The organism is Cupriavidus sp. GW821-FHT02F09, from assembly GCF_059421605.1.
Window position 1 is genome coordinate 332,415 of the sequence record NZ_JBWKVH010000001.1, and the last position, 227,334, is coordinate 559,748.

216 protein-coding genes and 8 pseudogenes (2 of these 224 running past the window's edge) are annotated in these 227,334 nt (G+C 63.1%); 101 read left to right on the forward strand and 123 right to left on the reverse strand.

What is annotated here, in order from left to right:
• The 4 genes from AC07XB_RS01690 to AC07XB_RS01705 all read left to right on the forward strand — a co-directional run.
• Positions 1-408 carry the 3' portion of an RraA family protein gene (locus AC07XB_RS01690; RefSeq protein WP_492810075.1) on the forward strand. 270 nt of this gene lie to the left of the window's left edge, so the window shows 408 of its 678 coding nt (coding positions 271-678); its start codon lies beyond the left edge, outside the window; it ends in the stop codon at positions 406-408.
• Positions 405-1,472, forward strand: a complete 1,068-nt coding sequence (locus AC07XB_RS01695) for a hydroxyacid dehydrogenase (RefSeq protein ID WP_492827229.1) — start codon at positions 405-407, stop codon at positions 1,470-1,472. Before AC07XB_RS01690 ends, AC07XB_RS01695 begins: the two co-directional genes overlap by 4 nt.
• A gap of 66 nt (positions 1,473-1,538) precedes the next feature.
• Positions 1,539-2,549 (forward strand): tripartite tricarboxylate transporter substrate binding protein, encoded by a 1,011-nt coding sequence (locus tag AC07XB_RS01700; protein WP_492810079.1) that lies wholly within the window; start codon positions 1,539-1,541, stop codon positions 2,547-2,549.
• Positions 2,534-3,523 carry a Bug family tripartite tricarboxylate transporter substrate binding protein gene (locus AC07XB_RS01705; RefSeq protein WP_492810081.1) on the forward strand — a complete coding sequence of 330 codons (990 nt, stop codon included), beginning with the start codon at positions 2,534-2,536 and terminating at the stop codon, positions 3,521-3,523. Before AC07XB_RS01700 ends, AC07XB_RS01705 begins: the two co-directional genes overlap by 16 nt.
• Positions 3,524-3,775: 252 nt before the next feature.
• Here AC07XB_RS01705 and AC07XB_RS01710 read toward each other — a convergent pair whose 3' ends face one another.
• The 3 genes from AC07XB_RS01710 to AC07XB_RS01720 all read right to left on the reverse strand — a co-directional run bounded on the left by AC07XB_RS01710 (position 3,776) and on the right by AC07XB_RS01720 (position 5,328).
• Positions 3,776-4,234: a DUF4434 domain-containing protein gene (locus AC07XB_RS01710; RefSeq protein ID WP_492827227.1), complete on the reverse strand. Its 459-nt coding sequence runs from the start codon at positions 4,232-4,234 to the stop codon at positions 3,776-3,778.
• Complete coding sequence (locus AC07XB_RS01715; protein ID WP_492827225.1) at positions 4,221-4,535, reverse strand: DUF4434 domain-containing protein; 315 nt, start codon at positions 4,533-4,535, stop codon at positions 4,221-4,223. Before AC07XB_RS01715 ends, AC07XB_RS01710 begins: the two co-directional genes overlap by 14 nt.
• A gap of 196 nt (positions 4,536-4,731) precedes the next feature.
• Complete coding sequence (locus AC07XB_RS01720; RefSeq protein WP_492373704.1) at positions 4,732-5,328, reverse strand: helix-turn-helix domain-containing protein; 597 nt, start codon at positions 5,326-5,328, stop codon at positions 4,732-4,734.
• Between the two features lie 88 nt (positions 5,329-5,416).
• Between AC07XB_RS01720 and kbl the strand changes: the two genes are divergently transcribed.
• The 5 genes from kbl to AC07XB_RS01745 all read left to right on the forward strand — a co-directional run bounded on the left by kbl (position 5,417) and on the right by AC07XB_RS01745 (position 11,314).
• Positions 5,417-6,619 (forward strand): glycine C-acetyltransferase, encoded by a 1,203-nt coding sequence (gene kbl / locus AC07XB_RS01725; RefSeq protein ID WP_492373703.1) that lies wholly within the window; start codon positions 5,417-5,419, stop codon positions 6,617-6,619.
• Entirely contained in the window at positions 6,616-7,590 is a 975-nt protein-coding gene (locus AC07XB_RS01730) for an NAD-dependent epimerase/dehydratase family protein (protein WP_492373702.1), read from the forward strand. Before kbl ends, AC07XB_RS01730 begins: the two co-directional genes overlap by 4 nt.
• A gap of 474 nt (positions 7,591-8,064) precedes the next feature.
• Positions 8,065-9,483, forward strand: coding sequence for an amino acid permease (locus AC07XB_RS01735; RefSeq protein ID WP_492373701.1), 1,419 nt, complete (start codon positions 8,065-8,067; stop codon positions 9,481-9,483).
• Positions 9,484-9,704: 221 nt separating this feature from the next.
• Complete coding sequence (locus AC07XB_RS01740) at positions 9,705-10,262, forward strand: sugar O-acetyltransferase (RefSeq protein WP_492373700.1); 558 nt, start codon at positions 9,705-9,707, stop codon at positions 10,260-10,262.
• Between the two features lie 563 nt (positions 10,263-10,825).
• Positions 10,826-11,314 carry a GNAT family N-acetyltransferase gene (locus AC07XB_RS01745; protein ID WP_492827223.1) on the forward strand — a complete coding sequence of 163 codons (489 nt, stop codon included), beginning with the start codon at positions 10,826-10,828 and terminating at the stop codon, positions 11,312-11,314.
• A 144-nt stretch (positions 11,315-11,458) separates the two neighbouring features.
• Here the strand turns inward: AC07XB_RS01745 and AC07XB_RS01750 are convergent, their stop codons facing one another.
• Positions 11,459-11,596 (reverse strand): zinc-binding dehydrogenase, encoded by a 138-nt coding sequence (locus AC07XB_RS01750; RefSeq protein WP_492827357.1) that lies wholly within the window; start codon positions 11,594-11,596, stop codon positions 11,459-11,461.
• 72 nt (positions 11,597-11,668) lie between these two features.
• On the reverse strand, positions 11,669-12,562 hold the full coding sequence (locus AC07XB_RS01755) for a LysR substrate-binding domain-containing protein (RefSeq protein ID WP_492810090.1): 894 nt from the start codon (positions 12,560-12,562) through the stop codon (positions 11,669-11,671).
• Between the two features lie 159 nt (positions 12,563-12,721).
• Between AC07XB_RS01755 and argH the strand changes: the two genes are divergently transcribed.
• Entirely contained in the window at positions 12,722-14,245 is a 1,524-nt protein-coding gene (argH, locus tag AC07XB_RS01760; protein ID WP_492827221.1) for an argininosuccinate lyase, read from the forward strand.
• Positions 14,246-14,276: 31 nt separating this feature from the next.
• Positions 14,277-15,239 (forward strand): Bug family tripartite tricarboxylate transporter substrate binding protein, encoded by a 963-nt coding sequence (locus tag AC07XB_RS01765; RefSeq protein ID WP_492827219.1) that lies wholly within the window; start codon positions 14,277-14,279, stop codon positions 15,237-15,239.
• Between the two features lie 43 nt (positions 15,240-15,282).
• Here AC07XB_RS01765 and AC07XB_RS01770 read toward each other — a convergent pair whose 3' ends face one another.
• The 9 genes from AC07XB_RS01770 to AC07XB_RS01810 all read right to left on the reverse strand — a co-directional run bounded on the left by AC07XB_RS01770 (position 15,283) and on the right by AC07XB_RS01810 (position 23,115).
• A complete protein-coding gene (locus AC07XB_RS01770; RefSeq protein WP_492373696.1) occupies positions 15,283-16,098 on the reverse strand; it encodes a shikimate dehydrogenase family protein in 816 nt (271 codons plus the stop codon).
• A 36-nt stretch (positions 16,099-16,134) separates the two neighbouring features.
• Positions 16,135-17,112 carry a 2-hydroxyacid dehydrogenase gene (locus AC07XB_RS01775; protein WP_492827217.1) on the reverse strand — a complete coding sequence of 326 codons (978 nt, stop codon included), beginning with the start codon at positions 17,110-17,112 and terminating at the stop codon, positions 16,135-16,137.
• A gap of 20 nt (positions 17,113-17,132) precedes the next feature.
• Complete coding sequence (locus AC07XB_RS01780; protein WP_492827215.1) at positions 17,133-18,077, reverse strand: sugar kinase; 945 nt, start codon at positions 18,075-18,077, stop codon at positions 17,133-17,135.
• Entirely contained in the window at positions 18,074-18,862 is a 789-nt protein-coding gene (locus AC07XB_RS01785; RefSeq protein ID WP_492827213.1) for a sugar phosphate isomerase/epimerase family protein, read from the reverse strand. Before AC07XB_RS01785 ends, AC07XB_RS01780 begins: the two co-directional genes overlap by 4 nt.
• Complete coding sequence (locus AC07XB_RS01790; RefSeq protein WP_492373692.1) at positions 18,859-19,593, reverse strand: amino acid ABC transporter ATP-binding protein; 735 nt, start codon at positions 19,591-19,593, stop codon at positions 18,859-18,861. Before AC07XB_RS01790 ends, AC07XB_RS01785 begins: the two co-directional genes overlap by 4 nt.
• On the reverse strand, positions 19,580-20,230 hold the full coding sequence (locus AC07XB_RS01795; RefSeq protein ID WP_150985829.1) for an amino acid ABC transporter permease: 651 nt from the start codon (positions 20,228-20,230) through the stop codon (positions 19,580-19,582). Before AC07XB_RS01795 ends, AC07XB_RS01790 begins: the two co-directional genes overlap by 14 nt.
• Positions 20,227-20,985 (reverse strand): amino acid ABC transporter permease, encoded by a 759-nt coding sequence (locus tag AC07XB_RS01800; RefSeq protein ID WP_492373691.1) that lies wholly within the window; start codon positions 20,983-20,985, stop codon positions 20,227-20,229. Before AC07XB_RS01800 ends, AC07XB_RS01795 begins: the two co-directional genes overlap by 4 nt.
• Before the next feature lie 55 nt (positions 20,986-21,040).
• On the reverse strand, positions 21,041-21,844 hold the full coding sequence (locus tag AC07XB_RS01805) for a transporter substrate-binding domain-containing protein (protein WP_492373690.1): 804 nt from the start codon (positions 21,842-21,844) through the stop codon (positions 21,041-21,043).
• A gap of 215 nt (positions 21,845-22,059) precedes the next feature.
• Complete coding sequence (locus tag AC07XB_RS01810; RefSeq protein WP_492374928.1) at positions 22,060-23,115, reverse strand: LacI family DNA-binding transcriptional regulator; 1,056 nt, start codon at positions 23,113-23,115, stop codon at positions 22,060-22,062.
• Positions 23,116-23,362: 247 nt separating this feature from the next.
• On the opposite strand from AC07XB_RS01810, the gene AC07XB_RS01815 reads away from it, so the two are divergent.
• Entirely contained in the window at positions 23,363-24,376 is a 1,014-nt protein-coding gene (locus tag AC07XB_RS01815; protein WP_492827210.1) for a serine hydrolase domain-containing protein, read from the forward strand.
• Here AC07XB_RS01815 and AC07XB_RS01820 read toward each other — a convergent pair.
• Positions 24,366-25,286 (reverse strand): sterol desaturase family protein, encoded by a 921-nt coding sequence (locus AC07XB_RS01820; RefSeq protein ID WP_492374931.1) that lies wholly within the window; start codon positions 25,284-25,286, stop codon positions 24,366-24,368. The genes AC07XB_RS01815 and AC07XB_RS01820 overlap by 11 nt on opposite strands.
• A gap of 264 nt (positions 25,287-25,550) precedes the next feature.
• On the opposite strand from AC07XB_RS01820, the gene AC07XB_RS01825 reads away from it, so the two are divergent.
• From AC07XB_RS01825 to AC07XB_RS01845, 5 genes are all read left to right on the forward strand, one after another.
• A complete protein-coding gene (locus AC07XB_RS01825) occupies positions 25,551-26,507 on the forward strand; it encodes a hypothetical protein (RefSeq protein ID WP_492827208.1) in 957 nt (318 codons plus the stop codon).
• Between the two features lie 109 nt (positions 26,508-26,616).
• Positions 26,617-26,910: an EF-hand domain-containing protein gene (locus tag AC07XB_RS01830; RefSeq protein WP_492374933.1), complete on the forward strand. Its 294-nt coding sequence runs from the start codon at positions 26,617-26,619 to the stop codon at positions 26,908-26,910.
• Between the two features lie 46 nt (positions 26,911-26,956).
• Positions 26,957-27,670 (forward strand): response regulator, encoded by a 714-nt coding sequence (locus tag AC07XB_RS01835; RefSeq protein ID WP_150985838.1) that lies wholly within the window; start codon positions 26,957-26,959, stop codon positions 27,668-27,670.
• Entirely contained in the window at positions 27,670-29,061 is a 1,392-nt protein-coding gene (locus AC07XB_RS01840; protein WP_492827355.1) for an ATP-binding protein, read from the forward strand. Before AC07XB_RS01835 ends, AC07XB_RS01840 begins: the two co-directional genes overlap by 1 nt.
• Before the next feature lie 235 nt (positions 29,062-29,296).
• Positions 29,297-30,064 (forward strand): DUF4410 domain-containing protein, encoded by a 768-nt coding sequence (locus tag AC07XB_RS01845; RefSeq protein WP_492827206.1) that lies wholly within the window; start codon positions 29,297-29,299, stop codon positions 30,062-30,064.
• A gap of 64 nt (positions 30,065-30,128) precedes the next feature.
• Here the strand turns inward: AC07XB_RS01845 and AC07XB_RS01850 are convergent, their stop codons facing one another.
• From AC07XB_RS01850 to AC07XB_RS01865, 4 genes are all read right to left on the reverse strand, one after another.
• Complete coding sequence (locus AC07XB_RS01850; RefSeq protein ID WP_492827204.1) at positions 30,129-31,160, reverse strand: AraC family transcriptional regulator; 1,032 nt, start codon at positions 31,158-31,160, stop codon at positions 30,129-30,131.
• 272 nt (positions 31,161-31,432) lie between these two features.
• Positions 31,433-31,993, reverse strand: a complete 561-nt coding sequence (gene mepK / locus AC07XB_RS01855) for a peptidoglycan L,D-endopeptidase MepK (RefSeq protein ID WP_492374936.1) — start codon at positions 31,991-31,993, stop codon at positions 31,433-31,435.
• 29 nt (positions 31,994-32,022) lie between these two features.
• Complete coding sequence (locus AC07XB_RS01860; RefSeq protein ID WP_492827202.1) at positions 32,023-33,639, reverse strand: L,D-transpeptidase family protein; 1,617 nt, start codon at positions 33,637-33,639, stop codon at positions 32,023-32,025.
• A gap of 106 nt (positions 33,640-33,745) precedes the next feature.
• Positions 33,746-34,201: a universal stress protein gene (locus AC07XB_RS01865; RefSeq protein WP_492827200.1), complete on the reverse strand. Its 456-nt coding sequence runs from the start codon at positions 34,199-34,201 to the stop codon at positions 33,746-33,748.
• Between the two features lie 182 nt (positions 34,202-34,383).
• Between AC07XB_RS01865 and AC07XB_RS01870 the strand changes: the two genes are divergently transcribed.
• Genes AC07XB_RS01870 through AC07XB_RS01880 form a run of 3 tightly spaced genes read left to right on the forward strand, consistent with a single transcriptional unit; the run spans position 34,384 to position 36,126 of the window.
• Positions 34,384-34,980 (forward strand): universal stress protein, encoded by a 597-nt coding sequence (locus tag AC07XB_RS01870; protein WP_492827198.1) that lies wholly within the window; start codon positions 34,384-34,386, stop codon positions 34,978-34,980.
• On the forward strand, positions 34,977-35,585 hold the full coding sequence (locus AC07XB_RS01875) for a lipid-binding SYLF domain-containing protein (RefSeq protein WP_492827196.1): 609 nt from the start codon (positions 34,977-34,979) through the stop codon (positions 35,583-35,585). Before AC07XB_RS01870 ends, AC07XB_RS01875 begins: the two co-directional genes overlap by 4 nt.
• A 10-nt stretch (positions 35,586-35,595) precedes the next feature.
• Entirely contained in the window at positions 35,596-36,126 is a 531-nt protein-coding gene (locus AC07XB_RS01880) for a flavodoxin family protein (RefSeq protein ID WP_492827194.1), read from the forward strand.
• Between the two features lie 27 nt (positions 36,127-36,153).
• Here AC07XB_RS01880 and AC07XB_RS01885 read toward each other — a convergent pair whose 3' ends face one another.
• Positions 36,154-37,677: a bifunctional aminoglycoside phosphotransferase/ATP-binding protein gene (locus AC07XB_RS01885; RefSeq protein WP_492827192.1), complete on the reverse strand. Its 1,524-nt coding sequence runs from the start codon at positions 37,675-37,677 to the stop codon at positions 36,154-36,156.
• A gap of 204 nt (positions 37,678-37,881) precedes the next feature.
• Here AC07XB_RS01885 and AC07XB_RS01890 point away from each other — a divergent pair, with 204 nt between their 5' ends.
• Positions 37,882-38,130 (forward strand): hypothetical protein, encoded by a 249-nt coding sequence (locus tag AC07XB_RS01890; RefSeq protein ID WP_492827190.1) that lies wholly within the window; start codon positions 37,882-37,884, stop codon positions 38,128-38,130.
• On the opposite strand, the gene AC07XB_RS01895 is transcribed toward AC07XB_RS01890, so the two are convergent.
• The 3 genes from AC07XB_RS01895 to AC07XB_RS01905 all read right to left on the reverse strand — a co-directional run bounded on the left by AC07XB_RS01895 (position 38,127) and on the right by AC07XB_RS01905 (position 40,326).
• Entirely contained in the window at positions 38,127-38,408 is a 282-nt protein-coding gene (locus AC07XB_RS01895) for a DUF1488 family protein (RefSeq protein ID WP_492827188.1), read from the reverse strand. The genes AC07XB_RS01890 and AC07XB_RS01895 overlap by 4 nt on opposite strands.
• Positions 38,409-38,687: 279 nt before the next feature.
• The gene (locus tag AC07XB_RS01900) at positions 38,688-39,488 is read right to left on the reverse strand and encodes a helix-turn-helix domain-containing protein (RefSeq protein ID WP_492827186.1); all 801 of its coding nucleotides are present in this window, start codon (positions 39,486-39,488) and stop codon (positions 38,688-38,690) included.
• A gap of 121 nt (positions 39,489-39,609) precedes the next feature.
• Positions 39,610-40,326: a response regulator gene (locus tag AC07XB_RS01905; protein WP_492827184.1), complete on the reverse strand. Its 717-nt coding sequence runs from the start codon at positions 40,324-40,326 to the stop codon at positions 39,610-39,612.
• Here AC07XB_RS01905 and AC07XB_RS01910 point away from each other — a divergent pair.
• From AC07XB_RS01910 to AC07XB_RS01925, 4 genes are all read left to right on the forward strand, one after another.
• The gene (locus AC07XB_RS01910; protein ID WP_492827182.1) at positions 40,316-41,689 is read left to right on the forward strand and encodes a PAS domain-containing sensor histidine kinase; all 1,374 of its coding nucleotides are present in this window, start codon (positions 40,316-40,318) and stop codon (positions 41,687-41,689) included. The genes AC07XB_RS01905 and AC07XB_RS01910 overlap by 11 nt on opposite strands.
• Complete coding sequence (locus tag AC07XB_RS01915; RefSeq protein ID WP_492810123.1) at positions 41,686-42,330, forward strand: response regulator; 645 nt, start codon at positions 41,686-41,688, stop codon at positions 42,328-42,330. The genes AC07XB_RS01910 and AC07XB_RS01915 overlap by 4 nt, the downstream gene beginning before the upstream one ends.
• Before the next feature lie 120 nt (positions 42,331-42,450).
• On the forward strand, positions 42,451-43,287 hold the full coding sequence (locus AC07XB_RS01920; protein ID WP_492810125.1) for a universal stress protein: 837 nt from the start codon (positions 42,451-42,453) through the stop codon (positions 43,285-43,287).
• 11 nt (positions 43,288-43,298) lie between these two features.
• Entirely contained in the window at positions 43,299-44,657 is a 1,359-nt protein-coding gene (locus AC07XB_RS01925; protein WP_492827180.1) for an MBL fold metallo-hydrolase RNA specificity domain-containing protein, read from the forward strand.
• A gap of 149 nt (positions 44,658-44,806) precedes the next feature.
• On the opposite strand, the gene AC07XB_RS01930 is transcribed toward AC07XB_RS01925, so the two are convergent.
• The 7 genes from AC07XB_RS01930 to AC07XB_RS01960 form a co-directional block, all read right to left on the reverse strand.
• Complete coding sequence (locus tag AC07XB_RS01930) at positions 44,807-46,639, reverse strand: FAD-dependent oxidoreductase (RefSeq protein ID WP_493688022.1); 1,833 nt, start codon at positions 46,637-46,639, stop codon at positions 44,807-44,809.
• Positions 46,548-47,012, reverse strand: a complete 465-nt coding sequence (locus tag AC07XB_RS01935) for a Zn-ribbon domain-containing OB-fold protein (RefSeq protein WP_492810131.1) — start codon at positions 47,010-47,012, stop codon at positions 46,548-46,550. Before AC07XB_RS01935 ends, AC07XB_RS01930 begins: the two co-directional genes overlap by 92 nt.
• Positions 47,009-48,193: a thiolase C-terminal domain-containing protein gene (locus AC07XB_RS01940; protein WP_492810133.1), complete on the reverse strand. Its 1,185-nt coding sequence runs from the start codon at positions 48,191-48,193 to the stop codon at positions 47,009-47,011. The genes AC07XB_RS01935 and AC07XB_RS01940 overlap by 4 nt, the downstream gene beginning before the upstream one ends.
• 49 nt (positions 48,194-48,242) lie before the next feature.
• Positions 48,243-49,148 (reverse strand): Bug family tripartite tricarboxylate transporter substrate binding protein, encoded by a 906-nt coding sequence (locus AC07XB_RS01945; protein WP_492827176.1) that lies wholly within the window; start codon positions 49,146-49,148, stop codon positions 48,243-48,245.
• Positions 49,149-49,250: 102 nt separating this feature from the next.
• The gene (locus tag AC07XB_RS01950; RefSeq protein WP_492827174.1) at positions 49,251-49,973 is read right to left on the reverse strand and encodes a FadR/GntR family transcriptional regulator; all 723 of its coding nucleotides are present in this window, start codon (positions 49,971-49,973) and stop codon (positions 49,251-49,253) included.
• Between the two features lie 39 nt (positions 49,974-50,012).
• Positions 50,013-50,972 (reverse strand): PDR/VanB family oxidoreductase, encoded by a 960-nt coding sequence (locus AC07XB_RS01955; protein WP_492827172.1) that lies wholly within the window; start codon positions 50,970-50,972, stop codon positions 50,013-50,015.
• A 21-nt stretch (positions 50,973-50,993) separates the two neighbouring features.
• Positions 50,994-52,310 (reverse strand): Rieske 2Fe-2S domain-containing protein, encoded by a 1,317-nt coding sequence (locus AC07XB_RS01960; protein WP_492810141.1) that lies wholly within the window; start codon positions 52,308-52,310, stop codon positions 50,994-50,996.
• Between the two features lie 367 nt (positions 52,311-52,677).
• On the opposite strand from AC07XB_RS01960, the gene AC07XB_RS01965 reads away from it, so the two are divergent.
• The 4 genes from AC07XB_RS01965 (at position 52,678) to AC07XB_RS01980 (ending at position 56,831) form a co-directional block, all read left to right on the forward strand.
• On the forward strand, positions 52,678-53,943 hold the full coding sequence (locus AC07XB_RS01965) for a CaiB/BaiF CoA transferase family protein (RefSeq protein ID WP_492827171.1): 1,266 nt from the start codon (positions 52,678-52,680) through the stop codon (positions 53,941-53,943).
• Between the two features lie 18 nt (positions 53,944-53,961).
• Positions 53,962-55,155, forward strand: a complete 1,194-nt coding sequence (locus AC07XB_RS01970; protein WP_492827170.1) for a thiolase family protein — start codon at positions 53,962-53,964, stop codon at positions 55,153-55,155.
• Positions 55,152-55,577 carry a Zn-ribbon domain-containing OB-fold protein gene (locus AC07XB_RS01975; RefSeq protein ID WP_492827169.1) on the forward strand — a complete coding sequence of 142 codons (426 nt, stop codon included), beginning with the start codon at positions 55,152-55,154 and terminating at the stop codon, positions 55,575-55,577. The genes AC07XB_RS01970 and AC07XB_RS01975 overlap by 4 nt, the downstream gene beginning before the upstream one ends.
• 99 nt (positions 55,578-55,676) lie before the next feature.
• Positions 55,677-56,831 carry an acyl-CoA dehydrogenase family protein gene (locus AC07XB_RS01980; RefSeq protein WP_492827167.1) on the forward strand — a complete coding sequence of 385 codons (1,155 nt, stop codon included), beginning with the start codon at positions 55,677-55,679 and terminating at the stop codon, positions 56,829-56,831.
• Between the two features lie 196 nt (positions 56,832-57,027).
• Here AC07XB_RS01980 and AC07XB_RS01985 read toward each other — a convergent pair whose 3' ends face one another.
• Both AC07XB_RS01985 and AC07XB_RS01990 read right to left on the reverse strand, forming a co-directional pair.
• Entirely contained in the window at positions 57,028-57,501 is a 474-nt protein-coding gene (locus AC07XB_RS01985) for a MaoC/PaaZ C-terminal domain-containing protein (protein ID WP_492827165.1), read from the reverse strand.
• A gap of 3 nt (positions 57,502-57,504) precedes the next feature.
• On the reverse strand, positions 57,505-58,083 hold the full coding sequence (locus AC07XB_RS01990) for a DUF2889 domain-containing protein (RefSeq protein WP_492827163.1): 579 nt from the start codon (positions 58,081-58,083) through the stop codon (positions 57,505-57,507).
• A 216-nt stretch (positions 58,084-58,299) separates the two neighbouring features.
• Here AC07XB_RS01990 and AC07XB_RS01995 point away from each other — a divergent pair, with 216 nt between their 5' ends.
• The 3 genes from AC07XB_RS01995 (at position 58,300) to AC07XB_RS02005 (ending at position 61,240) form a co-directional block, all read left to right on the forward strand.
• A complete protein-coding gene (locus AC07XB_RS01995; RefSeq protein ID WP_492810155.1) occupies positions 58,300-59,421 on the forward strand; it encodes a CaiB/BaiF CoA transferase family protein in 1,122 nt (373 codons plus the stop codon).
• A 92-nt stretch (positions 59,422-59,513) separates the two neighbouring features.
• Positions 59,514-60,491 carry an NAD(P)H-dependent flavin oxidoreductase gene (locus AC07XB_RS02000; protein ID WP_492827161.1) on the forward strand — a complete coding sequence of 326 codons (978 nt, stop codon included), beginning with the start codon at positions 59,514-59,516 and terminating at the stop codon, positions 60,489-60,491.
• 59 nt (positions 60,492-60,550) lie between these two features.
• Positions 60,551-61,240, forward strand: a complete 690-nt coding sequence (locus tag AC07XB_RS02005; RefSeq protein WP_492810159.1) for a nitroreductase — start codon at positions 60,551-60,553, stop codon at positions 61,238-61,240.
• Here the strand turns inward: AC07XB_RS02005 and AC07XB_RS02010 are convergent, their stop codons facing one another.
• Complete coding sequence (locus AC07XB_RS02010; protein WP_492810161.1) at positions 61,241-62,050, reverse strand: FadR/GntR family transcriptional regulator; 810 nt, start codon at positions 62,048-62,050, stop codon at positions 61,241-61,243.
• Between the two features lie 49 nt (positions 62,051-62,099).
• Positions 62,100-62,891 carry a FadR/GntR family transcriptional regulator gene (locus AC07XB_RS02015; RefSeq protein ID WP_492810163.1) on the reverse strand — a complete coding sequence of 264 codons (792 nt, stop codon included), beginning with the start codon at positions 62,889-62,891 and terminating at the stop codon, positions 62,100-62,102.
• Between the two features lie 209 nt (positions 62,892-63,100).
• On the opposite strand from AC07XB_RS02015, the gene AC07XB_RS02020 reads away from it, so the two are divergent.
• The 13 genes from AC07XB_RS02020 to AC07XB_RS02080 all read left to right on the forward strand — a co-directional run bounded on the left by AC07XB_RS02020 (position 63,101) and on the right by AC07XB_RS02080 (position 77,387).
• Positions 63,101-64,261 (forward strand): acyl-CoA dehydrogenase family protein, encoded by a 1,161-nt coding sequence (locus AC07XB_RS02020; protein ID WP_492827159.1) that lies wholly within the window; start codon positions 63,101-63,103, stop codon positions 64,259-64,261.
• 10 nt (positions 64,262-64,271) lie between these two features.
• Positions 64,272-65,414, forward strand: coding sequence for an acyl-CoA dehydrogenase family protein (locus tag AC07XB_RS02025; RefSeq protein ID WP_492827157.1), 1,143 nt, complete (start codon positions 64,272-64,274; stop codon positions 65,412-65,414).
• A gap of 29 nt (positions 65,415-65,443) precedes the next feature.
• On the forward strand, positions 65,444-66,973 hold the full coding sequence (locus AC07XB_RS02030; protein ID WP_492827155.1) for an acyl-CoA synthetase: 1,530 nt from the start codon (positions 65,444-65,446) through the stop codon (positions 66,971-66,973).
• Positions 66,974-67,342: 369 nt separating this feature from the next.
• Positions 67,343-68,116 carry an SDR family NAD(P)-dependent oxidoreductase gene (locus tag AC07XB_RS02035; protein WP_492810171.1) on the forward strand — a complete coding sequence of 258 codons (774 nt, stop codon included), beginning with the start codon at positions 67,343-67,345 and terminating at the stop codon, positions 68,114-68,116.
• Between the two features lie 2 nt (positions 68,117-68,118).
• Positions 68,119-68,901, forward strand: a complete 783-nt coding sequence (locus AC07XB_RS02040) for a phosphotransferase (RefSeq protein ID WP_492827153.1) — start codon at positions 68,119-68,121, stop codon at positions 68,899-68,901.
• Positions 68,902-68,937: 36 nt separating this feature from the next.
• Positions 68,938-69,759: an enoyl-CoA hydratase/isomerase family protein gene (locus AC07XB_RS02045; RefSeq protein ID WP_492810175.1), complete on the forward strand. Its 822-nt coding sequence runs from the start codon at positions 68,938-68,940 to the stop codon at positions 69,757-69,759.
• Positions 69,752-70,630 (forward strand): MaoC/PaaZ C-terminal domain-containing protein, encoded by an 879-nt coding sequence (locus AC07XB_RS02050; protein ID WP_492827151.1) that lies wholly within the window; start codon positions 69,752-69,754, stop codon positions 70,628-70,630. The genes AC07XB_RS02045 and AC07XB_RS02050 overlap by 8 nt, the downstream gene beginning before the upstream one ends.
• Positions 70,631-70,706: 76 nt before the next feature.
• Complete coding sequence (locus AC07XB_RS02055; protein ID WP_492827149.1) at positions 70,707-71,456, forward strand: electron transfer flavoprotein subunit beta/FixA family protein; 750 nt, start codon at positions 70,707-70,709, stop codon at positions 71,454-71,456.
• A 17-nt stretch (positions 71,457-71,473) separates the two neighbouring features.
• Entirely contained in the window at positions 71,474-72,406 is a 933-nt protein-coding gene (locus tag AC07XB_RS02060) for an electron transfer flavoprotein subunit alpha/FixB family protein (RefSeq protein ID WP_492827147.1), read from the forward strand.
• A gap of 426 nt (positions 72,407-72,832) precedes the next feature.
• The gene (locus AC07XB_RS02065) at positions 72,833-73,819 is read left to right on the forward strand and encodes a PDR/VanB family oxidoreductase (RefSeq protein WP_492827145.1); all 987 of its coding nucleotides are present in this window, start codon (positions 72,833-72,835) and stop codon (positions 73,817-73,819) included.
• A 25-nt stretch (positions 73,820-73,844) separates the two neighbouring features.
• Positions 73,845-75,128, forward strand: coding sequence for a cytochrome P450 (locus AC07XB_RS02070; protein WP_492827143.1), 1,284 nt, complete (start codon positions 73,845-73,847; stop codon positions 75,126-75,128).
• An 8-nt stretch (positions 75,129-75,136) separates the two neighbouring features.
• Positions 75,137-76,558, forward strand: a complete 1,422-nt coding sequence (locus tag AC07XB_RS02075) for an aldehyde dehydrogenase family protein (RefSeq protein ID WP_492827141.1) — start codon at positions 75,137-75,139, stop codon at positions 76,556-76,558.
• A gap of 34 nt (positions 76,559-76,592) precedes the next feature.
• On the forward strand, positions 76,593-77,387 hold the full coding sequence (locus AC07XB_RS02080) for an SDR family NAD(P)-dependent oxidoreductase (RefSeq protein WP_492827139.1): 795 nt from the start codon (positions 76,593-76,595) through the stop codon (positions 77,385-77,387).
• Here AC07XB_RS02080 and AC07XB_RS02085 read toward each other — a convergent pair.
• The 3 genes from AC07XB_RS02085 to AC07XB_RS02095 form a co-directional block, all read right to left on the reverse strand.
• Positions 77,384-78,397, reverse strand: coding sequence for an AraC family transcriptional regulator (locus tag AC07XB_RS02085; protein WP_492810191.1), 1,014 nt, complete (start codon positions 78,395-78,397; stop codon positions 77,384-77,386). The genes AC07XB_RS02080 and AC07XB_RS02085 overlap by 4 nt on opposite strands.
• Before the next feature lie 199 nt (positions 78,398-78,596).
• Positions 78,597-79,103 carry a hypothetical protein gene (locus AC07XB_RS02090; protein WP_492810193.1) on the reverse strand — a complete coding sequence of 169 codons (507 nt, stop codon included), beginning with the start codon at positions 79,101-79,103 and terminating at the stop codon, positions 78,597-78,599.
• Positions 79,104-79,311: 208 nt separating this feature from the next.
• On the reverse strand, positions 79,312-79,680 hold the full coding sequence (locus AC07XB_RS02095) for a hypothetical protein (RefSeq protein WP_492810195.1): 369 nt from the start codon (positions 79,678-79,680) through the stop codon (positions 79,312-79,314).
• A 298-nt stretch (positions 79,681-79,978) separates the two neighbouring features.
• Between AC07XB_RS02095 and AC07XB_RS02100 the strand changes: the two genes are divergently transcribed.
• Positions 79,979-81,094: a porin gene (locus AC07XB_RS02100; protein ID WP_492810197.1), complete on the forward strand. Its 1,116-nt coding sequence runs from the start codon at positions 79,979-79,981 to the stop codon at positions 81,092-81,094.
• Positions 81,095-81,220: 126 nt separating this feature from the next.
• Here AC07XB_RS02100 and AC07XB_RS02105 read toward each other — a convergent pair whose 3' ends face one another.
• From AC07XB_RS02105 to AC07XB_RS02140, 8 genes are all read right to left on the reverse strand, one after another.
• Positions 81,221-81,475: a tripartite tricarboxylate transporter substrate-binding protein gene (locus tag AC07XB_RS02105; protein WP_492884669.1), complete on the reverse strand. Its 255-nt coding sequence runs from the start codon at positions 81,473-81,475 to the stop codon at positions 81,221-81,223.
• 111 nt (positions 81,476-81,586) lie between these two features.
• Positions 81,587-82,384: an enoyl-CoA hydratase/isomerase family protein gene (locus tag AC07XB_RS02110; protein WP_492827137.1), complete on the reverse strand. Its 798-nt coding sequence runs from the start codon at positions 82,382-82,384 to the stop codon at positions 81,587-81,589.
• Positions 82,385-82,394: 10 nt separating this feature from the next.
• A complete protein-coding gene (locus AC07XB_RS02115; RefSeq protein WP_492810203.1) occupies positions 82,395-82,796 on the reverse strand; it encodes a Zn-ribbon domain-containing OB-fold protein in 402 nt (133 codons plus the stop codon).
• Between the two features lie 3 nt (positions 82,797-82,799).
• Positions 82,800-83,975, reverse strand: a complete 1,176-nt coding sequence (locus AC07XB_RS02120; RefSeq protein ID WP_492827135.1) for a thiolase family protein — start codon at positions 83,973-83,975, stop codon at positions 82,800-82,802.
• Between the two features lie 196 nt (positions 83,976-84,171).
• Positions 84,172-85,161, reverse strand: a complete 990-nt coding sequence (locus tag AC07XB_RS02125; protein WP_492827133.1) for a Bug family tripartite tricarboxylate transporter substrate binding protein — start codon at positions 85,159-85,161, stop codon at positions 84,172-84,174.
• 123 nt (positions 85,162-85,284) lie between these two features.
• On the reverse strand, positions 85,285-85,626 hold the full coding sequence (locus AC07XB_RS02130) for an NIPSNAP family protein (RefSeq protein ID WP_492827131.1): 342 nt from the start codon (positions 85,624-85,626) through the stop codon (positions 85,285-85,287).
• On the reverse strand, positions 85,623-87,326 hold the full coding sequence (locus AC07XB_RS02135) for an FAD-dependent oxidoreductase (RefSeq protein WP_492827129.1): 1,704 nt from the start codon (positions 87,324-87,326) through the stop codon (positions 85,623-85,625). Before AC07XB_RS02135 ends, AC07XB_RS02130 begins: the two co-directional genes overlap by 4 nt.
• A 14-nt stretch (positions 87,327-87,340) precedes the next feature.
• Complete coding sequence (locus AC07XB_RS02140; RefSeq protein ID WP_492827127.1) at positions 87,341-88,306, reverse strand: Bug family tripartite tricarboxylate transporter substrate binding protein; 966 nt, start codon at positions 88,304-88,306, stop codon at positions 87,341-87,343.
• 367 nt (positions 88,307-88,673) lie between these two features.
• On the opposite strand from AC07XB_RS02140, the gene AC07XB_RS02145 reads away from it, so the two are divergent.
• Both AC07XB_RS02145 and AC07XB_RS02150 read left to right on the forward strand, forming a co-directional pair.
• The gene (locus tag AC07XB_RS02145) at positions 88,674-89,852 is read left to right on the forward strand and encodes a 4-hydroxybenzoate 3-monooxygenase (protein ID WP_492810215.1); all 1,179 of its coding nucleotides are present in this window, start codon (positions 88,674-88,676) and stop codon (positions 89,850-89,852) included.
• A gap of 196 nt (positions 89,853-90,048) precedes the next feature.
• A pseudogene (locus AC07XB_RS02150) lies at positions 90,049-90,261 on the forward strand (ATP-binding protein); the annotation flags it as partial.
• Between the two features lies 1 nt (position 90,262).
• On the opposite strand, the pseudogene AC07XB_RS02155 reads toward AC07XB_RS02150, so the two are convergent.
• The 7 genes and pseudogenes from AC07XB_RS02155 to AC07XB_RS02185 all read right to left on the reverse strand — a co-directional run.
• A pseudogene (locus tag AC07XB_RS02155) lies at positions 90,263-90,754 on the reverse strand (phosphopyruvate hydratase family protein); the annotation flags it as partial.
• 43 nt (positions 90,755-90,797) lie between these two features.
• Entirely contained in the window at positions 90,798-92,216 is a 1,419-nt protein-coding gene (pyk, locus tag AC07XB_RS02160; RefSeq protein WP_492827125.1) for a pyruvate kinase, read from the reverse strand.
• A 317-nt stretch (positions 92,217-92,533) separates the two neighbouring features.
• A complete protein-coding gene (locus AC07XB_RS02165; protein WP_492827123.1) occupies positions 92,534-93,310 on the reverse strand; it encodes an SDR family NAD(P)-dependent oxidoreductase in 777 nt (258 codons plus the stop codon).
• Positions 93,311-93,324: 14 nt separating this feature from the next.
• Positions 93,325-95,199: a TRAP transporter large permease gene (locus AC07XB_RS02170; RefSeq protein WP_492827121.1), complete on the reverse strand. Its 1,875-nt coding sequence runs from the start codon at positions 95,197-95,199 to the stop codon at positions 93,325-93,327.
• A 3-nt stretch (positions 95,200-95,202) separates the two neighbouring features.
• Positions 95,203-96,222 (reverse strand): TRAP transporter substrate-binding protein, encoded by a 1,020-nt coding sequence (locus AC07XB_RS02175; RefSeq protein ID WP_492827119.1) that lies wholly within the window; start codon positions 96,220-96,222, stop codon positions 95,203-95,205.
• 41 nt (positions 96,223-96,263) lie between these two features.
• Positions 96,264-97,664 carry a four-carbon acid sugar kinase family protein gene (locus tag AC07XB_RS02180; RefSeq protein WP_492827117.1) on the reverse strand — a complete coding sequence of 467 codons (1,401 nt, stop codon included), beginning with the start codon at positions 97,662-97,664 and terminating at the stop codon, positions 96,264-96,266.
• Between the two features lie 3 nt (positions 97,665-97,667).
• Positions 97,668-98,942 carry a ribulose-bisphosphate carboxylase large subunit family protein gene (locus AC07XB_RS02185; protein WP_492827115.1) on the reverse strand — a complete coding sequence of 425 codons (1,275 nt, stop codon included), beginning with the start codon at positions 98,940-98,942 and terminating at the stop codon, positions 97,668-97,670.
• A 184-nt stretch (positions 98,943-99,126) separates the two neighbouring features.
• Here AC07XB_RS02185 and AC07XB_RS02190 point away from each other — a divergent pair, with 184 nt between their 5' ends.
• Entirely contained in the window at positions 99,127-100,026 is a 900-nt protein-coding gene (locus tag AC07XB_RS02190; RefSeq protein WP_492827113.1) for a LysR substrate-binding domain-containing protein, read from the forward strand.
• A 324-nt stretch (positions 100,027-100,350) separates the two neighbouring features.
• On the opposite strand, the pseudogene AC07XB_RS02195 reads toward AC07XB_RS02190, so the two are convergent.
• From AC07XB_RS02195 to AC07XB_RS02205, 3 genes and pseudogenes are all read right to left on the reverse strand, one after another.
• A pseudogene (locus tag AC07XB_RS02195) lies at positions 100,351-100,882 on the reverse strand (IS6 family transposase); the annotation flags it as partial.
• Between the two features lie 135 nt (positions 100,883-101,017).
• A complete protein-coding gene (locus AC07XB_RS02200) occupies positions 101,018-101,689 on the reverse strand; it encodes a glutathione S-transferase family protein (RefSeq protein ID WP_416047224.1) in 672 nt (223 codons plus the stop codon).
• Between the two features lie 75 nt (positions 101,690-101,764).
• Entirely contained in the window at positions 101,765-102,517 is a 753-nt protein-coding gene (locus tag AC07XB_RS02205) for an SDR family oxidoreductase (protein ID WP_416047273.1), read from the reverse strand.
• 127 nt (positions 102,518-102,644) lie between these two features.
• Here AC07XB_RS02205 and AC07XB_RS02210 point away from each other — a divergent pair, with 127 nt between their 5' ends.
• Positions 102,645-103,553, forward strand: coding sequence for a LysR family transcriptional regulator (locus tag AC07XB_RS02210; protein WP_492827111.1), 909 nt, complete (start codon positions 102,645-102,647; stop codon positions 103,551-103,553).
• An 88-nt stretch (positions 103,554-103,641) separates the two neighbouring features.
• Entirely contained in the window at positions 103,642-103,905 is a 264-nt protein-coding gene (locus AC07XB_RS02215) for a hypothetical protein (protein WP_492827110.1), read from the forward strand.
• On the opposite strand, the gene AC07XB_RS02220 is transcribed toward AC07XB_RS02215, so the two are convergent.
• Positions 103,893-104,381 (reverse strand): phasin family protein, encoded by a 489-nt coding sequence (locus tag AC07XB_RS02220; protein WP_492827108.1) that lies wholly within the window; start codon positions 104,379-104,381, stop codon positions 103,893-103,895. The genes AC07XB_RS02215 and AC07XB_RS02220 overlap by 13 nt on opposite strands.
• A 350-nt stretch (positions 104,382-104,731) precedes the next feature.
• Between AC07XB_RS02220 and AC07XB_RS02225 the strand changes: the two genes are divergently transcribed.
• Positions 104,732-106,000 carry an MgtC/SapB family protein gene (locus tag AC07XB_RS02225; RefSeq protein WP_492827106.1) on the forward strand — a complete coding sequence of 423 codons (1,269 nt, stop codon included), beginning with the start codon at positions 104,732-104,734 and terminating at the stop codon, positions 105,998-106,000.
• Between the two features lie 30 nt (positions 106,001-106,030).
• Here the strand turns inward: AC07XB_RS02225 and AC07XB_RS02230 are convergent, their stop codons facing one another.
• From AC07XB_RS02230 to AC07XB_RS02245, 4 genes are all read right to left on the reverse strand, one after another.
• Complete coding sequence (locus AC07XB_RS02230; RefSeq protein WP_492827104.1) at positions 106,031-108,331, reverse strand: heavy metal translocating P-type ATPase; 2,301 nt, start codon at positions 108,329-108,331, stop codon at positions 106,031-106,033.
• A 51-nt stretch (positions 108,332-108,382) separates the two neighbouring features.
• On the reverse strand, positions 108,383-108,718 hold the full coding sequence (locus tag AC07XB_RS02235) for an ElaB/YgaM/YqjD family protein (protein ID WP_492827102.1): 336 nt from the start codon (positions 108,716-108,718) through the stop codon (positions 108,383-108,385).
• Between the two features lie 205 nt (positions 108,719-108,923).
• On the reverse strand, positions 108,924-109,700 hold the full coding sequence (locus AC07XB_RS02240) for a COG4705 family protein (protein WP_492827100.1): 777 nt from the start codon (positions 109,698-109,700) through the stop codon (positions 108,924-108,926).
• A 221-nt stretch (positions 109,701-109,921) separates the two neighbouring features.
• On the reverse strand, positions 109,922-110,413 hold the full coding sequence (locus tag AC07XB_RS02245; RefSeq protein WP_492374955.1) for a flavodoxin family protein: 492 nt from the start codon (positions 110,411-110,413) through the stop codon (positions 109,922-109,924).
• A 311-nt stretch (positions 110,414-110,724) separates the two neighbouring features.
• Here AC07XB_RS02245 and AC07XB_RS02250 point away from each other — a divergent pair, with 311 nt between their 5' ends.
• Complete coding sequence (locus AC07XB_RS02250) at positions 110,725-111,357, forward strand: acyloxyacyl hydrolase (protein ID WP_492810231.1); 633 nt, start codon at positions 110,725-110,727, stop codon at positions 111,355-111,357.
• A gap of 168 nt (positions 111,358-111,525) precedes the next feature.
• On the opposite strand, the gene AC07XB_RS02255 is transcribed toward AC07XB_RS02250, so the two are convergent.
• The 21 genes from AC07XB_RS02255 to AC07XB_RS02355 form a co-directional block, all read right to left on the reverse strand.
• Complete coding sequence (locus AC07XB_RS02255; protein WP_492827099.1) at positions 111,526-111,756, reverse strand: hypothetical protein; 231 nt, start codon at positions 111,754-111,756, stop codon at positions 111,526-111,528.
• Positions 111,757-111,767: 11 nt separating this feature from the next.
• On the reverse strand, positions 111,768-113,051 hold the full coding sequence (locus AC07XB_RS02260; protein ID WP_492827097.1) for a PDZ domain-containing protein: 1,284 nt from the start codon (positions 113,049-113,051) through the stop codon (positions 111,768-111,770).
• Positions 113,052-113,248: 197 nt separating this feature from the next.
• Positions 113,249-114,553, reverse strand: coding sequence for an amidohydrolase (locus tag AC07XB_RS02265; RefSeq protein WP_492827095.1), 1,305 nt, complete (start codon positions 114,551-114,553; stop codon positions 113,249-113,251).
• 201 nt (positions 114,554-114,754) lie between these two features.
• Complete coding sequence (locus AC07XB_RS02270; RefSeq protein ID WP_492827093.1) at positions 114,755-117,949, reverse strand: autotransporter outer membrane beta-barrel domain-containing protein; 3,195 nt, start codon at positions 117,947-117,949, stop codon at positions 114,755-114,757.
• Positions 117,950-118,322: 373 nt separating this feature from the next.
• A complete protein-coding gene (locus AC07XB_RS02275; RefSeq protein WP_492827091.1) occupies positions 118,323-119,141 on the reverse strand; it encodes a hypothetical protein in 819 nt (272 codons plus the stop codon).
• A 638-nt stretch (positions 119,142-119,779) separates the two neighbouring features.
• Positions 119,780-120,658, reverse strand: a complete 879-nt coding sequence (locus tag AC07XB_RS02280) for a hypothetical protein (protein WP_492374963.1) — start codon at positions 120,656-120,658, stop codon at positions 119,780-119,782.
• 169 nt (positions 120,659-120,827) lie between these two features.
• Complete coding sequence (locus AC07XB_RS02285; RefSeq protein WP_492827089.1) at positions 120,828-122,828, reverse strand: two-partner secretion domain-containing protein; 2,001 nt, start codon at positions 122,826-122,828, stop codon at positions 120,828-120,830.
• A 473-nt stretch (positions 122,829-123,301) separates the two neighbouring features.
• Positions 123,302-124,987 (reverse strand): ShlB/FhaC/HecB family hemolysin secretion/activation protein, encoded by a 1,686-nt coding sequence (locus AC07XB_RS02290; RefSeq protein ID WP_492827087.1) that lies wholly within the window; start codon positions 124,985-124,987, stop codon positions 123,302-123,304.
• 343 nt (positions 124,988-125,330) lie between these two features.
• Positions 125,331-126,305 (reverse strand): fimbrial protein, encoded by a 975-nt coding sequence (locus AC07XB_RS02295; protein WP_492827085.1) that lies wholly within the window; start codon positions 126,303-126,305, stop codon positions 125,331-125,333.
• 441 nt (positions 126,306-126,746) lie between these two features.
• Entirely contained in the window at positions 126,747-127,745 is a 999-nt protein-coding gene (locus AC07XB_RS02300) for a fimbrial protein (protein ID WP_492827083.1), read from the reverse strand.
• Between the two features lie 255 nt (positions 127,746-128,000).
• Positions 128,001-128,348, reverse strand: coding sequence for a hypothetical protein (locus AC07XB_RS02305; RefSeq protein WP_492827081.1), 348 nt, complete (start codon positions 128,346-128,348; stop codon positions 128,001-128,003).
• Between the two features lie 87 nt (positions 128,349-128,435).
• Positions 128,436-129,473: a fimbrial protein gene (locus AC07XB_RS02310; RefSeq protein ID WP_492827079.1), complete on the reverse strand. Its 1,038-nt coding sequence runs from the start codon at positions 129,471-129,473 to the stop codon at positions 128,436-128,438.
• A gap of 84 nt (positions 129,474-129,557) precedes the next feature.
• Entirely contained in the window at positions 129,558-130,043 is a 486-nt protein-coding gene (locus AC07XB_RS02315) for a fimbrial protein (protein ID WP_492827077.1), read from the reverse strand.
• A 667-nt stretch (positions 130,044-130,710) separates the two neighbouring features.
• Positions 130,711-131,823, reverse strand: a complete 1,113-nt coding sequence (locus tag AC07XB_RS02320) for a fimbrial protein (RefSeq protein ID WP_492827075.1) — start codon at positions 131,821-131,823, stop codon at positions 130,711-130,713.
• An 82-nt stretch (positions 131,824-131,905) separates the two neighbouring features.
• The gene (locus AC07XB_RS02325; RefSeq protein ID WP_493688023.1) at positions 131,906-132,967 is read right to left on the reverse strand and encodes a fimbrial protein; all 1,062 of its coding nucleotides are present in this window, start codon (positions 132,965-132,967) and stop codon (positions 131,906-131,908) included.
• Between the two features lie 306 nt (positions 132,968-133,273).
• Complete coding sequence (locus tag AC07XB_RS02330) at positions 133,274-135,898, reverse strand: fimbria/pilus outer membrane usher protein (RefSeq protein ID WP_492827070.1); 2,625 nt, start codon at positions 135,896-135,898, stop codon at positions 133,274-133,276.
• A gap of 179 nt (positions 135,899-136,077) precedes the next feature.
• Positions 136,078-136,824, reverse strand: a complete 747-nt coding sequence (locus tag AC07XB_RS02335) for a fimbrial biogenesis chaperone (RefSeq protein WP_492827068.1) — start codon at positions 136,822-136,824, stop codon at positions 136,078-136,080.
• A 146-nt stretch (positions 136,825-136,970) separates the two neighbouring features.
• Positions 136,971-137,522 (reverse strand): fimbrial protein, encoded by a 552-nt coding sequence (locus AC07XB_RS02340; protein ID WP_492827066.1) that lies wholly within the window; start codon positions 137,520-137,522, stop codon positions 136,971-136,973.
• A 234-nt stretch (positions 137,523-137,756) separates the two neighbouring features.
• A complete protein-coding gene (locus AC07XB_RS02345; RefSeq protein WP_492376524.1) occupies positions 137,757-138,413 on the reverse strand; it encodes a response regulator in 657 nt (218 codons plus the stop codon).
• 196 nt (positions 138,414-138,609) lie between these two features.
• Positions 138,610-138,825 (reverse strand): hypothetical protein, encoded by a 216-nt coding sequence (locus tag AC07XB_RS02350; protein ID WP_493688024.1) that lies wholly within the window; start codon positions 138,823-138,825, stop codon positions 138,610-138,612.
• A 233-nt stretch (positions 138,826-139,058) separates the two neighbouring features.
• A complete protein-coding gene (locus tag AC07XB_RS02355) occupies positions 139,059-140,174 on the reverse strand; it encodes an EAL domain-containing response regulator (protein ID WP_492827064.1) in 1,116 nt (371 codons plus the stop codon).
• On the opposite strand from AC07XB_RS02355, the gene AC07XB_RS02360 reads away from it, so the two are divergent.
• Both AC07XB_RS02360 and AC07XB_RS02365 read left to right on the forward strand, forming a co-directional pair.
• The gene (locus AC07XB_RS02360; protein ID WP_492827062.1) at positions 140,148-140,546 is read left to right on the forward strand and encodes a hypothetical protein; all 399 of its coding nucleotides are present in this window, start codon (positions 140,148-140,150) and stop codon (positions 140,544-140,546) included. The genes AC07XB_RS02355 and AC07XB_RS02360 overlap by 27 nt on opposite strands.
• A gap of 102 nt (positions 140,547-140,648) precedes the next feature.
• Complete coding sequence (locus AC07XB_RS02365; RefSeq protein ID WP_492810266.1) at positions 140,649-141,326, forward strand: response regulator; 678 nt, start codon at positions 140,649-140,651, stop codon at positions 141,324-141,326.
• A gap of 429 nt (positions 141,327-141,755) precedes the next feature.
• Here AC07XB_RS02365 and AC07XB_RS02370 read toward each other — a convergent pair whose 3' ends face one another.
• The gene (locus tag AC07XB_RS02370; protein WP_492375077.1) at positions 141,756-141,881 is read right to left on the reverse strand and encodes a hypothetical protein; all 126 of its coding nucleotides are present in this window, start codon (positions 141,879-141,881) and stop codon (positions 141,756-141,758) included.
• Positions 141,882-142,089: 208 nt separating this feature from the next.
• Positions 142,090-142,296, reverse strand: a complete 207-nt coding sequence (locus tag AC07XB_RS02375; RefSeq protein WP_492375076.1) for a hypothetical protein — start codon at positions 142,294-142,296, stop codon at positions 142,090-142,092.
• Between the two features lie 414 nt (positions 142,297-142,710).
• Here AC07XB_RS02375 and AC07XB_RS02380 point away from each other — a divergent pair, with 414 nt between their 5' ends.
• The 4 genes from AC07XB_RS02380 to AC07XB_RS02395 all read left to right on the forward strand — a co-directional run bounded on the left by AC07XB_RS02380 (position 142,711) and on the right by AC07XB_RS02395 (position 145,988).
• Positions 142,711-144,435, forward strand: coding sequence for a hybrid sensor histidine kinase/response regulator (locus tag AC07XB_RS02380; protein WP_493688029.1), 1,725 nt, complete (start codon positions 142,711-142,713; stop codon positions 144,433-144,435).
• Positions 144,436-144,675: 240 nt separating this feature from the next.
• Positions 144,676-145,068 (forward strand): RT0821/Lpp0805 family surface protein, encoded by a 393-nt coding sequence (locus AC07XB_RS02385; protein WP_150985900.1) that lies wholly within the window; start codon positions 144,676-144,678, stop codon positions 145,066-145,068.
• Positions 145,069-145,113: 45 nt separating this feature from the next.
• Entirely contained in the window at positions 145,114-145,413 is a 300-nt protein-coding gene (locus AC07XB_RS02390; protein ID WP_492810339.1) for an SMR family transporter, read from the forward strand.
• Positions 145,414-145,643: 230 nt separating this feature from the next.
• Positions 145,644-145,988 (forward strand): DUF2950 family protein, encoded by a 345-nt coding sequence (locus AC07XB_RS02395; protein WP_492827060.1) that lies wholly within the window; start codon positions 145,644-145,646, stop codon positions 145,986-145,988.
• 410 nt (positions 145,989-146,398) lie between these two features.
• Here the strand turns inward: AC07XB_RS02395 and AC07XB_RS02400 are convergent, their stop codons facing one another.
• Positions 146,399-146,707 (reverse strand): hypothetical protein, encoded by a 309-nt coding sequence (locus AC07XB_RS02400; protein ID WP_492810271.1) that lies wholly within the window; start codon positions 146,705-146,707, stop codon positions 146,399-146,401.
• Here AC07XB_RS02400 and AC07XB_RS02405 point away from each other — a divergent pair.
• Positions 146,707-148,131 carry an aminotransferase-like domain-containing protein gene (locus AC07XB_RS02405; RefSeq protein ID WP_492375074.1) on the forward strand — a complete coding sequence of 475 codons (1,425 nt, stop codon included), beginning with the start codon at positions 146,707-146,709 and terminating at the stop codon, positions 148,129-148,131. The two genes, AC07XB_RS02400 and AC07XB_RS02405, sit on opposite strands and share 1 nt — an antisense overlap.
• Positions 148,132-148,205: 74 nt before the next feature.
• Here AC07XB_RS02405 and AC07XB_RS02410 read toward each other — a convergent pair whose 3' ends face one another.
• From AC07XB_RS02410 to fdhD, 4 genes are all read right to left on the reverse strand, one after another.
• Positions 148,206-148,463, reverse strand: a complete 258-nt coding sequence (locus AC07XB_RS02410; RefSeq protein WP_416048496.1) for a MoaD/ThiS family protein — start codon at positions 148,461-148,463, stop codon at positions 148,206-148,208.
• 43 nt (positions 148,464-148,506) lie between these two features.
• Positions 148,507-149,085 carry a molybdenum cofactor biosynthesis protein MoaE gene (locus AC07XB_RS02415; protein ID WP_492810341.1) on the reverse strand — a complete coding sequence of 193 codons (579 nt, stop codon included), beginning with the start codon at positions 149,083-149,085 and terminating at the stop codon, positions 148,507-148,509.
• Between the two features lie 46 nt (positions 149,086-149,131).
• Positions 149,132-150,190, reverse strand: coding sequence for a GTP 3',8-cyclase MoaA (moaA, locus tag AC07XB_RS02420; protein ID WP_492827347.1), 1,059 nt, complete (start codon positions 150,188-150,190; stop codon positions 149,132-149,134).
• A gap of 283 nt (positions 150,191-150,473) precedes the next feature.
• Positions 150,474-151,343, reverse strand: a complete 870-nt coding sequence (fdhD, locus tag AC07XB_RS02425) for a formate dehydrogenase accessory sulfurtransferase FdhD (protein ID WP_492827058.1) — start codon at positions 151,341-151,343, stop codon at positions 150,474-150,476.
• A gap of 481 nt (positions 151,344-151,824) precedes the next feature.
• Here fdhD and AC07XB_RS02430 point away from each other — a divergent pair, with 481 nt between their 5' ends.
• The 3 genes from AC07XB_RS02430 to AC07XB_RS02440 all read left to right on the forward strand — a co-directional run bounded on the left by AC07XB_RS02430 (position 151,825) and on the right by AC07XB_RS02440 (position 155,283).
• The gene (locus tag AC07XB_RS02430) at positions 151,825-153,225 is read left to right on the forward strand and encodes a cytochrome ubiquinol oxidase subunit I (protein ID WP_492827056.1); all 1,401 of its coding nucleotides are present in this window, start codon (positions 151,825-151,827) and stop codon (positions 153,223-153,225) included.
• 4 nt (positions 153,226-153,229) lie between these two features.
• Positions 153,230-154,237 carry a cytochrome d ubiquinol oxidase subunit II gene (gene cydB, locus AC07XB_RS02435; protein WP_492375081.1) on the forward strand — a complete coding sequence of 336 codons (1,008 nt, stop codon included), beginning with the start codon at positions 153,230-153,232 and terminating at the stop codon, positions 154,235-154,237.
• Positions 154,238-154,362: 125 nt separating this feature from the next.
• Positions 154,363-155,283 carry a bestrophin family protein gene (locus AC07XB_RS02440; protein WP_492827054.1) on the forward strand — a complete coding sequence of 307 codons (921 nt, stop codon included), beginning with the start codon at positions 154,363-154,365 and terminating at the stop codon, positions 155,281-155,283.
• A gap of 70 nt (positions 155,284-155,353) precedes the next feature.
• Here AC07XB_RS02440 and AC07XB_RS02445 read toward each other — a convergent pair whose 3' ends face one another.
• Positions 155,354-156,412 carry a Dyp-type peroxidase gene (locus AC07XB_RS02445; RefSeq protein ID WP_492827052.1) on the reverse strand — a complete coding sequence of 353 codons (1,059 nt, stop codon included), beginning with the start codon at positions 156,410-156,412 and terminating at the stop codon, positions 155,354-155,356.
• A gap of 205 nt (positions 156,413-156,617) precedes the next feature.
• On the opposite strand from AC07XB_RS02445, the gene AC07XB_RS02450 reads away from it, so the two are divergent.
• Both AC07XB_RS02450 and AC07XB_RS02455 read left to right on the forward strand, forming a co-directional pair.
• Complete coding sequence (locus AC07XB_RS02450; protein WP_416048501.1) at positions 156,618-156,773, forward strand: DUF2474 family protein; 156 nt, start codon at positions 156,618-156,620, stop codon at positions 156,771-156,773.
• Between the two features lie 97 nt (positions 156,774-156,870).
• A complete protein-coding gene (locus tag AC07XB_RS02455) occupies positions 156,871-157,068 on the forward strand; it encodes a hypothetical protein (protein ID WP_492375067.1) in 198 nt (65 codons plus the stop codon).
• Positions 157,069-157,151: 83 nt separating this feature from the next.
• Here AC07XB_RS02455 and AC07XB_RS02460 read toward each other — a convergent pair whose 3' ends face one another.
• Positions 157,152-157,958: a family 1 encapsulin nanocompartment shell protein gene (locus tag AC07XB_RS02460; RefSeq protein ID WP_492827050.1), complete on the reverse strand. Its 807-nt coding sequence runs from the start codon at positions 157,956-157,958 to the stop codon at positions 157,152-157,154.
• A gap of 562 nt (positions 157,959-158,520) precedes the next feature.
• Between AC07XB_RS02460 and AC07XB_RS02465 the strand changes: the two genes are divergently transcribed.
• Complete coding sequence (locus tag AC07XB_RS02465) at positions 158,521-161,301, forward strand: ATP-dependent Clp protease ATP-binding subunit (RefSeq protein ID WP_492827048.1); 2,781 nt, start codon at positions 158,521-158,523, stop codon at positions 161,299-161,301.
• Between the two features lie 72 nt (positions 161,302-161,373).
• Positions 161,374-163,650 (forward strand): FdhF/YdeP family oxidoreductase, encoded by a 2,277-nt coding sequence (locus AC07XB_RS02470; protein ID WP_492810287.1) that lies wholly within the window; start codon positions 161,374-161,376, stop codon positions 163,648-163,650.
• Between the two features lie 40 nt (positions 163,651-163,690).
• On the opposite strand, the gene AC07XB_RS02475 is transcribed toward AC07XB_RS02470, so the two are convergent.
• Positions 163,691-164,578, reverse strand: coding sequence for an isocitrate lyase/PEP mutase family protein (locus AC07XB_RS02475; RefSeq protein ID WP_492375063.1), 888 nt, complete (start codon positions 164,576-164,578; stop codon positions 163,691-163,693).
• Positions 164,579-164,783: 205 nt separating this feature from the next.
• Between AC07XB_RS02475 and prpR the strand changes: the two genes are divergently transcribed.
• On the forward strand, positions 164,784-166,730 hold the full coding sequence (gene prpR / locus AC07XB_RS02480; RefSeq protein ID WP_492827046.1) for a propionate catabolism operon regulatory protein PrpR: 1,947 nt from the start codon (positions 164,784-164,786) through the stop codon (positions 166,728-166,730).
• 33 nt (positions 166,731-166,763) lie between these two features.
• Here prpR and AC07XB_RS02485 read toward each other — a convergent pair whose 3' ends face one another.
• From AC07XB_RS02485 to AC07XB_RS02505, 5 genes are all read right to left on the reverse strand, one after another.
• Positions 166,764-168,305 (reverse strand): efflux transporter outer membrane subunit, encoded by a 1,542-nt coding sequence (locus tag AC07XB_RS02485; RefSeq protein ID WP_492827044.1) that lies wholly within the window; start codon positions 168,303-168,305, stop codon positions 166,764-166,766.
• Positions 168,306-168,311: 6 nt separating this feature from the next.
• On the reverse strand, positions 168,312-169,439 hold the full coding sequence (locus tag AC07XB_RS02490) for an ABC transporter permease (RefSeq protein WP_492827042.1): 1,128 nt from the start codon (positions 169,437-169,439) through the stop codon (positions 168,312-168,314).
• 15 nt (positions 169,440-169,454) lie between these two features.
• A complete protein-coding gene (gene rbbA / locus AC07XB_RS02495; RefSeq protein ID WP_493688025.1) occupies positions 169,455-172,235 on the reverse strand; it encodes a ribosome-associated ATPase/putative transporter RbbA in 2,781 nt (926 codons plus the stop codon).
• 4 nt (positions 172,236-172,239) lie between these two features.
• The gene (locus AC07XB_RS02500) at positions 172,240-173,226 is read right to left on the reverse strand and encodes an HlyD family secretion protein (protein WP_492831364.1); all 987 of its coding nucleotides are present in this window, start codon (positions 173,224-173,226) and stop codon (positions 172,240-172,242) included.
• Positions 173,227-173,452: 226 nt separating this feature from the next.
• On the reverse strand, positions 173,453-174,460 hold the full coding sequence (locus AC07XB_RS02505; RefSeq protein ID WP_492810345.1) for a zinc-dependent alcohol dehydrogenase family protein: 1,008 nt from the start codon (positions 174,458-174,460) through the stop codon (positions 173,453-173,455).
• 197 nt (positions 174,461-174,657) lie between these two features.
• Between AC07XB_RS02505 and AC07XB_RS02510 the strand changes: the two genes are divergently transcribed.
• From AC07XB_RS02510 to AC07XB_RS02525, 4 genes are all read left to right on the forward strand, one after another.
• Positions 174,658-175,488, forward strand: a complete 831-nt coding sequence (locus AC07XB_RS02510; protein WP_492831365.1) for a universal stress protein — start codon at positions 174,658-174,660, stop codon at positions 175,486-175,488.
• Positions 175,489-175,764: 276 nt separating this feature from the next.
• Positions 175,765-176,145, forward strand: a complete 381-nt coding sequence (locus AC07XB_RS02515; RefSeq protein WP_492831366.1) for a TraR/DksA family transcriptional regulator — start codon at positions 175,765-175,767, stop codon at positions 176,143-176,145.
• Between the two features lie 83 nt (positions 176,146-176,228).
• Positions 176,229-176,732, forward strand: a complete 504-nt coding sequence (locus AC07XB_RS02520) for a BCAM0308 family protein (RefSeq protein ID WP_492831367.1) — start codon at positions 176,229-176,231, stop codon at positions 176,730-176,732.
• Positions 176,733-176,853: 121 nt separating this feature from the next.
• Positions 176,854-177,516, forward strand: a complete 663-nt coding sequence (locus tag AC07XB_RS02525) for a phosphoribosyltransferase (protein WP_492831368.1) — start codon at positions 176,854-176,856, stop codon at positions 177,514-177,516.
• A 101-nt stretch (positions 177,517-177,617) separates the two neighbouring features.
• On the opposite strand, the gene AC07XB_RS02530 is transcribed toward AC07XB_RS02525, so the two are convergent.
• A complete protein-coding gene (locus tag AC07XB_RS02530; protein WP_492831369.1) occupies positions 177,618-180,347 on the reverse strand; it encodes a bifunctional acetate--CoA ligase family protein/GNAT family N-acetyltransferase in 2,730 nt (909 codons plus the stop codon).
• Between the two features lie 379 nt (positions 180,348-180,726).
• Between AC07XB_RS02530 and AC07XB_RS02535 the strand changes: the two genes are divergently transcribed.
• Both AC07XB_RS02535 and AC07XB_RS02540 read left to right on the forward strand, forming a co-directional pair.
• Positions 180,727-181,149 carry an Hsp20/alpha crystallin family protein gene (locus AC07XB_RS02535; protein ID WP_043346129.1) on the forward strand — a complete coding sequence of 141 codons (423 nt, stop codon included), beginning with the start codon at positions 180,727-180,729 and terminating at the stop codon, positions 181,147-181,149.
• Positions 181,150-181,352: 203 nt separating this feature from the next.
• Positions 181,353-181,463 (forward strand): annotated as a pseudogene (locus tag AC07XB_RS02540) (NAD(P)-dependent alcohol dehydrogenase); the annotation flags it as partial.
• A gap of 4 nt (positions 181,464-181,467) precedes the next feature.
• On the opposite strand, the gene AC07XB_RS02545 reads toward AC07XB_RS02540, so the two are convergent.
• The 3 genes and pseudogenes from AC07XB_RS02545 to AC07XB_RS02555 all read right to left on the reverse strand — a co-directional run bounded on the left by AC07XB_RS02545 (position 181,468) and on the right by AC07XB_RS02555 (position 183,603).
• A complete protein-coding gene (locus AC07XB_RS02545) occupies positions 181,468-183,243 on the reverse strand; it encodes a PHA/PHB synthase family protein (protein WP_492831370.1) in 1,776 nt (591 codons plus the stop codon).
• Between the two features lie 8 nt (positions 183,244-183,251).
• Positions 183,252-183,384, reverse strand: a pseudogene (locus AC07XB_RS02550) (SDR family oxidoreductase); the annotation flags it as partial.
• 15 nt (positions 183,385-183,399) lie between these two features.
• Complete coding sequence (locus AC07XB_RS02555; RefSeq protein ID WP_492831371.1) at positions 183,400-183,603, reverse strand: YgaP family membrane protein; 204 nt, start codon at positions 183,601-183,603, stop codon at positions 183,400-183,402.
• Positions 183,604-183,902: 299 nt separating this feature from the next.
• Here AC07XB_RS02555 and AC07XB_RS02560 point away from each other — a divergent pair, with 299 nt between their 5' ends.
• From AC07XB_RS02560 to AC07XB_RS02575, 4 genes are read left to right on the forward strand one after another with little or no spacing between them, the layout of a single operon-like run.
• The gene (locus AC07XB_RS02560; RefSeq protein ID WP_492831404.1) at positions 183,903-185,039 is read left to right on the forward strand and encodes an ABC transporter permease; all 1,137 of its coding nucleotides are present in this window, start codon (positions 183,903-183,905) and stop codon (positions 185,037-185,039) included.
• A 2-nt stretch (positions 185,040-185,041) separates the two neighbouring features.
• On the forward strand, positions 185,042-185,740 hold the full coding sequence (locus tag AC07XB_RS02565) for an ABC transporter ATP-binding protein (protein WP_150990122.1): 699 nt from the start codon (positions 185,042-185,044) through the stop codon (positions 185,738-185,740).
• The gene (locus AC07XB_RS02570; RefSeq protein ID WP_492831372.1) at positions 185,737-186,834 is read left to right on the forward strand and encodes an HlyD family secretion protein; all 1,098 of its coding nucleotides are present in this window, start codon (positions 185,737-185,739) and stop codon (positions 186,832-186,834) included. The genes AC07XB_RS02565 and AC07XB_RS02570 overlap by 4 nt, the downstream gene beginning before the upstream one ends.
• Positions 186,831-188,273 (forward strand): efflux transporter outer membrane subunit, encoded by a 1,443-nt coding sequence (locus AC07XB_RS02575; protein WP_492831373.1) that lies wholly within the window; start codon positions 186,831-186,833, stop codon positions 188,271-188,273. Before AC07XB_RS02570 ends, AC07XB_RS02575 begins: the two co-directional genes overlap by 4 nt.
• Positions 188,274-188,322: 49 nt before the next feature.
• Here AC07XB_RS02575 and AC07XB_RS02580 read toward each other — a convergent pair whose 3' ends face one another.
• Genes AC07XB_RS02580 through atpD form a run of 9 tightly spaced genes read right to left on the reverse strand, consistent with a single transcriptional unit; the run spans position 188,323 to position 195,186 of the window.
• Positions 188,323-189,219 carry a F0F1 ATP synthase subunit gamma gene (locus AC07XB_RS02580; RefSeq protein ID WP_492831374.1) on the reverse strand — a complete coding sequence of 299 codons (897 nt, stop codon included), beginning with the start codon at positions 189,217-189,219 and terminating at the stop codon, positions 188,323-188,325.
• A complete protein-coding gene (locus AC07XB_RS02585) occupies positions 189,216-190,820 on the reverse strand; it encodes an alternate F1F0 ATPase, F1 subunit alpha (protein WP_492831375.1) in 1,605 nt (534 codons plus the stop codon). Before AC07XB_RS02585 ends, AC07XB_RS02580 begins: the two co-directional genes overlap by 4 nt.
• On the reverse strand, positions 190,817-191,662 hold the full coding sequence (locus AC07XB_RS02590; RefSeq protein ID WP_492831376.1) for a F0F1 ATP synthase subunit B family protein: 846 nt from the start codon (positions 191,660-191,662) through the stop codon (positions 190,817-190,819). Before AC07XB_RS02590 ends, AC07XB_RS02585 begins: the two co-directional genes overlap by 4 nt.
• Before the next feature lie 3 nt (positions 191,663-191,665).
• Positions 191,666-191,947, reverse strand: coding sequence for a F0F1 ATP synthase subunit C (locus AC07XB_RS02595; RefSeq protein ID WP_150990106.1), 282 nt, complete (start codon positions 191,945-191,947; stop codon positions 191,666-191,668).
• Positions 191,948-191,968: 21 nt separating this feature from the next.
• Positions 191,969-192,670, reverse strand: a complete 702-nt coding sequence (locus AC07XB_RS02600) for a F0F1 ATP synthase subunit A (protein WP_492376572.1) — start codon at positions 192,668-192,670, stop codon at positions 191,969-191,971.
• Positions 192,654-192,983 carry an N-ATPase subunit AtpR gene (locus tag AC07XB_RS02605; RefSeq protein WP_492376573.1) on the reverse strand — a complete coding sequence of 110 codons (330 nt, stop codon included), beginning with the start codon at positions 192,981-192,983 and terminating at the stop codon, positions 192,654-192,656. Before AC07XB_RS02605 ends, AC07XB_RS02600 begins: the two co-directional genes overlap by 17 nt.
• Complete coding sequence (locus AC07XB_RS02610) at positions 192,970-193,329, reverse strand: AtpZ/AtpI family protein (protein ID WP_492376574.1); 360 nt, start codon at positions 193,327-193,329, stop codon at positions 192,970-192,972. Before AC07XB_RS02610 ends, AC07XB_RS02605 begins: the two co-directional genes overlap by 14 nt.
• On the reverse strand, positions 193,326-193,736 hold the full coding sequence (locus tag AC07XB_RS02615) for a F0F1 ATP synthase subunit epsilon (protein WP_492810320.1): 411 nt from the start codon (positions 193,734-193,736) through the stop codon (positions 193,326-193,328). Before AC07XB_RS02615 ends, AC07XB_RS02610 begins: the two co-directional genes overlap by 4 nt.
• Entirely contained in the window at positions 193,711-195,186 is a 1,476-nt protein-coding gene (gene atpD, locus AC07XB_RS02620) for a F0F1 ATP synthase subunit beta (RefSeq protein ID WP_492831377.1), read from the reverse strand. The genes AC07XB_RS02615 and atpD overlap by 26 nt, the downstream gene beginning before the upstream one ends.
• Before the next feature lie 704 nt (positions 195,187-195,890).
• Between atpD and AC07XB_RS02625 the strand changes: the two genes are divergently transcribed.
• Positions 195,891-196,265: a response regulator transcription factor gene (locus AC07XB_RS02625; protein WP_492831378.1), complete on the forward strand. Its 375-nt coding sequence runs from the start codon at positions 195,891-195,893 to the stop codon at positions 196,263-196,265.
• 579 nt (positions 196,266-196,844) lie between these two features.
• On the opposite strand, the gene AC07XB_RS02630 is transcribed toward AC07XB_RS02625, so the two are convergent.
• Positions 196,845-197,138, reverse strand: coding sequence for a helix-turn-helix domain-containing protein (locus AC07XB_RS02630; protein ID WP_492831379.1), 294 nt, complete (start codon positions 197,136-197,138; stop codon positions 196,845-196,847).
• 110 nt (positions 197,139-197,248) lie between these two features.
• Entirely contained in the window at positions 197,249-197,416 is a 168-nt protein-coding gene (locus AC07XB_RS02635; protein ID WP_492831380.1) for a hypothetical protein, read from the reverse strand.
• A gap of 49 nt (positions 197,417-197,465) precedes the next feature.
• Here AC07XB_RS02635 and AC07XB_RS02640 point away from each other — a divergent pair, with 49 nt between their 5' ends.
• The 11 genes and pseudogenes from AC07XB_RS02640 to AC07XB_RS02690 all read left to right on the forward strand — a co-directional run.
• Positions 197,466-197,621, forward strand: a complete 156-nt coding sequence (locus tag AC07XB_RS02640) for a hypothetical protein (RefSeq protein WP_492831381.1) — start codon at positions 197,466-197,468, stop codon at positions 197,619-197,621.
• Positions 197,621-197,812, forward strand: a complete 192-nt coding sequence (locus tag AC07XB_RS02645; protein WP_492831382.1) for a hypothetical protein — start codon at positions 197,621-197,623, stop codon at positions 197,810-197,812. The genes AC07XB_RS02640 and AC07XB_RS02645 overlap by 1 nt, the downstream gene beginning before the upstream one ends.
• 326 nt (positions 197,813-198,138) lie before the next feature.
• Positions 198,139-199,326 carry a phage/plasmid replication protein, II/X family gene (locus AC07XB_RS02650; protein ID WP_492831383.1) on the forward strand — a complete coding sequence of 396 codons (1,188 nt, stop codon included), beginning with the start codon at positions 198,139-198,141 and terminating at the stop codon, positions 199,324-199,326.
• Between the two features lie 9 nt (positions 199,327-199,335).
• A complete protein-coding gene (locus AC07XB_RS02655) occupies positions 199,336-199,665 on the forward strand; it encodes a single-stranded DNA-binding protein (RefSeq protein WP_492831384.1) in 330 nt (109 codons plus the stop codon).
• 10 nt (positions 199,666-199,675) lie between these two features.
• Positions 199,676-199,807, forward strand: a complete 132-nt coding sequence (locus tag AC07XB_RS02660; protein ID WP_492831385.1) for a hypothetical protein — start codon at positions 199,676-199,678, stop codon at positions 199,805-199,807.
• The gene (locus tag AC07XB_RS02665; RefSeq protein WP_492831386.1) at positions 199,794-200,123 is read left to right on the forward strand and encodes a hypothetical protein; all 330 of its coding nucleotides are present in this window, start codon (positions 199,794-199,796) and stop codon (positions 200,121-200,123) included. Before AC07XB_RS02660 ends, AC07XB_RS02665 begins: the two co-directional genes overlap by 14 nt.
• Before the next feature lie 350 nt (positions 200,124-200,473).
• Positions 200,474-200,734, forward strand: coding sequence for a hypothetical protein (locus AC07XB_RS02670; RefSeq protein ID WP_492831387.1), 261 nt, complete (start codon positions 200,474-200,476; stop codon positions 200,732-200,734).
• Positions 200,735-200,813: 79 nt separating this feature from the next.
• Entirely contained in the window at positions 200,814-202,313 is a 1,500-nt protein-coding gene (locus tag AC07XB_RS02675) for a hypothetical protein (protein WP_492831388.1), read from the forward strand.
• Between the two features lie 8 nt (positions 202,314-202,321).
• Complete coding sequence (locus tag AC07XB_RS02680; RefSeq protein ID WP_492831389.1) at positions 202,322-202,651, forward strand: DUF5455 family protein; 330 nt, start codon at positions 202,322-202,324, stop codon at positions 202,649-202,651.
• Between the two features lie 13 nt (positions 202,652-202,664).
• Complete coding sequence (locus AC07XB_RS02685) at positions 202,665-203,465, forward strand: zonular occludens toxin domain-containing protein (RefSeq protein ID WP_492831390.1); 801 nt, start codon at positions 202,665-202,667, stop codon at positions 203,463-203,465.
• Between the two features lie 102 nt (positions 203,466-203,567).
• Positions 203,568-203,732, forward strand: a pseudogene (locus tag AC07XB_RS02690) (DNA-binding protein); the annotation flags it as partial.
• A gap of 1,157 nt (positions 203,733-204,889) precedes the next feature.
• Here the strand turns inward: AC07XB_RS02690 and AC07XB_RS02695 are convergent.
• From AC07XB_RS02695 to AC07XB_RS02715, 5 genes and pseudogenes are all read right to left on the reverse strand, one after another.
• A complete protein-coding gene (locus AC07XB_RS02695) occupies positions 204,890-205,180 on the reverse strand; it encodes a hypothetical protein (RefSeq protein WP_492831391.1) in 291 nt (96 codons plus the stop codon).
• Between the two features lie 317 nt (positions 205,181-205,497).
• Complete coding sequence (locus tag AC07XB_RS02700) at positions 205,498-206,478, reverse strand: tripartite tricarboxylate transporter substrate binding protein (protein WP_492376798.1); 981 nt, start codon at positions 206,476-206,478, stop codon at positions 205,498-205,500.
• A gap of 39 nt (positions 206,479-206,517) precedes the next feature.
• Entirely contained in the window at positions 206,518-207,492 is a 975-nt protein-coding gene (locus AC07XB_RS02705; RefSeq protein ID WP_492376797.1) for a Bug family tripartite tricarboxylate transporter substrate binding protein, read from the reverse strand.
• Between the two features lie 78 nt (positions 207,493-207,570).
• A complete protein-coding gene (gene iolB / locus AC07XB_RS02710; protein WP_492831405.1) occupies positions 207,571-208,356 on the reverse strand; it encodes a 5-deoxy-glucuronate isomerase in 786 nt (261 codons plus the stop codon).
• Between the two features lie 68 nt (positions 208,357-208,424).
• A pseudogene (locus AC07XB_RS02715) lies at positions 208,425-210,400 on the reverse strand (bifunctional 5-dehydro-2-deoxygluconokinase/5-dehydro-2-deoxyphosphogluconate aldolase).
• A gap of 222 nt (positions 210,401-210,622) precedes the next feature.
• On the opposite strand from AC07XB_RS02715, the gene AC07XB_RS02720 reads away from it, so the two are divergent.
• On the forward strand, positions 210,623-211,525 hold the full coding sequence (locus tag AC07XB_RS02720) for a MurR/RpiR family transcriptional regulator (protein ID WP_492376027.1): 903 nt from the start codon (positions 210,623-210,625) through the stop codon (positions 211,523-211,525).
• 120 nt (positions 211,526-211,645) lie between these two features.
• The gene (locus AC07XB_RS02725) at positions 211,646-212,041 is read left to right on the forward strand and encodes a DAPG hydrolase family protein (RefSeq protein ID WP_492831392.1); all 396 of its coding nucleotides are present in this window, start codon (positions 211,646-211,648) and stop codon (positions 212,039-212,041) included.
• 195 nt (positions 212,042-212,236) lie between these two features.
• On the opposite strand, the gene AC07XB_RS02730 is transcribed toward AC07XB_RS02725, so the two are convergent.
• Positions 212,237-213,082: a class II glutamine amidotransferase gene (locus tag AC07XB_RS02730; protein ID WP_492376029.1), complete on the reverse strand. Its 846-nt coding sequence runs from the start codon at positions 213,080-213,082 to the stop codon at positions 212,237-212,239.
• 336 nt (positions 213,083-213,418) lie between these two features.
• A complete protein-coding gene (locus AC07XB_RS02735) occupies positions 213,419-213,898 on the reverse strand; it encodes a YbhB/YbcL family Raf kinase inhibitor-like protein (RefSeq protein WP_492831393.1) in 480 nt (159 codons plus the stop codon).
• Positions 213,899-214,359: 461 nt separating this feature from the next.
• Between AC07XB_RS02735 and AC07XB_RS02740 the strand changes: the two are divergent.
• The 4 genes and pseudogenes from AC07XB_RS02740 to AC07XB_RS02755 all read left to right on the forward strand — a co-directional run.
• Positions 214,360-214,515: pseudogene (locus AC07XB_RS02740) on the forward strand (carboxymuconolactone decarboxylase family protein); the annotation flags it as partial.
• Positions 214,516-214,816: 301 nt separating this feature from the next.
• On the forward strand, positions 214,817-214,990 hold the full coding sequence (locus tag AC07XB_RS02745) for a hypothetical protein (RefSeq protein ID WP_492376050.1): 174 nt from the start codon (positions 214,817-214,819) through the stop codon (positions 214,988-214,990).
• 210 nt (positions 214,991-215,200) lie between these two features.
• Positions 215,201-215,368, forward strand: a complete 168-nt coding sequence (locus tag AC07XB_RS02750; protein WP_492376031.1) for a hypothetical protein — start codon at positions 215,201-215,203, stop codon at positions 215,366-215,368.
• Positions 215,369-215,431: 63 nt separating this feature from the next.
• Positions 215,432-216,556, forward strand: coding sequence for a sterol desaturase family protein (locus AC07XB_RS02755; protein ID WP_492831394.1), 1,125 nt, complete (start codon positions 215,432-215,434; stop codon positions 216,554-216,556).
• 110 nt (positions 216,557-216,666) lie between these two features.
• Here AC07XB_RS02755 and AC07XB_RS02760 read toward each other — a convergent pair whose 3' ends face one another.
• A complete protein-coding gene (locus AC07XB_RS02760; protein WP_492376033.1) occupies positions 216,667-217,332 on the reverse strand; it encodes an FMN-binding negative transcriptional regulator in 666 nt (221 codons plus the stop codon).
• A gap of 66 nt (positions 217,333-217,398) precedes the next feature.
• On the opposite strand from AC07XB_RS02760, the gene pdxR reads away from it, so the two are divergent.
• Positions 217,399-218,826: a MocR-like pyridoxine biosynthesis transcription factor PdxR gene (gene pdxR, locus AC07XB_RS02765; protein ID WP_492376034.1), complete on the forward strand. Its 1,428-nt coding sequence runs from the start codon at positions 217,399-217,401 to the stop codon at positions 218,824-218,826.
• Between the two features lie 215 nt (positions 218,827-219,041).
• Here the strand turns inward: pdxR and AC07XB_RS02770 are convergent, their stop codons facing one another.
• Positions 219,042-220,805, reverse strand: coding sequence for a S8 family serine peptidase (locus tag AC07XB_RS02770; protein ID WP_492831395.1), 1,764 nt, complete (start codon positions 220,803-220,805; stop codon positions 219,042-219,044).
• A 601-nt stretch (positions 220,806-221,406) separates the two neighbouring features.
• Here AC07XB_RS02770 and AC07XB_RS02775 point away from each other — a divergent pair.
• A complete protein-coding gene (locus AC07XB_RS02775) occupies positions 221,407-221,556 on the forward strand; it encodes a hypothetical protein (protein ID WP_492814929.1) in 150 nt (49 codons plus the stop codon).
• Positions 221,553-222,146 carry a helix-turn-helix domain-containing protein gene (locus AC07XB_RS02780; RefSeq protein ID WP_492376037.1) on the forward strand — a complete coding sequence of 198 codons (594 nt, stop codon included), beginning with the start codon at positions 221,553-221,555 and terminating at the stop codon, positions 222,144-222,146. The genes AC07XB_RS02775 and AC07XB_RS02780 overlap by 4 nt, the downstream gene beginning before the upstream one ends.
• 18 nt (positions 222,147-222,164) lie before the next feature.
• Here the strand turns inward: AC07XB_RS02780 and AC07XB_RS02785 are convergent, their stop codons facing one another.
• The 3 genes from AC07XB_RS02785 to AC07XB_RS02795 form a co-directional block, all read right to left on the reverse strand.
• Positions 222,165-223,115 carry an NAD(P)H-dependent flavin oxidoreductase gene (locus AC07XB_RS02785; RefSeq protein ID WP_492376038.1) on the reverse strand — a complete coding sequence of 317 codons (951 nt, stop codon included), beginning with the start codon at positions 223,113-223,115 and terminating at the stop codon, positions 222,165-222,167.
• A 191-nt stretch (positions 223,116-223,306) separates the two neighbouring features.
• Positions 223,307-224,089, reverse strand: a complete 783-nt coding sequence (locus AC07XB_RS02790) for an alpha/beta hydrolase (RefSeq protein ID WP_493688028.1) — start codon at positions 224,087-224,089, stop codon at positions 223,307-223,309.
• 174 nt (positions 224,090-224,263) lie between these two features.
• Positions 224,264-225,793 carry a flavin-containing monooxygenase gene (locus AC07XB_RS02795; RefSeq protein WP_492831397.1) on the reverse strand — a complete coding sequence of 510 codons (1,530 nt, stop codon included), beginning with the start codon at positions 225,791-225,793 and terminating at the stop codon, positions 224,264-224,266.
• 132 nt (positions 225,794-225,925) lie between these two features.
• Here AC07XB_RS02795 and AC07XB_RS02800 point away from each other — a divergent pair, with 132 nt between their 5' ends.
• Both AC07XB_RS02800 and AC07XB_RS02805 read left to right on the forward strand, forming a co-directional pair.
• Positions 225,926-226,960: an AraC family transcriptional regulator gene (locus tag AC07XB_RS02800; RefSeq protein WP_492831398.1), complete on the forward strand. Its 1,035-nt coding sequence runs from the start codon at positions 225,926-225,928 to the stop codon at positions 226,958-226,960.
• Between the two features lie 269 nt (positions 226,961-227,229).
• Positions 227,230-227,334, forward strand: partial view of a helix-turn-helix domain-containing protein gene (locus AC07XB_RS02805; RefSeq protein ID WP_174427236.1) — the start only. The gene runs 222 nt beyond the window's last position; only the first 105 of its 327 coding nucleotides appear in the window; it begins with the start codon at positions 227,230-227,232; the stop codon falls past the right edge of the window.

Sequence of the window (227,334 nt, forward strand, 5' to 3'; positions counted from 1 at the left end):
GGCGGGGCCGGACCCAATGCCATCATCGGCGAGATCATGTTGGCGCTGGCGATGGCGCGCGGCGCGGCGGGCTTTGTGATCGACGGACTGATCCGCGACAGCGACACCATCGGCAAGGAGCCGCTCCCCGTCTATGCGCGCGGCGTGTCGCATCGCGGCCCCTACAAGGATGGCCCTGGCGAGCTGCACATCCCGGTCTGCATCGACGGCATGGTTGTGCGCCCGGGCGACCTGGTCATCGGCGATGGCGACGGCCTGCTGGTGGTGCCCGCTGAGGAAGCCGAATTGATCGCCGCGCGCGTGGAAGAGGTGCAACGCACCGAGGCTGCCGTGCTCGAATCGATCTCGCAAGGCCGCGCTGACCGTAGCTGGGTGGAGTGTTCGCTGCGCGACAAGGGGGTACTTTGAGCGCACCCACACTCCCCAGGCACGCGAACCATCTGGTGGTGCGGTTCGACTATTGGCTGGATCCGTCCTTCGACCGCATCGTCGGCGACGCGCCCGGCGTCACGCTGCACACCTGCGCACGCGAAGGCGCCGATGATGCAGCCTGGGCGCAACTGAGCCGGGCGCAGGTCTACCAGATCACGGCGGCCAAGGACGAAATCCCGCGCCGCTGGTTCGTCGACACGGACCTGCTGTCGCGCTGCCCGGCCTTGCTGGCGGTGTCGTCTAGCGGCTCGGGCTGCGACACCATCGACATCGACGCCTGCACCGCTGCCGGCGTGGCGGTGATGAACCAGGCCGGCGGCAACGCCGACTCGGTGGCCGAGATGACGCTGGGCCTGATGCTGGCCGTGCTGCGCCGCATTACCGAGTCCGACCGGCGCATGCGCACGGACACCACCGCGAGCCGTGAGGACCTGATGGGGCACGAGCTGCGCGGTCGCACGCTCGGGCTCGTGGGTGTGGGACACGCCGGACGCAGGGCGGCGGCCTTGGGCCGGGCTTTCGGCATGCGCGTCATCGGCTGCGATCCAGCCTTCGACACGGAGGAAATGGCCGCACGCGGCGCGCAACGGGTGAGCTTCGACGAATTGCTGCGCACCGCCGACGTGGTATCGCTGCACTGCCCGCGCGATGCCACCACGCTGGGCATGATGGACGCCGCCGCGTTTGCCGCGATGCGGCCCGGCTGCATCTTCATCAGCACGGCCCGCGGGGGCATCCACGACGAGCACGCGCTGTACGCGGCGCTGGCAAGCGGCCAACTCGCCGGGGCGGGGCTCGACGTGTGGGACCAGGAGCCGCCGCCGCACGACCATCCGCTGCTTGCGCTGGAGAACGTGGTCGCTACGTTCCACACGGCAGGCGTCACGCATGAGGCCCGCCGCAGGAACGCCACGCTGGCCGCCACGCAAATCGTTGAGCTGCTGGCGATTGGTGCCCGGCCCGAGCGCCTGGTGAACCCCGAGGTGTGGCCGCGCGCGCGCCAGCGTATCGAGGCCGCACTACGGGCGGAGATGGGCTAGGCCAGACCGACGCAACGTTTGAACTAAAAATACGTCACCCCTGGAGGGCTGGCGAGGAGACACAACATGCATCGAACTCCCGATTTTCGGCTTCGGCACCTGCCCCTGCGCCTGGCTGCCGCATTTGCTCTCGCTGTCGGTACAGTCGGCGCCGCCATCCCCGGCGCGGCCCATGCCGAGGCGCCCTATCCGAACCGCCCGATCGAAATGATCGTGGCCTACGCGCCTGGCGGCGGCACCGACCTGGTCGCACGATTGCTGGCCCGGCATCTGGAAAAACAGCTCGGCGCCACCATCGTGGTCCAGAACAAGCCTGGCGCCGGCGGTGCCATCGGCTTTGCGGAACTGGCGCGCGCCACCCCCGACGGCTACACGATCGGCTTCATCAACACGCCGAACCTGCTGACGATTCCGATCGAGCGGAAAACCACGTTCACGTGGAGGAGCTATGACCTGATCGGCAATCTCGTGGACGATCCGGGCGGCTTCACCGTGAACAACAGCAATGCCATTGATTCGCTGGCGTCGCTGGTGACGTACGCTAAGTCAAATCCGGGCCATGTGACCGTGGGCACCACCGGGGTGGGTTCGGACGACCACCTTGCGATGCTGCTGTTCGAGAAGGCGTCGGGCGTGAAACTGACCCATGTGGGCTACAAGGGCGCCGGAGAAGTCCGCGCGGCCCTGGCCAGCCAGCAGATCACTATCGGCGCCATCAACGTGGGCGAAGCGCTGGCGTTCCAGAAGGGCGGCACGCCGATCAGGTTCCTGGGACAGATGAGCATGACACGTGCCGTGCTTGCGCCAAACGTCCCCACGTTCCGCGAGCAGGGCTTCAACATCGAACTGGCCTCGCTGCGCGGCCTGGCCGCACCGAAAGGCTTGCCGGAGCCGGTGCGCAAGAAGCTTGTCGACGCCATGGCACGCGTGGCCGCCGATTCGCAGTTCCGCCAGCAGGCCGACGCCATGTATGCCCCGCTGCGCTATCTGGCGCCCGCTGCGTATGCCTCCGAACTCGAACGCGGCGATGCAGGCTTCCGCCAGCTCTGGAAGGAGATGCCATGGCAGGAAAAGTAAGCTGGCTGGCGGCGCTGGCAGTCGGCGCCGTCCTGGTCTCATCCGCTTTGGTATCCGCGTCGGTATCCGCACAGGCGCCGCTGCTGCCGGGGCCGGTCACGATGATCGTGGGCTGGCCCGCAGGCGGCCCGTCCGACGCCGTGGCGCGGCTGGCGGCGGCGCACATGTCGAAGGCGCTGGGACAGACTATCCTGATTGACAACCGCGCTGGTGCGGGTGGCAATATCGGTACCGACGTAGCTGCCCGCGCGCGGCCCGACGGCAGCACCATCATGCTGGCCACCGTGGCTTCGCATGGCTTGAACTCCGCACTCTACAGCCGGTTGAACCACGACCCGCTCAAGGACTTCTCGCCGATCGGGCTGATCACCACGTCGCCAAGCGTGCTGCTGGTACCGCGCGACTCGCCGCTGCGCTCGGTGCGCGACCTGATCGACAAGGCACGCGCCCAGCCCGGCCAGTTGAACTACGGCTCCGGCGGCGTCGGCTCGAGCCAGCACCTGGCGGGAGCCGTCTTCAGGAAACTCGCAGGCGTGGACATCGCGCACATCCCCTTCAAGGGCACAGCGCCCGCCATGACGGACCTGATGGCCGGCCGCGTCGACTTCGTCATCACCACGGGCGCGCTGCCCTTCATCCGCTCCGGCAAGGTCCGTGCGCTGGCCGTGGCCGCGCACCAGCGCCTGCCCGCGCTGCCCGATGTACCTACCTTCGACGAAGCCGGGCTGAAGGGCTTCTACACTGATTCCTGGTACGGACTGGTAGCGCCGGCCGGCACACCCCGTCTCACGCTGGAGCGGCTCAATGAATCCCTGACGCAGGCGCTACGCGACCCGGCCCTGCAACGGCAGTTCGCCGAACAGGGTTCGCTGCCGGTTAAGCCGATGGGCGTGGACGAGTTCTGGACTTTCGTGAAGAAACAGATGCCGACAGCAGCGGAACAGGTCCGGATTTCGGGGGCGAAGGCGGAGTAGGGCGGCGATGCGGAACCTTGCCTCTTCCGCGCCACGCCTACCATGCGTCTGCGATTGACGGATGATGACAAGCATCAGGGTGCCCGTACATTACTCATCGAGCTTTCAAAGTATGCAGCTCATATCCCCATCCTATTGCCAGTACCTAAGGGGCGCGAATTCAGCCAATGCAGACAGGATTTTCCACAGTCGCACTGCGCAAAGCCAGTCGGTTTGATTTAAGCCCAAGGCTGATTTTTGCACCATCGGTGCCTATTCACTGAGTTCGCGCCAGGCTTCCAGAAGTTGCTTTGCTTGAGCTTTGAAGGTGGTGGCGTCCTGGGAAGGCAGTTCCTGGAACAACTCCACGATGAGGTCGAACGATGTCTCGCGGGTGCGCAGCAGGGCGAGCAACGGCGCTAGCGCCTGGTAGTTGTCCAGGCCGTTGACCCCGACGCCGTCCTGGATCATTGGGCGAATCACCACCTGGTCGAGTATGACGGCCCATAGCTCCTCCAGCGTGCCGGAAGAGGGCAAGCGACTGTAGTAGGTGGAAATGGCCGGCTGCGGGGTGAGGCCTGCCGATGTGGCGGAGGCGATGGATTGCAGCCAGGGCACCAACAGGGCTTGCCGCTGCGGCGTGCCCCAGTTGTGCTGCTCCAGTTCGTAGGGAATGTACCAGCCGCTGAAACTGCTCCGCCTCGGCCTTTTTGCCTGCTCAGCATAGGCCACGCTCGCGTGCGCGAATCTGGGCGAGAAAGCGCGGCAGCGTGGTGGCGTCGGGCGCGCCCAGTGCTTGCCACCAGCGCTCATCGTAGGGCAGTCCGAGCCGGATGCCCAGGCCGAGCTGGCCGCTATCGTCGAACAGGAAGTCCAGCAGCGCCTCGAGGATTTGCCAGGGCTGCTCGCCATCCACCGCGGCCCACTGGATCACGATCTCGCCGCAGCCCAGGGCGCGCACGGCCTTCAGGCGCTGGTGCCATTCCGCCTGCCCGAGTCGGCTTCTCCAGCGCGGCAAACTTTGCCACCGCATTTCGCGAGCAGTTCAACCTCACGCCAAGGGCATTCCGGCATTCGGTGCAGGGCTACGTGCAGCCGTTGAGCGCGTAGTGCGCTGTGCCGGCCGTGCTAGCCCCGGCGCGATCACGCTCACCGCTGCTGTTCTTCGTCGAGGCGGTGCACTGATCAATGTGGCTAGCGTGATCCTGTCGACTTCCGATGAACGGCTGTCATTGGGCGTACTCAACGACCAGCAATGCCGTGGCCATGGTTTTTCCAGGATTCGAAATGGCATGCTGAACATCCGCCGGATAGCGCGCGGACTCGCCGTGCCGGACTTTCTTCTCACTGGGGCCGGATTGAACGGTGACGCAGCCGCTCATTACGGACAGATGTTCCTTCGAACCACTCTCATGCGGCTCGGATGCGAGTACGCCGCCAGGATGGATCGACAGCTCATACCATTCCACCCGGCTCGCAAGGTCCACCGGGCCGAGAATCTTCAACTCGCATTTGCCATCCGGGCTTCTGATCACCGGGATCGAGTGGGCAGGAATGACCGTTACGGTTGGTGTCGGTTTGTCGGCCTGCCCGCCGGAGAGGAACTCGGCCAGGCCAATCCCCAAGGCGTTCGCCAATCGCCACAAGACCGCTACCGTGGGATTGGCGAGATTCCGCTCAACCTGCGAAAGCATCGATTTGGATACGCCAGCACGCCGGGAAAGCTCGTCGAGAGAGAGCTTGCGTGCCTGGCGAAGCAATTGCAGCCTGGCTCCAATGACGGGGGGGCCTTCTGCGAACGCCTCCGCCGGGGGGACTTGTGCCATGAAATGAGATCCTGTAAAGTGAACAGAACGTTCGATATACAGAACACGTTCGGTTTATCGATCATCCTCAGTTTACAGGAGCACCGCTGTGCCGACAACAGACGCATTCTACGCAGCCATCCGCCAGGAGCTCGAGTCCATTGAACAAGCCGGTCTGTTCAAGACCGAGCGTGTCATCGCCTCTCCCCAGGGCAGCCTTATCAGGACTACCGATGGGAAGGAAGTCATCAACCTGTGCGCTAACAACTATCTGGGCCTCTCGTCCCATCCGGAGGTCGTGGAGGCTGCGCATCGCGCGCTCGGCGAGCGTGGTTTTGGCTTGAGCTCCGTTCGGTTCATTTGTGGTACGCAAGACCTGCACAAGGCGCTCGAGGCGCGTCTCGCGAGCTTTCTCGGCACCGAGGACACGATCCTCTACGGCTCGGCCTTCGACGCGAACGGGGGGCTGTTCGAGACGCTCCTTGGTCCGCACGACGCTGTCATCAGCGACGAACTGAACCACGCGTCCATCATCGATGGCATCCGGCTCTGTAAAGCCAAGCGTTTCCGCTACAAGAACAATGACCTTGAGGATCTTCGCGAGCAGTTGAAGGCGGCCGATGCCGCAGGCGCACGTTTCAAGCTCGTCTTTACCGATGGCGTATTCTCGATGGATGGCACGATTGCCCGGCTCGACGAGATCCGCGAGATCTGCGACGAGTTCGGGGCGCTCCTCGGGATTGACGAGTGCCATGCCACCGGCTTCCTTGGGCAGCGCGGCCGCGGCTCTCACGAACACCGTGGGATCTTCGGAAAGGTCGACATCATCACCGGAACGCTCGGCAAAGCGCTTGGCGGCGCCTCGGGTGGCTTTACGAGTGGGCGAAAAGAAGTCGTGGCGTTGCTGCGCCAGCGCTCCCGGCCTTATCTTTTCTCGAACACGGTGGCGCCGTGCATCGTGGGGGCGACACTCAAGGTGCTCGACCTGCTCGAAGCCGATACCACGTTGCGAGACAAGCTCGAGCGCAATGCGCGGTACTTCCGCGGCAAGCTCGGCACGCTGGGTTTCGACGTGAAGCTCGGCGACCACCCCATCATTCCCGTCATGGTGTACGACGCGGAAAAGGCGCAGCGACTGTCCCGGCGTCTGCTGGAGCTGGGCGTCTATGTCATCGGTTTCTTCTATCCCGTGGTCCCCAAGGGGCAGGCACGCATCCGCGTACAGATCAGCGCCTTGCACGACAGCGCCGAGCTGGACCAGGCGTTGGAGGCGTTCGAGATCGCAGGCAAGGAACTGGGGATCATTCAATGACAAAGCCAGCCAGGGTTCTGATCATTGGCGCCAACGGCCAATTGGGAACAGAGTTGGCGTCGGCGCTGGCCGATCGCTATGGCAAGCAGAATGTCGTCACGAGCGACATGGTGCCGCACGGCCGCCACCCGCATCTCACGCATGAAATGCTCGACGTAACCGATCGGGCGCAACTCCGCGATGTCATCGAGCGGCATGGGATCACCCAGATCTATCACTTGGCAGCCGCATTGTCGGCAACCGGAGAGAAGTCGCCCACATGGGCGTGGCAACTCAACATGAACGGCCTGCTGAACGTGCTGGAGGCTGCGCGTCACCAGAAGCTCGACAAAGTATTCTGGCCCAGTTCGATTGCGGCATTCGGCCCGACAACGCCGCCGGACGCCACACCCCAAAGCACCATCATGGAGCCCAAGACCGTCTACGGCATCTCCAAGCTGGCGGGCGAAGGATGGTGCCGTTGGTACTTTGAGAACCATGGCGTGGATGTCCGGAGCGTGCGGTATCCAGGATTGATTTCCTACAAGACGCCTCCAGGTGGCGGAACCACGGACTACGCAATCGATATCTTCCATTCGGCGCTCAGGGCGCAACCCTATGCCTGCTTCCTGGAGAAAGATGAAGCCCTGCCAATGATGTACATGCCGGACGCCGTTCGCGCGACCATCGAGCTGATGGAGGCGCCCGGCGCCAGCATCTCCGAGCGGGGAAGCTACAACCTTGCGGGCTTGAGCTTCACGCCTGGCGATATCGCGAGCGAGATCCGGCGGCATTGCCCGGGGTTCGATGTCAGGTACGAGCCTGATTTCCGTCAGGAAATTGCCGGTGGATGGCCCGACTCTATCGACGACTCGGTAGCCAGGCGGGATTGGAACTGGAGACCTGAATTCGGCCTCAAGGAGATGGTGGCCGACATGCTGAAAAACCTGGCAACGCTGAACCAGGGTAGCGCCTTGGAATGCGTGAGCTGAGACCGGGTTGGCGCAGCAGGTAAAGCCAGGAACCCGGGCGCCGGCCGGCCTCGCGGCATGACAGCAGGCTGCGCGAAGGTCGTTGCACGGTAGCGCGGGAAACGTATTGACAGGGTCGAGACCCAGTGATAGAAGATCGCCTCGATTTCGGACGCTGGGATGCGTTGTCGGGGAATGACGGCGATCAGGACGATGCGCGATGCCGCGCGGGCGATAGACAAGGCGCGCAGCGCCGGCCGCATCGATCCGAATAACGATTACCAGAGGAGACAACTCATGATCACGGCTGCAAATCCAGCAATCCGACTTTCCGGCCGCGAGGGCCGGCTTCGACATCGGAGGGTTCATGCTGGCGCACTACCGGCGCGAAGCCGGGCAACCCGTATCCGGAAGGTCATTGCGCGCCGGAACCAATTCACGGGTGAGAGCCGTGCGGGTGCTGACAAGCGTTCGCGGGTCTGAGAGGAGATCAATATGACTGACGTAAGGAAACTGCTCGACGAAGAGCGGGCCCACGAGGAGAAGGATCTCCATCGCGGGCTCAAGGACCGGCACATCCAGATGATTGCCATCGGCGGCGCCATCGGTGTCGGACTGTTTCTGGGAGCAGGGCGCGCGATCGCCATCGCCGGCCCGGGACTGATGCTGAGTTATGCCATCGGCGGCGTGGCGATCTTCTTCATCATGCGCGCGCTGGGCGAGCTGCTGCTGTACCGCCCGGTGACAGGATCCTTTGCAACCTACGCCGAGGAGTTTGTCGGCCCCTTTGCCGGCTTCGCCACCGGCTGGTCGTACTGGTTCATGTGGGTGGTCACCGGGATGGCCGAGATCACCGCGGTCGCAGTCTACGTGCACTACTGGTTCCCGGACGTGCCGCAGTGGATACCGGCGCTGGCCACCCTGGCGGTGCTGTACCTGGTGAATTGCATCGCGGTCGCGGTATTCGGCGAGCTGGAATTCTGGTTCGCGCTGATCAAGGTGGTGACCATCATCGCCATGATCGTGATCGGGCTGGCGATCATCTTCTTCGGTGTGACACCGCTCGGCCCGACGGCCAGCTTCTCGAACCTGTGGACGCATGGCGGCTTCATGCCGTTCGGGACGCTCGGCGTGGTGCTGACCTTGCAGATCGTCATGTTCGCCTACCAGGGCGTGGAACTGATCGGTGTCACCGCGGGGGAGGCGCAGAATCCCGAGAAGGTGTTGCCGCATGCGACCAACGGCGTCGTCTGGCGCATCCTGATCTTCTACGTTGGCGCGCTGATCGTCATGATGGCGCTGGTGCCCTGGAATGAACTGAAGCCCGGCGTCAGCCCCTTCGTCTACGTGTTCGAGAGGATCGGCATTCCGGGGGCGGCCGCGATCGTCAATCTGGTCGTCATCACGGCGGCAGCCTCGTCTTGCAACAGCGGCATCTTCAGCACCGGGCGCATGCTGTACACGCTGGCGCAGTTTGGCCAGGCGCCGCGCGCCTTCGGCAGGGTCAGCAGCAAGCATGTGCCGTCCACCGCCATCACGTTCTCGGCCGTGCTGATGGGCATCGGCGTGCTGCTCAACTACATCGTGCCGGAGCAGGTCTTCGTCTGGGTCACCAGCATTTCGCTGGTCGGTTCGCTGTGGACCTGGTCGATCATCATGATTGCCCACCTCGGCTATCGCAAGGCAATCGCCGCCGGCCGGGTCAAGGCGGTGGACTTTCGCATGCCTGGCGCGCCTTATGCCAACTGGCTGGTGGTCGCCTTCATGATCGCGGTTGCGGCGCTGCTGTCGCTCGATCCGGGTACCCGGGTGGCGCTCTACGTGGCACCTGTGTGGTTCGCGCTGCTCGGCATCGGCTATCGGCTCACCAAATCGCGTGCGCCGCTTGAGGGGCATGTCCGAAAGTCGGCTTGATCACTGTCCCGCGCGCTGCCGGTGCTCCTACGCGGCGGCGCGCAACGCCGGACCCCGACCGGCTGAATCCGCAGTTGACTACGGAAGCTCGGAGCTGAGTCGGCGCGATCGAGCGTTGGCCGGCGACGAACTTCCGGGTTCGGCCAGGTACGGTCGATCGACAGAGAGGGCTAGATCGTCGACAATCAGACCGACCGCTTGGCTATCGAAGGAAGGAACGAATGGCGAATGATGAGCGCACCAAAATAATTTCCAGGAGAACGCCGGAATCAGCGGCCATGTCAGCAAACATCAAACGAGCGATGGCGATCACCGCCACTCTCAACCGGTTGACATTCAACGATGCGGATGCAGTCCGTGCCTTGTTCAGCGATCTCATCGGCAAGAAGGTGGACGACAACTTTTTATTGATACCACCGTTCTACACAACCGGCGGGGTCGATATCAGTATCGGGCGCAATGTCTTCGTCAATCAGAATTGCACTTTCTATGACCTTGGCGGACTCGACATTGCCGACGATGTGATGATTGGGCCGAACGTGAGCATCATCACATCTGGCCATCCCATTGAACCTTCCCAGCGGCATAACGGCGTAATCGCAAAGCCCATCGTGATTGAGAGAAACGTCTGGATCGCAGCCGGCGCGACCATTATCGGTGGCGTAACCGTAGGCGAGAACTCGGTTGTGGCAGCAGGATCGGTAGTCACCAAGGACGTCCCTCCGAATACTCTTGTCGGTGGAAATCCGGCGCGGGTTATTCGTTCGATTGCTGACTAAGGGAACATCTGCAAAGGGGCGGCTACTCGCCGAAGCCGGGTTATGAAGGTCCGCTCTTGAGAAAGGCGACTGCCCCTTGTGGGTCGAATTCGGCCCCATTCCTGCACATGGGAGAGTCGAGACGACCCGGGTGACCGTAACCGTATAGTTCAAGGGATCGTTCCGACGGCTGAATGCCGCCGATGGCGTTGAGACACTCCGTAGACCCGACTCCCGGCGAGATTTCAGGAGGGGAGAACCCCGAACCGACGATCGTTCAACACGGGCCGATCTGAGAGGTTGGCAACCGGCAGGCCCGGTCTGCTCAGCGGGTAGATTGGGTTTTCAACACGATCGGCCAGGAGCGGACCCTGACATTGACAATCCGCAAAGCGTCCACCATTATCCGGGGATGCCCCACATACGCCAGATGAACATGATGTGCTTCTCCATGACCGCCTTCGGCGGGCCATGAAGTCGTACGCATCCAGGATTCAGCGTATGACTCGAAGCCCCGCCAACAATGACGGGGCTTTTTAGTTCTCCGTCACTGATGGCCATGAACCGATGGCCATGAACGGAGAATGGAAATGCTGGAGATTCGACGAGCCAGGCGAAGCGATGCGCAGGCGGCATTCGATATTCGCCGTCTGGCGATACAACATCAATGCGGCACCGCCTATAGCCCGGAGCAGGTCCAGGCGTGGACAGACGTACCGCTCACGGAGTGGTATAGGGACCTGGTGGAAAATCACTTTCATCTGGTCTGCATCCAGGGGGATCCCGTCGCCACAGGCATGCTCGACCTTGAAAAGAGAGAGTTGGGGGCAATCTTTGTCCACCCCGACTTCATGCAACGCGGCGTAGGTATGAAGATGGTGACCCACCTCGAATGCCTGGCGCGCCAGGCCGAGTTAACTGAGATCAATATCGAGGCCACGTTGAACGCGGCCGCTTTTTACCGGCGATGTGGTTTCATCGGTGATAAGCCGTCTATCTACCAATCCCCCTCGGGACTTCGGCTGGCCTGCATGCCCATGGTGAAGAAGCTTGGTTTGGCCCCTTCCGAATGACGTCTTCGGGTTGGGGATTCAACCGGTGGATCGACCGGTTGAATCCTCAGCCGCTCTCCGGACCTTCGGCAGGTGGAGACCAGCGGGCCGCAATGGAGACCCGCGCGGATTCTCGGCGCCGCAAGCGCCTATCCAGTGCTGCCTTTAACCAGCCAACGATAATACGGACTTCCCAATCTGCTGTCGTTGTTCGATCAGCGCATGTGCCCTCTTCACATCGTCAAAGCCATAGTGGCTTGCGATGGGCATATGGATTTTCCCCGGGGCGAGTGCCTCGAAAATGCCATCCGCATGCCGATGTACCGTCCCCGGATCGGGGCGGTTGGGGCCTTTTGGAAAACCACGGGTCCAAGATCAATCTATTGAATGTCTTAGGGCCTCGAAGCTACGGCGCACACAGTCTGTTAGCCGATTAGCCAGGAATCCCACTGGAAAATGGTCCGATGTCACGGCGTAGCTATTGAACGGAACCACTTCAGAAAAAGGGATCTCGGTAACATTTTGCATTCGAAGCGCTCGGGAATCTATCGGGCTTACGATAGACGAGCCAAGGCCCTTGCTAACCATCGTGCAAATTGTCGAGGCGTATGGCGTCTCGATGGAAAGATGCCTGAGGTCATTGGGGAAATGACGATCTATCTGGTTTCGGTTTGGGCTACCCATGGGCAGCGATATGAAGTGTTCATTTTCAAAATCGCGTGGATACACGACATCATGCGCGGCCAGCCTATGTGAACTATTGACAATTACCACACCCCGAGCGGTATTGATCAGTTCAAAATCCAGGCTCGGTAAATCAGTGATAATAGAGCAGAATCCAACATCACAAAAACCAGTCGCCGTCCATTTTGCGACGACATCGGACCGCCCCAGATTAACCACAATCGGTATGTCTGGAAATATAGCCCTGAAAATCTGAAGGGCGTCGGGCAACACGCAGTGTGCAATCGAGCCTACGGCGCCCACGCGGAGCAAGCCGGTCCCTCGGCGGCGAATCGAATCCGCGCTTTCCCCCAGAGACTCCAGGCCGAGAAATGCGCGTTCCACGTCGGCATAAAACGCCTCCGCTTCCGCCGTCGGGATCAGCCGCGTCCCGATTCGTTGGAATAGTGTGAACCCAACCGTCTGCTCCAGGAGCGAGATCCATCTACTGACATTCGGCTGAGAGGTGTGGAGGAGTCCGGCTGCCGTGGTCATCGAACGCGTCTTCATCACGGCCCTGAACGCCTCGACTTGCTTGAAGTTCATGTGAGGTCCTCAAAAGCACACATTTTGGCCGACCCGCTCCGGCCGCGTGCACCGGATCCTATCATATCAATTTTGTATGAATAGCAGTGAAACGCCGATTTGACGTATGGTCCGCCTCATTCCAAACTGGTCGTATCCTATTAACAGAGTGCTGCCATCATGGAATCGAAAGTTAGCCGTCGACTCAAACAACCTCCCGCGAAAGAGGTTATTGATTACATTTTCCAGCCCCGCACGACCAGGGAATTCTTCGCGAAAAATTTCGCGATTCTGACTCAAATCAATTTCTCTCACCTGTTGATGCTTAACGACCAAGGCATTCTCGACCGGGAGACGTCGATTCAACTGGCCAATGCTCTGATAAAGATGCAGGAGGACGGCCCCGAAGCGGTCGAGCTCGACGCAGCACGAGAAGATGCATATTTCAACTACGAAGCGCATCTGATTAGGCTGGTAGGTCAGGACATCGGTGGTCGCTTGCATACGGCACGCAGTCGCAACGATATGGGCGCCACCAACGATCGGATTCGCGCGCGCGATTTCATTCTACGCATCAGTCGGGCATTGACCGCTGTCGCTGGCGCCGCGGCGGCGCAAGCGGAGAGGTTCGCCACCTATGTGATGCCTGGATACACGCACATGCAGGCTGCGCAGCCCATCACCTATGGGTTCTATCTGTCGGGACTGGTCGATGCCTGGTCCCGGGATATTGATCGCCTCATGCACGTCCTGGAAACGACAGACAATTGCCCGCTTGGCGCCTGTGCCTTGGCCGGCACCTCGTTCCCCATCGATCGGGCGTCGACCAGTTCGCTGCTGGGCTTCTCCCGGCCCATGGCGAACTCGCTGGACGGGGTTGCGTCACGCGACTTCGCATTGGAACTGAGCGCGGTGCTCTCGATCATGATGATCACTTGCAGCCGGATGGTGCAGGATTTCTACATCTGGTCGACGCCGGAGTTCGGATTCCTGTCGTTTCCCGACAGCATTGCCGGCACGTCCAGCATCATGCCGCAAAAGAAGAATCCGGTCGTTCTGGAGTATCTGCGGGGGAAGACATCCCATCTGATCGGACTGACGTCGGCCGCACTGACGACAGTCAAATCTACCCATTTTTCGCACTCGGGCGACAGTAGCCGGGAAAGCACGAGGACGTGCTGGGAGAGCTGCGAGGAAGCCGTAAAGGCTCTCGAACTGATGAAACTGCTTGTGGAACGCGTTGAGCCAAATCGGCTGCGCATGGCAGACCGTGCTGCGCAGGACTTCTCGGCTGTCACCGATCTGGCTGACCTGCTGGTCCGAAAAGCCGACCTCTCGTTCCGGGACGCGCATCACATCATTGGCGCTGTCGTTCGGCAAGCGCTTGACCAAGGAATCCCTGCTACGGGGATTACTGCCCAAATGATCGATGCCGCAGCGCTCGAACAGGTGGGGCGAAGGGCCTCACTATCGGAAGACGATATCGGCGAGTGCCTGGATCCGGTTCGCAACGTTGCCGCGCGCCGGTCGTATGGCGCGCCGGCTCCGGATGGCGTCCTCCAGCACATTGGCGAGCAAAAGCGCTCACTCAAAGAGAAGACAGATGCAATCGATGCGGTTGGTCACCGGCTCGTCGAAGCACAAACGTTGTTGGAACGACGTACCCGCGCGCTCGTTTCCGCTGAGTCCGACCAAGGCGTGTAGTTCCTACGCCTATTCACCGAGGAATCGAGCGATGTCCAAGTTCGTTGTAGTTCTCGCCTTTGCCATGGGTGTCGTTTCGGCAGCAAACGCTGAAACCTACCCGGACAAACCAATCAATCTCGTAGTGCCGTTCGCGCCCGGCGGCACCGTCAATCTCACAGCGCGCCTTCTTGCCACACGGATGTCAGAAGTGTTGGGGCAGCCGGTTGTTGTCGACAACAGGGCCGGGGCCGGAGGGAACATCGGAGCCGCCTACGTTGCGCGCGCGAAATCCGATGGCTATACGCTCTTGTACGCGACGCCGGCGAATCAAGTGATTCAGCCACTGCTATCCAAGAACCTGCCTTTCTCGCCGTCAAGAGATTTCAAGCCGGTCGCGCTATTTGCTACCGTCCCGAATGTGTTGGTGGTGTCAGAAAACACTCCTGCCAAGAATATGGCCGAATTGCTGCGGTATGCCAAGGCAAATCCCGGAAAGCTGAACATGGGATCGGCCGGGATGGGGTCGGCAAACCACATGGTCGGTGAACTGTTCATGCTCAGGACCGGCACGGCGTTCACCCATGTTCCCTACAAAGGTGCTGGCCCTGCTACTGCGGATCTCCTGGCAGGTCAGGTACAGGTGCTCTTTGTCAATCTTCCGACGGTGCAACCCTATATAAAACCGGGCAAGGTTCGCGTGCTAGCCATTGCGAGCAAGGAGCGAAGCCCGGCGATTCCTGACATTCCGACTTTCGACGAGTTGGGTATCAAGGATGCGAACACAGAATCGTGGTCTGCCCTGATGGCGCCGGCTAATACGAGTCCGCAGGTGATCAAGAAACTCCAGGACACCGTGATCTCGATTGCGAACGACAAGTCCACGATCCAGCAATTGGCTGCTCAGGGCGCACGCCCTTTGCCAGGCACGGCTGCCGACCTCCAGAAGCTGATCAACGAAGACACCAAGCGTTGGACTGAAGTCATTCAGCATGCGAAGGTCCAGATTGACTAGCCGGTAACGGCGTGAGTCAGAGGCAGTTGCGAGCGGTGGGCGGCTAGGACAGGCGTGCGATCTCCTCCAGCAGTGCCGCCTCCATCGCTTCGATCGGCGCGCGTGCGCAGCCGGTATAGAACTCGACCTGGGCGCAAGCCTGGTGCAGCATCATGCGCGTGCCGTCGATGGTGCGGCAGCCAAGCGCGGCGGCATCGCGGATCAGCTTGCTCCTGACCGGGATAAAGGCAGCGTCCATGACGATCAGGTGGGCGGCGAGCTGCCCGGCGACGGGGTTGACATCGGGTGCGCGAAAGCCGGCGGCCGTCGCGTTGGCGAGCATGTCGAAGTCTGCCGCCCGGAAGTCGGACAACGCACCGCCAAAGCGCAGGCCAAGCGAGGCGGCCAGTTCCTCGCCGCGCGCCGCGGTGCGGTTGAATAGGGTCACGGCGGCGCCGGCCTCGCGCAATCCATAGGCCATGGCACGCGCCGCGCCTCCGGCGCCCAGCAGCGCGATGCGCTTGCCTGGCAGCTCGGTCACCTCCTGGAAGGCGCGTACGGCGCCGATGCAATCGGTGTTGTAGCCGGTCAGCACGCCATCGACATTGTTGATGGTATTGACCGCGCCGATGGCGCGCGCGGTCTCGTCGAGGTGGTCGAGGTGGGGGATCACGGTCTGCTTGTGCGGCATCGATACATTCATGCCGCGCACGCCCAGCGCCCGGATCGATTGCACGGCGCCGGGCACGTCCTGCACGCCGAAGCAGACGAAGGTGTAGTCGATCTCCAGCGCCCGATAGGCCGCATTGTGGATACGCACATTGAAGGTGAAAGGCTCGCCCATGATCGAGCCGCACAGCGTGGGAATGGAACGGGGCATTGCGGATGGTCCTCGCGGGGAAGATTGAACGGTTGCCTAAGCAGCGATGGCTGCCAGATCGAAGCGCGCGGCGGGTGGCCGGCCGGCCAGCGCGTCCAGCAGATTGCGCGTGGCCAGTTCCGCCATGGCGCGGCGGGTTTCATGCGTGGCTGAGCCGATGTGGGGCAGGGCCGTCACCCGCGGATGGCAGCGCAGCGGCGAATCCTGCGGCAGCGGTTCGGTGGCAAAGACGTCGAGCCCGGCCGCGCGCAGGTGGCCGCTGTCGAGTGCCGCGAGCAGCGCGTCTTCCTGCACGATCTGGCCGCGGGCGCCGTTGACAAAGATGGCACCCGGTTTCATCAGTGCGAACTCGCGCTGCCCCATCAAGCCGCGCGTGCTCTCGGTCAGCGGCAGCGTGACCGCGACGATATCGGCGCGCCGCAAGGCGTCATCGAGTTCCGTGCGGGTGGTGCGCCCCACGAGATCGGGCGGTTCGGCGGCGGTCTCGTTGACGTAAAGCACCTCCATGCCGAAGCCAAGCGCCGCGCGGCGTGCCACCGCCTGCCCGATGCGCCCGAAACCGAGGATCGCCAGCGTCTTGCCGTGCACGTCCCAGCCGAACAGGCTTTCACCGATATTGGCGGCCCAGCGGCCTTCGCGCACATGGGCGGCGAGCTCGACCAGGCGGCGGCTGGCCGCCATGATGAGCGCGAAGACGGTGTCGGCGGTGGTTTCGGTGAGTACGCCGGGCGTATGGCAGAGCGTAATGCCACGCCGGCGCAGGCAGGCGAGGTCATAGTTGTCGACCCCCACCGAAATGCTTGAGATCACTTCCAGCTGGCCGGCTTCGGCCAGTTCGGCCGCGCCTAGCTTGACGCTGGAGCCGATCAGGCCGTGCGCGTTTGCTAGCGCGGCGCGAAAGGCCGGCCGTTGCGCCGGCTGGCGCGGGTCGGCGACGATCACGTCATGCTCCAATTCGATCCGGGCGAGCAGGTCGGGCGGAATGGGACGGAACACCAGTACATTCTTGCGCATCGCAAATCCTTGCTGTGAATTCACAGGTTGCTGGCCGCCAGCAGGGCATGGGTCGGCAGGCCTTCGGTATCGCCACGGACCTGCACCGCCCGCGCGCCGATCCATGCGCCGCGCCGGACGGCATCGGCCACCGGCCGGCCTTCCAGCAGCGCGCTGATGACGCCCACGGCAAAGCCGTCTCCTGCGCCGACGGTGTCGACGACACGCTCGACGCTGAACGCCGGAACATGGCCGGTGCCGGCATCGCCATCGAAGTAGGCGCCTTCCGCGCCCAGCTTCACGACTACCAGCCTGGCGCCGCGCCTACGGTAAAAGGCGGCAATGCGTTCGGGCTCCGCATGGCCGGTCAGGAAGCGGCCTTCCTCGATGCCGGGCAGCACCCAGTCGCACTGTTGGGCCAGATCGTTCAACGTCTCGCGCATCAGCTCGGGCGTGGCCCACAACGCGGGGCGCAGATTGGGATCGAACGAGATCGTGCGGCCGGCAGCCCGCATGGTGGCGATGGCCTGGCGCGTGGCGGCCTGCGTGCCTTCGGCCAGCGCGGGAAACACGCCGGTGACGTGCAGGTGCCGTGAGCGCCGTAGCCACCGGTCGTCCAGATGCCCCGGGTTCATGCGGCTTGCGGCCGATCCGCGGCGGTGATATTCCACGGGCGGATCGCTGCCGTCGTCGACCCGTCCCTTGAACTGGAAGCCAGTGCGCTCGCCGGCCTCGCACACCACCTGGCTGCAATCCACGCCTTCGCGCCGCATTTCGCCGAGCAGGTAGCGGGCCATCGAATCATCGCCGAGGCGGCTGGCCCATCCGACCCTCAGGCCCAGGCGCGACAGGCCGATGGCCACATTGGTCTCGGCGCCGGCGGTGCGCTTGTGGAAGGTCTGCACGCCTTCGAGCGGCCCGGCTTCACCGGCCACCAGCATCAGCATTGCCTCGCCCAGCGTCACCACATCCAGATCGGGGCTCATGCGGGGATCTCCACCGAATGCAGCAGTTCGACATGGTTGCGCGTGACCTGTACCAGGTCTTCCCCTTGCAGCGGAAACTCAATGGCGCGCGCAACGCCGGCGGGCAGGCGGCGCAATACGCTGCGCCATGGCGCAGCCGATAGGTCCAGCGGCACCGCGATCCACTTGGCAGGCGTGCGCAGCACGCCTTTGCAATGCACGTAGCCCACCTGGGCGGCGAAGACCTGCGCGGCGTCGAGGGGATCTTCGCCCGTCCAGTGCCAGTTGCCCATATCGAAGGTCATCGGCACCGTCTTGCCGAGTGCCGTGGCACGCGCGAAGAAGTCGCGCAGCGGCGGTACGGTGCCGGCGCTGGCGGTCTGGTCGTTTTCCACGACGAGCTCGATGCCGCCGTGCCGCAGCCACGGGAGCAATCCTTCAAGTGCCGTGCCTTGGCGATAGCCACCCAGCGACATCTTGACCCGGCCGGCACCGAGCGCCAGCGCGGTCGTGAAGGCGCGGTCGAGCGCGGCGAGGTCGAGGCTGCCGGTTTCGCTCCAGAGCCCCTCCGGGCTTGACCAGACCACGGCCAGCCCGTGCTGTTCGGCGACCTCGCGCTGTTCCCTGACTTCATCCTTGTGTCCGCGCTGGAGTTCGCCGCGGTATTCGACGCCGTCGGCCCCGGCCGCCGCGGCAATCCGCGCCAGTGCCGCCTGCCCGTCGCGTTGGGCCAGGTCCGCGCCATAGGCCGTGAGCGAGATCAGCACCGGCGGCTGCAAAGAACTACCTGCTTGCCGCTGGGTCATTTCAAGGCTCCCGCGCTGAGGAATTGCTGTAGTTCCGGTGTGCGTGGCTGCGCGAACAGCGCCTTTGACGGGCCCGCCTCGTGCACCTTGCCCTGGTGCATGAAGATGGTGGTATGGGCCATGCGGCGCGCGAACTCCATCTCATGCGTCACCAGCACCATGGTCATGCCGGAAGCGGCCAGGTTTTCCATGACGCGCAGCACCTCCGCCGTCAGCTCCGGATCAAGCGCGGAGGTCACTTCGTCGAACAGCATCACCTTGGGCTCCATCGCCAGCGAACGGGCGATGGCCACGCGCTGCTGCTGGCCGCCCGAGAGCTGCTCGGGGTAGCAGTCCTTCTTGTCCTGCAGGCCGACCTGGGCCAGCACCTGGTCGACGATGCCGTCGATCTTGCCCGTGGCCATCTTCTTGACGATGGAAGGCGCCAGCGCAATGTTCTCGCCCACCGTCAGGTGCGGAAAGAGGTTGTAGCTCTGGAACACCATGCCTACGTCGCGGCGCAGGTCGAGCAGCCGCTTCCTGTCGTGATCCAGCTTGTGCCCGGCGACCGTGATATTGCCGGCGTTGATGGTTTCCAGGCCGTTCAGGCAGCGCAGCATGGTGCTCTTGCCGGAACCGCTGCGGCCGATGATGGCGACCACCTGGCCTGGCTCGATGGCAAACGACACGCCCTTCAGGACTTCGACGGGGCCATAGGATTTGTGCACGCCTTGTGCTTCAACGATGGGCATGGAGCCTCCTTTCCATGCGCCTGGCTGCCGAAGAAAGCGGGAAGCAAAGCGCGAAGTAGATAAGTGCGACGACGACGAAGACCGCGAAGGGCTGGAAGGTCGCGTTGTTGATCAGCTGGCCGGCGCGGGTGAGTTCGATGACGCCGATGATGGAAGTGATCGAGGTGTTCTTGACCAGCTGGACCGAGAAGCCCACCGTGGGCGGCAGGGCCAGCCGCACGGCCTGCGGCAGCACGACATGGCGCAGTTGCTGCCAGCGGGTGAGGGCGAGCGCCTCGCTGGCCTCCCACTGCCCTTGCGGCACGGCCTCGATGCAGCCCCGCCAGATCTCGCCAAGATAAGCGCTGGCGTAGATCGACATCGCCAGCATGGCCGCGACCATCGGCGACAGCTTGAGCCCGAGCACGGAGAGACCGTAGTAGCTCAGGAACAGCACGATCAGCACCGGCGTGCCTTGCACGATCTGGATATAGACCGTGCTGGCGAGGCGCAGCAGGGCGCTTCTGGAGGTCCGCCCCAGCGCCACCAGGAAGCCGGCCAGCGTGCCGCCGACGAAGGCCAGCAAGGTCACCCACAGCGTCCAGCGTGCTGCCAGGAGCAGGATTTCCAGATGATTCCAGGAGAACTCGGTGATCATTTCGCGCTCCCTGCAACAGCTGGCGTCAGCGCCGCATGCGCCAGGGGCGCAACGCGGGCAGTGCGCGCAGCCTTCCTGGCGCGCGCCACCACGCGGCGGCGCCTGAACACCAGATTGCCGATCAGGGCAAACATGGCGCGCAACAGCAGTGCCAACCCGATGTAGATGAACATGACAAGGATGTAGCTCTCGAAGGTGCGGAAGGTCTGCGAATCGACCTGGCTGGCGACCGCCGTGAGCTCTTCCACCGAGATCGCCGACACCACGCTCGAAGTCAGCATCATCAGCGTGAACTGGCTGGTCAGCGCCGGATAGACTTTCTCGAAGGCCGGCACCAGGGCGACGTGGCGGATCAACTGCCAGCGCGTCATGCCCAGCGCGGCGGCGGCTTCGAGCTGTGAGCGATGAACCGCCTGCAAGCCGGCCCGGATGATCTCGGTCGAGTAGGCGCCGAGGTTGACCGTCATGGCAATCACCGCGGCGGTGATGGCATCGATCTGCAGGCCGATGGTAGGCAAGCCGAAGAAGATGATGAAGAGCTGGATCAGGAAGGGCGTGTTGCGGATCGCCTCGACGTATACCCTGGCGGCGCGCTGGAGCCAGGGGCCGCCAAACGCTGCCGCGATGGCGCCGGCGGTACCGACCAGCGTGCCAAGCAGGATCGAGCCGAAGCTGAGCGCCAGCGTCATGGCCGCGCCGTCCGCAAAGCGGTCCAGCTGCGACAGCACCGGGCTCCATTCAAATTGATAGTTCATGCGGGTCTCCTGGCGCGCAGGCTGACGCCCGCGCGCAACGTCGGGCTTGCCGGGGTCAGAACGTTTGCAGCGCGGGCAGCGCCTTGCCGGTCCACTTCTGCGCAATGGCGTCGAGTTCGCCATTGAGCTTGACGTAGGAGATGGTGGTGTTGAGCCACTGGCGCAGCTCGAAAGCGTCCTTGCGCACGGCCATCGAGTTCGGTTGCACCGAGAACGCAAACTTGGCATCGAACTTGCCGGCGCCGCGTGCCTTCATGATCTCGTTGCCGGTGGTGCTGGGCAGGGCAATGGCTTCGACCTGGTTGCTGATCAGTGCTTGCGCACAGGTGGCGTCGTCCTCGAAGCGGACGATGCTCATGCCGGGCACCACCAGGCGGGTCAGTGCCGTGTCTTGCGTGGTGCCGCGCGTCACGCCAACCTTCTTCTTTCCAAGCTCAGCCAGCTTGGCGTACTTGGCCGCGACCGGCGCGAAGATGGTCAGCTCGAACGCGCTGTAGGGCGAGCTGAACATGATGGCCCGCGCCCGCTCGGGCGTCGGCGCCAGGGTGGCGACGAGGAAATCGACCTTGCCGGCTTCCAGCGCCGGAATGCGGCTGGGAGAGGTGAGCGGCACGATATCGACCGGCACGCCGAGGTACTTGCCCAGCAGGTTGGCGACGTCGACATCGTAGCCGGCGGGCTTGCCGGTGGCGTCCGTGGTGCCGAAGGGCGGCGCGCCCGTCACCACGCCGATGGTGACCTTGCCCCTCTTGACGATCTCGGCGACGGTCTGTGCCTGGACGCCGGCCGAGGCGCTGGCCAGGACCAGCAGCGTGAGCACGGGCGCGGCAATCTGGCGCAACAAGCGTTGGATAGTCATCAATGTCTCCTGCACGTTCTGTGGAATGCGTCGCTGGCGTCGCAGCGATCGGAAAGTACGGTTCTGAAACCGGTTTCAGGATTATAGGAAACCGGTTTCAGAACTCCAGCAGTGGAAACCCTTACGGGTGAAATTGGGGGATGGGGCGGGGGGCGGGGGAGAGGGTGGGCGCTCGTTACGCCCTCGCGTCGCCAGGAACCACTGTCGGGTTCCTGTCAGCCGCGGCGCGTCGACCCGCGCTTGACCAGGGTGCCAGGCAACAAGACCTGGCGCGGCGCAAGCTGCGCGCCTTGCAGCCGCTCGATCAGGCAGTTGGTGGCGGCGCGTCCGATATCGTCGGTCGGCTGGGAAATGGTGCTCAGGCCGGGGCCGACCAGGGCAGCCCATTCCGGATCATCGAACCCGATCAGGCCGAGGTCGGTGCCGAGCTGCCACCCCAGCCTGGCGGCGGCAGCGGCCACGCGCAGCGAGATCACCGCATTGGCCGCCAGCACGGCTACCGGCGCCTTGCCGGCGTCGCGGCGCAGGGCGCGCAGCGCTTCGTCCAGGGCGTCGTCGTCACCGGGGCGGGCTTCGAACACGCTGCCGCCAAGCGAGTCGGCGTGTTCCGCGACGAAGTTCTGGAAGGCCCGGGCCCGCTCGTTGCGCGAACTGATGGCCTTGATCGGCTCGCTGATGAAGAGCAAGCGCCGGTAGCCGGCTTCGAGCAAGTGGCCGGCAGCCTCGTGGACCGCGGAAAGGTTATCCAGGGCCACCAGGTCGACTTCCGCGTCGCCGACCTTGCGGTCGACCAGCACGACCGGCTTGCCCAGTTGCGCGGCATCGGCAAGGGCGCCGGCGTCGTGGCCCAGCGTGTGCAGGATGAAGCCCTCGACCCGGTAAGCCGACAGCGAGCGAATGGCTTCGCGCTCCAGTTGCTCGTCATTGCCCAGGTTGAACAGCATCACCATATAGCCAGCGTCGCGGCAGGCCTTCTCCACACCACGCAGCACGGCCACCGAGAACGAGTTGGAAACGTCCGCCACCACCAGCCCGATCAGGCGCGACTTGCCGCGCTTGAGCGCTTGCGCCATGGGACTCGGGCTATAGCCCAGCGCGCGCACGGCTGCGGCCACGCGTGCCTCCACGTCGGCGGACAACTGCTCGCCGCCCCGGTTCAGGAAGCGCGATACCGTTGCTTTCGAGACGCCCGCATGGTTGGCAACGTCCTGGATGGTGAGTTTCTCTGCGGGCTTCAGGTCGGACTTGGGTTGTGTCACAGCGCGTGGCATGGGAAGTTGGTCTCGGTGAAACCAGTTTCAGGATTATGCATCGTGCGTACCTGACTTGCCAGCACGCCGGCCTTCGCGCAGATCCGCCGGCTGGTGACGGGCATGCCGGTCGTGTTTGCGTCGCGTTGTTCGTCACGCAGAACGCGTATCCGCGCGAGGCGCTGGCCGAGGCGATCATGCGCTGTGCGGAAGAGGCCCGGGCCGCACCTGCGCGATAATGGCGGCCTTACTATCGGAGTGAGGCAACATGGGCCATGGAACGCCGTCGCTGGACATGCGCCTTGCGCATCTGCTGAAGGACAAATCCGTCACCGGCGCCTGCCTGGCGCACGTGCGCGAGGACTCGGTCGACGTGGCCGCCGCCGGCGTGAGGAACCAGGACACCGCCGAGCCGGTGGATGCCGGCACCGTGTTCGGCGCGGCATCGCTCACCAAGCCGATTGTCTCGTACGCCTTGCTGCAGCTTGTCGACGCCGGCGTGCTGGATCTTGACGAGCCGCTGTCGCGCTCGGCCCAGCCGATCGTGCCGGACGATGCGGCCTCGGCGCGCATCACCATGCGCCACGTGCTAACGCATACGTGTGGGCTGCAGAACCTGCGCGACAAGAATCCGCTGCGGCTGCACTTTGCTCCTGGCGCGTGGTTCAGCTACTCCAGCCTGGGGTTCATTTTTCTGCAGTCTGCCGTTGAGGCAAAAACAGGGGAAACCCTGGAAGCGATCCTGCGGCGCCTGGTGTTCGAGCCACTCGGGATGCGCTCGTCGAGCCTGGAGTGGCAGGATCGGTTCCTCGCGAATGCGGCCAACCCGCATGAGGCGGCGCAGCGGCTAGACGTGCATCGCCCGCCCGCGGCGAGCGCCTCCTATTCGCTGCAAACCACGGCCGGCGACTACGGCGCTTTTGTTGCCGCCGTGCTTCGGGGCGATGGGCTCAGTGCCTCGACCTGGCAACAATGGCTGACGGCGAGCGTCATGGTGCCAAAAGGAGAAATCGTCTACCTCGATGGCGCGCCGGCTGCCACGGAGCCGGACATCGGCTGGGGGCTGGGGTGGGGCGTCGAGCCCAGCCGGGGCACGTTCTTCCAGTGGGGCAAGATGCAAGGCGTGAGGGCATTCGTGATGGGCAGCACCGAGCAGCGCGCGGGCGTCGTGCTGCTCACCAACAGCAACACAGGCTTGCGGCTGATGGAGGATGCCACCCGCGCGGCGCTGCCCGGAGAACACCCTGCGGTTCGTTGGCTAGCGCACGGGGTCAGCGAGTAGACACAGGCCGTGGCGCGGCGCAGTGGCGCCGGCGCAGGTTCTCCGTGGTCTCGCCAGTGCCGTCCGCGCGCCAGCCGGGCGGCAGCATCACGTAACGGATGGCGGTCCATGCATTGCCCGCCGACGCGATATCCCGCGCGAGGCTGACCCAGTGCTCGAACTGATTGACGAGCGGGTTGCGCGTGCGCGTCGGGGTTACCAGGCCGTAACGGCACGGTTCGTCGGCGCGTTCCTCGACGTAGGTGCCGAACAGGCGATCGAAGACGATCAGCACGCCGCCGTAGTTGGCATCCAGGTAATCGGCATTCGACGCGTGGTGCACGCGATGCGCCGACGGCGTGTTGAACACGTATTCGAGCCAGCCGAGCTTGGGCATCCACGTGTTGTGCAGCCAGAACTGATACAGCAGGTTGAACATCAGCGTGGCGAGCACGACCTCAGGGCGCACGCCAAGCCAGACGAGCGGCGCGAAGAACATCGCCGAGCCGCTCAGCTTGCTGGTCCAGCCAAGCCGATAGGCAGACGACAGCGTCAACTGGTTCGGCGAGTGATGCACCGCATGCGTGGCCCAGAAAAAACGGATGCGATGCGACGCGCGGTGATACCAGTAGTAGCAGAACTCCTGGCCGACAAACAGCAGCAGCGCCATCAGCGCGCTGTTGATCGTGACGGTAAAGAGGCGATGATCCCAGGCGAAGGCGAAGATCGGCGTTGCCAGCGAGAGCGGCAGCAGCGCGAACAGCTTGCCGCCCACCAGGTCGGCCAGCGACAGCCATGTTTCATTCCAGTCGAACGGCGCGGCGCTGTGGCGCAGCGTTCGGGTGAGCACGAACGCCTCGATCAGCGAGACGGCGACGATGAACGACGTGGCTAACGCGACATAGAGCGCGATGTTTCCAGTGGTGTGCATGATGGGCGCGGGACAGGTTGGGGTGGGGCGCGTCGTCTGCGGCAGTGACCGCCGTCGCGTCGGGTGAGGCCACTGTAGTGGGCGGCCGCCGCCAGAACCAGACGGAAACTATGTCGCTCGATGTCACTGGATCCGTCTGCCCGGCCGGTGTAACACCGCGACATGTTTTCCATGGCGAATGTTTCGCACCCTCGTCCTATAGTTCGTCCCGTTTCCAGGCCGCAGTGCGTGACCTGGCCCGAACCCGAACCCGAAGGACATCCCATGAAACGCCATCACGTTGTCACAGCGGCCGCCTCGCTGATCCTCCTCGCCAGCACCCCGGTCTTCGCTGGCTGGTCGGGCCACGGCACGGCCTACACGCCGCACGGCGTCTACAACGGCGCGCATGCCGGTTCATGCGCAGGCGCAAGCTGTTCGCACGCCGATGGCGTCGCCGGCCCCTACGGCGGGATCGCGACGAATACCGGCACGGTGACCCGTACCGCGCCGGGGCAGTTCTCCAACTCGGGCACGGCGACCGGGCCCAACGGCCGCTCGGTACAGCACGCTGGCGACACCAGTTGCGCCGGCGGCACCTGCTCGCACACGGGCAACCTCACCGGGCCAAATGGCCAGACCGCCTCCACGGCGGGCAGCGTGACGCGTGACGCGCCGGGCCAGTATTCATCGTCGGGCACGATCACCGGCTCGAACGGCAACACGGTCAGCCACGCGGCATCGACCACCTGCGCCGGCGCGACGTGCGCCCGTTCGGGGACGGTGACCGGCGCGGAAGGCGGCACCGTCACCCACTCTGGCACCGCGACGCGCGTGGCGCCGGGTGTCGTGACGACGGGCGGCGGCACCACGGTGGTACATGGCGGCACGGTGACGACCGCAGGCACGGTCACGACCGGCGGCACGGTGACCACCGTGGGCGCCACCGTGGCGGTTGGCACCGCGCCGGTGGTCGTCACCCCCGCGCCGGTGGCTTATGTGCCGCCGCCTCCGGTGGCCTATGTGCAGCCCACGCCTGTCTACCTGCCGCCCGCGCAGCCCCCGAAGGCGGTCTACGTCGCCCCGCCGGCGCCCAAGGTGGTGGTGGTTGCGCCGCCGCCCCCGCCGCGGGTTGTGTATGTCGCGCCGCGTGCCGTCTACGTGGCACGGGCGCCGCGTGCGGCGGTCATGGTGCCCGGACATTGGGTCGGCCGCGTCTGGGTGCCTGCGCACTGGGCCTGACAGCCATCAGCCCTATCTGATTGTTCCGAATTGTTCCGGATCGATGCGGATTGATGCGGATCGATTACCCCCGCCGGCATCGAATATCGGCTACACCACGGAGAACACCATGAAGCAGATGATCGCGGTTTTGATTTTGTGTATTGTTTCTGCAGGCGCATCGGCGCAGAGCGTCGCGCCACCAGCGGGTGGCAGCGCGCGGGTGGAACGTGCGATGCAGCAATTGCAGATGCGCTTCGCCAATGCCAACACGACGCGCGACGGCAAGCTGACCCGGGAACAAGCGGCGGCGGGCATGCCGATGGTCGCCAGCCATTTCGACGAGATCGACACGCAGCAGGCCGGATACGTCACGTTGGCGCAGATCGAGGGGTTCATGAGACAGAAGGCAATGGCCCGCTGACCACCGCTGATCACAGGCGATTCGCGTTCCTTGCCGGAGACGCGCCATGGAGCAGGTGAACAGGATTATCGTGCTCGATGATGAGGCCGAGCTGCGCAACATGCTGCAACGGTTCCTGACCGGGCACGGCTTCCAGGTGCGCGCGGTCGCCGATGGCAAGCGGCTTGACCGCTACCTGCAGCGCGAGCCGTACGACCTGCTCGTGCTGGACCTGATGATGGAACCGGAAGATGGCCTGGCCATTTGCCGCCGGCTGCGCGCCGAAGGGCAGACGCTGCCCATCCTGATGCTGACCGCCAAGGGCGATCCGGTCGACAGGGTGGTCGGGCTTGAGACCGGCGCCGACGACTATCTCGCCAAGCCATTCCTCCCGGACGAACTGGTGGCACGGATCCGCGCACTGCTGCGCCGGCAGAAGATGGCGGCTGGAGATCCGACCGTGACCTCGCAGACCTTGCGCTTCGGCGATTTCGCATTCGATGTTGGCAAGCAGACGCTGGAGCGCGGCGGTGAGCCGGTCGAAGTGCACTCCGCGCAGATGCTGCTGCTGCACGCGCTAGGGTCGTCGCCAAACCGCCCGGTGAGCCGCGAGAACCTGCTGGCGCGCGCCCGCGGCCGCGACCATGACGCCCTTGACCGCAGCATCGACGTACAGATCCTGCGGCTGCGCCAGATCGTCGAAGACGATCCGTCCAAGCCGCGCTTCATCAAGACCGTGTGGGGCGTCGGCTACATGCTGGTCGCCGGCGTCGGGCCGTGATGCGGCTCGCGCTGCCCCGCTCGCTGCTCGCGCGCAACATCGCCCTGCTGGTGGCGCTCGTGGCGCTGACCCAGGTCAGCGCGCTCACCGTGTTGCTGCATTTCGTGCAGCGCCCACACATCGAGCGTGCGGCGATCATCTTTTCCGACTACGTGAAGACGCTCGACCGCGTCTTTGCCGCCATGCCGCCCGAGCAGGGCCGCGCGGCGGCGGCACGGCTCGGGGCGCAGGCGCAGCCGCCGGAGCAAGGCGTAGAGGCGCCGCATGCCAGTCCGCTCCACTTCTTTCGTACCTACCAGCGCGACGTCTTCATGGAGGCATTGCAGCGCTATCTGCCGCCGGACATGGCGGTGCGATGGCAGACGGGGAACGGCGAGAGGGAGGGGGAAGGGGAGCAACTATGGATTCGCGTACACGTGGATGGCGTGCCCCAATGGATCGCCTTGCCGATGACCGAAGACGCGCAGGCGAGCGGCGTCACCACCGCGCTGGCGCTGTCGGCGGCCTTCACGTTGCTCGCGGCGCTCACGGGTTACCTGATCCAGCTGCACATCAACCGTCCGCTGCAGGATCTGGCGCGCGCGGCACGCCACGTCAGCGCCGGCGAAGCCCCCGTGCCTCTGCCCACCAGCGGGCCGACGGAAATCGCCCAGGTGAGCGGCGCGTTCAACCAGATGACGCAGGCATTGCAGCAGGCGGAGGCCACACGCGCGCTGATGCTGGCCGGCGTGTCGCATGATATCCGCACGCCGCTCACCAAGCTGCGTCTGGCGATGGCCATGGCAATGCCGCGCGGCGCCGCCGATCTGTTCGTGGCATCGGCGCAGGGCTATCTCGATCAGATCGACACGATCCTCCAGCAGTTCATGGACTACGCGGGCAGTGGCGAACGCGAGGTGCCCCAGCCTGGTGACCTCAATGCGCTCGTTAGCCAGCTTGCCGCGGATTATGCCGGGCTTGGGCATGAGTTCGAGCTTTCGCTCGGCAGCGTGCCGGCGCTTTCGTTCCGGCCGGTGAGCCTGATGCGGCTGCTGATGAACCTGATGCACAACGCGGTCGTCTACGGACGAACCGGCTTGTTCGTGCGCACCTGGGCCGAGGGCGATACGGCCTATGCCGCCGTGTGCGACCGGGGCAGCGGCATCAGCGCGCAGGAGCTGGAGCAGCTCAAGGCGCCCTTTAGCCGCGGCAGCAACGCGCGCGGCCATTCGGGCGGCACCGGCCTGGGCCTGGCGATCGTGGAGCGCATTGCGCGCCTGCACGGCGGCTCCTTGCAGTTCCGCGCCCGCGAGGGCGGGGGGCTGGAAGCGGTGGTGGCGTTGCCGCTGCACCGGCCATCGGCCTCAGGCGAAGCCGTGCATTCCGTACGCCCGGGCTCGACGCAAGCATGACATCGCGCGACATATTTCCTGCATGGCGCGCGCAGCCAGTTCCTCCCATACTTGCGTCTGCAGGTTGCGGCTCACACCGATAGCAGATGAGCCGCACGCAAGCAGGCGTGATCTCCGATGGTTTCTGATCCTGAGGATCGCATGATTGTCGGCGACATCTTCTCGGCAGATTTTCGGCAATCGGCGGCAATTTTTCGGCAATTGGCGCCGCGATGGTGCCGATGACAGGAACAACATGCAGACTTCATACCCACTCCTAAAGCACAACGCCACGCGTCTGGCGATGACGGCATTGGCGGCAGGATCGCTCTTGATGGCGGGCTGCGCCTGGGGCGTCACCGGCGTGACTCAGGCCAGCGCCATGCCTCAGGCACAGGTGCAGGCGGACATCATTTATGTGCAAGCCTTCGATGCCAGCCCGGATCAGGTGAAACTGGACAGCGGCATGGTGCAGAAGCTCAAGACGATGGTCGCCGGCGGGTCCGCGGCCAGCGAGCAGAGCCAGGCGGCGCGCGAAGTGAGCGAGCAGGTGTCCGATGAAGTCGTGCGCCAGCTGCAGTCCCAGGGACTGCGCGCGGTACGCGCGGACGGCCCCGCGCCCGCGCACAGCAATGCGCTGATCGTCGAGGGAAGCATCCAGAAGATCGACGAGGGCAAGCGTCGGCGCCGCTTGCTGATCGGCCTTGGCGCAGGCAAGAGCGAGGTCGGCGCGTCGGTCCGGATCCTGTACAAGCCGGCGGACGGCGCGCCCATGCCGCTGCAGAGTTTCGCGGCCGAGGCCAACAGCGGCCACATGCCGGGCGTGGCTGAAACCGCCGGCGTCGGTGCCGCCGCCGGCCATCTCGCGATGTCCGCAGCCGCCGGCGCGGGCTTGCATGGCGTGTCCGAGGTCAAGCGCGACAGTATCTCCGCGGATGCCCGGCGCCTGGGCGATTCGATCGCGAAGCAGGTCGTGGCGGCGAATGCCGCAAACGGGTGGATGTCGGCGGTGCCGGTGGAGTGACGGGGCGAGAAGGGGCGAGAGGTGGTGAGAGGGCCAGTGCCTTGAACGGATTCCTACCGGATTCCTACCTCAATCCCGCCGCGCGCCAGGGCGCATGGCGCTGTAGCCTTGCCTGTTCGCGCTGTAGCAGCGGGGCATAGCTGTGCAATTCCTGCGGCGCGATGTCGTAGGCGCGGCGAAAGGCGCGCGTAAAGCTCGATGCATTGTTGAAACCGAGCCCTGAGGCAATGTCCTGCACCGCCATGTCAGGAAAGCGCACCAGTTCATCGGCCGCCGCCCGCAGCCTGCGGCTGCGGATATAAGCGGCCAGGCCACCTTCATGCATGAATAGGCGGTACACGCTGGCGCGCGACAGATGCAGCGATTGCAGCACGCTGTCAGGGCTCAGGTCGGGGTCATGCAGATTGGCCTCGACATAGCGCCGCACCTGTCCGTACACCGCCGCCCGCACCGCTGCGCGGGCGTTGCCGGAGAGCCCCGCGTGCCGGCTGAACGCCGCGGCCAGCAGTTCGATCGCGGTGCGAAACGACCGGTCGGCTTCCTCTTTGCATAGGCCTACGATTTGTCGATTCAGTGCCACCAGATGCGAGATCAGCACCCGCATCAGCGGTGTGGTGGCCTCAACCAGGCGGCCATGCAGCGAGGCGGCATCGGGGAAGGCCATTTCCACCAAGGCGCGCGGCACGAAAAACAGCAGCATGCGGCCATGAAAACTCCGGATGGTGCACGGCTGGTCCATGTCCAGCGCGAGGATGCTTGGCACGCCGTGCCACTGCGGCGCGTTCAGCCCTGGCTTGCCGCCCAGGAATTGGGCGGGCGCGCCTTCCAGGAACACGCTGAAGGTAATGTCGCGAATGTTCTCTGTCGACACGCGCCCCAACGAGCGCTCGGCCAGATTGGGGCTGGTGCGGATGTCGAAGAAGCTCAGATCGTCGATGGAGTAGCGAGACAGCGAGGCTTCGAACGTCTGCTCGCCTTGCGCCGTGGCAGGCCGGATATCGTAGACCGGGCTCATCCGCTCCTGCCAGGCCAGCAAGCTCTGGCGGGCGTCGCCTTGCACGCTGAAACTGCTGTGCGCGATGCCGGGCGCTAGCACGGGCGGCTCTGGAGGCAACAACAACCGGCTTAGCGGCATGCGCGCGGGCAAGAGATTGTTCGTGCAGGGGTGCGCATGGCTGATTTCCTTCCAGATATGCCCGCCCGGTGCCGGGGGATTGTCGATTGAGCGCTAGCCCACCCCGTGCGGGCTAATATGCGGCCAAGAGCATAACTTGTCCGGGCCGCCCAGGCTAGGGGGGCCGCCGATGGGGAAAACCCGGATGCGAGAGCTTGGCCGGAACCTGCCGATGGTCTTCAACGGTGCCTTGCCTACCAATCCCGCACCCGGCCCGTATCCGCATGCACGAACTGCTCCTGCGGATAGAAGCCCACGCCGCCGGCGCGCAGCGAGAGCGCGGCGTCGCGCAGGTCGGACAGCGCAACGCCGGGCAGGCGGATATCGATGGCTTTGCCGTCCATATGCAGGCTATGGCTGGCCACGCCGCCACCGCGCGTCTTGCGCAGCCGCGCATTGGTGGCGGGGCTGCGATAGCCGGAGATGACCTGGAAGGGGGCCGCGCAGCACAGCGTTTGCCTCAGGCGGTAAAGCAGCGCGAACAGTTGCGGATCGATCACGCCGACCTGGCCCGAGTAGTGATCGCGCAGGAAGCGATTGAGCGCGGCCAGTGACTCGGGCACGAACTGATCGCCGACGGCGTAGACCAAGGCGATGCGCTCGCCGGTGTGGGTGTGCTCGAAGGACAAGCTGCGGGCATCGGGCAAGCTCGCCAGCGCGGACCGGGCCGGCAACGGCAGCAGCGTGCCAGCCAGCACAAGCCCGCCGGCGTGCCGCAGGAACAGGCGGCGAGGATCGCTGGGCGGTTTGGTCATCGAAAGCACTCCCCTTTGGTGCAATTGCCCTATCTTGCCTGCGTGCTGGCCAAGGCGGAAGCCCGCAGGCGGGCGGACCGTTGCCGCAGCGCCTCGTCAAGCACGCTGTCCAGCCCATAGATATCCGGGAAGAAGTAGACGCGAGCGTCAGCCTTGACGATGGCCGTGCCGTAGGCAAGCACCACCGGCAAGGGCTGGCGCAGCCGCAGCGTGCTGGATTCTCCCTTCTCCATGGCCTCGCGGATGCGCGCCTCGGTCCAGCCGGGCGTGTCCTGCAGCACGAAGCCAGCCAGCGCCTCCGGCGCCTCGACACGGATGCAGCCGTGGCTCAGGTCGCGCCGGTCCCGCGCGAACAGTTGCGGGGTGGGCGTGTGATGCAGGTAGATGTTCTCGTTGTTGGGGAAGACGAACTTGATGTCGCCAAGCGCATTCATCGGCCCCGGGCGTTGCCGTATGCGCAGTTGGCCGCGCTGGACGGCATCCAGGCTGGCGGCCGACAGGGTGGTGATCACCTTGCCCTCGCCACTGACGAACTCGAAGCCTTGCCGCTCGAAATAGCCGGGATCGCGGCGCAGCCGGGGCACGGTTTCCGCGCGCGCGATGGACGGCGGCACGTTCCAGTAAGGACTGAACTCGATGAAGCGCATGTCCTCCTTGAACAGCGGCGTGCGCGTATCGAGCGCCTTGCCCACGATCACCTTCATCTCCGCCTTGACCTGGATGGCGCCGCCGTGGATTTCGTAGGCGCGCAACACGAACTCCGGCACGTTGACCACGATCATGCGCGGGCCCTCCAGCAGGGGCGTCCAGCGCAGGCGCTCCAGCGTCAGTTCGATCTGCCGTACGCGGCCGGCGAGCGGCGCGTTCAGTTGGGCGAACGTGCCCGCGCCGATGGCGCCATCCGCCTCCAGCCCGTGGCGGACCTGGAACGCCTTGATGCCCTCCACCAGTTCGCCTTGGTAGCGTTCCGGGACTGGCGTGGCGGCGGGCAAGTCGCCTAGCGCGATCAGGCGCTGCGCCAGCACCGGCAGCCCGGCGTAGGCCTGCCCGGGCACCAGCTTCCTGCCGGGCAGCGGCGGCAGCGGTGCCTGCCAGGCCGGGTGGCCTGCCAGCGCGCGGTAGCGTGAAAGCGCCGCGCGCAAGCTTGCGTAGAGCGGGAACGACGGCGCCGCCTGCCGGACTGCCTCGGGCAGGTCCTGCCCGGCGATGGCTGTGCGCAGGAGGCGCGACGGATCGAACTGCCGGTCCGGCGCCGGGGCAAATTTCTCGTGGATCGTGCCGGGATCGACCCGGCCGCCATGCAGGTCGGCGAGATAGCGCTGCATTGCCGCCGTCAGCCTCTCGTCAAGCGAGGCGGCGGCTTCGGGCGCCAGCGGCAGTCCATCCGCGGCCTGGCCCAGCGCGCGGCGCAGGCCGTCGGCATCATAATCGCGGGGTTCCAGCCCGTCGGCCGGGGCGCCGTCCAGGATGCCGGCGGCCTGCCAGGCCTGGGCATTGGGATGGCCCTGGGAAAACCAGAGCGCTGCTGGCGCTGCCTGTGTGGCCAGCGCGAGCCCATGGCAACTCAAGGCCCATGCGGCCAGCAGGCCGGCCAGGACCCGGGGCGCGGCCACGCCGTTGCGTCGGATCCGGGAGGCGCCTCGCATCAATCCGCCCGCCGCCGGCATGATTCCCGTCGTTCATCCCGTCGTTCAGCCCGTCGTTCAGCGCATCGTTCAGCGCATCGTTCAACGCGTCGTTCCCGGGGCGTCCTCATTCCTGGATCTCGCTGCGCACCATCAGCACCGGCTTGTTGCTCTTGTGCACCACGCCTTCGGACACGCTGCCCATGACCAGGCGCCGGAAGCCGCGGCGGCCGTGCGTGCCGATCACGATCAGGTCCGCATTCCAGCGGTCGGCTTGCTCCACGATCGTGGTGGAGATCTGCCCGGGGGAAACGGGCTTCTCGAGGATCAGCGTCGAATGCGGGATGCCGGCATCCGCCAGGCGCGTGGCGGCCGCTGCCAGCGCATCGCGTCCCGCGGCCAGGATGCCTTCCATCAGTTTGTGGGGGTCGTAGCTGCCCGCCGTGAAGAAGACATCGTTGTCGTCCGCCACGAAGAGCACCTTTACCTCGCTGCCGGTCGCCTTGGCCACCGTGATGGCCTGGCTCAGCGCAAGTTCCGAAGAGCGGCTGCCGTCCACCGCGAGCAATATTCTCTGGTACATGGTCCGTGCCTCCTGGCTGGATGTCGCCATGTTGCAATGTCGATAGGCAAGCGCGCATTGGGCCGGCCTCCATTAGCAGCTTAGCGGGCTGGGCACGGGACGTATTGATGCACGTCAAGCCACCAGGGCGATGCGCGCAAAGCGGGCAAACGGCGCGGGGCTCCGGGAAAGCAGCAAATGCCATGATCTACATCAACACCATGCTTGCCCGGGCGTACAAACTGGAAGCGTCGGCTGCAAGCTGCGGCGCCTGTCTTTTCTTTAGCGGGAGGTACAAGATGTACAGCAAGATCCTGGTTGCCGTGGATGGCAGCGAGTCCGCCGATCGGGCGCTGGAGGAGGCGCTGCGCCTGGCCGCGGCGATGCACTCGGAACTCACCGTGGTGCATGTGATCGATAACAGCTACCTCAGGTACGAGGTCGGCTACATCGACCTGACAGACCTGCGTGCCGGCCTGCTCGAAGGCGGGCAGATCCTGCTGGACGAAGCCAAGGCCAAGGCGGCGGCTGCGCAGGTGACATGCAAGACGCTGATGGTGGATGAAGCCCTGGCGCTGGGCGACGTGGCCAACGCGATCGAGCAGGTGGCGCAGCAGACCGGCGCGGAGTTGCTGGTGCTGGGCACGCACGGTCGGCGCGGCGTGCGGCGCTTGCTCATGGGCAGCGTCGCTGAAGCGCTGGTGCGGCAATGCCGCCAGCCGGTACTGCTGGTGCACGCGCCACAGGCTGAGGCGAACGCGGCCACAAAGCCGGCATCAGGCTCGACGGTGAAGCCATGACCCCAACGTTGCCGGCTGCCGCCAGGCGGCGGCGCCTGGCATGCCGGGCGCTCGCCGGGGCTGCCGTGCTGTGCTGCGCAGCAGGCCTGCCGGCGCCCGCGTGGGCAGGCCCAGCCGCCGACAAGCGCGTGCTGGATGCCGACGAGCTCGATGCACGCTGCGAAGCCGTGCTGGCGCGCCTGATTGCGCGCAACCCCGGCGCGCGGGCCTTGCTGGACAAAGCCAGCGGCGTGCTGGTCTTTCCCGATGTGCTGGCCGGCGGCGCGGTGGCGGGCGTGGAGCAGGGCGACGGCATGATGCGTGGCGCAGGCGGGGATAAGGCCTACTACCGGCTGATTGGCGCCTCGCTCGGGGCGCAGGCGGGCATGGCATCCAGGGCCGTGGTGCTGGTGTTCCTGACCGGGCAGGCGCTGGAACGCTTCCGTGCCAGCCAGGGCTGGACCGTGGGCGTGGACGGGTCGGTGTCCGTCCTGAGCCTGGGCATCGGTGCCAGCGTGGATAGCAACACCGTGCGGGGCGATATTGCGGGCTTCGTGCTGACCAACGGCGGCATCATGATCAGCCTGTCGCTGGTCGGCACGCGGATAACCCGGATCGAGAGCTGAGGAGCCATCGATGGAAAAGATCCTGATCGTTTATTACTCGCGCACCGGCACGGCGCGCCAGGCCGCGGAAGAACTGGCGGCGCAATCCGGCTGGCCGCTGGCGGAAGTCGGCGACCAGGCCAGCCGCGCCGGCTTGCTGGGCGATGCACGCTGCGTGCTGGATATCTTGTTGCAGCGCCATGTAGGCTACCGCTACGCCGGCCCGGCGCTGGACGATTGCCAGCGGCTTGTCATCGTCGCGCCCATCTGGGTCGGCCACCTGGCTGCGCCCATGCGCAGCTTCCTGCGCGACCACATGCCACTGGCCTGCAAGACGGCGGTGATCTGCGTGATGGCCCGGCAAGGCGCTTTCAGGGCGGCAGAGGAGGTCGCCCGCCTGGCCACGGAGCCGCCGTCGCCGGTACTGGCGCTGCGCCAGGCCGACGTGGCCAGCGGGGCGGCAATGCAGGCCCTGCGCGCGTTTGCCGAGCAGGTGGAAGCCGCCAACGGCCGCAGCGGCGGCGCGCAGCGGCCAGCATGGCTGTCGCCCAAGGAAGCCTGAACGGGCAAGTTTCCACGAACCGCGCAATCAGCCGGACAAGACGGTCTCGCCTATGCGCACCACATGGTGCCATTCATCGCTGCCCAATGGCTCCTGGGCGCGCCGTTGCCACTCCAGCACCTGAAGGTCCGCCTCTGAAGGATCGCCGCCCTGGCGCGCGCGCGTGACGATCCGTTCGCGCAGGGTGGCCAGGCTTGCATGGCAGTCGACGATGGAAAAGCCAGCTCCCCGGCGCGCGGCCAGCGACGCGAACCGCCGCCGCTCGGCGCGCGCGAGGAAGGTCGCATCGGCAATCATGGGGAATCCGGCGCCACTGCCCAGCCGGCAGATTGCCAGCAGCCGCCGGTAGACGCGGGCGGTGTGTTGCGCCGTGTAAAGGTCGCCGTGCGCGGCCGGATTGCCATGTGCAAGCGCAAGGCGTTTGCGCTCCACATCGGCGCGCACGCGCACCATGGCCGCGGCCAGCGCGAGCTGGTGGGCAACGGTGCTTTTGCCGCTGCCCGAGAGGCCATGCATGATGGTGATCGCGCCCGGATTGCGCGTCAGCGCGGCGCTGGCCAGCGCGAGCAGATCGTTGCAGCGCATCTGCGCCGCCGCCATTTCCGCGGCGGTGCCGGTTCCCGCCGCGCTGCGCTGGCGGGCCCGCTCGAGCAGCACGCGGGCGCGCACCACGGCGCGCAGCGCCGTGTAGAACGGCAATATCGCCAGGCCGGCATAGTCGCCGCTGCACTCCAGGTAGGTATTGATCAGCCGGTAGGCCAGGTCTTGCCGGCTGGCATGGAGCAGATCCATGAAGACAAAGGCGGTATCGCTGATGGTGTCGATCCAGCGTAGCCCGGCATCGAACTCCAGGCAATCGAATGGCGTGGGCTCGCCGTCGATCAAGGCGATATTGCCAAGGTGCAGGTCGCCGTGGCACTCCCTGACATGGCCGCTTGCCAGCCGTTTGGCAAATGCCGGTTGCAGCGCCACGGCCCGCTCGCGCAGCAGCGCCGCCACGCGTGCCGTCGCGCCGGTGCCCGAGGCGAGGGCGGCAACGCCCGCCATGGCTTGTTGCGCCACCGCCGCGATCCGTGCCGGCGTGCCATGCCCCGTGCCGCCGCCGGCGACCGGCGCAGCCAGGTGGATCGCGGCAAGCCGGCGAGCCAGCGTCTCGACATGGGTGCCGGTTAGCCGGTTTGTCTGCGCCATCGCGCAGAACAGGTCTTGCTGGCGGAAGCGGCGCATCTTTACCGCGTACTCCAGCGCTTGGCCAGTACCGCCTACCCGGACCTCCCCGGGGCCGGGTCCCGCCACGATCGGCACCACGCCGAGGTAGAGCGCCGCCGCCATCCTGCGATTCAGTTCGAGTTCGGCCTGGCAATCCGCCTCGCGGGCGGCCAGCGTGCCGAAGTCCACGAAGTCCAGGCACACGGGCTTGCGCACCTTGTAGGCAAAGGGCCCGGCAAGGAAGACTTGCGAGATGTGCGTCTCGATGAGGCTGACCTTGCCCACCGGATGCGGGTAAGCCGCGGGTCGCATCAACGCTTGCGTGAGTACCGCCAGTTCCATGCCGCGCTCTCCCAGGTGCCTGTCTCCGCGATCGGACAGGTCATGTACCCATGCTATGCACGTGCCTGGAAGTTAGCTTGATGCGGATCAAGCCAAGCGGCAACCACGCGCCTATATTGAAGCGGAACGAGGGTTCGGCGCGGCAGGCCACGGGCGTGACAAGCCGGTGCCAGCAAGCGGCGGCAACCGGAGGCGGCGATGAAGATGACAGTTCCCCACCCAGGTGCCATGCTCGGCTGCGTGCGCCGGCGCGGCTTTGCGGCCTGCCTGGCGGCGGTGCTTTGCGCTGGATGCGCGCCGGGACCCGAGTGGTGGCGGCCGCCCAGGCCCAAGGCCGACACTGTCGCGCCCGCCGCCTCGATGCATGCCTGGAATGCCATGTGCCTGTCCGATCCGTTGCTGGCAGCCGCTGCCATCGAGGCGCCGCGCCAGCCGGCGCACAGCCAGGTCTAGCGCGCGAAACGGAAATGACCACTGTGCAGCACGATGTGGTGAGCCGCGGTCATTTCAAACAGCTGCTGCGCCACGCATTCGATATCCTCGCGGTGCCCTTCGAAGGCTTGGATGAGGTCGTCCGGCCGGTACGAACGCGCACCGAAGTGGTCTTCCAGTGCCTCCGCCGTGATCGCGTAGCTGGCCGGGATGCCGTCGACGCTGGCAGCGCACTCGAGACAGAGATCAGCCGGGCGATACGAGGGGATGGTTTTTGCAAAGACGATCTTGATGGTCATGGCATCGACCCCCGGGAAGAGAAACAAGGAAGGTGCAAAAATGACAGCGCAAAAAGGACGGCGCAATGAAGTGCAAGGCGGAGCACGGGAAAGGCGAGCGCCACGGGCACGCCGCGGCAGCTTTCTGCCAGTCTAGGCACTACGTTTGCAGCCGCAAGCCGAACCGTGCGCGTTTCCTGATCAACGTCAAGCCAACGTCAACCAGGCGCGCAAGATAGTGGGCCGCGCGCTCACTGCTTGCGCACGGCTGGCAGGGGCGGATTGCGCAATGGCGCCCGCCTAGATGCGGTCCAGCGCGTCAAGATCCAGCAGGGTCACGCGTTTGCCCTTGACCTCGATGAGGCCGTCGCGCTGGAAGCGCGACAAGGTGCGGCTGACGGTCTCGAGCTTCATGCCCAGGTAGCTGCCGATTTCTTCGCGCGTCATGCGCAGCGCGAGGTCGCGCCGGGAGTAGCCGCGCGCATGCTGGCGCGCCGAGATATTGAGCAGGAATGCCGCCACGCGCTGCTCCGCGCACAGGCTGGCGAGCAGCAGCATCACGCCCGATTCGCGCACGATCTCGCTGCTTAGCATGCGGTGCACGTGCTGCTGCAGCGAGCGCATCTCGCGGCAGAGCGCTTCTAGCAGATGGAAGGGAATGACGCACACCGCGCTGTCTTCCAGGGCGATGGCGTCGCAGGCGTGGTGCTCCGTGCAGATGCCATCCAGCCCGAGCGTCTCGCCGGTGAGGAAGAAGCCGCTGACCTGCTCGCAGCCGTTCTGGTGCGCCAACACCGTCTTGAACGATCCGGAACGCAGCGCGTAGATGCTCTGAAAGGCGTCGCCGGCCCGGTAAAGCGCTTCGCCGCGCCGGACCATGCGCCAGTTGTGGATCACGGCATCGAGCCTGGAGCGATCCGCATCGTTCAGGCTGCCACCCATGCAGATGGCGCGCATGGCGCAGCTTGAGCAATTTGCCTTGCGGGACACCGTGGCCGGCGGGGTGGGTTCCAGGGGCAGGAAATCCAGCAATTGGGGGCTGTGAAAGGCCTGGGGCATCGCCGCAGGCGCTTTCGCTTGCTGTTGCAGGTACGCTGACATGGCTGATTCCTTTGTCTCTGGTCTCTGGTCTCTGGTCTCTTATCTCTTGCCGCTGGCCGCCCGCACTGGCCACTGCGCTCGGCCGTGTTTGCCGCCCCTGCCGGGCAAAGGGCTGCGCGCGCTATGCCGCGGTGTGTTCCGGTGCCGCCGCCCGAGCGCTTATCTTCTGCGCCGCAAGGCGCAGCAGGGTGCTGCGCAACGCGTCGAATTCCATGGTCTTGTCGAAGAAGTACGACGCGCCGGCCCGCAGGCAAGCACTGCGCATTGGCGGCGCCGGGCAGTTGCTCAGGACGACCACGATCGCCTGGCGGCGCATTCTTCGCAGGCCCTGCAGTGCGCTCAGCTCCGATCGGCCATGCCTGCTCAGGCTGAGGATGACAATGTCGGGCAGCAGGATCTGCGCGGCCAGCAGTGCGGCACGTGGCTCGCGGGCCAGGGCGAGCAGTTCCACTTCCTTGATCGATCTCAGCATCCTGGCCTGCCGCGCGCCGATCAGGGCGGAGTCCTCGAGCAGCAGGACGGTCAAGCGTTCAGGAAGCGTCATGGAATCCATGCAATCGAGTATGGCTTGCGCCGTGGCGGGCAGAAAGAAGCGGTGGCTGAGAGTGATGTCGGAAAAAGGCGGGACCCTGTCAGGCAATCCTGACAAAGACCATCGGCTATTCGGACGATGGTAGCCTGCTACGCCCACCTCGCCATATTGCGAACACATCACAGAGGGCGTGTGCATTTCGCTCAAATCGGCTACCTTTACAGGAGAGCCTCCGGCGATCCTCGCGGGATCCACGCAGGACTTGCCACCCTCCGGGAACACTTCGCGACCAGCCATGGCGACCAACGACCCTCCTTCACCGAATTTGCCCCCCGCGCCGAAGACATCGCTTCACGCCACGCTTGGCGAACTGGCGGCAGGCGGCGCCGTGCTCGTGCTGCTCCTGCTGCTGGCACTGTGGTTCATTACCGTGCTTGCCCCCCGGCCAAGCGGCCTGGCCGCACCGATGCTCGGCGCCTGGGGCCTGGCTGTGGCCGTGATGCTCTCCCTGCTGCTGGTGCGCCTGCGGCGGCTGCGGCGCGCGGGGGAAGACAACCTGGCGCGCATCCAGGGCAGCGAGGCTCGCCTGGCAGGGATCATCCGCTCGTCGATGGAAGCGATCATCACGGTGGACGAAGCGCAGTGCATCGTGTTGTTCAACCCCACGGCAGAGCGTCTTTTTGGGTACACCGCCGCCCAGGTGACCGGCCGCCCCCTGGCGGACCTGATTCCGGCACGCTTTCGTATGGCGCATGAGGCGCACGTACGCCGGTTCGGCGTCACCGGGGTCACGGACCGGCAGATGGGCCAGCAGCGGGCACTGCATGCGCTGCGCCAGGACGGCACGGAATTCCCGATCGAGGCCTCCATCTCCCAGACGCAGGACGGTGCCGGCAAGCTGTTTACCGTCATCCTGCGGGACACCACGGAGCGGGTGAGGGTGGAGGCGGCCTTGCGGCAGTCGCGCGAGGAGCTCCAGCAACTCTCCGACCGGGTCCAGGCGTCGCGGGAAGAGGAACGCCGCCGTATCGCCCGCGAGTTGCACGACGACCTGGGCCAGCGCCTGAGCGCGCTGAAAATGGATCCGGCTATCCTCGCCAGCGACCTCAAGGACGCCGGAACGGCGCCTGCCTTGCTGGACCAGGCCGCCGCCATGCACCTGGTCATCGACGAAACCGTGGCTTCGGTGCGGCGCATCGCTGCGGACCTGCGCCCGGCATTGCTGGACGAGCTTGGCCTGATCCCGGCGATCGAATGGCTGGCAAAGGAGTTTTCCGCTCGCTACGGCGTCAATGTCATCACCCATGCCGCCGAAGAGGAAGACGTCGGCGAGCACGCGGCCACCGCGGTATTCCGTATCGTGCAGGAGGCGCTCAGCAATGTCGTGCAGCATGCCCAGGCCGACCGGGTCGATATCGAGCTGGTTCGCCAGGACGACCATTTTGAGCTGACCGTACGGGACAATGGCCGCGGCAATGCCGCCGCGCAGCCTCCCGGTGGCGAGCGGGTATCGCTGGGGCTGGTGGGGATCCGGGAGCGCGCACGGCTGCTTGGCGGCACCGTAGCGACAAGCCAAGCGCCTGGCGAGGGCTTCTGCCTGACCGTGCGCTTTCCGTTGGCCACGGCCATAAACACCGCCCCAACCACGAGCGAGGAGGCAAGCCCGTGATTCCCGTGATGATTGCCGACGACCACGCCGTGATGCGCGACGGGCTGCGCCACATCCTGAGCCGCGCGGGCGGCTTCGAGGTGGTGGGTGAGGCGGTGGACGGCGCCGCCGTGCTGCAGATGGCGCGTGACTGCAAGGCCCGGGTCATCCTGCTGGACCTCTCCATGCCCGGGCGTAGCGGGCTGGAGCTGATCAGGCAATTGCGCGTGGAGCAGCCCGAGCTGCGTATTCTGGTACTGACCATGCACGCCGAGGAGCAGTACGTAGTGCGTGCGTTCCGGGCCGGGGCGGCGGGCTACCTGACCAAGGAAAGCGCGGCCACGGAGCTGGTCAGCGCCATCGGCAAAGTCGCCGCGGGCGGCACCTACGTGAGCGCCGCGATGGGCGAGAAGCTGGCCAACAGCCTGCAGGACGAGCACCGCGGGGATCCCCACCTGCGCCTGTCGGACCGCGAGATGGAAGTCTACCGCCGCCTGGTGCTGGGCGAGCCGCTGACCGAGATCGCCGCCGCCTTGTGCGTCAGCGCCAAGACCGTGAGTACCTACAAGATGCGGCTGATGGAAAAGCTGCGGTTGCCCAGCGAGGCGGCGCTGGTGCGCTATGCGATCCAGCATCGCCTGTTTGGCGAAGGCGATATCTAGCCCCTGCGCTTCCCGAGCTTCCTGCGCTTGATCTGGGACAAAGTGCGGCCGGCGCGCTGTGCCACCATGAACTGGACCGGGTCTGCCAGCAGGCATGCTCGCCAATACATGGAGCACATCATGGACTACCGGACCGTGCTGGTTGCGCTCGGAGCGGATCCCGACTGCGCATCTCGCGTCAGGATGGCTGCCGACCTGGCCGCCTCTTTTGGCGCGCATGTCACCGGCGTCAGCGCCACCGGCCTTCGCCTGGACCCGGTCCGGGGCGCGGGCGATGACGTTGCGCGGCATATGGCGGCGTCGCGCGGCAGGCTGCTGTCGCAGGCCACGCTGCAGGGCGAGATACTGAGCGGCACCATGGCGGCGCATGCGCCGGGCGTGCCGTTCTCGCACCGCGTGGTCGAGGAGGAGACCGGCTGGGTCCTGGCGCAGGAGGCCCGCGTAGCCGATTTGGCGGTGATGGCTCGGCCGGTGGCGACGCAGGAAGTGCCTTCCCTGGGCGCCGGGGCCGCCGAGTACGTGCTGCTCAACGCCGGGCGCCCGGTATTGCTGGTGCCGCAGGCGTTTCGCCGGCTGCATGGCGGGCACGTGGCGATCGCATGGGACGGGCAGCGCGAAGCGGCCCGGGCCGTGGCCGATGCCATGCCTTTGCTGCTGCGCGCCAGCCACGTCACCATCATCGGCGTCTGGGACGATCGCGGCGAACCGCGGGCAGACTCGGAGCCGGTGGCCGGCTTGCGGCATTACCTGCAGCGCCATGGCATCGTGGCCGGCGTGCGCAACGTGCAGAAGGCGGGGCCCGTCGCAGCCAGTCTGCTCGACGCGGTTGGCGCGCTGGGGGCCGACATGCTGGTGGCCGGGGGCTACGGGCACTCGCGCATGCGCGAACTAATCATGGGCGGCACCACGCGCACGTTGATGCATCACGCGCCGGTGCCTCTGCTGTTGTCGCATTGACGGAGCGCGCCATGCAGCTGCAATTTCTCGGCGCGACCGACACGGTCACGGGATCCAAGTATGTGCTCGACACCGGCCGCAGTCGCGTGATGGTGGACTGCGGGCTGTTCCAGGGCTACAAGGCGCTGCGCCTGCGCAACTGGGACCGCTTGCCGGTCGATCCGTCCACACTGGACGCGGTAGTGCTCACGCACGCGCATATCGACCATAGCGGATACCTGCCGCTGCTGGTGCGCAACGGCTTTCGGGGGCGGGTGTTCTGCACCATGGGCACCGCGCAGCTGTGCCAGATCCTGCTGCCCGACAGCGCCCACCTGGCACAGGAGGATGCGCATTACGCCAACCGCAAGGGCTACTCGCGGCATCAGCCGGCGTTGCCGCTCTACGACGGCGCGGACGCCGTGCGCGCCTTGCGCCGGCTCGACCCGTTTCACTACGACACGCGGGTGCGGGTGACGCCCGACGTGGAGGCGGAGTTTCATCGCGCCGGACACATCATCGGCTCGGCCATCGTGACGCTGCACGCGGATGGCAAGCGGATCGTGTTTTCCGGCGACCTGGGACGCCAGAAGGACATCGTGATGCGCGCCCCGGAGATCCTTCGCGAAGCGGATCACTTGCTGGTCGAGTCCACCTACGGCGACCGCGGCCATCCCGCGGAGGATCCGCTCGACACGCTGGGCGAGGTCGTCAGCCGCACCATCGGCCGCGGCGGCAGCGTGGTGATTCCCGCGTTTGCCGTCGGGCGCACCCAGGCGCTGCTGTACTGCCTCTACAAGCTGCGCGAGCAAAACCGCATTCCCCAGGTGCCGGTCTACCTCAACAGCCCGATGGCGATCGACGCCACCACGATCTTCGCCCTGCACCCGGACGAACTGCGGATCGACCGCGCGGCCTGCGCGGCGGCCTGCCATATCGCCATCCTGATCCAGAGCATGCAGCAGTCCATGTGGCTCAACCGTGACCGCGCGCCCAAGATCATCCTGGCCGGCAGCGGCATGGCAACCGGCGGGCGGGTGGTGCATCACCTGGAGACCTATGGGCAGGATGCGCGCAATACGATATTGCTCTCGGGCTTCCAGGCCGCCGGTACCCGCGGCGCGGCGCTGGCCTCGGGCATGCGTGAACTGCGCATCCATGGCAGGCCGGTTGCGATCCAGGCCTCGGTGGAGCAGATCACTTCGCTCTCGGCCCATGCCGACGCCGATGAGCTGATGACGTGGCTTGGCGGCTTCGGCAGCCCGCCCCGGCAGACCTTCGTGGTGCATGGCGAGCCGTGCGCGAGCGACGCCCTGCGCCAGCGGATCGAGCGGGAGCTGCGCTGGGCGGTCACGATGCCGGAGTATCTTCGTTCGTACGCGCTGGATTAGGCAGGCATGGCAAGCGGTGGCCGGCGGCATCCCCGCCGGCGTCTCGGCGGCCTTTTCGCGGCATCTCAGCCGGCATGGATGGCCCGCTTCTGTGTAGCGAGCGCAGGCGACTTTGACTGGTGCAGCGTCAGGAATACCGTCCAATTATCTTATCTCGGTGCGCCAGTTGCCATTGGCGCACGATCGAACCGCTTCGGCTGCAACGATTTTCGGTGGGCATGGATGCCGACGCGATACCCGAAAACGATGGCGGGCCCCAAGGTGGCGCCCGGCCCCGGATAGGCGCCCTTCAGGACAGATGCCATGTCGTTGCCGCATGCGTAAAGCCCTTCGATGGGCTGATCCCGCGCGTCCAGTACGCGGGCATCGTTGTCCGTACGAAGTCCCGTGCAACTCGCCGCGTCGGCGGGGAACACCTGGACGGCGTAGAAGGGCGCGACCTGGACGGGACCCAGGCACGGATTAGGCTCCTGGTTCGCGTCGCCGTTGAAGCGGGAAACAGTACTCTCGCCTTTACCAAACGCGCTATCCCTGCCCATTGCCACGTCGGCGTTGTACAACTTCACGGTTTCCGTCAGCCCGGACGGGCTCACGCCAATCTTCTCCGCCAGCTCTCCGAGCGTTGTTGCACGACTCAGATAACCCGAACGTATGAACGGACGAAGATCGCGGCAATGCGGCGGGACAACGCCGACGCCATACTTCCGCACGAAATTGTGGTCGCAAATGAGATAGGTGGGCAGGTTCGACTTCATCGCATAGCCGGAACCCAACATACCTTCCACGAAATGGTGATAGGAAGCCCCTTCATTGACGAACCGCGTGCCCGCAGCGTTGACGGCAATGAGCCCGGGCTTTGCCCGATCCAGATACAGATGGGGAAACAGCCTCCAGCCGCCCTGTTCATCCGGAACCCGGGAGACTGGTTGCCAAAGAAAGTCGCTGGCGTGGCGTTCGAGCGTGGCACCCACGCCTTGGGCAGCCATCAATGCGTCGCCGCGGACCGCTGAGGGGGTCAGTGACTCAAACGTCGAGGAAGGCAGGTTGGCCCGCAGCGTCGCGTTGTGCCCGATGCCGCCCGTCGCCAGCACGATGCCGTGCTTCGCACCGATCCGCATGGTCTGGCTATTGCACCGGACGACGACACCCGAGACACGGCCATCAGCTTTCTCGATCGACAGAAGTCGGGTGTCAAAGCGGATGGCCACGCCTGCCTTTCTCAGTGCATAAAGCATCTGGCCTACCAGCGCATTGCCCATGACAAGACGAGTCCCCCGGCGGTACGTGAGCAGGTCCCGGGTATAACGCAGTACGAGCTCCATCGAGCGTCGGAATGCGGCCCATGACCGGTACCGATTCAGCAGTGCAGCGACATCCGCCTTGTTGACCATCATGCCGTTGAGGACGAGAAAGTCTTGAAGCGGTGGACGCACCCGGTCAAAGTCATGCCCGAGTTTTCGCCCGTCGAACTCCGTTGGGGAGAGCGCTCTGCCGTAGACAGCGGCGCCTGGTTGATCCAGATAGTCGGGATGCTGGCCCGAACTGACGAATGCCAATCCGCATTGGCTCTCGAGGAAGTCGATGGCCGGATTGGCGCTCTCCAGGAACGCTTGCCGCCTCCCGAGACGGTCATCGGCGCCAATCAAGGCGTCTAGGTACTGGGCGCCGGCGGCGACGCTGTCCCCGAACCCGGCTTGTTGACCGTGACAATTGCCGGGAAGCCATAGCGTCCCGGCAGACGTCGCGGTAGTTCCGCCCACCTGGTGCGTCGCTTCGCAAATCAGCACGCTGAGCCCGAGATGGGCTGCGGTCAGGGCCGCGGTCATCCCGCCGGCACCGGCACCGCATACTACGAGATCGTAGTTAGACATAGTTGCAGAACTATCCAGTCTACTTTGACGACGCAAGCTGCCATTGCAGCAAGGAGAAGGGTGGGTTGGCGCGGGGGTGATGTTCGAAGACGCCGACCACTTCAGCGCCAATCACCACATCTTGCAGCGGATCTCCGAGGAGGTTGCCGACAATGCGTACATTGCCGGCATCCGGGAGTTCGACCAGAACAGCAAGGTAGGGAGGACTTCCGTTCAGTGCGTCGTGGGAAGCGTGCCAAACGCGCTCCCAGCTATAGATCCTCCCTCGTGCTTCGACCTCTTGCCATCCGGGGTCAAACTGTAGGCATTGATGACACAGCCACTCCGGACCGAACTGCCATGTCTTGCAATGCTGGCAACGCTGAACCATCAACCGTCCTTCGTGCAGGCCATTCCAGAAGGGAGCAGAGAGGCCGTCCGATTCGGCTATCGGAATGGGCAGGCCTGGCGGCAGGTATGGGGTGTCTACGGTTCGAATCGTCATTGCGCAGCCTCCTCGGACGCCAGCAGCAAGTTGCTGACGGGGGATACCATCGGGCCTCCAATCACGAGAGCAACGTCGTTCCTCGGAGCCTGGTTGCACGACGTACCTCGAATCTGTCGAACGGCCTCGAGCACTAGCTCGAAGCCGTGCATGTAACACTCGGCAAGATTTCCACCACTGGTATTAAGGGGCAGTTTTCCCGATGGAGCGATGAGGTTGTCGAGTGTCAGAAACTCGTTTGCCTCGCCGGGCTTGAAGAAGCCGTGTTCTGCCAGCGCCATCACGACGCCACCCGTGAAGTTCTCGTAGCTCTGGACAACGCCAACGTCGCTCGGTCCAATGCCCGCCATCCTGAAGAGGTCAGGCGCCACCGTGTCGAAGCTCGCACTGCCATACAAAGGGGAGTTGTGTGGGATGGCGCCAGTGCGGTGCCCGGAGCCAGAGGCGGCGCCAAGGACGTAGGCCGCCTTTCCGGGAAACTCTTTTGCACGCTCGGCTGACACCAGGATCAGAGCAGCGGCGCCGTCATTCTCCATGCAGCAGTCGAAGAGGTGAAACGGTTCGGCGATCCATCGCGATTGGTCGTACTTCTCTTTGCTGAGCGGTTTGCCATACATCACGGCCCTGGGATTCGACTGGGCGTGATGGTAGGAAGCCAGTGCAATTGCGCGCAACGCTTCCTGGCGAACGCCGTGATCGTGCATATATCGCTGCACGCGCATCGCGAATCGTTGCGGGGGCGCCAAGACACCGTACGGCATGAGGTACGCCTTCTCCCCAGAAATTGTATCGATCCCGGTCGTCCGGCCAAATCGTCCGAACTGTCCCTGAGCGAGCGAACGGAAAACGACGACGCAATCTGCGAGGCCGGCTTGAATCGAGGCGGCGCCATTAGCTACTGCGCCACAGCATCCTCCACCTCCACCGCCCCATTGCATTGTGGTCGCCCGTAGCCTTGGAAGACCAAGAGCCGCGGCAATGCGTGAAGGGTCGTTCCTGTCATCGCTAAATGACGAGAATCCGTCAATCTCGCGCGGGTTAATTCCGGCATCCTGGCAGGCGGCCAAGATGGCCTGAAGCGCAAGTTTGAACTCGCTGTCAGGGGATTTTCCGTGGCGGTAGTACTGACTTTCGCCAATGCCGACGACCGCGACTTGCCCTTTCAGGGTGCGACGACTCATTGCGGGTACTCCCGGGCGACGTTATGTTGGAGGGGGGGCATATTCGGAGTCAGAGGCGGATGTTGTACTTTTTGATGACGGGATTCCATTGACCGACTTCGTCCTGAATCAGCTTCTGCAGGTCGTCACCGCTACCACTGCGCGGTTCCACCTTTCTATCGGTGAGGATCTTGCGGACTTCCGGCTCAGCCACTGCTTTTGCAATGGCATCGCGCAGCTTCCGCTGGACTTCAGCGGGTGTGCCCTTGGGGGCCAGGACGCCAAACCACGCTTGGCTCCTGAATCCGGGTACGTTTTCGGCGATGGCAGGCAAACCAGGGACGATGTTGCTGCGTGCCGGGCTGGCTATGGCGAGGTAGCGGACCTTTCCCGAGCCGACCAGTGCTGCGCCGTCAAGGCCTGTTACGAACGCCGCTTGGATCTGGCCGCCGACAAAGGCGGCCATTAGCGGCGCACCGCCGCTGTAGGGGATGTGCTGAAGCTTTAGTCCCGCCATCTCGTTGAAGTATTCGCTGGTCAGGTGTGACAGCGAACCGTTACCGACAGATCCAATATTCATGGAGGCGCCTTGCTGGTGGGCGAGCGTGAGGAACTCCTTCATCGAGTGAGCTGGGCTGTCGGCAGGCACGGCGAGAAACATTGGCGTGATTGCGACTGTGGAGATGGGCTGGAAGTCCTGAAGCGGGTTGTAGGGCACCTTTCGCATCAGTTGCATGACTGCGTTCGGCCCGGTGTTGCCGAATACGAGCGTGTATCCGTCAGGGGCCGACCGTGCGACAAGGTCCACCCCAATGGCGCCGCCGGCTCCCGGCTTATTCTCGACCACAACCGGCTGCCCCAGAATCTCGCTCATCGGCTTTTGGATGACGCGAGCCAACTGGTCAGTGCTCCCACCGGCGGCATAAGGGACGATGAGGCGGATAGGCTTGTCCGGGTATTCCTTGGCGAGAGCCAAGGAACATGAGACAAGCAGGGAGAGGGCGAGCGTTGCACTTAGGTGTGGTAGCCGGGGGCGCATGGTGTGTCTCCTTAGGTGCGGCTCAGTTGGCCGCTCGAGTCATCTGTCCAGGTAGCTGGACCAGTAGTTTGTCGCTCGATCCATATGACGAAAGATCAAGCGTTCTGCCTTCTGAATGTCTCGGTTGCGAATGTGCTCCAGCATCTGGTGGTGCTCGAGCGCCGAAGCTTGTCCTTGTGCACGGTCTTCAAATAAGACAGTCCGGCGCCGCGCCGTAAAGCGATAGAACGCATTAAGGGTTCTAACGAGCACCGAGTTGTGCGCCGCATCGACAATGGCAATGTGGAAGTCGGTATCTTCCTCGGCGATGTTCCGACCCTCGGACAGGGCAGCATCGGTTCGCCCAAGGATGTCCGCCATTCGCGACAGATCACCGTCAGTCCGACGCTGGCATGCCAGACTCACGGCTAAAAGTTCTAGATGCGCGCGGACCTCCATCGTTTCGGCAACTTCGGTGGGCGAAGGTGTTGCGCCCATATCTGTCAGCAGAACCAAGGCCTCGAAACTACTGTCGCGCGACATGTGGCGCAGATAGATGCCAGAATTCGGCCTCGATTCAACGACCCGCAGCGCCACCAAAGTCGCCAGGGCTTCGCGGACCGAGTTGCGCGCCACGCCCAGGCGCTCCGCCAGGTCGCGCTCCGAAGGGAGTCGATCGCCAGGTTGCAGGCGGCGGTCCTGCAAGTAGGCAAGGATGCCTGCGATAACGCCTGAGCCACCTGTTGCGCGTGATTCAGCTGTTGCTTCCGCTGCGTGAGGCATTATGTTTTCCTGCGAGGCGCTAGCCATTCCAATCAATGCTCAAAGGTCCAGAACGAGTGTCTTTGACCGGGCACCCGAGCAACACACCATCAATGACTGGTTGGCCTGCTTTTCGTCATCGCTAAGGAAATCGTCCCGATGATCTGCTTTACCTTCGATGATTGTGGTCCGGCAGCTACCGCAAACGCCGCTGCAGCACGAATAGGGCACCGCAACACCGTTATCGAGCAGTACGTCCAAAATGGTCTTTCCAGCTTCGACACGCAACGCCTTCCCGCTTTGGCGCAGCACGACTTCGAAGCCGCCATCCGTCGCGGCATCCTGCGAGGCTGAAAATCTTTCGTAATGGACTGTCGCAGGGTCCCTGGCCTCGGTGACGGACAAGAAGTCGTCGATCATTCGAGTGGGGCCGCAACAGTACAAATGGGTGCCGGCGGACAGCGTAGCTACAGCATCGCTGATGCTGAGGCGAGGGCCAGATTCGGAATCATGGAAGTGGTGTACCCGCCCGCGGCCGGCATCGATTCTCTTAAGCTCGTCCGCGAATGCCGTCTCTTTTGGGGAGCGGCTCGCGTACATGAGTGCCCAGTCACAGCCAAGCGCGTCGAGCCTGCGAATCATGGACATGACCGGGGTAATGCCGATTCCGCCGGCAAAAAAGACGGCCTTGGATGCGCGCTCGTCGAGAGGGAAGTCGTTCCGAGGAGTCGATGCTCGAATCGTGTCTCCGACGCGCAGCCTGTCATGGGCCCATCGCGACCCGCCGCGACCGTTAGGCTCGCGCTGCACGGCGACCCGGTAGTAGACAGGATCTTGGGACGCCGCATTCGCGAGCGAATAGCTGCGTACCATTCCTGGCTGCAGGTGGAGATCGATATGGGCGCCGGGATGAAAGCCCGGCAAGGGCTTGTCATCTGCGGAAACAAAGTCAAACGAAGCGATTCTTTCGGCTTCGAACGTGATTCGCTTCAGACGAATCTCAATCAACGAGGCACTCATGCTTACTCTCAGATCGACGCGTTAGGGCGTGTAACCAAAGTCTTTGCCGGGTTCCGCGCGCATAACTTCGGCGCCGAGCTTCATCCAGTCACCGTCCTTCGGAATGGTCAACGACACAGCGCGCCAGCGGAATGACGCCGGGGCATTTGCCGAAGGAGGAATCTCGTTAGCATTGGCGAGCTTTTTCACCGCTTCGAGCAGCACGCGTCGGGTGCGTGCGACACCGCTGTCGCTGGTTCCCAAGTGTTCCTTGCTGCGGTCGAAGATCGGTGCAACGCCGGACTGACATGCTGCATCCTGGATCCACAGACCAGGCATGCCGGAGTTGTACGTCTGCACCTGGAGTTGATAGTCGAACTGATAGGCGTTGCCCCGGTTGTACTGGCTCCAGTACGTGTGGTACGGCGCGGTCACCGGGCGCTTCTCGAACGCAGCATCGGAATGGTGGCCCGTCTCCCGGCCCTTATGTCCGTCCTGGAACAGTTTCCGGGTCTTCTCGTAGAAGGGCTGGGAAGGGTGGTACGAGAACATCAGGCAAAGAGTGTGCTCGTCATCGATGGGAACCCACGCGTGGCCGCTCAGTTCGGGGAACTGAGACTGTGGGGGCACAAGCGTCCAGAACGGCATGAGGAACTGATTGACGCGGACATAGTTGTCACCATCCGCGGTCTTCCGACGTGCGCCAATGCTGACGCCGGCATCGTGCTGGATACATTCGAAGGTCGGACTCAAGTCTTGAGCCTGCTTCCATTGGTTGATCACGCCTCCGTCAACGCGGCCATGGAGGATGGCCGCGTGCGCCGAGTCGATTTCACCTTCCAAGGCCTGGAGCCAATTGCACTCCTGGACGCGCATGGAAACGGCGACCTGTTCCTCAGGCACCATGTTCCACTCCATGTCCGGGAGTTCCGGGGCCGCGTTGGCGTCGGCGCCCATATACGCCCACAGGATGCCGTTGCGCTCCTTCACTGGATAGGCCTTGATCTTCATGCGGCTGCACATCGGACTGTCGGCAGGCTCGCATGGCATTTCCTTGCACTGACCGCTGACATCGAACTTCCAGCCGTGATAGACGCAACGCAGACCTTCGTCCTCGTTGCGACCGAAGACCATCGGCGCACCGCGATGCGGGCAGGCATGGTCGACCAATCCCACCTTGCCGGCGCTATCTCTGAATGCCACCAGATCTTCGCCCAGTAGCCGGACCCGATACGGCTGGCCGCCAGGAGTGACGTCCGAGCCCTTGAGAAACGGAATCCAGTACAGCCGCATAAGCGCGCCCATAACCGTACCTGGACCGACGCGTACCAGCAGTTCGTTGTCTTCGCGAGAAAGCATGTAATATTCCTGTAATTGGTTCAACCAATTTGGTAGAACCAATTGTATTTCGCGGAGACCTCCGTGTAATCCGGGATAACCCTAGGGCGGCCTGCTGTTCTGTGCGGAACGCCGCGTGTCCGTGCGAGCGGACCGCCTTTCTCGCGTCTTGCTATGCCGCGTCGAACAAGACGAGTGCTGATACCCATTGACTATCCGCAGTCCATCTCACTAGAATAGTTTGGTAGAACCATTAAACGGACCAACCAAAGCGAAGCCGAGATGTGCGGGCAGTGCGGCGGCCCGTGGATGGCGGCCCTGCAGCGCTGTCTGTGGGCGGGACAAATTTGAAGCGGCAGAAGAGCGGCTGCTTGAGGAGGAGATAGACGTGTTTGACCAGGATCGGGTTGAGTCTTTGCCGCAACATGCGGCAGCGACTGCGAAAGGAAAGGGCGTCCTGGATGGCGTTCGTGTCGTTGATTTCACCCACTTTGTCGCTGGGCCGCTGGCGACGATGACGATGGCTGACTTTGGTGCCGACGTCATCAAGGTGGAAGCGCCCGTGAAGGGGGATGATTTCCGGTACTACCCGCCAATGGACCCGGAAATTCCGGCGCAGGGTGCCCCCTATCTGTGGACCAACCGCAATAAGCGCAGCATCGGCATCGACATGAAGTCGCCGGAGGGCCTTGCGCTCGCGAAGGCCCTGATTGCCGAAGCCGACGTCTTGGTTGAGAACTTCTCAACAGGCGTCATGGAACGCTTCGGTTTGGACTACGAGACCTGCCGCGCACTCAACCCTCGCTTGATTTACTGCTCGGTCTCGGCGTATGGCCGGACCGGCCCGTATGCGGATCGTTTGGGATTTGACCCGATCGCCCAAGCCGAAAGTGGGTTCATCTCAATGAATGGCTACTCGGACCGTCAGGGGGTCCGAACCGGCGCCGCGGTGATGGATATCAGCACCGCGATGATGGCCACGAACGCGATTCTGCTCGCACTGTTGGGTCGTGAGAAGGATGGGGAGGGGCAGTTTGTCGAAGTCGCACTCTTCGATACAGCCATTCTGATGACCGGGTTCGCGGCGATGCAGCATCTGACCACCGGTTACGAGCCTCAACGTAACGGGAATACCAGCCCTGACACGTGTCCCTCTGGCGTTTTTCACTGCCAGGACGTGCCGTTTTACATCAACTGCGGCAACGACGGGATCTTTGTCCGGCTGTTCGAACAGGTGCTCGAGCGCCCAGACATCGCTCATGACCCTGTCCTGTCGAAGCGGGCCAATCGTCTGGAACGACGCGATGAGCTTTTCAAGCTCATGGGAGAAGAGTTCGGCAAGCATCCGTGGGCCTATTGGCAGCCGAAGCTCCGTGCCGCTGGGGTCCCGAGTGGCCAAGTCAAAACGCTTGCGCAGGCACTCTCGTCGGACGAAGCCGCATCGCGGAACCTGGTAAGCCGGATCGAGCATCCGGTGAAAGGGTGGATTCCGAACATCTCCACGCCGCTCAGGCTTAGCCGCACGCCTGCGCGCGCAGCGAAGGCCGCGCCTGCAGTCGGCGCTGACACTGAGCAGGTGCTCAAGGATGTGCTCAAGCTCAATGACCACCAAATTGCTGAACTCACCGCCTCCGGGGCGTTTGGTGCGAAGTAAGACGACTCAGCCACGCATATGACCAGAAACGTAGCCATTATTGGCGCCAGTGCTATTCCGGTGGGGCGCCATCAGACCGCGGGTGACGCGGCGCTCCAGACCTTGGAGCACGAAATCATGACTCGCCTCGTCGTGGAGGCAGTGAAAGATGCGGGCGTCGACAAGCAGGATATTCAGAGCCTGGTGTTTACGCTTCCGCGTCCCTACACGCGTCAGAAGTACTTCCACACCTTCCTGATGGGCCAGCTCCGGTTGTCTTGCCGTGGCAACGTCATGGAGGTGATGGGCAATGGCATGACAGCGGCCTTGGCGTTCGATCAGGCTTGCAACGACATCATGCTGGGCAGGTCCGAAGTGTCGCTTGCGCTCGGCATCAACATGGAAAGCGCGGTTTCCGCCGCGGAGCACATGATGAGCAGCATGCGGACGACTGGGGATGTCGACTTTCACACGTCGGCCGGCTTTACACCCATTGCCTGGTACGCGATGGACGCCATGCGCTACATGCACGAACACGGTGCCACGAAGGAGCAGCTCTGCTCGGTGGCGGTAAAGAACCGCTTTCACGCGACCATGAATCCGCTGGCGCAATATCGCAAGCCGGTGACGCTGGAGGAGGTCGTCCAGCAGCGTCCCATCGTCGAACCACTCGGGCTCTACGACGTGCCGCCGCGTGGTGACGGTGCCGCCTGCCTGGTGCTCGCAAGCGAGGAAGTCGCGCGCGACATTGGGCGGCCCTATGTACTTGTCAAGGGGCGCGGATTCTTCCATGACGGCAGCCATCAGATCAGCGACGTCCCGAATGACATGATCGCTTTCGAGTCTGCCAGGCAGGCCGCCACCACGGCCTACGAGCAAGCCGGCATCAGCGCGAAGGACATCGACGTCGCTGAGCTATACGCGCCTTGCACGATTGTCGAGGTGCTGGTGAGCGAGGCAATTGGGCTCATTGCCAAGGGCCAAGGGGCGCGGGCAGCGTTCGATGGCGAGACACGCCTTGGCGGCCGAATTCCCGTCTCGACCTCCGGCGGCCTGACGTCGCGCGGCCACCCGGCGTATGTCACGTCGCTCTACAACTACGTGGAACTGGCTGAGCAGTTGCGTGGACGGGCCGGGGCACGCCAGGTCAAGAACGCACAGTTTGGCCTGGCTACCGGCGAACTCGGCAACTACAACGCGGCCATGATTCACGTTATGGAGGCTAAGCAATGACCCTCGAAACACTGATTGTCGACGGCGAGCGTGCGTATCCGCCACGGGAATCCGCATTCACCAAGGAATTCTGGTCGGCGCTAGCAGCCGGCCGCTGGGTGACCACGCAATGCTGCGATTGCGGCAAGACAACTTTCCCACCAAAGCTTGTGTGCCCCCACTGCTGGTCGACCGAGATGGAGTGGAAGGCTTTCGGTACGCGGGGCACTTTGTACTCGTGGACGCGTATTCATGCCGCTCCCGCGGTGTTCGCTGCGGAGTCCCCTTATGCATGCGGGATCGTTGATCTTGACTCTGGGATCCGTTTGGCATGTCGACTGGTGGAAGACCACGACGTGCCTTTGCAGATTGGCCAGGCGGTCGAGATGGTGGTTTTGCAGTACAAGGACGGTCCTCTGTTCGCAGCACGGCCCATCAGGTAATTAACTTTCTTAACCAGCATCAACTTTGGGTCATCCCGGTTTAGCCGCAAAAACGGTGGCCCATGCTGTTGCAAAACTCATAGTAGTTAGGAGATAACAATGTCGTTGATCAACACTGTCGGGCTGACTGAAGACCAGCGCATGATGCGCGAAGGCGTCCTGGATCTGCTCAACCGGGTTCTGCCGTGGGAAAAAGTCCGGAAGATGGACGAAGCTCGTGAATTCCCGATCGAGGCCTATGAAGCTCTGGCGGACGCGGGCTACATCGGGCTGTTCTATCCGGAACACCTCGGCGGCATGGGCGGCTCGTACCGCGACATCACTGTTCTGCTCGAGACGCTAGGGTACTACTACACTGGTATTGCCCAAGCGATTACGACGTCGGCGGTCTATGCGGGTATGCATATCGCGAAGTTCGGTACCCCTGAGCTGCAGCAAGAACTGATTCCGAAGATTATTTCCGGAAAGGCGAAGCTGGCACTTTGCATGTCCGAGCCTGGTACGGGCTCCGACGTGGCGGGGCTCAAGACCTACGCCGAGCCGACCGGCGACGAATACATCCTGAATGGCAACAAGGTTTGGATTACCTGCGGCCATGTGGCAGACTATTTCGTCGTCATCACGCGTACCGACCGTGAGGGCGCCCGCCATCAAGGTATCAGCACGCTGCTGGTCGATGCGAAGGCGCCAGGGGTTACCGTCCGCCCGTTGCAGATGCTGGGCCGCCGCACGACCCATGCAAATGAGGTCTTCTTCGACAATGTCCGCGTGCCGGCCAAGAATCTGTTTGGTGGCGAGGGTCGCGCTTGGAAGAACATCATGAGCTGCCTGGGTCTTGAACGCCTTGGCCTGGCTGCCATTTCGGCGGGTCACTGCTTTAAGATCACCGAGTATGCCCGAGACTACGCGAAGGAACGCGTGCAGTTCGGTAAGCCGATTTCCGACTTCCAGGTCATCCAGCACAAGCTTGCAGACATGCTCATTCTGTCGGAAACGGCGCGCCAGGTGGTGTACCGTGCTGCCGATGTGCTCGACGCCGGCCAGGCCGCGGTGAATGAAGCGTCGATCGCCAAAATCGTGGCTAGTGAAAATAACTTCAAGTGCGCGGACATCGGGATGCAGATCATGGCGGGTGCCGGATACTCGATGGAGTACGACATGCAGATGTTCTTCCGTGATTCCCGTGTGGGCCCCATCGGCGGCGGAACCAACGAGATTCAGCGCAACATCCTTGCAAAGCAAATGGACCTGTAATCACAGGCCCGGCGCAAGAAAGGACGCGAAAGCGTCCTTTCTTGCTTTCCAGGGGGCGGTGTCTTTGTGGCTCAATGCAGCCGCTGCCCGGAGGGATACTTGAACGACTCAAAGAAAGGTGGGGGCGAACTGGTGTTCGTTCCCCCACCTAGAAAGCCCGTCGGCCGATTGTCTATGGCGGGCGGGTGCAATCGGATTACTGCGGGCGCAGACGATACAGCAACGTCGTAATCATGGAGTGGACGACTTCGCCGCGTTGATTCTTGACCTTTCGGTCGAATGTCACGATGCCGGAAGTACCCTTGCTCGACATCTTCTTCTCAATGGGGGTAATCACGACGTGGATGGTGTCGCCATGCTTGACGGGCAGATGCATGCGCCATTGGTCGTTGCCCAGCATGGCAATGATGGTGCCGTCATTGATGCCGCTGAGGCATTGGAGGCCACCTGCGATGGCTAGTACCAGTGGACCATGGGCAATTGGTTCTCCGTAGGACTGGGTCTTGCAGAACTCATGGTCGATATGGGGTGCATTGTGGTCACCGGACAGGCAGGCAAAGTTGACAATGTCAGTCAGTGTCACCGTGCGACGCGAGGTGATAATGGTCTTCCCGATCTCGAAGTCTTCGAAGTACATGCCGCGGGGCTTGCGTTCATCAATTTCAGACATGGCTCATTCCTTACCCGGCTCTGCACCGGCAGTATCGTTAGGTTGATAAAACTGAGGGAGGTGTTCTCGCACCACCGGGCCATCGATTCGCCAGGACCGGCACTGGTTAAGGTAGTGGGGGCGGGCGCCATTCAATGGATCCTCACCCCTGTGTTTGCGTTGTTGGGCTTGCCAGGTCGGAATGGCTTGGAACGCCGCCGTGGCCATGTTCACCAGCAGCTCTCGCAGATGTGTGCAGCTTTCGGTGCCGCCCAGCCGTTCATTGATCGTATGTCGCCAGCCGTATCCCATGCGCACGCCTACCATCGTCGTCAGACTTTTCTCAATCTCTCGGCATACGCGGAAGGGGACGGCCTTCATACGACTCACTATGTCTCGCACCGTCAGATCCTCGTCTACGACGAGTGCAATCAGCATGTGATGTACGGAGGTTCCCGCTGGAAGGTCGCCTTTCTCCGCCACTACCGTGTCGTAGCTACGGAAGTCCCGCATTTCTCCTTCGATCTCCCACAGCCCGTCACCGCGCCGGTAGCACCGGTAGTGCACTTGGCGCGTGTGCAGCAAAACTCGCTCGTTATCCATGGGGCGCCTGCTCTGGTTTTAATGGTTGAGCCATTGTATAGTTTCATCAAGGGTGGGTGCAATGGGCTTTGGTTGCTCAATCGTCAAGGCATCGTCTGGCTGGCCGAGCGTGGTGGGCGCGATGTACGTCCAACAGCCTGGGCATGGGCGACGCTCGTGCTACTCGAGCATTGGATGTTCAGGGCTCGCCACCATCGTTGAACCATTGGAGACTTCATGAACCAAGAGAGCACTTCGTCCACTTCGGGCCCACTTGCTGGATTGCGGGTGATTGAAATGGCTGGCATCGGCCCTGGACCATTCGCGTGCATGCTCCTATCTGACATGGGTGCGGAGGTGGTCAGGATTGACCGGAGCGATGCCAAATTGGGAGACCAGTTCGACATCGTTGGCCGTGGCCGCAAGACGGTACTCTTGGACCTCAAGAACCAGGCTGATGTTGAGACGGTGCTGGACCTCGTTTCAGAAGCGGATGTCTTGGTAGAAGGATTTCGCCCGGGTGTCATGGAGCGGCTGGGTCTAGGTCCTGCGGACACTCAGAAGCGTAATCCGAAACTTGTGTATGGCCGTATGACCGGTTGGGGGCAGGACGGGCCGCTAGCCCACGCAGCTGGCCACGATATCAACTACATTGCCATTTCGGGCGCGCTCGCCGGTATTGGTGAGGCCGGGCGGGCGCCGGTTCCGCCTCTGAACCTGGTAGGTGACTATGGCGGGGGGAGCCTATATCTCGTCGTCGGAATTCTGGCAGCGGTACTGGAAGCGCGACGATCGGGCAGGGGGCAGGTGGTGGATGCAGCCATCTGCGATGGCGCGGTATCGCTCACGAGCCTGTTTCATACCCAACTTCTGCGTGGGCACTACGTCGAGAAGAAGGCCAGTAACATGCTCGACGGGGGTGCGCCTTACTACAAGTCTTACGAGACGTCTGATGGCGCCTACATCTCGGTGGGTCCCATTGAGCCAAAGTTCTTTGTATTGCTCTGCGAAAAACTGGGCGTGCCTGCCGAACTGCACAAGTCACAGAACGATCGGGCAAAGTGGCCGGCGTTCGAAGCCCACTTTGCCGAGACATTTCGCACGAGGACGCGCGCTCACTGGTGCGAACTTCTCGAGGGCACGGATGCGTGCTTTGCCCCAGTTCTGACGCTGAGCGAAGCCGGTCAGCATCCGCATCTTCAGCACAGAAACGCCTTCGTCTCGGTTGGCGGCGTCCAGCAACCGGCACCCGCCCCGCGCTTTTCTCGCACGCCTGGTGCCGTCCAGGGACCCGCTCCCAAAGATGCAGTCAAGCCAGCCGGCTTGCTTGAAGCTTGGCGGGAATCTTCGCGTACCTAAGCGACATGCGGCTTTGCACTGAGCGCCTGGCTCATAGGTGGGAAGGCCGCACGGGAAACACATAGAGGCGACGACCCGCCGAAAGGTTCATCATGAAAACACGCGTTACAGAGTTGCTGGGCACTGCCTATCCAATCATCCAAGGGGGCATGCAGTGGGTTGGGCGCGCCGAGCTAGCCTCCGCAGTCTCCAACGCAGGTGGCCTCGGCGTCCTGACAGGACTTACCCAGCCCACCCCCGAAGCGTTGCATCGCGAGATCGGCCGTTGTCGTGATATGACGGACAACCCGTTCGGCGTCAACATGACGATCTTTCCGACCATCAAGCCGCCGCCGTACGCGGAGTACATCGACGCCATTATCGAGAACGGTGTCGGTGTGGTGGAGACTGCCGGAAACAAAGCCCTCGAGTACCTTCCCCGGCTTAAAGCCGCGGGCGTGAAGGTTATCCATAAGTGCGTGGCAGTCCGCCATGCGCTCACTGCGGAACGTCTCGGCGTGGATGCTATCAGCATGGATGGTTTCGAATGCGCGGGTCATCCTGGTGAGGATGATATTCCGGGGATGGTGCTAATACCGATCGCTGCCCGACAACTCCAGGTGCCCGTCATTGCCTCCGGTGGCATTGCCGACGGGCGCGGTATGGCGGCGGCGCTGGCATTGGGTGCCCATGGGGTGAACATGGGGACGCGCTTTTGCGCAACGCGTGAAGCGCCTATACATGACAACATCAAGCAACGCCTTCTGGCTGCCAGCGAACGCGATACCAATCTAGTCTTCCGAACGCTGAAGAATACGGCGCGGGTGTTGAAGAACGCGGTCTCGGATCAGGTTGTGGCGACAGAACGGCGCCCAGGTGGCTGCGAGTTTGAAGATATCCGCGAACTTGTCGCCGGCGCGCGCGGGAAAGCGGCCTTGCAAGAGGGCGATCCGGATGGCGGGATTGTGACCGCCGGCATGGTGGTCGGGTTGATTCACGACATCCCAAGCTGTGCAGAATTGCTTGAGCGGATGGTTGCTGAATGCCGCGAGAGCCTGACGAGCGCGAGCGAGCTAGCCCTCGCGCGATAGTCTGAGATGAATTGAGGCCGAGGACCCTCGGTCCCGGGCTGTGTTTGGAGAACTGGATAATGAGCAATCGAGAAGAGCAGGCAAGCGCCGTTTTGGAGCATCTTCTGTCGTCGCGGCATAGCTGCCGTGCCTTTCTGCCCGAGGAGGTCCCGCAGGACGTGGTCGAGCGCATTGTCTCGCTCGCGCAGCGGACCGCGTCATGGTGTAACGCCCAGCCGTGGCAGGTAGTCATTACCCGAGGTGCCGCTACCGAGCGCTTTCGGGAGGCGATGCTCGCGCCGTCGGCGGAAGACGACAAGCGCCCGGACTTCGAGTGGCCTCGAGAGTATCGCGGAGTCTATCAGGAGCGCCGCCGGGAATGCGGTCTCGCGCTATACGACGCCGTTGGGGTTGCGCGCGGTGACCGCGCGGCTTCTGCCAGGCAGGCTCGCGAGAATATGCGGTTGTTCGGTGCCCCGCACGTTGCCATTGTGACCAGCGACGACGCCCTATCTACTTACGGTGCTGTCGACTGCGGCGGCTATGTGGCCAACTTCATATTGGCCGCGACCAGTCTGGGCGTTGCCACAATTGCGCAGGCTGCGCTAGCCTCTCGTCCAGAACGAGTGCGTGACTGTCTCAGTCTGCCGCCGGACCGGCGCATTGTCTGTGGGATTTCTTTTGGCTTTCCCGACACTCGTCATCCGGCGAACAGCTTCCGAACCAGTCGCGCGGATCTCAGTTCGACGATAAAGTGGCTTGACGCCTAATCATGTGCTCTTTCGCGGCGCTGGACGCTGCGATCGGGACTTCGGCGCCTCCTCTTTCCCGGTAACGAGGGAGAGGTAGGCTTGCTGGAGTCGCTTGAGACTGGCCTCCATCTCTGCCACGGCGGCATCGGCGTCCTTCGCGTGCATGTGTTTCATGAAACGCTTTCGGGACGGCAACACGAAGGTGTTCTCATATTCGCCAATGCTATTGACGAACTTGGCCAATACGGCCAGTAGCCCATCCATCATGATGACCATGATGGGGTTGCCCGACATTCTGGCAAGCATGCGATGGAAATCGAAATGAAGCTCAGCGCGACGGGGGAAGTCACCTTCTGCTGAGGCTCGTGTTGCTTCGTCGATATTCTGTTGCAATGCTGCCAGGTCGTCGGCCGTTGCCCGACTGCAAGCCTCGCGGACGATGACGGACTCAAGCCAGATACGAGCCTGGGTGAGCTGATCTGGCGTGATGGACCCGACGTGGTACAAGTCCATAAGGCTGTTCGTGATAGCGAGGCCCGAGCCTTCGCTGATGAATGCGCCGCCGCTAGCACCCTTCTGGAGCCTGACCAGTCCAGCATGCTCGAGGGAACGGAGCGCTTCTCGCAGGGTATTGCGGGACACACCGAATTGCACGGCCAGAGCTCGCTCCGCCGGTAATCGGCTGCCCACCTTGAGTCTGCCCTCTGCAAGTTCCGCGCGAATCTGATCTGCGATCTCTTCGAAAGCTCTGGCTGAGCGCACGGCCTCAAAGCGAAGTCCCGTGGTGCCAGTGGGAACATCGGCGGATTTCAACGTAGAAGTGGTCATGGGCTTGCTAACTTAGTCGATTTACTGCGGCGGCGCGAGGCGGATGTGGTCAGGCGGCGATCTTCCGCTTGCGTGCAGGCTTCTTGCTCTCGCTTTCCAGGTACTCGCTGACGTGCCGCAGGTGAGTCGTCATTGCCTGGCAAGCCCCCACGGCATCACGCTGCCGCAAACTCGCCATTACCTTGCGACGTACCTGCATGATGTCCCGTCGCGGCTCTGGCGCAATCTGTGCCAGCAGCTTCCGAATGATTTCCGACAGCGCATCGACCATCAATACGATGACAGCGTTGTGTGTGGCCTGAGCGATGAGCCGGTAGAACTCGATCACAGACTTCGTATTCCGCGAGCCACCACCATGACGGAACAGCTCGGTGTGATACGTCACGTCGGCCTCGATTGCGTCCAGCTCTTCCTCGGTAGCGCGCTCGCACGCCAAGCGAAGGGCCACCGTCATCAGCTCGATGCGAGCTTCTGTAACGTTCGCAATCGAAACCTGGCCGAGCGACACCAAGTCCTGGACTGTCTGTGTCAGCCCGGTCGTCGTGCTACCACTACGGATGAAGAAGCCCCCGTTGATGCCGGTACGGGCTTCGACAACACCCGCGGCTTCCAGACTACGCAATGCTTCGCGTACTGCGCTGCGGCTCACGTTGAACTGCTCGGCCAACTGGAGTTCGCCGGGGAGCCGGTCGCCGGGGCGCAGGTCGCCGCTTGCGAGTTGTTGGCGGATTTGATCGCTGACCGCCTCGAATGCCCGCCTCGTGCGCACGCGCTTGAAGATGGGACCCGCCGGGTTCTCTTCCGGTTGGCTTGGTACGGCAGGTTTCATTTTCGTCGGCATTTTTATGTGTCTTGCATTGGATCAACCTCTGCACCTATGGTACCAGAGAGTGGGTGCTTAGTAAGCCACTCGAAGGGTTCCTCCACTTCTGTGTTGCGCCGCGGCGCTGCGGCGATCTCGGTCACAATCTGCTTGCCTTAAGTACAATGGTTGAACCAAAATAACACACGTGTTCGCACGGCGCGAATTTACGTTGGAGGAGCAAGAGAATGGATCTACGACTGTCGCCTGCAGAGCAGGCGTTTCGTGCGGAGGTGCGAGCCTTCATCGCAGACAGACTGCCCTCGGAAATGCGCGCGCGCTTGCGCGCTGGGCACCCGCCGCGGAAAGAAGACACCGTGAAGTGGCAGCGCATCCTCAATGAAAGAGGTTGGGCCGCACCGCACTGGCCGAAGAAGTATGGTGGCGCGGAACTGGGGCAAATGGAGCGTCTCATCTTGATGGACGAGTTGTACCGCGCACCTGCTCCGCTGCCGCAAGTGTTCAATGTGACGATGCTTGGACCGGTGTTGATGCGTTATGGAACTCCGGAACAATGCCAGCATTTCTTGCCCAAGCTTGCCAATCTTGATCTGTGGTTCTGCCAAGGCTTTTCAGAGCCAGGGTCCGGTTCGGACTTGGCTTCGTTGCGTACTGCAGCGAAGCGTGACGGTGATCATTACGTGGTTAGCGGGCAAAAAATCTGGACCACGACTGCCCACTGGGCTGACTGGATTTTTGCGCTCGTTCGGACCGACCCCGAGGCTCGCAAGCAAGAGGGCATTTCCTTCCTGCTCATTGACCTGAAGTCGCCTGGCATCACGGTACGCCCGATTCTTTCCATCGACGGCGATCATCATCTGAACGAAGTCTTTTTCGACGACGTGCGTGTCCCGGTGGCCAATCTCGTCGGTGAAGAAAACAGGGGGTGGGACTGCGCCAAGTTCCTCTTGGGCAACGAGCGCACGGGGATTGCGAACGTCGGCTTGTGCCGTGAGCGGCTGGATTTTGCACGTGAGGTGGCGAGCAAAACCCCTCAGGGTTCGGGAAAACTCCTTGACGATCCGAAGCTGCGCACGGAATTCGCAGCGCTGGATGCGGAGATCCGGGCACTGGAGGTAACAAACTGGCGCTTCCTGCTGACACCGAGCGCTCAGGCGGAGCTGCCCGCATTTGCGTCCGTTCTCAAGCTGAAGGGGGTCGAGCTGCAGCAGGAAATTAACGCGCTCCTGGCTCGCCTCGCTGGTCCGTTGGGCGTGGAGAAACGGGGCAAGGGCGATTTGGTGTACGGCCCGCTTGCTCCCCGCTACTTCTACTCGCGTGCCGCCAGCATCTACGGTGGTACCAGCGAGGTGCAAAAAGACATCCTGGCCAAAGCCATTGTGGGATAGGGAGACAAACGTGAATTTCGAGTTGAACGAGGATCAACGGGCCGTACAGGACAGCCTCCGACGGTTGCTTGCGGACCGTTATGTATTCGAGAGTCGTCGTGTTGTTGCCGAGAGTGGCAAGGGGCACGACGAGGAAACCTGGGCCGGATTGTCCGAACTGGGCCTTACCGCGCTGCTGGTGCCGGAAACGCTGGACGGCTTTGGCCGTGGGGCGGTCGATCTCTTACCGCTGATGCAGGAACTGGGCGCAGTGCTGTGCCTGGAGCCGCTCCTCGCAGCCAACGTGCTGCCTGTCACTGCTTTGAAGATCTTTGATGCCGAGGAGTGCTCAAAAGATGCGCTCCGAGAGTTGGCAACGGGCGAGCGCAAGCTTGCGTGGGCGCATGAAGAAGCCGCGCGGCGCCACGCGCCTTGGTGGATCGAGACCACCGCCTCGGAAGAGGGTGGGAAATGGATTCTGAACGGGCGTAAAGTCAATGTACTGGGTGTCGGCCAGCCGGACCAGTACATTGTGAGCGCACGAGTCCGAGGCTCGCCCGCGGATCCTGACGGTTGTGCGCTGTTTTTCGTCGAGGCCCGAGAGGCGGGGCTGGACGTGCGTGGCTTCCGGCTGGTGGACGACACGTCGGCGAGTGAGCTCGTGCTTCGCGGGGTGGCAGCAACGCCCATCGGCGACCCAATGGATGGCCGACGTGCCCTCCAGGCGATTGACAGCGCCGTGTCCATCGGCATCGCGGCGAGCTGCGCCGATATGGTCGGGGCGGCGAGCGCTGCATTCCGGCTGGCAGTCGACTACCTGAACACTCGCAAGCAATTCGGCCGGTTGATTGGCGAGAACCAGGCCTTGCGCCATCGGGCCTCCGAGATGCTTGTCAGTCTGGAGCTGGCAAAAAGCATGGCGATGGCCGCAGCGGTGGCCGTTGATGACCCTGACTCGGAAGGCGCCGCACTGGATTTGCACCGCGCCAAACTCTCCGTGGCCAAGCATGCCCGGGCCGTGGCACATGGCGCGATTCAATTGCACGGCGGCATCGGCATGACCGAGGAATACGCAGTTGGTCACTACCTGCGCCGTATCCATGTGATGGACCAACTCTTCGGCGACGGCGACGCGCATGCATCGAAGTTGGCGTCGTTGATTCACGCATTGTAAAAGACTGAAACGAACGGAGTGAGACAAAAATGAGCGAAGCTACCATCTACCTGGATGGACGTCCCAAGGCCCGCGAAGCGGTGTTGCAGCAGGCGCTGCGTGCCGCGACCGGTTTTGACCAGATGGGGATCAAGGAAGGCGACACCGTCGGCTTGCTGCTGCGCAACGACTTCGCATTCTTCGAAGTGCAGCAGGCTGCAGCAGCAATTGGGGCATATTCGGTACCGTTGAACTGGCATGGCAAGGCCGAAGAACTGCTGTATGTCCTCAACGACTCAAAGCCGAAGACCCTGGTTGCTCATGCTGACTTGCTGGAGCCGCTGCGCGAGCAAATTCCGGCGGGCATTAAGGTGTTTGTGGTCCCGACCCCGCCGGAAGTGCAGGCCCGCTACAAGATCAAGGATGAGCTGACGCAGCCTCGAGAAGGGGACACCTCGTGGGAGGCATGGTGTAGCCAGTTTGCGCCGTGGGAGCAGCCTGCCAAGCGCGGGCGCGCCACGATGATCTACACGTCGGGCACGACCGGTCACCCTAAAGGGGTCAAGCGTGATCCGGCGACACCCGAGCAGGCCCAAGCCTATGTGAAGCTGATTGAGCGTGTCTACGGCTTGACGCCGGGCGTGCGCTCACTAATCACCGGGCCGCTGTACCACGCATCGCCGAATGCATACGGACGACAAGCCATACTGGCTTCCGAGGTGCTTGTGCTCCAGTCGAAGTTCGACCCGGAAGAAACGCTGGCGGCCATCGACAAGTACCGCATCACCAATGCGGTCATGGTTCCGACCATGTTCGTCCGCATTCTGAAGCTCCCCAAGGAAGTCCGCGACCGTTACGATGTGAGTTCGCTGAAATGGGTGACGCATACTGGTGCACCGTGCCCGCGGGAAGTCAAACAGGCGCTCATGGAGTGGTGGGGCCCCATCATCTATGAAACATACGGCGGCACTGAGGTTGGTACGGCCACACTGGCGACGCCGGACGACTGGCTGAATCATCCTGGCACGGTCGGCGTGCCCACGCCAAGTACACAGATCGCGTTCTATGGTGAGGATGGAGCGCCGGTGGAAGACGGATCCCCGGGCGAGATCTACATGCGCGTACCGGCCTACGCGGATTTCACCTATCTGAACCACGAAGAGAAGAGGAAGAGCGTCGAGCGAAATGGTCTCATCAGTGTCGGCGATGTCGGCTATCTAAAAGACGGCAGGCTGTATCTGTGCGACCGGCGTTCGGATATGGTCATCTCTGGAGGCACCAACATCTATCCGGCCGAGATTGAGATGGTGCTTACGCAATGTCCGGGCGTTCATGATTGCGCGGTCTTCGGGATCCCCGATGAGGACTTTGGGGAATCGCTGGCTGCCGCCGTAGAACTCATGCCTGGTGTCGAACTCAGTGCAGCCGAAATTCAGAAATACCTCGAGTCGCACCTAGCTAAATACAAGGTCCCTAAGCGCATCGACTTTCACGCATCCCTGCCGCGGGAGGATAGCGGGAAGCTCTTCAAGCGGCGACTGCGGGATCCCTTCTGGCAGGCGGTCGGCAGAAAGATCTGAGCCTAGGCCGGCCCGGCTCAAACGGGACGGTTTCGCTGGCCTTTTCGTGTCGCGGGAGCTCCCTTTCGGTCGGGGGGCTCCTTTTGTCGATTACGCATTGGCTCGTAAAACTTCCGCCTGTCGAAGGGCCGAGATTTCCTCCTCACTGAAACCCCATTCCAGCAGCACGGAGCGGTCCAAAGAATGGTTGTGAGTGCGTCAGAACTTATCAATGGTTCTGCCAAAAAGCAAACGGAGCCTGTTCCAGGACACAGAGCATGGGACGGAGAGGGCGCAATCCACGTGACGCGACGCGTCGGACAGCGAAATCCCGTTGACGCGGCTACGCCATCGAAATATCATTGGTTCAACCAAATAAAGGAGACTGAGATGTCGCAGATTGTGTCGTTGGAAGGCCGCACCATTATCGTGACCGGCGCCGCCCAAGGCATTGGTAAGGCCGTCGTCGAACTCGGCGTCGAGTTGGGTGCAAACGTCGTTGCCGTCGACCTCAACGGAGAGGGCCTGAATGCAGCCCTGGCGTCGTTGCCGGCGGAGCGCGTGATGGCGGTAGCCGGGAGTGTCGCGGACTCTGCGCTCGCGACCCGTGCGGTCTGCGACGCAGTTTCGCGATTCGGTGCCGTGCACGGTCTCGTCAACAATGCGGGCATCATTCGTCCGGCAATGATCGACAAGATGACCGACCAGCAGTGGCAGGATGTCATCGACGTACACCTTACCGGTTCCTTCTACTGGACGCGAGCGGTTGGGCAACATATGGTCGCGCGATCCAAGGACGGCGACAAGTCCGGAGGCTCTGTGGTAAATATTTCCTCGGATGCGGGTCGAAAGGGCTCCATTGGTCAAATCAACTACTCGGCGGCAAAGGCAGGTCTGCTGGGTATGACGATGACCGCTGCACGGGAATGGGGGCGCTACAACGTCCGTGCCAACTCGGTCTGCTTCGGCGTGGTCGAAACACCCATGACCGAGGTTGTCCGCGGCGAGAAGTTCCGCGACAACATGCTCGCCCAGATTCCTCTGGGCCGCTGGTCGACGCCGGAGGAAGTCGTCAAAACGGTGTGCTTCCTGCTTTCTGACGGCTCAAGCTATGTCACGGGCCAGCATCTCGGTGTCAACGGCGGGTTCCACATCAGCCTTTGATCATGACGTCCGGCGATATCCTCGTCACCGACCCGAATGCTGTCGATCGCCTGGCGACCTACGTTCGGGAGCGTGTCGCGCCATTTACTGGCGCGCTGGAGCTTTCGCGGGTGCAAGGCGGGCAATCCAACCCGACCTACATCGTGGAGGCGGGTAGCAGGCGTTACGTGCTGAGGCGGAAGCCATCCGGCACGATTCTGCCGTCAGCCCATGCCTTCGAGCGCGAATTTCGGGTCATGCAGCGTCTGGTGGACACGGACGTGCCGGTTCCCCAGGTTCGCGTACTTTGCGAGGATGTCGCCGTCATAGGGAGTGCCTTCTACGTGATGGATTATGTGGAGGGAAGAATCTTCGACGACCAGACCATTCCTGAATTATCCCCGACCGAGACCCGAATCATTGCCGTCCTGGATTGGGAATTGTCCACGCTCGGGGACCCGCTGGCTGATTTGGCGTACCACTGCATGACCTGGCACCTTGGCCTCGGGACCCATCGCACCCTTGCGGGTGTCGATGTCGGGCCTCCCGGAATCCCTACCGAGCGCGAATACGTGGCGATGTATTGCAAGAACGCCGGGCTGGACGAAAGCGAAGGGATCTCGCGTTGGAACTTCTATCTGGCATTCAACATGTTTCGCCTTGCGGCAATCCAGCAAGGGGTGGCGCGTCGGGCGTTGGAAGGGAATGCGGCCAATGGCAACGCGCCAAAGGTAGCCGACCGGGTAACCGCCACCGCGCAGACCGCGCTGTTGATGGCGGAGCTGGACGGTCTCCGGCGCACGTAAAGATAGGTTGCCAGTTTCACTTTGGTGAGGATCAGTATGAGCGACAGTGAAGATGTCAAGCTGACATATGAAGGCGGGGTGGCCATTGTCACCCTAAACCGGCCGCGTGCCAAAAATGCGCTGGTGCCTGCCATGGCGGATGCCATGACGCAGATGTTCCGATGGTTTCGTTCGGATCCGCGGGTACGCGCAGTGCTGCTGACGGGCGCAGGAAGCGATTTCTGCTCCGGCGGCGACGTCAAGGGGATGGGGAGCGCAAGCCAGCGGAATCCGGAGGAGCGCCGTGAGGGGCTGAATGCTTACAGGGATCTCGTCCTGGCCATATCGTCTCTCGACAAGCCCGTTATTGCGGCAGTCGACGGCGTCGCGTATGGCGGTGGACTGAGCCTTGCACTCCTGGCGGACATCGTTATCTGCTCATATCGCGCCAGGATGTCGGTTGCCTTTCATCGTGTCGGCCTCGTACCAGACAACGGGGCCTGGTACACGTTGCCGCGCATTGTTGGGCTCCAACGTGCGAAGGAGCTAGTGTTCTCTGCACGGGAATTCCACGCAGACGAGGCGAAAGAGATGGGGCTGGCCATGGAAGTGGTGGCCCCGGAAAGACTGATGGCGCGCGCACTGGAGCTTGCGCGCAGTTTCGAAGGTGCCTCAGCCACAGCGGTGAGCCTGTCCAAGCAGGCTCTACAGAAGTCGCTGCAATGCGACCTGGAGACCATGCTGAATCTGGAGGCCGCAGGCCAGGCCATCGCCGGTGGCAGTGACTACGCACGTGAATCGGTTCGTCGGTTTGCGGCCAAAGAGCCAGCGCAATTCCGTTGGCCTGCGTTGCCAAAAAGTGAGTACACGCATGATTGACTACGATAAGACCAAAGCCTGGCAGTCGGGCGATGTTCAGCACCACTACACCGAGAAAGATAGCATTCTCTATGCACTCGGCTTGGGGATCGGGGCCGATCCGCTGGACGCGCAACAACTGCAGTTCGTCTACGAGAAGAATCTCGTCACCTTGCCGACGATGGCGGCAGTTCTTGCCTCGCCGGGTTCCTGGATGCGTGACCGCAAAGAGCTCGGAATCGACTTCCTCAAGCTGGTTCATGGTGAGCAGGGCGTGACGTTGCACAAGCCCCTTCCTGCCTCCGGCTCTCTGATCGGACGCAGTCGCGTGGTACGGATCGTGGACAAGGGCGAAGGGAAAGGCGCAGTGCTGCACGTCGAGAAAACTTTGCATGACGCAGCGACTGGCGAGCAGTTTGCGACAACGGAACAAGTGCTCTTCCTGCGCGGCGACGGTGGATTCTCCAAGAACGGAGGCGGGGACGAAGCCGCGCCTGCTTCGCCGTCAACGCCGGAGACTGCGCCCGAAGTTACGGTGGAGCTGCCGACGCGACAGGACGCGGCGGTACTTTATCGCCTGTCTGGTGACCTGAATCCGCTGCACATCGACCCTGCCGTCGCCGCGAAGGCGGGCTTTGCGCGCCCCATCTTGCACGGGCTGGCAACCTACGGCAACGCGTGTCACGGCATCGTCAAGGCCTTCTGTGGGTACGACGCGAGCCTGCTCCAATCCATTCGCGCGCGTCTCACCTCACCGGTGTATCCCGGAGAAACTCTCGTGCTCGATTGTTGGAAAACCTCGAATTCCGAAGTGGCATTCCGTGCGCGGCTGAAGGAGCGAGATGTCATTGTCCTCGCGAATGGCAGGGCCGTGCTGGCGGGTCGCGCATAAGGAACGACTCCCCGTGGCATAGAGGGAAGCGAGCGGGGCCGTCACACAAGTTAAACGAAGTCTCATAGGTGAAGCAGTGAAGATACTTGTCGCAGTGAAGCGAGTGGTGGACTCCAACGTCAAGGTCCGCGTGAAGTCGGATGGTTCGGGCGTCGACTTGGCCAACATCAAGATGAGTGCCAATCCCTTTGATGAGATCGCAGTCGAGGAAGCCGTGCGTCTGAAAGAGGCGGGGGTGGCGACGGAAGTGGTCGCGGTTTCTTGCGGAACGTCGCAGTGCCAGGAAACCCTGCGTACCGCGATGGCCATCGGTGCCGACCGCGGCATCCTGGTGGAATCGAATGAAGACCTGCAGCCGCTGGCCGTGGCCAAGCTGCTCAAGGCGCTGATCGACAAGGAACAGCCGAGCCTGGTGATCCTGGGCAAGCAGGCCATCGACGACGACTCGAACCAGACCGGCCAGATGGTGGCCGCGCTGGCCGGGCTGCCGCAAGCCACGTTCGCCTCGAAGGTGGTGGTTGCTGGCGGCAAGGCGTCGGTCACGCGGGAAGTGGATGGCGGTCTGGAAACCGTGTCGGTCAAGCTGCCGGCCGTGGTGACCACCGACCTGCGCCTGAACGAGCCGCGCTACGTGACGCTGCCGAACATCATGAAGGCCAAGAAGAAGCCGCTGGAAACCGTCAAGCCGGAAGACCTCGGTGTCGACGTGAAGCCGCGCCTGTCCACCGTCAAGGTCGTCGAGCCTGCCAAGCGCAGCGCCGGCGTGATGGTGCCGGACGTTGCCACGCTGGTGCAAAAGCTGAAGTCTGAAGCCAAGGTTATCTGAGCGCGGGGAGATAGAACATGACTGCACTTGTCATTGCTGAACACGACAATCAATCGATCAAGGCCGCCACGCTGAACGCCGTGACGGCAGCCGCCCAATGCGGCGGCGATGTCCACGTGCTGGTGGCCGGCTCGAACGCCAAGGCCGCTGCCGACGCCGCCGCGAAGATCGCCGGCGTGGCGAAGGTGCTGCTGGCCGATGCGCCGTACTTTGCCGACAGCCTGGCCGAGAACGTCGCCGAGCAGATCCTGGCCATCGCCAGCGACTACTCGCATATCGTCGCGCCGGCCACCGCCTCGGGCAAGAACATCCTGCCGCGCGTGGCTGCCAAGCTCGATGTGGCGCAACTGTCGGACATCACCAAGGTCGATTCGCCCGACACGTTCGAGCGTCCGATCTACGCCGGCAACGCGATCGCCACGGTCAAGTCGGCCGACAAGATCAAGGTGATCACCGTGCGCGGCACGGCGTTCGACCAGGCTGCGGCTGAGGGCGGCTCGGCCAGCGTGGAAACGCTGCCGGCGGTTGCCGACGCGGGCCTGTCGCAATTTGTGTCGCGCGAGCTGACCAAGAGCGACCGTCCGGAGCTGACCGCCGCCAAGATCATCGTCTCGGGTGGCCGCGGCGTGGGGTCGGGCGAGAACTACACCAAGGTGCTGACGCCGCTGGCCGACAAGCTGGGCGCTGCGCTGGGTGCATCGCGCGCGGCAGTCGACGCCGGCTTCGTGCCGAACGACTATCAGGTAGGCCAGACCGGCAAGATCGTCGCGCCGCAGCTGTACATCGCCGTCGGTATCTCGGGCGCGATCCAGCATCTGGCCGGCATGAAGGATTCCAAGGTGATCGTGGCGATCAACAAGGACGCCGAAGCCCCGATCTTCTCGGTGGCGGATTACGGCCTGGTGGGGGACCTGAACACCGTGGTTCCCGAGCTGGTGGGGGCACTCTAACGTGTTTGGTTGACGGCGTCCCGCGCGTTGCCGCAGGGACCTGTCTGCAATTGTTTTCGGGTGGTGACTTCAACCAGCTTGCTCCTGCTGGCTTACAGCGGCGCTGAACGGCGCCGCTTTTCTTTTGCTGGGCGAGCCCTGTTAGGCGTGCGCTTCTATGTCGAGGAAGTTTGGGTTGTCGTCAATCCAGGCCCCTGTCGCTTCGGGATGGATATTCGGACGATGTCTTCGAGTCGCTACGTGTCGACTTGATAGGTGATCCACAAGAAACAAGAGTCGATCGGCATCGCGCGGCGTTAGGCATTTCGGTCAGCAAAGTTGACCAAATCGGTCATCGCCGTTTCCCGCTAAGAACTCTAAGCTATCTCCACGCATTTTCCGGCCTCATCGGGCCAAGGTCGGAAGCGAAATCGGATGGAGACAAAGATGAACGACATTGTAGGTGAGACACCCTTCCTCGAGCTAAGGCTTGCAGCAAGGCGGCAGGAAGCGGAAGGCATTATGTCCTTTGAGTTGATGCATCCGGATGGAGCGCCACTGCCGGCCTTCGAAGCGGGCGCGCATATCCTGGTAGACGTTGCACCTGGTGTATCGCGCGCGTACTCCCTGTGCAACGATCCAGCCGAGCGACATCGCTATCTCATTGCGGTCCTACGTACGGAAGATTCACGGGGCGGATCCGTCGGCATGCATCAAGCGATCCAGCCCGGCCAACTGGTCCGGGTCAGCTTCCCCCGTAATGAATTCGAATTGCTACCGGGCGAAGGCCGGACACTGCTTATCGCCGGCGGAATCGGGATTACACCGCTACTGGCGATGGCTGAGACGCTGGCAAACGCCAATCGAGAGTTTGAACTCCATTACTGTACACGTGAGGCGGCGAAAACGGCCTTTACGGCCCGGATAAAGACCCGATTTTCGGCGCGTACCCGCTTCTATCACGATCTGCCACCGGAAGCACCGCCATTCGACGCGCGCAAGGTATTGCAGCAGCGGGGCCCCGATGACCAGGTGTACGTCTGCGGTCCGTCGGGATTTATCGACCACATCCTGTCGACGGCGGCAGCGCTCGGATGGGACAAGCGCCAGCTACATCGGGAGTTCTTCGCTCCGCCCACCACACAGCCCGACGCCCTGGCCGATGAGACTGCCTTCGATCTGATTCTGTCCTCATCGGGGAAGAAGGTGCACGTGCCTTGTGGGGTGAGCGCCGCGGCAGCACTGCTGGAGGCGGGCATCTCCCTCTCGATGTCCTGCGAGCAAGGAATTTGCGGCACCTGCGCGACCACGGTTCTCGATGGAGTGCCCGAGCATCGCGACCACTATTTGACCGATGAAGATAAGGCTCGCAACGACTGCTTTATGCCGTGCCGCTCGCGCGCCAGAACCCCAGAGCTGTTGCTGGACCTTTGACCACATTGAGGGGACGAGAATGGAAATGCAGAACATCGACAAGGAACTCGCAAGCCACGAGCTTTATGCCGATCCAGAGCGGATGCATGAGCTGTTTGCTCAGGTGAGACGGGAGGATCCCTTGCACTGGACGGCTGCGCCCAGTCATCCGCCGTTCTGGGCGGTGACGAAACAGTCCGACATTGTCGAAATTGGGAAACATCCCGATGTCTTCATCGCGTCGCCAAAGAGCTTTATCCTCGATGACGTGGAGCTTCGGATCCGCAATGAGGAGACGGCCAACACCAACGGGAAGCTCGTCCGAACGATGATTCATATGGACGAGCCCGACCACAAGAAGTATCGAGGCCTCACGCAGTCCTATTTCATGCCCGCAAGCATCAAGCGACTCGACTCGATCATTCAGGAACGCGCTCGCGCGCTGGTGGACAGACTGCTCCAGAAACAGGGTGCGTGCGAGTTTTGCAGCGAGATTGCGGTCTGGTATCCGCTGCAGATTGTCATGACACTGCTGGCGGTACCTGAGGAGGATCACGCATACCTGCTTCGGCTGACGCAGCAATTCCTGGCACCCAAGGATCCGACGCTTCGGCGCGACGGAGCCGATACAAATGGCAAGAGCGCCGTCGCCAAGGAGTACTTCTCCTACTTCGGAAAGATGCTTGGCGAGCGGCGCGCGGCCCCGCTCAAGGAAGACTTGGGCTCGCTGATCGCGCATGCGACGGTAGATGGCCAGCCGCTGCCCCTAATGGAAGCGGTCTCCTACTACGTCATCCTTGCGACGGCGGGGCATGACACTACGAGTTCGTCCATGGGCAGCGGCCTTTACTACCTCCTGAAACAGCCGGGAGAGATGGAGCGTCTTCGTGCACATCCCGAACTGATGCAGACGGCGGTGGAGGAAATGTTCCGCCACGGTAGCCCTGTCAAGCATTTTGTTCGCACGGCGACACGAGATTTCGAGCTGCGAGGCAAGACGATTCGGGCAGGGGAGGAGGTCGCCTTGTTCTATCACAGTGCGAATTTCGACGAAGAGGTTTTTGACGATCCTCGCTGTTTTCGCATCGATCGCTCCCCCAACAAGCATGTGGGATTCGGATTCGGGATTCACGCCTGCCTGGGCCAAAATCTCGCGAGGGCCAGCATGCGTGCCTTCTTTACCGAACTGCTGACGCGCACGGAGCGTATCGAAGTTGTTGGCGATCCTGAATTCATCGCTAGCAACCAGGTTGGTGGTCTGAAAACACTGAACATCCGTGTTACGCCTGCGCGCGCGATCACGCCCTCACACGGAGAAATTGCTGCATGAGCGCCCAAATGGATACCCTGCACCCCTTCACGCTGACTATCGGCGGCAAGTCCGCCAGTACGGCGCGCTCGATTGATGTAATTGATCCGGCCACTGGCGAGGTGTTTGCAAAAGCGCCGGATTGCGAGCCAGAACTGCTTGATGCCGCAGTTCGGGCGGCGCGCGCAGCCCAGCCCGCATGGGCGGCGTTGCCATGGTCGACGCGCCAGGCGTATTTGACGAGGATTGCAGCAGTCTATGTCACACACCAGGACGAGCTGGCGAGACTGCTAACGCGAGAGCAAGGTAAGCCCCTGGCACGCGCCAAGGCCGAAGTGGCGAACGCCGCTTACTGGTTCTCGGAGCTTGCACGGATGAACCTTCCTGATGTGGTGATCCAAGACAACCCTCAAGCCTACGTCTTGACCCGGCGCGTGCCGATGGGTGTCGTGGGCGCCATGGTGCCCTGGAACTATCCGGTCGTCCTTGCCGCGTGGAAGATTGCGCCGGCGCTGCTGACCGGCAATACGCTTGTCCTCAAACCGTCGCCATTCACGCCCCTGGTGACCCTGCGTCTTGGAGAACTACTGCGCGATGTGCTGCCGCCCGGTGTGCTCAATGTCGTCAGTGGTGGGGACGAACTGGGCCCATGGATGTCGGCACATGCGGGCTTCGACAAGCTCTCCTTCACAGGCTCGACGGCAACGGGCAGGCGCGTCATGGCGAGCGCGGCCGGAAGCCTCAAACGGCTGACTCTGGAACTTGGCGGCAATGACGCCGCGATTGTCATGCCAGACGTCGATATCGAGACCGTGGCGGAAAAGCTGTTCTGGGGAGCTTTCGTCAATAGCGGACAGATCTGCATTGCCGCAAAGCGCGTGTATATCCACGACTCCATCTACGACCGTATGGCAGAGGCGCTCGTCCGTCTGGCCGAGAAGACACCGATGGGGCCCGGCGAGCGAGACGGCATTGAGCTCGGGCCAGTACAGAACATCCGGCAATTTGAGCGTCTCGAAGGCTTGCTTCAGGACTGCAAGGACAACCATCTCAGGTTCCTGGCCGGCGGCGACGTTGTGAGCGGGCCTGGGTACTTCATCCCAGTGACGCTGGTGGACAACCCGCCAGATGATGCGCAGATCGTCAAGGAAGAGCCATTTGGTCCAATCCTGCCGCTGCTGAGGTTCAGTAGTGTTGCCGAGGTGGTGGCCCGCGCCAATGCGTCGGAGTACGGCCTGGCAGGCTCGGTATGGTGCCGCGACGAGACGGTGGCCCTCGAGATCGCTAGCCAGTTGCAGACGGGAACGGTCTGGATCAACCAGATACAGGCGGTCACGCCTCACACCCCAATGGCCGGACACAAGCAATCCGGGGCGGGTGTCGAGAACGGGGAGGAAGGACTGGCGGGATATACGTTGCCGCAGACGCTTTCTGTCAAACGTGCGAACTGAAACTCGCTGATGAATACATATTGAGAAGATAGCTATGCAACTTCAGAACAAAGTCATTTTGGTAACTGGCGCCGCAAGTGGCATCGGCCGGCAAACGTCCCTGACCTTGGGTGCAGCGGGCGCCAAAGTGTTTGCCACCGACCTCAACCACGACGGCGCGGAAAAGACCGCGGCGATGATTCGCGCCGCTGGCGGCATCGCGACTGGCCTGCTGCACGACGTCACGGAAGAGGGTGCATGGCGGCGCGTCATTCAGTGCATTGAAGAGACAGAGGGCCGGCTTGATGGCTTGGTCAACAGCGCCGGGCTCATGGTGGTGCGCCCGTTCCTTGAGACCGATTTTTCCCTGTACCGTCGGCAGCAGGCGATCAACGTTGACAGTGTCTGGCTTGGCTCCCAAGCGTCCTACTCGCTTCTTTCGAAGACGGCGTCCGAATATGGGAGCGCCTCCATTGTCAACCTTTGCTCGATCCTCGGGCAGAAGGGAGGCGGGATGCACGCGGCGTACTGCACCTCGAAGGGGGCGGTACGCCTGATGAGCAAAGCCTTGGCGATCGAGTTCGGTAAAGCCCGGATCCGCGTCAACTCCGTTCATCCCGGGCTGGTGGAGACCCCGCTCGGTATGGGAGCGATGCAGGACATGATCAGTCATGGAGTTCCGCTGGCGTCTGCAGGTGCCGCGGCAGACATCGTCGCGCAAAAGACGCCACTGGGTCGGTGGGCCCAGCCGACGGATGTGGCTAACCTCATCTCGTTCCTCTGCGCGGAGGAATCGCAGTTCATTAGCGGTACCGAACTGACTGTCGATGGCGGGTACAGCGCCTCCTAGTCCGCGCGGCCCGAGTCTTGACGTCGGTACTGAACCGGCGTCAGGCCGGTGGAGCGTCGGAATGCACGGTGAAATGCACTAGGCTCGGAGAAGCCCAAGCGGATGCCGATTTCGGCTACGGTCAGCCTGGATTGGTCGAGCAGACGAATGGCCGCGTCGCGACGCACCCCATCGATAATCGCCCGGAAGCTTTGTCCTTCCTGGAAGAGCTTTCGGCGCAATCCCTTGTCGGTGAGTCCCATGGTTGCCGCCAACTCTGCCGAAGTCGGTAGCCGTGCTACGTCCCACTGGTAGAGACGCTTCCTTACCTGTATCGCAACGGGCATATCTTCGGAGTACAGCGCCATTCTCCGCGCGGGCCAGTGCAGCAGGAAAGACCGGAGGCCCCGAAGATCGGTGACGACGCGGTCATCGAGATGGCTCGCATCAAACGTGATCCGGCTCTTGTTACCGGGGCATACGGGCGCCTGAAAGAGCGCAGATACTGCAGTGCCGTCCAGAAAGTACTGTCGAAGAGACACCTCGTGGATCGCGATGGGTCTTTGGACCAGCCATGACATCAGGCCGATGGCGCCATACAGCAAGATCAAATGGCCGGTGGAGCGATATGTTCCGGCGGGACTGTTGTCCACAATTTCCAAGCAGGCCACCTCGCCTTTTGTACGCAGACGCGGCGAGAATTCGTCGATGGCGAGCCGGTACAGACTGCAACCCACGCGCAACGCGTCGCCGAGGGATGGGCTGAGAAGCATCTGCCGAGCGACAAGCAAAAACGTCCCAGGGCGCACCGCCCGTGAGCACACGCCCATCATTTCGTCGCGCAATGCACGCTGCAAACGTCGCATGACTCGTGCGAATTGAAGCAGTGAGACGTCTTGAGTCGCATTGCCCTGTAGCGTTGTCGGCAACCCGTATTGACGAAGCAGCGTGTCAATGTCGTGGCCTCTTGCCTGCGCAGGATAGAGAAGGACGAGCAAGTAGAGCAGTGGGATGCCTTCCTGCGTTTCCACGCCCGCTAAGTTTCTGTGCTGTTGCATTATCGGACCTACGTCGCACGCTTTTGAACATCGGCTTGGCATCGGTCCACCCTAGAGCGTTTGACCGACGCCGATTTCATAGGAAAGATGGATGGCCGGTGGATGTCCCCCCGTCCGCGTCCAGGCGTCTGCCGGTACCAAGGACGTGTCCAATCCCACTGCCGTTCCTTCATTACTCGAAACGCTCGTTACGTTCAGCCTTGTGGACAAGCAGGGGTGGCGGGCTGAAACGTTCGCCGAATCGCTTCGCGAGCTCTGCGGCGCGTTCAGCGCACCGGCGGGTGCCAGTCATGTTCACGAACTGAATGACGCCACCGGTCCAGCGGGGGAAGCCGATGCCGAGGATGGAACCGATGTTGGCGTCGCGCGTTGTCTCGATAACGCCTTCCTCCATAATGCGGATTGCTTCAATGGCCTGGATGTAGAGAATCCGGTCGCGCAGATCCTCCAGCGAGAACTCGACGTCTGCCTTACCAAACTCCTGGGTGAGGCCCGACCAAAGGTGCTTCGGTTTGTTCTTGCGGTATTCGTAGAATCCGCCGCCGCCAGCCCTGCCGGGGCGGTTCAAGCCCTCGGCCATGCGCGAAATGACCGCCCAGCCTGGGTGCGAGGGCATGGTCTTGCCCAAGGCAGCCAAGTCTTGCTCGGTCTGCTTCTTGACGGACAAACTGAGCGCCATCGATGTCTCGTCCATGACGGCTAGGGGGGGCCGACCGGCATTCCGACACTGAGCGCCGCGTTTTCGATGACCGCCGCTGGGACTCCCTCCGACAGCATGGAGGGCCACCGAACCTCTGACGTTCAACGCAATGCTCTCGGATGTCGTTATCCATTTAGGCACAAAACAACTCCTGAAAACGTTTAGGGAAAGGCGGACGCGCCATGCTTCATGTCGAACGCCTGACGACCATCCAGAACACATAGCGGAATAGCTGGCTCTGTCTGCCGACTTCTTGGATCAGAGACTGAATCATGGCATTCGGCCAACGGATCGACAGTTCACTGCCCGCCGCCATTAACAGCACCGACGATTGAAAATCCCCTTCCGAGACTGACTCGTCCACGGCGGAAACCAGTAGGGCGCGACGCTGCGTCTGCGTCAGGGTTGGGGAGGCGCTGATGATTGACCTAGTCAGCGTACGCAGGTCTTTGAGCAGGGAAGACCGTGTTTCTTTGTTCGCTTCCGCGGGCAGGCCCACTTCTGAGGCCAGAAATCGGATCTCGTGCTTGATGGAGGCGTGGTCAAGTTCATTCATGGCGTCGGGGCTTAAGCAAGCTAAGGGTGGCAATACTGAGATGGCGATTGGGGCACCGAGAGGGGTAAGGGGCGAGCCCTGATGTGCCAACGCGGGCGCGCGACGCACCAACTCACCCCCTCATAATAGCAGTGGTTGAACCAATGAGAACATCGATCGGGTTTTCCACTATACCTATGGTTCAACCAATGCTATTTAATCCGTCGAAGCGAACGGACGGCATCAGACAAGTCCAGCGCCTGAAGCTCTTAGCGAGGCATTGCTCGCGAGATGACGAAAGAGAACCGGAGGAGACAAGGTGAAGAAAACGATGCTTGCTCTGACAGCCGTTGGGTTGTCCGGGGCTGCGTGGCATGCCAATGCCAGTGTGACCCTGTATGGCGTCATTGACTCGAATATCGAGTATGTGAACAAGCTTACGAATACCAGTGGTGTATCCGGCAGCGCCTTGCGCAATAGCGGCGGGGGCTTTGCAAGCAATCGCTGGGGCATGCGTGGAACGGAAGATCTCGGCGGCGGCCTCAAGGCGGTGTTTACTGTGGAAGGTGGCTTCTCCACCGATACGGGCACGCAATTTAACGCCGCCAAGCTCTATGACCGGCAGACATTCGTGGGCCTGAGCAGCGCGACCTATGGCACGCTGACGTTCGGTCGGCAGTACAGCACCCTGTTTCGTGGCCTGGCCAACTATTCCCCCACCGCGTACGCGCCGATGTACGAGCCGTTGGGGCTGCTCATCGGGATGAACCTGCGCAACGACAACAGTCTGAACTATCTCATTGAGCGGGGCGCGATTTCGGCGCGTGCGCACTGGACGTTCGGCAACGGGGTCTTTGGGGCGGGCGAGACTCCGGGGCAGTTCCGCGCAAACGCAGGCTACGGCGCGTCCCTGGAGTACTCGCCTGGCAACTTTGGCATGTCGGTCGCGTATGACCAGTTTTATCCCACGCTGACGGCGCTCGGCGACACGGGCATCGGGAACTTCCGTAAGGCCGCGATTGCGGCTGGCTACAACATGGGTCCGATTCGGCTGTCTGGTGGCTATCGCTGGGGGCGCAACGAGTTTTCGAACGGCTCGGTGGCGTTTCGAGACGATTTCCTCTGGTTTGGTATCAACTATCAGGCCGCCCCGAAAGTCAATTTGACGCTGGCCTACTACTACGACAAGCTGCACACCATTCGCGCCCAGTACAACGGCGCAGAAGTCGATCGCAACAGCCCCTATCAGGTTAGCTTCATGGCGAGCTACGACTTCTCGAAACGGACCAATGTCTATCTGACGACCGCATACGCCAAGAACGCTGCCTTGGCATTCGGCGGGATAGCAACCACTGCCACCAGCGGCAGCTACCTGCTCGGTGCGGGCAAGAGCAGCCAGGTGGGGGCGGCCATTGGTATCCGCCACATCTTCTGAATCGCGTTTCGAATTCATGCTTTGGGGCGCCGTGAGGCGCCCTTTTTTTTTTGCTCGTCGTAAGCGGATGCTCGTGCCCGCCGCACCTTTAGGCACTGTCGCGGCAGGATGGCGCCTAATGACGAATTAGTCGACGCGGATCGCGCTCGCCTGTTTGATGGCTAGCCACTCCGCATGCGATTTGCGCATGAGCGCGCCGAATTGCTCGGGTGACAGGGGAGGTGCGACTTCGAGACCATTGTCGAGCATCTGGCGTTGGAATTCGGGCGAACTCGAGGCGCTTGTGATGGCCGCATGCAATTGCTCGACAATGGCCTTCGGCGTTCCCGCGGGCGCAAAGCAGCGGTTGTCCCTTGCGTTGCGGGATGTGATCGGACGGATTTTCCTAGCCGGGAGGCCACCTAAGTCGCAGGCATTGCTGCCTTGCGTAAGTGAGCGATATGGGTGGGATGGTGCCTGGCGCGCAGCCCCGTGCGCCTGCGCGCTCGGCGATCACGTTGAGGCAGGCGGGACGCCGCGGAAGGGCGGCGTGCGTTTGGCCAACATGGCATCGATGGCGATCCGAGGCTCGGGCGCGGAAAAAGCGGCGGCCTGGCTTGCAGCCTCCAGACTGAACATCGACTGCTGGTCAACATCCAAGGACGCATTCAGGGCGGCTTTGGTCAAAGCCAGAGCCGCCGGGGCGGCGTGCGTCAGGCTTTCCGCGATATCGCGCACCCGGTCTTCCAGGGCGTCGCTCGGCTGAACTTCCATGACAAGGCCCATTCGCTGCGCTTCGTCTGCGCAAAGCTCCCGGGTCGAGAACATCAACGCCTTCGCGCGTTGCAGACCCACGGCCCGCGGCAACAGGTACAGCGCACCCAAATCTGGTACGAGGCCCAATCGCAAATACGCCATGGAGAATCGGGCACGCGGGGTGGCAATGACCATGTCTGCCGCCAGCGCCAGCGCAAAGCCTGCGCCGAAGGCTGGACCATCCACTGCAGCGATCACTGGTTTTCCCAGGCTCAACATGTCGTGAATGAAGCGCAGACCTTCCTTGATGCGATGTTGCCAGTATGCCGGACCTGAATCGACATGTTCACGCAACAACTGCAAGTTGCCGCCGGCGCAAAACGAGCCCGGTTCACTGATCAGGACGAGTGCACGAATCTCCGAGTCGCTGCGGGCGCGCTCGAGGACCGAGATCAGTTCGGAACGCAACTCCGCGTCAAATGGGTTGTGCTTTTTGGATCGGGTCAGCCGGATCCATCCGACGCGGTTGATGACTTCGAAGGCGAGAGTTTCCATGAGGGGCTCGCTATACCGGGGTGAACATTGGGATGACGGCATCGTCGCCCTCGGCCGGTTTGAAGCAAACCTTGACGCGTTGGCCGATTGTCAGGGTGTCCAGGTCGCAATCGACGATGTTAGTGAGCATTGTTGGCCCTTCGTCGAGTGTGACGTAGGCAATGGCGTAGGGCGTGGGGCCAGCCTTGCGGGTAACGCTCACGCTGTAGATGGTTCCTTGTCCGGACAGGCCTTCCCACTCGGTGTCACCCTGACAGAAGGGGCACAGCGCGCGGGGGTACCAATGCAGCTTGCTGCAGGACTTGCATCGTTTCGTGCTCAGAACACCTTCCCGAGCAAGGCGCCAGTAGTGCTCGGTACTGGCGTCGGTCAGCGGAGGCGAAAGCGGGCGTTCAACGTAGGGGGTGCTCATTGCTCATTCCCTTTCCAGAATTAATGTTGCGCTGCCATGCCGCGATCCGAGCAGACCGCCCGTACCTTGTGCGAGGGCCAGGCCGCAGTTGGCTACCTGGACCTTGGGGTGGGCCTCACCGCGGAGTTGCCGGACAGCTTCGATGACCTTGGTAATGCCGCCACGATTGGCAGGATGGTTGTTGCACAGGCCGCCGCCATCCGTGTTGAACGGGAGCTTGCCTACCCCAGAGATGAGGTTGCCGTCCGCCACAAATTTGCCACCTTCGCCTTTCTTGCAGAATCCGAGGTCTTCCAGTTGCATTAGGACCGTGATTGTGAAGCTGTCATAGATGGAGGCGTACTGGATGTCTGATGGCCTGACGCCTGACTCTTCGAACGCGGCGGGTCCGGAGATGGCCGCCCCGGACCAGGTCAAGTCGACATTGCCGCCCAGTTGGCCTTTGATCGTTTCGCCTGCGCCCAGTACGTTGACGATGGGCCGTTGCAGTCGTCGGGCGATCTCCGGTCGTGCCACGACGAGCGCACCACCGCCGTCGCTGACCACGCAGCAATCCAGTTTATGGAGAGGATCGGCGAGCAACGGGGATGCGAGAACGTCTTCCACCGTCACCGGTTCTCGCAGCATCGCATGGGGGTTGTGCTGTGCATGGGCCGCTGCAGCCACCTTGATCCAAGCGAGTTGCTCGGAAGTGGTGCCAAATTCGTACATATGCCGTGCGGCTGCCAGGGCATACATGTTGACCGTCACGGGCGCATACGGCATTTCCCACGGTACGTCTGGCGTGGACGCGGTGACGAGTCGCGCGCCAACGCCGACGCCGCTCGCCCCTTCAGTACGAGGGCGCCCGGCGAGCGTAATGAGTGCGACATTGCACTTGCCGGCAGCAATCGCCTGCGCGGCGTGCGATACGTGAATCAGGTAGGCGGAGCCACCTGTATCCGTGGTGTCTACGTAGCGAAGATGCGTCAGGCCCAAGTAGTCGGCCATGCTGTTTGCCCCCAGTCCGGGGGCATCGCCGGCGCAGAAATAGCCGTCCACGTCTTGAAGGGTCAGCCCGGCGTCCTCGAGCGCGCCTTTCGCGCATTCGGCGTGCAACTGGGCGACGGTCTTGTCTGGTGCTTTGCGTGTGGGGTGCTCGTAAGCGCCCACAATGCATGCCTTGCCTTTGATGGTCATGTTTGCTCCGTTTGGATCTGTCTCCACGTCGATAATATCATTGGTTCAACCATATGCAATAGAGAGAAGGGACGAACGATGGCGGGGGCGAGGCAAGCGCACGAAGATGGATGCGAAGGCGGTGGAGCTGGAAAGACAAAGAGCCCGGCGGAACGAACGATCCGCTGGGCTCTTGCGGCCGGAAGCCGGCGTGTGGCTAGTCTAGCTTGATGTTGTTGTCGAGAACGATCTTGCCCCAGCGTTTGATATCGCTCGCAATGAGTTCCGAAAACTGAGCGCTGGTCGTGACGGTCGGCTCGAATCCCATTTCGAGGATCTTCCTCTGAACGTCGGGCAGGGCGACGACACGTCGAATTTCCTGGCTAAACTTCTCGACGATCGCCGCAGGCGTACCAGCTGGCAGGAAGATGCCGCCCCATCCCGGGATGTTGATGTCAGGATATCCCGCTTCCGCGAAGGTGGGGACGTCGGGAAAGGTCTTGAGCCGCTTCGTGCTCGCGACGGCCAATAGTCGAACCTTTCCGCCACTCATTTGATGCGCGTAGAGTCCTACCGATCCGTAAGCCAGTTCAATATTGCCGCCAACGAGATCCGTGAAGGCAGGGGATTCCCCCTTGTAGGCGACATGCTTGATCTTCACGCCGGCGAGGTGGTTCAAGCCCTCGCCGATAATATGCCCCCCGGAACCCATGCCGTAGCTGCCGAAGCTGAATTTGTCCGGTTGCGCCTTGGCGAGTTTGATGATGCTCGCCAGATCCGTGGCGGGCAGCTTCGTGCTCGACGCCAACGCAACGGGCAACCAGGCGACTTGGGACACGGGGATCAGGTCGCTCGCCTTGTACGGCGGGTTGGGCTGGAGCACGAGGTTCTGCACGAAGCCGCTCACGGTAAGTAGCGCCGTATAGCCATCTGCCGGCGACCTGGCCACGGCACTGGTGGCCAGCATCGTGTTTGCGCCCGGCTTCGAATCGACAACGATTTGTTGTCCCCAGGCCTTGCTCATGTGCTCGCCGAGGATGCGTGCCATGAGGTCCAGGTTTCCGCCGGCGGCGGTCGGCACGACCAAGCGGATGGGCTTGGTCGGAAAGTCCTTGGACTGCGCCATGGCCGTCGTGCTTGCGCTGACGAACAAGGCGCCCACCGTAGCGGTGAGAATCCTGCGCTGCCTGTTGGGTTGGGTTGCCATCGTTGTCTCCGTTTTGTTCATTATTGCGGGCTGCGAGGCCGGAAGCCGGTAAGGTGTCGGCAGGCGTGACACGTCGTCCAGCGGCCTGTCTGTTCAAGCAAAATCAGCCCCATCGCCTCCCGCTCACTGCGTGGATGGGAGCTGTGGGATATCCGTCATCCGGATTAGCCGTGTTTCCTGTGCCGTGATGAGGTGACCGGATGCCGCGAGATATTCCCCAAAGCGAGGGTGGCTATCTCGGGCCCGGCACCGGTTCTCGTAGTCGGTGAGGTCCTCGTAAGCCCACAGATGGATGAACTGGTTCTGCGGGCCCACCATGCTGGTGTAAAACCCTAGCGGATGCCCGAGGGTCTCCATCAGAATCGGCATGGCGAGCCGGTGGAAGACGTCGAGGAACTCCGGCATCTTTCGCAGGGCAATGGTGTAGACCCGATGGTCCACAAGGACTCTCTTCCTGGTGGTCACGCCGCCCCCGCCTGCTTGGCGATGTGCTTGCCAGTGATGTAAGCGAAGGTCATGTTGGGTCCGTGGGTAATGCCCGCGCCGGGATAGTTGCCGCCCATCATGCTTGCACGGTCGTTTCCGACGGCGTAGAGCCCCGGGATCGGTGCCCCATCTTTCTTGAGCACTTCGCCTACAACGCTTGTGGTCAACCCGTCAAAGGTTCCGAGGTCGCCCATGACCAGCTTGATGGCGTAGAACGGTCCCTTCTTAATGGGGGCGACACAGGGGTTCGGCTTGTGATCCGGGTCGCCCAGGAATCGATTGAACGAAGTCGTCCCTCGGCCGAATTCAGGATCTTGTCCGGCTTCGGCTGACTTGTTGTACCCGTGGACGGTCTGGACTAGGCCGGCAGCATCGATGCCTGTTGCGCGCGCCAGGTCCTCCAGCGTGTCGCCACGGAAGAGGTAGCCATTTCGGATAAATTTTCCGATCGGCATCGGTGCGGGTTTCACATAGCCGAGCCCATATTTGCCGAGAGTCTCTCGATCGCAGACGAGCCACATGGCCGTCTCTTTGAGGTTTTCGCAGGCTTTGATCATCGCGGAGCCCACGTCGTGATACGAATTGGACTCGTTGGTGAACCGCCCCCCGTGGCTCAGCACACCAATGACGCCGGGCTTATAGCGATCCAGCAAGTGGGGGAATACGCCAATCTCGCCATTGCCGAAATCGACTTTGGTCACGGGCATCCAAGCTGCGGGCGACGTGTATCGGATGTCAGCGTGGCCGCCTGCCGTTTCGGCCATGGCCACCCCGTCACCTGTATTGCCCTTCGGCGTTGGCGAAAGGTGTTGATGGCCGCGGCGCAGATGGGGATACGCGGCGCCGATCCGTTTGAGGTCGTGCGGAAATCCTCCACATGCGAGTACGACGCCGTGACGCGCCATGAACGACTTCTCGCCATCCCTGGTCTTTGCAACGACGCCCATTACGCGGTCTCCCTGACTGATCAGCTGAGACGCGGGGGTATCTGTCAGGATAGGGATGCCCAGGTCCAGGGCAGACTTGGCGAGACGGGCGGCCAGTGCATTGCCACTCGTTACATGTATCGCTCGCCGGTAAATCGCGATTTCCTTGACGTGATTCGCGAGACGCCATGCCACATAGAGGAAAGACCGGAAAGACTTGGTGGCGCGGAAGAAGTGCTTGAGGTCAGCGTTGGACGAGTTGAACATCATCCCCATGAAGGTGATGGTCTTCAAAGGTGGCTTGAGTCTCGGCATATCCTTGCCAAGCCCCCTGATGTCAAAGGGGGCAGCAAGGATGGATCTTCCGACATCGACGCCGCCGGGAGCAATCGGATGATAGTCCGGGTACAGCGTCGGTACGAACTTCATGTCTGTCTCGCGTTCAAAGAAATTGACCATTTCCGGGCCGGCTTCGATGAACGCCTTCGCGACGGCCTCGTCGTAGAAGGTGCCTGTTTCGCTGCGCAGGAACTCCTGAACCGCTTCGATCGAATCTTTTGGGTTTTGCTTCAAGCCATGATGGGTGAGAGGCACCCACAGGACGCCACCTGACAGGGCGGTCGTGCCGCCAAAGACAGGCTCCTTCTCCAGTACCACGACATTCATGCCCCGTTTGCGCGCGGTAATGGCGCAAGCCAGGCCTGCGGCGCCGGAGCCAATGACGACCAGGTCGTATGCGAGTTGTTCAGACATAGCGCGATGACAGACTATTCAGCTTGGATGTTGTACTTGGTGATGATGTCCTGCCATTGCGCGGTTTCCTTTTTCAGAATCGCAGCGAAGGCGGCAGACGAAGAGGGCTGTGCTTGGGCCCCGGTCTTGATCAGCCAGTCCTGAACGCCCTTGTCGGCCATCACCGTGGCAATGGCGCTATTGACCTTCTGCACGATCGCGTCCGGTGTGCCGGCGGGCGCCAGCAGTCCGAACCAGGCTTCCGCGGTAAAGCCGGGGACAGCCTGGTTGATGGTGGGAACGCCCGGCACAACAGGCGATGGCTTCTCGGTACCAACCCCGAGCATCGTGAGCCCACCCGGGCCTACTTGCGAGAGCATGGTCGGCGACGGGGTCGTGAGCAGCATGTCCACCTCCCCGGCTTTTGCGGCGAAGGTCGTGCCGGCTTCCCCCTTGTAGGGGATATGGTCGACTTTGATGCCCGCCATCTGGCCAAATCGGACAGTCGCGAGGTGACCATAGGAAACGGTGCCGGCAGACGCATAGCGAACGCCGTTAGGCTGCTTGCGGGCGTACTGGAGAAATTCCTGCAGGTTCTTTGCCGGGACAGCTTTGTTCGCGACCAGCACCAAGGGCACGGACGTCACGGTACCAACCGGGGTGAAATCCTTAAGCGGGTTGTATCCAGATTTTTTGTAAAGCAGCGGGGCGATCAGCAGCCCATTGTTGGCGTACAGGAAGGTGTAGCCATCGGGCTTTGCGCGGGCGACGGCCATGGCTGCGATACCGCCAGATGCCCCGGCCTTGTTGTCCACCACGACGGGCTGCCCCAGGAGTTTTGACAGCGGTTCCTGGATCTTCCGGACCTGGATGTCGCTGGTGCCTCCCGCAGGGTAGGGCACAACGATAGTAATCGGGCGCGAGGGGTAGGGGTCCTGTGCGATCGCATTGCCCGCGAGGAACGCACATGCCGCCATCAGGGGCAACTTCAGGTATCGCATGTTGTCTCCATCCTTTTCATTGTTCAATGGTTGGTCCATTGATTATATCGACCGATGCGGTATCCATGTCAAGGCAAACTGAAGGTGGGGTAAGCCCTGAGTGGAGGAGCGCTGCTGCGGTGAGGGGAGGCGTTATGTTAGTGAATGCTCTCAATCTATTCGGCATCGTAATCACATTTCATGTGCACGGCGGCGGATCGACACACATACCGCACCCCCGAGTTTTATCGTTCATTCATAATGGTCGTACCATTGACATTTCGGCGTTGCGGCTGCTACGCTGAGTGCGGATGAAGTGGGGACGCGATGAATAGCCTCCCACATCAATATGGCTTTTAATGCACTAATTGCCGGGATGGAGACGATCTTGCGTACTCAGGTTGGAATCATTGGTGCAGGTCCGGCGGGCCTGCTGCTGTCGCACCTTTTGCACCTTAAGGGCATCGACTCGGTTGTGATTGAGTCACGCACCCGTGACGAGATCGAATCGACCATCCGGGCTGGTGTGCTCGAGCAGGGGACCATGGACTTGCTGCAGGAAGTGGGGCTGGGAACGCGGATGGTGGCGGAGGGTGCTCTTCACCGTGGGTTCGAGCTGGCTTTCGAAGGTGAGCGGCATCGTATTGATCTGACCGATTTGACCGGTCATGCCATTACGGTCTACGCGCAGCACGAGGTTATCAAAGACCTGGTCGCGGCGCGCGTCGCCGCCGGCGGAAAGCCGGTGTTTGGCGTGTCGAACACGTCCCTGCACGACATCGAATCGACGAAGCCTTCCATCCGCTATGAAAAGGATGGCGATACTTGCGAGATCCACTGCGATTTCGTGATCGGCTGTGATGGTTCGCAGGGGCCCAGCCGCCAGGCCATTCCTGAGGCGGTACGTAAGGACCACCAGCGACTCTATCCGTTTGGCTGGTTTGGAATTCTCGTTGAGGCGCCCCCTTCGAGCGATGAACTCATCTACGCGCGACATGACCGCGGCTTCGCGCTCATCAGCACGCGATCCCCAACGGTTCAGCGCATGTATTTCCAGTGCGATCCCAAAGATTCAGTTGACAACTGGTCCGACGACCGAATCTGGTCCGAGCTGCACGCACGACTGGACCAGGCCGATGGCTGGCGAGTGACGGAAGGTCGTATCTTCCAGAAGAACATCGTGGGGATGCGCAGCTTTGTCTCCAACGTCATGCAGCATGGCCGGCTGTTCCTCGCGGGTGACTCCGCTCATATCGTTCCCCCGACCGGCGCCAAGGGAATGAACCTGGCCGTCAACGATGTGAAGATCTTGGCCGAAGGACTTGATAGCTTCTACAAGCACGGCACGGAGGACAAACTGAACACCTACACGGCCACTGCGCTTCAGCGCATTTGGCGGGCTGAGCACTTTTCTTGGTGGATGACCAGCATGCTGCATCGGTTTGATGACGCGAGCCCGTTTGATCAGCAGCTTCAAGTATCGGAGCTACGATACGTGACGTCGTCCCGAGCCGGCGCCACAGCGCTAGCCGAGAACTATGTAGGGATGGTTGGCCTGAGCCACTAAGTTGGTGCGACGGTGCACAACAAGGGCCTAGCGCTGCGATTCAAGTAAGACGGATCGCGATTTCGTTGAGGTGGCGCAGCGCGGGTAGAGGACCTGGCCCTGTCCGTATTTCAAGGGGCGCGGGGACTCGGGATGAGTGAAAACAAGATTTCCGCCAAAGACGACGTCCCCGATATGCGTGACCGGGAGGTGCCGCATACAGCATGAAGCCATGATGGAGATGCTCAAATCCTTGAAGCTGCACGGTATGGCTCAGGCGCTGGGCGACCTGGCGGCGCAGGATTCGCCGGCCTATCAGATGAAGGTGGCGCGCTTCCCGGCCTACCGGGACCTGACTGGCTTCGACTTCAGTTGCAGCGAGGTCAACGAGGCGCTGGTGCGGCAACTCCACCGCTGCGAGTTCCTTGAGATTCCTGCAGGTCGAGGTTGTTGTTGGCGTGCGCGCCGCCGTTGACGATGTTCATCATCGGCACCGGCATCTGCATCGCGCCCGAACCGCCGAAGTAGCGGTACAGCGGCAGGCCGGCTTCTTCAGCGGCAGCCTTTGCCACGGCCATCGACACGGCCAGCATGGCGTTGGCACCCAGGCGGCCCTTGTTCTCGGTGCCGTCCAGGTCGATCAGGGTGCGGTCCAGGAAAGCCTGCTCGGAGGCATCCAGGCCCATGATGGCCTCGGAGATTTCAGTATTGATGTTCTCGCAGGCTTTGAGCACCCCCTTGCCGAAGTAGCGGCTCTTGTCGCCGTCGCGCAGCTCGATCGCCTCGCGCGAACCGGTGGAGGCGCCCGACGGCACCGCGGCGCGGCCCATCACGCCTGATTCCAGCAGCACGTCGCATTCCACGGTCGGATTGCCACGGGAATCGATTACTTCGCGGCCGATGATATCAACGATAGTGCTCAACTTTATCTCCTTGAAACAGTTTGGATTTGAGATCAGGACGCGTTTATTCAACCTGCGCAATTCGTAACAGGTTCGTCGTCCCAGCTGTGCCAAATGGCATGCCCGCCGCGATGACAATGGTCTCGCCTTTTTTTGCCAATCCCTCGCGTGCTGCGGTCTGGCACGCAAATACGGTCATTTCCGAGACTGCTGCAACGTCGTGGTTCAAGACCGGGTGTACCCCCCAAACGAGGGCAAGCTTGCGGGCGGTACTGAGCTTGGGCGTCATGCCTATAATGTGTGCTTTTGGACGTTCCCGCGCCATGCGTAAAGCGGAGTAGCCAGAGCTGGTATAAGCGACGGTGGCGGCGGCACCCAGCAGGTCTACGACATTGCGCATTGCCAATCCGATTGCGTCGGCAATCTCAGCACGTGCAGGGCTATGGGATTCCTTCATCGTCTCGACGAAAAATGGATCGGCTTCGGTCTGATCGATAATGCTGCTCATCATGCGAACCGCTTCGATCGGGAACTTTCCCGATGCGGACTCGGCTGACAGCATCACCGCATCAACCCCGTCGTAGATGGCGGTTGCGACGTCCGACGCTTCTGCGCGAGTGGGCACCGGCGCATTGATCATCGACTCAAGCATTTGCGTAGCCACAATCACGGGCTTTCCCAACTGCCGACACATGCGTACGATGCGTTTTTGAATGGCCGGAACCTGCTCGGCAGGCATTTCCACCCCGAGGTCGCCACGAGCAACCATGATGGCGTCGGAAGCCTGCACGATCTGTTCGAGCTGGTTGATGGCTGCCGGCTTTTCCAGCTTTGCCAGAATTGACGCCCGGCCTTTCACGATTTCCTTGGCTTCTTCGATATCTTCGGGCCGCTGCACAAAGGAAAGCGCAACCCAGTCGATGCCCAGCGCCAGCCCGTAGTCGAGGTCTCTTCGGTCTTTCTCGGTCATTGCAGACATGGGCAAAACCACACCGGGGACATTGACCCCCTTGCGCTCTGACAGCATGCCGCCGTTAATCACCCTGGTATCAGCGAAGTCGGGGCCACAACGCTCGACTTTCAAATGGATCTTGCCATCGTCGAGCAGCAGTCTTGCGTCTTCGGTCAATGCAGCAAAAATTTCCGGATGGGGAAGCGAGACGCGGCGCCGGTCTCCCGGCTTTTTATTGTCCAGATCAAGACGAAACTGGGCACCGTTCTCCAGCATGACCGGTCCCTCAGAGAATGTGCCGATACGCAGTTTTGGCCCCTGCAAGTCGAGCAGCACGCCAATAGGACGCCTTACCTCCGTTTCAACCGTCCGGATGATGTCGAGCCGTCTCTTGTGATCCTCGTGCGTGCCATGGCTAAAGTTCATCCGGAATACGTCGACCCCAGCATGAAATAGCGCTTCAATGGTTTCCTTGGTATTGCTTGCCGGTCCGATGGTAGCGACAATTTTTGCCTTGCGGTTGCGGTGCATGTCAGTCTCTCTTTAGTCCGCTGCTGTGATCAACGTCGCGCGAAAATCATTCATTTTTGTAAGGTTTGGCCCGGCGATGAATGCATCACTGAGTGCTCCGAGGAACCTCTTCTCGTCGCCATTTACTATAGAAAAGTATTTAATGATGATTTACCAAGCCTCAGTGCTATTAAAGGATCAACGCTCTGACCGGTTCGTTCCACTTCGGGATGATTACGGTCAGTTTCCCCCGGACGCCGGCCGCAGATTGCGGCTGACTTACTTTTTCCTTAATGCCGTGTGCGTTCCCTGCTTTCTGAAATACTCAAGTCCACGCCTTACGTAAGCTTGCGCGCTCCCGATGCCAAAAAACCACCATCTACCGGCAAATCTACACCTGTGGTGTACCCGGCCTCATCTCCGACGAAATACATCACGGCCGCAGCAATTTCCGCGGTCGATCCATAGCGATCCATAGGAATAGCGTGGGTATATTCCTTGCGGAACTGGTCCGTGTGAAGCACGCGGGTCATCGGCGTGTCGACCGGACCAGGCGATACCGTATTTGCAGTGATGCCATGCTCGGCGAGTTCCACGGCCATCTGCCGCGTCAGCGCAATGACTGCTCCCTTCGATGTACCGTAGGCAGTGCGCCCCGTGCCCACAGAACGCTGCCCGGCGACCGATGCCAGGTTCACGATGCGCCCCCACTTGTGCTTCAGCATCAGTCGGGCTGCATGCTGGGCGCACAGTAGCGTGCCGGTGACGTTGACATTCATCGTTGCGAGGAAATTTTCAAGCGGAAATTCCAGGAATGGAAAAACCTTTGCGATGCCGGCGCAGTTCACTAGCACATCGCAGCGGGCATGCCGGCTTTCAATTTCGGTAAAGGCCTGTGCCACGGACGCAGCATCGCCAGCGTCGATCTGTTGGGCCTCAGCGCGCAAGCCTGCTGCGCTGAGCTCCCCCACGCGACCTCTTGCGGCTTCCATGTCGCGATCTGCGACGACTACCGTGTAGCCCGCTGCACCAAGGCGCTGACAGATTTCCGCGCCTATGCCCATAGCGCCGCCAACCACGATGGCAACGCGATCCTTATTGCTCTGATTTTGCATTCTGTTCTCCTGTGTTACAGAAAGCCGATGGAGATCCATGGCACCGCCGCGACAATGATCAATCCCACAACCATGGCGGCGATGTATCCGACGATGGGGCGAATTCCTTCGTCCGGGTGAACTTTCGAGATCGCGCATGCCGCGTAATAGCCAACCCCGAAGGGCGGCGCAAAAAGGCCGATACCCATCGACAGGATCACGACCATCGCGTAATGGACTTCGTGGATGCCGATGGCATGTGCTATTGGAAATACCAAAGGCCCGAACAGTACGATGGCCGGTATCCCTTCCAGCACGCTGCCGAGGATCACGAAAGCCAAGATGGAAACAGCCATGAAGCCTACGGCGCCGCCTGGCAGCGAGCGCATCACATCGGTGAGGGTGCGCGAGAAACCGGATTGGGTAAGCCCCCAGGCCATCGCGGTGGCCGCGCCAATGATCAAAAGAATCGCGCCGGACAGACTCGCCGTTTCCACTAGCATCGGGTACAAGCGCCGGAAGTCGAACTTGCGATAGATGAGAAGCCCGGCGACCACCGCGTAGACGATGCCGATTGTTGATACCTCCGTTGCCGTCGCGACGCCCTCGACCACGGCGGCGCGGATGATGAAGGGAAGCGCGATTGCAGGCAAGGCCACCACGAAGGCCTTTGCGATCTCGGCCCGGTTTGCCCGCGCCACCTGCGACAAGTCCTCACTGCGATAGCGCCAGAACACCACGCCGATCAATCCAATGGCGAGCACTATGCCCGGTAGCATGCCCCCTGTGAACAGGGCCGAGATCGACACGCCCGTCACCGAGCCAATCGTAATTAGTACGATGCTCGGCGGTATGGTCTCTGTCTGGGCGCCGGTTGCCGCCAGCAGGGCAACCAGATCACCTTCCCTTGCACCGCGGTTTTTCATTTCGGGGAACAGCACCGGCGCGATCGCAGCCATGTCGGCCGCCTTGGAGCCGGAAATCCCTGATACCAGGTACATGGCGCCCACCAGCACATAGTGCAGGCCGCCGCGCACATGGCCCAGCAGGGTCGCCAGGAAGGCCACCATCGCGCGCGCCATGCCAGTCATCTCGATTAACTGCCCCAGAAACACGAACAGCGGCACCGAAAGCAGGATGAGATGGCTCATTCCCTCATCCATGCGGCCAACCACGATCAGCACCGGCGTCGTGGTGGTCAGCATGATGTATCCCAGCGTGGCCAGACCGAATGCAAATGCGATCGGCACGCCGGCAAAGACACAGGCCGCGACCACGACAACAAAGAAAATCACCAGATTAAAGTTGCCGAGCTTCTGGAATAGCGGTTGCAGCATCCACATGCCGACTATTAACACCGTCGCGAGCGCAAGCGCCTTGCCCACGGTCTTTCGGTCGGAGAACTGGGCCAGGCGCAACAAGGAGAGTAGCGCCATCATGCCAAAACCCACAGCCATAGCCGCTACGCGCCAGCTATTCGCGATATCCAGTGCTGGCGTGCTGATCATGGCTTCCTCTTGCGCATACTCCAGCGCATGTGGCAGCACTAGCAACAGAAACACTAGCGCAGCCACCGTTGCCAGCACGTCGACGAATGCGCGCGTGGCTGGAGAAAGCTTGCCTACCACAGCTGTCATACGCATGTGCTCGCCTTTTTCGAAGGCCACGGCGGAACCGAGCATTGCCAGCCACAGGAACAGGATGGAGGCAAGTTCATCTGACCAGATCAGTGGGGTGTGGAAAACGTAGCGGCCGATCACTCCGGCCAGTAGAACGAAGATTTCTACCGCCACTAGCAGCGCGGCAGGCACCGCCAGGCAGTGCCCGAGCAGGCGTTGTAAGCGCGCCGCGCCGGCGCTGATGGCGTCTCGCGGCTGATTTGCCGCGGCATTCGTGCGTGCGATGTGCATGGCTCACCCCAATTTTCCGGTGTACTTCTCCAACATTGCCCATGCTTCCTCGCCGTATTTCTTGCGCCACTCGGCATAAAAACCCGACTTCGACAGCATGGCGCGGAACGGAGCCGGATCCGGTGTGTTGAAAACCATTCCCTTGGCCTGCAGATCGCTGTGTAGCGAGGTGTTCAACTTGGCGACGTCGCCACGCACGTCTAGGGCCGAGCGGTTAAGGTGTTGCGCCACGATCGGTCGCACCTTTTCCGGCAAGCGGTTCCATGCTTTTAAGCTGCTCATGCACCAGTAGCCGTCCCACATGTGATTCGTCATGGAGCAATACTTCTGCACTTCGTAGAGTTTGGCGATCGAGATGATAGACAGCGGGTTTTCCTGGCCATCAACGACCTTGGTTTGCAGCGACGAGTACACTTCGGCGAAATTGATTGAAGCCGGCGCCGCGCCAAGATGCTGGAACAGTGATGTCCACAGCGGGCTCACCGGGACGCGTATCTTCAGGTTTTTGAGATCACTGGGCGTGTTAATCGGTCGAACGCTGTTGGTGATCTGGCGGAAGCCCGAACTCCAGATATTGTCCATGGCCATCAGCCCGACTTTGGTGAACTGACTGCGCAGGTATTTGCCCAGATCGCCGTCCAGTGCCTTGTGCACGGCATCGTCGTTAGGGAAAGCAAAGCCTAGCCCGTACATCGACGACACCGCTACCAGCTGTGATAAGACATTCACTCCGGAGACAGTGAAAAAATCAATTGCTCCGGCTCGCAATTGAGACAGCATGTCGGCATCGTTTCCGAGCTGATTGTTTGGGAAGACATTGATTTGTACCTGTCCTCCCGTTTCCTTCACGATGCGTTCGGCTGCCTCGTTGGCGCGGATGTTCAGCGGATGGTTTGCCGGCAGATTGGTGCCGAACTTGAGACTGATTTCAGCGGTGCGAGCGGACTTCGGCATGATCAGCGCTGGAGCGGCCACTGCAGCTACGGCGCTGATCAGGACTTGACGGCGTGTGAATCGATTCATGGTTTTTGTCTCCTTATCGTTCTGATAACATCTTCGTGTTTCTACACTTCAGTTCCGTGTAGAGCTTTGACAAAGTAATCGGGCTGGCCCATCTGGCCGCCCTTCAGTGCAATCTCCAGGTCGGCAAGATGCGGCTGATCCGAAAGCACACGGCACAGCGGGGCACCAGGCGCAAGGCGGGCGGCAACTACCAAAGCGTCGGGCGCTAGGTGCTGGGTGACGTGGCTGGAGGTGTCGCCGCCCGAAACGAGCAGGCGCTTGATGCGCACCGCACGTAATACGCCGTCGACAAGGCGGCCTAAGCGCTGTGCAAGCAGCCGCCCGCCAACGTGCTTGGCCATGTCCTTGCTCATGCCTTGCCCTATCAGCAGCGATGTCATTGCCGCGATCCGGTTATCGTCGGGACCGCGGGCGGTATGCGCCATGACGCTACGCCCCGCACGCAATGCCGCCACCGCCTCGCCATGCAGGCGCTCCAACTCGGCTTCCCATCGTTCATCCGCGACCAGGCTGGATGCATCTACAGCAAGGTCGACAAATCCATGTGCAATGGCGGCGTCGACCTGCATCTTGCTTAGTGGCGAAGCGCTGCCGGACACGGCGAGCACCTGCGGGATGGCTTTGAAGTATTCATATTGCGTGGTATCCACGGCGGCTGCCTTTCCTGCCTCGCGCCACCATTGGGTAACCGCGTATTCCAGTCCCGATGAGCCGACACAGAACAGCGGACGGGAGCGGCCGGCGCTGAGACGTTCAAGTAGGCGTCCGACTTGCGTCAGATGGGCTGAGGTAGTTCCATCGAAAACGATGCCGCCTGACTCGCTCGAAGAGATGCCTGCCAGCTCGCTATCCATCGCTGGGTGCCCTGCTTCATACAGCGGCAGCGTGAAGTTGGCGATAACCTGGCGAGTTTGCGCCCCCAAGTGCGCTGCCAAGTCTGCTTCGGACATCGGCGTGGTCGGATGGCGGCTCATGATGGGGTGGCGATCCAGCCGGTACACCAGACCATCCGTGCCAGAGCGGGCAAAGAGGTGGCCGAAGGCGCAATACCGGCCGAGCGCAGGCGTTGCCGCGACAATCGGAATAGGGCCCGCACCGAATGCTTTGCGAGCGAGATCCATGACGCGGCCGATACTTCCGACGGCGGCGGAACTGTCAAAGGTGGAACAGACCTTGTAATGCACCAACGGCACAGGTAGAGCTGCCAGCGCGCCCAGCGTGTGCGGCAGGGTTTGATCCATTTCCTCGGGGGACATGCTACGGCTGTCGCCAGCGACGCCAATGGCATCGAACGAGCCCAGTGCGTTAAGCGTCTCGACGCTGGGCGGCTTCAAGAACAGGGCGCAGCGCAGTCCGGCGAATGCAAGCACTTCCAGCGCATCGGTGGAGCCGGTGAAGTCGTCGCCGTAAAAAGCCAGGCGCAGCTGTGGCTTGGCATCCATGCTTCACATCCGCCCGAAGTGAGAGAGGGCGCGGGCGAGCGCCGGGTGGGTTAAGGCATCGGAGTCAAGGCTTTTCCCGGCGACTGCGGCATCCCAGCCTTCGCGCATGCTGGCGACGCCGGCACGAATGCCGTCCGGGTGGCCGATGATGCCGCCGCCGGCAAGATGCATCAGGTCCGTCGATTGCAGCTGCCGATACATATCCGGCGCTTGGGCGGCCCATTGTCCCGATGAGAACACCGGCATTACTGCCGGTACACCGGCAAATGGAGACAGGCAGGCGCGCGCAGAGCACAGCACCGACTCATCCGGCTCCCAAAATTTGCTGCGCAAGCCGTTGACATGCAGATGATCGACACCGGCCAGGCGCCAAAGCTTCTGGTAGGCGTTAAAGCTAAAGCCGAGCGAGGGATGGCGCGTCAGGCTGCCCCAGCCGTTGCGGTGGCCATGGATTGGCAGTTGTGAGTGCCGCCGCAGGTGTTCCACGCCCGCGAATCCTGCCCAGTTGACGCTTACCATCACGCACGTGCCGCCGGCCTGCAGTACCGTATCGTGCTGGCGCAGCATGTCATCGATCGAGCCCGAGATATTGAACGCGTACATCGGCATGCGCCCCAGACGGTCGGCATGTTTGTGCAGCGCCGACATCACAGCCGCCACGCGGCGCTCGAACGGTTCGTACGGCGGATTGGCTATCAGCTCATCATCTTTGATGAAGTCGATGCCAGCACCGCAGAGGTCGTCAACCATCGCGGCAGTCTGTTCCGCGGTGAGCCCGATGCTGGGCTTGACGATGGTACCGATCATTGGCCTGCCATGAACGCCCGCCAGGCGGCGGGTGCCTTCGATGCTGAATGCGGGTCCCGGAAATTGAGACGCATAGTCCACCGGCATATCCAGGTCAAGCAGGCGGAGACCAGTGACTTCCCCCAACTCGAACAAGTTGCCGGCCAAGGTTGCGAGCAACACCGGCAGATTGGGGCCAACATTTTCGATCGGGAAAGCGATCTCAATTTCGGCGCGGTGAAATACGCCATGGCTGCCGCGGCGTTCGATATAGGCGCTCCGCAGTGAAGGCTCTAGCGTTGGCGGTAATGAATGGATATTCACGACACGGGCGCGGGAGCGTTCCTTGAGCTGGGCAGTTTCGCCGGGCAGCGTCAAAAAGGTGCCACTTGATTGCTCGCCGGCGATGACTTGTGCAATCTTCTCGGGGGGAAGCGAACTCTCAACGAAGTACCGAGCAGTAAACTCGGCGCGTGCAGCGGTAATAGTCATGGGTTCCTCTGATTTTTTCTCCCAGCAGTTGCCGGGCAATCGTGACACCGAAGTTTGTGGATGAGACGATCTTAGGTAGGCGAGCAGAGTGCAGCAAGCGATATAATTTTTTCATCCTGTGAGAAAAACTCACATCGTTAGACGCGCAGCGAGTCGTCCGTTTTTTTATGGAAGGAGAAGATGTATGGTTGCCCCACGCGTTTCATTGAATGCATTGCGCGCCTTTGAGGCTACCGCGCGGCATTGCAGTTTCAGCGCCGCTGCAGAGGAACTGGCTGTTACCCATGGTGCCGTCAGCCGCCAAGTCCGCATGCTCGAGGAAACCTTCGGGATATCCCTGCTGCGGCGTACGGCCCAAGGCGCAGAACCTACGCCGGAAGGCCAGCGTCTTGCTGCCGGTTTGAAGCGTGGCTTTGATGAAATCCAAAGCAGCGTCGATCAGCTTAAGCCTGGGCCGCTGACGCTCGCGTGCTCAACGTCCATCATGATGTACTGGGTACTGCCCAGACTGTCCAGCTTCCAACAGAAGAATCCTGACGTGCTCCTGCAGTACCACATGACGTCCGGGCCCCTCGACTTCACGCGCGACAAGGTAAGCGTAGCCATTCGCTTGTCGTCGCAGGAACCGCCGCGGGATGTCATCCGCACAGATATCTGCAGTGAATGGGTAGGCCCTGTATGCTCACCCGAATATCTAAGGACACTCGAGCTACGCACGACCTCAGACTTGCAGCGGGCCCGGCTAATCTATTCACACACTCGTGAACGTGCTTGGTTGGAATGGAAGGAATGTTATGCCCCGGAGATAGGAGAGCTAATTTTAGATGAGGGCTTTCCGCACTTTTATCTACTGATCCAGGCAGCTCGATGCGGATTGGGCATCGCCAACGTACCGCGCATGCTGGTTCAGGACGACCTGAACAGCGGCACTTTGGTTGCGCCGTTCGGCTTCGTTGCTGGGCCAAACAGACTCACGATCTGGGTGGCCTCGCACCTAACGGAGCGTTCCGAGACCAAGCGGTTGATCGATTGGCTAAGCGGCGAGCTACGCGCAGACGAGAGACAAAATCGTGCAATGGCTTAGCCTGGACAATTGTCTTGGAAGCTATGTTCTGAAAGTCCGGTTTCCGCTCACAAGCACTCCTTCGATTTTCGCTCGTCGGCGGAGACTGTGGGTGAAAGGGGATGCGCGGCTAGCCGAGTGAATCCCGATTCAGGTACTGATAGAGCTTGCGACAGGTTGCATCAGGAATTTTGTACGGACTCGGAGATAGCTGGCCAGATGAGAGGGCCGCCAAGCAACCAGATGTGATCGCGGAGCGGAAGCAACGGAACGTGTCAATAACTTTGCGGGTTCTGTCGCAGTAAGGACGTGGTGGAACAGCCGGGCCTACCACGTGAATCGGGGTCAGGCGGCCAGCGAATAGAACTGCTCTGCCGCAGATGTAGCGCTCCCATCCAGGCGCTTCATCTGGCCCTTTGCGATCATGTGCATGAGCTCAATGCCGCCCAGCAGGATGCGTGCGCAGCGAAAGTCCTTGAAGCCGAGCATCGGTCGAGTCAGTCGCTTGATGGCCCGATGGTCCTGCTCGACAATGTTGTTCAGGTATTCGCTCCGCCTGATGACGGTGGGCGCTTCACGTTCGGCGCTAATGTCGTGCAAGGCGGTCGGGCTGGCCGGGCTGCCGTCGATGGTCACTGTGTCAGGCTGGCCGTGCTGCGCGATGGCGTTTTCGAAAAACCGCCGTGCTGCGGTCTTGTCACGCTGCGCGCGCAGCAGGAAGTCGATGGTATTGCCCGCCTTGTCGACTACCCGGTACAGATACATCCACTGGCCGCGCACCAGCATGTAGGTCTCGTCCATGCGCCAGCTTTTCCCCACCAACCGGGCGCTTGGAGCGGCGAAAGATTGTGTTTAGCGCCGGTAGCAACTTCATCGCCCGCTCGACGGATTGGATATGTCGCGTTTCGTCGATCATTGGCTGCCAGCCCGCTAACGCCGGACTATGATGAAGAAAGATTACTGTTCGGCGTGATAGAACATTTCCTACATGTCAGTTCGGCACTCGCTACGGTTAGGCTGCAGCGATGAGCGCTCCTTGCTGACGGAGATGCGTCTGGAAACGATCGGCATAGTCTTCGACGACGACATCCCTCACGCTGGGACGCGCCGCAAGCGCGGTGCGCCAAGCCGAAATGCGCGGAAGACCGTCGAAGATCTGATGCGCGACCGTCCCGTCGATGATTCCGAAGTAGCGGAAGAGCGGGGCGTAAACCGCATCGACCATGCCAAAGGCCGCGCCCGCGAAAAACGGCCCCATGCCCATTTCTGACTCCAGCTTGCCGAGCCGTTCGCGAAATGCGGTGCGCTTGGCATCGGCAGTCCCAGAGTCGCGAGCGTGGAGGAACTGCCAAGCTTCGGCGAAGGTCTGGGTGGCAAACTCGATCCACGCCCGGTGTCGGGCGCGAGACAGCGCGTCAGCGGGGTACATCGCCGCGCCGCCCTGCGTTTCGTCAAGGTACTCGCAAATGACCACGCTTTCGAACAAGATCGCGTCCTCCACGTTGGCCTGTCGCACCTTGAGTACCGGCACCTTGCCTGTCGGCGAAAGTGCCAGGAACCAGTCTGGCTTGGCTGACAGATCGACGTTTATCCGATCGAATTCGACGCCCTTCTCAAGAAGCACGATTGCGGCGCGCTGGACGAATGGGCACAGTGGATGACTTATTAGCGTAAGTGTGTTCATTGTGTCTTGTGGCCCTGGATGGTTTATCAAACAGAAACCGCGGCACAGAATTCGCCCAATTCTTGGGCTACGCGCTTAACCATTCAGCAAGCGGCCGCCGTCAACGACGATTTCAGAGCCGACCGTCCAGCGCGACTCGTCAGAAGCCAGATACAGCACGGCTTTGGCCACCTCGTCGGACGTACCGAAGCGCCCAAGCGGAATGCTTGCCGCAATCTCTTTGTTGAGCTGCTCGCGATACGCGTCCGGAATCCCGAGCTTGTCGTACAACGGAGTCTCGACCGGTCCGGGGCTCACTGCGTTGACACGGATGCCGCGGCCCAGCAATTCAGTCGAAAGCGTCTTCGACATGTTCAGGAATGCGGACTTCGTGGCGGCATACACGGACGAGCGGTCCGCGCCGGCATGCGCGCTCACGGAGGTGGTCAGTACGACTGACGCAGGATTTGCGAAGACCGGAAGCAGTGCCTGCATCAGGAAGTAGGGACCTTTGACGTTGATGTCGAAAGAACGGTCGAACATCTCCTCCGTCCACTCTTCGATAGGCAGCCAGACGGATACGCCGGCATTGAGGAAGGCAACGTCCAATTGCCCGTAGTGGTCCTTGATGGCTTGTGCCAGTTCTTTTTGTGCTCCAACGCTGGCCGAGTCAGCGCGCAGCACCAGAACTTCTGGGCCCAGTTCGGCTTGTGCTTTTGCAATCGTATCGGGATTGACACCAGTGACGATCACGCGGGCGCCTTCCGCCAGAAACTGCTTTGCCGTTTCCAGCCCGATGCCACTGGTGCCGCCAGTGATGAGGGTACGTTTACCTTGCAAGCGCGACATTTGAATTCTCCCGTGAATGACGACCACCGCGGTCGACAAGGAGAAATATGCGCTCATGCAGAAATCTAGATAAGATTGTCTATTCGTATATAATTCATGCAAAATCAGCATGAATTGAGGTGAAGGCGTGGATCGATTCCTTTTGATGACATGCTTCGCGCGTGCCGTAGAAACCGGGAGCTTTTCGGCGGCAGGGCGCGATCTAGGGCTGGGGCAACCCAATGTCAGCCGTTATGTGGCGGCTCTGGAGGATCACTTGCAGACGCGCTTGCTCCATCGGTCTACGCGAAAGCTATCTTTGACGCCGGAGGGCGAACGCTACTATGCGGACATCCGGGGCATCCTGGATGCGGTGGATGAATCCGAATCATCCTTCAGGAACAACGTCGAGCCATCGGGGCTCTTGCGCGTAGCCTGCCCTACGGCTCTCGCACACGCGTTTGTGTTGCCGCATGTGCCGACCTTTTTGGAGCGCTACCCCCAATTGATCTTGGATCTTCAACTCAATGATCGATACGTGGACTTGGTCAATGAAGGGACCGAACTCGCCATTCGCATCGGACACCTGGAGGACAGTACCTTGCGCGCCCGGCGTCTTGGCTGGTACGACCGAGTCTTCGTCGCCAGCAAGGACTACCTGGCCAAACGCGGCGTTCCGCAGACCCCGGATGACCTGCGCGACCACGATTGCGTCATCTACACCCTGCTGTCGTCCGGGGCGACCTGGCGATTCCGGGACGCGGACATCCCGGTTTCCGGCAGGCTTAGAGTCAACTCGCCCGACGCCGTGAGTGCCGCGGTCACGGCAGGCTTGGGCGTGGCACATGGACCTGCGTGGCTGTTTGAGGGCGGGCTGAACAGCGGTCGATTGCAGTTCATTCTGACGGACCATAGGGCTCCGCCCGTCCCGGTGCAGATGGTTTATGTGGCCAACAGACTGCTTCCCACGCGGGCTATCGTGTTCATGGATTTTATGGCTGACGTGTTTTCGAGGATTCCTGCCTTGAACGGCAACACCCCTTTGCCGAATCGATAAGTGTCTCGCGGGTCATGCCCCATGCTTCCCCGTCACGTCACTCTCCGTTCAAGCTCCCGTCAATGGGGGTTTGTATTTCAGGAGCAGCTTGAATTCCCCGTTACGCACCATCTTATCCAGCGGGTTGACGCTGGCGGCGCTGATGCGCACCAGCACGTCGCGCGGCGCGGCGCTGGCCTCGGGCATGCGTGAACTGCGCATCCATGGCAAGCAGGTTGCGATCCAGGCCTCGGTGGAGCGGATCACTTTTAGGCGGGCATGGCAAGCGGTGGCCGGCGGCATCCCCGCCGGCGTCTCAGCGGCACTTCAGCGGCATTTCAGCGGCGTCTCGGCAACATCTCAGCCGGCATGAATGGCGCGCTTGTGCGTAGCGGCACCGGTGTTGCCGCCGGTCCCGTTCAGGGTGGCCGCCGCCTGGCTGAACTTTTCGAACATATCCTGCACTTGCGTGGGCAGCGAAGCGGTGCTCCCGGCCTGCTGCAGCGCCGCGGCCTGGCAGCGCTGCCAGGTCTCTCCGGCTTCCCGCAGTTGTTCCACCATGGCGGTCTGGTTGTGAATGGCGAGATTCATCCAGGCTTGCATCCGCTGTGCGTAATGCTCGGCCTGGTTGCGCAGGAAGGTGGCCGGCAGGGTGGCGAGCGTGGCGAAGTCGCCGGCATTCGCCAGCTGCGCGCCCGCTTCGTGCAAGGTCTTGATGTCCTTGCGTACCGCGTCGAGCTGTAGTTCGAGAAAGCGCTGCCGGCTCTCCTGCATCAGGGTCAGCGCGCGCAGGCCCGCCTCGCAATTGGCGGTGAAGCATGCGAGGGGGACGTCGGTCTGGTCTGTCATGGTGAGTCTCCTGGATGCGCGCGGTAACGCGATAGTGCGGTAATGCGCGTGGATTGCTGCTGAGCCGCCAACTGATGCCAACGGTCAGGGCGGGCCTGTCTTACCGGGCCCGTTTTGCCGACCCCGATTTACCGAGCCCGTTTTACCGGGCATGTCTCACGCAAGTCGCGCGGCCACGGCAAATCACGGTTTCGCCCATCAGATGATTCTAGAAGCATGCCGCCGGCGCTTGTTGATCCGCATCAAGCTTGCGGCACATCAAGCCGGTTGCGCAGGTATGGGCCAGACTGGAATGCAATGGTGCCGGTAAGCTGGACCGTTTCCGGGGGGATAGCGTGGATCACACGGTCGTGGCATTTAGCGTCGCGCTCGGGATCGGCCTTGCGATCGGGCTGGAGCGGGAGCGCAGCCAGGCGGCGGAAGGTGCCGAGGCGCCGGCCGGCTTGCGCACGTTTGCCATTGCCAGCGTCAGCGGCGCGCTGGGCGCGTTCCTGCCCAACGCCGGGTTGTTGCCGGCGGTCCTGCTGGCGATCGCCGGCCTGGCCGCCCTGGGCTACCGCCACACCGCGGCCAGGGATCCCGGCATGACCACGGAGATGGCGTTGCTGTGCACGGTCTTGCTCGGCGCGCTGGCGGTCACGCATCCGGCGCTTGCCGCCGGGATTGCCACTGTCCTTGCGATCCTGCTGCACGGCAAGGCAACCCTGCACGGCCTGGTGCGCAACGCGCTGAGCCGGCAGGAACTGAGCGATGCCCTGATGCTGGCGGTAGCCGCGCTGGTGATCTGGCCGTTGCTGCCCGACCGCTACATGGGCCCGTTCGACGCCTGGAACCCGCGCACGCTCTGGCTGGTGGCGATGCTGGTGATGCTGATGGGCGCTGCCGGGCATATCGCCACGCGGCTGTTCGGCGAGCGGGTGGGCCTGCCGGTGACCGGCCTGTTTGGTGGCTTCGTCTCCAGCGCGGCAACCATCGGCTCGATGGCGGCGATGGTGCGCAAGGCGCCCGGCCTACGCGATGCGGCCGTGGCGGCCGCGCTGCTTTCCAGCGTGGCCACGTTCGTGCAGATGCTGCTGTTGCTGGCGGCGACCAGCGCGGCAGCGCTGCGGGCATTGGCATTGCCCCTCGCGGCCGGACTGACGGCAATGGGCCTCTATGCCGGCGCCTGGCTCTGGCTGGCAGCGCGCAGGCCAGCCGCGCAGGATGGTGCGCACGAAGGCCCACAGGACGGCGCACAGGACGGCGCACAACTGGCGGGCCCCTCGCTGGACTGGCGCGTGGCGGCAGGGTTCGTGCTGCTCATGGCCTTGCTCTTGCTGGCCAATGGCGCCACGCGAGCATGGTCCGGGCCCGGGATGCTGATGATGGTGGCCGTGGCCGGCGGGTTTGCCGATGCGCATGCCGCAACCGTGTCGGTTGCCGCGCAGGTAGCGGCGGGGCGCATGTCGGCAGAGGCGGCTGTGTGGCCGGTGCTGGCGGCCTTTTCCGCCAACACCGCTACCAAGATCGTGCTGGCTGCCGCGGGCGGGCGTGCCTTTGCGTTGCGTGTCGGTGCGGGGCTTGTGCTGGCTGCCGCAGTGACCTGGGCCGCAGCGCTCGCGCTGGTGTCGTTGCGCTGATGCCGGCCCGGGCGCGCTGCGGGCAGATCGTCAGGCGTCCCCCAGCGCGTGATACAGCTCGTCTTCCTGCGCGAAATGCAGGCGCAGGATCGCGTTGAGTTCATAGAGCAGGCGCCGGACTTCCTGCGCGCTTTCCAGGTCGATGCCGTCCGCGGGCTGGTCCGCGGCGATGCGCTCCAGCATGCCGACCAGGTGGAAGATCTCGCGATGCCCGCCGCTGAGCGCGGCTAGCGGGTCCTGGCCGCCGAGGCGCCGCGCGAGGTCCGGATAGAGGTCGGCATCGTCGTGGATCTCGTGCGCGAGCAATTGCTCGCGCAGCGCCTGGTTGAGCGCTGCCAGTTCGGCTGCGGCGGCTTGGCCGGGGAGGCTGGCTACGCGATCCGCCATCGATCTCACCTGGTCGAGCACCTGCCCCAGTTCGCTATGCTCGGTCTTCAGTCTGGTGGCCTCGGCCGCCGTGATTTGTGCGGGCTGCCATTCAGGCCCTGGCTTGCGTGCCCGTAGCGCGTTGAGAATCACAACGACATCGATCAGTTCTTGCAGCAGCGCGCCCGCCACTGGCGGCAGGTAGCCGAATGCGGCCGCGATCATGGCCGCCAGCGACAGCGCCATGCCCGCCACCACGCTTTGCACGGCGATGCGGCGCGTGCGCCGGGCGATCTGCATCGCCTCGGCCAGGCGGTCCAGGCGGTCGACCAGCAGTACCACGTCCGCAGCCTGCGCCGACGCGGCCGCGCCTGCCGCGCCCATTGCCACGCCGACGTCGGCGGCGGCCAGCGCGGGCGCGTCGTTGACGCCGTCGCCAACCATGATGACCTTGTCATTGCGCTGTGCCTCGCGAATTGCCGCGAGCTTTTGCGCGGGCGTCTGCTGGGCGCGCACTTGCGTCACACCCAGCATCGCGCCTGTCATCTGCGCCACGTCGTCGCGGTCGCCGGTCAGCATCACCATGTGCTGGATGCCGGCCTGCCTGAGCAGCCTGAGCGCGCGGGGCGTGTCGAGCCGGATCTGGTCCGCAAGCTGCAGCGCGCCGCGCATGGCGCCATCGACACCAAGAAAGACGGCCGCTGCGCCTTCATGGCCCATGCGCCGTACCCATGCCGTGCTCCACGGCGTGGGTGTGGTTGTGCTGGCCACGTGCGCCAGGGAGCCGATGGTGACCACATGCCCGCCGATCGTGCCGCGCAGGCCGGCGCCGGGATCCTCGGCGACCTCGCCCGGCAACGCCAGCGCCAGGCCGCGCTCGCGCGCCGTGGCGACCAGCGCGCGGGAACTGGCATGCACCGAGGCCTGTGCCAGCGAAGCTGCCAGGCGAAGCACTTCGTCCTGCGCGTGTCCTGGCGCCGCCTCGATGGCCGAGACGCGGGCCTGGCCCGTGGTCAGGGTTCCGGTCTTGTCGAAAAACAGCACGCGGCACTGCGCCAGCCGCTCCAGCGCACCGCCGTCCTTGACCAGGATGCCCCGGCTGGCAGCGCGCGACATGCCGCAGACGATGGCCACCGGCACCGCCAGGATCAGCGGGCAGGGGGTAGCCACCACCAGCACCGCCAGTGCCCGGTGCGCATCGCCGGTCATGATCCAGGCCGCGCCGGCCACGGCCAGCGCCAGCGGCACCAGCAGCAGGGCGTAGCGGTCGGCCAGGCGCATGGACGGGCTGCGGCTTTGCTGCGCCTCCATCACAAGGCGGACAATGCCCGAGTAGGTACTTTGCGCCGCCGTGGCGCCAGCGAGCATCTCGAACGGCGCGCCGGCATTGACCACGCCGCTGCGCAGTGGCTCGCCCGGCGCGCAGCGCTGCGGCATGGCCTCGCCGGTCAGGGTGGATTCATCCAGTTCGGCAGCCTGGAGCAGCGTCCCATCGGCTGGCACCACTTCGCCCGCGCGTACCAGCAGCCGGTCGCCGGGGTGCACAAGCGCCAGCGGTACCGGGCGCCATTCGCCGCCTTCGAAGCGGCTGGATTCGCGCGGCGCGTGGCGCAGCAGCGCGCTCATCTCGCTGGCGGCGCGCGCTTGCGCATAGCTCTCCAGTGCGCGTCCGCTGGCCAGCATCAGGGCAATCACAGCGGCGGCAAAGTGCTCGCCCAGCCACCATGCGAAGCCGATGGCCAGCAGAGCCAGGACATCCACGCCGGCCTTGCGGTGCCACGCCGCGAGCACGGTGCTGGCGGCCAGGGCAATCAGCACCGGCAGGACACCGATCAGCCACGCGGTACGCGCGAGCGCCGCCGATTCGAACCAGTACAGCAGCGATCCGGCGCTCAGCGTGAGCGCGCAGGTCGCCAGAAGCCCGAGGTTGAGCCAGCGGTGGTAGCGAGGCTGCGCAGGCGCCATATTGCCTTCGATCCTCCATCAATCCGCTATCGATCCGCTATCGATTGGCCATCAATCGCGGCGCGAGACCGACATGGCGACAAGCACCCCGCATACGGCGGCAACCGCCGCGGCCGCGCCCAGCGCACGCCATGGGTGCGCCTGCACGTACGCTTCTCCCGCATCGGCCAGATCGCGCACCTGGCCGCGGCCTTGCGCCTGCAGCTCGCGCAGGCGCAGTTGCAGCGCCTCCAGCCGCACCTTGAACTGTTCGCGGGCCTGGCCGGCTTGCTCGCCGGTCAAGGTGGCGGCGTCGCGCAGCAATGCCTGCACATCGGCTAGCAAGACGTTGACATCGCGCTGTAGCGCGGCGCGGTGTACGGAAAATACGGATCTGACGTCGTTCATGGCGCACTCCTGGCGGGTGGAAACGATGAAGGTACGGCGGGATGAAGCTAAGCCACATACCACTATAGGTTCGGCGCCCGCCCGGCGGTTGATCGCCATCAAGCCGCCATCAAGCCTGGGGCGGATGAAGGGCGCAGCCCACCCCCCGGTCGTTTCCCGATACCGCTCGCATCCTCCCGCAAGCGGATACAGCGGGGTCCGGCCGCTAGTGCCGGGCCCGGCCCGCGGCCCGCTGCGGCATCAGCAGCAGGCAAAGCGCCATGAAGCCCAGCAGCGCTGCCGAAGCACTGAAGCGACCCAGTGCCAGCCCGCCGGATTGCAGGGGTTTGTCGAGGAAGTCGCCCACCACCGCCCCGAGCGGGCGCGTCAGGATAAAGGCCGCCCAGAACAGCAGGGTGCGTGAGACCCGCGTGCGGTAGTAGGCCAGGGCTAGCAATGCCAGCAGCGAGCCGAAGATCGCCATGCCGCCCACGTAACCCATCCCGGCCGTGTCGGCGGTCCAGTCTCCCAGCGCCGTGCCAAGCGTCTGCGAGAACATGATGGTGACCCAGTAGCACAGCTCGGCGCGCGGCGAATGCACGCTGTCGACCGAGACCGTGCCAAGCCAGCGATACCACAACGCCAGCGACAGCAGCAACAGCAGCGCCAGCAACGTGGATCCCCCGGCGTAGCCGATGCCGAGCGAGCGGTCCGCGAAGTCCGCCAGGGTCGTGCCGACCGTGGTGGTGGCCACGATGGTGGCCCAGTACAGCAGCGGCTGGAAGCGCTTGGCGCGAACCTGGGCGTAGACCACCACCAGGAACACCGCCGCAAAGATCGCTGTGCTGACCAGGTAGCCCAGTCCCATCGTCATGGACAGCGCATCGCCGCCGGTCTCTCCGAGCGTGGTCGCGGCGATCTTGATCAGCCAGAATGCCAGTGTGACTTCCGGCACTTTGCTGCCCGCCGCGGTGCTGGCCTCGTAGCTGGGGCGTGCTGTCATGTTGAACTCCTTCGACGTTAGGCTTGGCGCGGCGGACTCCTGCCACCGCAAGGATTGCCAGATACTAGTTCGCGCGGGATTAAGGCAGCATTAAGGCCGTGTTGCGGCGCAACGGGCGGGGCGGAGGACGAAAGTTGACTATCAGCCGCTGGCGCGTGGTGGCGGGAGGCTTATCGCGTCAAGCCCGAACGTGACAATCCCGAATGTGACGGGTTTCGACGTCAGAAGACGCCAAGCGCAAGACCTGCCGCCAGGCCAGCGCCCAGTTCGGCACAGCGCGCCAGGTCCTCGGCGCCGATCTCCTTGTGTGCCAGAATGCGTTCGGGTGTCTGTGCATGGGTGCAGACGATCAGGCCCGGCGCCACACACTTGAGCCGCCAGCCGGTAGCGATGCGTTCGACCTGGCGCAGCGCGTTCTGCCCGTCGCTGCCGGCACAGATCATGGCCGCGTACGGGCGGCCGTTCACACGGTCAAGCGCCGCGTAGTAGCAGCGATCAAAGAAGTCCTTCATCAGCCCGGACATCGCAGCCAGGTTCTCCGGCGTCGCGAACAGATAGCCGTCGGCCGCCAGCACATCGTCCGGACCGGTCTCGGCCGCCCGCTGCAGCCTGACCGCGATGTCAGGCTGCATACGCGCCGCGTCGGCTGCCGCCTCGGCCATCTGCTTTGTTCCCCCGGTCATCGTGTGGTAGACGATCAGCAGCGTCTTCATTTGTTCCTACTCGCCATCCGCCGGTACGCCGGTACATTGCGCACTCTAGCACGCCCCAAACACCGGCTAGCCGAGGAAAAGCCGCGGTCCAGCCCTGAGAGCAACTTCGCGCGTGCCGGTGCGCCGCTTGATAGTCGGCTTCACGCCTGTTCCGTCCACGTCGTTCCAAATCTGGGACGCTGATATGCGCTAGCGGTATCTATTCGGTCGCTTGTGCCGAACGCATAATTCGGGGTTTTCGCGCGAAGTCCAGCCAGGAGGGGCGGCGGGCCGGGGAATTGTTCGCCATGCCGATGGAATCCTCTTGACTTGTGTTCACTTCCAACGCGATCAAGGTGTCACCAACAACAAGAATTCATCTTCACAAGGCTTTTGTCATGCTTCGATCTGTCTTCTCCTTCGTCCTGATTTCCAGTGCGTTTGCCAGCGCCGCCGCGCTTGCCGCGCCCGCCAGCGAGGATGCCGCGTGGTTCGAGCCGGTTCGTCTTGGGGCAGCACTGGGTGCGGGCGGCGAGGCCTCGATCGCACGCGTGGAGGCGCGATGGAACCTGAAGACCGACCTTTGGGCGACGAGCTCGCGGTCAGTCCGTGTTCGCCTGGGTCTCGAAGCTTCCGTGGGTGGTTGGAATCCACATGGCAGCAATAGCAACCTCATGGGCGATGTGGGCTTTACACCCATCTTCCGGGTTCAGGGTGCCGGCCGCTCGGGGCCCTTCGCCGAGGTTGGCGCCGGCGTGCACCTGCTGTCGCGCACGCGCATCTCGGACTCAAAAGTATTCTCGACGGCGTTCCAGTTTGGCGATCGCATTGCCGCCGGCTACCGGTTTGGCGACGCGATCGACTCGGAACTGGGGGTGCGCTTCCAGCACTACTCCAACGCCGGCATCAAGGAGCCGAACCCCGGCATCAACTTCTACATGCTTCAGTACTCGGCCCGCTTCTAAAAGGGATTCATCCGACTTTCGTGTGGGTCGATGCATCGCTGGGCTAAATCCAGCGCTGCCGTAGCTCCCCTCTCCCATTTCATGGGAGAGGGGAGCAAACCAGCGTATTGCTTCCCGCCACTTACCCACGCGAAAGTCTGAAGAACCCTAAAAGGCTTGCGCCCGGGCTCAGGCGGGAGCGATGCCGTAGCGGCGGCCAATGCGCAGCAACAGCGCGTCGAGTTCCTGAAGGATCGGTCTGCGGTCGTCGGCCCGCCATACCAGTGCCGATGGCATGGCCGGCAGGTCGATCTTGACGAACGCGACCCGGCACCATGCGCACCAGCCGCTCCTGCGGCACGCACAGCAGGCGCTGGTCCCGTCCGCCGTGATCGGGGCGTGGCCATCGAGTACGAGCAATAGATCCTCCGTTAGTCTGCTTCGACCACGATCGCCTTGCGCTCGACATTCAGCTCCAGACGCTGCGTTTCGCGCTCGATGCCCAGCCTCACAGAAGTCGCCGGCTGACCTCGAATCAGATCCGTGATCTGGGTGAGCGACATCTCGGAGGTCAACCGGTCGTCGACCGTCGTGATCCGGTCGCCTGGTTTCACGCCGGCGAGTTCAGCCGGCGCGCCGGGAATTACAGCGTGCACGAGCGCACCCGTGCTATGCAGCGGCGTGGCGATGACGATACCGATGCCGACGAGCGATTGCGTCGCAGCCGGCAATTTCAGCCACTTACCCGGCATGGCGGGATAACAGTCGGTGCACTGCAGCGAACCGTCACGCTCGCGCTGGAAGTGAAACGTCGGCTTCTCCGCCGATGCACATCCTTCGGCCCGCATCGTATCGAACAACGCCAAGCCCTGTTCGTTCTGGCACGCGCCCATCGTATTGAACATCATCGGCAACGGCGGGTCGGCCAGGATGCCGAACGACACATACGCGATGTCGCCCTTCACCACGATCGCCGGCTGAGCTGGCTCGCGAAGTTGCCCTTTGCGCCACGCGGCCCATGCGGTCTTCAGATCCGGATAGGATGCAGGTACGTAGGTGCCGTTGAGCGGACCGCCCGGATTTGCCGGGCGCTGCCGCAGTCCGGGCGGCACGATGATGCTCGGAAGGTATTGCGGCGCCGCGTCCTCGCTGCGCAATTGGCCGTCTCTGAATGTCAGCATGAACAGTTTGCCGGCACGTTCGGCGAGCCCCTGTCCGGCTCCATTGAAATCCGCGACTACGTCATAGGCGGGCACCTTGACCGGCTGTCCTTTGCTGTCGACGAATCTCGTCAGATTGTCTTTGCGCACTTGGATCAAGCCGATGGTGTTCAGCGTTTCGGTTCGGACGCTCTGGTAGATGAAGGGCAGCACGAGCTTGCCCGTGTTCGCGTCAAGCACGCCGTATTGCGAGCCGAGCCGGGCCTTGGCCAGGCCCGGGAACTCGATGTCCAGACGGTCGTAGCCGGTGTCGTTGAGCGGCTTGCCGTTCTTGTAGAGGTAGTACTTGCCGTCGCGCTTGGTCACCTGCGAGGCGACTGCGGCCGTCGTGGCGTCGGCCGATTCGCTTGCTGCCAACGCGGGTGACGCGATCAGCATCTGGGATAACAGTGCAAGGACTGCGGCCAAGATCGGCTTGCTGCCGCGCCGTGCGGCCTTGCGCGACGTGTGCACGGCACGGTGAGGCGTGGCACCGCTGATTATTGTCAATTGCATTGGTTCGTCCTTTCTTATGGCTGATGATCGTCGCGACCGAAGATGGCCTGACGCCAGCCGCGCGGCTGCAAGCTGGTTCGCCCAGCACCTGGGCAAGCCGGCGCAAGGGCGATGATCCTCAGGCAGATAGCAGGCCGACTGGAGCATCGCACGGCAAGGCGCATTCAAGGCGCATTCAAGGCGCGTTCAGGGCGCGTTCAAGGCGCGGGGAGCAGGCTAAGCACGGCCAGGCTCATGGCGGTGACACCGGTCTTGATCGACGGCTCGGGCACCGGGGCGAAGTAGGGCGAGTGATTGAACACCAGGGGCTTGCCGCCGCGCTTGCTTGCGGCCGAGACGTCTTCTGGGTCAAGCACACCCACAAGGAAGAACATCGAAGGCACGCCCTCGCCGCCGTATTCCGCGAAATCCTCACTGGTCGTGAGCGGCAGCGTGCGGGCCACCTTGTCCTTGCCCAGGCCCGCCTGCAACGCGGCCTCGACGCGTGCGACCACCGTCTCGCTGTTCACCACGCCGAGGCCATTGTCGGTAATCGTGATCTCCGGTTCAGGGGCAGCGGCCGCGCTTGCCGATGCCCGCGCAACGCGCCGTACCCCGTCGACGAGCAATTCCCGGACCCCGGAATCGTAAGCGCGGATGGTGCCGCGCAAGACCGCGCTGTCGGGAATGATGTTGCCCGAGCTTCCTGCCTGGAGCGCGCCGACGGTAATCACGCCGAATGCCATCGGATCCTTTTCCCGGCTCGTCACGGCCTGCACATCCGTGACGAATCGCGCGGCAATGATGACCGGGTCCAGCGCCTTGTTGGGTGCGGAGCCGTGTCCGCCACGGCCTTTGAAGAGGATCTCGAACGAGCTGGCGGCAGACGTCATCGGGCCCACGCTGTAACTGATCGTGCCGTAAGGCCGGGGATCCGTGTGCAAGGCAAGCGCGGTGTCGGGCTTGGGAAAGCGCTTGAACAGCCCGTCGGCCAGCATGGCCCTGGCGCCGGCGCCGATCTCTTCAGCCGGCTGCGCCACGAACATCAGGGTGCCGCGCCACTGGCCCTTCATGGCGACCAGGGCACGCGCGGCGCCTACCCAGGTCGCCATGTGCAAGTCGTGGCCGCAACTATGCGCAACAAAGCTCTCGCGCCCGTTCCACGTGGTGACTGCCTTGCTGGCATAGGGCAGAGAGGTTTTCTCCTCCATGGGGAGGCCATCCATGTCGGTGCGCACCATGATGGTCGGGCCCGGGCCGTTGCGGTACAGGGCCACCACGCCGGTCTTTCCCACGTTCTCGGTCACCTCGAAGCCGAGCGCGCGCATCTCCCCGGCGAGCCGCGATGCGGTGCGGGTCTCGGCGAATGCGAGCTCGGGGTGCGCGTGCAGATCCTTGTACAAGGCGTCCAGCTCGGGATACATGGTTGCCACCAGGCCGTTCAACTGGGTGGTTCGTCCGGCGCCAGGCTCGCTGGGCTGCGCCAATGTTCCGGCACCGGCATTGACTGCGGCAAGCAGCATGGCGGCCGCCGCCGCACGGCGAGCCAACGTGCGTCTTTGTTGCACTTTCTTCTGGGCTTTTTCTTGCACCTGGGATTCTCCTTTCTTCCTGATGTCAGAGCCGGGGATACGAAACCTCACGAAGCCTCACGAAACCACGCGTTGGCATCCTGGCTCGATATGGGCTTGGGTACGGGGCTGTGGTCACTGTGGTCACTGTGGTCACCAGCTGTACCGGTAGCCCATGCTGACCGTCCACGGGTTGTCCAGCCTGGCGCCGCTTGCGTACCCGTAGTCGGCGTACAGGCGGTGGTTCGTGCCCAGTGACGCGGCAACGCCCACGCCCAGCTCGGCAAGGCCGCCGGACAGGTCGGTCCGGGTAGCCACGCCGTTGGTGCGTACCGTGCTCTTGCCGTCAAGCTCCTGCGACAGGCTCAGCTTGACGTAGGGCTGCACGGTGCCGCCATTGGCCAATGCAATGCGGCGGCCGAGCAGGGAGCCAACGCGCAAACGCATCGAATTGCCGCTGTCGGCATCGACCTGCAGACCGTTGCTGGCGCGGTAGCTGGCGCCGCTGGCGCGGAGCATCGACAGCTCCACCTGCGGCTCGACGAACCAGCCCAAGCCGAACGGCACCTGGCGGCCGGCTTCCACCGACACGCCGATGGCGTTCTGGTGGGAATCGGCCTTCACCGACTGGCCGTCGGTCGCCACCACCGCGAAGTTCTGCTGGATTTTGTTTGCCTTGAACACGCCGTCGACGTACCAGCCGGCATCGGCCAGCCAGGTGGCATAGCCGCCGAAGTGGTAGCTATCGGCGCCGCCCGTGCCTTCGTCACGAAAACGGCGGTCGGTCGAACTGTATCCGGTCATGCCGCCGACGTACCAACGCCCGCCTTCGACCGGCAGGGACTTGTCGACGCCGACCTCCAGGCCGCCCACGGTCTGCTCGAACGAGCGGCCGCCGCGGTTGTCGAGTCTCTGGCGCTCGCCGAAACCCCGCATCCAGACGCCACCTTCGTTCTTGCCCTGGCGCAACTCACCCATCCGCCTGGCCAGCGTGCCTTTTTCGGCGTACCAGATCGCGTGCGCGGTGCCGGCGCTGGACGTATTGATGGCGGCGTTGGCGGCCGTGGACAGGTCTTCGGGGCCAGGCGGCGCAATCTCGGACTGCCCTGGCGGCGCCACCGCTTCCGGCGACAGCTCGCCGCTGTTGACGAGGCTCCAGTCGGTGGCGCGCCCGCCGACCGTATCGCTGCTTTTCAGCGCGTAGCGATAGGTGCCGGCATCTACCAATTGATCGCGGTTGGCGAGCGTGAACGACCCCGGGCCGCCTTCGGTCTGAATGATCCTCAGGGACCCGCCGCCGGCCATCGGCTCGGCGCCGCTGTTGGCCACCAGCACGCGGTGATCGCCAGAGACGGTGCCGCCGACGCGCAGCAGGTCGCCCTGGCCGGCGCCCAGGTCGGTGCGCATTTCGAACAGGCCGCCGCCGCTGAGGTTGCCGGTCACGTCCAGCACCTTGAACGCGCCGCCCGGGGTGGCAAATGACACCGTGCCCGCATTGTCCAGGCGCGCCACCGCCGAGTTGCCGCGCACGCGCCAGGTGCTGCTGCCGTCGATGCTCAGCGTGTCCACCATCCGCCCGGCGTTGTTGTGCAGGGCGCCGGTCAGCACGGAGTGGTCGCGCAGGCTCACGCTGGCCGACCCGCTGTCGAGCACCACGTCGCCCTCCAGGTGGCTGCGCTGCGCGTTGAGCTGCACATCGCGTGCGGCAACCACATCACCGTCTGGCGAGGAGGGGCGCCGTTCGTCCACGTACAGCAAGGCGCCATCGCCGCTGCTGGATTTGCCGATGATCGTGGTGTCGACCAGGTTCGCAGTGAGGCCGCTGCCTTCGACCGTGATGCCATTGCCGTTCGCGGCCTCGATATGGCTGTTGCGGATCGATATCGTGTTGTCGACGCCGGGCGTGTTCGAGTAGGCCAGGATGCCATTGGCGCCTGTGCCGCTGGTGCGTATGTCGACGCCGTCCAGGCTGACCTGCGCGCCCTGGCGGCCCATCATCAGCCCGTGGGAACCGTCACCAACGGTGCGCACGATGGTACCTGTCGCATCCAGGCGCGCGGCGTTGGCGAGCAGGCCGTAGGCGGTGTGGCCGTGGGTGGTGACCGAGCCACCTTCGAGCACGACGTTGGACCCGGGCAGGCGCGAGACCACGCCGATGGCAGCGTTGCCGAAGGTCTCGACTGCGACGCCGCGCGCGGTGGTCGTCGCGCTGCTGCCGCTGCCGCTATAGAGTTCGGAGACGTAGATACCGTGCCCGCTTTCGCCACGCGTGGTGATCGAGCCGCCGTCCATGGTGACTGTGCCCGCCCGGTTTTCCACGCCCACGCCTTTTTCTCCGCTCATCCTGATGGAGACGTCCTTGGCCACCACAACGCTCTCGCTCGGAACCCGGATGCCGGCGACGTTCGAACCATTGCTGCTGATCTGCACGCGCTCCAGCCTGGCATGGACGCCATCAGCGTTTGCATCGATGCCGGAACCCGTCTCGGCATGCACCACCACATCGCGCAAATCGGCTGTGGACGGGGTGAATTCCGCTCCGCCGGCCCTGGTGAGATACACGCCATCGCGATACGCGTCGATGGTGCCATTGGAGAACGAGACGCTGCCGCCGGACGCGTGAATGCCAGTGCCGCGGACCGAGACGATGTCGGTGTTGGTGGCGGTCACGGTACCGCGGTCGACACTGATGCCCTTGCCGCCCCAATGCGTGGTGGCAGTGGCATTGAGCTTTGCCTGATCCAGGACGACGCTGGCACCATCCGCTGCGTGGACTGCCGAGGCGCCATCGCCAAGGACGGTGATTTGCGTTTTGTGGGCGGTAATCACGGCGTCCGTGCCCGCTGCATTCAGGCCATGGGCTTCGTCACCCTGGGTGGAAACCGAGCCGCCTGTCATCTCGACGCGCCCGCCGTCGATGGCGTGCACGCCGTGGGAATATTGACCCTCGGTCTTTATCCGCGTGTCGTTCAGGGTCGCCGTGCTGCCCGCATCGCGCACGACCAAGGCATTGGCCTCGAAGCTGCCCAGTGCGGTGAGGTTGCTGTCGGACAGTGCCAGGGTGCCGCCGGCGCTGACGCTGACGCCCTGCGCGCCGACGCTCGTGCCCGCGATGCCGGACTGGATGCTCACGCCGTTGCCCGAGAGGGCGTTGTTGGCGCCGCTAATGTTGACCGCCGTGCCGGCGCCCGCATGCGTGACCGTGTCACCGGGAACGAGCACCCGCGTTTCTCCATCGGGTGTGGAAAGATCGATGCTGGGGTAAGCCGTCGCCGCCGTGGCCAGTTGAATGCCCGGGAACAGCAGTGTCAGGATGGCGACGGAAATTCGAGTTGGTTGCAGTTTCATGGAGGAGTGTCCGGCTTGCTCCACCCCCAATACCAAATGCACCAGACCTGAATCGGCTAATGAAAATAATGAAGCGCGTATGGCAGCGTTGAAGGGGAGCGTTGAAAGAGTTTGATTTGCCGGTCCATTCTAGAGACGCATTCACCAGATTTGAATCAGACAAGTACGAAAAGCAGGGTGCTCAACGCCACGGCGCGGTCTCAGGCACGGCGCATTGCTCGACCGCAAGCGAAATCGCAGCGGGCGCCTGCAAAAGCCGATGTCGGGATGCTGGCCGGGAGCGACACGCGTTTCGCCTGGCGCGCGGCCAGTCTCTGTGCCACGGCGAGCGGGGCGGAGCCGATGAAATCGGCGCAAGTGGAAGGCCGCAGCCTTACTCGTCGATCAGCCGGGAGTGCTCATGCAACGTGATATGCGAGTCGGGCGGCAGATAGGCCACGGCGCTCGGGCGCGAGCTGGCGTCGTACGCCGGCACAGCCAGCCTGTAGCCGGCGCTGTAGCCCGCGCTGTAGCTCGCGCTGTAGCTCGCGTTATTGTCTGCGTTACTGTCCGCGCTATCGCCCGCGTCATAGGCTGCCGGCGCCCTGGCGCTGCGCGCGGCCATTTGCCTGGCAGGAACCGGCTCGGCATACGAATGCCTGCGGGCTACGGTGTGCTCGACCGCAGCGGCGATGGGGCTGGTGGCGGCGCGGGTGGCTGTGCCGTTGCTTGCGCTGATGGCTGTGCTGTTGGCTTTGCTGGTGGTCGCGTTTTCAGCCAGCAAAGGGGCGGGCAGAGGCGCCGCAGGCGCGGGCGAGTCAACCGCCGCAGCCACGGCAGCCACGGCTTCCGGCTGCTCGGCCACAGCGGCTTGCAGCCCGGCATCTGCTGCTGGCGATCGCGCAGGCGAGGACTCGGGCATGGACACAGGCTTGAATGCGGGCAAGGGTGCAGGCAAGGGCGCGGGAGCGGGGCCTGTCAACGACGCCGCCAACAGCCACGCCGCCGCCGCAGCCGTGCCGCAGCCCACCGTGCCGGCAGCCAGCCCGCGCAGCCGCGCGCGGCGCAACGCCCGCGCCTGGGTGGGGGCCGTGGCCGCAAGATGCACTTTGACGGCCTCGGCACGGTACGCAGCAAGCGTATCGCGTATATCGAAGCGCGTGCCCCATGGTGGCGGCACATCGAGTTGGGAAGGAATAACGGAATCAGGCAAGGCTCACCTCTGCAGCGCAAAAGCGACGCAACACCGCCGGTCGATCCGGGCGAAGCTGGTCAAAGGGCAATACTAGCATTGCTGATATGAGTCGAAAATCGGACAAGTCTGATTCTGCGCAACGCCAGGCTCGGCTCTCGAATTCCGCGCGCTGTACCTCGAAGCACGCGTGGACTGAGGATGTGGCATCTTTGGTGGGCTTAGTCATTTCGGACTTATCCGATTGATCGCGCGATGAAATTCAGACTTATCCGATTTCCTGAACCGTGAAACCTCGTTAGACTTTTGTTTGTCGGCATACCCCTATGTGCCGATGATCGACCTTTGCAGAGTGGGTACCCCCCTCCAACCCGCAATCGCGCCCCAGGCTGTTATCCCCGTGGCAGCCTGGGTTTTTTTACTGGCGCGAAGAAGGGCGGCTATGTCAGCTCCGGATTGCAGCATGGGAGATCTGAAGCGGCAAGGGTGACGGTATCGTTCAAGGATCGGTCCGACAGCTGAGTTCGGCCATGAACCACCAGCCGGCGACCTCGCCCAGCGCCCCTTGAGCGTGAGCTCCGTTGTCAATAACGGTTCTTCAAGCGTAGCAATCGATCCCGGAGACGTCCGCTCTCGCTTAACACCGGGACATACCGCGATCAGTCTGGGGGACCGATCTCCTCGAACCAATCCATCGCCCGTTCTCTGGCTTCCCCGGAGGAAGTGGAAAGTATCGCGAGCAGGTCGCGATGTGCTTCGTTTACCTTTTTGTCCTGGGACAAAAGGCCATCGAAGTACGATGCGATCAAGACATAGTCCAGATCAAGTTGATGGTTGAGCTCCTTCCCTGCCGCGGCGACGTTCCCCCCATTTCTTATCGTGATCAGGCAGTGCCTTGCCAGCAGATAATTGTATCGGAGGTACATCGGCTTCCGGGCGATGAAGCGGAGTGCGTCAATTTCCTCCATGCCGTGATCTTTCTTAAGCATCTTCAAGAAGAAGATCTCAGACATCACCTGAACGAAGGCGAGAAAGCGTGGCCAACTCAGATTTGGACTTCGGATGGAAGCGATGAGCTTAGGCCTCAGGCCTTGATGCAATACTTCCAGAAGTTGCTCGGTGCGGAGTCTGGCATTGGCTGCATCCAGATCTTTGCCCAGGAGAGACGCTCTTGCGTCGCTGAATCTCTTTTGAATGCTATCGTTGGTTTTATCGTTCTCGTCTTTTGCGAGATCCGTTATCAGATTGCCAACTAAACTCGTGAACTCGGAAGATAGGATTCCATCCGGGGTGGAAGGGCAACGCGAGTTCAACTCCGTATGGGATATCTCACCCACGCTGAAAGAAACCGCCACCTGATCGATGTGCGGGGAGAACACCTGCAATGCCAGTTTCATGGTCAACCGACAGTCCTCGTGCTTGCACATCTCAACCAGGGCGACATCTGGAATGACAAACCTGGACTCGGCTTCCGCTCGGATTTTCGCGGCAAAGTCAGGGCATTGCAGGACGTTCATGTCCACGACATAGGTTCTCATAGAAATTCTCTCTGATCGGCGTCAACGCACGCCTGCCGCAGCGGGCGCTCCTCACGCTGGTCATGATGGACTGCGGAATCAAGATGGCGGCGAAAGGCGGGCGCCAGAACGGCGCCCGCCTCTCCTTCTCTCATCCGCGCCGCGTTATGCGACGGATGTCTTCAGCAGGTTAGTACCAGCGCGTATTCCAGCTGATGGGCGTCGCTTGCCACCAGGGGTTGGCTACGGGCACCTGCACGGTCCAGGTCTGCTGCACGGGCCAGGCCTGCTGTGCGGGCCAGACCTGCTGTACAGGCCAGACCTGCTGCGCCTGCCAGACTTGCTGCCCGGGCCAGACCTGCGCGGGCTTGGCTTGCTGCACGGGCTTGGCCGGCTCAACGGGCTTGGCTTGCTCAACCGGCTTGGTCGGCTCAACGGGCTTGGCCTGCTCCACCGGCTTGGTCGGCGCTACGGGCTTGGCCTGCTCCACCGGCTTGGTCGGCTCAACGGGCTTAGCCTGCTCCACCGGCTTGGTCGGCGCCACGGGCTTGGCCGGCTCCACGGGCTTGACCTGCGCCACCAGCGGGGCCTGCTCAATGGTCCCGGAGTTGGAGTAGATCATCGACTGCACCTTCACCTTGCCCTCTTTGGCGGACAAGCGGTTCACGTTGGTGAACGTGAGGCTGGAGAAGTCGAGGTTGCCGTGCTCGCTGGACAGCGTGCCTTCGTTCCTGGCGGTCGTTGTATTGACCGAAAGATTCTGGCTCGCGGTGATCTTGCCGGAGTTCGTGAACGTCGTCGCCTTCACCTTGGTGGTGCCAGTCGCGCTGGCGAGCGTACCGTTGTTACTGGTGGCTACGGCATCCACGTTGAGGTTGCCGGCGTTGGAACGGATCACGCCATCGTTAGTCAGGGTGGCGGCCTTGACCGAAAGGTCCCGCTCCGATTCCATCGTGCCGTCAGCGCCATTGGTCATGGTGGAAGTATCGGCCGTCAGCGTGCCGCTGGCCTTGATGGTCTTCGTGTTGCGCAGCGTGGCCGTGTTCAGCTTGATGTCACCGTCCGACGTGATAGTCCCGTCATTGATCAGCACCGCCGACTTGAACGAGACGCCGGATTTGCCGCTGATCGCGCCGGCATTGTCCACGCTGTTCGAACGGATATCGGTGGCGCCCGCCGCCAGCAGTTGCGCGCCGGCCCGTACGCTGATCTTGTCCTCGGTGGCCTTCCCGGCGACGACGAAGCCAGGGGCGACTTCGGCGCTGGCCGTTTCGCCGCCAGCCTTGTCGTCGCTGGCCTTCCCACCGCCCTGATCCGCCGTGGTGATGACCAGGCCGGTCTTCTCGATCTTCAGGTCGCCGGTGAGCGCCTGCACCTTGCCTGCGATGTTCACGCCGGCGCCACCTTCGGTGCTGCGCAGCGAAATGGCGTTCGCGTACATGCCGCCGAGCGCGGCCACGTCGATGGCGTGCACCGGCACGTGATCGGTCCCCTTGGTTTGCTCGGCATCGATACGGTCGCCGTCATAGGCGATATCGTTGCGGCCCGCCACGGCGCGGATCAGGTCCTTGGCACGGACCGCCGCGTCGATCTTCATGGAACGCGACAGCAGGTCGACCTTGTCCACCGTGCTGGCATCGAACCCCCTGCCGGTGATGGCGATGTCGCCGCCGGCCACCGTGAAGCCGGACACGGAGCCGCCGCTGGTGAGCGTCGGCGTGCCCGTGGTCAGCGTGACGCGCGAAGCGTTCAGCACGCTGCCGCCATCGACGGAGATGCCGTTCGGGTTGGCGACGATCAGCGCGGCGCGCTGCCCGGCGATTTCCGTCGTGCCGTTGAGCATGGTGCGGGAATTGCCGACCACCTCGTTCAGGATGACGCCGGCGGCGCCATTGGCGAGCGCGGCATTGCCCGCGACATTGCCGCCGATCTGCGTGGCAGCGCCGTTGGCGCTGTTGTTGAGCACCAGGCCATTGGCGCCCACGTTGTAGTTCTGGAACTGGTTGTGCGATACGCCGGCGGCGTTCGGCGCGTTGATCTGCACGAGCGGCACGCCATTGGCGGTCGCGCCGATAGCAGGGCCGCCAGGCGCCGCGCTGATCTGCGCGGATGCCATGGAGGCGTGAAGCGCTGGGAGGGCCAGCAACAGGGCGCTCAGCAAGGTGCTGCAGCGGGGCTGGCGGGCAATCATGGATGTCTTTTTCATCATTTGGACCATGGTAAGTAAAGTGAGAGACGGCAGGCCGCCGGCATACGGAGATCTGTGCCGATTTGGGGGCGGGCATGCCGGGTCAGGGTGTTGGAGATTCAGTAATGGCTGTGGTTGGCTTCCTCCTTCAGGTTGTGGATCAAGGCAATTTCCGTTCATCCGGCTTTGGTGTGGGTACTGCATGCGGGCTGGAGTTGCCGGAAGAAAAACGCTGGTTTGCTCCCCTCTCCCATGAAGTGGGAGAGGGGCCGGGGGAGAGGGCGGGCGCTCGCTCGAAGTGAAACGCCTCGCTCTTGCGCAGGCCCGCCCTCTCCCCCAACCCCTCTCCCGCACGGCGGGAGAGGGGAGCTACGGCGGCGCGGGATTCAGCCCGGCGGTGAATCGACTCACACGACACACGACTAACAACACACGACTAACAACACACAAAACCCGACACCCCGACGAACCCAATGTCAGAGCTTCATCGATAGCTGCACGGCCACCGTTACCCGCGCGGCCTCGAACCCGGCCGGCTTGGCCACCGGCATGCCGACCGACACGTCGTAGCCAACCTTGCCGTACTCGCCCCGCACCCCGAGCGCCGCGCCAACCAGCGTTCGCCCGGCGAGTTCGCGTGTCACGCTGCCACCCACGGCGCCCGCGTCGGCCGCCACATAGGCTTCCTGTCCGGTGTTCCCGATCGCCACCGCGACTTCATTGCGCAGCACCCATCCGCTTTGTCCCACCAAAGTGCGCGAGCCATCGAAGCCGCGCACGCTGTACCGGCTGCCGATCGAAAGCATCTCGGTTGCTGGAATCGCATTCGGCGCCGCCTGCGCATTCATGCTGGCGCGATAGCCAAAGCGTTGCCGCCCGACGGAGAAGGGCGCGTCGACGCTCGCGTTGGCGCTGAGGATGCTGTAGCGGCCACTCCATTGCGTTCTGCCGCTCACATAGCCGCTGTTGGCCGACCACGCGGGAATGCTCCCGCGCAGGCCGAGCCCGCCGGTGAACGTCATGCGGCGCGTGCGTTGATAGTGGGCGTAGCTGAGGGTGTAGCCGGTGATGTCGCGCGTCTGCACGCCGATCGGCCAATCGCTGAGCCGGACGTCGTCCGAGCGCCGCGACAGCTTGGCGCGCACCGTGCCCTTCATGGTGCCGGTACGGTAAGCCACGTGGCTGGCACCCACCTCGAACGTGCGCGTGCGGCCCGTGTAGGGCAGGTTGCCGGCGGTGGTGGCGATCGTCTGCAGGAAGTCATACTGGTTCGCACCCAGCCAGAAGGAGCCATAGCCATACGGCACCGTCCATTGCAGGCCCATCGCGCGCGATCCGACGCTACGGTTGCCGAAGTGCGCGTCATTGTTGTAGGTGGCGATGAGCTGGTCGTACAGTCCCAGGGGGGAATCCACCACCAGGACGCCGCCAAGCTGGTTCTTGCCGGTCGCGTCGATGCCCGAGTTGTCGGCGGTGACGATGGCCCGCCAGCGGCGCACCTCGGGCGCATGGTGAATGGCGAGATCGGTCTGGCCAAATTCCTTGCCCGGCTCCAGCACCATCCGTACCGATGCGTCGCCGGCCACGGTGCGGATGTTTTCCAGTGTCTGGTCGAGATCGCGCAGATTGAGCACGTCGCCTTCGGCCATCGGCATCGCCATCTGGCGGCGGCCCGGCGCGTCGCCGGTCTCGGCGATGCTGCCGATGCGCCCTGGCACAAGCTCGATCTCCAGCTTGCCGGCGCGCAAGTCTTGCTGGCCGATGAGCACTTGCGTGGTGACGTAGCCGCGCTCGATGAGCAGGTAGCGCAGATGGTCGCGCAGGCGGGTGATGCCCTCGGAACCGATGCACACGTCCTGCACCTGCACGGCGCGCACCAGCCATGCGAACGCCTCGGCGTTCTTCCACTCAAGGCGCGAGATAGCGAAGCACGGCGACTCGGCGGGAAAGACGAGTGTCGCGTGCGGGGACGCTTCGCTGCCCGACAGCACCGGCGCCGCGGGCGAGGCGCGCGTCAGCGCCTCGTCAACCTGCTGCGCCTGGCGGCGTGTCGTTTCGGTGGTCTCGGCGGCCGCATGCGGTGTCAGTGACTGTGCGGTGGCCGCGGGGGCCCGAAGCAGGAGCAGCGCAACTGCGCCGCCGATAATACGGATGGATTTCATGTTGCCCATGCTGCGCGCGTTGCCTGGAACACAGGCGCAGGTTTGTTGCAAAAACGCTAGCCCGCCAATGCCTGAGCCGCTTGATGGGCCAGGGTGGCAGTCGCTGTGTGTTGCGTTTGGTGTCTTGTGTCGCGCGTGCGTGTCGTGCATCGCGCGTCGCTGCTGTCGTTAGCGAAGTAACAGGATTCTGAGTGTGATTCTGAGTGTCTTGGGCAGGGAAGACAATCGGACAAGTTTGAAAATGCGGCGGAATGTGCAAGAAAACCCGGCGCGGCAGCCGATGCGGCACGGGCGGACTCGATCGCGCCTTCAAATAGCGGCATGCGGAGTGGACAGTGCGCGTTTACTGGTAATCCACCAGCACGGACATCATGCCGGAAATCGTGCCGGGCGTGACCGTTGCTTCGGTTTGAATGTAGCGCGCGTTCATCGGGATCGTGTACGAGCCGCCGGTCGAGCTGTTATAGGCGCTGAGCGCGAACCGTTGATTGAACGTCGCGGGCGTGCCGTTCGTGCCAGTGATCTGGATCGCCACGCCCTTCGCCGTCGATCCGCCGGCGACCGGCAGCGCGCCGGCGAGGGCGGGCAGCGGGCCTCCAATCGGGGTGAGCATGTAACCTACGCGCGCGAAGCCGGGCGGGCAGTTGTTGAAGCGAAGGTCGAACCCCTTCGTGCCCGACTGGTCGCCGGTCGATCCCACGCCCTTGAACTTGTACAAGACCATGGAGGGCAGCGCGACGCTTTGATCCGGCGTCGCGCAGGTGCCGTTGACCAGCCTGACGGTGGCCGCCAGCCTGATTGCGAGACCATCGCTCGTCGGAGTGCAGTTGGTGCTGCCGCGCAAGCACACATAGTAATAGGCCGGGTCGCTGCTCATGCCCGCGAGGCTGCCGGCCGACAACGGGCGGCTGTCGCGCAGCAGTTGCACTTCGAGTGGCGAATTGACGATGAGGAAGTTGCTACCGCTGCTGGAGAATGCGGTGACGGGCTGGCCGTTGACCAGCAGGCGAGTCGAGATGCCCGATACGTTGGTCGTGACTAGCGGTCCGGATGCAGTGGCAGACCCGCCATCCGGAAAAAGGGCTACCCTGGAAACCTCGCACGACGATGCTGCGCGGCAGAGTTGACTCAACGGAATCGTATAGCGACTGATGACGGTGCCTGTTGGCAAGCTGTTCGGCAGGTTAAGCGTGGATCCGAACGCAGTGACAATGGTGAGCGCGAGTGCTTTCGGCGAAATCGATGCGACAACGGCAAGAACGATTGCCGGGATCAGTCGCGCAGCGAGACCGCGCAGGATTTGATGAAACTGTTGCATAGCAGAAATTTTCCTTGCCCCTTCCGTAAACGAGGGAAACCGTTATTGCCCCATTTTTCGGATCATGCATGGCGTGGCCGGGACGCACGGGCTTGATCTCGGATGCTATCGGGATTGCAGGCCATTTAAAATCGGACGAGTACTAAAACGCGTGCTGCTGACGTGAATACGCTGCGTCCTGATACGGTCGCCGTCATAGGCGAAAGGCGCGAGATATCGAAGCACGGCGACTCGGCGGGAAAGGCGAGTGTCTCGTGCGGGGACGCTTCGCTGCCCGACAGCACCGGCGCCGCGGACGAGGCGCGCGTCAGCGCCTCGTCAACCTGCCGCGCCTGGCGGCGTGTCATTTCGGTGGTCTCGGCGGCCGCATGCGGTGTCAGTGACTGTGCGGTATGCCCGTCGCCGCGACGGCATGCGGCATGCCGCGCGGGCAGCGCGCGCTTACTGGTAATCCACCAGCACGGACATCATGCCGGAAATCGTGCCGGGCGTGACCGTTGCTTCGGTTTGAATGTAGCGCGCGTTCATCGGGATCGTGTACGAGCCGCCGGTCGAGCTGTTATAGGCGCTGAGCGCAAACCGTTGATTGAACGTCGCGGGCGTGCCGTTCGTGCCAGTGATCTGGATCGCCACGCCCTTCGCAGTCGAGCCGCCGGCGACCGGCAGCGCGCCGGCGAGGGCGGGCAGCGGGCCTCCGATCGGGGTGAGCGTGTAACCGACGCGCGCGAAGCCGGGCGGGCAGTTGTTGAAGCGAAGGTCGAACCCCTTCGTGCCCGACTGGTCGCCGGTCGATCCCACGCCCTTGAACTTGTACAAGACCATGGAGGACAGCGCGACGCTTTGATCCGGCGCCGAGCAGGTGCCGTTGACCAGCCTGACGGTGGCCGCCAGAGCGATCGCGAGACCGGTATCGTAAGAGGTGCAGATTTTGCCAGTGGTTGACCAATCATGACGCAGGCACACATAGAAATAGGACGGATTGCCGCCTTGCTGGCCCGCCAGGCTGCCGGCCAACAGCGGGCGGCTGTCGCGCACCAGTTGCACTTCGAGTGGCGAATTGACCATGAGATCGTTGGCAGAACTGGCGTTGACGTTGAACCCGGTGACGGGCTGGCCGTTGACCAGCAGCTGAGTCGAGATGCCCGATACGTTGGTCTGGATTAGCGGTCCGGGGTTGGTTGCACCCCCGCCGTTCGGCCAGAGCGATATCGAATCAACCTTGCACGGCACCTGGCTGCAGAGTTGACTCAGCGGAATCGTGTAGCGACTGACCACGGTGCCTGCTGGCAAGCTGTTCGGCAGATTGAGCGTTGTTCCGAACGCCGTCATCTGAGAGAGCGTAGCCGCCGCTTTCGGCGAAATCGACACGAAAACGACAAGAACGATTGCCGGGATCAGTCGCGCAGCGAGACCGCGCAGGATTTGATGAAACTGTTGCATAGCAGATATTTTCCTTGCCCCTTCTGTAAACGAGGGAAACTGTTGTGCTCCCATTTTTCGGATCATGCATTGCGTGGACGGGACGCACGCGCTTGATCTCGGATGCTATCGGGATTGCAGGCCATTTAAAATTGGACGCGTACTAAAACGCGTGCCGCCGACGTGAATACGCTGCGTCCTTGGCGTGTCGAGGGCAAGATGCTCCCGATCGATGACCCGCCGCGCCTGCCAGCCGGGCCCATGTGCGATCAACCGTCAGCGAGGCAGCGGGCCAGTGTGATTGAGCTGGCGATAGGCAAATTGCAGGCTCCAGGGCGCGTAGACGTAGTGCAGCGCTCGCCCCACGGCGGTGCCGGCGGCTTGCCGGCGGCCTCCGTCGCGCACCCTGTCGCCCGACGCGTTGCCCAACTCCAGTGTGACCAGGACCAACAGCGCCGCCTTGATGTCGGAGTAGCGGTCGCGTGGCAGGAGCCTGGCCACGATGTTCCGGGCCATGTCCTGCTTCTGCGGCGGCAGGCTTGCCAGGGACGCGGTCGCCAGCGCGCAGTATCCGCTGCCCTTCGAGGCAAGCTGCCATAACTGCCATGAGTTCGAAGAGCGCATCTGAAAGTCCTTAAGTCGTTGTGAAGTTGTTGCGAACCGGAAATCGAAAATCGGGAGGGCCCGGCAGCGTGGCCGCTTGCCGCGCGATTACTGGTAGCTCATCGTGAACGTGGCGTAGCCCTTTGCCTCGCCGGGTGTCACGGTAGAGGCGGTCTGGATGTAGCGCGCCTTGAACGGGATCGTCACCGGCACATTGCCGAACTGCCCGATGAACCACTGGTTCGGATTGTTGCTCTGTGAGGAATCGGGGCCATAACTGACCAGGCTGTTATCGGTGCCGCGCAGTACCTGAATGCCGACGCCCGTTGCCTTGGAGTCACGCGACAGGGACAGCAGGTTGCTTCGGTTCGACCAGTTGATGCCGTCCGTCATCGTGAAATACATGCGCGTGGACGTTCCCTGCGTGCCCCCTGAGCACTGCAGCCGAATCTCGAACGGCTGCGCGTCGGTGGTCGTGCCGACGCCCTTGAACGCGCGGATCGGAATCTGGCCGAGCGGCACCGAGATGGACGGCGTCATCACCCTGCATGCGGGGACCTGCGGCCTGATGGGGAGCGAACCGTTGATGAAGACACGCCGGATGACGAAGCCGTGATCGACCGCGGTAGTCGTGCCGATTTCGCCCGACAGTGACCCGCCCGCCGTGATCGGGCCGGTCTTGACCAGTTCCACCTTGAAATCCCCGCCTCCCACGTAGTAGCCCGCCTCCTTTGCAACATTGGTCTGTTGCGGCCACCATCCGGTCCATCCTCCGTCAATGCGCACACCGATCCCGGAAATGCCGGTGGCATAGGTATTAAAGGCCCCTGGAGGCCCTTTTCCCTCGTATTTGACCGTGCCAATCAGGGATGTGCAGGTAAGGTCGCCACTGGGCCCGGTTGCCGTCCCCTTTTCTGAAAAAAGAACCGTGCCGTCTGGAACCGTGGGGTCAAACGAGGAGGGCGACCAGGCGGGGAGCCTGACCTCGAGATACTCGACGGGTCCGACGCCGTCCCTGGCGATGATCGAGCAGCCCGCCAGTGCCTCCGAGACAGGAAGGGCAAACGCTGCGGTGCAGCCAATTCCAAGTATTGCCCGGCGACACCGCACGGCGCTTTTCTGAACAACGCGATGCTTTCGTGGCATCTTGATTCTCCTTATGACGTTTTGCTAACGGTCAGCCGGGAGGGCGGCCGGGCATGGCATGAAGTGCGAGGCAATCGGCTGGCGCTACTGGTACGAAAACGTAATCGTGCTGCGCGCGCTGACCGAGCCAGGCTTGATGACCGGAAGGGTCTTCACATACTTGGCAACCATGGGAATGGTGAAGGTGCTGCCCGAAGCCGATGCGTTGCCGACCAGCCATTGGTTGGTGTTTCCCTTTTTCGACGAATCCGGACCGAACAACAGTGGCGTTGTCTTGCCCGACCGAAACATCTGAATGCCCACGCCGGATGCGGTGGAATTGCCGGCCAACGTCAGCGTATTGCTGGTATTGGTGGGATCCGAGGCATCGGTGACCGTCGCGTACAACCCCAGGTCGGCGTCGCATTTCACCGCGATGGAGAAAGAGGCGGAAGCATCCGATACCGCGCCGACCGTTTTCAGGCTATGTGCCAGCAAGGTGGGCATCGTGACAGCGTTGTTCGCGCCGGAGGTCACCGTGCACGCCCGTGCCGTCACCGTAATATTCAGAGGCCCCAACAGTGCGTACATTGGAGGGCTGAAATCGACTTCGACCCCTCTGTTCGTCCCCTGCAAGCTCGCTATCCTTTGCGTCGGCGTGCTGAAGGAGCCGGTAACAAGCGGCCCGGTCATAACCAGGTACACCCTGTGAATGGGACTCGTACCCGACTCTGGGATGAGTAGCGTCGTTCCCGGGCCTATAGCTCTCTGCTCGGAGACGGACCCAAAATTGTCCCGGCCCCCATCCATTACGTAGCCGATGCCGGGAATTCCCGTTTCATAAACAGGATAGGTGAGCCCCCCGTTTCGGAACGTAACGCCGGGGACCAAGATTCCCAAGGGGGTCGACGTTAGCGTATCTACGACACAACCGTTGAAGTAGCCAGAAACCTTGGCCCCAATCTTACTTGACGGAAGCTGAGTCCCCGGGATGGTGGCATCTCGTGAAGTACTAATGGAACTGGGATAGGAGGGGTTGATGGGGAATCCCGTATTGGTGGTCTTGCAGACCGCATGCGCAGCGTTTGGCAAGAACGTCGCACCTAGCGTCAGCGTGCCAAGGCATGCCATCAAATACCGACGCAGGATCGGTGTATTGATATGTTTATTGACATAACTGGTAAGAGATTTCATTGATGTTCCAACCTGATATGTTTTTTATTTTCAAAATTTCGTATTTAATTTTTTCGCGCTGGCGCTACTGGTACGAGAACGTAATCGTGCTGAGCGCACTCACGGTACCCGGCTTGATCGTCTCTTCCGTCTTGATATAGCGCGCTTCGAAGGGCACCTTGATGACACTAGCGGATGTCCCGGATTTACCGACAAGCCACTGATTGGTATTGCCTTTGACCGATGAATCCGGCCCAAAATTCAATGGACTGGTCGTGCCTTGCTTCATGATTTGAATACCCAAGCCAGATGCTGTCGAATTCTTTGCCAGGCTAAGGACATTGCCGGTATTCGCGGGATTGGTCGCATCCGTCAACGTTGCATAGACACTGAGGTTCGCGTCGCATTGGAGTCCCAACGAAAACGGCGTCGATTTGGCGGCAGAGACATCGCCTACCGCTTTCAGGCTATACGTCACCAACTGCGGCATAACGACCGTGTTGGTCGCGCCGGACGTGATCGTGCATGTTCTTGCCGTAACGGCAATGCTCAATGCGGCCAGACTTGCCGCCTGCCTATTCGACACGACAGCTCCACCCAGCGTGGCGATGATGGTCAGGATGTTTTTGGCCGGGGCACTATAGGTTCCCGTTTCGATAGCACCCGTTACGACGAGAGTCACCCGGTGGTGGTAACCCCAAGCGCCAGAGCCGGGGGGGCCGGGTGGAAGCACAGTTGGCCCAGCCCCAATAGGGTCATAAGGCGTGTTGGCATTTGCCGTTTCCAGTGCATAACCTATTCCGGGAATTCCGGTTTCAAATACAGCAGCGCTGCCCCTCTCGGCCTTAAACGTCAAACCCGGAACTACTTTCCCGAGCGGCGTTACGATGATTTCATCGAAATTGCAATCGCTGGTTCTGCTGACACTGTGACGGGCGTATCCGGCAGTCGATGACGGAAACTGAATCCCCGAGGCCACCGAATCTCGAACAGTGCTGAGCGAGGGCGGAAGTTTTGCCGATGCCTGACTGGTCGGTGTAGTGGTCGTACAAGCAGCAAACGCTGATTCAGAAAAAAACATGACGCCCAGGATTAGAGCGCGCGAAGTCATTTTAAATAGCATAATAAATCCCTTTGCCAGATGCGCGGTGGATCCACCAAAGTATTCCAATGCCAGCCGAACATCGGAATACGCCATCGGGTGCATGTTTCCATCTCACCGTGCGGGCCGCCTGTGCGGCCGAAAAATCCATCGCATCTCTTTCGAAATCTGATTTGCACTACTGGTACGAGAACGTAATCGTGCTGCGCGCGCTGACCGAGCCAGGCTTGATGACCGGAAGGGTCTTCACATATTTGGCAACGATGGGAACGTTGAGGGTGCCGCCCGACGCCGACGAGCTGCCGACATACCACTGGTTGGTGTTTCCCTTCGCCGATGAATCCGGGCCGAACCCCAGCGCTGTCGTTTCACCCGGCCGGAACATTTGAATGCCCACGCCGGTCGCGGTGGAATTGCCGGATAACGTCAGTGTATTGCTGGTATTGGCCGGATTCGCCGCGTCCGTGAGTGTTGCGTGTAGGCCCACATTGGGATCGCAATTCACCGTGATGGAGAAGGACGCCGATGCATCCGACACCGCGCCGACCGACCTCAGGCTATGGGAAACCAAGGTGGGCAACGTGACGGCATTGGTCGCCCCCGACGTCACCTTGCATCCCCGCGTTGTCACCTGGATCGTCCCTGGGGCTCGAAAAGCGATGTTATCTTCAGTGTACGGTTTACCGTTTTGATCCCTCGGTCTCATGATGGCGATCTCCTGAGACGGAATGGTGTAACTGCCAGCGGCAAGACGTCCTGAAATAACCAGGATTATCCGATGCTCAAACGCCATGTTATTCCCTGGCCCGTTATATACCACCGTTGAGCCGGGACCAACCGGAACCCACGCTGAAGAGGCAGGAGGAGTTGGGGTAGCGCGGGTTGCACGCGCGCCAAGGACATAACCGATTCCCGGTACGCCCGTTGCAAAGATGGGGTAAGTCTGGCCGTTCTCCGTATAGGTCACCCCGCTGACCACTTTTCCAAGCGGGTCAAATGTTACGGTTTGGATTGATCTAGCTGGAGTACACCAGTCGTAAAAGTAATTGCCACTCTTTGCTGTAACGGGCGACGATGATGGCAGAATGGTCCCCGGGCGGTAAGCGTCCGCCGCAGTGCTAAGACTGCTCGGTACAGTTAGCACCGCAAAGCCAGTACCACCCGAAGAGCATAACTGCGCGTGGACCGCTGCCGGCAAGACAAGCAGCAGCGGCAGAAGCCATTTGAACAGTCTCTTCATGTACGATCCAGCGAGGCTCGTCTTGGTATCCGGATAGCGCATTCTGTTTCCCCTGCATGTCTTTCATGTCGTAATTGTTCATCGCTGTTCCAACATGCTATGTTGTTTGTATTTCGCAATTTATTTTTTAATTGCCAATATAGTTTTTTCGCGCTGCATCAAATGAAGATGCGGCCCAGCGAGGCCAATTCCACCAACTCATCAGGGTCGATATCGTATGTCTTTGAAGATTGATGGATCCCTAAGATCTCGCTGCGCGCGTAGCCCCCCACATCGCGCAGCGTCCTGCTCGTCCGAACCGCCTTCTTAGCGATTCGGCCGGTTCACCGCATAGGACGGCCTTTCTGCTCCGTCCGCGCAAGCCGCATCGATGCGCTGCAGCGGCTGCAGCCCCTTCTCCTTCTTCCGCTCCGGCAGCTTGTAGGGGACATGGCACACCGCCGATTTGTCCTTGCCCCATTTGACGGTCAGCTCGCCCTGCGACTCCAGGCCGCGCGCGAAGATCTTGCCCATCTGGCCGACCGAGCCGACCTCTTTGCCTTGCTCGTTGAGCACGGTGGCGCCAAAGGGCAGCGGCGAGCCGTCCGGCCGCCGGGACCGGATCAGGGCGGAACGCCCGGACTCCGTGGCGAATTTCAGCAGCGGGACGGATCCCGCCAGCGGCGCCACGCGCTGGCTGGTCTCCTTGAGCTCGACATCGGTCGACAAGCCCTTCGGATCCAGCTCGATCATGTTCATATTGAACGGCGTGAGGTACGGCACGATGGCGTAGCCCCGGCTGTCCACCCGCACGCCCGACGCATTGGTCACGCGCGCACCGGCCGCTTCCGGCGCTTCGACGATCGCGAACGTCTCCGACAGCGGCTGCGACAGCGTGATCCCGCCGCTATGCGCGACCATGGCGCCGCGCGCCGACACGGAGGCCTGCTGGTAATCCGCGCCGCCGCTGACACTGGCGCTGAGCTCGGCGACCGGCGCGCGATACATCACGTTGGCGCCGCCATTGGTCGTCGAGCTGCCGTCTCCGGACGCGTGATTGGCGTTCAGGCCGTAGGAGAAATTGTTGTCCAGGCCGGCCGAACCGGAGAGCGACGATTGCAGCTGGGTTTTCCCGTTGCTGTCGTGCACCATGTTGCCCGACACCGTCACGGGGGTCTTGCGGCCCAGCGGAATCGTCACGCCGACGTAGTACTGCGTGCTCATGCCGCCGTTCGGGCTGCGCTGGCGTGTCGCCGAAACGCTGTAGGAAATATTCTTGTAGGCATTGCTGTAGCCCACCGAATAATTCACGTCCGAACCGCTGCGGTTCCAGTACGTTGCCGTGGAGGCGGTCGCGCTGAGGTTGCCGCCGCGCTCGCCCAGGCGCTGGTTGAGCGTCAGCGATGCACGATTGCGCTGCCGCCATACCGTGTCGATCGAGTTGCCGCGTTCGGCCTGCTCGCGTGCGAGCATGGCGTCATTGAGGCCGAAGTACCCGGCTGTCGAATAGCGGTAAGCCGCAATCGAAACGTTGGTGCCGGTCTGCACCACGTTCTTCGCATAGCTCACCCGCACGCTGGAGCCGTCGAACCGCTTCACGCCCGGGATCAAGGTGCGTGCCTGCGTGATGTCGGCGCCCATGGCGCCGAACGAGGTGTTCAGCACGCCGCCGCCCATCACGGACACGTAGCCTTCGGCCACGGTGATGCCGCCATAGCCGGTCAGCAGGTTGGTGAAGCCGCGCTGCCAGGTGGCCTGGGTGAAGAGGGGATTCTTCGAGCTCTGCTGGTTGCGCACCGTTCCCGCCACCACGCTGTAGCGGTTGGTGCCGGGGCGCAGCGACAGCGGCACGGCCGCATACGGCACGGAGAACGAATGCACGATGCCGTCCGCTTCCGTGACGGAAACGTTCAGGTCGCCGCCGTACCCGGTGGGGTAAAGATCGTCGATTTCGAACGCGCCCGGTGCCACCGTGGTTTCGTAGAGCTTGACGCCGTTCTGCGAAATCGTGACCTTTGCATTGCTCTTGGCCACGCCGCGCACCACCGGCGCGTAGCCGCGCAACGAATCCGGCAGCATCCGGTCGTCCGTGTAGACGCGCACCCCGCGGAACTGGGTGGAATCGAACAGCTCGCCCGAAGTATAGGATTCGCCGATGACGAGTTGCGACGACAGCGACGGCAGGCTCCGCTGCACATAGGTTGCAACGTTCTGGTACTTTTGCCGTCCTTTGTCATCCCAGTTGTACGACCCGTCGTGACGGAAATGCCAGGCCCCCAGGTTGAAACCCGTGTTCAGGCCGAGATATCCCTGTGTCTGGGTGCTGCTGCCCTGGTTCTTGGTGCTGTAGACGTTGAGGTTGTAGCCGAGCATCCCGACGGGGACGCCCTGATCCCATTGATCCGGGCTCACGTACCCGCGCGGGTTACGCACGAGCGAAACCTGCGGAATGCTGAGCGTGAGCCGTTGTTCGCTGAAATCGAAGCTGCTGCTCGCGTCCGCAATGGCTTGCCCGAGACGAACGCAGGCACCGGGCTCGGCGAGCGAGACCTTCACATGGTGAGGCAGCTTGGCGAGATTGACACCGGCCTGCTTCAGCAGCGCTTCGCTGAAGCAGGGCTGGGCATCCGCCGTGCCGGGCACGGCCTTGAACGGCACGCTGGCGCGCCCGGCCCAGTTCTGCTCGACATAAAGGTCGACGCTGTACGTGCCAGGCTGGACCACGTTGGCGCGCTGGAACTTCGACAGGTCAACGGTGCCGGCGCTGTTGTTGAGAAAGCCGCCCTCGAACTCGACCTGCGCGACATGCAGCGGCTCCGGCGCCTCCGGTGTTCCGCCGTCCGCGTGCGCATTGGTCTGCCAGCCGGCCAGGCTGGTCAGCAGCAATGCGCATATTGGCCGCAGCTGCGGCATGTGACCAATATCGGAATTCGGACGCTGAATCGGCGGCATACAAAACACTCCGGGAGTGAGACTTCAGGCGATCATGGATCGGACCACGACATCGAATCTGGGGTCCGATCTTGCCGCCCGACATGCGTACGTGGCGCACGGGCGCGCAACGCTGACTTTGATGAGAGATTTCTGTGCCCCAAGCAGTGGAGCGGGTGATGACGTGCCGACCGGCCAGGCTACTGCCGCAGGTCGGTGACGACGGGCATCTGGGTATTCTTGCTGCCGCCCCAATCGTCGATGCTGTTGAACTCGACGGTCGCTGGCGCGGTGGGCATCGATTCCAGCCCCTTGACCGGGAAGGTCTGCGACGCGCCGGGCAGCACATGGCCCATGCCGGCATCGAGTGTCGTCCCACCCATCTTCAGCTGGACGCTGCCAAGGCTGACGACATAAGGGGTCGGGTTGATGGTTTTCAGGACATACTGGTGCTCGCCTGTGCCCCTGGTGAGCTGCCATTTGAGCTGGGCGGGGGCTTCCTCGGCTTTGCCGGGCAGGCCGGTCGGCCGGTACATCAGCTTGATCCGTGTGCGAAAGGCGACCTGGAGCAGGTTGCGCTCATCCTCGGCGCTCGGCTTCGGGGGAACGTCCAGCACGTTGAGCCAGAACAGCGTTTCCTTGTCAGTCGCCATCGGCTCGTTGGTATGGATCACACGCAGGGTCTGGCCTTTGCCCGGCTCGACCCGGAACATGGTCGGCATGAGCGTGAACGGCACGTCGATCTTGTCCGGCGTTTCATTTTCATTGCCGTTGCCCTTGTCGATCCAGGCCTGAACCAGCGAAGGGAGCTTGCCATCGTTCGTGAGCTTGATGGTCATCTCGCGCTCTTCGGCGGGAAAGACCAGGCGGGTTCCTGACACGACGACCGTGGCATTGGCCGTTGTCGCAATCGATGCGGAAACAATCGATGCCGACGCAATCGCCATCGCGCTCAACAACTTCGGAATGCTGTGTCTCATCTTGACTGTCCTTTGAGTTATACCTCCTGTCGCAAGCCGCCGACCCGTTCAGGCCGGGCGGCTTGCAAAGCTGGTACGATCAATCCCCGGAAATCAGGGATCCGTCTTCGCGCTTAGGGATACATCAGGGTGTATTGCACGAACGAGTTCGCGGTACCCGCCGTTGCCACGCCAGTTGCCGTGTATTCGGCGGCGTAGCTCATCTTCGCGGCACCGCTGGTGGCATCGATGTCCACGATCTGCGAGTTCTGGTCGGCGCTGGCTGCACCCACCTTGATCGGCTTGAACTGATCGTTCAGCAGGCCGATTTCCACGTTGCCCGCGGCGTCGGCGCCTTGCAGCTTCAGACGGCCGGTGTCGGCGTTGACGCTCGTGCCGGGTTCGAAGGAAACCGAGACCTTGGTCGGTGCATCCTTGGCGACGCTGCAGCCCGTCAGCGCGAGGACGAACGGCGTACGGCCCGCAGTGGCGCCAGCCTTGGACAGCGCGCTGGTGCTCGCGCGCGGCAGCGCCACGGTCAGGTCGTTGGTGCCGGCGTTGATCTTGCAGGTGGAGGCGATCACGTTGCCGGTGAAGTTGATCGTGCCGTCGGCGGCTTGCGCCGAACCGGCTGCGGTCATCAGGCCAGCCGTTGCCAGGGTGATTGCCAGAATTTTCGTTTTCATTTTCAAGTTTCCTCTCGGAGGTTGTTAAAAGTAAGTTGCAAAGGTTGCTTGAAATGCGTGGCCACTCAGCAATATCGCGAGCGAACGGCTTTGCATTCATGCAAGGGTCGAGGCTGCACACTCGTTCATGAGTGATTACCTCGGTACTGAGTGGCTCACAGCCGGTACTGTGGGCGACCCGGTATCAGGGAAGCCAGCCAGAAGATGGCGGGGTGCCGCTGCGAATGCAGTTCATCAATGCTGGCTATGACTAATGTCATTGCCATACTTGATGAGATCAACATTGCTCTTTATGCCGAGCTTTCGCATGGCGCTCATCTTTTGGCAGCTGATTGTCTGCTTGCCCTTCTTGAGAAGGACTGCGATTTCACCGACGGTCAAGCCCGATATATAGAGGCGCATTACCTCGGTTTCTCGGGCCGAGAGCGGTTGTGACCGATCGATGCTGGACTGCAAGCAAGCTAGCGCCAGGCGGACCCGTGGAGAAATGTATTCCCCGCCTGAAGCGCTGACATGAATGGCAGTGATTACCTCGGTTGCATCATCATGCCGACCCACGATGGCGGAGACGCCAAGGGCCAGAACAGACTTGATGATGGCGGGCTGCTTGTATCTGGTCAGTACAACAATTTTCACGTTTGGGTGAAGCCGGCGGAGGCGGGATAAATAAGACAGCCCATCGCCGGATTCTCCACCACGAATGGAGTAGTTGGTTACAACAACATCACAACTGATGTCGGACAAAGTGCTGAAGAGTTCAGCTGACGATTCACATGATGCCAGGACGTTTATCGTCGGAATTGAATTTAGTGCGCATTTCAAGCCATCCAGTATCAATGGAGTGTCGTCGGCTATCACCACGTTTATATTTAATCTACGCATATTAACCATGGCCCCTTTGTTTGCTGATTGTCTGGTTATCCCCTATAGCGATGGTGACGTGTGGAGTTGCAAGATGTGTATCTTCTACGATTCCTCGTCCCAGATACATAGGACATGTACGAAATTTTCAGGGCTTAATAGGACAAGTCCTAATTTTTACAATTGTTGACACTTTTCATCCCCCGGGTCACAGGCGGGAATTCCATCAATTTTTCATCTGCGGCCCGGCATCTCCGGCGACGTCAGGGCGCGCTGTGGCGCGGGTTTCGGGGTGGCAGCCAGTGTTGCGGGCGCTACATAGCAGCGCGCAGGTGGCCGTCTTGCCGGGCTTGTGCTTGGCTGTGCCCAACGGGCTGGTGCTTGAGCGGGGCGCCAGGATGGCTGGCAGGGCGCCCGCGGCGAGGCGTTCAGGGCGGTTCATGAGGCAACACCTTGTTGTGGCCGATGCGAGCCGGGAGGCGGTCAGCAAGGGCGGGAGGGCGGGGAGCGCGGTTGCCTATATGGCGGCAGCCAGGAAAACGGCAGCGCTAAAGGAGAGGGCGCGCCACGGATCGCCACGAATCACAACGAATCACCACGATCCGTTTCCAGGCAAAGGTCAAAACGACGACAGGTGACCGTAATTGACGGTCGACGGCAGCGCCATGCGCCGGATCAGCTTGCGGAGAAGAAGCGTGGGACGGCGTCTTGCTGGATGGCGGGCGATATCAGGAAGCCTTGCGCCCTGTGGCAGCCAAGCTCCTGGAGAAGCCGCCGTTGGGCTTCGGTCTCCACGCCTTCTGCCACCACGGTCAGGCCCATCTTGCGCCCAAGCTGCACCACGCTTGAAAGGGCGGCACGGAAGGCGTCGATCATGATGGCGTCCTTGACCATGGACCGGTCCAGCTTCAGCTCCGTGAAGGGCGTCGCCACCAGTCTGTAGAACGAACTGAAACCGCTGCTGAAATCATCCTGGGCCAGGCCAAAGCCGTGCATGCGCAAGCGGCATGCGCCAGCGTAGTAGTTGCTTTCCTGCATTTCCATGGAGTCTTCGGTCAACTCGAAGCAGATGCGCCGTGGATCGCCCTTGGCCGCTGTTACCTGCGCATGCAACCGATCGGGAAGATCCGGGTCATCCAGCAGCCTGGTGGTGAGGTTCACGGAGACGGCAATATCGTGGCCGCGGGCCTTCCAGTCTTGCTGGGCGGCGAGCGTCTGCGCCAGCATGGTCTGCAGCAAACGGTCCTCAAGCCCCTCGCGCTCGATGGCGGGCAGGAAGGCGCCGGGCAGCAGGAGCCCGAATTCCGGGTGTTCCCAACGCACCAGTGCCTCCGCGGCATGGCCCAGGTCGTCGACCAGCGCGTACTTCGGCTGGAACCAGGCTTGCATTTCGCCGTTTTCCATGGCGGCGATCAGGGCGTCGCGGTGAAAATCCGGGGTGTTGCCGGGGCGGGCGGGACGGACACGCTTCACGCTCTCGCCATACGCGCCAAGCGCCGCATGCACGCCTTGCTGGGTGAGCGGCTTCGGCAACGTTGCCATCACCGCGATGCCCCGCGACTCGGCGACCTTGCGGGCGCCCACCAGTATCGGCCGCGGCGCGGTGCTGGTGATGACCAGCGCCGGTGCGAACGCGGACGTAGGCAGGCTCTGGATGATCTGGATGCCGTCAACGCCGGCCACATTGAGGCCGGTGACAACCAGGTCGAAAGGGCATTCGCCCAGGCGCTGCAAGGCTTTGGCTCCATCGGTGTAGCCTTCGACATGATGGTCGCCCTGACAGGCGAACATCTGCATCGTGGTGGAGAGATGCAGCGGAGTCTCTTCCACGACCAGGATGCGATGACGGCTCGCATTGCCCGGAACCGCGGGCTTATCGTGGGTGCGCGCGCCGCAACCATGCAATGGCGTGCCATGGAGTTGGGCTTGATGCAGAGCGAGGGTGCTGAGAGATCCTTTCATACCGACAGGATAAAAGGATGGCAGGCATTACTAAATAGGACGAGTCTGATTCTGCAGGTCAGAGTGAAAGAAATCGACGCGCCAGCCATGCCCGGCTGGCAAGTGCGGGGGCAAAGGCACGGATCGTATACCATGGATATGGTCTACTTCGCACTTATAGGCGGAAAAGTGATCGAAGAGTATCATTGCGGCCAGGGTTGAAACCCCTGGCGCCGTGTGGACCAAGAACGGTTCGTGGCGACGTTGCGCTATTCGCCATTCGCACCTTGGGGTCTTGTGCAATTTTCTACAAGCGTGGGCTTGATGGATGACTTTCATTTGCGTGTCATGGTGGCGGACGATCACCCAGTCACGTTGCTTGGCATTGCCCATTCGCTGCAGGGGGCCGGCGGCATTGAGGTAACCGGCACAGCCTCGAATTCCACGGAGCTGGTCGATGCGCTCGGCAAGCAGCCGTGCGACGTGCTGGTGCTCGACTATGTCATGCCGGACGGTAAGTACGGCGACGGACAAGCACTCATCTCTATGATCTTGCGGCGGTACCCCGAGGTGCGCATCGTGACCATCACCATGGTGGACGATCCCGCGGTGCTGCGCGCCATCCAGACGCTTGGCGTGACCTGCATACTGAGCAAGTCCGATGCCATGGCGCATATCGTCACCGCCGTGCATGCCGCCTATACCGGTGGGCAATACGTGTCGCCCACCGTGGCGTCCTTGCTCGAAGACCAGGAGGACCCGGGCGCCACGCGCAAGCTGAGTGCCCGGGAGGCGGAAATCGTGAGATTGTTCCGGGCGGGCTACAAGGTGGGCGAGATTGCCGCCCAGCTGCATCGTAGCAAGCAGACCATCAGCGCGCAAAAGGTTGCGGCAATGAAAAAGCTCGGGGTCACGCGCGACGCGGACCTGATCCGCTACAGCGGCAACGAGACGCAGCCGGAGCCGCAGCCGGAGCCGGAAGACGGCCAACAGGAAGCGTGACGCCCGGCTGTGCGCCTGATAGGTCCAACAGAAGCAGAATGATGTCAACGTCGCCGTGAAACTGAAGCCCCTTGTCAGGCACCGCATTTCCCGCGGCCGCCGCGACTTCAATCCAGAGTTGATGAAGCGGTATCAGCTCACCCTGCTGTACGGCGGTGGTGCCGCACTATCGGCTTTCATCCTGCTGTGCTCGGTGCTGGCCGTGTGGATGGCGGCCAGTGACTACAATGCGGCCGCGCGCGCGGGCTTTCTGACGCAGCAATCCAGGCTCCTGGTCAGCATGACGGGGGCCAGCGCGGTCCTGAAGCGGGGCACGGGCTATGCGGAAGGCGTGTGGGACCGCCATGCGCTGCCGTCGCCAGCCTTGCGTGAACAGTACCTTTCCAATCATGGCCAGTTGCGGATCATTCAGGATTCGGGCCGCCGGGTCTATGCCGTGACCACCGAGGTCAGCGACGCCCGGCCCGCTGCGAGCTTCTTGCCGCTTCTGGCAATGGTGGAGAAGCAGCTCAAATCCAGTGTCGTGCTGACGCGCACGCCCGAGCTTTCCGCCAACACCTATTTCCTTTCAGTACAGGGGGATTTCCTGGCCACGCTGCTCCGGTCGGGAAGCGGCTACGCGGTACCGGTGTCCCGCCTGCCCGATGCGCTCCGATTGTTCAAGGAGGCTTGGCCAGACGTCGTCAGCCTCACGCAGGCCGCGGTGGAGCATCCCGAAGCCACGCCGGCGGACGTGATCTGGATGGCGCCGCAATTCGATCCGCTATCGGGTGAACTGGTGGTCCGCTTCGCACAGTTCCTGTTCGACAGCGATAGGAGGCCGCTCGCCGTCGTCGTTGCCAACAGGCGTCCAGGCCGGTTCCTGAATGGCCTGCAGAATCCGGTCGATGGGGGCGAGTTCGCCATTCTCGACGGGCACGGCAAGGTGCTGTTGACGCCTGACGCCGAGCGCAGCGACTTCATCAACCATGTGGCTGCCACGCATACCGCCGCGGCGCGGCCGGGCGTGCAACAGGCCTTCAGGGACGGCGTCTTCAAGATCAGTGAGCGCCTGCCAGGGACGGACTGGACCCTCGTTTATGCTTACACGCCTTACACCATCCTGGCCGGCCTGAAGTATCGCCTGCTGACGATCAGCGCCCTTGCCTTGGTGGGATGGTTGGCGTTGTGGGTCCGCATTGTCATCTACCGCCGCAAGATCCTCATTCCGGGCTACCGGCGCGCAGTGCGCCTGAAGGAGAGCCAGAAGCTCAACCGCGCGCTGATCCATACCGCACCGGTGGGCCTTAGCCTGCTTGCGCAGGCCGATGGCCGTGTGATCGTGGGCAACAACGTGATGGCGCGGTATGCCGAGCAGGTTGGCGCGCCGCCGCTGAGCCAGCGCATGTGGGAGCTCTATCGGCGCGCGTCGGAGGCGCGTCCGGGCCGTCCGAACAGGAACCGGCCGTTGATCGGCCAGGAGCTGACCCTTGGGACGGACACGCAAGCCTTGACGCATCTGCTGGTGAACTTCACCCATGTCAAGTATCGCGGGGAGGCGGCGCTGCTTTGCGCGTTGCACGACATCAGCGCGCAGAAGAAGACGGAGCAAAAGCTCAGGGAGGCGCGCCAGGCGGCGGACCAGGCCAACAAGGCCAAGTCCACGTTCCTTGCCATCATGAGCCACGAGATCCGTACGCCGCTGAATGCGATGATCGGCTGCCTGGAGCTGATGGGGCGCTCGCCATTGTCTGCCGGCCAGCGGCGAAGGCTGGAGATCGTCGAGTCGTCGTCCGCTTCGCTGCTTCGCATCATCAATGACGTGCTGGACGTGTCCAAGGTGGAAGCGGGGCAGCTGACGTTCGAATCCATTCCTTTGCGTTGCGACCAGCTGCTGCAGAATGTGCGCGACACGTTTGCGCCGCTTGCGGAGGCCAAGGGCCTGGCGCTGGCTTGTGAAATCTCGCCCGGTGCCGCCGGCTACTTTCTTGGCGATCCGACCCGGATCCGGCAGGTGATCGCCAACCTGGTCAGCAACGCGATCAAGTTCACGGAATCCGGCCAAGTGGTAGTCCGCGCCGCCTTTGTGCAGGACAACGAGACATCTGTCGTGCAGTTCGAGATTGCGGATACCGGTATCGGGATAGATCCAGCCGTCGTGCCAACCCTGTTCGCGCTCTACACGCAGGCTGACAGTTCCATCCATCGACGTTACGGAGGCACCGGCCTCGGGCTGCCGCTGTGCCAGCGCATCGTGGAGGCAGCGCAAGGCCATATTTCGGTCAGCTCCACGCCGGGGCAGGGCAGCACCTTCACGGTCAGGTGGCCATTGCAACGCACGGAGGAGCCTCCCCAAGTCGCACAGGCCGGGAGAGCGGCGACAGCCAAGGCATCGGACGCTGCCAGCGCGGTGGAGTCCGGTGATGGCGAGCGGCCCATCCAGGTGCTTGTCGCGGAAGACCACCCGGCAACCCGTGCCATGCTGGCCGACCAGCTCGAGCAACTCGGCATTGACGCGACGATTGTCGAGCATGGCGGGAAGGCATTGGAGGCGCTTGCGCAAAGGCAATACGACATCGTGCTGACGGACATCGGTATGCCGGTGATGGATGGCTATGCCTTGGCATCGGCCATCCGGCAGCAATATCCAGGCTTGCCCGTCGTCGCGATGAGCGCGCATAGCACACCGGAACAGGCGCAGCGCAGTCTGGAATCGTCCATTTCCACGGTGCTGGTCAAGCCCTTGCCGCTCGCGGTGCTGGGGCGCGTTCTGCGCTCGCATGCTGGCCGCAGCGCGCCAAAGGAATCCGATAGCGACAAGACATTGCCCGAGTTGCCGGAATTGCCGGAATTGCCGATCACCCCGCAGATCTGTGAGGCGATGCACTCCGCCACGCGGCAGACCATGGCGGCCATGACAGATGCCTTGCGGGCGGGCAACGCCGACGCCGTCCTCAATGCACTGCACTCGCTGAGCGGAGGCTTCGCACTGGTGGGAAATGCGACCCTGGCGGAACTATGCAACGGCCTGCAGCAGTTGGTCAGGAGCGAGGGGCTCGAGAGCTTCCAGGGGCTATGGCCGGCGTTCCAGCAGGAAATCGAGGATGCGCTGGGGGAGTTGAAGGCCTGACGGCGGTCATCGCGGCGGCTTGCGAATGCGGCCGCGGCAAATCGGCTCGCCACGAGCCGCGGCAGAATCCCCCTTGCGGGGATGCAGGCTAGCGCTCGGAATACGCACTCGATCATGCGTGGCTATTGCGCTACCATAGGCAGCTTTTTCATGTTCTGCAAAGAGCTGGCGGCCTAGTCGACAGACGTTTGCCGGGTCATGTTCCCCGCTCTTTCAGCGACCCACTTAAGGATACCTTTCATGTCGCTTCGCCTGTTTCTCCGACGCGCGCTGCTCTGCGCCGTCACGCTTGTTCCTGCCGCGCCGGCTCTCGCATACTTCGACTCGTTCATCCATGGCACCGTGATCGGGAGCATGAGCCAGAAGGAAGCGGCCGCACTATACAAGACGGTCAGCAAGACGCTGGACGATGGCGCCGACGGTGCGGTGGTGCCGTGGACCTACCCGGCGTCGGGAAAACGCAAGCCAATCGAGGGAAATCTGACGCCGATGAACGGCAAGACCGATAAAGGCCAGTCCTGCCGCCAACTGAAGCTTCAGTTGAAACGCGCGGACCAGGAAGACAACTGGACCGGCTGGTTCTGCAAGCAGGGCGACGGGCGCTGGCGCTCGCGCAAGCTCAGCGACGGTTGAGCACCTGTCTGGCTCGGCATCCGCAATGGCGCCGTCTGGCATTTCATTGGCGATTCGGCTGCGATTGATATCGTGGCAAATATGATGCTGGAGAAATCCGATGGATTTCGAAAGGCTTGGTGGGGAGTTGGCGCAATCCTGCTCCTTTGGGCAGCTTTCCTCTTACTGGGCCAGGCCATCAAGAGCATGGATATCGCCGTCGCCTATGCAATGTGGGGCGCCATCGGCATCCTGGGAACCGCAGTTTGCGGCCGGCTACTTTTCGGGCACCGCTTGAAGCCGATCGGATGGATAGGGATCGCCTTTGTGATCGTGGCCGTAGTCGTTCTCTCATTGGTCGAATAGCGGCTGCGCAAATAGCGCGAGTGCGACAGCTCCAGCACATAGCGCACCGGGCGGTCCAGGGCACGCAGTCCGGTGGGCGCCCGCCAGCGGGCATGCAAATTACCTTGTGACGAGATGAATTCTCTCGCTTGCACTATCCATGGGCGTGGCGCAGGCACCAAAGCGGCGGGAAAGCAACGGGAAAGCGGCGGGAAAAGTGGGGCAATCTCCGCAAGATGTTCTAGAACAACGTGAACGTCAACAACCGGCGCAAGACCGACGGGTTGTACTGGCCCGCCGACTCCGATGCCGAAAAAAGCCCGCTGGGGCCGGATGCGCTGGTGATGGGCCCGGATACGCCCGCCGCCGAAGCATTCCATGGCTACCACTACCGCATCGTTACGCCTGGCAAAGGCAGCGAGGCAAAATACGTGTTCCTGGCGTGGCCGGTGGCGTACGGCAAGACCGGCACGCAGACCTTCGCGCTCGACAGCAGCGGCACCTTGTACCAGCGCGATCTTGGCGCCGGCACAACCTCACGGGCCAAGGCCATGAGCGTGTTCGCGCCGGACGCAGGCTGGGAGAAGGTGGAGTAGGGCTGAAGCGGGCACTCCTTGACCCGCTCCCTCGTGTCGGGCGAGCGCTTAATCCGGACCGCGCCGGACCACGCCGGACCGCGCCGGACCGCGCCGGACCACAACCTGGCCCTGAAGCCAGCACCGGATCCGCTTCTTCTTGCACGCGCTGCCGATCCTTGGCGCCAACGCCGGACAGGCACACTGGCCCTTGCCAGAAGAAGTGCCGATCAAGACATGCTGCGCTAAACGCGCTGCCTCGATTTTCGCGCTCAAAGTGCTCGCCGGCTGCGGCGAAACCAAATAACTTCCCTTCCGCATAGCTTGTCACGTGGCGATCTAAGCACCGCATCGCGATGTGAAGTACAGCTTTCCATATCTCGCGCCTAGACTGCAACTGTGTTCTATTTCGACGCACGCATGTGTGCTTCTTATGAATACAGCTTCGCCCCTACTATTCCTTCCAACAAAATCACGCGTGGCCAGTTCCAGTCCCCAAGGCTCGCTGACGCGCATTCATTGGAGCTACCGTCGTGAGAGACGAAGCAGGGAAGATAAGCGAAGTCCGCCCCAACCTTGTCGCTGGGTCGCACCCCGGACGAATCGACATCATTGCGCTGCCCGGCATCAGCGCCATCAGATTTGACACATGCTGTTCGGCCGCGCAGTTGCAATCGGACGATCAAGATTTCCGCCACCGCGATGCGCTTGGCGGTGACCCGGTTGGAAGGAGCGTCCATTGAAGCTCTACGAGAAGTTCGCCGATGATATCGAGCGGCTGATCCAGCAGGGTGTCTACCGCCATGGCGAACGATTGCCTTCCGTACGGCAGGCTAGCCAGCAGCACCGGATCAGTATCACCACGGTACTTCATGCTTACCTGCTGCTGGAAAGCCGCGGCCTGCTGGTGAGCCGGCCGCAGTCCGGTTACTTCGTCGACCTGCAGCGCGGAAGCGACGAGCGGCAAATGCAAGAATTGCGAGCCTCGAAGCCGATCGCCATGTCTGCCTCGGTGGACGTCAGCCGGCTGGTGCTTTCGACGTTGCGCTCGATCGGCGCCGGCGATGCCGTACCGCTCGGCTCACCGTACCCGGATCCCGTTATGTTCCCGTTCGAGAAGCTGAACCGGTATGCCTATATGTCGGGCCGCGAAAAGACGCTCTGGAACGTGACGAACGCGCTTCCGCCCGGCAATCCGCGCCTGGTCCGGCAGATCGCGCGCCGCTACCTTGAGAACGGCATGCCGGTCGACCCGAACGAGATCATCGTCACCGTCGGCGCGACCGAGGCGATCAATATCTGCCTTCAGGCCGTGGCAAAGCCAGGGGACGTGATTGCCGTCGAGTCGCCAACGTTCTACGCCATGCTGCACGCGATCGAGCGCATGGGCATGAAGGCGATCGAGGTGTCGACGCATCCCGAATACGGCATCGATATTGCTGCTCTGGCAGGGATTGTGAAGTCGCAGCCGATCGCAGCCTGCATGGTCATGCCCAACTTCCAGAATCCGCTTGGCTTCCAGATGCCGGATGAGCGCAAGCGGGAACTCGTCGAGTTACTGACGAGAGCGGACATTCCGGTCATCGAGAATGCCGTGTACAACGAGCTGTACTTCGGCGACACGCATCCCAGCACGTTGAAGACCTATGACCGCAAGGGCATCGTTTTGCATTGTTCGTCGTTTTCGAAGAGCCTGACGGCAGCCTATCGCATTGGCTGGGCGCTGCCAGGCCGCTACCGCGATCAGGTCGAGAAGCTCAAGTTCCTGAATACCCTGGCAACGCCGACGATTCCGCAGCTTGCCATCGCGGAGTATCTCGAGCGTGACGGCTTCGAGCATCATCTGCGGAGGATTCGCAAGGCCTACGCGCAGCAGGCCAACCTGATGCGCGCCATGGTTTCCCGCTTCTTTCCGGAGGGAACGCGCATGTCCAGCCCGGCCGGCGGCTACGTGCTCTGGATCGAGCTACCCGCGAAGGTCGACGCCATGCAGCTCTATCAGCTAGCGCTAGACCGCGGCATCACGATCGGGCCAGGGTATATGTTCTCGAACTCCGGCAGCTACCGGAATTTTATCCGCCTCAACTACAGCAGCCCGTGGTCGAGTCGGATCGAGGAAGCGGTGATCGAGGTCGGCAAGCTCGTCGCGATGTGTGCCCGCTGACGGAAGGCGGGTGGGGCGATACCGGGGTGGCCCTGCGTCCAGGGCCCTGCCGTCAGGCATCGGTCTGGCATCGATCAGCCGCCCGTGACAGGCGGAAAGAACGCGATCTCGCTGTCCTCGCGCACCACGAAGGCGCCATCGACCAGTTCCAGGTTGACAGCGGCCCGTACCGGCCGGTGGGTCTGCAACGCTTGCGCCGAGCGGGCGTCTCGCGATGCGAGCGTTTCCCTGATGCCCTCTACGGTGATCCCGGGCGCATGGATATCGACGATCTCTTGCGTGACGCCAAGATGTTCACGAATGCTGGCGAAGTACCTGATGGTGAGTTTCATGTGCGCTGTCCTGTTTTCGGTTTCTGGCTGGATGGGCGGGGGGTCAGCCCCAGCGGTTCACAGCCAGCTCGTCTCGTGCCTTGGATTCGACCCATTCCGCTGTGCCGTCGCGTCGGATCTCTTTTTTCCAGAAGGGCGCGTAGGTCTTGAGGAAATCCATCAGGAACTCGCATGCATCGAACGCTGCCTCACGATGCTGAGATGCGACGATGACAAGGACCACCGGATTGCCGAGCGCGATTCGACCGATCCGATGCACGATCTTCACGGCATCCAGTCGCCACCGCGCGTTTGCCTCCTCGATGATGCTCCATAGTGCCCGTTCGGTCATCCCTGGATAGTGTTCGATCTCGAGCGCCGCAACATCGTCGGCGTCACCGAACTGGCGCACGACCCCCAGGAAATTCACAACCGCACCCACATTGGGATTGCGCATGATGGGATCGATCTGCGCTGCGAAGTCGATCGGCTGGTGCTGCACGCGCACCTCGAAGCCGGCGGCGATGGCACGCTGCGCAAAGTCCGCGCTCTCCGTGCTCTGCGCGTCGTCCTCGGCGCGGGCCTCACTGCCCGTGCCGGGTGCGTCGTCGGCTGTCATCTTTGGATGGAACGTTGATGTCATTGTTGTTCTCCAGGTATCGGCTTGCTTCGTACCCACTGGTGAAGATTCAACCCCCGACGAGCGACATGCGGACAGTCGGGTAACGCTGACTCTGCCTGTTGCTGCGGGCCGTTGCGCGCAGCTCGGAATAGCGGTCGGCGCGGCCGGTCCACTGGTGACGGATCGCCTGTGCCAGCTGTGCCTCCGACGCGCTCTCCGACAGCCAGGGTTTGAGGCTGGTCCCTTGACTGGCGAACAGGCAGGTATAGAGCTGGCCGTCAGCCGAAACGCGCGCACGTGAGCACGATCCGCAGAACGGCTGCGATACGCTTGCGATGAAACCCACCTCGCCGCCGCCGTCCGTGTGACGGTAGCGGAGCGCGGTGCTCGATCCCGGCCCCGGTTCGACGGGGGTCAGGGGAAACTCGGCTTCGACCCTATCCCGGGTCTGCCGAGCCGTGAGCACCGCGGCATCGGACCAGAAGTCGGCCCCGCCGACGTCCATATATTCGATGAATCGCACCACCACGCCAGTGCCTTTGAACAGGCGCACGAGTGGGAGGATCTGGCTTTCGTTTACGCCCCGCTGCACCACCGCGTTGACCTTGACCGGCGCAAGCCCGGCGGCGGACGCGGCCTCGATGCCGTCCAGGACGCGCGACACAGGCACGTCGGCGTCGCTCATACGCCGAAATACGGCGTCTTCTACCGCGTCGAGACTGACGGTCACGCGGCTCAGGCCGGCGTCCTTGAGCGCGCGGGCCTTGGCGGCGAGCAGCGTGCCGTTTGTCGTTATCGCGATTTCCAACGGCTTGCCAGACACGGTCGTCAGCTTCGCAAGCTGCTCCACCAGTGCTTCCAGGCCGCGCCGCAGCAGTGGCTCGCCCCCGGTAATGCGGATCTTCTCGACACCGAGCGACGTGAATGCTTTTGCGATCTTGACCATCTGCGTGAACGACAGACGGTCGGCCGATGGCATGAATGCGTAGTCGGCAGGGAAGACCTCCCGTGGCATGCAGTACGTACAGCGAAAGTTGCACTGGTCGATGACCGAGAGGCGCAGATCGCGCAGCGGGCGACCGAGCCGGTCAAGCACATCGGCATCGGCATCGACGTCAGCCGATATGCGGGTGTCGGCAAAGAGGGAGGCAACGTTCTGCTTGATAGCGCTCACGATCTATCCGGTGGCATGCGAGGCGAGACTGTGGAAGGGCCGGTCTCCGGCATCTGTCTTGAGGCTTCGGGCCGGAGGGCGAGCGCGGCCGGTCTGCCAATGCGGCTGGCCTGGACTCAGCATAAGCCGGACCCGGGCGGGGTCGCGCATACAGTTCGCCGAGGATCCGAAGAGTACAGTTACGCATCGCAAAGCTCGAGAATGGCCTGCGGGAAGCGCATCTGTGCATGGCCCTTCACCGCATCCCGTGCTGTCTGCTCGGCGCCATGGCATTGATTGCCGCGTCGCAGGCCGCAGGCGTGTACTCCACGAAGCCGTCGCCACGGCAGAAGCAGAGCAGCCGGATCCCCGCCTGGCGCGCGATGTCGATCGCGAGGGTCGTGGGAGCCGAGATTGTCGCGATCATCGGGATATGGAGGCGCGCGGCCTTGCGCACAAGCTCGTAGCTGGCGCGGCTGGAAAGCAGAACGAAGCCGGCGCGCGTGTCTGCCTTGCTTCGTGCAAGCTGGCCAATCAGCTTGTCGAGTGCGTTGTGCCTGCCGACGTCCTCGAAGACCTCGAGCACGGCACCGTCCCTGGCGCACCAAGCCGCGGCATGGACGCCCCCCGTCTTGCGCATGAGCATCTGGTGCTCGGGCAACTCGCGAGTGGCGCGCCAGACGGCTTCGGTGCCGATGTCAGCCGCCGAGCCCGCGTGAAGAATGCGCGCCGGCTCCAGGTCCAGCAGCGCGATGCTCTCGATTCCGCAGACGCCGCACCCCGAACGCCCGGCGAGTGATCGCCGCCTTCCTTTCAAGATGGCGAACGCCTCTTGGGAAATTGTCAGCCTCACTTCCGCGCTGCCGGCATGGAAGAGCACTTCCATATCGAATACGTCGGAGGCGCGCTCGACAATCCCTTCGCTGAGCGAGAAGCCCAGCGCGAATACTTCCAGATGGATGGGCGTGGCCATCATCACGGCGTGCGAGATGCCGTTGAACACCAGCGCAACGGGCAGTTCTTCCGCAACGTGATCCGAGATCGGAAACTCGTCGCCGTGCCTGTGGCGAATCACCGTGCATTCGACGCTACCGGTTCGATCCATGACGGACGGGCATTGCAACATTGGGGACCCCTTGAAGGCATTAATTCAGCAGTTCAGAACATTCGTGAGTACGGCATGCCGCATGCCGTGGGCAGTCCGCGTCAAGCCTGACAGTTGGATTTATATGCGCCGCCGCGCCAAATCGCTAGAGCACAGATCCGATGGCCGCTGCTGTTGCTGCAAGCTGTATGCGAACGCCACGACTTCGGTCAGGCAGAACACAGTTTGCATGCTATCGCGATGCGCACCCGGTTTTCGGGCACAGCTCAATACGAATCGACGGAACACAGTTCTCGTGCAGCGACATTCGTTTGCATGCCCTCTCAAAACTGCACTATCGTCGTATCCAGATTTGATGCCCTCGCGCTCCGGTGTGTCTCCGGTTAGCCGGTTCGGCGTGCCCCCCTCCGGCCTCGCGCGATCCGGAAGGGCCATCTTCGATTTGAATCGCGCGGTCCTGGCTGATGCCGTGGACCCTTCCTTCCAGGTGCAAGTGAGAATCATGGAAATCTTCGATGCCTTACATCTTGCCAGGCTGCAGTTTGCCTTCACCGTTTCATTCCATATCGTCTTTCCAGCGATCAGCATCGGCATGGCGAGTTTCCTCGCCGTGCTGGAATGGCGCTGGCTGGCGACGGGGGATAGCAGCTACAAGGATATGTTCCTGTTCTGGTCGAAGGTATTCGCGGTCAGCTTCGGCATGGGCGTGGTTTCCGGCGTTGTAATGGCCTACGAGTTCGGCACGAACTGGAGCGGGTTCTCGCAGGTTGCGGGCAACATCACGGGACCGCTGCTGACGTATGAGGTACTGACGGCCTTCTTCCTCGAGGCAGGCTTTCTCGGCGTGATGCTGTTCGGTTGGCAGCGGGTGAGTGCTCGTGCGCACTTCTTCGCGACACTGATGGTTGCCTTGGGTACGCTCATTTCCACATTCTGGATCCTGGCGTCAAACAGCTTCATGCATACCCCGCAAGGATTCGCCATGGAGAACGGCCGCATTGTCCCGGTCGACTGGCTGAAGGTGGTGTTCAACCCGTCCTTTCCCTATCGCCTCGCGCACATGACAATCGCGGCGTTCATCGTGGCGGGATTCATGGTCGCCGCGTGCGGCGCCTGGCATTTGTTGCAGGGGCGGCGCGATGTGCCGGTCAAGCGCAGCTTCTCGATGGCGTTGTGGATCCTGCTGCTGGTAACACCGGTCCAGATCGTCGTGGGTGACGCGCATGGCCTCAACACGCGCGAGTATCAGCCGGCCAAGATCGCAGCGATCGAAGGTCTTTGGGAAACGGAGAAGGGCGGCACGGCGCTCAATCTGTTCGGTCTTCCCGACATGGAGTCGGAAGAGACACACTACGCGCTGAAGGTCCCTCATCTCGGCAGCCTGATCCTGACGCACAGCTGGGATGGCGAGATTCGCGGCCTGAAGGCATTTCCGCGGCAGGACCGGCCATACTCGCCGATCCTGTTCTGGACGTTCCGGATCATGGCGGGACTCGGCATGCTGATGCTGTTGACCGCGCTGCTCGGCCTGCTGCTGAGAAAGCGTGGCCGCCTCTATGAAACGCGCTGGTATCAGTGGCTCGTGCTGTGCATGGGGCCATCCGGGCTGATCGCGCTGCTGGCGGGATGGATCACGACCGAGGTCGGCCGCCAGCCCTGGACCGTATATGGCGTGCTGCGCACGGAAGATTCCGTCTCTCCGATCAGCGCCCAGCTTGCCGGGGTTTCCTTGCTGATTTTCGTCATCGTTTACTTCCTGGTCTTCGGGATGGGCGTCTATTACATGATGAAGCTGATGACGCGCGGACCGGTGCTGAACTCGCATGCCGCCGCCTTGCTCAAGCACCCAGGATTGCGTAGTCGCGCACTGGCCGCACCCTCGGATGCGCTGGAAGGAGAATGAATCCATGTCAATCGATCTGCCCGTGATCTGGGCCGCCATCATCGGCCTCGGCGTTTTTATCTATGTGATGCTGGATGGATTCGATCTTGGCATCGGCCTCCTGTTTCCATTCTTCGAAGCCAAGGGAGACCGGCAAGTGATGCTCAATACCGTCGCGCCGGTCTGGGACGGGAACGAGACCTTCCTGGTGCTCGGGGGGGCCGGGCTGTATGGCGCCTTCCCGGTCGTCTACGCAACGCTGCTGCCGGCGAACTACCTGCCGCTGATCCTGATGGTCGTCGGCCTGATCTTCCGGGGCGCGGCATTCGAGCTGCGGGCGAAGGCAAAGCGGACGCAGCATCTGTGGGATCTCGCCTTTATTGGCGGCTCCGCGCTGGCGTCCTTCTGCCAGGGAATCGTGCTGGGTTCGCTCCTGCAGGGGATCAGGATCGTCGACGGCCGTTTTGCCGGAGGACCGTTCGACTGGCTCTCGCCATTCAGTGTGTTCTGCGGCATCGGCGTTCTCCTTACCTACGCCGCGCTGGGCTGCGGATGGCTGATCCTGAAGACGGACGGTGAACTGCAGCGCAAGATGCGGCTGCTGATGCGGCCTCTGGTGTGCGTGCTGCTGGGTGCCATCGCGATCGTCAGCCTTTGGACGGTACTGGGATTGCCGGCGGTGGCCCATCGCTGGTTCGGCAGCGGCAACCTTGGCTGGTTCCTGCCGGTGCCTGTCCTGGTGCTGGCCTGTGCATGGGGCATCTTCCGCGCAGTCCGGCTGCGGCACGAAGCGACCCCCTTTCTCCTGACGCTTGCGCTGTGCTTTCTCGGCTATAGCGGCTTGATCATCAGCATCTGGCCGAACATTCTTCCGCCGTCGCTGACGATCTGGGAAGCGTCTTCCAGCCCGTCCAGCCAGCTCTTCGCGCTGGTTGGCACCGTCATTGTGCTACCGGTCATCCTGGTCTACAACGCACTCCAATACCGGGTATTCCGGGGCAAGGTGCGCGAGGGCGATGCCGGCTATCACTGACCCATGCCAGATACCGGTCGCGCCGGCGTTCCGGTCCTTTGCCGGACTGCGTGGCCGCACCGCAGTTCGCTCCCGCTAGCCCTGGAGCATCCCCCACCCGCGGCAATGCCGGAGAAGAAGACGCCATGATTGTGAGGCCGAGACAAAACTGGTTCCTGATGCTGTTCGTCTGGAACGGTTCGGTATTGCAAACCATCATTCCCCAACTTGTTTTCATGGGGGCTGTCAGCAGCCTGGCCGTGTTTACCCATGGGAAGGTGTTTGGCGAGAAGATCCCGCTCAATACGGCGCCATTCACGCTGTTCGGCCTGGCGTTGGCCATCTTTCTCGCGTTCCGGAACAACGCGAGCTACGACCGTTTCAACGAGGCTCGCCACTTGTGGGGCAACCTGCTGATCGCATCGCGCTCGCTCACTTCGCAGATGCTCTGCTATCTGCCAGAACATCTGGAGGCGGTGGATCGCACCCGACTCGCCAATACGCTGATCGCGTTCATCTATGCGCTTAAGCATCGGTTGCGCGCGACCGACCCGACAGAGGACCTGCGCCGCTTCCTCGCCCCTGAGCAAATGGCGGCGTTGCATGGGAAGTCCTACACGCCGACGGCCTTGCTGAATGACCTTCGCCGCGGCCTCGCCCGTTGCCAGGGACAAGCCGCTGGAGCCGACACCACGCGCTGGATACTCGACACCCAGATCAACGAGTTGGGTAAGGCGCTTGGGGGATGCGAGCGGCTCGTCTCAACGCCGATTCCGTTTGCCTATAACGTGCTGCTGCATCGCACGGTCTACGCCTACTGCGTGCTGCTTCCGTTTGGCCTGGTCGACTCGACGGAGTTCTTCACGCCATTGCTATGCGTCTTCATCTCCTACACGCTGATTGCGCTGGAGGCGATCGCAAGTGAAGTCGCCGAGCCATTCGGACTAGCACCGAACGCGCTGGCGCTCGATGCCATGACGCGCAATATCGAGCGGTCGATTCTCGAGCTTTGCGATCGCGAGCTACCGGCGGAAACGGTAGCGGTCCGGCCTTATCAATTCACATAGCCGATCTTCCCGATTGGCAAGAGTCAGCAGGAGTCAACAGGTGCCGAGCATGCCAACGAGGTCGACCCGGTCAATCGGCTTGCGATGCTGCTTTGAGCGAACCAATCATCAGGGAACCGTCCTGGCGTTGCGCCTCCGACGACAGGGGGGAGCCATGACCACCGCTATCCGCTTGATTGGCATTCGGGCGACGCTCGGCAAGGTCTTCCAGCAGCGTGGCCGATGGAATGAAGAACAGGCCGCCGGTGACTGCCCTGCTGAAGTCCAGCAGCCTGTCATAGTTTCCAGGCGGCCGCCCGACGAACATGTTCTCAAGCATCTGCTCCAGCGGCTTGGGCGAGCGGGCATACCCGATGAAGAACGTGCCAAACTCGCCTTTGCCTGGCTGTCCAAAAGGCATGTTGTCGCGCAGGATCTTCACCTCCTCCCCGTCTTCCTCAAGCGTGGTGAGCGAACTATGCGACGACGACGGCTTGACCGCTGCATCGAGCTCGATGTCCGACAGCTTCGTGCGGCCGATGATTCGCTCTTGCGCCTCGACGGAGAGGTTATTCCATCCAGCCATGTCATGCAGGTACTTTTGCACCATCACGTAGCTGCCCCCGGCGAACGAGGAGTCCTCATCGCCAATGATCGTGAAGCGGATGGACTCGGCGCCCGTCGGGTTCTCGGTGCCATCGACAAAGCCGACCATGCTGCGCATGTCGAAGTAGCGAAAGCCATGTACTTCGTCAACCACCGACACGGCCGCGCCAAGCCGGCTCATCAACTGTGTTGCGAGCTCGAAGCACAGGTCCATCTGGTCGGCGCGAATGTGCAAGAGCAGGTCACCCGGCGTCGCCATGGCGCGGCGATCGCCGGCACCGAATTCGCGAAAGGCGTGCAAGCTGGCGGGACGGGGGTCTCCGAACAGTCTGTCCCAGGCATCCGAACCAAATCCGCAGACGCACGAGAGGTTGCCACCGGGGACTCGCTTTCCCACGGCACGAACGAGGGCGCCGATATCCGCGCACAATTCACGCACGGTATCCGCGCTGTTCTCGCCCGCGGACAGGACCGCGACGATGAAGATCGCGCTACGGGTGATCGGACTGCATACGGCTTGCTGTTCGGGGATCGTGTTTGCCATGTTGACGAGTGTATTCCAGGACGAGTTTCAAGAATGGTGGAATGATAAATGACTGTTATGACTGTTATGACTGTTCGCGATAGCCGGACCGCTGTCTATCCTATCATTCAAAGGTGCCTATGCTGGGTGGATGGCCCACTTGTCTCGCGGGAAGGTTAAGTTCGCCGAACGCAAGCGTTGCTGGTCACTCCGGAGGATCAAAGAGATGAACAACTTGCTCAATCGGGCTTCAAGGTGGCGCAGCCGCTGGAGCCAGTTATTTTGGCTAGTCGGGCTCTGGGCCGCCGGCGTGCTTTCAGTCGCTTTGGTCGCGGCACTCATCCGGCTCGCGATGGGGGCCATTGGATTCAGGTCTCATTGAATACAAGGATGGACCCTGTGTTCATCGATCGGCGGTGTCTGTTGACGCGTGCGGCCTGGCCAAGGCAGGCCCTTGCGTTTTAGTGGGGAGCCCGAACATGCAGGAATTTGACTTTTACATCCATCTCAAGAAGCCGACGCTGGGACTCTACGTGCTGAAGGGGGCAGGCCTGCCCGACCTCCAGGATGCAAGTCAGTGGCAGCTCGAGGGGCATGTCTGGCAGAGCGAGCTGCCGCCCGGACTCCTGAAGGAACTGCAAGCCAACGGCCACGCGTTTCAAGAGCTGGGCGGGTGAGCATGCTCGCGGTCCTGCCATGTGGCGGAGGTGGCTACTGCCGTGAGATGGTCGACAGGCATACGCGCCGCAGGCCAGGCCATCTACCGCTCCGAACGTCCAAGCACGACGGCTGCCTCGGCGGTCAGCATGAGAAAGGTAAACGTTTCCTGAAAATACAATCGAACGGTGGCGTCGGTATGGTCAAGGTAGCCGATGGATACGTCCTGGCCGATGTGCAGTTCGAAATCGCCGCCCCGCTCGGTGAGCACCATGCCGCCGTCCATCGCTGGCGCCCAGATGATGTCGCCGTCCACAAGCTGGCGAAGGTCGCGTAGAACGGGATATCCGTTGTCAGTGGCCCCGCTCACGGCCGTGAATGGCTTGTCGCCCAGAAGTAGCCTGTAGGGCCCATCGACACCAGCACGGCGCAACTGGTCTACGGCCTGCGCCACCGCGGCCGGATATCCGCCGATATCGGGTGGAAGGTCCAGCGCGGCATGGCTGGCACCCTGAGAGATCCCCTGGATCCCGGCCGCCACATAGCCTTCGAAGACAATGTGATCCTCGGCCTGTGCGAGTTTGCGCGCCGCATCTTTCAGTGGCTGCAGGTCGGGATTGTTCGACCCACGTTCGACGCCATCCATCTCCTGGCGCGACAGCGCAAACGGGACCCGTAGTTCCACCAGCGCCCGCACATCGCGTTGGACCGCTTCGATGCCGTCGCCCGGCGGTGCGATTTCCCGCAGTTGGCCAGTGCCAACCGCTGAGAATTCGAGACCTTTCGGTCCAATCAGATCGACAACACGCCGAGCGGCGAAGTAGCGTTTGAGGGTGCGAGATGCTTCCTGCTCGATCTGCTCCCAAGCACCTTCGGAGATTGGCGCCAACTGCCGATGGAGATTGTTCATTTGAAGGCTTCCTTTGACTGGCCGCTACGCATCGTATCGTCATGCCGTCTTCGTTGCATGTCTGGTGTTCGATTCTTTCAACCGCGACCTCCTGGGTGCCGGTCGAACGCGTCGTTGCGTCGTTGCTCGAGCATTCTCAATGAACGTCACGGACCGGGCAAGAGCACAGCAAGGCTTCTGCCGCATCGTATTGTGCAAGCCGATCCCACTGTGCTCTAAACGGTGCTCGCCGCCACGCCCGGAATCAGGAACAGCGCCGCCGCACCATTCAATTTCATCCGATTTCCCTCACCGAACAGACAGAAAAGAGGGAGAGCACAGTCGACGCGCACCGATCGTTATCAACTGTATCTTTGCGCCGGCTTGGCGATCAGCTATGTTAGCCACAGGCTGATCTCACTGCGACGAAGTCGGAAACTTGCCAAGACAGGGGCAGAAGAATCAGTCAACAGCTGGATGATTCCAGTGGCCTCTCGGCCTCGCAACGCCAGAACAGCCCTGCTGCCATGCTGCATCCGATTCGAACAGTCTGAACGCTTCGACCAACAAGGATCCTCACGCCATGCCAGACCTCTGCGATATCTGTAATGCACGCCCCGCGGTTGCCCGTGTCACCGTGATGGAGAACGGCGAGCGCAGGACGCTCTCAATCTGTGACTATCACTACCGGCAGATGTTGCGGCACCAGAACATGCTGAACCCGTTCGACTCCCTGTTGAGCGGAGCAAGCGGGCTGTCCCATCTGTTTGGGGGCATGGGCGGCGAGCCTGGCGATGCGGGCTCGTTCTCCGCCGAGGTGCCGCGCGAATCCGTCGATGCCACGGACGCCTTCAGCGAGCAGACGCTAGAACTGTTGCAGCGCGCGGCAGAAAAGGCGCACGAGTTGCACCGCGCCGAGCTCGACACGGAGCATCTCCTGTACGTGCTTGCCGACAACGACATTGCCGGCGCACTGCTCAAGGAGCTCAAAATATCGGCGCAGGACATCAAGACCTACATCGACGAGCACGCGCGCACTGGGGAAGCGGCCCCCGACGCGCCGCTCGACCGGATGACGATCTCGCCGCGTTTGAAGAAGGTCTTTCAGTTTGCTTTCCAGGCGTCGCATGAGCTGGGCCACTCGTACGTCGGGCCCGAGCATCTGCTGATCGGCCTTGCCGCGGTACCCGAGAGCATCGCGGGAGCCCTGCTCAAGAAGTATGGCGTGACACCGGAAGGCTTGCGCCAGAAGGTCGTCAAGGTGGTGGGCAAGGGCGCGGAGGATGGCCGCATCGAAGGCGGCACAGGCACGCCCAACCTGGACAAGTTCGGCCGCGATCTCACCGCCATGGCGCGTCAGGGCAAGCTCGATCCGGTGCTGGGCCGCGCGCAGGAAATCGAGAGCACGATCGAGGTGCTGGCCCGGCGCAAGAAGAACAATCCCGTGCTGATCGGCGAGCCGGGCGTCGGCAAGACAGCCATCGTGGAAGGACTCGCGCAGCGGATCGTCAACGGCGACGTGCCGGAGGTGCTGCGCGACAAGCGGCTCGTCGAAGTGAATATCAACGCGATGGTTGCGGGAGCGAAGTACCGCGGCGAATTCGAGGAGCGCGCGCAAAAGCTGATCGAGGAGGTCACCGCGAAGCAGGACTCGTTGATCCTGTTCGTGGACGAGTTGCACACGATCGTCGGGGCCGGTCAGGGCGGGGGCGAGGGCGGCCTCGACATCGCCAATGTGCTCAAGCCTGCGCTGGCGCGCGGCGAGCTCAGCCTGATCGGCGCAACGACACTGAATGAATACCAGAAGTACATCGAGAAGGACGCGGCACTCGAGCGGCGCTTTCAACCGGTGCTTGTGCCGGAGCCGAGCGTCGAGCAGACCATCGTGATCCTGCGCGGCTTGCGTGACAAGCTGGAGGCACATCACCAGGTGACCTTCTCCGACGATGCTTTTGTCGCGGCGGCCGAGTTCGCGGATCGCTACATCACGTCGCGCTTCCTGCCCGACAAGGCGATCGACCTGATCGACCAGGCCGCGGCAAGGGTGCGAATCGGTGCGACATCCCGTCCGGCCGCGATCCAGGAACTGGAAGCGGAAGCCGCGCAGCTCAAGCGCGAGCAGGACTATGCGTCGTCGCGCAAGCGCTTCGACGAGGCGAAGCGCTTCGAGGAGCGCATCGGCGAGAAGCAGAAGCAGCTCGACGAGGCGATGGAGGCGTGGCAGCGAAAGACAGGCTCGGAGACGCTCGAGGTGACGGTGGCAACAGTGGCTGAGGTGGTGTCTCGCCTCACTGGCATTCCGGTCGCGGAGCTCACGCAGGCGGAGCGGCAGAAGCTCCTTGCCATGGAGGCGAAGCTGCGCGAGCGGGTGGTTGGCCAGGAAGATGCGGTGGTCGCGGTAAGCGATGCGGTACGTCTGTCGCGCGCGGGCCTCGGCCAGACGCACAGGCCGATCGCGACCTTGCTGTTCCTGGGACCCACCGGCGTGGGCAAGACGGAGCTGGCGAAGGCCTTGGCCGAAACCGTGTTTGGCGACGAGCAGGCGATCATCCGCATCGACATGTCCGAGTATATGGAACGCCACGCGGTAGCGCGCCTGATCGGTGCGCCACCGGGCTACGTGGGCTACGAAGAGGGCGGCCAGCTGACCGAGCGCGTGCGGCGGCGTCCTTACAGCGTGATCCTGCTTGACGAGATCGAGAAAGCGCACCCCGACGTCTACAACGTGCTGCTGCAGGTGTTTGACGACGGGCGGCTCACCGACGGCAAAGGCCGCGTGGTCGACTTCAGCAACACGATCCTGATCGCTACCAGCAACCTCGGGGCCTCCATCATCATGGAGAACCTGGCGCGGCCCGAGGCCGCGCGCAAACCTGACAAGGCAGTCCGCGAGGCGCTGATGGACGTGCTGAAGGGGCACTTCCGTCCAGAGTTCCTGAACCGGATCGACGAGATCATCGTGTTCAACGCACTGGCCAAGGAGAATATCCGCGCGATCGTGCACATCCAGCTCGATCGCATCGTGCGTACCGCGGCAGCACAGGACATCACGCTCAGCTTTGGCGAGGCGCTCGTCGACCATCTGGTCGACGTCGGCTACCAGCCCGAGTTCGGCGCACGCGAACTGAAGCGCCAGATTCGCCAGATCATCGAAACGCGTCTCGCGAAGGAGATTCTCGGTGACGCGCTGAAGTCGGGCGACAGCGCCACGATCGACTACGACAACGACAGCGGCGACATACGGTTCGACAAGCTCCCGGCCGAGCCCAAGGCAAAGGACATCCCGCCTTCCGATGGAACCACGTCGAAGGACGCGGATCCGGATCGTCGTGCCGGATCAAGGCCGAAGAAGTCGGCCGCATAGTCGTAGACAGCGAGGCGCGTCAAATCGGCTCGATTGCGTAGCGCCACAGTTTTCATCCATGGAGTTCATCAAATGACCAATCGACGCGAAGTGCCCGGCATCAGGGAATACGACGGCCCTGCTGGCGGCTGGGGAGCGCTGCGAGCGACGGCCCAGGCCATCCGGCTGCAGATGGAAACCATCAAGGCCCCGATCACGCTGCTTCGGACCAATCAGCCGGACGGCTTCGATTGCCCGGGTTGCGCGTGGCCCGACAAGGAGCACCGCTCCAACTTCCAGTTCTGCGAGAACGGCGCGAAGGCCGTCACGTGGGAGGCGACGACCAAGCGCGTGCGCCCGGAGTTTTTTGCAAACAACACCGTGTCATCGCTGCTGCAGCGGTCGGATTTCGAGCTGGAGGACATGGGCCGGCTGACGCATCCGCTCGTGTACGATCGCGCCACGGATACGTTCCGTGCTGTCGAGTGGGAGGAGGCGTTCGGCCGGATCGGGCAGATCCTGCGCGGCTTGCCGCCAGACCAGGTGGAGTTCTACACGTCCGGCAGGGCGTCGAACGAGGCCGCCTACCTGTACCAGCTCTTTGTGCGGGAGTACGGCACGAACAATTTCCCTGACTGCTCGAACATGTGTCACGAGCCGACCAGTGTCGGGCTGCCACAATCGATCGGCATCGGCAAAGGCACGGTATCGCTTGACGACTTCGATAAGTGCGATCTCATCATCGCGATCGGCCACAACCCGGGCACGAATCATCCGCGGATGATGGGCACGCTGCACGAGGCATCACGGCGCAATGTGCCCATCATCGTTTTCAATCCGCTGCGCGAACGCGCCCTGGAGCGCTTCGCCGATCCACAGAACTGGCTTGAGATGGCCACCTACGGCTCGACCCGGATCGCCTCGACCTATTTCCAGGTCAACGCCGGCGGCGACGCGGCCGCACTCAAGGGCATCATGAAGTCGCTGATGGCGATGGAGGCGGAACAGGGCAACGTGCTTGACCGTGAATTCATCGCCGCGCATACGACCGGCTTCGACGCCTTCGCCGCGGATCTGGAGGCCACGACATGGGAGGACATCGAAAAGGCGAGCGGACTATTGCAAGCCGATCTCGAACAGGTGGCCATTGCCTATGCGAAGTCGAACGCCGTGATTGTCACGTACGGCATGGGCGTCACCCAGCATAACAAGGGCACGGCCAATGTCCGCCTGATCGCCGACCTGCTGCTGTTGCGGGGTAACTTCGGCAAGCCTGGCGCTGGCATATGCCCGCTGCGCGGGCACTCCAACGTCCAGGGAAACCGCACGGTCGGCATCACGGAGAAGCCGTCGGAGGACTTCCTCAAGCGGCTCGAAGGCGTCTTCGGCTTCCAGCTTCCCCGCGAACACGGCCACGACGCCGTTAATGCCATGGAAGCGATGATCCATGGATCCTCGAAGGCCCTGATCTGTCTGGGCGGGAATTTCGCCGTGGCACTTCCGGATCCCGAGCAATCCTTTCCGGCGATGGCAAAGCTCGACCTGAGCGTGCACGTCGGCACCAAGCTCAATCGCACGCACCTCCTGGTGGCGAAGGAAACCTACATCTTCCCGTGCCTTGGCCGTACCGAGCTCGATGTGCAGCAAAGCGGGCCGCAATCGATCACGGTGGAAGACTCGATGTCCATGGTCCACGCATCGGCCGGCAAGCTTGCTCCTGCATCCGAGCAGTTGCGCTCGGAGCCGGCCATCGTTGCCGGCATCGCGCACGCCACCTTGCCGGACAGCAAGGTGCCTTGGCTGGAGCTGATTGCCGACTACGACAAGATCCGTGACCTGATCGACAGGACCGTCCCGGGGTTCGAAGCCTTCAATGAACGCATCCGCACGCCGGGCGGATTCCGCCTTCCATTGCCGCCGACCGAGCGCAAGTGGCTGACGCCCTCGGGAAAGGCCGAGTTCTCCGTGTACGGCGGCGTGCACGAGGATGCCGTGGTTCTCGGGGGTGAGAACGTGCTGCGCCTGATCACGATCCGTAGCCATGACCAGTACAACACCACGATCTACGCCCTGGATGATCGCTATCGTGGTGTGTTCGGGCGCCGCGACGTCCTGTTCATGAACGAGGCTGACCTGACGTCGCATGGGCTGGAACACGGAGACCTGGTCGACATCGAAACCATCGTCTCGGACAGGCCGCTGCGGCTCAAGAACATCACGGCGATCGCCTACAGCATCGCGCGGGGATCGGTGGCTGCTTACTATCCGGAGGCGAACGTACTGGTGCCGCTCGATTACATCGACAAGGAGAGCGGCACGCCGTCATACAAATCCATTCCCGTTCGCGTGACACGTGCGGCTGGCAATTGAAATTGACGATGGATGCGCCGGGCATAGCCTGGCGCCGATGCTATTCCTCGCCCGCCTTGTATTGCTGCTCGAGGCGGTCGAACAGCACCTTGTTCACCAGTCGCTGGCGTTCGCTGAACGATGCGACCAGCGACGGATCCTCGTCCAGCCGCCCGCTGTCGCGCAGCACGGTCAGCGCCTGCTGCATGCCGTGGACCGCGCCTTGTAGCGCCGCGTTCGCGTACAGCACGATGCCATAGCCCAGTTTGCCGAGTTCGTCGCGCGGCAGGGTCGGCGTTTTGCCGCCGATCACGACATTGATCAGTTGGGGTGTATCGAACAGCGCGGGCAGGCGCTGGATATCGGCGAGCGACTCGGTCGCCTCGATAAAGAGAACATCCGCGCCGGCCTCGACGAAACGATGGCCGCGCTCGATCGCGGCTTCGATGCCGTGCCCGGCGCAGGCGTCGGTGCGGCCCACGATCAGCAGGTTGCTGTCTTCCCGCGCATCGACGGCCGCGTGAAGCTTGCCAATCATCTCGCTGGTCGAAATCACCGCCTTTCCGGCAAAGTGGCCGCATTTCTTTGGCAGCACCTGATCCTCGATCTGGATGGCGTCGGCACCTGCGCGCTCAAGCGTGCGCACCGCGTGGCGGACGTTCAGCGCATTGCCGAAGCCCGTGTCCGCGTCCACGATCAGCGGCAGGTCGACGGCATCGCGCACGCGGGCCGTATGCTCGGCGATATCCTGCAGCCCGATAAAGGCCAGATCGGGCAGCCCGAACGACATATTGGTCACGCCTGCACCCGTCAGGTAGAGCGCCTCGAAGCCGGCGTCCTCGATGATGCGGGCACTTAGCGCGTTGAACGCGCCGGGCACCAGCAGGCCCCTGCGCTCGTCGACCTTGCGGCGCAATGCCGCGCGGCGGATGGCTGAATGAGATGACATGGCACTTACCTCTGGACTCTGAATGAAGGAGACCCCCTTTCAGCACAATCCATGCCAATGGCTGGATTTTTCATATCTCCAGATAAATCAATAACTTACGCGCGCACCCCAACGAGTGATTCGTGCGAGAATGTTCCTTTATTTTTATGAAACGTTTCGCGAAACGTTTCGTGGAACATCTCACACCTGCTAGAGGAAACCTCTCGTGCCGACGCTCTCTCCATTCACTTCCGTTTCGCGGCACGACGCGCATCGGCCCGGCATTGCCCTGGTCAGCATCAGCCGCCTGCAAGCGTTGTGCGAAACCGTGGCGCCGCGCTACAGCGACCGGGCGAAGATACTTGCGGTACGAGAAGGGTATGGCGCCGCGGTCGCCGCGCTGCAGGCATACGTCGACGCGGGCACCGTGGATGTCGTGCTTGCGGCGGGCTCGAACGGGGCCTATCTGCGCGATCACCTGAGCGTGCCCGTGGTGATGGTCAAGGTAAACGGCTTTGACGTGCTCAGCGCGATCGCGCAAGCCGCTTCGGCCTGGCCGGGAGAGCAGGTCGGGCTCGTCCTGCATGAGACGGTTTCGCATGAGCTTGACGATCTGCGGGCCTGGTTGAAGGTGGATCTGCTCCAACGCGCCTATCGCTCGATCGACGAGGTACGGACCGCGGTCGCATCGCTTGCCGCGCAGGGTTGCACTGTCATCATCGGACCCGGCATGGCGTGCGACTTCGCACAGCAGGCCGGCCTCGAAAGCGTGTTCCTGTACTCCCTTGGGGCGGTCGAGGAAGCCTTCGAGCGCTCTATCGAGCTGGCAAGGGTCAGCCGGCACAAGGAGTCGAAGCGCGTGCGCTTGAACACCATCGTGGCGCACCTGCGCGATGGCGTGGCAGCGTTCGACGACGCCGGGCAGCTCGAAGCCGTCAATCCCGCCATGGTCGGCCTGCTCGGGCTGGCTGGCGACAAGGATATCCCGCGTCAGCTGACGGCTGCGGTGGGGCCCTTCCTGCGCGAATCCATCAGCACCGAAGGCCCGCTAGAAGAACGGATCGCGCGCATCGGCGGGCGGGCGCTGATCGTGACCTGCCTGCCCATCGTCGAGCATGGCCTGCGTACCGGCTCGGTGGTGACGGTGCAGGACGCGCAGGCCGCGCAGCGCATCGACCGGTCATTGCGGACCACCCAGCGCCCGACACAGCTGGTCGCACGGCACAGCCTGGACGACCTGAGCGGCAGCTCCGCCGTGCTGGACAGGGTGCGGCGCCTCGCCCGTGCCGGCGCGGCGCATGACGCGACCATACTGCTGACGGGCGAGAGCGGGACAGGCAAGGAGTTGGTCGCGCAGGGCATTCACAACGCGAGCGGCCGCCGCGGCAACCCCTTCGTCGCCTTCAATTGCGCGGCCTTGCCGGAAGGCCTGATAGAGAGTGAACTGTTCGGGCATGAAGAGGGTGCGTTCACGGGCGCGCGGCGCGGAGGCAGGCCTGGATTGTTCGAGACCGCCCACACCGGGACGATTTTCCTCGATGAGATCGGGGAGATGCCGGCGGCCCTGCAAAGCCGGCTGTTGCGCGTATTGCAGGAACGCGAGGTCATGAAGCTAGGCTCTGGGCGCGCCACGCCGATCGATGTGCGCGTCATCGCGGCGACGCACCGGGACCTGCACGCCCTGGTGGCAAAGGGCCTGTTTCGCGCAGACCTTTACTTCCGGCTGAACCTGCTGCAGATCGCGCTTCCGGCGTTGCGCGAGCGGCGCAGCGATATACCGGAACTGGCGCGCCACCTGGTCAAGCGGAGCATCGCGCAATATGGCTTGCCGGACGAAGTCATGGCGCGTGCGCTGGAACTGCTGGCCCCCCTGTTCCACGGATACGCATGGCCGGGCAACGTGCGCGAACTGGAAAATCTGCTGACCCGCGCGGCGATCTACCTTGGCGATCCCCAGGCCGGATCCATGCAGGAGATTCGCGCTGTCTTTCCCGAATTCGAGCGAATGCGCCCGGAGCCGCCGGCGCTTGGCAGCGATGCACAGCGGCTTGCGCTGACCCGCGCCGACGTACTGCTTGCGCTCGAACAAGCCGGCGGCAACCGCGCCGAGGCCAGCAGGCAACTGGGGATCGGGCGCACCACGCTGTGGCGGATGTTGAAAACGGGAGGGTAGGCGGATTCCGCGCCGGACGCGCATGCATCAAGCTCAATGCCGGGCTGACTCCGGATCGCCCGGCCATTCTCCGCCGAGCGCCCGATACAGCTGCACGGCGGCCAGTGCCTGCGCCGTTTGCGTCTGGATCAGTTCGTCCGCCCGCTGCAGCGCGCCGACGCGCGCGTCCAGCACATCCTGCAGCGTGCGCTGTCCGCCTTCGTAGAGGCGCGTGGCGTTCTGGCTGTTGCGCTGCGCGGTGGCGACCACGTCGGCCAGCCGGGCGCCGCGCTGGTCCAGGCTGCTGCGCTGGCTGTAGGCGTTATCCACTTCCTCCAGCGTGCGCAGTACCGTCTGGTTGTATTCGGCCTGCGCGGCCTGCAGGCGGGCGTCGCCAGCATCGATGCCGGCCTGGACGCGGCCCGCGGTGAAGATCGGCAACTGCACGCCAACGCCCACCAGCCCGCCGGTGCCGCTCAGCGCCGGCAGCCCGTCCACGTGCAGGCGCCCGTCCTGGCCGAGGAAAGTCAGGTAAAACCGGGGAAACCGTTCCGCCTTGGCGCTGCCGAGCCTGGCAGCCTGCGCGCGTACCAGCGCGGCCATGGCGCGCACATCCGGGCGCCGCTCGATCACGTCCGACGGCACCTGCCCGGCGGGCGGCGACGGCACGAAGAACGCGGGCGGCGGCGAAAGCGCCGCCGCGGCCTGCGGCACCTGGCCGGCGAGCACCGCAAGGCGGCGTTCCCGCATCGAGATCTGGCTCGTCAGCACCGGGCGCTGCGCCTGCAACGCGCCAAGCTGTTCGTTCACGCGGTCGACATCGTAGGACAGCGCCTGTCCGGCCGCATAGCGCGCGCGGGTATAGCTCAGCAACTGAGCGACGATTTCCGTGCTCCGGTCCAGTTGCTGCAGGCGGCGCTGCAGGCCGCGCGCCGCCAGGTAGTTCTCGGCCACGTCGGCGGCGATCACCAGGCGCGTGCCGCGCAGGCGCTCTTGCGCGCTGAGGGCAACGGCCGCTGCGGCTTGCGCGTCGCTGCGGCGGGCGCCGAAGACGTCGACCTCCCAGGCCACGGTCAGTCCGGCAAGATGGCCGTCCAGGCCGGGCGAGGTATCCGGCAGGCCCGGGGGGCTGCGCAAGTCGGCCACGCCGCGCGCCGCGCGCGCCTGCGCCGACAGCGTCGGGTAGAGCGCCGATTCCGCAACCTGCCCGATCGCGCGTGCCTCCGCCACGCGCGCCTGGGCCACGCGCAGATCGAGATTGGCCGCCAGCGCCTCGGTCACGCGCTGCGTCAGTTGCGGGTCGTTCCAGTTCTGCCACCACTGCGCCAGGTCCTGCGCCGCGGCCGGCGTGCCCTCGGCGGGGGCTTCGCTGAACGCGGCCGGCGCCGCGATACTGTCGGGCACGGCGACGTCGACCGTGGTGCAGCCGGCCAGGCCGGCCGCGGCGATGCTTGCGATGCCTGCAATGAGGCCGGCGAGGATGCCGCGTCGTGGATAGGTACTCAAGGCGGAAATCCGTTGGGTGGGCGGGCTGGAGGAAAGGCGGGCGTGGTAAGGGTGGTAAGCGTGGTAAGTGTGGTAAGTGTGGTCAGGCATGGCGGTCTATCCTTGCTGCGCCAGCATGGAGCGGAACCGTGTCAGCGCCAGGGCCAGGAAGATCCCGCCCGCGGCTGTGACGCCGAGCAACTGCGGCCACACCACATCCACGCCCGCGCCGCGGAACAGGATGGCCTGCGTGAGCGTGACGAACTGGGTGGTCGGCAGGAACTGCACCGCGTGCTGCAGGGCCTGCGGCATGCTCTGCACCGGCGTGGCGGCGCCGGACAGCAGGTAGGCAACGGCATAGGTCGGCACCGCCAGCAAACCAAACTGCGGCATTGCCGGCGCGACGGTCGCCAGCCACATGCCGAGCGCCGTCACCGAGAACAGGTAGAGCGCGGTGCTCAGCGCAAAGAGCCCCATCGAACCGGTCAGCGGCACATCCAGCCACAGATGCACCACCAGCCACAGCGACAGCAGGGACGCCAGGAAGATCACCGCGCCATTGGCCAGGATCTTCGCCACCGCGATCTCGCTGGCGCGCACCGGCATCACCAGCAAGTGCTCGATGGTGCCGTGCTCGCGCTCGCGGATCACCGCCGCGCCTACCAGGATGATGGCCAGCACCGTGATATTCACCACGATCTGCATGGTCGACGTGAACCAGTGCGACTCCGTATTGGGATTGAACAGCACCGTGCTCTGCGCACGCACGGGCAGCTGCGCCTCGATGCCCCGCGCGTGCAGGAACTCAAGCGCCTCACGCGTGAAGATCTGCTGCAGGTAGCTGGCCCCCAGGCCCGCCTGGGTCATCGCGGTGGCATCGACCAGCACCTGCACCGCCGGCGTTCTTCCCGCCAGCACGTCGGCTTCGAAGCGCGGCGGGATCTCGATGGCGAAGATGTAGCGCCCCCGGTCCAGCTCCGCATCGACGGCGTGCCGGTCCACATCCACCGGCGTCTTGAAATACGGCGGCCGGATCGCATCGCGCAGGCGGCGCGAGAGCTCGGAGTGGTCGGCATCCACGATGGCCACCGATGCATTCGACACCTCGGCCTTGATGCCCTTGGCGACCGAATGCACGGCCAGCGTAAAGGCAAAGACGATCAGTGCCATCAGCGTCACATCGCTGAACAGGCTGCGCAACTCCTTGCCGCACAGCCTGGCCACGTTCTTGCACCATTGATTCATCGCGGCATCTCCCGGCTACGCTTCCTGCTTGCGCAGAAGCAGACGCGCGCCCGCCAGGTACAGCAGCGCGAAACCCAGCAAGGCCAGGTACATGGTGCCGAAGCTGCCCACGCCAAGCCCCTTGGTAAAACTGCCAAGGCTGACCAGCTGGAACCACGACGACGGAAAACCCAGGCCGATCCAGTAGCTGCTGCCCGTCAGCGTCGACACCGGATACAGCAGGCCGGAGAAGTTGACCGACGGAATCAGGCACAGGATCGCGGTGCCGAAGATGGCCGCCACCTGCGAACGCACGAAGGTCGACATCAGCAGCCCGAGCGCGGTGGCCGCCAGCACGAACAGCACGGCGCCGATCGACAAGGCGAGGAAGGATCCCTTGAGCGGCACCTGCAGCAGCACGATGGCCAGCGCCACCAGGGTCAGGTAGCTGATCATCGCCAGCCCCACGTAGGGCAGTTGCTTGCCGATCAGGTACTCGCCCACGCTGGCCGGGGAGGCGTAGAGGTTGGTGATCGACCCCATCTCCTTCTCCCGCACCACGCCGAGCGCGGTCAGCATGGTCGGGATCAGGATCAGCGCCAGCATGATGATGCCGGGCGTGATCGCGTAGATGCTGCGGAACTCCTGGTTGTAGATAAAGCGGGTCTCGATCGACACCGGCAGCGCGGCCGGGCGCTCCGGCTGCGCGCGCATCTGCGCATTGGCGTAGGCCAGCAGCACGCCACTCACATAGGCGCGCGTGGTGGCGCCCGGGAACGGGCTGGACCCGTCGACGCGGAATGCGAGCTCCGGCTGGCGCCCGGCCAGCAGGTCGCGCTCGAAGCCGGGCGGCAGCTCGACGATCAGCATATCGGCCGCGGCGCGCAGGCGCCGGTCCGCGTCCGCCTCGCTGTGCACGCCATCGGTCTGCACAAAGTAGCGCGAGCCGGAGAACTGCTCCACCAGCTCGCGGCTGGCATGGCTCTGGTCGCGGTCCAGCACGGCGAAGCGCACGTTCTCCACATCGAAGGACACGCTCCACGCCGCGGCGCACAGCAGCACGATCGGGCCAAGGATGGCGAATGCCAGCCGGAGCCGGTCGCGCGCCAGCTCCATGGCCTCGCGCCTGGCGAACGCCCAGGTCCGCGCCAGCCGCGAGCCGCCGGCATGCGCGGCTGGCCTGCCGACCGGCGCGGGGGGCGGCGCGGGTTGCGCGGGCGCAGCCGCCGCAGCCGAAGCAGCGGCGACCGCGGCGGCTGCGCCGTTCTCGGGGGTCTCAGCCTGCTCCAGGTAGCTGACGAACGCATCCTCCAGCGTCCGCGCGCCGCAGCTTTCCCGCAGCGCGTCCGGGCTGCCCACCGCCAGCACGCGGCCGCGGTGCATGAAGGAGATGCGGTCGCAGCGCGCCGCCTCGTTCATGAAGTGCGTGGAAACGAAGATCGTGACGCGCTGCCGGCGCGACAGCTGGACCAGATGGCGCCAGAACATGTCGCGCGCGCCAGGGTCCACGCCGGAGGTGGGCTCGTCGAGGATCAGCACTTCCGGATGGTGCAGGCAGGCCGCAGCCAGCTGCAGGCGCTGGCGGATGCCGAGCGACAGGGCGGCGGGCCGCGCATCGGCATGCTGGTCCAGCTCGAAATCGAGCAGGGCCTGCCCGACCGCCTTTTGCGCGCGCTCGCCCTCCATCCGGTAGAGCCTGGCATGCAGGTCCAGGTTCTGCCGTACCGTCAGTTCCTCGTACAGCGAGAACGCCTGCGACATATAGCCCACCCGCATGCGGGTACGCATATCGCCGGCGTCGATGGTCTGGCCGAGCAGGCGCGCGGTGCCGCTGGTGGCATCCAGCAGCCCGGTCAGCATCTTCATGGTGGTGGTCTTGCCGCAGCCATTGGAGCCGAGAAAGCCGAAGATCTCGCTGCGCTCGATGCGAAAGCTCACATTGTCCACGGCGGTAAATGCACCGAAGCGCCGCGTCAGCCCCTCGGCCTCGATGGCGGGTTCGTCGCCATCCGGCGGGCGGGGCGGGATCACCAGTCCCGTGGCATCGCCGCGCCGGGCCGCCGGCAGCAGCGAGATATAGGCCTGCTCCAGGTCGCCGGTGCCCGCGCGCGCCAGCACATCGGCGGTACGGTCGCACACCAGCACCTTGCCGGCATCCATGGCCACCAGATGCTCGAAGCGCTGCGCCTCCTCGATATACGCGGTGGCAACGATCACCGTCATATTGCTGTGCTCGGCGCGCAGGTCCTCCACCAGGGTCCAGAACTGCCGCCGCGACAGCGGGTCCACCCCCGTGGTGGGCTCGTCGAGAATCAGCAGGTCCGGGTTGTGGACCAGTGCGCAGCACAGGCCCAGCTTCTGCTTCATGCCGCCCGAGAGCTTGCCCGCCGGACGGTCCGGGAAAGGCGCCAGGCCGGTGGCCGCGAGCAGGCGCTCGATGCGCTGGCGCCGCTGCGTGCCGCCCAGGCCGAACAGCCGGGCAAAGAAGTCCACGTTCTCGTAGACCGACAGCGTCGGGTACAGGTTGCGTCCCAGCCCCTGCGGCATGAACGCCACGCGCGGCAACAGCGCCTCGCGCGCTTGCCGGTCACGCAAGTCCGCGCCCAGCACGGTGGCATGGCCCTGTTGGATACGCTTGACGCCTGCAATCACGCCGAGCAGCGTCGATTTACCGACGCCATCGGGGCCGATCAGGCCGATGGTGGCATTGCCGGGCAGCGTGAGCGACACATTGTCCAGGGCCACGCTGGCGCCGTAGCGGTGCGACAAGCCATCGATCCGGATGGCCGCGGCACCGTCGGGGTGCGGACTCGGCATGGCGTCAGGCCGGCTGCCGGGGCAGCGTCAGCGCGGCGGGCCAGGGCTGCCTGGCATCCAGGCGCACAAAGCCATCGCCCGTCATGCCGGCCTTCAGTTTGGCCGCGTAGCGCTGGGCAACCTCGGGCGCCAGCTGCAGCTTGACGCGATACATCAGCTTGGCCCGCTCGGCATCGGTCTCGACATACTTGGGGGTGAACTGCGCCTCGCTGGCCACAAAGCTGACGCGGGCCGGGATCGGTTCGTCCTTCATTGCGTCCAGCACGATGCGCGCCTCGTCGCCGATAGCCAGCTTGCCGGCAGCACCCGCGGGCAGGAACACTGTGAAATACATATCGGCCAGGTTCAGCAGCGACGCCACGCGGCCGCCCGCCGGCAGCACCGTGCCGACCTCGATCACGCGATACTCCACACGCCCGGCCACCGGGGCACGGATGGTTGCCTCATCCTGCAGGATCTTCAGGCGGGCAATCTGGGCATCGGCCTCCGCGATCGCCGCGTTAGCCTCGCCAAGCGCGGCGCGCGCGCCGGTCACGCCCGCGCTCTCGCCATCCAGGCCAAGCTGCCGGCGATCGCGCTCGACGGCAGAAATCTGGCGGTCCTGGTAGAGCTTGACCGCCTCGGTCAACTCCAGCCGCGCCAACCGCTGGCGGCTCGCGCGCCCCTCGATCTCCGCCTGCGCGCGCGACGCCGCCTGCACGGCACGCTCGCGGGCTGCGGTGGCAAGGCTGAGTTGAGTCAATAATTCGGCGTCATCCTGCCGGGCCACCACGGCGCCCGCAGCCAGGGCATCGCCCTCGCGAACCGGCAGATCGATGACGCGGCCCGGATACTTCACCGCCACGTCGAGGCGGCCGATCTCCATGCGCCCATTGCTGTGGGCCACATAAGCCGGCCACGGGTCGCGCTGGCTGCCAAGCCACCACACGGCGGCTCCAATGGCGCCAGCAACGAACAATACCGCTATACCCCAGCCTGGTTTGAGTTTCATCGGCTACCTGTGCACCTGTGCGCTGAATGATGGAATGCCGCCGGGCGCGCCAGGGGGTTCAGGGTGTCGGGCAAAGGGGGGAAGGGGAGACGACAAAGACAGACCTTGATCCGCGGGGCGACGGCGTAGGGTCCAATGCTATCCGGCGGGGTGGGGCGTGGACTTGATCTAGCGCAAGTTGGTGCCGAAGGGGGCACTTTTTGGAGGGGGAGTTCTAATTAGGCGATTAAGCGATGCGCAGTACCGCCGCGCCGGCCAGGCGGCCCGCGCGCAGGTCGGCCAGCGCGGCATTGGCCTGCTCCAGCGGATAGACCGTGGTGGTGGTGCGCAGCGGCGTGGCCTGGGCGATCCGCATCAGTTCCAGCCCGTCGTCGCGCGTGAGGTTGGCCACCGACACGATCGACCGCTCCTCCCAGAGCAGGCGATAGGGGAAGGCCGGAATATCGCTCATGTGGATGCCACCGCAAACCACGGTGCCGCCCTTGGCGACGGCTTGCAGCGCCATCGGCACCAGCGCACCCACCGGCGCGAAGATCAGCGCGGCATCGAGCGGCTGCGGTGCGGGCTGGTCGCTTGGACCGGCCCAGCACGCCCCGGTGTCACGCGCGAACTGGCAGGCGGCGGTGTCGCCGGGGCGCGTGAAGGCAAAGATCTCGCGCTGCTGGGCGACGGCGATCTGCGTCACCAGGTGGGCCGCGGCGCCAAATCCGTAAATGCCGATAGACCGGACCTTGCGGGCGTCCCCCGCCATGCGCAGCGTGCGGTAGCCAATCAGGCCCGCACACAGCAAGGGCGCCGCATGCTCGTCGTCGTAGTGCTCCGGGATGGGGAAGCAAAAGCGGCTGTCGGCCACTACGTACTCGGCGTAGCCGCCGTCGCGCGTATAGCCGGTGAACTGCGGCGTATCGCACAGGTTTTCGCGACGCGCCGCGCAATAGCCGCAGTGCCCGCAGGTCTGCCCGAGCCACGGCACGCCGACCCGGTCGCCCGGGGCAAGGCCCGTCACGCCTGCGCCACAGGACTCGACCCTGCCAACGATTTCGTGTCCGGGAATGAGGGCGGCTTTCGGGTGCGCGAGTTCGCCGTCGACAATGTGCAGGTCGGTGCGGCAGACGCCGCAGGTGCTCACCGCGATACGCACTTCGCCTGGGCCGGGGTCTGGCACGGGGACGCGCGCCAGGCGCAAGGCCGGCCCGGTGCCGTCGAAAATCATGGCGCGCATCGTCTCGTGCATGGTGACGTCCTCGGCGGTGCCCAGCATTTAGCCTAGGTCACGCTGACGGTTGCCGCTTGATCCGTATCCATGGCGTACGCGAGGCGCCAGCCCCTGTGCAGAAGGTATCGGCTTGACCTGAGTCAATAGCCACGTCCAAACGCTGCCTAGACTGGATTCAGGCTCCCAAACCCAAACCTAAACCGCACAGGAATGTTATGGAATACGCCAGCATCATGGTCCACCTGGACACCAGCCCACGCGCGCTGGACCGGCTTGAAATCGCTGCCCGGCTCGCCGTGGCACGCCATGCCCGGCTGATCGGGCTGTTTGCCGGCTTTATGCCGGATGTCGCCTGGTTTTACCTGATGGAGGGTGCCGCGACCTATATCAACGAGGACCGCCAGCGGCGCAGTGAGGCGCGCGAGGCGGTGCACCGGCGCTTCCTGGCGGCAACGCAGGACCTGGGGATCGAAACCGAGTGGCGGGCAGTGGATGGCGATCCGTTGATGATGGCGCTGCGCGAAGTGCGCGAGGCCGACCTTGTGGTTGTCGGGCAATACGATCCGGCCGACCCAGACAGCTTTGTCGCGACCCAGTTCCTGGAAACCCTCATCCTCGACGGTGGCAGGCCGGTTCTTGTCATTCCATTCGCAGGCCAGTTCGCTGTCCCCGGCGCACGTGTCATGGTGGCTTGGAACGGCGGACGCGAGGCCACGCGCGCCTTGCACGACGCCATGCCCTTGATCTGCGGCGGGCAGGCCAAGGTGCTTTGCGCGCAAGGTACCGGCGCGCGGCCCGATGCGAGCCTGCCGGGCCATGCCATGGCCGCGCTGGCAAGCCATGGCGTCCAGGCAGAGTTTGAACACTGCCAGGAAGGATCGGACATCGCCATCGGGGAAACCTTGCTCTCGCGCGCGGCGGATTTTGGCGCCGATCTGGTGGTGATGGGCGCCTACGGGCGCGGCCGCCTGCGCGAGTTGGTACTGGGTGGCGTCACCAGGGCTTTGCTGGACACCATGACGGTGCCCGTCCTGATGTCACACTAGTCACATTAACTGCCGGCATGGCGCGGGCGCGATATCCGCGCCCGCGCGCACCATGGCTGCGGCCGGCTCCGCGCATGGCCGGAAGTGAGATTGACGCAGATCATGCTAACCGGCAACCACCCACCTATATTGAAGCTTGAAGCGGAACGAGGGTTCAGCGCGCCACGCCGCAGGCACTTCGTGCCGGCGGCCCATCACTTGATCTGGCGCAAGCGGCCTGCCCGATGTCATCGCATCATGGATGTGGATCCACCTTGCCGCGCCCGGGAGTCGACGATGTCCGATTTAACGAAAGAGCAGCTCTCCAGCCTCGTCGCCTTGCTGGACAGCAGAGAGCAGAGAATCCGTGGCCAGATGGACGCCGCAGCCGTTTCCCGTACTGTGTCCGCCGAGCGCGAAGCGAACGACGACGCGGATCTCGCTGAGCATGGCACCGAGGAGCGCATGGACGATGCCGTGGCCGAACACTACCGCATGGAACTGGCCGACATAGCGGTGGCGCGCAAGCGGATCGCCAGGCTCAGCTACGGCGTGTGCGTGGACTGCGGCGAGCCCATTCCTTATCCGCGCCTGCAAGCGTATCCCACGGCCAAACGCTGCACCCCGTGCCAGCGCAAGCACGAGCACATGTTCGGGGCGCCGAGCGGTATGCGATGAGCATGGGCGGGCTCGCCAGGTGAGTCCGCAATACTGCAGGCAGGCCGCGTGGGCGCTGCCCGATTCGATTTCAGGAGCCAGACATGAAAGTCCGTGAGCGTTCGAGCCAGGTCAGGCCGGCCCGTTGGGACCGGCTTCCCCAGGATCCCATCCACGATGCCTACAAGCAGCCGGAGCAGGCGCCCGCCATCGCTTCCTGTCCCGCTTGCCACGCGGTCCTCCTGAAAGGACGTTGGCAATGGCGGGCCGTGCCGCCCGGCGCCAAGGCGCTGATGTGCCCGGCCTGCCACCGCATCGCCGACCATGTGCCCGCGGCGCAGTTGACGCTGGATGGGGCGTTCCAGCGGGAGCACCGGGATGAGATTCTCGGGCTGGTGCGGCACCGCGAAGCCCTGATGAGAGAGAGTCATCCGATGGAGCGCATCATGGCGACGCAGACTCAGGAGGATCGCATCACCATCACGACCACGGGCTTTCACCTGGCACGCGATATCGGCTCTGCCGTGCATCATGCGTATCGTGGCAAGCTGGAAATCGACTATTCCGACGCCGACGAGACCCTGTATGTTCATTGGCACCGCGCTTGAGGACCGTCATGGCGCGCATTGGGGGCCGTCCAGTCTGACAGACACCTCGCCTTACGGCGTCGATGGAAGTCGCTAGCCGGCTAGCCAGCTAGCTGGTCCCTCACCGGCAAAAGGTGATGTCATGACTTTCCAGGACAGGAACGAGGCCGCCGAGCGGCTAGCCGAAGCGCTCTCCGGGTACGGCGACGCCCATCCCCTTGTGCTGGCCATTCCACGGGGTGGCGTGCCGATGGGCAAGATACTCGCCGACCGGCTCGGCGGCGAACTGGACGTGGTCCTGGTCAGGAAGCTAGGGGCGCCATTCGACCGCGAGATGGCGGTCGGCGCGGTCGATGAAAGCGGCTGGGTCTACGTGACGCCCTACGCGGCACGAGTTGGCGCCGACTCCAGCTATCTCAACCAGGAGCGCAACGAACAGCTTGCATTGCTGCGCCGCCGCCGCAAGCAATACACGCCGGGGCGCGCCGCGCGTGCGCTGGACGGGCGCACGGTGATCGTGGTGGACGATGGGCTTGCCACGGGCGCCACCATGATTGCCGCATTGCATGCCGTGCGGCAGCAGAATCCTGCCCGGCTGGTATGCGCTGTGCCCGTGGCCGCGCCGGCTTCGCTCGCCGAGGTGCGGCGTTACGCGGACGAGGTGGTCTGCCTGCGATCGCCGGCCAATTTTTCCGCTGTCGGTGAGCATTATCGGGAGTTTCCGCAGGTTGAGGATGAGGAAGTGGTGGCTTGCCTGGAGGGCGATCCGGGGCAGCACGGGGTGGGGCGTTTGGCGGGACGGTAGTAGGGGTGGGCGTTCTGGAGGCGGTGCTTTTGGTCTTTTCCGGCTGCTGCCAGCCTCTGGCAGCCTGGCCAGTTAGGGAAAGGCGGGCGGCTAGCGCAATGTCATGGCCCATTGCCTGAGTTCGACCCCGTCAGCAAGAGGCGGAGTTCCACGCCGTCGCTGGCAGGCTGGCCAGTGCGCAGAACGTGGATACCGCTGCTTTCGGCGAGCCTGAGCATCGCCCTGTTGGTTGCCAGCGTGGTCCCGACCAGCTCCCGCGTGCCGCGTGCGCGGCAGTAGGCCACCATCTTGCCCAGCAGCAGGCTGCCGATGCCCTGGCGCTTGCAATCGGAGCGCACCGCCACGGCGAACTCAGCGCGCAGGTTGTCGGGGTCGGCTACGGCCCGCACTTCGCCCAGGATGGCCGGCTGCTCGCCGGTTGCCGCGCCGACGGCGACGAATGCCATCTCACGGGCGTAATCGATCTGGGTCATGCGTGCGAGTTGGCTGTGCGGCGGCTGGCGGATCATGCAGAAGAAGCGCATGCGGATGTCATCCGGGGTCATGGCGGCAAAGAAGGCCTGGTAGGCGGGCTCGTCTTCGGGATGCACCGGGCGCAATAGCAACGGTGCGCCGTGCCACGCCACGGTCTCCTCCAGTTCCTTGGGATAGGGCCGGATGGCAAGGCGGGCGGCGCCTGGCTGCGTAGCCGCCGCCACGCCGATGCGCGTGTCCAGGGCCAGCACGCCCGCGCCGTCGGCCAGCAGCGGATTGATATCGAGTTCGGTGATTTCCGGCAGGTCGCATAGCAGTTGCGACAGCCGGATCAGGACCTGGTATAGGGCGTCATGGCAGATCGGCGGCTGGTCCCGATAGCCTGCAAGCAGCTTCGCAACGCGCGTGCGGGCGACAAGATCCCTTGCCAGGTTGACATTCAGCGGCGGCAGGGCGATGGCACGGTCGGCGATGCACTCGGCGGCGGTACCCCCGTGTCCAAACAGCACCACAGGGCCAAACACCGGATCGGTGGTAGCGCCCAGGATCAATTCGAAAGCACCCGGCCGGCTGATCATGCGCTGCACCGTGAAGCCATCCAGGCGCGCCCCGGGCCGTTCGCTGCGAATGCGGGCCTCCATGCGCTCCAGGGCATGCCGTACCTGGCCGGCAGACTGCAGGTCCAGTGCCACGCCACCGACATCGGACTTGTGCGTAATGTCCCGCGACAGAATCTTGGCGACAACCGGAAAGCCGACGCCTTCGGCAGCGGCGACGGCGGCATCGATGTCGGCAGCGGTCCGGGTTTCCACCACAGGGATGCCATAGGCGGTCAGGACCGTGCGGGCTTCGGGCTCAGTCAGCATCGAACGGCCGGTGGTAAGCGCGTCGCGGATGCACTGTCGCGCACGTTCGCTGTCGGGCTCGGCGCCGGCCGGAACCGATGGCGGCGTCTCCATCAGCAGTTCCTGGTTGTGGCGGTAGGCCACGGTCTGCAGGAAGCCGCGCACGGCCTGTTCCGGCGTGTCGTAGGTGGGAAGGCCCGCATGCCGGCAGATCTGGCGGGCGCGGGTCACCGAGTCGCCGCCGAGCCAGCTTGTGAAGACGGGGCGCGATAGCGTCGACGGTGTGGCCGGCGCAGTTGGCGTGATGGCGCTGGTGAGGGCAATGGCGATGTCGCTGCTTGGCACGATCGCCGTGGGCGCGTGGATCATCAGGATCGCATCGCTGCCGGGGTCCGCCGCAAGTCGCTTCAAGGTGTCGACGTAACGTTCGACGGGAGCGTCCCCAACGATGTCGACGGGGTTCCCGTGCGACCAGGTGGGTGGCAAGGCCGCGTCCAGCAGCTTCAGCGTGGCGTCTCCCAGGGTGGCCAGATGGCCGCCGCCAAGAATCAAGGCATCGGTGGCCATCACGCCAGCGCCGCCGCCGTTGGTCATGATCGCCAGTCGATCGCCGGCGAGCGCTCGCGCGCGAGCGAGCGTTTCCACTGCGTCGAACATCTCTTCGGTGGTGCCCACGCGCAACATGCCGGCCCGGCGGATCGCCGCGTCGTAGATATCGTCGGCGCCTGCCAGGGCACCGGTATGCGAGGTTGCCGCTTTCGCGCCTTCTGGCACCCGGCCGGCCTTGATGATCAGCACTGGCTTGTTGCGGGCAGCCGCGCGCGCGGCGGACATGAACTTGCGCCCGGACCTGACCGCTTCCACATAGAGCAGGATCGCCTGGGTGCCCGGGTCGCTGCCGAGATAGTCGAGCACGTCCGCCACGTCGACGTCGGCGCTGTCCCCGAGCGAGACGAAGTGAGAAAAGCCGATTTGGCGCGATCTTGCCCAGTCCAGCACCGCCGTGGTCAGGGCGCCGGACTGCGAGACGAAGGCCAGCTTGCCGGGCAGGGGGGGCGCGTGCGCAAAGCTGGCGTTCAACCCCAGGCCTGGCACGAGCAGCCCCACGCAGTTGGGACCAAGGATGCGCAGCAGATATGGCCTGGCGGCGCCAAGCATTGCATCCTGCTGGGTTTGCCCGCCCGCGCCATCCGCTCGCGCCATGCCCGCGGTAAGGACCACGGCGGCCAGGGTGCCACGTTCGCCCAGTTCGGCGATCAGGCCCGGCACCGTATCGGGCGGCGTGCAGATCACTGCCAGTTCGGGCGCATCGGGCAGCGCGGCGACGCAGCGATAGCAAGGCCGACCTTCCAGCGCACGGTACTTTGGGTTCACCGCATACACCGGGCCGGCGAAGCCGCTGGCACGGAGGTTGGCAAACACGGTGGCCCCTACGCTGTGCGGTCGTGCGGACGCGCCGATCACCGCGACCGAGCGCGGATGAAACAGATGTTCCAGGTTACGAATACTCATCGTGCTCGGGGTCGTCGGGGTGGGTGGGGGCGCCAGTTCCGTATCCGGCTGCGAGGCGGGCTGCAAGGCGGGCTGCGCGTCAGGCCGGATGCGCCATCGCGTGGACGCCAATATGCCAGCATTGTTCAGCTTGGGGGCATCGGTCTTGATGCAGGACAAGGATGCTGCCGATCGGGCAGCAGAGGTATCAATGGACCGGGATTTCCAAAGCCTCTACTACCTGGCACCTGGCGCTGCGGGCCAGCCCCCGGCCCCCCCACGATCTCTCTCTGCCGGGCAACACCGCGCTTGATCTGGGACAAGATGCGGCAGCCGCGCTGTGCCACCATGAAGTGGCGGTCCGCTCCTCATGCGGGCCCTTCACTCCAAGGAGGCGACAATGAGCAATCTCAGGATTCACGATCCGCTGTCGATCGAACCGGTTGGGGACATGCTGCAAGGCATGTTGCGCGCGTTTCGCGGCAACTATGAAGGAGGATTCGCGTTCAAGGTCGATGTGACCGAGTCTGACAAGGCCTACAACGTGGTCGCCGAGATTCCCGGCGCCAGGAAGGAAGATATCGAGGTGTCCGTCGATCGCGGCACGGTGATGATCTCGGCCAAGGTGGAAAAGTCTTCCGAGCAGAAGGAAGGCGAACGTGTGATCCGGCGTGAGCGCTACAGTGGCTCGATGCAACGCGCCTTTACCCTGGACAGTTCCGTGGACGAAAGCAAGGTGGATGCCAGCTACGAGAACGGTGTCCTTCGGGTGGTACTGCCCAAGAAAGAAGCCTCGCCGCAACAGCGTGTGACGATCCGCTGACATGGTGTTTTCCGGGGCCGCCCACGGGCGTTAATACAGCCAACGCAGCCGATGCAGCCGATGCACAGAGCACATCATGGACCACCGGACCGTGCTGGTCGCGCTCGGCGTGGATCCCGACTGCGCATCCACGGCACTTCGTGGCGCATGGCGAGCCGGCTGCGAGCGCCCCCCGCGGCAATGGATCGAGCGAGAGTTGCTGCGAGATCCTGAGGCTGACCGGTGAACGGGGCGTCGACGCGGCCATTGAGGCACCGGGCATGCAAGGGACCTTTGAGGCCGCGTTGCGTGTGCTCAAGCCGGGAGGCACGCTTATTCCTAGCCCTCCAGCACGTAGCTCCCGGGGGCGTCGGCGAGCGCGCCGTGCGCCGCGTCGCGCGCGGGGACCCGTCCAGTGGAGTGCGACGCCAGCCAGCCCTGCCAGCAGGGCCACCAGGATCCCTTATGCCGTTGCGCAGTCGAGAGGTAGCGTTCGGGGCTGCCATAGGTTGCCTGCGCCGCGCGCGTTTCCACCCGGTATCGGCGGCCGGGATGCGAAGGGTCGGCCACGATGCCGGCATTGTGGCCGCCCGAGGTCAGCAGGAACGTCAACGGCGCCGACGTCAGCAAATGCAGCTTGTAGACCGAGCGCCAGGGCGAGACATGGTCATGCTCCGTGCCGACCGCGAAGATCGGCATGCCGATGTCCGACAGGGCGACGGGGCGGCCATCCACGCAATAGCGTCCTTCCGCCAGGTCGTTGTTGAGGAACAGCTTGTGCAGGCACTCCGAATGCATGCGAAAGGGCAGGCGGGTGACGTCCCGGTTCCACGACACCAGGTCGTTCGGGCGCAGCCGCTTGCCGAGCAGGTACTCGCTCATCATGCGGGACCAGACCAGGTCGCGCGAATGCAGCATCTGGAAAGCGGCTGCCATCTGGGGACCGTCCAGGTAACCTTGCTGGCGCATCATCGCGTCCAGCGTGGACAAGGCGCTGCTGTCGATGAACAGGCCGAGTTCTCCTGGCTCGGTGAAGTCCGTTTCGCTGGCGAACAAGGTCAGGCTTTGCAGGGGCAAGCCACTGTCGTCGCGGCTAAGCGCCGCTGCGCAGATCGACAGCAGCGTGCCGCCCAGGCAATAGCCGGCGGCGTGGATGCGCGTATCGGGGTAGCGCTCCTGCACCGCGTGCAAGGCGGCCCGCACGCCGAGGCGCAGGTAATCGTCAAGCCCGAGGTCGCGCGCATCGGCACCCGGGTTCTTCCACGAGATCATGAAGACCGTGTGGCCTTGCTCGACCAGGAAGCGCACCATCGAGTCACGCGGCTGCAAGTCTAGGATGTAGTACTTCATGATCCAGGAGGGCACGATCAGCACTGGCTCCCGCCATACCTCGGCGCTGGCTGGCGCGTACTGGATCAGCTCGATCAGGGCATTGCGGAACACCACCTTGCCGGGCGTAACGGCGACATCCCGTCCTACCTTGAAGGTGGGCGGGCGACGCAGCTTCGGGTCGCGCGACAGGTCCGCCACCACGTCCTGCATATCGTGCAGCCAGTGCTGGGCCCCGTTGAGGAAATTGCCGCCGGCGCTGGCAGCCGTGGCCTGCAGCACCACGGGATTCAGCCACCAGGCATTGCCGGGCGAGCCGGTATCGAGCATCTGCCGCGCGCAGAACGACACGATCCGCTCATGGTGCGGGGATACACCACGCAGCCCGTGCGTCAGCGACGCCCATAGCGCCTCGTTGTTGTGAAAGGCATCGCGCCAGAAGCGGAAAGGCCACTGCGACCAGGCGGGGTCGGCAAAGCGCAGGTCGGACGGCGGCGCCGTCGCGCCGGGCGCTGGTTGCGCAGTGGCCGGACCGGGCCACATGCCGCCGGTCGCGGCAATCATTGCGCTCATCCACGCTCCCAGGGATGTATCGACCTTGCCAGGGGAGATGGCCAGGTGCAACGCCCAGTCCAGTCCGGCCAGCCAGAACGAGGCAAGCGACATGCCTTGCGTCGCGCAGGCCAGCGTAGAGCGCACTTGCTCGTCGAGCTGGTCCGGTACAGCCTCGATGGGAGCGCAGCCGCATTCCGCCTCGGGTGCAGCGGCAGGTTCACGGGTTGGCATTGGTGCGTTCATTGCATGTGCTGCCCGCCATGGATGGCGATATTGGCGCCGGTGACAAGTGCTGCGTCATCGGAGCACAGGAAGGTAACCGGCGCCGCGACCACTTCCGGGCGCCCCAAGCCTGCCGACAGGGGCCACCGGCGCAGGCCGGCAGGATCAGTCGGGGTTTCCGCCTGAGGCCGGGCAGGTCTTGACGCCGAGCAGGCTGTAGAGGGGACAGATGCGGACGAGCCCTGTCAGGACCGGGATCACGCCGATCCATCCCCACACGCCGATCGTGCCGATGACGGCAAGGCCGATCAGGGCCAGGCCGACAACGATCCTGAGCGTGCGGTCAACCGCACCGATATTGGTTTGCACAGCGTCCTCCTTTCGATAGCCCGTTAAATGCAGGTGCGGCGTTGCCGGGTTCGTTTCGCGATCCGGCGGCTGCACGAGCCCAATATAGCCGGATGGCTGCCGGTGGCCTTGATCTATGGCAACTTTGACGCGTACTAGTACTAGTGCTGGATTGCACGCAACTCCGGTGTCACCGGCCGCGCCACAGGCGAGATTGATCTGCGTCAAAGGCCACCAGGCGCCCGACACTAGACTGAGTACACGGCACCAGCATGCCTTGATGCCCCTGCGCAGCACACGGCCAAGAAAGCAAGAACATGGTGCCCGGTATCCTCAAACTCGCCTACAAGCTGCTGGTCAACGACCGGGCCAAATTCACCGGCTTGCTGGTCGGGATCACATTCGCGGTGTTCCTGATGATCGAGATGACCTCGCTGTTCGCCGGCGTGCTCAATCGATCGTCGTCGACGGTGTACAACATCGGCGCGAGCATCTGGGTCATGGACCCGGCGGTCAATACCGTGGCCAATACCATCGGCATGCCGGACTACATGCTCGATGCCGTGCGCAGTATCGAGGGCGTCAAGTTTGCGGTGCCGCTCTACTCGGGCGGCGCGCTGGTGCGTCTGCGGAGCGGCACCTACCAGCCAGTGACCGTGGTTGGCATTGATGACGCCAGCCTGTTCGGGCGTCCTGACGTGCTCAATGGCAGGATCGAAGACATCTATGCCGAGAATGCCTTCCTGGTCGTCAAGGATGCCGAATTCGACAAGCTGGAGAACCCCGCGGTCGGTACCGAATTCGAGATCAACGATAACCGCGGCGTCATTGTCGGGATTGCACAGGTCTCCACCACGGGCCTGTTCGGTGTGCCCACGCTCTACACGACCTACCAGCGCGCCATCCAGTACCTGCCGACCACGCGCTATACGATCTCCTACATTCTCGTGGAGCCCAAGTCCATGGCGGACGTCATGCGGATCCAGCAAGAAGTGCAATGGCTGGGCTACCGCGCGCTCACCAAGGCGCAGTTCATCCAGCGCATCTCGGATTTCTACAAATACAAGACCGGGCTCGGCACCAATATCCTGCTGATGACCGTGATCAGCTTTATCGTCGGGCTGTCGATCTCCGGGCAGACGTTCTACACCTTTATCCTCGAGAACCTGGAGAAGTTCGGTGCACTCAAGGCCATCGGCGCCAAGGGGCACGAACTGGTGGCGATGATCGTGTTCCAGGCGGCTTTCACCGCGCTGACCGGCTACGGCCTGGGCATTGGGCTGTGCGCCATCCTGATCAGCCTGGCGCGGCTGCGTATCCTCGACTACGCCGCCATGATCACGTTCTATAACCTGGGCCTCGCGCTGGTGATGGTGATCGTGATCGCTGCCGTGTCCGGTTATATCGGCGTGCGCAAGGTGCTGCGCATCGAACCCTTCGACATCTTCCGGGGGTAAGCATGCCGCGCGTTGCCATTGCCGCAAAGGCGCTGGACAAATGGTTCGGCGAAGGCGAGGCCCGGACCAATGCGCTCAGGCAGGTCACCTTCGAGGCGTACTTCGGCGAGATCCTGTTTATCGTAGGCCCATCGGGCAGCGGCAAGACCACGCTGCTGAGCGTGATCTCCGGCATCCTGCGCCCGGACGGTGGCGAGGTGGTGATCGACGGCACCAGTATCTGGCAGATGGACAACGATGCGCTGGCGGCTTTCCGCCTCGCCAGGATCGGCTTCGTGTTCCAGGACTTCCACCTGTTTGGGCGCCTGACCACGCTGGAAAACGTGGCGATCCCGCTGATTCTCAAGGGCCGCGACTGGAACGATGCGCTCAACGAAGCCAAGCGCTACCTGGAGATCGTCGGGCTGGCCAACCGCGCCCAGTTGCCGCCGATCAAGCTCAGCGGCGGCGAGCAGCAGCGCGTGGCCATCGCCCGTGCCATTGTCAGCCAGCCCGACATCCTGATTCTCGACGAGCCCACGGCCTCGCTGGACGGCGACACCGGCCACGCCATCATGGAGTTCGTCAAGGTGCATATCCTCAACGACAAGCGTTGCATCGTGATCGTCACCCACGATGCCCGCATCTTCGACATGGCCACCCGCATCCTCGATATGGAAGATGGCAAGCTCAAGGGCATCGAGCGGGGAGAGGCGCGATGAAGAACAAGCTGTTGTTCATCCTCTCAGCGCTGGGCGCCCTGATCGGCGTGGTGGCGGCCATTTTCTATGCTCAGCAGCGGCCGCCGCTGCCGCCGGTGTTCCAGCCAGCGGCCAATCCGTACAAGAACGGTATCTACGCCAATGGCATCATCGAGAGCTACCAGGACAACGGCGCCAATATCAACCTGTATCCCGAGGTCGCGGGCACGGTGGTCCGTATTCCGGTGCGCGAGGGGCAGGAGGTGGGGCGGGGCGCGGACTTGCTGGTGATCGAGGATTCCGTGCAGCGCGCGCTGGCCGCGCAGCAACAGGCGCAGGCGGAGGCTGCCGAGGCCCAGCTCGCGCAGCTCAAGGCGCAGCCGCGCAAGGAAACGCTGGAGGTGGCGCGCGCGCAGGCCGAGGCGAGTTCCGCCAGCCTGAAGACGGTGCAAGACCAGCTCGACAAGCTGCAGCGGTCCTATGCGCTCAACGCCCGCTCCGTCAGCCAGGACGCCATGGACAACGCCGCCAATGCGGTGCGCGTGGCGCGCGGCAACCTCGACGTGGCGCGCCGCCAGCTGGAGCTGACGCGCGCCGGCGCCTGGGTCTACGACATCCGCAATCAGGAAAGGCAGGTCGATGCGTTGCGCAAGGCCGCGGCTGCCGCCACGGCATTGCTCGGCAAGTATGTGATCCGCGCGCCGGTGGACGGCGTGGTGATGTCGGTCAATACAGCAGTGGGCGCCTATGTGTCCTCGCAAGGCACCTACGGCACCTATACGCAGGCCAACACCCCTGTGATCGTGATGGGCAGCGCGCCAGGCACATTGGCGGTGCGCGTGTATGTCGATGAGATCCTGCTGCAGCGCCTGCCGAGCGCAAAGTCCGGACAGGCCATGCAGGGAAGGATGTTTGTGCGCGGCACCAACACCAGCATCCCGCTCGAGTTCGTGCGCACGCAACCTTACGTCACGCCAAAGATCCAGCTGTCCGACCAACGTACCGAGCGCGTGGACGTGCGCGTGCTGCCCCTGCTGTTCAGGTTCAGCCCGCCGCAGAACGTCACTGTCTATCCGGGCCAACTGGTCGATGTCTACCTGGGTGGTGCATCGTGAAGCGCCATGCGCTGCCCGGGTTTGCGCTAATCCTTGCCTTGCTGGGCGGCTGCGCCGTGGGCCCGGACTTTGCCCGCCCCGAGCCGGCGGTGCCGGCTAGCTACACGCGCGATGCAGACGCGGCGCGCACGGCGCCCGGCGACGGGATCTCGCAAAATTTCCTGGAGGGAGCCACGTTGCCGGCGGACTGGTGGCGCATGTTCGGCAGCGCCGCGCTGGACGGCGCCATGACCCAGGCTCTGGCGGGCAACCCCACACTGCAGGCGGCGCAGGCCAACCTGCGGCAGAGCGAGGCCGCCATGCGCGCCGGCGCCGGCGTGTTCTACCCGCAGCTGGACACTGCGGCCGGGGCCACGCGGCAGGCAGCATCGCCGGTCCGCTTCGGCCAGGCCGTCCCGGGCACGGTCTTCAACTTGTTCTCGCTGAGCGCTACGGTCAGCTATACGCTCGACCTGTTCGGCCTGAACCGGCGCACGGTCGAGGCGCTGTCCGCCCAGGTCGACCTGCAGCGGCAGACGCTTGGCGCCGCCTACCTGGCGCTGACGGGCAATCTGGTCAACACCGTGGTCGCCCAGGCCGGCTACGCGGCACAGATCCAGTCCACCACCGAGCTGGCGGCCCTGGTGCGCGAGCAGGTGGAGATCACGCGCGCGCAGGTGCGGGCCGGCACGACAGCACACGCCAGCGAACTGAGCCTGGCGGTGCAGCTTGCCGCGCTGGAGGCGACGCTGCCGCCGTTGCGGCAAAAGCTGGAGCAGGCCGATCATCTGGAGGCGACCCTGTCTGGCCATTACCCTGCCGAGGGCGAACCGGTTGCCGTGACGCTGGAGACCCTGCGCTTGCCGGCGGACATTCCCCGGCTGCTGCCGGCGGAACTGGTCCGGCGCCGTCCCGATGTGCTGCTGGCCGAAGCGCAGCTCCACGTCGCCAGCGCCGAGGTGGGCGTGGCCACCGCCGCCATGTTTCCCGCCATTACCCTGAGTGCTGGCTATGGCCGCGAGAGCTTGCAGACCGGGACGCTGTTTGGCGGCGGCAGCGCAGTCTGGAGCCTGGGGGCGGGCCTCACAGCGCCGCTGTTCCATGGCGGCGAACTGTACTACCGGCAGCAAGCCGCCCTGGCGCAGATGGACGCGGCGCAGGCCGGCTACCGTCAGGTGGTACTGGCTGCATTTGGACAGGTGGCAGACGCATTGCGCGCCCTGGACCACGATGGTGAGCTGGTCGAGGCCACGCGGCATGCGCGGGATCTCGCCCATGAGGCCTTGCAGGAGGTCCAGGCCAACTTCCAGGCCGGCACCGCCGGCTACTTGCAGGTGCTGGTGGCGGATGCACAGTTTCACCAAGCCGATATCGGCTACCTGCAAGCCAGGACCCAGCGGCTGCAGGACACCGTGGCCTTGTTCCTGGCGCTGGGCGGGGGCTGGGACGCCAGCGCCTAGTGTCCAGGCAGGGCAGGCGCTCAGGACTACCGTTTCGTGATGGCGCCATTCAGCCAATGTCATCCTCCGACAGCGCCTCGTAGCCAGCCACCACATCGAACAGTTCCTCGTCGATCGCGCTTTGCCGCTCGCTGTGAAACCGGCCGCGAAGGCTGGCGAGCAGTTCGTCGATGTTCTTGTCGGCCCGCTCCATCGCAGCCAGGCGGCTGGCGTTCTCGCTCGCCAGCGATTCGGCGCAGGCGCTGAACAGCGAGATAAAAAGGTGCTCGCGGATCAGCGCGCGCATCGTGGCGGTGCCGCCCCCGATCACTTCCGGCGGATTCGGCGTTGGCCAGCGCTGTGCCAGCAACCCGGCCAGCCATTGCGCGTCAAGCGGCAACAGGCGTTGCTCCACGGGCTGGAAGAGGGCGCCCGGCCTTGGCTGATTGTAGAAGACGTAGATCCGAGGCTGCGCGGCCTGGCTTGGGTGTGTTTCCGTATCGAGCTGCAGCCGGTCGACCAGCGGGGCAATGGCCTCGACCGAACCGGGCACCGCATAGGTGCCGGCCACGCTCACGCCGGCGCTGGCCAGGCGTGCCCGCACCCGCTCGCCGACAGCCCAGACCTCTCGCTTTCCGGGCATGGCCAGGAGCGTTTTGAGCGCATGGTCGACGATCACCTCGTTGAACTGGCCCACCAGCCCTTGGTCGGAGCCGAACACGATGGCGCCGACCGCTCCCGTTGAGGCAGGCTTGCTTTGCCCCGGCGTTAAACCGGCGGGCGCCAGCGGGCGCAGGCATGCCCAAAGACCAAGGCTCACCGCGCTGCGGTAGTCGCCCAGCGCCAGCACGGACTGTTCGTACTGGCTGATGCTGGAGGCGGCCAGCGCGCGCATGGTGCGAACAACGGCTTGCAGATCCGTGGCGCTGCCGATCTGGTGCCGCAGCGTGGCGGCCGAGTCGCTCATTGCCTCCACCCCTCTGCCGGAGAGCGTGCCTGCGCTTCGAGCCCGGCCCCGCTATTGGTACCGGTATCGGCACCGGCCTGGAACTGCGCAAGGGCGGCGCGGACGAGCGCGGTCACTGCCTGGCCATCCGCCTCGTCCGGCTTGCCCGCGGCCTCGAAGCGGGCGGTTATCGCCGGTGGGATGCTCGCCGCCGCGGCGCGCACTGCTAGCTGCGCGTCCTGCATCCGGTCCAGCGGCACGGCATCGAACAGCCGCGCGGTCAGCGCGCTCAGGATGGCGATCTGCGCAGGCACCGGGACCGGGTCCGATTCGGGCTGCATCAGGCAGGCGCGAATGCGCTGGCCGTGCGCGATGGACTGGCGGCTGTCATCATCGAGCCTGGCGCCGAAACGAGAAAACGTCTCGAGTTCCTCGAACTGCGCGTAGGCGAGCTTGAGATCGCCGGCCACCGCGCGAAAGCTGCCCCGCTGCGCCTTGCCGCCCACGCGCGACACCGACTTGCCGACATCCACCGCGGGCAGCACGCCAAGCGCGAACAGCGTAGGCGACAGATAGACCTGGCCGTCGGTGATCGAGATCAGGTTGGTCGGGATGTAAGCCGACATGTCTTGCGCCTCGGTCTCGATGATCGGCAGCGCGGTAATGGAGCCACCACCGCGCTCGGCGGCGAGGTGCGTGGCCCGCTCCAGCAGCCGCGAATGGATATAAAAGATGTCCCCCGGGAAAGCCTCGCGGCCGGGCGGGCGGCGCAGCAGCAGCGAAAGCTCGCGGTAGGCGCGGGCGTGCTGGGTGAGGTCGTCGTAGACGATCAGCACGTCCCGCCCGGCCTCCATGAAGTGCTCGGCGATGCTGGTGGCGGCATACGGTGCGATATAGGCCAGCCCCGGTGGCTGGTTGCCTTCGGTGACGACCACGACGGTATAGTCCATCGCCCCCTTGGCGCGCAGGGTCGCCACCGCCTTGGCAACGGCCGAGGCGCGCTGGCCGATGGCGCAATACACGCACACGACGTCCTGGCCGCGCTGGTTCAGGATGGTATCGATGGCGATGGCGGTCTTGCCGGTCTGGCGGTCCCCCAGGATCAGTTCGCGCTGGCCTCGCCCGATGGGAATCAGCGCATCGATGACTTTCACGCCGGTCTGCAGCGGCACCGTGACCGCCGCGCGCTCCATGATGGGCGCGGCCGGGCGCTCGATCGGCAACCGCGCGCTGGCCGCGAGCGGCCCGAGGCCATCGAGCGGGCGGCCGAGTGGATCGATCACGCGCCCGAGCAGCGTCTTGCCCACGGTCACGTCCATCACGCGGCCCGTGCGCTCGACCTGGTCGCCGGCCCGCAGCCTCCAGTAGTCGTCGAGCAGCACCACGCCGACCTCGTCTTCATCGACATTGAACGCAATGCCGTACACGTCGCCGGGAAAGCGCACCAGCTCGTCATAGCCGATGCCAGGCAGGCCGCGGACTTGCGCGACGCCCGTGGCCACGCTGACGATCGTACCCACCTCCTGCGCCGCTAGTGCCGGCACGAAGCTGCTGCGCGCCTCGCCCATGGCGGCGAACGCCCGTTCGATGGCGGTTTGCGGCGGGGTAAGCGCGACGGTCATGGCTGGCTGGCCTCGGGCTTTGGCACTGGCTTCGGCGCGGGCTGCGGCACGGATTCCGGCTCGGGCCCGGCATGCATCGCCACGTTCTCCGGGCTCAGCAGCTCGCTCACGGCATGCTCCAGCGAGCCGAGATAGCCATCGATGCTCCACGCCAGCTTCTGGCCGCCGAAGATGAGTTCGATGCCGCTCACCAGTTCCGGAGCCGTGTCGAACTGCAAGGGGATGGCAGTGCCCAGGATGTCATCCACCGCCGCCTGGATGGCGGCGCGCTGTGCGGCAGGCAGCGCGAACGCACCGCGCACCACCGCGTGCGCCGCCGGCTGCCCGAACGCGGCCGCAAGACTGGCTCTCGCTGGCTCGTCGAGCGCACGCAGACGGCGGATGAAGACGTCGGCCACGCGTTCTTCCAGGCTCGCCGAGGCCAGGTCCGCGAGCGCCCGGCGCGCGATGGCAAACACCTCGCGCCGCGCCAGGTCGCCAAGCGCCTGCGTCAGTTGCCCGGCTTCGCTGCGCAGCGCGTCCTGCCGTTTTGCGGCAAGCGCGTCCGCAGCCTGGCGCGCGGCTTCCAGCCACTGCCGGCGCTGCGTCTCGGCATCGCCAGCCGCCTGTGCCAGCAGCGCAGCGCGCTCGCGCTCGAACGCATCGGTCTTCTGCTGGAACGCCTCGCCTTGCTTGCACGCCTCGGCCTCCCTGGCGCTGGCGTCGGCGATCTGCCTGGCGATCCTGCCTTCGCGGGCGTCGATGGCGTCAAGCACTGGCTGGTAAAGAAAGCGCTTCAGCAGCCAGACGAGGATGACGAAGTTGAGCGCCTGCGCGCCCACGGTGAACCAGTCGATCAGCATGGCTTACCTGGCCACCGCGCGGGCGATGGCGGCGTTCCAGAAGGGGTTGGCAAAGATCAGGATCATCGAGACGACGAAGCAGTAGATCGCCGTCGACTCGATCATCGCCAGGCCGACGAAGAGCGTGCGCGTGATCGTGGCCGATGCATCGGGCTGCTGCGCCAGCGACGTCAGCGCCGTCGCTACCGCCCGGCCTTCCGCGAGCGCGGGCCCCATGCAGCCGAAGCCGGTGCAAAGGCCGGCCATGGCGATCGATGCCACCGCGATGATTGTCAGGCTGTCCATGGGATGGTTCCTTGGTCGGGTTCAGGGTGTCTTTTCGATCGGCAGGCCTGGCTCCGCCTTGCCGTCATGCGTGGCCGCCGCGAGATAGACCGCGGCCAGGATGCTGAAGATATAAGCCTGCACCATGCCGGTAAGCAGGCCGAGCGCGGTCATCACGATGGGAAACAGGAACGGCGTGATCGTCACCAGGATGGCGATGATCATGGCTCCGCTCATCATGTTGCCGAACAGGCGAACCGCCAGCGCCAGCGTGCGCGACAGTTCGCTGATGATGTTGAACGGCAGCATCATCAAGGTCGGCTCGAGGTAGGACTTCAGGTAGCCGCGCAGCCCCTGGTCGCGGATGCCGTACAGCGGCACCGCCACGAACACGCACAACGCCAGCGCCAGCGTGGTCGACAGCGATCCGGTGGGCGGCTCGTAGCCGGGAACGATGGTAAACAGGCTGGCCGCGGCGACGAACAGGAACAGGGTGCCCAGGAAACCGAGATACTTGTGCGGCTGGCGCAGGCCGACTTCCGCGATTTGCTGCGCGATCCCGGTCACGATGATTTCAAGCAGGTTCTGCCAGCGCGAGCGGCGGTGGCCCAACGAGAGCCGGCGCGTGACCAGCCAGGAGCCCAGGGTCAGCACCCCCATCAGCACCCAGGTGAAAAGGATCGTGCCGTTGAGCTTGACGAAGCCGTGCTGCCAGAAGATCCACTGGTCAGGGCTGAGGCGCATGGCCCGTCTCCCGAGGCGCCGGGGCGCGGCGGTGGTCCGCCCATCGCGCCGTCATCCATGTCACCGCCACGCGCGCCACCGCGAAACCAGCCAGGCAGGCAGCCATCCGCTCCCATTGCCCCGCGCCGACGGCGTAGAAGCCGAGCAGCGTGACGCCCATGCGCAGCAGCAGGCTGCCCAGCAGCCATAGGGCCGACTGACCGGATGAAAGCGTCCGGCGGACCGTCCACCACAGGCCGCCGAAAAAAAAGCCACCAAGTGCACCACCCGCGAGGGCCGCAAGCAGCAATGCCGCCACGTCATGTATCCGCATCGTCTTTCTCCTCCTGGTCCTGGCCTTGGTCTCGCCGCATGGCGCGGTCCTCCTTGGCGACCCAGTGCCACGCATTGAAGCAGCCGAGCACCAGGCCGGCCACCAGCAGCGCCAGCGTCCATGCGTGCCGGCCGGGATAGTGCTTGTCCAGCCAGATGCCCAGCGCCGCGCCGAGCAGCGTCGGCACTACCACCGACCAGCCGACCAACCCCATCATGCCCAGCCCGAACCAGACCCCCGGTACGCCCTGGCGCCGCGCCCTGAGCTTGCGCTGCGCCTTGGCGCCCACTTTGCCTGCCAGCGTGGGCGCGGGCTTGGGCGGCCCGCCGGGCGGTGGGTCGGTCATGGCGACGGCTTGTGAAGCTTGGCGAAGCGCGCAAGAAAGCCCGTCTCCAGCTTGGCCATGACCGTGCGCAGGCTGCGCGCCTGCTCGTCCTGGGCCAGGAACTCGCGCTCCACGGTGTCGCGCAGCGTGGCCAGGTCGGCGCCCGCCATGGCGCGGCGCACCGACACGCGCACATCGAGGCCGGTCTTGACCAGCACACCGTCATCGACCGCGATAAACACTTCGCCATCGGCCGGCGTTTCGAAGGTCAGGATGCCGGGTGCGAGCGCCGCGACGCAATCGAGGCGATGCGGCAGCATGCCGAACGCCCCCCCGGCGGTCTCCGCCACGATGCGCGACACATCGCGCTTGCGCAGGAAGACCCGGAAGGGCAGCAGTATCTCAAGCAGCATGCGATCTGGCGGCATGGCTCTCCTTTGCTGGTTCTGGCGCCGCGGGCGCGGGCTTGCCCCTCGCTTCGGCGATCGGCCCGATCATGTAGAGCGCGCTTTCGGGGTAGTCCTTGAACTCATCGCGCAGGATGCGCTCGCACCCATCGAGCGAATCCGCCAGGCTGACTGTCCTGCCTTTGATGCCAGTGAACTGCTCCGTGGTGAAGAACGGCTGGGTCAGGAATCGCTCCAGGCGGCGGGCGCGGGCGACGACGCCGCGGTCGGCGGGGGAGAGCTGTTCCAGCCCCAGCATGGCGATGATGTCCTTGAGTTCCGCATACTGCGCCAGCGTGCGCCGGATATCCTGCGCCAGGCGATAGTGGCGCGCGCCGACGATGCCGGGCGTGGCCATCCTGGAATTCGATTGCAGCGGGTCGACGGCAGGGTAGAGGCCCTCGCTCGCGCGCTTGCGCGACAGCACGATGGACGCCGACAGGTGCGAGAAGGTATGCACCGCCGCCGGGTCGGTGAAATCGTCCGCAGGCACATAGACCGCCTGGATCGAGGTGATGGCGCCGGTGTCGGTGTTGGCAATGCGCTCCTCCAGCCCGGACAGTTCGGTGCCCATGGTCGGCTGGTAGCCCAGCCGCGACGGCATCTGCCCCATCAGGCCAGACACCTCCGATCCGGCCTGGATAAAGCGGAAGATATTGTCGATCAGCAGCAGGACGTCGCGGTGCTCATCGTCCCTGAAGTACTCGGCCATCGTCAGCGCTGCATGGCCAACCCGGAAGCGCGCTCCCGGAGGCTCGTTCATCTGGCCGAAGACCATGACCATGTCCTGTAGGACGCCGGCCTCGCGCATGTCGTGGTAAAGCTCCTCGCCCTCGCGGCAGCGCTCGCCGATGCCGCAGAAGATGCTCACGCCCCGGTGATGCCCGACCATGTTGTGGATCAGCTCGGTGAGCAACACCGTCTTGCCCACGCCCGCGCCGCCAAACAGGCCTGCCTTGCCCCTGGTTTCGAGCGGCAACAGCACGTCGATCGCCTTGATGCCGGTCTCGAACACCATCGACTGCGTGGAGCGCTGGGACAGGGGTGGCGGCACCCGGTGCACCGAACGCCACTGGACATGCTGCGGCGCCGGCAACCGGTCGATGGGCTGGCCGAACACATCGAACATGCGCGACAGGATGCTGGCGCCCACCGGCGCCTGCAACGGTCCACCGGTGTCCTGCACCGCCATGCCTCGCGCCAGCCCCTGGGTGGACGTCAGCGCAATGCAGCGCACATGCCGCGCATCGCGCTGCGCCAGGACTTCGATGGCGATCCGGCCATCCATGCCGGTACGCAGCAAGGTGCGAATCGGCGGCAGTCCTGCCTCGAAGCGCACGTCGACGACGCTGCCGCGCACCGCGGCAACCACGCCCCGGCGCGCGCTCACCGGCAGCCCCCATGTGCGGGCGGAACCGGTCCATGCGGGCACCTGGCCTCTAACCGTGCCCGCATGGCTGTCCGGCGATGCGCCACTGCCGCCGTCCTTGCTCCGGTCATGTGATCATCCTCAAGCCGCCCGTGACTTGCTGCCGTTTTCACCATGCCGCCTACACCAGGCGCCGCGCGTGCAGCAATGCCCAATGATGCGCTTGCCCAGCCGGGAAAAGTTGATACAGATCAACTTAGCGCATGCGTGGCACCGAAGCAAGACGTTGCGCAGCCGGTGCGATCGGATCGCTGATTTGCGGCGCGTGGAGCGGCAGCGACTGCAACGCTTCAAGGGCCCTGTCGACCGCCCTTGCGTGACCGGCGTCGGACAAACTCCGCCAGTTGGCGGCGGATATCGCCGATCACGGGCCCCCGGTCAACCGCGCGGGAATCGAAGGGCCCCAGTTGAGCATGGGCAATGCCTGCTTGAACGACGTGCAGTCCGGCGCGATTTCAAAACTCGCCCTGGACAAGTCGGCTCCTTGACCCGGGTGGGCAGTTCATGACTCCAGCGGGCAAGCCGTGCCTGCCGCTAGCGCTCTAGCCGCTGGAAGGCTTCACGACTGGCGATGGCTCGCCACTACCTGTCCTGTCTTCGCGCCTTGCAGCCGTTGCACGCAGCAATGGCCAGCCGGTCGTGCGGGCTATGTCAGCGTAGGTCGCACCGGCCCGGGAATGGCCGATGCTCATATATTTGATAGGGATATGCGGAGAATCCTTCTACTCGAGGATGAGAGTGAACTGCGCGAAGAGATGGCCGCCTTCCTGCAGAAGCGGCAGTGGCAAGTGCTCCACGTAGGCAATGTGGCCGAATTTACTTCTTTGGGCGACCAGGCCGACATCGCCGTCGTCGACATCATGCTTCCCGATGGCTGCGGCTTCGACGTGATAGAAGCGTTGCGCCGGCAGTGGCCCTATTGCGGCATCGTCATGCTAACGGCACCGGGCAGCGACCACGCCAAGCGGCAGGCCTTCGAAAGCGGGGCCGATCGCTACCTTATCAAGCCGATCAAGCTGCTTGAGTTGGATGCGATCCTGAACAACTTGAGCCACCGCCTGACCGCGGGCAGAGTACCGTAAGTGCCTGATACCTGCAGACGGCGCGATGGCCGCATGGGTCTCCGGACGACCGAGGATTGATCCCAAGGCCGCTTTCCCCCCAAGCCCTAGCACAAGACCATGCGCCGTGCCCCCGCACAGGAGCGGGCGGGGCAGCGCCCGCCCGAACGGGCTCAGCCGGGCGCTGGTGGCGGGGCTGAGCACGAGCGGCCTGCCGGCCTTTCCCGTCCCGCCGATAGTGGTAAATGAGGTGGGATGGGATTGAGAACGATATAGCAGAGGATCGGCGCCTGGCCGGCGCCGCAACGGACGGGTAGCGCGCCGAGCGGGGCCTAGGCGCGCAACATCGGCCGCGCGCCAAACCATCAGACCGTGCTCAACGACGGCCTGAATCACCTTGAGCCGGTCCAGTTCACGCAGCGACATGGTGATCAACCCTCGATCCTTCACGGCGCGCTCCCGTCCAACCCAGGCGCTACCAGTATAGGTCTATCCAGAGGACATTCTGATGTGGCTGGAAGCGGACATTCTGATTTGGCCTTTACAACATTCGACACGCATAATGATGATAAAGTTAAGTCAAGCTTAATGCTGGTGTCATCACGCTGGAACGTATATCCGGCGCGGCTCGACGAGTGACACCAGCCACTTAAAACCCTTGGAAATTTTTTCCAGGCGGCCTTTCCGTGAGGCGGCTTCTGTCGCCAAAATTTCGAACGCTTCAGCCTTTTCCACACCGGCTTCCTGTGCGAGCTGCAGCGCCACGTCGAAGTCGGGTAGTGACTTCGCTTTTACGTAGCTCTCGAACGTCTTCTGTGGCACGCCAAATGCCTTCGCCGCCTGGTTGACACTGCGACCGTGCAGTGCCTTGGCTATCAATTCTTGGTAGCTCATTGATCACTCCTATTTGCCCTGGCTAGCAGAAATCCGCTAAGTTCCGAGCTAGCGGAAATCAGCTAAGCCGAACTCCGCTACACGAGCCGAAATATAACGGGTAAACCGGGTCAAGGGTCAATGTGCTGTTTAAGGCGTTGCTTCTTGCGAGCCAAAAGCTTTCGCTCAACTCTCTTGAGCAGGATCGCCAAGCCAATTTGTAGGGTGCCAAACACCACGATTGCGGCAACGGCGACCAAGGCGATGTGCCAGAACACAGGTGCGAAGAGCTCAGCCACGGTTTCTCCCAATTTTTGTTACGCGCATTTTAGCCGGGGGAGTAACGGAATGTCGCTGTATCGCCGTCGCACCAGGTCGCATCACAGCAGGGTCAGCCGGGACAATCTGCGGCTCTGCCTCCAGCTCCGCGCTGATGGTGCCAACTTTGACCAGGTCATTCGCGGCACGCTGCAGGACCTGGGCGGCCTGATGGGGGCCTGGTGATGGTGATCACCGCTCTCTCCGTGGCCATCATGTTGATCGCTGCGTGCATGGACAACGGCAGGTTCTATCCCGCTCTCTGGTCCGTCGGCATCGAGCCGCGCTTGTTCTTCGGCACCGTCTACTTCGTCGCTATCGCCTTGCTGCTGGTCGACCCTGTCTGTGCTGGCCTTCGCACCAGGAGCATCCGATGAGCGCCCGCCCGTTTCCTGTCCGTTCCGCCACGGCTGGCAAGACCTTGCCTGCCTGGCTCGTTCAGACCCGCGCCGCGGAGGAGCACGTCCGCCAGGTGCAGGCCACCGCAGTGGCCTACGCACGGGCCTCTGGTGGCCGTGTGCAGCCCGCACGTGCTGCTGCCCCTGTGCTGTCTGTGGACGCTGTGAACGCGCTCTTGGACGCTGCAGCGTCCGATTTTTTGGCCTCGCAAAGCGAGGCTGCTTTTTGTCAGGCGGGCGTGGTAGCACCGCCTGACAGTCTCATGGGTGAGACTCCGCGTGATTTCGGGGAGGGGTTCTAAGGCATGGCTTACGACACGGTCAAGCTTCGCTCCCCCTACCTCGGAAATACCGTGGTGGAGCGCATTAAGCGGCAGTGCCTGCTCCGGTCCGGGATGGACTGTGCCAGCGGCGAAATCCTCTATGAGCTGTTCACCGGCGAGCTGCTCGGCTCCTGGGATGCGCGGATCTCGGTGGTACCGAAAAATGAGGAATGGGTGATCGACAAGAACGGGCGCCCGGTCCTTTCCCCCTGCGAGCCATACATCCTGATCGAGGCCTCGGTGCACAAGATCAAGTTCGGCCACAACGTCTATGGCGGCCCGACCGATTTCCGCCAGGCGTGCCGTGACTTCGTGCACCTGGTGGAAGACCTGCTCGAAACGGATCTCCCCGCGGCTGACTGGTGGACGGTCCACCGCGTGGACGTGGCCTCGGTCTACCGGCTGTCGAAAGCGGCGTGCAAAGAATTCTTCGACGGCCTGCAGCTCATCAGCTTCCCGCGCCGCAAGAAGGGCGCGGCCAAGTATGCGATGGCGGTGTACTTCGCGGGCAAGACCACTACCGTCAAGTTCTATCACAAGGGCACCGAGTTCCAGGTGCACGACCGGGGCCGCCTGCGCGGCTTCTTCAAGCAAGTGTTCAACCACCTTAATGGGCGCGATCATCCGGAAAACGGGGCATTGGCAGAGCGCAAGGTGGCCGCGCTGCAACGGCTGGCGGATAGCCGGTTGCGGGCGGAAGTGGAGATTCACAGCGACAAGCTGCAGTACGACTTTGGCAAGAATCCGCGAGTTGATGAGGTGTCAGACGCCTATTTGGAGGGCGTGTTTGATGCCGAGATAGAGAAGCTGCTGCGAGAGGGGAAACAGGCCATGACCACGGTGAGAGAGAGCAGGGCTGTCCTGCATCGGTTGAAGGGTGTCTACGGTGACACGCTGGGCATGCGCCTGTACGGCTTCTGGACCTCGCTGACGACGCTCGGTGATGACGTCACGCGGGAGCACTCGGCCAAGGCCACGTTCTACCGGTGCCGCAAGCAGCTCGAAGATGCCGGGGTGTCCTGGCGCAATACCGATGTGCAAGTCATCGCCAACGCTGTGTTGGCCCACGATTTTAGTCCGGTTCGGTCGGACCCTCGGATGTGCCATCTCCCGGCGCGCAATCGCGAGGAATACCAGGTGAGCCGGGAAACACTGCGCCTAGCCGCATAAGGAGTCCAAATGTCTACTGCAGAAAATACCGTTCGCCCGCTCAACGCAGCACAGGCCAAGCCGATGCAAGTGCTTGTGAAGGGCCGTGTTGAGGCTCAGCGCACCCATGACGGGGTGCGTTACACCCGCATTATGACGCCGGCTCCGGACGCTTACAGCCGCCCCCAGATTGTCGAGGTGCGGGGCAAACGCCAGATCGGGGCGCGTGGGGACGAAGTCACGGTGCTGTGTGCGGTTGGGGGCTACCAGCGTAAGGCGTACCAGACCAAGAACAAGGAAACCGGCGAGCTGGAAACCGTCACGCCGGTCGATATCACGCTCGACGTGCTTGACGAGTAAGGAGCACGCCGTGACGAACCTGCAGCGCCTTGGGTATTTCCTGCTGGGGATGCTGCTGGCGGCGCTGTTGGTCGTCGGTACGTCCTGGGACTGGTTGCAGCAGCCGCTGCCTGCACAAAGGGGCTGGCATGGAGTTCGATAGCGCGGATGAGTGTCGGGGCTACTTCCTGCGGATGATCGAGGATGAAGAGCAGGACATAGAGGAGATCGAGGAGTTGCTTCGTGTTCTGAACTTTGCGCACGATTTCATTGAGGAGCGCGTGGACGCGGATGACGACGATTCGACCTGGTTGCCGGATTCTTCTTTCGTAGGTCGGCATCACATGACGCGGCTTGCGTTGATTTCGGATCGTATCCAGTACCGCGAAGATGAGCTCGAGCGCTCGAAGTGGCATATCCAGATGTGGCGCGAGGATATGGAATCTGCGTTGGAGGAGTTCGAACCCGATGCGGTGTGAGTCGATGTTGGCGGCGGCGCGGAGGTTGCCGCTGCTGTGCGCAGCGCGGCAGTGGCAACCGAAGTGACCGTGCCACACATGTCAATGGTTTGGGGTGAACGATGGATGGCTCGTACCTGATCTATGCGGGGCTGATGGTGGTCTGCTTCGCGCTTGGCTTCATCGGGGGGCAGCAGCGATGACGTATGCGATTCCCGATCTGGTGACAGCTGCGTTGTATTGCTCTGGTGCTTGGGCGACTGGGTACGTTGCGGGAGTGCTTTTTCTTTCCGTCCGGAAGTTTCTGGACATGCTCTAGGCGGCTGGTCATCGCCTGGAGTTTTCTAATGACCAATGTTCGGGAGTTCATCATGGAACGTATCAAGCAACTGGCGATTGCCGCCAAGCAAGAATCCGCTCGTGTGGTTGTTGGCGGCGCTGCGCTGCTCGCGGGTGGTGTGGCCAATGCTCAAACCAGCGGTAGCCACGCTTCGGATTTTCAAGCCATCTTCACTGGCGCGGCGACCGACTTCGGCACGCTGATCGGCTATGCGATCACGCTGGCCGTGGCGGTGTGGGGCGGTCTGGTGGTGTTCAAGCTGGCTAAGAAGCTGTACAACAAGGCGACCTAAGCCATGTTGCGTGCCCTCGCTGCTGCGCTGGTGGCGGGGGCCTTTCTCATGGGCTGTGCATCGAGATGGGACCCCCAATATGAGCGCCTCAAATGCTGGAATCCGGCCGGCTTCTGCGTTAATCCGGACTACCATTGATCTGTTTTTTGGGCCGCTCGTGATCGCTGCGGCCCTTCTTTATTCTGTGTTCTTCCCGGTGCCTGTGATGGCGCAGACGCTCACTTCCAGCGGGATTTCGTGGAACACTGCTAGCAACGGACCGACTACGGCCACGATATCGAACGGGGCACTGGCGGTTGCGATTCCGCTGGCGGTATCGGTGGCCTATCTTGGACTTACGCGTCTGAATCCCGTAGTGGCTACGGTTTCCACTGCGGCGTCCGTGGTCGGCCCAATTGCTGCGGGTATGCTGCGCACGGCGCAGGTTGCGGGCAAGCTCTCTGGTCCCATGTTGGCGTTGGCGCTGGCGATGGCGGTGGCTAACGTCAGCTATGATCCCGGCGGGAATACTTTCACCGTTCCGGATTCCACGGCGACGCAAGTGGGCACGCAAACGGGCAAGTGGACTAGGTACGGGCAATCATCGCCCACGTTCGACACGGCGCAGCAGGCTTGTACGTATTTGTCGAGCCAGCCGCCCTACAACACCTTTCCAAACAGTCCCTTTACGCTGGATGCACACGGCGCGAGCGACACAATCGTCAGCTGCGGCGGTCAATTTTCGCTGCAAGGGCCTGTCACTACCTGTCCGGCTGGTGCGACCTCGCTCGGCGGCGGTCTGTGTACCAATCCGGCTGCGACTAAGCCGGCCACGGATGCGCAATTGGCGGCGGGGGCGTCGAGTTCGGCGGCATTGCCCTATGTGTGGCCTGCTGCCAGTGATACCGACAAGAAGAACATCATCGCGGGCGGTACGCCAGGGCCTGCGACGTTTCCGGGTGGTACTGGCGGTTCGTTTCCGCCTGATGTGGTGAGCGGGCCGAACACCGATCCGCAGGGGCGTCCGTTCAATGGCACGGTTTCGACGGTTCCTGGCTATACGCTCTCTGCCAATACTGGCAGTGATTTTGCGACGAATCCTGTGGCAGTTACTCCGACGCAAACTCGGACCTGGACGGGTACTGATGTGAACAACAACCCGGTGAACGTGACGCAAGTCAGCAGCGGAACGCCGCAAACGGTGCCTACCACGCAACAGGCTCCGGCCGGGGCCTCGTCAGCCGCGGCGGCGCCGGTGCAGACGTGCGGCCTTCCGGGCAAACCGAAGTGTCTGATCGATGAGACTGGCACCCCCACCACGGGGGACTTTTCGAAGCCGCAGTCCGATCTGGCTGCGGCCCGGGCCGATGCGGTCACGCAGATGCAGAACAGCACGAAGCAGAGCAGTTTCGGGCTTTCGCTGCCGACGTTGCTGCCTGGTGGAAGCTGCTCGCCCATTGAGTTCTTCCACTGGAAGGATTTCAGCGGCACGGTAGATCTGTGTCAGCGCCTCGGCTTTATCCGCACGCTGCTGGGCTGGCTGTGGGGTGCGGGTGGGGCGATCTACATCTACAACCGCGTGTCGAGCGCGAATGCATAGGGGCCACGATGCCGATTCTCGCTAGTCTGATGGCTGCATTGTTCAGCGGCCTGGCTTCCTACCTGGTGAAGTTTTTTTCCGAGAAGGTCGCTTTTGGTGTTGCGGCGGTGGCGACATTTGCCACGCTGACGACCGGGCTGATTGCCGCCGCCTCGACTGCCATCAATGGGCTGCTGTCGACCTTTCCAAGCGGGCTAGGGCAGGGATTGGAGGTCGGGCTGTACCTATGTGCTGCCGATACGCTGAATATCGCGCTGGCGGCTGTTTTCGCGACGGATGCGGCGGTTTTCCTGTACCGCTGGAACACGCAGAATATGAAGCTGGTGATGGGGGGCTGAGATGGCCATCTACATGATTACGGGCCGTCTCGGCTCGGGCAAGAGCCTTTGCGCTGTCGGTCGTATTCGTGATGCCATCATCGAGGGCAAGCGCGTTGCCACGAATCTGGATCTCAACCTGGACAAGCTGGTGAATAAGGATGCGAAGGAATGTCGCGTCATCCGTCTGCCGGACAAGCCGGACGTGCCGGATCTGGATAGCATCGGTCGCGGCAACGAGAGTTACGACGAAACGCAGAACGGCATCATCGTGCTGGATGAGCTGGCCACACTGCTCAATGCGCGCAACTGGCAGGACCCTAAGCAGCAGCGGATCATCAACTGGCTGATCCACAGCCGCAAGAAGGGCTGGGACGTGTACTTTATCTGCCAGCACGAGACACAAGCGGATCGCCAGGTGCGCGACGCGTTGGTGGAGTACCTGGTCACTTGCAGGCGTCTGGATCGCCTGGCGATTCCGTTCCTGTCCAAGATCGTGGAGACGGTCACGCTCGGGCGCGTCAAGCTGCGCTTCCCGCGGCTGCATATGGCGCTGGTCAAGTACGGCACGGATTCCAATTCGATGATCGCCGAGCGATGGTTTTACCGGGCCAACGATCTCTTTGATGCCTACGATACGCGCCAGATCTTCGAGCAGCGCGATGACCAGGCGCCGTTTAGCTATCTGCCACCCTGGTACACCACGGGCCGGCTGATGCCGCAGAAGGTGCGGGGCATCAAGGCCAAGATGGCGGAGAAGCGCCGCATCACGCAGCTGCAGCGCCAGGGGCTGATTTCCTTCGAGCAATGGCGTGAGTACATGCGCATGATCTGAATATTCGTTACAGCTAAATTGTAACGAATATTGATTAACCGTTACGCGTAACATAAAATAGAGTCTCGGTGCTAGTGATTCAACCTTCCCAGGGAAACGAATATGCGTGACGTAACGGATAATCGCACTGCAGAGTTGCCTGTGGGTGAGACCAAGCGTGGCCGGGGTCGTCCGCGCAAGGCCAATGCCCTGACCAATGCGGAGCGCCAGGCAGCCTATCGCGTTCGGCGCAGGAATGCCGTTACGGTAACGAAAAATTCAGCAAATCCATATAAGGGCAAGGGTTCATTGGAGGAGGCGTGGCGCCACGGCTTCCGTGGTGAACGGTGTCTCGCGCATCCTGACAGCAACTATGAGCGCATTTGGAAAGAAGGGCAGGCTGCTCGTGCTGGTGCCGGCACGTTTCGTGGCGAGGTCATGCACCAGGACGTGGGTGACCTGGAGGATGCGATGGCTGAGTTGCGTGCTGAGCTGGTAGCGACCAAGGCCGATCTGGCTGAAGCGCATGAGACCATCGACGAGATGACCGACGAGCTGGCGCCGCTCAGAGCCATCAAAGCGCGCTGCGAGGCAGAAGACGGCGATCTTGCTGCTCTGCGTCGCCGTGTCGAGCTGGCCGAGGAAGAACGCAGCAAGGCGGTTGCCAAGGTGGTCCAGTTGGTGATGAAGTTGGATGTAGCGAAGAGGGGCGTCGCAAAATCCGTTACGCGTAACGATAAAAGCGTGCCTCTGTACGCTGAGATCAAGAAGTCCAGCAAGTATCACGGGCAAACTGAGCCTGGACAGCTTTTCGCCGTGTCGATTAGCTGTGACGGCGGTGAGTACGTTGTGCAGGGCGGTGCGGGCGGGCAGTATCGCTTGAGGGATGTATGGCTTTGGGCGGTCGATGGTGAGCGTAGGAAGACTCGCCTGAATTAAACCGTTACGCGCAAGGTAGTAACGAAAAAGGTGGCGTAACGCTCTTGAATTCTTCAGGGTCCGCACGGTCTTCGGGGGATGTGGCTTTTTCCGTTACGAACGTAACGGAAAAGTGTCCCTCAGGGTCTGCAGCGTCTAGCGTTAGGAGTGTCGGCGGGCTGGGCCAGGGTGGGGAGCGCGACCGGCGCATCCCTGTGCTCTGGGCCTGTCCAGCCCGGAGGGCACTCCGCAGACCGAGTAGCGGGTACGACCAGGTCGGCCCGGTGCGGAGCTGGTGCAGTAGCCGAACCCCCTCTGCCTTGAAAGCCGCCTTTTCCCGCCGTCCTAGTGCACCGGTGGCGTTGCTCTGAGAGCCTGTGGCGTCCTTGCGTCGCGGTGGGTGTTTCGTCCCTCTATTTCGCCTTTTCTGCGATCGCGGATCTGCTGCGCAATTTCCTGTCACGATCGCAGCTGGATCTGCTCAACTAGGTGAGACCTGGTGCGCGCCGGCACAGCAGAAAATTGCGCTACACCGCGATGTTCCTCCGTTGCCTGGCGTCTACCTGGTAGAACCACCTTGAAGGTGCCGGCGCGGCCGCGCCGATCTCGAACATCTGCTGCCACGCCTGGTGTCGCTCGAACTCGTAGACCTTGAGCGTGGCGATGGTCCACGCTGGGATAGGCCGCCTCCCGGCCTGCCAATCGCGTATCGTTCTGTCGCATCTACGCAATAGACGGACGAGGGATTTTCGTGGTAGGCCGCTGGTGTGGCGCTCGAACTCGACTGCGCTGACCCAGTGCCTGGACGGGTTCTTCATGACGTCTCCGGCAACAAAAAAGCCAGCAACTGTGTGTGCTGGCTTCTTCGTTTTCCACCCCCGACGCCGGGGGCTTGACTGATGGATTTGGCGCATCTGCTGCTTCTGCTACTTGACTCACTTGCTGCGGATAATACGCATTATGTTAAATCTAAAATATCATAAATCCGCGCCTGAAGCGCTTTGGCTGAGATCGGCGGAATCCTTGAGGTGTTGCGTTGAGTGAATGGGATTCGGGTAAAGGAAAAAATGGCGCGCCACGGCGCTTTACGCCGTGGGCAATGGCGGCTGACCGAAGCAGCCTCGGATCCTGGTAGTCAGGTTTTGATGTCGAGCTTGGTGATCAGCTGTTTGAAGGTGGCGTTGTCGCGCGCGATCACGTGTTTGAAAGCGCCTTCGTCGAGATAGCCTTCACCCATGTTCTGCTTGGCCATGGTCTCGCGCAAAGCAGACTCCTGCATGGTCTTCTCGATGATGGCGCGCAGCACGGCCACCACTTCCGGCGGCGTGCCCTTGGGCGCCGCTATGCCGCGCCAGCCGTTGATGACCAGGTCCACGTTGCGCTCCTTGAGCGTGGGCACCTTCTCCCAGCCCGCCTTGATGCGCTGCTCCGACATCACCGCGAGCGGGCGGATCTTGCCGGCCGCGACATAGGTAGCCACCTCCACCGGTGTGACCGCCACGGCCTCAATATGGCCGCCCAGCAAGTCCAGCACCGCGGGATTGGCGCCGCGGAACGGCACGTGGTTGAGCTGAATCCTGGCCTTGTCTTCCAGTGCGGCCGCTGACAGGTGCCCGAGGGAACCGGGCCCGGCATTGCCCACGCGGAGCATGCCCGGCTGCTTGCGGGCGGCGGCTAGGAATTCTTCGATCGTCTGGTACGGCGAATCGGCGCGCACGGCAATGGTGGCGGGGTCGGCATTCAGGCGAGCCAGCGGGATCATGTCGTCCGCGGTGAACTTGGCTAGCCCCATATGCGGAATCATCGTCAGCTCGACGGTGATGATGGCGAGCCGGTAGCCGTCCGGCTTGGCGCTGACCAGGTCGGCCCAACCCACCGCGCCGCTGGCGCCGGACTTGTTCAGGACCACGAAGCTCTGCGGCAAATATCTGCGCGCCGCCTCGGCAAAGGCACGCGCCAGTACGTCGGTGCCACCGCCCGCGGCAAACGGCACGATCAGTTCGATCGGATGGGTGGGATACGCCCCGCCCTGGGCAAAGACCGGGCAAGCCGCCACGGCGGACACGGCTGCCATGGCGCGCAGCACGGCGCGGCGTTGAAGTAGCGATGAGGTCATGATGGGCGTCTCTTCGATGAACTTTGCTGGAAATAACGCTCAATCCAGCCGGATGCCGGCCGCCTTGATCACGCCGGACCACAGCTTCTGCTCGCTGCGCGTGAACTGATTGAATTCCTGGGGGGACATCGGCATCGGCTGGATGCCGAGTTCCTCCAGCTTGGCGCGAGTCTCCGGATGCTGCAGCGCTGCGACCAGTTCCTTGCTCAGGCGCGTCACCACCGGCGCCGGCAGCCGCGCCGGGCCGACGAAGCCTTGCCAGGCGTAGGCCTCAAAGCCGGGCAGCCCCGCTTCGGCCATGGTCGGCACATCGGGCAGGATGGCCAGCCGCTGCGGCGTAGCCACAGCCAGCACGCGAATCTTGCCGCTGCGGATCAAGGGCAGGCTGGGCGGCAGGTCGACGAACATCGACTGTACCTGCCCCGCCATCAGGTCCTGCAGCGCGGGCGAAGAACCCTTATAGGGGACATGCAGGATATCGGTCTTGGTGCGCTGCTTGAACAGTTCCAACGCAACATGCAGTGGCGAGCCCGGCCCCGACGATGCGGAGGAAACCTTGCCGGGTGTCTTGCGCGCCAGCGCCAGGAATTCCTTCAGGTCGCGCGCCGGGAAAGCCGGATGCACGGCCAGCACCAGCGGCATGCGCCCCAGCCCGCCGATAAAGGTAAAGTCCTTGTCAGCGTCGTAGCTCAGGGTGGCATACATGGCCGGGTTGAAAGCCAGCGTGCCCGAATCCGCGGTGCCGATGGTGTAGCCGTCAGGCGCGGCGCGCGCGATCGCGGTGGCGCCGATGATGCTGGCGGCGCCTGGGCGGTTTTCCACCACCACCGGCTGGCCCAGGTCCTGTCCCATCTTCACGGCAAGGCCGCGCGCGATTACGTCCGTGGTGCCACCGGGCGCGTAGGGCACGATCCACTTGACCGGCTGGGTGGGGTAGGCCTGCGCGTGCGCGCCGCTGGCGCAGCCAAACGCCAGTGCGGCGCTCGTCAGAATACGGGCGAGTTTGCTCTTCATGTCGATGTCTCCAGTTGTGCCGGGAACTGCCGTGTTCCCTTGTCTTTTCGAATCTGGCCGCGGGTGAGCAGCAGGCGTTCAGCGTGGCACGAGCATCCACTCATGCGCGGGATCGTTCTTGAACGCCCAGCGCCGCTCGGGGCCGGCCATCGTGTTGAGGTAATAAAGGTCGTAGCCGTAAGGCACGGCGCAAGGGTGGTAGCCGCGCGGCACCATCACGGTGTCGCGGTGCTCCACGGCCATCGCCTCGTCCAGGCTGCGGTCGTCGGTGTACACGCGCTGGAAGGCAAATCCCTGTGGCGGATTGAGATGGTGGTAGTACGTTTCCTCCAGCGCTGTCTCGCCCGTGCCCGCGCTGTCGTGCTTGTGCGGCGGGTAGCTGGACGAATGGCCGGAAGGCGTGATCACCTCCACCACCAGCAGCCCTTCGGCCGGTTCGCTCTCGGGCAGGATGTCACAGACATAGCGCGTATTGGCACCCTCCCCCCGTACACTGCGCCGCATCTGGCCAGGCTCGATCACGCGCGCCGGCAAGCGGCCCTGCGCCGGCGCGGTGCTGAGCGCCACCTCGGCCCCGGTGCGCGCGTCGATGCATACGTCGCGGCCCGGGGGCACGTAGACCGCACAGGGAGACTGATCCTCGAACACCGACTGGCGGCTGCCCAGCGCGGAATAGCGCTGGCTCCCGACCAGCACGTCGACCTGGCCGGACAACACCGTAATGCACAACTCGCGCGCGCCGGTGGCAAACGCCTCGGCCTCGCCCGCGTCCAATCGCAGCGCCTTGAAGCCTACGTGCTGCCAGCCCGCCGACCGGGGCGTAATGTCCGCGATCACGCGGCCGGGTTGCGCTTTGACGAGCATGCTGCGGCCCGCTTGCGCCAGGTTCGCCCCGCTGGCGCCATTCGGGAGTACTTTGGCGTGGGTCTGGGTCATTTGCCCTCCTGCGCAATGGCAACCGCCGCTGCCTGCGCCGTCTGGCGGCTGGCTCGCCAGCCGGCGATCAGGCGGCGGAAATTGGCACCCACCTGTGCCCGGAACGCGGCGTCGTCAATCTCCTTGCCAAGCCAAGCCAGGCCAGGCTGGCATCGGCCCAGACCGTGCGGCCGATCATGAAACCCTTGACCAGCGGCGAGGTCGCTTGTGCGAAGCTCTCCACCAGTTGCTCAAGCGGCTGGTTCAGGCCAAGGATCACGGCGCCACGGCACCACGGATCGCGCTCCTTCACCAGGGCTTCCAGCGCCTGCCACTGGCGGTTGGCCATCGCGCCCACCTTCCACCATTCCGGCTTCAACCCGATATCGTAGAAATGCCGGATCGCGCCCACCGCGGCCTCGCCCTCGTCGTCGGGCGCCAGGCTGGCCTTGGGCGGAATCACTTCGAGCAGCAGTTCGTGGCCGCTGTGCCGCGTGGCTTCCCACACCACCTGCAATTGCTCGTCCTGCTCCGCACGCAGCGCCACCGGATCGTCCGGATGATAGAAAACGAGGCACTTCACCACCTGCTCGCGCGGCCAGTGCGCGAGATCCGAGGCCAGCGAGCGCGCGCCGTCGAAGCGCAGTGGGCGGGAGCCCGGCAACTCGATCGGCCGGCCTAGCCACCAGCCGCGGCCAGTGGCGTCGTGCAGGGCGGACTCGCCTAGGCGGCCATCGATCAGCACGCCAATCTTGCCGCGGCAGCCGGCTTCGGTCTCCACCTCGGCCACCACTTCCGTAATCAGGCGCTTGAGCGCCGGCACGGCGCTGGCGTCGGCGCCCACGGCGCGCGCCATATCCTCGAACTGCGCGCGATGATCGTAGGCCAGGACATACAGCTCCGGCCATTGCGGCCGCTTGACCGATACGCGATGCAGGTGCGCAAGCTGCGCATCCTGGTCCGGACGCGGTTGCCGCTGGCCCGAGAACCAGTGCGCCAGCTCCGCTGGCGTTGGCATGGCCGGCGCGCAGCCGTGCCGGGACACCACGATAGCGCCACAGGCGTTGGCGATGGCGGCAGCCTCGCTCCAGTCCTTGCCGCGCAGCAAGCCGCTCAGCAAGCCGGACGCAAAGGCATCGCCCGCCCCCAGCACGTTCAGCACCTCCACGCGCTCGCCGTACACGGTCAGTGCGTCGTCGATGGCAGCGGGAATCTTGCCCTGCACGATAGAGCATCCCAACGGGCCCCGCTTGACCACCAACGTGGCATCGGTGCACGCGCGCACGCGGTGCAGGCTGGCCATCAGGTCGGCTTCGCCGCCAGCGATCAGCCATTCTTCCTCCGTGCCAATGATCAGCTCGAAAGCACCTAGCTGCGCCTGCAAATGCCGGCTGACCTCAGCGTTGCCAATATAGCGCGTCTCTCCATCGCCCTTGCCTGTCAGGCCCCATAGCACCGGCCGGTAGTCGATATCCAGTACCCGCACCACGCCATGGCGCCCGGCGATATCCAGCGCGCGCCGCGACGCCGCCAGCACGCCCGGCGTGCTCAGGTGCGTGCCCGTGATTACCAGGCTGCGGCAGCGGGCCAGGAAGCCGGCATCGATCGCCTCGGCATCCAGCGCCATGTCGGCGCAGTTTTCGCGGGCGAACAGCAGGGGGAAAGTGTCCTGATCCTTGATACCCAGGAGTACCATCCCGGTCAGGCGCTCGTCGTCAATCTGCACTTGGCTGACGTCGCAGCCTTCCCGGCCAAGCGTATCTAGGAGGAAACGTCCGTTCTGCTCATTGCCGACGCGCGAGATCATCGCCGAGCGCAGGCCCAGCCGGGCCGTGCCGAAAGCGATATTGGCCGAGGAACCGCCGAGGTATTTGGCGAAGGTGCTCGCCGACTCCAGGCCGCAGCCGATCTGTTGGGCATAGAGGTCGACCGCCAGCCGCCCCAGGCAAGCGACATCGATGTCCCGGTTGGCGGGAAAAGAAAGAGAACGCATTCGTGTCCGTCATCTGGTCATGGACTGCCGCTGCGCGACAGGGATCGAGGGAACGTCGAGGGAAAGGTTTCGTGGCCACCCCCTCCGCTTGGATGGAATGATAGCCCAGGAATAGAATTTTTGTTCCTTTTTTATATTTATGAGAAAATATTTTCCAATACATCCCTCCCCTCGCCCCGGCGCGAAGGGCGCCGCCGTGCCCGCTACCCCACACGCCCCAGCATGACCACGAACCTCCCCTACGCCACCGCCGACCAGTTCCTGGCCTCCATGCAGGCCGGCTTCCCGAGCCTGAGCAAGCAACTGAAAACCATCGCCCAATACGTCGAGAAAAACCGCGAGCGCCTCGTCCTCGATGGCGTGCACGACGTAGCCCGCCATTGCGGCGTGCAACCGTCGGCGATCATCCGCTTCGCCAAGCATTTCGGTTTCTCGGGGTTCTCGCAGATGCAGGCGCTGTTCCGCGACAGTGCGGCCCGGCAGCTCGCACCTAACCGGGACTATCAGGATCGGGTTCGGGACCTGATACGGGCCAGTGAAGGGCCGCTCTCCGCCACCGGCATCGCGCAGGAGGTCATCGCCGGAAGCATAGAAAGCCTGGAAGCCCTGCAGCGCGGGGTAGCCGACACCCTGTTCGACGAGGCCGTGGAACTCCTGGTGCAAGCCCCCTCGATCTGGCTGGCGGCGTCGCGCCGCGCCTTCCCGGTGGGGGCCTACCTCGCTTACGCCCTGCAACACACGGGCAAACCGATCCAGTGGCTAAACGGGCTGGGGCAAATGCAGCAGGGGCAACTACGGGCGCTCAAACCGGATGACGTGATGATCGCCGTGTCGTTCGAGCCGTATGCGCAGGAGACGTTGCTGGCTGTGCAGGAAGCGGCCGGACGCGGAGCGCGTGTCCTTGCCATTAGCGATAGTCCGCTTAGTCCTTTGGCGGATCATGCGCGGGTTTTGCTGCCGGTGCAGGATGGGGCTACATTTGGGTTCCGGTCGCTGACTAGTACGCTTTGCCTAGCGCAATCGCTATTCATGGCACTGGCGTATCGGCTGGAGATTGCTTATACGCAGCCGCAGGCGGAAGCGCCGCCGGGGCGCAAGGCGCGCTCGGGGGGGAGATTAGCGTGAGGATCTTGTGCGGCAGTCTTGCATTGAGTGACGGAGCGTGAGCGAAGTGTCGCCTATTTGCCGATCGCCAACCCCTTGGAACTCCACGTATTCGAGACCTATTTGCCTGAACCGCAATAGATGGATTTATCTGAAGCGCACGCCTTGCTCGATCCGGCCCCGCTTGCCCTGGAGACCGGCTATGAACGTCTCGCAAACGGCGTCTTGCACGTGGCCTGCCGCACGGAACTACGCGGCTGTACGGGGGAAATGTTTGAATGGTGGTTCCGCTGTCGCCCAAATACGCAGCAGTACACCTGGTGGCATCCGGCCGACCATGTCTCCAGCGAGTGGGTAGAGGCTCTAGATGGGACACATATCGGGTCAATTCATCTAGTCGAGGAGCATTTCTCCGGATCGCCAGCTCCTTCATTTTGCTGTGTCACAAACCAAGCCGATCATCGATTGATGCGCAGCGTGGGTGAAGTCCTGGGCTGCGCACCAGTTGGCGGCATAGTGCCTAGAGTATGCATATAGCGGGGATGTTGACAAGGAAGCCGTCTTTGATAAGGCCGCTGCAGCGACGGACGAAATCGGCAAGGAGGCCGGCATCGTCGTTACTAAATTTGCAGACAGGCAGGCTTGCAGGCAGCGGCTTGCTGCTTTACCTATAGCGCCGCTGCGCAAGATCTTGCACGCCCGACATCCGGTGGATATGAAATAGCGGCCCTATTATGTCGACTGGTCCGGGAGCCGCGGCAAGAAGCGGTCGTGCTTGATTTCGCCTCCCCGGGCAACCAAGATGGTCGCCTCGGGAATCTCCTCCCACACTCCTTGCACGTCGATCAGTGGCTCGGACAGCACCAGGAATGCATCGTCGCCGGCGGCGATGATGCGCGGGTCGTCCGGGTAGAGCGCGCGTAACTGCCTGAACGAGGTGCTGTGGAAGAGCGAGCGCGAGTCCGCCTCGCTCGAATAGCGCGCCGCCACGATCTGCTGGCCATCGGTCACGCAGACGGTCATGTTGAGCGGAAACTGCACGTTGTGGCAGTGGCCGACGTCCTCGATCAGCCCCGCCATCTGCTCCAGCGCGCTGCGCGGATCGCGCTCTAGGCCGAAAGTCAGGGCCAGGAAGAACATCACTTCGGAATCGGTCGATCCCTCGATCCAGCGGAACAGGTGCGGCGCCACGGCCATCATCAGGTCGCGCCGCACGACGGGGTATTCGCGGATCAGGCCGTTATGGACGAACAGCCAGCGGCCGAAGCGGAACGGATGGCAGTTGGTCTCCTGCGTCGGCGTGCCGGTGGCCGCCCGCACGTGGGCGACGAACAGCGGCGCCCGCACCGCCCGTGCCGTTTCGCGCAGGTTGGTGTCGCTCCACGCCGGGTGCAAGCAGCGGTAGCGGAACGGCACTTCCGAGTGACGTCCATACCAGCCGACGCCGAACCCGTCGCCGTTGGTGGTGGTATGACCCAGCCGCGAATTCAAGCTCTGGTCGATCAGCGAGTGTTCCTGCTGGAACAGCACGGTTTCCAGCGGAACGGATTTGCCCGAGTAGGCCAGCCAGCGGCACATTATGCTCCTCCTCGACAAGTGCAGTCCGGCGCCTTCCGGCCCACCTCTCAGTTGTAGGACGGTGACGCGCGAACGGCAAAGCGCCCCGAGGGTCGTGTTGCGTTGCGTGAGGAAAAGTGTGGGGGAAAAGAGATCCTTTTTGATTTCACCGCAATTTACGGGGGCAGCTGCCCCTTAGCATCCTCCTTGCGCAAGCGCGATCTCGCGCGCACGGGCCAGCTTGGGGGATGGCGTCGGCGGCACATCGGTCATCCGGGCGGATTCAACGAGTTGCGTATTGCGCGCGTATTTCACTTTCGTCTCCCTGGCCGGGGTGTGCATCCGGCGGCGGTCTCACTAGCGCCTCAACTTCTTGTAGGTGCCGACCAGTTCCGCCTGTGCCAGCACATGCCCGTGCATGGCCCGCTCCAGCGCCGCCTTGTTGGGCTTGCCCAGGTCCGGCAGCACCACATCGAGCGCATAGAGCTTGTGGAAGTAGCGATGACGGCCAATTGGCGGGCAGGGCCCGCCGTAGCCAGTGCGATGCCAGTCGTTGTGGCCCTCGCGGGTGCCCGCCGGCAGGCCGGCCGGCGCCACGCCTTCGGCCAGCGCCCCCGGCTCGGGCGGAAGGTTGTACAGCACCCAGTGCACCCACGTCATGCTCGGCGCGGCCGGATCAGGCGCGTCGGGATCGTCGACGACTAGGGCCAGGCTGCGCGTGCCGGGCGGCATGCCTGTCCATGCCAGCGGCGGCGACATATCGGCGCCTTCGCAGGTCAGCTTACCGGGAATCTCGCCGCCATGGGTGAACGCCGTGGAGGTCAGGGTGAGGGGCATGACTGTCCTCGTCTGAGCATGAAGTGCCGGTGCGAATACACAGGTCCACGTCAGCAGCAGCGAAAGAAAAACATATGGCACAGCATCGTGCTCCGCCATCGATGCGTCACATTTTCACGGCGCCAGCCTCGAATCCGCTTGTGATGCTGGCGCGGTACACGCGGCCGGGAGCCCGGCCGCCCGTTCCAACTTAGTGCGGATTTCGGGGCGATGCAAGCGCGAGCGGCGCGTGCGACCAGTGAACTATGACGGGAATCGGGGTCGCTTTGTGCCTGACGCAGGCGCCCCGCCCTAGCCACGCTTTCAGCCGGTCGAGCGTCTCGGTGGATTCCGCCTCGATACGCCGGTGCAGCATCAGCTGGCTCCGCATGGCGAAGACCAGGGGCGGCCTGCCGCCCTGCCGCGGGCGCCCTAGTCGACCCCCGCTTTGACGCGGTCTCCGTATTCGGGATCTCTAGGCCGTGAGTACCCAGTACTCCGAGAAGGCGCTGTCGGATCTCACGTTCCTCGTGGGCGCGATCAACAACCGGAACCGGCTGAACGTGGCGTTCCGCATGGTGCCCGGTTCGTCTGACAAGGCATTCGGAACAGGCAGATGCCATTCAGGGCAGTTGTGAGCTTTGGATCGGTCATCGATGTCTCCTCTGGATTATGGTTATCGCTTGCATGGTCATCCGCACAGGCGGAGGCGATCCAAGCGCCCTCAATTTAGGGGAGACGGGCCACATGAAATGTACGACCTGGCGTGCTTCAGCAAACGGTGAGCCGCCCTGGCGGCGTTCCCGGCGTGGTGGCCATGGCCACCGACCGCAATGCGAACTTCTACGAGGGGGCTGCCGGCGTGCGCCGGCTTGGTGGTGACGACCCGATAGCGCTGCATTTCGCGAATACCGGGACTGCACCCCGATGCAGGCACTGATGGAACAGCGCTTGCAGGGAGTCTGGGCCGAGTTGCTGGTCGCTGCCAGGGGTGCCACAGTCCGGTCGATTGTCGAAACATGGGGATTTGCAAATCTCGGCTTGTTTGCGGCGAGGCATCGCCAGCGGTTCGGGGAGTTTCCGTCGAGAACGCTCGGTCTGGCGAGACACTAGCTCGGATATCTCACGCAGCAGTGCATATGTCGGCGAAACCGTAGATTCCCGCGCTGAATCTGGTGTCTAGACAGTTCACCGTGGGGATTTCGCCGATGCCAAATTGTGCCGGATGCGGAGGGCAATTTTCCCAAGCTGTAACGATGTGAGATCGACGTTTGCTTTGACGATGGCCGGCCAAGAAAACCTCAAAAAATCAGCAACTTACGTATGAGCGCCCGCGTCGCTGCTGGGCATATCCTGGCACAAGCCCTTGACGATCTGATTGCTTGTCTGCCGCAGGAAAGCTCGCGTTGCACTGCACAAGAAAATTGCCACATTTTCAGAACACACACCATCAAAAATGGCATTCTTTGCCATAATAACGACCGTTTCTGACCAGTTCCAGCAAGGAGCCCGTCAATTGTCTGTCAGCCGTAAGGCACTTTTTGTGAATGGTTCATGGAAGAACAAATCACCGTCTACGCGTTCCCGGTATTCCTGCTCTTGATGCTGGCGGAGCTGGGTTACGGCCTGGTCGTCGGCCGCAATACCTATCGCCTAAGTGATGCCCTCAGCAACCTGAGTCAGGGCTTGTTAAGCCAGCTGGTGGCCAGTGTCAGCCAGCTCTTTCAGATCGGCCTGTATATCTTGACGTGGCGCCGGGTGGCACTGTTTCCCCATGCCGGCCTGTGGGGCAGTGTCTGGGGCTGGCTGCTGGCGATCGTGATGTTCGATTTCTGCGACTACTGGCTACATCGGGTCGGGCATGAAAGTGCGGTGTTCTGGGCCGCCCATGCCGTGCATCACCAGAGCCAGGATTTCAATCTGTCCACCGCGCTGCGGCAGGAGAGTACCGTTGCCTTCTTGGGATGGCCGTTTTACTTGCCGATGGCGCTGGCTGGCGTTGCCCCCCAGCAGTTTGCGCTGGCCGGCCTCATTGTGCTGCTCTACCAGTTCTGGATCCACACCGAGCACATCGGCAAGCTGGGCTGGTTTGACCGGGTGTTTTCCTCGCCGTCCAACCATCGTGTGCATCATGCGGTAAACGACCGGTACCTGGACAAGAACTACGGCGGGATGCTGATCATCTGGGATCGGCTGTTCGGCACTTTTGCCGAGGAGGATGAGAAGCCGGTGTATGGTACTCGCAACCCGCTCAACAGCTGGAGTCCGCTATGGGCGGTGGCTTCCGGCTATATGCCGCTGTGGCAGCTGGCGCGCCGTGCGCCACGCTGGCAGGACAAGCTCAAGGTGTGGTTCAAGGCGCCGGGCTGGCTGCCACCCGGCGTGAGCGATGATAATGCGCCCTTTGACCTGCAGCGTGCACGCCAGCGCTTCGATCCGCCGCTGGCGGCTGGTGCCGCGCCCGTGGCCCTGCTGCAGTTCGCGCTGCTGATGATGGCAGGTGCCGGCTATCTGTGGCAAAGCGCTGAGCTGGGGAGCGGCCTGCTGTGGGGGCTGGCACTGTTGCTGATTGCCGGTCTGGCCGGTCTGGGCGCCCTGCTGCAAGGGAAGATGCGACCACGCAACCTGCTGGGGCTGGATGTGCTGCTGTTGCTGCTGGCCGGATTTCTGTTGCGCTGACTGGCACCCAGTCGCCAAGTGGCAAAATGGCTGGGCAGGCCATGGCTCTGCCTATGACCACCGCCATGCGTTGGCATCCAGCTTGCCGAGTTCGGCATCGATCGAAGACATCAGCTGGCCCTTCCTTGCACCGCCGGCCCAATGCGGTCAGCGACCGCATTGGCCATCGCTTCAGCCTCAGTGCCGCCCAGGCTCCGAAGTCCGTACACGACACCGTCTCGATCGGCCTGTGTGCGATTCTGACTCACCTTCCACTTTCCGCGTAGTGAACTCAGCTTGATCTCGATACCGACGATCGCGCGCAGGGTCGCGTCAATGAAATCTCCAGGAGCATCGCTCACCGCCCATGGTACCGGGCGCGCAGCCTCATGGCGCTCGCTAAGACGTGTGACGAAGGCGCGCAACCAGTGCGCATCCGCGACAGCGCGTAGCCTGCCGCGCCCCTGCACCATGATGTAGTTCCAGGTCGGTACGACTTTGCCGGTGGCTGCCTTGCTCGGGTACATTGATGGCGAGATATAAGTTTGCGGGCCTTGGAACACAACGAGCGAGTCCACATCGGTGCGCGATTCTCTCCACAACGGATTTGAGCGCGCAACATGCGCGCGAAGGATGCCCGGGCCGCCCTCCGGGTCTGCTTCGAGCAAAAACGGGATGGTATTTGCGACCATCTCGCCAGCCGGGTCCTGCGTGACCAGCAGGCCCAGGGAATGCATGCTGATCAGATCGTGCAACAACTCGGGGCGGGTTTCTTCAAAGTGAGCAGGTAGGTACATGGGACGCCCTTTCGTAAAATGGTTCCCTATTCTAAGATCGCGCCATTCACAATAAGGAACCATTTCATGGCGATGCGAGGAGCCGTTCAGGGTCAATTGCGCCAGCAGGTCTATCTACGCCTGCGTGACGGCATCGAGACTGGAGTCTTCGCGGCTGGCGCCCGCCTGCCACCCTCGCGCGAGCATGCACGTGTATTGGGAGTGTCACGCAACACGGTGCTCTGGGCAGTAGAGCGCCTGCAGTCGGAGGGCTACTTGGTCGCTCGGGTTGGCGATGGCACCTATGTGGCAAAGCATAGTCCTCCGGTTCGTAGCACGTCGCGCGGGCCGAAGGTTGTCGCGCACCAGTTGTTGTCGCAGCGCGGTCGCTTGATTGCCGAGACCGGTTCGCGCTGGAACCCCGCCACGGGCGAGGCATTGCCCTTTCGTCTTGGTCGCCCAGCGCTAGAAGAGTTTCCGTTCGCCCTATGGCATCGATTGGAGCGAAAAACATCGATCGCCACTCGCGTCGTTGGCGCCGGTTATGCCGAGGCTGGCGGCCATCCACTATTGCGCGCCGCGATCGCGCAATGGCTATTGGTGTCCCGCGGCATCCGCTGCGATGCAGGGCAAGTGCTGATCACCGCCGGCTCGCAGCAGGCATTGGACCTAGTTGCGCGACTGCTGCTCGACGTTGGCGACGAAGTGCTGGTCGAAGATCCGGGCTATCCAGGTATCCGCGCCAACTTAATCGCGCATGGGGCGCTGGTGCGGCCAGTTCCAGTCGATGCGCAAGGACTGTGCATCGCGCAGGGCGCCGCGCTTCATCCGAGGGCAAAGCTTGCCGTTGTAACGCCAACGCATCAATTCCCCCTCGGCGTACCCATGAGCCTAGCTCGCCGCAGTACCCTGATCGAGTGGGCCCAAGCGAATCGAGCATGGATTGTTGAGGATGACTATGACGGCGAATTCCAGTACGGCGCCCAGCGGATTCCCGCGCTCTGCAGCATGGCGCACGACGCGCGCGTACTGCATGTAGGCACGTTTTCGAAGTCACTGGGTGCGGGGCTTCGATTAGGGTTCATCGTACTGCCCGATGAGCTAGTCGATGCGTTCACGCGCGCGCGGGCGTTGAGTGATCGCCATTCGCCCGGCGCTGTGCAGGATGTACTCGCGCGATTCATCGCCGAGGGTCATCTGCTACGCCACCTGCGGCGCATGCGAGAGTTGTACCTGGGGCGTCAGGCCGCGATGATTTACCACCTCACGCGTGCCACCAACGGCGTGATTGCGCTTGAACCCAGCTTACAAGGCATGCATCTCGCTCTCGAAGTAGGCGGACAAATCCGAGACACTGATTTGGTCCGACGAGCGCAAGAAGCCGGCGTGCAACTCGCGCCGATTTCGAGCTATTGCATCGAGGCAAAACGCCGCGGTTGGTTGTTCGGGTACGCGGGCTACGACGAGGCCGCGCTCGCTCGTGCAGCTCGCGCGCTGGGGAAACAATTGGGATAATTTGGAAGTACTCAAGGTGCATTCCCTCGAGACCGCGTCATAGGTCATCCTCTCAGGACACCCTGGCGCCGCCCGCTCCGGTCATGGGCGATGCGCCTTGGCATGCCCTGCAGGGATTGGATATGGTCAGCACGGGCCTGGTGCGCTAACACCGGGTCCGGGCGTCTTCCATTTCTTACCGGGTCTCTGCGCGTCCTCCGCCGGTCTGGTCTGAATCAGTGGATGCGGCGGCGACCTACGAGGGCGATCAAGCCGCCAGCAAGGAGTAGCGCCGCCTCGAAGAGACTAAACGCGCCACCGCCGCCCCCTTCCCCACTTGAGTTGCTACCACTACTTGTGTTGGCAGGTACCGCTGCCGACAGCAGCACACTGGTGCCGGCCGACAGTCCTGAAGCGTTGTCAGTCACGGTCAGGCCGAACTGGTAGTCGCCAGCCACCGTGGGGGTGAACGAGGCGATCGCCGCGTTGGCATTCAGCAACGTAACCCTCGGGCCGCTAAGCTGGGTCCAGGCATACGAGACGTTGGCGCTGCTGGACTGGCTGCCATCAAGCGCCACCGTCGTGCCAGTACTCACCGACTTCGGCGCAATCGCCGACGCGTTGGGAACAATGGCCTGCGCTGCCAGGGTAACGGCCCCGAATGCGTCGAGCATGCCGGCACCGCAAATCCACGTGTTGCAGCTTGAGTCTACGAAGGGCTGGGCACTCTTGCGCAGCAGTTGGCGTACTGCGGTTGACGTCAGTGCCGGCCGCAGCGCAAGCATCAATGCCGCAACGCCAGCAACCTGTGGAACGGCGTTGCTCGTGCCGATCCCAACCGAGTTATAAGCGGGAAAGTCATCGTTATCATAGGACGTGGCGCCGATGGCCCTCAACGACCAGCCATAGACTGGATCAGGCTGCGCTACCAAGCCGCCACCTCCCGGTGCAGCAACCGCAATTGCCGGGCCAAAATTGCTATACGAACCGAGAGCGCCGGTGTACGTCAATCCCGCAACGGCAATCGCGCCATGACAAGTAGCGGGCGTCGTTACCGGGCCACTTTCGTTACCAGCTGCCACCACCACCACGGCTCCCTTGGCGCTTGCATCTGCAATGGCCGCCTGCGTTACCGCGTCGCACTTCGAGACCCCAGCAGCGCCAAGACTCATGCTGATGACCCGAGCTGGGTTCGGGTTGGCAGGAACACCAGGTACGCTGGAACCCGCGGCCCATCGAATAGCGTCTGCGACGTCGAAGCTGCTCGCCTGGCATTCATCCATGACCTTTACCGGCAGAATCGACGCATTCGGGGCGACCCCCGCGATGCCCAATCCGTTGTTGGTTGCTGCCGCAGCAATGCCTGCCATGTTGGTACCGTGATAGACCATCGCTGGCGCGCTGCCGTTCTGCTGGGCAGCGTTGGCGCATTTCGCTCCAAAGACCGGCGGCTGCGTATCGGTGCCACGGCCAGTACGCGTGATGAAGCTGTAGCCTGGGAGCATCTTGCCCTGTAAGTCGGGATGGATTGCGCTCACGCCGTTGTCGACAATGGCGATCACGATGCCATCGCCCTTGCTGCTCGACCAGGCATTCACCGCGTTGATCGCACCCTTGGCATTGCCCGGGATCGCCGGGTCATGCAGGTTCCATTGGTTAGGGGCCAGGTTTGGATCGTTCGGAATCCAGCCGCCGTTCAGCGTGTTCGTCCGATGGTGGGTTTCCGCTTCAACCCAATCCACGCCGCGGATCGTCCGCAGGGCATCCAGGATGCGAGCGCGCTCCTGGTCATTGATGTTGTCCGGCAGCGAAATCACCCAGGCGTTCCCGGACATCAGGCGAACCATTTTGAGGTCCGCCCCGGTGGCGCTGCGGAAGGTCTGGATGACGGCCTCCGCATTGGAAGCGCCGTCGAACTTGACGGCCACCTGTTCGCCGGCCTGGGCCGCCCCAGCGAGCAACAGCGCTGCGCAAACACCAACCAACCATTTCTTCTTCACATTCTTCCTCCAATTTTCGCAACCTCCGAAAACAGAGCGCCAGGTAGGAAGCGGTGTCCGCGTGAGTTGCTACGGCGATTTGAAAACGACGAACCAGGTAGGATCTTGGGCCGACTTCTATACAGCGCGTGAATTCTCGCGGCTAACGTAGCCGCCTGCCTATTCGTAAAATTACAAGTGTTGTCTGAACATAAAAATCCGACTTTTCTCACAAAAAATAGGACCAGTCCGATTCCATCATCTCGATCATTCTGCTAGGTTCGCCATTGAGGACCATCTGCGAAAACCACCTGGAAACGTGATGGATAGACAAACCACACAGGCATGGAGAACCTGTATGTTCAGATATCTCTTGTAGACATATCCGACCTTGACCTTGCGGCAAGTCGTGATTTCCGTGCCAAGGATGATCTGCAGGGAGCATGGAGAGCGTTAGATGCATTGCTCCATGAGGTGCGAATTCCTCTCTTTACCTTGCGGGCGGGATTGTTCGCCTATGTCTTTACATTTTTATAAATACACCTGCGAGAGTGAGATGATAAAAATATTTTGAATTCATGGAATTTGTTTTTGCGAAGTGAACTTATAAGATTATCGCGGTATGAAAATAAAAAATAGCCTGCCGATTAACTTTCATTTTGAAATTCTGATTTTTGAAGGCGAGAATCGTGAGGGGAATTCGGCGGACGGACTGCACGTTGCACTGACTATGCCAGCATCAGGCTTCCACCTTGCAGAGGCGAAGCTGTGACAGCATTTGAGCCTGGGATTTTGCAGTTCCTTTATGCGGCCTGCGCAAGTCTTTCTGCATCAGCGGGCCGCGTGTCCTACGCGCCTGGGATTGCAATCCCGCTGGTCGTGCAGGAGTTTGGAGACGTCGGGATAGACTTTCCTCCCGTAGCATCTCCATTTCGATGGCGCGGCCCCGCCCTGCCACAGTTGCTTTCCGCTGATCTCATTGAGAGCGCCTTCTATGGGCCGGACGGATCAGCGTCGCGGCTTCTCATCCAGAGCGACCCTCCTCCCGACGTCGGCTCAATCCTCGCTGCTCACGCGAGACTCCACGCTGCCTATGACAATGCGTATTCAACGATCACTGAAACATCGAGCAGTCCTGCTCGATTAAACGACAGGGAGAAGAATGTACTGGCGTATGCAGCACTCGGACTGTCGAGCAAGGAGATCGCTCAAGAGCTTGGGATTTCAGCGCGTACCGTGGACTACTATGTGGATCTCGCGCGCGATAAGCTAGGCGCTCACAATCGAACTGAAGCGATTGTTCGAGGAATCCTCACGCGCCAGATTTGCGCGCTCAAACTGCCAGGTGAGCGGAAGACGTAACGCATCGTGGGCGGTCGATCAGGCTTTCATTGAGCCGTAACGCGCAGCCAGTCCGTCCACAGCCTGGCTGAAATCCCGAATCGTTTCTTCAATGATTTGCCGTACCGTTTTTACGGAATCAATACGCCCGCAAACCTGACCGGTCAGCGGAACGGCCGCCTCCATGTCGCCGCCGAAATAGAGTTGCTGCACGCCGGCGAATTCGCTTTTGATGCTCTCCGGTACCTGCTCTTCAATCCTGGACGTGCGTGCCGTGCGCAGGGCCCGTAGCGCCGGGCCATTGCCGCCGCGATTGAGAAAAACGGTGTCCGTTTCGCGGGCATCGACAATGGCGTTCTTCCAGTTGTCATGAACGGGCGACTCGACCGACGACAACATGCGCGTGCCCATCTGGATCCCCTCGGCACCCATGGCGAACGCCGCCGCCATGGTGGCACCGTCGCAGAAGCCGCCGGCGGCGATGACCGGGATATCGACCTTCGAGCAGACCAGCGGCAGCAACACCATTGAGGCGACGTCACGCTGATTCTTGAAGCCGCCGCCCTCGCTGCCTTCCACGATCAGGCCATCCACGCCGGCGGCGACCGCCTTGAGTGCGCCGGCCAGCGTAGGCACCACATGGAAAACCGTCAGGCCGGCGGCCTTCAGTTCGGCACAATAGCGCGTCGGGTCGCCGGCGGATGTGGTGACGAAGCGGATTCCCTCATCGACGACGAATTGCACGATGGCTGGGTCGCGCACATAAGTCAGGGCAATGTTGACGCCGAACGGCTTGTCGGTCAGTTCGCGCATCTTGCGGATCTCACCACGGATGGTGTCCAGTTCTCCAGATGAGGTCTCGATGATGCCCATGCCGCCTGCATTGGAGACCGCCGCAGCAAGCTGGGCCCGGGCGATCCATCCCATTGGGGCCTGGACGATAGGATGCTGGACGCCAAGCATCGTCGTGACGCGATTGTTTATGGTCATGCCTCTTTGTCTCCGCTCGGTAACCCGTGATCGTTGATAGGGCATTCTATTTCGCAACGCCGACTCGATGCAACTGGTTGCATATTCATGTCGCCCTGCTGGTCGGGCCGATCGGTAAGTCGCCAATGGCTTCAGAACCGATACCGTGTCCGGCGGCACCATCGCGTTCATGCGGCCGTGGCAACGTCACACTAGACTGGCACCGCTGTCTTCATCGCATCTGGCGCGATCCATGCGGACGTTGGCCCGGTGGTCTGTCTGATGAAATGCCCGATCTGCGCGATCGCGGCATCTGACTCGCGCAGCACGCCAGCGTGCAGCTGGAATACGTGCCAGAGGCCATCGAATTGCTGGAGTTGCACCTGCACGCCGGCGGCAGTGGCCGTATCGGCAAGGCGCTCGGCGTCCGACAGGAGCACTTCTTCCGAGCCCACCTGGATCAGCATGGGCGGCAGGCCGCGCAGGTCGGCGAATAGTGGCGAGCAGCCCGGATCGTTCGCAGGCCTGGCGCCGCGATAGGCAGTGGCACAAGCTTGCAGCCATTGCGGATGGACCAGGCAGTCGCGCTCGACATGGGTCTGCAAGCTGGCACCGGCGAGACTGAGGTCTACCCACGGCGAGAGCAGCACCAGCGATGCCGGCAGCGGCAGGCCGCTGTCGCGGATGGCCACGGCGGTGGCCACTGCCAGGCCACCGCCGGCGGAATCCCCAGCCAGCGCGATCTGCGACGGCGCGTGCCCCTGTTCCAGCAGGGCCGCGTAGACCGCCAGCGCGTCGCGCAGCGCGGCCGGAAAGGGGTGCTCCGGCGCCAGGCGATAATCCGGCAGCCACACCTGCGCCTGCGCGGCTTTGGCAAAGCGCGCCATCAGCTTGCCGTGGCTGCCCTCCCCGCCCATCACATAGCCGCCGCCGTGCAGGTACAGCACGGTGCTCGCCGGCCGCTGCGCTGTAGGCGAAAACAGGATAGCGGGCACGCCAGCTATCCTGTGCCGGTTCCTCGCCGTGCCTCGCGTGCCGAGCAGGAACCGCCCAATAAAGCGGCCCCAGCGCCGCTGGGCTCGCGCGGAGAAGCTTGGCGAGAGCACCGGCTTGACGCACCCGCGCACAAACCAGGAAAGCAGGGTTCTCTTCATGACTTGCCCTGTGGTTCAGGCCGCTGGACGGCCGGGCGCGGGATGCAGTTCGTAATCCCGCAGGTCCAGCTTGCTAGCCATGCGGCGGTACGTAAACGTGAAGCCTGGCCAGTTGATGGTGTTCTTGCCCGTGGCGGTCTTGTACCAGGAGGTGCAGCCCGCTTCCCAGACGCTGTGCTTCAACTGCCTTTGCACCATGTCGGAGAATGTCTTCTGGCGTGAAGCCTTCACGTTCATGAAGTGCAGGCCGGGCGCCTGCAGGCTGGCGACGCACTGCATGACGTAGCGGACCTGCGACTCCAGCATGAAGACGATCGAGCTGTGCGCGAGGTTGGTGTTAGGGCCGTAGAGCATGAACAGGTTCGGGAAGCCGGAAACGCTGATGCCCTTGTAGGCTTGCGCGCCATCGCGCCAGGCCTGATTGAGGTCGATGCCACTCAGCCCGGTCACCCGCATCGGCGCCAGGAAGTCGGTAGCCTGGAAGCCCGTGCCGTAGATGATGGCGTCCACCGGATGGCACTGCCCATCGCGCGTCAGGATGGCGTCGGCTTCCACGCGTAAGATGCCTTGCGTGATCAGGTCCACATGATCCTGATCCACGGCCTGGTACCAGTCGTTCGAGATCAGCACGCGCTTGCAGCCGATCTTGTACTCGGGAATGAGCTTGCGGCGCTTCTCCGGATTCCGCACCTGGCGCCTGGCCTCCCGGCGCGCCTGCAGCGCGACCACTTCCAGCAGCCAGCCAAAGCGCGTAAAGCCCAGCGCGCGGCTCTCGTTTTTCCAGTAGATCATGGTGCGATACAGGCGCTCTGCCACCGGTGCATGCTTGAACAGCCATTGTTCCAGTGCGGTAAACGGCCTGTCCGGCTTGGGCACGACCCACGCAGCGGAACGCTGGAACAGCTTCAGCGCCTTCACCTTGGGGACGATCTGCGGCACGAACTGGATCGCGCTGGCGCCGGTGCCGATCACCGCGACGGTCTTGCCCGCCAGGTCGTAGCCGTGGTCCCAGCGCGCGGAGTGAAATACCTTGCCCTGGAATGCATCAATCCCGGGAACTGCTGGCACGGCCGGGCGATTGAGCTGGCCGCAGGCGGTCACAAGCACGCGCGCGCGCAACACGGCGCCGTCGCTGCTGGTGATGACCCAGTGGCCGGCTTCCTTGTCGAAATCCGCCGAGGTGACTTCCTTGCCGAACCGCAGGTGGTTGGCCAGGCCGTATCGCTCCACGCAGCCCTGCATGTAGGAAAGGATCTCGGGCTGCCGGCCGAACTTGCGCGACCAGTCGGCCTTGGGCGCAAAGGAATAGGAGTACAGGTGCGATTGCACATCGCAAGCCGCGCCCGGATAGTGATTGTCGCGCCAGGTGCCGCCGACGCCACCTGCCTTCTCCAGGATGACGAACGCGTCGATGCCGGCCTGCTTGAGCTGGATGGCCATGCACAGGCCGCCAAATCCGGACCCGATGATCGCGATCATGGTCGTGTTTGCGCTCGCCATCTCGGCGCTGGCCCCATCGGGGCTTTCCTTCTGTGACATCGCCATCCTGTCTCCTGCCTGCATCGGTTTTGTTTTGAGTGTGCGAAGGGTACGCGCGGCCAGGCAGTGCGGTAATGACAAAGCCGGACAAAAAATCGATAATCGGGGACACCAGATCAGAGAGTGGAAAGCCCCGCCATGCCGAGATGGAGTTTCGAGCGCAACGTGACCAGCATGTGCTTGATGGCCGATTTTGCGGTCATGCATGGCCTGACTGTGCCCGCCGTGCTGGCGGGTACTGGCGTTACCGAGGCTCAACTGACGAACCCCAACCTGCTCGTGCGTGGCGAGCAGGAGCTCCGCTTGATCCGCAATATGGTCGACGCGCTAGGCGATGCACGGGGGCTTGGCATCGAGGTCGGCCAACGCTATCACTTCACCGCATTCGGCGTACTTGGCCTGGCCATCTTCAGCAGCCAGACGCTGAGTGCTGCGCTCGAGGTAGCGCTGCAGTATTTCGACCTGACCTTTGCCTTCACGTCGTTTCGAGTCGAAGAGGCTGGGCAGCAAACGTGGCTCGTCGTGGATGACTCGGACGTGCCGGAAGGCCTGCGGCAGTTCAATGTGGAGCGCGACATGGCCGCCTTCCTCACCGTGCTGCGGGATCTGTTCGATGCGGTGCCGATCCAGGAAACCGTGCACCTGCGCTTCGCCCGGCCGGACTGCACCGAGCCCTACCGGCGCGTCTTCGGCGTCGAACCCGCATTTGGCATGCCACACAACGCCATCCTGCTGGACAGCAAGCGGCTCGCCGAACGGCTGCCCCAGGCCAATGTGCTGGCGCAGTCCGCCGCGCGCGATCAGTGCCGCAAGTTGCTGGATGCCCGGCGCGCGCGCCTCGGCCTGGCAGGCCGCGTGCGCGACCTGCTGGCAGCCCACTGTGCCGAAATGCCGGGTATGACGGCAGCGGCCGACAAGCTCCACATGACGGCGCGAACCCTACGGCGACGGTTGCTGGACGAAGGCACGACCTACGCGGAACTACACGATGAAGTGCGGCAGACGCTGGCCGAGGCGTTCCTGAGTGGCCCGCACCAGTCGATTGAACAGATTGCCGCGCGTCTGGGCTATGCCGAGGCGACTAGTTTCATCAATGCGTTCCGGCGTTGGCGTGGGCAGACGCCGCATGCCTTCCGGCTGGCGCTGCGCTCGGCGCGCAGTGGTGATGACTGACGGCATGGCGCCCGGCCCCAAGGCAATCGGCTCGGCGAACCGGTGGAAGCTAGTCGCCAATGCCCCTGGTTGCCCTCTCCAAGCACGCCATGCCCACACGGAACTGGACTACACAAGTCCTATCATAGATATCGTGTTACACTAAATAAAACGATATCTATAAACAAATCAACAACTCATTGCTCCTCCGTCTGGATTTCCGTTAGCAAACCGACCTCATAGAAATCGTTTTACTTCACTTAAACTGATATCTATAACTGGAGGTTCTTGTGCCGAAGAAGCTGCTGCATGCCGAAGCCGTACCATCGCTGGTAGCGGAACGCCTGCGAACCTGGGGCCGCTGCATACGCACACAACGCGTCGCACAACACCTT

Bases quoted from the DNA above. Each gene is read 5' to 3' on its own strand.
- AC07XB_RS01700 (WP_492810079.1), top strand. From the start codon at position 1,539: ATGCATCGAACTCCCGATTTTCGGCTTCGGCACCTGCCCCTGCGCCTG.
- AC07XB_RS01705 (WP_492810081.1), top strand. From the start codon at position 2,534: ATGGCAGGAAAAGTAAGCTGGCTGGCGGCGCTGGCAGTCGGCGCCGTC.
- AC07XB_RS01715 (WP_492827225.1), bottom strand. From the start codon at position 4,535: ATGCGGTGGCAAAGTTTGCCGCGCTGGAGAAGCCGACTCGGGCAGGCG.
- AC07XB_RS01720 (WP_492373704.1), bottom strand. From the start codon at position 5,328: ATGGCACAAGTCCCCCCGGCGGAGGCGTTCGCAGAAGGCCCCCCCGTC.
- AC07XB_RS01730 (WP_492373702.1), top strand. From the start codon at position 6,616: ATGACAAAGCCAGCCAGGGTTCTGATCATTGGCGCCAACGGCCAATTG.
- AC07XB_RS01735 (WP_492373701.1), top strand. From the start codon at position 8,065: ATGACTGACGTAAGGAAACTGCTCGACGAAGAGCGGGCCCACGAGGAG.
- AC07XB_RS01740 (WP_492373700.1), top strand. From the start codon at position 9,705: ATGGCGAATGATGAGCGCACCAAAATAATTTCCAGGAGAACGCCGGAA.
- AC07XB_RS01745 (WP_492827223.1), top strand. From the start codon at position 10,826: ATGGAAATGCTGGAGATTCGACGAGCCAGGCGAAGCGATGCGCAGGCG.
- AC07XB_RS01755 (WP_492810090.1), bottom strand. From the start codon at position 12,562: ATGAACTTCAAGCAAGTCGAGGCGTTCAGGGCCGTGATGAAGACGCGT.
- argH (WP_492827221.1), top strand. From the start codon at position 12,722: ATGGAATCGAAAGTTAGCCGTCGACTCAAACAACCTCCCGCGAAAGAG.
- AC07XB_RS01765 (WP_492827219.1), top strand. From the start codon at position 14,277: ATGTCCAAGTTCGTTGTAGTTCTCGCCTTTGCCATGGGTGTCGTTTCG.
- AC07XB_RS01770 (WP_492373696.1), bottom strand. From the start codon at position 16,098: ATGCCCCGTTCCATTCCCACGCTGTGCGGCTCGATCATGGGCGAGCCT.
- AC07XB_RS01775 (WP_492827217.1), bottom strand. From the start codon at position 17,112: ATGCGCAAGAATGTACTGGTGTTCCGTCCCATTCCGCCCGACCTGCTC.
- AC07XB_RS01780 (WP_492827215.1), bottom strand. From the start codon at position 18,077: ATGAGCCCCGATCTGGATGTGGTGACGCTGGGCGAGGCAATGCTGATG.
- AC07XB_RS01785 (WP_492827213.1), bottom strand. From the start codon at position 18,862: ATGACCCAGCGGCAAGCAGGTAGTTCTTTGCAGCCGCCGGTGCTGATC.
- AC07XB_RS01790 (WP_492373692.1), bottom strand. From the start codon at position 19,593: ATGCCCATCGTTGAAGCACAAGGCGTGCACAAATCCTATGGCCCCGTC.
- AC07XB_RS01795 (WP_150985829.1), bottom strand. From the start codon at position 20,230: ATGATCACCGAGTTCTCCTGGAATCATCTGGAAATCCTGCTCCTGGCA.
- AC07XB_RS01800 (WP_492373691.1), bottom strand. From the start codon at position 20,985: ATGAACTATCAATTTGAATGGAGCCCGGTGCTGTCGCAGCTGGACCGC.
- AC07XB_RS01805 (WP_492373690.1), bottom strand. From the start codon at position 21,844: ATGACTATCCAACGCTTGTTGCGCCAGATTGCCGCGCCCGTGCTCACG.
- AC07XB_RS01810 (WP_492374928.1), bottom strand. From the start codon at position 23,115: ATGCCACGCGCTGTGACACAACCCAAGTCCGACCTGAAGCCCGCAGAG.
- AC07XB_RS01815 (WP_492827210.1), top strand. From the start codon at position 23,363: ATGGGCCATGGAACGCCGTCGCTGGACATGCGCCTTGCGCATCTGCTG.
- AC07XB_RS01820 (WP_492374931.1), bottom strand. From the start codon at position 25,286: ATGCACACCACTGGAAACATCGCGCTCTATGTCGCGTTAGCCACGTCG.
- AC07XB_RS01825 (WP_492827208.1), top strand. From the start codon at position 25,551: ATGAAACGCCATCACGTTGTCACAGCGGCCGCCTCGCTGATCCTCCTC.
- AC07XB_RS01830 (WP_492374933.1), top strand. From the start codon at position 26,617: ATGAAGCAGATGATCGCGGTTTTGATTTTGTGTATTGTTTCTGCAGGC.
- AC07XB_RS01835 (WP_150985838.1), top strand. From the start codon at position 26,957: ATGGAGCAGGTGAACAGGATTATCGTGCTCGATGATGAGGCCGAGCTG.
- AC07XB_RS01840 (WP_492827355.1), top strand. From the start codon at position 27,670: ATGCGGCTCGCGCTGCCCCGCTCGCTGCTCGCGCGCAACATCGCCCTG.
- AC07XB_RS01845 (WP_492827206.1), top strand. From the start codon at position 29,297: ATGCAGACTTCATACCCACTCCTAAAGCACAACGCCACGCGTCTGGCG.
- mepK (WP_492374936.1), bottom strand. From the start codon at position 31,993: ATGACCAAACCGCCCAGCGATCCTCGCCGCCTGTTCCTGCGGCACGCC.
- AC07XB_RS01860 (WP_492827202.1), bottom strand. From the start codon at position 33,639: ATGCGAGGCGCCTCCCGGATCCGACGCAACGGCGTGGCCGCGCCCCGG.
- AC07XB_RS01865 (WP_492827200.1), bottom strand. From the start codon at position 34,201: ATGTACCAGAGAATATTGCTCGCGGTGGACGGCAGCCGCTCTTCGGAA.
- AC07XB_RS01870 (WP_492827198.1), top strand. From the start codon at position 34,384: ATGATCTACATCAACACCATGCTTGCCCGGGCGTACAAACTGGAAGCG.
- AC07XB_RS01875 (WP_492827196.1), top strand. From the start codon at position 34,977: ATGACCCCAACGTTGCCGGCTGCCGCCAGGCGGCGGCGCCTGGCATGC.
- AC07XB_RS01880 (WP_492827194.1), top strand. From the start codon at position 35,596: ATGGAAAAGATCCTGATCGTTTATTACTCGCGCACCGGCACGGCGCGC.
- AC07XB_RS01885 (WP_492827192.1), bottom strand. From the start codon at position 37,677: ATGGAACTGGCGGTACTCACGCAAGCGTTGATGCGACCCGCGGCTTAC.
- AC07XB_RS01890 (WP_492827190.1), top strand. From the start codon at position 37,882: ATGACAGTTCCCCACCCAGGTGCCATGCTCGGCTGCGTGCGCCGGCGC.
- AC07XB_RS01895 (WP_492827188.1), bottom strand. From the start codon at position 38,408: ATGACCATCAAGATCGTCTTTGCAAAAACCATCCCCTCGTATCGCCCG.
- AC07XB_RS01900 (WP_492827186.1), bottom strand. From the start codon at position 39,488: ATGTCAGCGTACCTGCAACAGCAAGCGAAAGCGCCTGCGGCGATGCCC.
- AC07XB_RS01910 (WP_492827182.1), top strand. From the start codon at position 40,316: ATGGCGACCAACGACCCTCCTTCACCGAATTTGCCCCCCGCGCCGAAG.
- AC07XB_RS01920 (WP_492810125.1), top strand. From the start codon at position 42,451: ATGGACTACCGGACCGTGCTGGTTGCGCTCGGAGCGGATCCCGACTGC.
- AC07XB_RS01925 (WP_492827180.1), top strand. From the start codon at position 43,299: ATGCAGCTGCAATTTCTCGGCGCGACCGACACGGTCACGGGATCCAAG.
- AC07XB_RS01935 (WP_492810131.1), bottom strand. From the start codon at position 47,012: ATGACGATTCGAACCGTAGACACCCCATACCTGCCGCCAGGCCTGCCC.
- AC07XB_RS01940 (WP_492810133.1), bottom strand. From the start codon at position 48,193: ATGAGTCGTCGCACCCTGAAAGGGCAAGTCGCGGTCGTCGGCATTGGC.
- AC07XB_RS01950 (WP_492827174.1), bottom strand. From the start codon at position 49,973: ATGCCTCACGCAGCGGAAGCAACAGCTGAATCACGCGCAACAGGTGGC.
- AC07XB_RS01955 (WP_492827172.1), bottom strand. From the start codon at position 50,972: ATGAGTGCCTCGTTGATTGAGATTCGTCTGAAGCGAATCACGTTCGAA.
- AC07XB_RS01960 (WP_492810141.1), bottom strand. From the start codon at position 52,310: ATGCTTTCTCGCGAAGACAACGAACTGCTGGTACGCGTCGGTCCAGGT.
- AC07XB_RS01970 (WP_492827170.1), top strand. From the start codon at position 53,962: ATGACCAGAAACGTAGCCATTATTGGCGCCAGTGCTATTCCGGTGGGG.
- AC07XB_RS01975 (WP_492827169.1), top strand. From the start codon at position 55,152: ATGACCCTCGAAACACTGATTGTCGACGGCGAGCGTGCGTATCCGCCA.
- AC07XB_RS01980 (WP_492827167.1), top strand. From the start codon at position 55,677: ATGTCGTTGATCAACACTGTCGGGCTGACTGAAGACCAGCGCATGATG.
- AC07XB_RS01985 (WP_492827165.1), bottom strand. From the start codon at position 57,501: ATGTCTGAAATTGATGAACGCAAGCCCCGCGGCATGTACTTCGAAGAC.
- AC07XB_RS01990 (WP_492827163.1), bottom strand. From the start codon at position 58,083: ATGGATAACGAGCGAGTTTTGCTGCACACGCGCCAAGTGCACTACCGG.
- AC07XB_RS01995 (WP_492810155.1), top strand. From the start codon at position 58,300: ATGAACCAAGAGAGCACTTCGTCCACTTCGGGCCCACTTGCTGGATTG.
- AC07XB_RS02000 (WP_492827161.1), top strand. From the start codon at position 59,514: ATGAAAACACGCGTTACAGAGTTGCTGGGCACTGCCTATCCAATCATC.
- AC07XB_RS02005 (WP_492810159.1), top strand. From the start codon at position 60,551: ATGAGCAATCGAGAAGAGCAGGCAAGCGCCGTTTTGGAGCATCTTCTG.
- AC07XB_RS02010 (WP_492810161.1), bottom strand. From the start codon at position 62,050: ATGACCACTTCTACGTTGAAATCCGCCGATGTTCCCACTGGCACCACG.
- AC07XB_RS02015 (WP_492810163.1), bottom strand. From the start codon at position 62,891: ATGCCGACGAAAATGAAACCTGCCGTACCAAGCCAACCGGAAGAGAAC.
- AC07XB_RS02020 (WP_492827159.1), top strand. From the start codon at position 63,101: ATGGATCTACGACTGTCGCCTGCAGAGCAGGCGTTTCGTGCGGAGGTG.
- AC07XB_RS02030 (WP_492827155.1), top strand. From the start codon at position 65,444: ATGAGCGAAGCTACCATCTACCTGGATGGACGTCCCAAGGCCCGCGAA.
- AC07XB_RS02035 (WP_492810171.1), top strand. From the start codon at position 67,343: ATGTCGCAGATTGTGTCGTTGGAAGGCCGCACCATTATCGTGACCGGC.
- AC07XB_RS02040 (WP_492827153.1), top strand. From the start codon at position 68,119: ATGACGTCCGGCGATATCCTCGTCACCGACCCGAATGCTGTCGATCGC.
- AC07XB_RS02045 (WP_492810175.1), top strand. From the start codon at position 68,938: ATGAGCGACAGTGAAGATGTCAAGCTGACATATGAAGGCGGGGTGGCC.
- AC07XB_RS02050 (WP_492827151.1), top strand. From the start codon at position 69,752: ATGATTGACTACGATAAGACCAAAGCCTGGCAGTCGGGCGATGTTCAG.
- AC07XB_RS02060 (WP_492827147.1), top strand. From the start codon at position 71,474: ATGACTGCACTTGTCATTGCTGAACACGACAATCAATCGATCAAGGCC.
- AC07XB_RS02065 (WP_492827145.1), top strand. From the start codon at position 72,833: ATGAACGACATTGTAGGTGAGACACCCTTCCTCGAGCTAAGGCTTGCA.
- AC07XB_RS02070 (WP_492827143.1), top strand. From the start codon at position 73,845: ATGCAGAACATCGACAAGGAACTCGCAAGCCACGAGCTTTATGCCGAT.
- AC07XB_RS02075 (WP_492827141.1), top strand. From the start codon at position 75,137: ATGGATACCCTGCACCCCTTCACGCTGACTATCGGCGGCAAGTCCGCC.
- AC07XB_RS02080 (WP_492827139.1), top strand. From the start codon at position 76,593: ATGCAACTTCAGAACAAAGTCATTTTGGTAACTGGCGCCGCAAGTGGC.
- AC07XB_RS02090 (WP_492810193.1), bottom strand. From the start codon at position 79,103: ATGGCGCTCAGTTTGTCCGTCAAGAAGCAGACCGAGCAAGACTTGGCT.
- AC07XB_RS02095 (WP_492810195.1), bottom strand. From the start codon at position 79,680: ATGAATGAACTTGACCACGCCTCCATCAAGCACGAGATCCGATTTCTG.
- AC07XB_RS02110 (WP_492827137.1), bottom strand. From the start codon at position 82,384: ATGGAAACTCTCGCCTTCGAAGTCATCAACCGCGTCGGATGGATCCGG.
- AC07XB_RS02115 (WP_492810203.1), bottom strand. From the start codon at position 82,796: ATGAGCACCCCCTACGTTGAACGCCCGCTTTCGCCTCCGCTGACCGAC.
- AC07XB_RS02120 (WP_492827135.1), bottom strand. From the start codon at position 83,975: ATGACCATCAAAGGCAAGGCATGCATTGTGGGCGCTTACGAGCACCCC.
- AC07XB_RS02125 (WP_492827133.1), bottom strand. From the start codon at position 85,161: ATGGCAACCCAACCCAACAGGCAGCGCAGGATTCTCACCGCTACGGTG.
- AC07XB_RS02135 (WP_492827129.1), bottom strand. From the start codon at position 87,326: ATGTCTGAACAACTCGCATACGACCTGGTCGTCATTGGCTCCGGCGCC.
- AC07XB_RS02140 (WP_492827127.1), bottom strand. From the start codon at position 88,306: ATGCGATACCTGAAGTTGCCCCTGATGGCGGCATGTGCGTTCCTCGCG.
- pyk (WP_492827125.1), bottom strand. From the start codon at position 92,216: ATGCACCGCAACCGCAAGGCAAAAATTGTCGCTACCATCGGACCGGCA.
- AC07XB_RS02165 (WP_492827123.1), bottom strand. From the start codon at position 93,310: ATGCAAAATCAGAGCAATAAGGATCGCGTTGCCATCGTGGTTGGCGGC.
- AC07XB_RS02170 (WP_492827121.1), bottom strand. From the start codon at position 95,199: ATGCACATCGCACGCACGAATGCCGCGGCAAATCAGCCGCGAGACGCC.
- AC07XB_RS02175 (WP_492827119.1), bottom strand. From the start codon at position 96,222: ATGAATCGATTCACACGCCGTCAAGTCCTGATCAGCGCCGTAGCTGCA.
- AC07XB_RS02180 (WP_492827117.1), bottom strand. From the start codon at position 97,664: ATGGATGCCAAGCCACAGCTGCGCCTGGCTTTTTACGGCGACGACTTC.
- AC07XB_RS02185 (WP_492827115.1), bottom strand. From the start codon at position 98,942: ATGACTATTACCGCTGCACGCGCCGAGTTTACTGCTCGGTACTTCGTT.
- AC07XB_RS02190 (WP_492827113.1), top strand. From the start codon at position 99,127: ATGGTTGCCCCACGCGTTTCATTGAATGCATTGCGCGCCTTTGAGGCT.
- AC07XB_RS02200 (WP_416047224.1), bottom strand. From the start codon at position 101,689: ATGAACACACTTACGCTAATAAGTCATCCACTGTGCCCATTCGTCCAG.
- AC07XB_RS02205 (WP_416047273.1), bottom strand. From the start codon at position 102,517: ATGTCGCGCTTGCAAGGTAAACGTACCCTCATCACTGGCGGCACCAGT.
- AC07XB_RS02220 (WP_492827108.1), bottom strand. From the start codon at position 104,381: ATGACAGACCAGACCGACGTCCCCCTCGCATGCTTCACCGCCAATTGC.
- AC07XB_RS02230 (WP_492827104.1), bottom strand. From the start codon at position 108,331: ATGGCGCCTGCGCAGCCTCGCTACCACCGCTGGCTCAACCTCGGGCTT.
- AC07XB_RS02235 (WP_492827102.1), bottom strand. From the start codon at position 108,718: ATGAACGACGTCAGATCCGTATTTTCCGTACACCGCGCCGCGCTACAG.
- AC07XB_RS02240 (WP_492827100.1), bottom strand. From the start codon at position 109,700: ATGACAGCACGCCCCAGCTACGAGGCCAGCACCGCGGCGGGCAGCAAA.
- AC07XB_RS02245 (WP_492374955.1), bottom strand. From the start codon at position 110,413: ATGAAGACGCTGCTGATCGTCTACCACACGATGACCGGGGGAACAAAG.
- AC07XB_RS02260 (WP_492827097.1), bottom strand. From the start codon at position 113,051: ATGCAATTGACAATAATCAGCGGTGCCACGCCTCACCGTGCCGTGCAC.
- AC07XB_RS02265 (WP_492827095.1), bottom strand. From the start codon at position 114,553: ATGCTGCTTGCCGCAGTCAATGCCGGTGCCGGAACATTGGCGCAGCCC.
- AC07XB_RS02270 (WP_492827093.1), bottom strand. From the start codon at position 117,949: ATGAAACTGCAACCAACTCGAATTTCCGTCGCCATCCTGACACTGCTG.
- AC07XB_RS02280 (WP_492374963.1), bottom strand. From the start codon at position 120,658: ATGAGAACCTATGTCGTGGACATGAACGTCCTGCAATGCCCTGACTTT.
- AC07XB_RS02285 (WP_492827089.1), bottom strand. From the start codon at position 122,828: ATGATTGCCCGCCAGCCCCGCTGCAGCACCTTGCTGAGCGCCCTGTTG.
- AC07XB_RS02290 (WP_492827087.1), bottom strand. From the start codon at position 124,987: ATGAAATCCATCCGTATTATCGGCGGCGCAGTTGCGCTGCTCCTGCTT.
- AC07XB_RS02295 (WP_492827085.1), bottom strand. From the start codon at position 126,305: ATGCAACAGTTTCATCAAATCCTGCGCGGTCTCGCTGCGCGACTGATC.
- AC07XB_RS02300 (WP_492827083.1), bottom strand. From the start codon at position 127,745: ATGCAACAGTTTCATCAAATCCTGCGCGGTCTCGCTGCGCGACTGATC.
- AC07XB_RS02305 (WP_492827081.1), bottom strand. From the start codon at position 128,348: ATGCGCTCTTCGAACTCATGGCAGTTATGGCAGCTTGCCTCGAAGGGC.
- AC07XB_RS02310 (WP_492827079.1), bottom strand. From the start codon at position 129,473: ATGCCACGAAAGCATCGCGTTGTTCAGAAAAGCGCCGTGCGGTGTCGC.
- AC07XB_RS02315 (WP_492827077.1), bottom strand. From the start codon at position 130,043: ATGTACGCACTGTTGGGGCCTCTGAATATTACGGTGACGGCACGGGCG.
- AC07XB_RS02320 (WP_492827075.1), bottom strand. From the start codon at position 131,823: ATGGCGTATTCCGATGTTCGGCTGGCATTGGAATACTTTGGTGGATCC.
- AC07XB_RS02325 (WP_493688023.1), bottom strand. From the start codon at position 132,967: ATGAAGAGACTGTTCAAATGGCTTCTGCCGCTGCTGCTTGTCTTGCCG.
- AC07XB_RS02330 (WP_492827070.1), bottom strand. From the start codon at position 135,898: ATGCCGCCGATTCAGCGTCCGAATTCCGATATTGGTCACATGCCGCAG.
- AC07XB_RS02335 (WP_492827068.1), bottom strand. From the start codon at position 136,824: ATGGCGATTGCGTCGGCATCGATTGTTTCCGCATCGATTGCGACAACG.
- AC07XB_RS02340 (WP_492827066.1), bottom strand. From the start codon at position 137,522: ATGAAAACGAAAATTCTGGCAATCACCCTGGCAACGGCTGGCCTGATG.
- AC07XB_RS02345 (WP_492376524.1), bottom strand. From the start codon at position 138,413: ATGGTTAATATGCGTAGATTAAATATAAACGTGGTGATAGCCGACGAC.
- AC07XB_RS02350 (WP_493688024.1), bottom strand. From the start codon at position 138,825: ATGAACCGCCCTGAACGCCTCGCCGCGGGCGCCCTGCCAGCCATCCTG.
- AC07XB_RS02360 (WP_492827062.1), top strand. From the start codon at position 140,148: ATGATGGTCGCCCTGACAGGCGAACATCTGCATCGTGGTGGAGAGATG.
- AC07XB_RS02355 (WP_492827064.1), bottom strand. From the start codon at position 140,174: ATGTTCGCCTGTCAGGGCGACCATCATGTCGAAGGCTACACCGATGGA.
- AC07XB_RS02365 (WP_492810266.1), top strand. From the start codon at position 140,649: ATGGATGACTTTCATTTGCGTGTCATGGTGGCGGACGATCACCCAGTC.
- AC07XB_RS02375 (WP_492375076.1), bottom strand. From the start codon at position 142,296: ATGGTTGATGAAGTCGCTGCGCTCGGCGTCAGGCGTCAACAGCACCTT.
- AC07XB_RS02380 (WP_493688029.1), top strand. From the start codon at position 142,711: ATGTGGGAGCTCTATCGGCGCGCGTCGGAGGCGCGTCCGGGCCGTCCG.
- AC07XB_RS02385 (WP_150985900.1), top strand. From the start codon at position 144,676: ATGTCGCTTCGCCTGTTTCTCCGACGCGCGCTGCTCTGCGCCGTCACG.
- AC07XB_RS02400 (WP_492810271.1), bottom strand. From the start codon at position 146,707: ATGGACGCTCCTTCCAACCGGGTCACCGCCAAGCGCATCGCGGTGGCG.
- AC07XB_RS02410 (WP_416048496.1), bottom strand. From the start codon at position 148,463: ATGAAACTCACCATCAGGTACTTCGCCAGCATTCGTGAACATCTTGGC.
- AC07XB_RS02415 (WP_492810341.1), bottom strand. From the start codon at position 149,085: ATGACATCAACGTTCCATCCAAAGATGACAGCCGACGACGCACCCGGC.
- fdhD (WP_492827058.1), bottom strand. From the start codon at position 151,343: ATGTTGCAATGCCCGTCCGTCATGGATCGAACCGGTAGCGTCGAATGC.
- AC07XB_RS02430 (WP_492827056.1), top strand. From the start codon at position 151,825: ATGGAAATCTTCGATGCCTTACATCTTGCCAGGCTGCAGTTTGCCTTC.
- cydB (WP_492375081.1), top strand. From the start codon at position 153,230: ATGTCAATCGATCTGCCCGTGATCTGGGCCGCCATCATCGGCCTCGGC.
- AC07XB_RS02440 (WP_492827054.1), top strand. From the start codon at position 154,363: ATGATTGTGAGGCCGAGACAAAACTGGTTCCTGATGCTGTTCGTCTGG.
- AC07XB_RS02445 (WP_492827052.1), bottom strand. From the start codon at position 156,412: ATGGCAAACACGATCCCCGAACAGCAAGCCGTATGCAGTCCGATCACC.
- AC07XB_RS02450 (WP_416048501.1), top strand. From the start codon at position 156,618: ATGAACAACTTGCTCAATCGGGCTTCAAGGTGGCGCAGCCGCTGGAGC.
- AC07XB_RS02455 (WP_492375067.1), top strand. From the start codon at position 156,871: ATGCAGGAATTTGACTTTTACATCCATCTCAAGAAGCCGACGCTGGGA.
- AC07XB_RS02460 (WP_492827050.1), bottom strand. From the start codon at position 157,958: ATGAACAATCTCCATCGGCAGTTGGCGCCAATCTCCGAAGGTGCTTGG.
- AC07XB_RS02465 (WP_492827048.1), top strand. From the start codon at position 158,521: ATGCCAGACCTCTGCGATATCTGTAATGCACGCCCCGCGGTTGCCCGT.
- AC07XB_RS02470 (WP_492810287.1), top strand. From the start codon at position 161,374: ATGACCAATCGACGCGAAGTGCCCGGCATCAGGGAATACGACGGCCCT.
- AC07XB_RS02475 (WP_492375063.1), bottom strand. From the start codon at position 164,578: ATGTCATCTCATTCAGCCATCCGCCGCGCGGCATTGCGCCGCAAGGTC.
- AC07XB_RS02485 (WP_492827044.1), bottom strand. From the start codon at position 168,305: ATGCCTGACCACACTTACCACACTTACCACGCTTACCACCCTTACCAC.
- AC07XB_RS02490 (WP_492827042.1), bottom strand. From the start codon at position 169,439: ATGAATCAATGGTGCAAGAACGTGGCCAGGCTGTGCGGCAAGGAGTTG.
- rbbA (WP_493688025.1), bottom strand. From the start codon at position 172,235: ATGCCGAGTCCGCACCCCGACGGTGCCGCGGCCATCCGGATCGATGGC.
- AC07XB_RS02500 (WP_492831364.1), bottom strand. From the start codon at position 173,226: ATGAAACTCAAACCAGGCTGGGGTATAGCGGTATTGTTCGTTGCTGGC.
- AC07XB_RS02505 (WP_492810345.1), bottom strand. From the start codon at position 174,460: ATGCACGAGACGATGCGCGCCATGATTTTCGACGGCACCGGGCCGGCC.
- AC07XB_RS02510 (WP_492831365.1), top strand. From the start codon at position 174,658: ATGGAATACGCCAGCATCATGGTCCACCTGGACACCAGCCCACGCGCG.
- AC07XB_RS02515 (WP_492831366.1), top strand. From the start codon at position 175,765: ATGTCCGATTTAACGAAAGAGCAGCTCTCCAGCCTCGTCGCCTTGCTG.
- AC07XB_RS02520 (WP_492831367.1), top strand. From the start codon at position 176,229: ATGAAAGTCCGTGAGCGTTCGAGCCAGGTCAGGCCGGCCCGTTGGGAC.
- AC07XB_RS02525 (WP_492831368.1), top strand. From the start codon at position 176,854: ATGACTTTCCAGGACAGGAACGAGGCCGCCGAGCGGCTAGCCGAAGCG.
- AC07XB_RS02530 (WP_492831369.1), bottom strand. From the start codon at position 180,347: ATGAGTATTCGTAACCTGGAACATCTGTTTCATCCGCGCTCGGTCGCG.
- AC07XB_RS02535 (WP_043346129.1), top strand. From the start codon at position 180,727: ATGAGCAATCTCAGGATTCACGATCCGCTGTCGATCGAACCGGTTGGG.
- AC07XB_RS02545 (WP_492831370.1), bottom strand. From the start codon at position 183,243: ATGCCAACCCGTGAACCTGCCGCTGCACCCGAGGCGGAATGCGGCTGC.
- AC07XB_RS02565 (WP_150990122.1), top strand. From the start codon at position 185,042: ATGCCGCGCGTTGCCATTGCCGCAAAGGCGCTGGACAAATGGTTCGGC.
- AC07XB_RS02570 (WP_492831372.1), top strand. From the start codon at position 185,737: ATGAAGAACAAGCTGTTGTTCATCCTCTCAGCGCTGGGCGCCCTGATC.
- AC07XB_RS02580 (WP_492831374.1), bottom strand. From the start codon at position 189,219: ATGAGCGACTCGGCCGCCACGCTGCGGCACCAGATCGGCAGCGCCACG.
- AC07XB_RS02585 (WP_492831375.1), bottom strand. From the start codon at position 190,820: ATGACCGTCGCGCTTACCCCGCCGCAAACCGCCATCGAACGGGCGTTC.
- AC07XB_RS02590 (WP_492831376.1), bottom strand. From the start codon at position 191,662: ATGCTGATCGACTGGTTCACCGTGGGCGCGCAGGCGCTCAACTTCGTC.
- AC07XB_RS02595 (WP_150990106.1), bottom strand. From the start codon at position 191,947: ATGGACAGCCTGACAATCATCGCGGTGGCATCGATCGCCATGGCCGGC.
- AC07XB_RS02600 (WP_492376572.1), bottom strand. From the start codon at position 192,670: ATGCGCCTCAGCCCTGACCAGTGGATCTTCTGGCAGCACGGCTTCGTC.
- AC07XB_RS02605 (WP_492376573.1), bottom strand. From the start codon at position 192,983: ATGCGGATACATGACGTGGCGGCATTGCTGCTTGCGGCCCTCGCGGGT.
- AC07XB_RS02610 (WP_492376574.1), bottom strand. From the start codon at position 193,329: ATGACCGACCCACCGCCCGGCGGGCCGCCCAAGCCCGCGCCCACGCTG.
- AC07XB_RS02615 (WP_492810320.1), bottom strand. From the start codon at position 193,736: ATGCCGCCAGATCGCATGCTGCTTGAGATACTGCTGCCCTTCCGGGTC.
- AC07XB_RS02625 (WP_492831378.1), top strand. From the start codon at position 195,891: ATGCGGAGAATCCTTCTACTCGAGGATGAGAGTGAACTGCGCGAAGAG.
- AC07XB_RS02630 (WP_492831379.1), bottom strand. From the start codon at position 197,138: ATGAGCTACCAAGAATTGATAGCCAAGGCACTGCACGGTCGCAGTGTC.
- AC07XB_RS02640 (WP_492831381.1), top strand. From the start codon at position 197,466: ATGTCGCTGTATCGCCGTCGCACCAGGTCGCATCACAGCAGGGTCAGC.
- AC07XB_RS02645 (WP_492831382.1), top strand. From the start codon at position 197,621: ATGGTGATCACCGCTCTCTCCGTGGCCATCATGTTGATCGCTGCGTGC.
- AC07XB_RS02650 (WP_492831383.1), top strand. From the start codon at position 198,139: ATGGCTTACGACACGGTCAAGCTTCGCTCCCCCTACCTCGGAAATACC.
- AC07XB_RS02655 (WP_492831384.1), top strand. From the start codon at position 199,336: ATGTCTACTGCAGAAAATACCGTTCGCCCGCTCAACGCAGCACAGGCC.
- AC07XB_RS02665 (WP_492831386.1), top strand. From the start codon at position 199,794: ATGGAGTTCGATAGCGCGGATGAGTGTCGGGGCTACTTCCTGCGGATG.
- AC07XB_RS02670 (WP_492831387.1), top strand. From the start codon at position 200,474: ATGGAACGTATCAAGCAACTGGCGATTGCCGCCAAGCAAGAATCCGCT.
- AC07XB_RS02675 (WP_492831388.1), top strand. From the start codon at position 200,814: ATGAGCGCCTCAAATGCTGGAATCCGGCCGGCTTCTGCGTTAATCCGG.
- AC07XB_RS02680 (WP_492831389.1), top strand. From the start codon at position 202,322: ATGCCGATTCTCGCTAGTCTGATGGCTGCATTGTTCAGCGGCCTGGCT.
- AC07XB_RS02685 (WP_492831390.1), top strand. From the start codon at position 202,665: ATGATTACGGGCCGTCTCGGCTCGGGCAAGAGCCTTTGCGCTGTCGGT.
- AC07XB_RS02695 (WP_492831391.1), bottom strand. From the start codon at position 205,180: ATGAAGAACCCGTCCAGGCACTGGGTCAGCGCAGTCGAGTTCGAGCGC.
- AC07XB_RS02700 (WP_492376798.1), bottom strand. From the start codon at position 206,478: ATGACCTCATCGCTACTTCAACGCCGCGCCGTGCTGCGCGCCATGGCA.
- AC07XB_RS02705 (WP_492376797.1), bottom strand. From the start codon at position 207,492: ATGAAGAGCAAACTCGCCCGTATTCTGACGAGCGCCGCACTGGCGTTT.
- iolB (WP_492831405.1), bottom strand. From the start codon at position 208,356: ATGCTCGTCAAAGCGCAACCCGGCCGCGTGATCGCGGACATTACGCCC.
- AC07XB_RS02720 (WP_492376027.1), top strand. From the start codon at position 210,623: ATGACCACGAACCTCCCCTACGCCACCGCCGACCAGTTCCTGGCCTCC.
- AC07XB_RS02725 (WP_492831392.1), top strand. From the start codon at position 211,646: ATGGATTTATCTGAAGCGCACGCCTTGCTCGATCCGGCCCCGCTTGCC.
- AC07XB_RS02730 (WP_492376029.1), bottom strand. From the start codon at position 213,082: ATGTGCCGCTGGCTGGCCTACTCGGGCAAATCCGTTCCGCTGGAAACC.
- AC07XB_RS02735 (WP_492831393.1), bottom strand. From the start codon at position 213,898: ATGCCCCTCACCCTGACCTCCACGGCGTTCACCCATGGCGGCGAGATT.
- AC07XB_RS02745 (WP_492376050.1), top strand. From the start codon at position 214,817: ATGGAACAGCGCTTGCAGGGAGTCTGGGCCGAGTTGCTGGTCGCTGCC.
- AC07XB_RS02750 (WP_492376031.1), top strand. From the start codon at position 215,201: ATGAGCGCCCGCGTCGCTGCTGGGCATATCCTGGCACAAGCCCTTGAC.
- AC07XB_RS02755 (WP_492831394.1), top strand. From the start codon at position 215,432: ATGGAAGAACAAATCACCGTCTACGCGTTCCCGGTATTCCTGCTCTTG.
- AC07XB_RS02760 (WP_492376033.1), bottom strand. From the start codon at position 217,332: ATGTACCTACCTGCTCACTTTGAAGAAACCCGCCCCGAGTTGTTGCAC.
- pdxR (WP_492376034.1), top strand. From the start codon at position 217,399: ATGGCGATGCGAGGAGCCGTTCAGGGTCAATTGCGCCAGCAGGTCTAT.
- AC07XB_RS02775 (WP_492814929.1), top strand. From the start codon at position 221,407: ATGAAAATAAAAAATAGCCTGCCGATTAACTTTCATTTTGAAATTCTG.
- AC07XB_RS02785 (WP_492376038.1), bottom strand. From the start codon at position 223,115: ATGACCATAAACAATCGCGTCACGACGATGCTTGGCGTCCAGCATCCT.
- AC07XB_RS02795 (WP_492831397.1), bottom strand. From the start codon at position 225,793: ATGGCGATGTCACAGAAGGAAAGCCCCGATGGGGCCAGCGCCGAGATG.
- AC07XB_RS02800 (WP_492831398.1), top strand. From the start codon at position 225,926: ATGCCGAGATGGAGTTTCGAGCGCAACGTGACCAGCATGTGCTTGATG.